Annotated in this window: 235 protein-coding genes, 2 tRNA genes, 1 other RNA gene, 11 pseudogenes, 1 riboswitch and 5 other annotated features (2 of these 255 cut by a window edge); of the genes and pseudogenes, 204 read left to right on the top strand and 45 right to left on the bottom strand. The window is 45.8% G+C overall.

What is annotated here, in order from left to right; translation table 11 throughout:
• Together uvrC and AC1DN5_RS09310 are read left to right on the top strand one after the other, a co-directional pair.
• A protein-coding gene (gene uvrC, locus AC1DN5_RS09315) for an excinuclease ABC subunit UvrC (RefSeq protein WP_327815116.1) crosses the window boundary here: on the top strand, positions 1 to 426 show its 3' portion. The gene continues 1,347 nt to the left of window position 1, outside the view; the window shows 426 of its 1,773 coding nt (coding positions 1,348-1,773); its start codon lies beyond the left edge, outside the window; it ends in the stop codon at positions 424 to 426.
• 61 nt (positions 427 to 487) lie between these two features.
• A riboswitch (Lysine riboswitch) is annotated at positions 488 to 666 on the top strand.
• 125 nt (positions 667 to 791) lie between these two features.
• The gene (locus AC1DN5_RS09310) at positions 792 to 2,021 is read left to right on the top strand and encodes an aspartate kinase (protein ID WP_366969112.1); all 1,230 of its coding nucleotides are present in this window, start codon (positions 792 to 794) and stop codon (positions 2,019 to 2,021) included.
• Positions 2,022 to 2,067: 46 nt separating this feature from the next.
• Here the strand turns inward: AC1DN5_RS09310 and AC1DN5_RS09305 are convergent, their stop codons facing one another.
• A complete protein-coding gene (locus AC1DN5_RS09305; protein ID WP_366969113.1) occupies positions 2,068 to 2,514 on the bottom strand; it encodes a YslB family protein in 447 nt (148 codons plus the stop codon).
• A 296-nt stretch (positions 2,515 to 2,810) separates the two neighbouring features.
• On the opposite strand from AC1DN5_RS09305, the gene sdhC reads away from it, so the two are divergent.
• The 14 genes from sdhC to AC1DN5_RS09235 all read left to right on the top strand — a co-directional run bounded on the left by sdhC (position 2,811) and on the right by AC1DN5_RS09235 (position 12,269).
• The gene (gene sdhC, locus AC1DN5_RS09300; protein ID WP_016938663.1) at positions 2,811 to 3,419 is read left to right on the top strand and encodes a succinate dehydrogenase cytochrome B558; all 609 of its coding nucleotides are present in this window, start codon (positions 2,811 to 2,813) and stop codon (positions 3,417 to 3,419) included.
• A gap of 33 nt (positions 3,420 to 3,452) precedes the next feature.
• Entirely contained in the window at positions 3,453 to 5,213 is a 1,761-nt protein-coding gene (gene sdhA / locus AC1DN5_RS09295; protein WP_016938664.1) for a succinate dehydrogenase flavoprotein subunit, read from the top strand.
• Between the two features lie 2 nt (positions 5,214 to 5,215).
• Positions 5,216 to 5,974 carry a succinate dehydrogenase iron-sulfur subunit gene (gene sdhB, locus AC1DN5_RS09290; RefSeq protein ID WP_045925255.1) on the top strand — a complete coding sequence of 253 codons (759 nt, stop codon included), beginning with the start codon at positions 5,216 to 5,218 and terminating at the stop codon, positions 5,972 to 5,974.
• Between the two features lie 59 nt (positions 5,975 to 6,033).
• On the top strand, positions 6,034 to 6,471 hold the full coding sequence (locus tag AC1DN5_RS09285; protein ID WP_045925256.1) for an acyl-CoA thioesterase: 438 nt from the start codon (positions 6,034 to 6,036) through the stop codon (positions 6,469 to 6,471).
• 120 nt (positions 6,472 to 6,591) lie between these two features.
• Positions 6,592 to 6,816, top strand: a complete 225-nt coding sequence (gene gerE, locus AC1DN5_RS09280) for a spore germination transcription factor GerE (RefSeq protein WP_003152579.1) — start codon at positions 6,592 to 6,594, stop codon at positions 6,814 to 6,816.
• A gap of 188 nt (positions 6,817 to 7,004) precedes the next feature.
• On the top strand, positions 7,005 to 7,445 hold the full coding sequence (locus AC1DN5_RS09275; RefSeq protein ID WP_016938743.1) for a MarR family winged helix-turn-helix transcriptional regulator: 441 nt from the start codon (positions 7,005 to 7,007) through the stop codon (positions 7,443 to 7,445).
• Positions 7,446 to 7,452: 7 nt separating this feature from the next.
• Positions 7,453 to 8,271 carry a glutamate racemase gene (gene racE, locus AC1DN5_RS09270; RefSeq protein WP_095241530.1) on the top strand — a complete coding sequence of 273 codons (819 nt, stop codon included), beginning with the start codon at positions 7,453 to 7,455 and terminating at the stop codon, positions 8,269 to 8,271.
• Between the two features lie 106 nt (positions 8,272 to 8,377).
• Positions 8,378 to 9,463: a GerMN domain-containing protein gene (locus AC1DN5_RS09265; RefSeq protein WP_366969114.1), complete on the top strand. Its 1,086-nt coding sequence runs from the start codon at positions 8,378 to 8,380 to the stop codon at positions 9,461 to 9,463.
• Between the two features lie 110 nt (positions 9,464 to 9,573).
• On the top strand, positions 9,574 to 10,311 hold the full coding sequence (rph, locus tag AC1DN5_RS09260) for a ribonuclease PH (RefSeq protein ID WP_060562697.1): 738 nt from the start codon (positions 9,574 to 9,576) through the stop codon (positions 10,309 to 10,311).
• Between the two features lie 12 nt (positions 10,312 to 10,323).
• Entirely contained in the window at positions 10,324 to 10,920 is a 597-nt protein-coding gene (locus tag AC1DN5_RS09255; RefSeq protein WP_095241532.1) for an XTP/dITP diphosphatase, read from the top strand.
• Positions 10,921 to 10,936: 16 nt separating this feature from the next.
• The gene (locus tag AC1DN5_RS09250) at positions 10,937 to 11,446 is read left to right on the top strand and encodes a metallophosphoesterase (protein WP_366969115.1); all 510 of its coding nucleotides are present in this window, start codon (positions 10,937 to 10,939) and stop codon (positions 11,444 to 11,446) included.
• 113 nt (positions 11,447 to 11,559) lie between these two features.
• A tRNA-Arg gene (locus tag AC1DN5_RS09245) sits at positions 11,560 to 11,633 on the top strand.
• Positions 11,634 to 11,757: 124 nt separating this feature from the next.
• Positions 11,758 to 11,831, top strand: a tRNA-Arg gene (locus AC1DN5_RS09240).
• Positions 11,832 to 12,083: 252 nt separating this feature from the next.
• Positions 12,084 to 12,269, top strand: coding sequence for a hypothetical protein (locus AC1DN5_RS09235; protein WP_045926459.1), 186 nt, complete (start codon positions 12,084 to 12,086; stop codon positions 12,267 to 12,269).
• 37 nt (positions 12,270 to 12,306) lie between these two features.
• Here the strand turns inward: AC1DN5_RS09235 and AC1DN5_RS09230 are convergent, their stop codons facing one another.
• On the bottom strand, positions 12,307 to 12,657 hold the full coding sequence (locus AC1DN5_RS09230; RefSeq protein WP_045926460.1) for a hypothetical protein: 351 nt from the start codon (positions 12,655 to 12,657) through the stop codon (positions 12,307 to 12,309).
• A gap of 425 nt (positions 12,658 to 13,082) precedes the next feature.
• Positions 13,083 to 13,335 (top strand) — a binding site (T-box leader).
• A 119-nt stretch (positions 13,336 to 13,454) separates the two neighbouring features.
• On the opposite strand from AC1DN5_RS09230, the gene ilvB reads away from it, so the two are divergent.
• The 13 genes from ilvB (at position 13,455) to yihA (ending at position 30,552) form a co-directional block, all read left to right on the top strand.
• Positions 13,455 to 15,179: an acetolactate synthase large subunit gene (gene ilvB, locus AC1DN5_RS09225; protein ID WP_099744805.1), complete on the top strand. Its 1,725-nt coding sequence runs from the start codon at positions 13,455 to 13,457 to the stop codon at positions 15,177 to 15,179.
• Positions 15,176 to 15,694 carry an acetolactate synthase small subunit gene (gene ilvN, locus AC1DN5_RS09220; protein ID WP_045926462.1) on the top strand — a complete coding sequence of 173 codons (519 nt, stop codon included), beginning with the start codon at positions 15,176 to 15,178 and terminating at the stop codon, positions 15,692 to 15,694. The genes ilvB and ilvN overlap by 4 nt, the downstream gene beginning before the upstream one ends.
• Positions 15,695 to 15,716: 22 nt before the next feature.
• A complete protein-coding gene (gene ilvC, locus AC1DN5_RS09215; protein WP_366969116.1) occupies positions 15,717 to 16,745 on the top strand; it encodes a ketol-acid reductoisomerase in 1,029 nt (342 codons plus the stop codon).
• Positions 16,732 to 18,288: a 2-isopropylmalate synthase gene (locus AC1DN5_RS09210; protein ID WP_016938754.1), complete on the top strand. Its 1,557-nt coding sequence runs from the start codon at positions 16,732 to 16,734 to the stop codon at positions 18,286 to 18,288. The genes ilvC and AC1DN5_RS09210 overlap by 14 nt, the downstream gene beginning before the upstream one ends.
• A gap of 20 nt (positions 18,289 to 18,308) precedes the next feature.
• Positions 18,309 to 19,406: a 3-isopropylmalate dehydrogenase gene (gene leuB, locus AC1DN5_RS09205; RefSeq protein WP_366969117.1), complete on the top strand. Its 1,098-nt coding sequence runs from the start codon at positions 18,309 to 18,311 to the stop codon at positions 19,404 to 19,406.
• A gap of 49 nt (positions 19,407 to 19,455) precedes the next feature.
• Positions 19,456 to 20,874: a 3-isopropylmalate dehydratase large subunit gene (gene leuC, locus AC1DN5_RS09200; protein ID WP_366969118.1), complete on the top strand. Its 1,419-nt coding sequence runs from the start codon at positions 19,456 to 19,458 to the stop codon at positions 20,872 to 20,874.
• Between the two features lie 15 nt (positions 20,875 to 20,889).
• A complete protein-coding gene (leuD, locus tag AC1DN5_RS09195) occupies positions 20,890 to 21,489 on the top strand; it encodes a 3-isopropylmalate dehydratase small subunit (protein WP_016938757.1) in 600 nt (199 codons plus the stop codon).
• A gap of 118 nt (positions 21,490 to 21,607) precedes the next feature.
• Positions 21,608 to 22,612, top strand: coding sequence for a DNA damage checkpoint antagonist DdcA (ddcA, locus tag AC1DN5_RS09190; protein ID WP_016938759.1), 1,005 nt, complete (start codon positions 21,608 to 21,610; stop codon positions 22,610 to 22,612).
• A gap of 216 nt (positions 22,613 to 22,828) precedes the next feature.
• Entirely contained in the window at positions 22,829 to 24,103 is a 1,275-nt protein-coding gene (gene tig / locus AC1DN5_RS09185; protein ID WP_016938760.1) for a trigger factor, read from the top strand.
• Positions 24,104 to 24,374: 271 nt separating this feature from the next.
• Complete coding sequence (clpX, locus tag AC1DN5_RS09180) at positions 24,375 to 25,637, top strand: ATP-dependent protease ATP-binding subunit ClpX (RefSeq protein ID WP_047475529.1); 1,263 nt, start codon at positions 24,375 to 24,377, stop codon at positions 25,635 to 25,637.
• A 148-nt stretch (positions 25,638 to 25,785) separates the two neighbouring features.
• Positions 25,786 to 27,444, top strand: a complete 1,659-nt coding sequence (gene lonB / locus AC1DN5_RS09175; RefSeq protein WP_047475531.1) for an ATP-dependent protease LonB — start codon at positions 25,786 to 25,788, stop codon at positions 27,442 to 27,444.
• A 199-nt stretch (positions 27,445 to 27,643) separates the two neighbouring features.
• Positions 27,644 to 29,968 (top strand): endopeptidase La, encoded by a 2,325-nt coding sequence (gene lon, locus AC1DN5_RS09170; protein WP_016938763.1) that lies wholly within the window; start codon positions 27,644 to 27,646, stop codon positions 29,966 to 29,968.
• The gene (yihA, locus tag AC1DN5_RS09165) at positions 29,965 to 30,552 is read left to right on the top strand and encodes a ribosome biogenesis GTP-binding protein YihA/YsxC (RefSeq protein WP_016938764.1); all 588 of its coding nucleotides are present in this window, start codon (positions 29,965 to 29,967) and stop codon (positions 30,550 to 30,552) included. Before lon ends, yihA begins: the two co-directional genes overlap by 4 nt.
• 32 nt (positions 30,553 to 30,584) lie before the next feature.
• Here the strand turns inward: yihA and AC1DN5_RS09160 are convergent, their stop codons facing one another.
• Entirely contained in the window at positions 30,585 to 31,076 is a 492-nt protein-coding gene (locus AC1DN5_RS09160) for a hypothetical protein (protein WP_016938765.1), read from the bottom strand.
• A 196-nt stretch (positions 31,077 to 31,272) separates the two neighbouring features.
• On the opposite strand from AC1DN5_RS09160, the gene hemA reads away from it, so the two are divergent.
• The 8 genes from hemA (at position 31,273) to ysxE (ending at position 40,261) form a co-directional block, all read left to right on the top strand.
• Positions 31,273 to 32,640 carry a glutamyl-tRNA reductase gene (hemA, locus tag AC1DN5_RS09155; protein WP_016938766.1) on the top strand — a complete coding sequence of 456 codons (1,368 nt, stop codon included), beginning with the start codon at positions 31,273 to 31,275 and terminating at the stop codon, positions 32,638 to 32,640.
• A 7-nt stretch (positions 32,641 to 32,647) separates the two neighbouring features.
• A complete protein-coding gene (locus AC1DN5_RS09150) occupies positions 32,648 to 33,478 on the top strand; it encodes a cytochrome c biogenesis protein (RefSeq protein WP_016938767.1) in 831 nt (276 codons plus the stop codon).
• A gap of 35 nt (positions 33,479 to 33,513) precedes the next feature.
• A complete protein-coding gene (hemC, locus tag AC1DN5_RS09145; RefSeq protein WP_016938768.1) occupies positions 33,514 to 34,455 on the top strand; it encodes a hydroxymethylbilane synthase in 942 nt (313 codons plus the stop codon).
• Positions 34,445 to 35,227: a uroporphyrinogen-III synthase gene (locus AC1DN5_RS09140; protein ID WP_366969119.1), complete on the top strand. Its 783-nt coding sequence runs from the start codon at positions 34,445 to 34,447 to the stop codon at positions 35,225 to 35,227. Before hemC ends, AC1DN5_RS09140 begins: the two co-directional genes overlap by 11 nt.
• Positions 35,228 to 35,229: 2 nt before the next feature.
• The gene (gene hemB, locus AC1DN5_RS09135) at positions 35,230 to 36,204 is read left to right on the top strand and encodes a porphobilinogen synthase (RefSeq protein ID WP_366969655.1); all 975 of its coding nucleotides are present in this window, start codon (positions 35,230 to 35,232) and stop codon (positions 36,202 to 36,204) included.
• 28 nt (positions 36,205 to 36,232) lie between these two features.
• Positions 36,233 to 37,522 (top strand): glutamate-1-semialdehyde 2,1-aminomutase, encoded by a 1,290-nt coding sequence (hemL, locus tag AC1DN5_RS09130; RefSeq protein ID WP_016938771.1) that lies wholly within the window; start codon positions 36,233 to 36,235, stop codon positions 37,520 to 37,522.
• Between the two features lie 132 nt (positions 37,523 to 37,654).
• Positions 37,655 to 39,205 (top strand): LysM peptidoglycan-binding domain-containing protein, encoded by a 1,551-nt coding sequence (locus AC1DN5_RS09125; protein WP_366969120.1) that lies wholly within the window; start codon positions 37,655 to 37,657, stop codon positions 39,203 to 39,205.
• Between the two features lie 33 nt (positions 39,206 to 39,238).
• A complete protein-coding gene (gene ysxE, locus AC1DN5_RS09120) occupies positions 39,239 to 40,261 on the top strand; it encodes a spore coat protein YsxE (RefSeq protein WP_029575361.1) in 1,023 nt (340 codons plus the stop codon).
• Positions 40,262 to 40,275: 14 nt separating this feature from the next.
• On the opposite strand, the gene AC1DN5_RS09115 is transcribed toward ysxE, so the two are convergent.
• Positions 40,276 to 40,467, bottom strand: a complete 192-nt coding sequence (locus AC1DN5_RS09115; protein ID WP_016938774.1) for a hypothetical protein — start codon at positions 40,465 to 40,467, stop codon at positions 40,276 to 40,278.
• A 171-nt stretch (positions 40,468 to 40,638) separates the two neighbouring features.
• Positions 40,639 to 40,860, top strand: a binding site (T-box leader).
• A 58-nt stretch (positions 40,861 to 40,918) separates the two neighbouring features.
• Between AC1DN5_RS09115 and AC1DN5_RS09110 the strand changes: the two genes are divergently transcribed.
• The 20 genes from AC1DN5_RS09110 to pheA all read left to right on the top strand — a co-directional run bounded on the left by AC1DN5_RS09110 (position 40,919) and on the right by pheA (position 58,896).
• On the top strand, positions 40,919 to 43,561 hold the full coding sequence (locus tag AC1DN5_RS09110) for a valine--tRNA ligase (protein WP_016938775.1): 2,643 nt from the start codon (positions 40,919 to 40,921) through the stop codon (positions 43,559 to 43,561).
• A gap of 58 nt (positions 43,562 to 43,619) precedes the next feature.
• Positions 43,620 to 44,912, top strand: a complete 1,293-nt coding sequence (locus tag AC1DN5_RS09105; RefSeq protein WP_366969657.1) for a bifunctional folylpolyglutamate synthase/dihydrofolate synthase — start codon at positions 43,620 to 43,622, stop codon at positions 44,910 to 44,912.
• A gap of 139 nt (positions 44,913 to 45,051) precedes the next feature.
• On the top strand, positions 45,052 to 45,804 hold the full coding sequence (locus AC1DN5_RS09100) for a prepilin peptidase (protein ID WP_366969121.1): 753 nt from the start codon (positions 45,052 to 45,054) through the stop codon (positions 45,802 to 45,804).
• A 126-nt stretch (positions 45,805 to 45,930) separates the two neighbouring features.
• On the top strand, positions 45,931 to 46,932 hold the full coding sequence (locus AC1DN5_RS09095; protein WP_366969122.1) for an SPOR domain-containing protein: 1,002 nt from the start codon (positions 45,931 to 45,933) through the stop codon (positions 46,930 to 46,932).
• A gap of 143 nt (positions 46,933 to 47,075) precedes the next feature.
• A complete protein-coding gene (locus AC1DN5_RS09090; protein ID WP_366969123.1) occupies positions 47,076 to 47,645 on the top strand; it encodes a Maf family protein in 570 nt (189 codons plus the stop codon).
• Between the two features lie 31 nt (positions 47,646 to 47,676).
• Positions 47,677 to 48,372: a RadC family protein gene (gene radC, locus AC1DN5_RS09085; protein WP_016938780.1), complete on the top strand. Its 696-nt coding sequence runs from the start codon at positions 47,677 to 47,679 to the stop codon at positions 48,370 to 48,372.
• Between the two features lie 91 nt (positions 48,373 to 48,463).
• Positions 48,464 to 49,477, top strand: a complete 1,014-nt coding sequence (gene mreB, locus AC1DN5_RS09080; RefSeq protein ID WP_003152647.1) for a cell shape-determining protein MreB — start codon at positions 48,464 to 48,466, stop codon at positions 49,475 to 49,477.
• A gap of 30 nt (positions 49,478 to 49,507) precedes the next feature.
• Positions 49,508 to 50,371, top strand: a complete 864-nt coding sequence (gene mreC / locus AC1DN5_RS09075) for a rod shape-determining protein MreC (RefSeq protein WP_016938781.1) — start codon at positions 49,508 to 49,510, stop codon at positions 50,369 to 50,371.
• A complete protein-coding gene (mreD, locus tag AC1DN5_RS09070; RefSeq protein WP_016938782.1) occupies positions 50,368 to 50,886 on the top strand; it encodes a rod shape-determining protein MreD in 519 nt (172 codons plus the stop codon). The genes mreC and mreD overlap by 4 nt, the downstream gene beginning before the upstream one ends.
• A 53-nt stretch (positions 50,887 to 50,939) precedes the next feature.
• Positions 50,940 to 51,620 (top strand): septum site-determining protein MinC, encoded by a 681-nt coding sequence (gene minC, locus AC1DN5_RS09065; protein WP_016938783.1) that lies wholly within the window; start codon positions 50,940 to 50,942, stop codon positions 51,618 to 51,620.
• Between the two features lie 2 nt (positions 51,621 to 51,622).
• Positions 51,623 to 52,426, top strand: a complete 804-nt coding sequence (gene minD, locus AC1DN5_RS09060) for a septum site-determining protein MinD (RefSeq protein WP_016938784.1) — start codon at positions 51,623 to 51,625, stop codon at positions 52,424 to 52,426.
• Between the two features lie 126 nt (positions 52,427 to 52,552).
• The gene (locus tag AC1DN5_RS09055; protein ID WP_016938785.1) at positions 52,553 to 53,356 is read left to right on the top strand and encodes a M23 family metallopeptidase; all 804 of its coding nucleotides are present in this window, start codon (positions 52,553 to 52,555) and stop codon (positions 53,354 to 53,356) included.
• On the top strand, positions 53,349 to 54,215 hold the full coding sequence (locus AC1DN5_RS09050) for a M50 family metallopeptidase (protein WP_366969658.1): 867 nt from the start codon (positions 53,349 to 53,351) through the stop codon (positions 54,213 to 54,215). Before AC1DN5_RS09055 ends, AC1DN5_RS09050 begins: the two co-directional genes overlap by 8 nt.
• A gap of 60 nt (positions 54,216 to 54,275) precedes the next feature.
• Positions 54,276 to 54,349 (top strand) — a sequence feature (ribosomal protein L21 leader region).
• Between the two features lie 13 nt (positions 54,350 to 54,362).
• On the top strand, positions 54,363 to 54,671 hold the full coding sequence (rplU, locus tag AC1DN5_RS09045) for a 50S ribosomal protein L21 (protein WP_016938787.1): 309 nt from the start codon (positions 54,363 to 54,365) through the stop codon (positions 54,669 to 54,671).
• A 2-nt stretch (positions 54,672 to 54,673) separates the two neighbouring features.
• Positions 54,674 to 55,015 carry a ribosomal-processing cysteine protease Prp gene (locus AC1DN5_RS09040; protein ID WP_012118103.1) on the top strand — a complete coding sequence of 114 codons (342 nt, stop codon included), beginning with the start codon at positions 54,674 to 54,676 and terminating at the stop codon, positions 55,013 to 55,015.
• Between the two features lie 12 nt (positions 55,016 to 55,027).
• Complete coding sequence (gene rpmA / locus AC1DN5_RS09035) at positions 55,028 to 55,312, top strand: 50S ribosomal protein L27 (RefSeq protein ID WP_003152662.1); 285 nt, start codon at positions 55,028 to 55,030, stop codon at positions 55,310 to 55,312.
• A 317-nt stretch (positions 55,313 to 55,629) separates the two neighbouring features.
• The gene (locus AC1DN5_RS09030) at positions 55,630 to 56,208 is read left to right on the top strand and encodes a sporulation initiation phosphotransferase B (protein WP_366969124.1); all 579 of its coding nucleotides are present in this window, start codon (positions 55,630 to 55,632) and stop codon (positions 56,206 to 56,208) included.
• Positions 56,209 to 56,239: 31 nt separating this feature from the next.
• Entirely contained in the window at positions 56,240 to 57,526 is a 1,287-nt protein-coding gene (obgE, locus tag AC1DN5_RS09025) for a GTPase ObgE (RefSeq protein ID WP_007408172.1), read from the top strand.
• 53 nt (positions 57,527 to 57,579) lie between these two features.
• Positions 57,580 to 58,023, top strand: coding sequence for a transcriptional regulator ThrR (gene thrR, locus AC1DN5_RS09020; protein ID WP_016938790.1), 444 nt, complete (start codon positions 57,580 to 57,582; stop codon positions 58,021 to 58,023).
• A 15-nt stretch (positions 58,024 to 58,038) separates the two neighbouring features.
• Complete coding sequence (gene pheA, locus AC1DN5_RS09015; RefSeq protein WP_366969125.1) at positions 58,039 to 58,896, top strand: prephenate dehydratase; 858 nt, start codon at positions 58,039 to 58,041, stop codon at positions 58,894 to 58,896.
• 25 nt (positions 58,897 to 58,921) lie between these two features.
• On the opposite strand, the gene AC1DN5_RS09010 is transcribed toward pheA, so the two are convergent.
• Positions 58,922 to 59,464, bottom strand: coding sequence for a transcription repressor NadR (locus tag AC1DN5_RS09010; protein WP_366969126.1), 543 nt, complete (start codon positions 59,462 to 59,464; stop codon positions 58,922 to 58,924).
• The gene (locus tag AC1DN5_RS09005) at positions 59,461 to 60,612 is read right to left on the bottom strand and encodes an IscS subfamily cysteine desulfurase (protein WP_366969127.1); all 1,152 of its coding nucleotides are present in this window, start codon (positions 60,610 to 60,612) and stop codon (positions 59,461 to 59,463) included. Before AC1DN5_RS09005 ends, AC1DN5_RS09010 begins: the two co-directional genes overlap by 4 nt.
• Before the next feature lie 104 nt (positions 60,613 to 60,716).
• Between AC1DN5_RS09005 and nadB the strand changes: the two genes are divergently transcribed.
• From nadB to yajC, 13 genes are all read left to right on the top strand, one after another.
• Positions 60,717 to 62,282 (top strand): L-aspartate oxidase, encoded by a 1,566-nt coding sequence (gene nadB / locus AC1DN5_RS09000; protein ID WP_366969128.1) that lies wholly within the window; start codon positions 60,717 to 60,719, stop codon positions 62,280 to 62,282.
• The gene (gene nadC / locus AC1DN5_RS08995) at positions 62,264 to 63,115 is read left to right on the top strand and encodes a carboxylating nicotinate-nucleotide diphosphorylase (protein ID WP_045926481.1); all 852 of its coding nucleotides are present in this window, start codon (positions 62,264 to 62,266) and stop codon (positions 63,113 to 63,115) included. The genes nadB and nadC overlap by 19 nt, the downstream gene beginning before the upstream one ends.
• The gene (gene nadA / locus AC1DN5_RS08990; RefSeq protein ID WP_099744705.1) at positions 63,115 to 64,218 is read left to right on the top strand and encodes a quinolinate synthase NadA; all 1,104 of its coding nucleotides are present in this window, start codon (positions 63,115 to 63,117) and stop codon (positions 64,216 to 64,218) included. The genes nadC and nadA overlap by 1 nt, the downstream gene beginning before the upstream one ends.
• Positions 64,219 to 64,344: 126 nt before the next feature.
• Positions 64,345 to 65,565, top strand: a complete 1,221-nt coding sequence (gene safA, locus AC1DN5_RS08985; protein ID WP_016938797.1) for a SafA/ExsA family spore coat assembly protein — start codon at positions 64,345 to 64,347, stop codon at positions 65,563 to 65,565.
• A gap of 146 nt (positions 65,566 to 65,711) precedes the next feature.
• Entirely contained in the window at positions 65,712 to 66,305 is a 594-nt protein-coding gene (locus tag AC1DN5_RS08980; protein ID WP_095241547.1) for a YhcN/YlaJ family sporulation lipoprotein, read from the top strand.
• Between the two features lie 123 nt (positions 66,306 to 66,428).
• Positions 66,429 to 66,548 (top strand): hypothetical protein, encoded by a 120-nt coding sequence (locus tag AC1DN5_RS08975; protein WP_016938800.1) that lies wholly within the window; start codon positions 66,429 to 66,431, stop codon positions 66,546 to 66,548.
• 165 nt (positions 66,549 to 66,713) lie between these two features.
• Positions 66,714 to 67,190: an intercompartmental signaling factor BofC gene (locus AC1DN5_RS08970; protein ID WP_032864880.1), complete on the top strand. Its 477-nt coding sequence runs from the start codon at positions 66,714 to 66,716 to the stop codon at positions 67,188 to 67,190.
• A 134-nt stretch (positions 67,191 to 67,324) separates the two neighbouring features.
• Complete coding sequence (gene ruvA / locus AC1DN5_RS08965) at positions 67,325 to 67,930, top strand: Holliday junction branch migration protein RuvA (protein ID WP_003152683.1); 606 nt, start codon at positions 67,325 to 67,327, stop codon at positions 67,928 to 67,930.
• A gap of 10 nt (positions 67,931 to 67,940) precedes the next feature.
• Positions 67,941 to 68,945, top strand: coding sequence for a Holliday junction branch migration DNA helicase RuvB (gene ruvB / locus AC1DN5_RS08960; RefSeq protein ID WP_045926484.1), 1,005 nt, complete (start codon positions 67,941 to 67,943; stop codon positions 68,943 to 68,945).
• Positions 68,938 to 69,138 (top strand): DUF2905 domain-containing protein, encoded by a 201-nt coding sequence (locus AC1DN5_RS08955; RefSeq protein WP_003152687.1) that lies wholly within the window; start codon positions 68,938 to 68,940, stop codon positions 69,136 to 69,138. The genes ruvB and AC1DN5_RS08955 overlap by 8 nt, the downstream gene beginning before the upstream one ends.
• Positions 69,139 to 69,163: 25 nt before the next feature.
• Positions 69,164 to 70,192 carry a tRNA preQ1(34) S-adenosylmethionine ribosyltransferase-isomerase QueA gene (queA, locus tag AC1DN5_RS08950; protein ID WP_366969659.1) on the top strand — a complete coding sequence of 343 codons (1,029 nt, stop codon included), beginning with the start codon at positions 69,164 to 69,166 and terminating at the stop codon, positions 70,190 to 70,192.
• Between the two features lie 27 nt (positions 70,193 to 70,219).
• Positions 70,220 to 71,365, top strand: coding sequence for a tRNA guanosine(34) transglycosylase Tgt (tgt, locus tag AC1DN5_RS08945; protein ID WP_016938804.1), 1,146 nt, complete (start codon positions 70,220 to 70,222; stop codon positions 71,363 to 71,365).
• Between the two features lie 30 nt (positions 71,366 to 71,395).
• On the top strand, positions 71,396 to 71,656 hold the full coding sequence (yajC, locus tag AC1DN5_RS08940; protein WP_012118091.1) for a preprotein translocase subunit YajC: 261 nt from the start codon (positions 71,396 to 71,398) through the stop codon (positions 71,654 to 71,656).
• Positions 71,657 to 71,707: 51 nt separating this feature from the next.
• On the opposite strand, the gene AC1DN5_RS08935 is transcribed toward yajC, so the two are convergent.
• Complete coding sequence (locus AC1DN5_RS08935; RefSeq protein WP_016938805.1) at positions 71,708 to 72,094, bottom strand: TIGR04086 family membrane protein; 387 nt, start codon at positions 72,092 to 72,094, stop codon at positions 71,708 to 71,710.
• A gap of 164 nt (positions 72,095 to 72,258) precedes the next feature.
• On the opposite strand from AC1DN5_RS08935, the gene AC1DN5_RS08930 reads away from it, so the two are divergent.
• Entirely contained in the window at positions 72,259 to 72,915 is a 657-nt protein-coding gene (locus AC1DN5_RS08930; RefSeq protein ID WP_095241548.1) for a DUF421 domain-containing protein, read from the top strand.
• Between the two features lie 6 nt (positions 72,916 to 72,921).
• Here the strand turns inward: AC1DN5_RS08930 and spoVB are convergent, their stop codons facing one another.
• Positions 72,922 to 74,478 (bottom strand): stage V sporulation protein B, encoded by a 1,557-nt coding sequence (gene spoVB / locus AC1DN5_RS08925; RefSeq protein WP_045926488.1) that lies wholly within the window; start codon positions 74,476 to 74,478, stop codon positions 72,922 to 72,924.
• Between the two features lie 113 nt (positions 74,479 to 74,591).
• Between spoVB and AC1DN5_RS08920 the strand changes: the two genes are divergently transcribed.
• From AC1DN5_RS08920 to dtd, 8 genes are all read left to right on the top strand, one after another.
• Positions 74,592 to 74,888, top strand: coding sequence for a post-transcriptional regulator (locus AC1DN5_RS08920; RefSeq protein WP_045926489.1), 297 nt, complete (start codon positions 74,592 to 74,594; stop codon positions 74,886 to 74,888).
• A 36-nt stretch (positions 74,889 to 74,924) separates the two neighbouring features.
• Positions 74,925 to 77,144 (top strand): protein translocase subunit SecDF, encoded by a 2,220-nt coding sequence (gene secDF, locus AC1DN5_RS08915; RefSeq protein ID WP_045926490.1) that lies wholly within the window; start codon positions 74,925 to 74,927, stop codon positions 77,142 to 77,144.
• Between the two features lie 130 nt (positions 77,145 to 77,274).
• Positions 77,275 to 77,772, top strand: a complete 498-nt coding sequence (locus tag AC1DN5_RS08910) for a cation:proton antiporter regulatory subunit (RefSeq protein WP_366969129.1) — start codon at positions 77,275 to 77,277, stop codon at positions 77,770 to 77,772.
• Positions 77,773 to 77,835: 63 nt separating this feature from the next.
• Positions 77,836 to 78,162, top strand: a complete 327-nt coding sequence (locus tag AC1DN5_RS08905; RefSeq protein WP_366969130.1) for a LapA family protein — start codon at positions 77,836 to 77,838, stop codon at positions 78,160 to 78,162.
• 55 nt (positions 78,163 to 78,217) lie between these two features.
• Complete coding sequence (gene recJ, locus AC1DN5_RS08900) at positions 78,218 to 80,578, top strand: single-stranded-DNA-specific exonuclease RecJ (protein ID WP_366969131.1); 2,361 nt, start codon at positions 78,218 to 78,220, stop codon at positions 80,576 to 80,578.
• A 5-nt stretch (positions 80,579 to 80,583) separates the two neighbouring features.
• A complete protein-coding gene (locus AC1DN5_RS08895) occupies positions 80,584 to 81,096 on the top strand; it encodes an adenine phosphoribosyltransferase (RefSeq protein ID WP_003152714.1) in 513 nt (170 codons plus the stop codon).
• A 157-nt stretch (positions 81,097 to 81,253) separates the two neighbouring features.
• Complete coding sequence (gene relA, locus AC1DN5_RS08890) at positions 81,254 to 83,458, top strand: GTP diphosphokinase (RefSeq protein ID WP_264818896.1); 2,205 nt, start codon at positions 81,254 to 81,256, stop codon at positions 83,456 to 83,458.
• Between the two features lie 12 nt (positions 83,459 to 83,470).
• A complete protein-coding gene (gene dtd / locus AC1DN5_RS08885) occupies positions 83,471 to 83,914 on the top strand; it encodes a D-aminoacyl-tRNA deacylase (RefSeq protein WP_016938814.1) in 444 nt (147 codons plus the stop codon).
• 25 nt (positions 83,915 to 83,939) lie between these two features.
• Here dtd and AC1DN5_RS08880 read toward each other — a convergent pair whose 3' ends face one another.
• Positions 83,940 to 85,502, bottom strand: coding sequence for an N-acetylmuramoyl-L-alanine amidase family protein (locus AC1DN5_RS08880; RefSeq protein ID WP_366969132.1), 1,563 nt, complete (start codon positions 85,500 to 85,502; stop codon positions 83,940 to 83,942).
• 130 nt (positions 85,503 to 85,632) lie between these two features.
• On the opposite strand from AC1DN5_RS08880, the gene AC1DN5_RS08875 reads away from it, so the two are divergent.
• The 5 genes from AC1DN5_RS08875 to AC1DN5_RS08855 all read left to right on the top strand — a co-directional run bounded on the left by AC1DN5_RS08875 (position 85,633) and on the right by AC1DN5_RS08855 (position 90,318).
• Complete coding sequence (locus AC1DN5_RS08875) at positions 85,633 to 85,803, top strand: YrzK family protein (RefSeq protein ID WP_016938816.1); 171 nt, start codon at positions 85,633 to 85,635, stop codon at positions 85,801 to 85,803.
• Between the two features lie 60 nt (positions 85,804 to 85,863).
• Positions 85,864 to 86,096: a binding site (T-box leader), on the top strand.
• 63 nt (positions 86,097 to 86,159) lie between these two features.
• Positions 86,160 to 87,434, top strand: coding sequence for a histidine--tRNA ligase (hisS, locus tag AC1DN5_RS08870; RefSeq protein ID WP_045926800.1), 1,275 nt, complete (start codon positions 86,160 to 86,162; stop codon positions 87,432 to 87,434).
• Positions 87,435 to 87,448: 14 nt separating this feature from the next.
• Positions 87,449 to 89,227, top strand: a complete 1,779-nt coding sequence (aspS, locus tag AC1DN5_RS08865; RefSeq protein WP_366969133.1) for an aspartate--tRNA ligase — start codon at positions 87,449 to 87,451, stop codon at positions 89,225 to 89,227.
• 62 nt (positions 89,228 to 89,289) lie between these two features.
• Positions 89,290 to 89,482, top strand: a non-coding RNA gene (gene ssrS / locus AC1DN5_RS08860) — 6S RNA.
• 71 nt (positions 89,483 to 89,553) lie between these two features.
• Positions 89,554 to 90,318: a tRNA threonylcarbamoyladenosine dehydratase gene (locus AC1DN5_RS08855; protein ID WP_016938820.1), complete on the top strand. Its 765-nt coding sequence runs from the start codon at positions 89,554 to 89,556 to the stop codon at positions 90,316 to 90,318.
• Between the two features lie 115 nt (positions 90,319 to 90,433).
• Here AC1DN5_RS08855 and AC1DN5_RS08850 read toward each other — a convergent pair whose 3' ends face one another.
• Entirely contained in the window at positions 90,434 to 91,699 is a 1,266-nt protein-coding gene (locus AC1DN5_RS08850) for a replication-associated recombination protein A (RefSeq protein ID WP_064777707.1), read from the bottom strand.
• A 194-nt stretch (positions 91,700 to 91,893) separates the two neighbouring features.
• On the opposite strand from AC1DN5_RS08850, the gene cymR reads away from it, so the two are divergent.
• The 8 genes from cymR (at position 91,894) to AC1DN5_RS08810 (ending at position 98,660) form a co-directional block, all read left to right on the top strand.
• Complete coding sequence (cymR, locus tag AC1DN5_RS08845) at positions 91,894 to 92,310, top strand: cysteine metabolism transcriptional regulator CymR (protein ID WP_003152730.1); 417 nt, start codon at positions 91,894 to 91,896, stop codon at positions 92,308 to 92,310.
• A gap of 19 nt (positions 92,311 to 92,329) precedes the next feature.
• Entirely contained in the window at positions 92,330 to 93,469 is a 1,140-nt protein-coding gene (locus AC1DN5_RS08840) for a cysteine desulfurase family protein (RefSeq protein WP_095241557.1), read from the top strand.
• A 36-nt stretch (positions 93,470 to 93,505) separates the two neighbouring features.
• The gene (gene mnmA, locus AC1DN5_RS08835) at positions 93,506 to 94,621 is read left to right on the top strand and encodes a tRNA 2-thiouridine(34) synthase MnmA (RefSeq protein WP_016938823.1); all 1,116 of its coding nucleotides are present in this window, start codon (positions 93,506 to 93,508) and stop codon (positions 94,619 to 94,621) included.
• A gap of 87 nt (positions 94,622 to 94,708) precedes the next feature.
• Positions 94,709 to 95,329, top strand: a complete 621-nt coding sequence (locus tag AC1DN5_RS08830; protein ID WP_095532179.1) for a tetratricopeptide repeat protein — start codon at positions 94,709 to 94,711, stop codon at positions 95,327 to 95,329.
• 18 nt (positions 95,330 to 95,347) lie between these two features.
• On the top strand, positions 95,348 to 97,726 hold the full coding sequence (gene recD2, locus AC1DN5_RS08825) for an SF1B family DNA helicase RecD2 (RefSeq protein WP_327815171.1): 2,379 nt from the start codon (positions 95,348 to 95,350) through the stop codon (positions 97,724 to 97,726).
• Between the two features lie 118 nt (positions 97,727 to 97,844).
• On the top strand, positions 97,845 to 98,303 hold the full coding sequence (locus AC1DN5_RS08820) for a PRC-barrel domain-containing protein (protein ID WP_064777711.1): 459 nt from the start codon (positions 97,845 to 97,847) through the stop codon (positions 98,301 to 98,303).
• A gap of 12 nt (positions 98,304 to 98,315) precedes the next feature.
• On the top strand, positions 98,316 to 98,507 hold the full coding sequence (locus tag AC1DN5_RS08815; protein ID WP_003152738.1) for a hypothetical protein: 192 nt from the start codon (positions 98,316 to 98,318) through the stop codon (positions 98,505 to 98,507).
• A 21-nt stretch (positions 98,508 to 98,528) separates the two neighbouring features.
• A complete protein-coding gene (locus tag AC1DN5_RS08810; protein WP_003152741.1) occupies positions 98,529 to 98,660 on the top strand; it encodes a YrzQ family protein in 132 nt (43 codons plus the stop codon).
• A gap of 35 nt (positions 98,661 to 98,695) precedes the next feature.
• Here AC1DN5_RS08810 and AC1DN5_RS08805 read toward each other — a convergent pair whose 3' ends face one another.
• Genes AC1DN5_RS08805 through AC1DN5_RS08790 form a run of 4 tightly spaced genes read right to left on the bottom strand, consistent with a single transcriptional unit; the run spans position 98,696 to position 101,656 of the window.
• Positions 98,696 to 99,352 carry an amino acid ABC transporter permease gene (locus tag AC1DN5_RS08805; RefSeq protein WP_016938827.1) on the bottom strand — a complete coding sequence of 219 codons (657 nt, stop codon included), beginning with the start codon at positions 99,350 to 99,352 and terminating at the stop codon, positions 98,696 to 98,698.
• A gap of 18 nt (positions 99,353 to 99,370) precedes the next feature.
• Entirely contained in the window at positions 99,371 to 100,021 is a 651-nt protein-coding gene (locus tag AC1DN5_RS08800) for an amino acid ABC transporter permease (protein ID WP_045926793.1), read from the bottom strand.
• 58 nt (positions 100,022 to 100,079) lie between these two features.
• On the bottom strand, positions 100,080 to 100,907 hold the full coding sequence (locus AC1DN5_RS08795; protein WP_016938829.1) for a transporter substrate-binding domain-containing protein: 828 nt from the start codon (positions 100,905 to 100,907) through the stop codon (positions 100,080 to 100,082).
• Positions 100,908 to 100,927: 20 nt separating this feature from the next.
• On the bottom strand, positions 100,928 to 101,656 hold the full coding sequence (locus AC1DN5_RS08790; RefSeq protein ID WP_095241563.1) for an amino acid ABC transporter ATP-binding protein: 729 nt from the start codon (positions 101,654 to 101,656) through the stop codon (positions 100,928 to 100,930).
• A gap of 218 nt (positions 101,657 to 101,874) precedes the next feature.
• Here AC1DN5_RS08790 and AC1DN5_RS08785 point away from each other — a divergent pair, with 218 nt between their 5' ends.
• The 13 genes from AC1DN5_RS08785 (at position 101,875) to AC1DN5_RS08725 (ending at position 115,135) form a co-directional block, all read left to right on the top strand.
• Positions 101,875 to 102,936 carry an AI-2E family transporter gene (locus AC1DN5_RS08785; protein WP_047475559.1) on the top strand — a complete coding sequence of 354 codons (1,062 nt, stop codon included), beginning with the start codon at positions 101,875 to 101,877 and terminating at the stop codon, positions 102,934 to 102,936.
• Between the two features lie 331 nt (positions 102,937 to 103,267).
• Positions 103,268 to 105,904, top strand: coding sequence for an alanine--tRNA ligase (gene alaS, locus AC1DN5_RS08780; RefSeq protein WP_366969134.1), 2,637 nt, complete (start codon positions 103,268 to 103,270; stop codon positions 105,902 to 105,904).
• Positions 105,905 to 105,988: 84 nt separating this feature from the next.
• A complete protein-coding gene (locus AC1DN5_RS08775) occupies positions 105,989 to 106,255 on the top strand; it encodes an IreB family regulatory phosphoprotein (protein ID WP_003152749.1) in 267 nt (88 codons plus the stop codon).
• Between the two features lie 8 nt (positions 106,256 to 106,263).
• Positions 106,264 to 106,680, top strand: a complete 417-nt coding sequence (ruvX, locus tag AC1DN5_RS08770) for a Holliday junction resolvase RuvX (RefSeq protein WP_095241565.1) — start codon at positions 106,264 to 106,266, stop codon at positions 106,678 to 106,680.
• A 12-nt stretch (positions 106,681 to 106,692) separates the two neighbouring features.
• On the top strand, positions 106,693 to 106,974 hold the full coding sequence (locus AC1DN5_RS08765) for a DUF1292 domain-containing protein (RefSeq protein WP_003152751.1): 282 nt from the start codon (positions 106,693 to 106,695) through the stop codon (positions 106,972 to 106,974).
• 109 nt (positions 106,975 to 107,083) lie between these two features.
• The gene (gene mltG / locus AC1DN5_RS08760) at positions 107,084 to 108,175 is read left to right on the top strand and encodes an endolytic transglycosylase MltG (RefSeq protein ID WP_095241566.1); all 1,092 of its coding nucleotides are present in this window, start codon (positions 107,084 to 107,086) and stop codon (positions 108,173 to 108,175) included.
• A 150-nt stretch (positions 108,176 to 108,325) separates the two neighbouring features.
• Positions 108,326 to 108,979 (top strand): O-methyltransferase, encoded by a 654-nt coding sequence (locus AC1DN5_RS08755; RefSeq protein ID WP_264818879.1) that lies wholly within the window; start codon positions 108,326 to 108,328, stop codon positions 108,977 to 108,979.
• Between the two features lie 6 nt (positions 108,980 to 108,985).
• A complete protein-coding gene (locus AC1DN5_RS08750) occupies positions 108,986 to 109,915 on the top strand; it encodes a peptidase U32 family protein (RefSeq protein WP_366969135.1) in 930 nt (309 codons plus the stop codon).
• A gap of 17 nt (positions 109,916 to 109,932) precedes the next feature.
• Positions 109,933 to 111,201, top strand: coding sequence for a peptidase U32 family protein (locus tag AC1DN5_RS08745; RefSeq protein ID WP_016938837.1), 1,269 nt, complete (start codon positions 109,933 to 109,935; stop codon positions 111,199 to 111,201).
• A 5-nt stretch (positions 111,202 to 111,206) separates the two neighbouring features.
• The gene (gene udk / locus AC1DN5_RS08740; RefSeq protein WP_016938838.1) at positions 111,207 to 111,842 is read left to right on the top strand and encodes a uridine kinase; all 636 of its coding nucleotides are present in this window, start codon (positions 111,207 to 111,209) and stop codon (positions 111,840 to 111,842) included.
• A gap of 253 nt (positions 111,843 to 112,095) precedes the next feature.
• A complete protein-coding gene (gene greA, locus AC1DN5_RS08735; RefSeq protein ID WP_014470754.1) occupies positions 112,096 to 112,569 on the top strand; it encodes a transcription elongation factor GreA in 474 nt (157 codons plus the stop codon).
• 52 nt (positions 112,570 to 112,621) lie between these two features.
• Positions 112,622 to 114,376, top strand: coding sequence for a peptidoglycan D,D-transpeptidase FtsI family protein (locus AC1DN5_RS08730; protein WP_366969136.1), 1,755 nt, complete (start codon positions 112,622 to 112,624; stop codon positions 114,374 to 114,376).
• A 63-nt stretch (positions 114,377 to 114,439) separates the two neighbouring features.
• The gene (locus tag AC1DN5_RS08725) at positions 114,440 to 115,135 is read left to right on the top strand and encodes a YrrS family protein (protein ID WP_016938840.1); all 696 of its coding nucleotides are present in this window, start codon (positions 114,440 to 114,442) and stop codon (positions 115,133 to 115,135) included.
• A gap of 39 nt (positions 115,136 to 115,174) precedes the next feature.
• Here AC1DN5_RS08725 and AC1DN5_RS08720 read toward each other — a convergent pair whose 3' ends face one another.
• Entirely contained in the window at positions 115,175 to 115,378 is a 204-nt protein-coding gene (locus tag AC1DN5_RS08720; RefSeq protein ID WP_003152771.1) for a YrzA family protein, read from the bottom strand.
• Positions 115,379 to 115,561: 183 nt separating this feature from the next.
• Between AC1DN5_RS08720 and AC1DN5_RS08715 the strand changes: the two genes are divergently transcribed.
• The 5 genes from AC1DN5_RS08715 to AC1DN5_RS08695 all read left to right on the top strand — a co-directional run bounded on the left by AC1DN5_RS08715 (position 115,562) and on the right by AC1DN5_RS08695 (position 119,347).
• Entirely contained in the window at positions 115,562 to 116,203 is a 642-nt protein-coding gene (locus tag AC1DN5_RS08715; protein ID WP_366969137.1) for a class I SAM-dependent methyltransferase, read from the top strand.
• A gap of 20 nt (positions 116,204 to 116,223) precedes the next feature.
• Positions 116,224 to 116,919 carry a 5'-methylthioadenosine/S-adenosylhomocysteine nucleosidase gene (mtnN, locus tag AC1DN5_RS08710; protein WP_003152774.1) on the top strand — a complete coding sequence of 232 codons (696 nt, stop codon included), beginning with the start codon at positions 116,224 to 116,226 and terminating at the stop codon, positions 116,917 to 116,919.
• Between the two features lie 46 nt (positions 116,920 to 116,965).
• Positions 116,966 to 117,889 carry an O-acetylserine dependent cystathionine beta-synthase gene (locus AC1DN5_RS08705; RefSeq protein WP_045926785.1) on the top strand — a complete coding sequence of 308 codons (924 nt, stop codon included), beginning with the start codon at positions 116,966 to 116,968 and terminating at the stop codon, positions 117,887 to 117,889.
• A gap of 1 nt (position 117,890) precedes the next feature.
• Positions 117,891 to 119,033, top strand: coding sequence for a bifunctional cystathionine gamma-lyase/homocysteine desulfhydrase (locus AC1DN5_RS08700; protein WP_188154590.1), 1,143 nt, complete (start codon positions 117,891 to 117,893; stop codon positions 119,031 to 119,033).
• A gap of 83 nt (positions 119,034 to 119,116) precedes the next feature.
• The gene (locus AC1DN5_RS08695) at positions 119,117 to 119,347 is read left to right on the top strand and encodes a YrhC family protein (protein ID WP_095241572.1); all 231 of its coding nucleotides are present in this window, start codon (positions 119,117 to 119,119) and stop codon (positions 119,345 to 119,347) included.
• A gap of 39 nt (positions 119,348 to 119,386) precedes the next feature.
• On the opposite strand, the gene AC1DN5_RS08690 is transcribed toward AC1DN5_RS08695, so the two are convergent.
• Positions 119,387 to 119,878, bottom strand: a complete 492-nt coding sequence (locus AC1DN5_RS08690) for a helical membrane plugin domain-containing protein (RefSeq protein WP_264818875.1) — start codon at positions 119,876 to 119,878, stop codon at positions 119,387 to 119,389.
• A gap of 17 nt (positions 119,879 to 119,895) precedes the next feature.
• Positions 119,896 to 122,838 (bottom strand): formate dehydrogenase subunit alpha, encoded by a 2,943-nt coding sequence (gene fdhF / locus AC1DN5_RS08685; protein WP_366969138.1) that lies wholly within the window; start codon positions 122,836 to 122,838, stop codon positions 119,896 to 119,898.
• 305 nt (positions 122,839 to 123,143) lie between these two features.
• On the opposite strand from fdhF, the gene AC1DN5_RS08680 reads away from it, so the two are divergent.
• The 7 genes from AC1DN5_RS08680 to AC1DN5_RS08650 all read left to right on the top strand — a co-directional run bounded on the left by AC1DN5_RS08680 (position 123,144) and on the right by AC1DN5_RS08650 (position 130,107).
• A complete protein-coding gene (locus tag AC1DN5_RS08680; protein WP_016938847.1) occupies positions 123,144 to 123,512 on the top strand; it encodes a Na-translocating system protein MpsC family protein in 369 nt (122 codons plus the stop codon).
• 264 nt (positions 123,513 to 123,776) lie between these two features.
• Complete coding sequence (locus AC1DN5_RS08675) at positions 123,777 to 124,577, top strand: formate/nitrite transporter family protein (protein ID WP_366969660.1); 801 nt, start codon at positions 123,777 to 123,779, stop codon at positions 124,575 to 124,577.
• Between the two features lie 390 nt (positions 124,578 to 124,967).
• Positions 124,968 to 125,108 carry a YrzI family small protein gene (locus AC1DN5_RS08670; protein ID WP_016938849.1) on the top strand — a complete coding sequence of 47 codons (141 nt, stop codon included), beginning with the start codon at positions 124,968 to 124,970 and terminating at the stop codon, positions 125,106 to 125,108.
• A gap of 173 nt (positions 125,109 to 125,281) precedes the next feature.
• Positions 125,282 to 125,437 carry a hypothetical protein gene (locus tag AC1DN5_RS08665; RefSeq protein ID WP_162829238.1) on the top strand — a complete coding sequence of 52 codons (156 nt, stop codon included), beginning with the start codon at positions 125,282 to 125,284 and terminating at the stop codon, positions 125,435 to 125,437.
• A 169-nt stretch (positions 125,438 to 125,606) separates the two neighbouring features.
• Complete coding sequence (locus AC1DN5_RS08660) at positions 125,607 to 126,146, top strand: class I SAM-dependent methyltransferase (protein WP_016938850.1); 540 nt, start codon at positions 125,607 to 125,609, stop codon at positions 126,144 to 126,146.
• A gap of 205 nt (positions 126,147 to 126,351) precedes the next feature.
• The gene (locus AC1DN5_RS08655) at positions 126,352 to 126,918 is read left to right on the top strand and encodes a TetR/AcrR family transcriptional regulator (RefSeq protein ID WP_016938851.1); all 567 of its coding nucleotides are present in this window, start codon (positions 126,352 to 126,354) and stop codon (positions 126,916 to 126,918) included.
• A gap of 27 nt (positions 126,919 to 126,945) precedes the next feature.
• Positions 126,946 to 130,107, top strand: coding sequence for a bifunctional cytochrome P450/NADPH--P450 reductase (locus AC1DN5_RS08650; RefSeq protein WP_366969139.1), 3,162 nt, complete (start codon positions 126,946 to 126,948; stop codon positions 130,105 to 130,107).
• A gap of 149 nt (positions 130,108 to 130,256) precedes the next feature.
• Here the strand turns inward: AC1DN5_RS08650 and AC1DN5_RS08645 are convergent, their stop codons facing one another.
• On the bottom strand, positions 130,257 to 131,465 hold the full coding sequence (locus tag AC1DN5_RS08645; protein ID WP_366969140.1) for an MFS transporter: 1,209 nt from the start codon (positions 131,463 to 131,465) through the stop codon (positions 130,257 to 130,259).
• A gap of 215 nt (positions 131,466 to 131,680) precedes the next feature.
• Between AC1DN5_RS08645 and ybaK the strand changes: the two genes are divergently transcribed.
• The gene (gene ybaK, locus AC1DN5_RS08640; RefSeq protein WP_198697922.1) at positions 131,681 to 132,163 is read left to right on the top strand and encodes a Cys-tRNA(Pro) deacylase; all 483 of its coding nucleotides are present in this window, start codon (positions 131,681 to 131,683) and stop codon (positions 132,161 to 132,163) included.
• 45 nt (positions 132,164 to 132,208) lie between these two features.
• Complete coding sequence (locus tag AC1DN5_RS08635; protein ID WP_099744683.1) at positions 132,209 to 133,126, top strand: MBL fold metallo-hydrolase; 918 nt, start codon at positions 132,209 to 132,211, stop codon at positions 133,124 to 133,126.
• 148 nt (positions 133,127 to 133,274) lie between these two features.
• On the opposite strand, the gene AC1DN5_RS08630 is transcribed toward AC1DN5_RS08635, so the two are convergent.
• Positions 133,275 to 134,000 (bottom strand): MurR/RpiR family transcriptional regulator, encoded by a 726-nt coding sequence (locus tag AC1DN5_RS08630; protein ID WP_047475574.1) that lies wholly within the window; start codon positions 133,998 to 134,000, stop codon positions 133,275 to 133,277.
• A gap of 220 nt (positions 134,001 to 134,220) precedes the next feature.
• On the opposite strand from AC1DN5_RS08630, the gene AC1DN5_RS08625 reads away from it, so the two are divergent.
• The 9 genes and pseudogenes from AC1DN5_RS08625 to AC1DN5_RS08585 all read left to right on the top strand — a co-directional run bounded on the left by AC1DN5_RS08625 (position 134,221) and on the right by AC1DN5_RS08585 (position 140,345).
• On the top strand, positions 134,221 to 135,033 hold the full coding sequence (locus AC1DN5_RS08625) for a Cof-type HAD-IIB family hydrolase (protein ID WP_366969141.1): 813 nt from the start codon (positions 134,221 to 134,223) through the stop codon (positions 135,031 to 135,033).
• Between the two features lie 32 nt (positions 135,034 to 135,065).
• Entirely contained in the window at positions 135,066 to 135,890 is an 825-nt protein-coding gene (locus AC1DN5_RS08620) for a Cof-type HAD-IIB family hydrolase (protein WP_095241578.1), read from the top strand.
• Between the two features lie 242 nt (positions 135,891 to 136,132).
• The gene (locus AC1DN5_RS08615) at positions 136,133 to 136,396 is read left to right on the top strand and encodes a DUF2651 family protein (protein ID WP_366969142.1); all 264 of its coding nucleotides are present in this window, start codon (positions 136,133 to 136,135) and stop codon (positions 136,394 to 136,396) included.
• A gap of 191 nt (positions 136,397 to 136,587) precedes the next feature.
• Positions 136,588 to 137,088, top strand: coding sequence for a DinB family protein (locus tag AC1DN5_RS08610; RefSeq protein WP_326351312.1), 501 nt, complete (start codon positions 136,588 to 136,590; stop codon positions 137,086 to 137,088).
• Between the two features lie 157 nt (positions 137,089 to 137,245).
• Positions 137,246 to 137,723: pseudogene (locus tag AC1DN5_RS08605) on the top strand (GNAT family N-acetyltransferase); the annotation flags it as partial.
• 133 nt (positions 137,724 to 137,856) lie between these two features.
• On the top strand, positions 137,857 to 137,919 hold the full coding sequence (locus AC1DN5_RS08600) for a tetracycline resistance efflux system leader peptide (protein WP_134816631.1): 63 nt from the start codon (positions 137,857 to 137,859) through the stop codon (positions 137,917 to 137,919).
• A gap of 33 nt (positions 137,920 to 137,952) precedes the next feature.
• Positions 137,953 to 139,329: a Tet(L)/Tet(K)/Tet(45) family tetracycline efflux MFS transporter gene (tet, locus tag AC1DN5_RS08595; RefSeq protein WP_366969143.1), complete on the top strand. Its 1,377-nt coding sequence runs from the start codon at positions 137,953 to 137,955 to the stop codon at positions 139,327 to 139,329.
• Between the two features lie 97 nt (positions 139,330 to 139,426).
• A complete protein-coding gene (locus AC1DN5_RS08590) occupies positions 139,427 to 139,645 on the top strand; it encodes a hypothetical protein (RefSeq protein ID WP_366969144.1) in 219 nt (72 codons plus the stop codon).
• 163 nt (positions 139,646 to 139,808) lie between these two features.
• A complete protein-coding gene (locus tag AC1DN5_RS08585; RefSeq protein WP_366969145.1) occupies positions 139,809 to 140,345 on the top strand; it encodes an ATP-binding protein in 537 nt (178 codons plus the stop codon).
• Positions 140,346 to 140,645: 300 nt separating this feature from the next.
• Here the strand turns inward: AC1DN5_RS08585 and AC1DN5_RS08580 are convergent.
• A pseudogene (locus tag AC1DN5_RS08580) lies at positions 140,646 to 141,519 on the bottom strand (AraC family transcriptional regulator).
• Positions 141,520 to 142,106: 587 nt separating this feature from the next.
• On the bottom strand, positions 142,107 to 143,435 hold the full coding sequence (locus tag AC1DN5_RS08575; RefSeq protein WP_366969146.1) for a hypothetical protein: 1,329 nt from the start codon (positions 143,433 to 143,435) through the stop codon (positions 142,107 to 142,109).
• 213 nt (positions 143,436 to 143,648) lie between these two features.
• On the opposite strand from AC1DN5_RS08575, the gene AC1DN5_RS08570 reads away from it, so the two are divergent.
• Both AC1DN5_RS08570 and AC1DN5_RS08565 read left to right on the top strand, forming a co-directional pair.
• Positions 143,649 to 145,388, top strand: a complete 1,740-nt coding sequence (locus AC1DN5_RS08570; protein ID WP_366969147.1) for a hypothetical protein — start codon at positions 143,649 to 143,651, stop codon at positions 145,386 to 145,388.
• 364 nt (positions 145,389 to 145,752) lie between these two features.
• Positions 145,753 to 145,994: pseudogene (locus AC1DN5_RS08565) on the top strand (recombinase family protein); the annotation flags it as partial.
• A 135-nt stretch (positions 145,995 to 146,129) separates the two neighbouring features.
• Here AC1DN5_RS08565 and AC1DN5_RS08560 read toward each other — a convergent pair.
• From AC1DN5_RS08560 to AC1DN5_RS08550, 3 genes and pseudogenes are all read right to left on the bottom strand, one after another.
• A pseudogene (locus AC1DN5_RS08560) lies at positions 146,130 to 146,438 on the bottom strand (sigma factor-like helix-turn-helix DNA-binding protein); the annotation flags it as partial.
• 363 nt (positions 146,439 to 146,801) lie between these two features.
• The gene (locus AC1DN5_RS08555; RefSeq protein WP_049627068.1) at positions 146,802 to 147,329 is read right to left on the bottom strand and encodes a PadR family transcriptional regulator; all 528 of its coding nucleotides are present in this window, start codon (positions 147,327 to 147,329) and stop codon (positions 146,802 to 146,804) included.
• Entirely contained in the window at positions 147,326 to 148,168 is an 843-nt protein-coding gene (locus tag AC1DN5_RS08550; RefSeq protein ID WP_366969148.1) for a sialate O-acetylesterase, read from the bottom strand. The genes AC1DN5_RS08555 and AC1DN5_RS08550 overlap by 4 nt, the downstream gene beginning before the upstream one ends.
• Positions 148,169 to 148,270: 102 nt before the next feature.
• Here AC1DN5_RS08550 and AC1DN5_RS08545 point away from each other — a divergent pair.
• Positions 148,271 to 148,637 (top strand): annotated as a pseudogene (locus tag AC1DN5_RS08545) (recombinase RecT); the annotation flags it as partial.
• Between the two features lie 55 nt (positions 148,638 to 148,692).
• Positions 148,693 to 148,944: pseudogene (locus AC1DN5_RS08540) on the top strand (phage major capsid protein); the annotation flags it as partial.
• Positions 148,945 to 149,135: 191 nt separating this feature from the next.
• Here the strand turns inward: AC1DN5_RS08540 and AC1DN5_RS08535 are convergent.
• On the bottom strand, positions 149,136 to 149,585 hold the full coding sequence (locus AC1DN5_RS08535) for a MerR family transcriptional regulator (protein ID WP_016938874.1): 450 nt from the start codon (positions 149,583 to 149,585) through the stop codon (positions 149,136 to 149,138).
• Between the two features lie 170 nt (positions 149,586 to 149,755).
• Between AC1DN5_RS08535 and AC1DN5_RS08530 the strand changes: the two genes are divergently transcribed.
• A complete protein-coding gene (locus AC1DN5_RS08530) occupies positions 149,756 to 150,607 on the top strand; it encodes an aldo/keto reductase (RefSeq protein ID WP_366969149.1) in 852 nt (283 codons plus the stop codon).
• 372 nt (positions 150,608 to 150,979) lie between these two features.
• Here AC1DN5_RS08530 and gdh read toward each other — a convergent pair whose 3' ends face one another.
• The 5 genes from gdh to sigK all read right to left on the bottom strand — a co-directional run bounded on the left by gdh (position 150,980) and on the right by sigK (position 155,492).
• On the bottom strand, positions 150,980 to 151,765 hold the full coding sequence (gene gdh / locus AC1DN5_RS08525; protein WP_016938876.1) for a glucose 1-dehydrogenase: 786 nt from the start codon (positions 151,763 to 151,765) through the stop codon (positions 150,980 to 150,982).
• 67 nt (positions 151,766 to 151,832) lie between these two features.
• Complete coding sequence (locus AC1DN5_RS08520; protein WP_016938877.1) at positions 151,833 to 152,684, bottom strand: RhaT/GlcU family sugar-proton symporter; 852 nt, start codon at positions 152,682 to 152,684, stop codon at positions 151,833 to 151,835.
• 517 nt (positions 152,685 to 153,201) lie between these two features.
• Entirely contained in the window at positions 153,202 to 153,837 is a 636-nt protein-coding gene (locus tag AC1DN5_RS08515) for an FMN-dependent NADH-azoreductase (protein WP_366969150.1), read from the bottom strand.
• 71 nt (positions 153,838 to 153,908) lie between these two features.
• Positions 153,909 to 154,226 (bottom strand): winged helix-turn-helix transcriptional regulator, encoded by a 318-nt coding sequence (locus tag AC1DN5_RS08510; protein WP_016938879.1) that lies wholly within the window; start codon positions 154,224 to 154,226, stop codon positions 153,909 to 153,911.
• A gap of 537 nt (positions 154,227 to 154,763) precedes the next feature.
• Complete coding sequence (gene sigK / locus AC1DN5_RS08505; protein WP_016938880.1) at positions 154,764 to 155,492, bottom strand: RNA polymerase sporulation sigma factor SigK; 729 nt, start codon at positions 155,490 to 155,492, stop codon at positions 154,764 to 154,766.
• 179 nt (positions 155,493 to 155,671) lie between these two features.
• Positions 155,672 to 155,901: a binding site (T-box leader), on the top strand.
• A gap of 47 nt (positions 155,902 to 155,948) precedes the next feature.
• Between sigK and AC1DN5_RS08500 the strand changes: the two are divergent.
• Positions 155,949 to 157,201 (top strand): annotated as a pseudogene (locus AC1DN5_RS08500) (MFS transporter).
• Positions 157,167 to 157,637, top strand: coding sequence for a GNAT family N-acetyltransferase (locus tag AC1DN5_RS08495; RefSeq protein WP_045926765.1), 471 nt, complete (start codon positions 157,167 to 157,169; stop codon positions 157,635 to 157,637). The pseudogene AC1DN5_RS08500 and the gene AC1DN5_RS08495 overlap by 35 nt, the downstream one beginning before the upstream one ends.
• Before the next feature lie 15 nt (positions 157,638 to 157,652).
• Here the strand turns inward: AC1DN5_RS08495 and AC1DN5_RS08490 are convergent, their stop codons facing one another.
• Complete coding sequence (locus AC1DN5_RS08490; protein WP_095241584.1) at positions 157,653 to 158,279, bottom strand: TVP38/TMEM64 family protein; 627 nt, start codon at positions 158,277 to 158,279, stop codon at positions 157,653 to 157,655.
• 110 nt (positions 158,280 to 158,389) lie between these two features.
• Here AC1DN5_RS08490 and AC1DN5_RS08485 point away from each other — a divergent pair, with 110 nt between their 5' ends.
• The 5 genes and pseudogenes from AC1DN5_RS08485 to AC1DN5_RS08465 all read left to right on the top strand — a co-directional run bounded on the left by AC1DN5_RS08485 (position 158,390) and on the right by AC1DN5_RS08465 (position 160,742).
• Positions 158,390 to 158,614 (top strand): hypothetical protein, encoded by a 225-nt coding sequence (locus AC1DN5_RS08485; protein WP_436627790.1) that lies wholly within the window; start codon positions 158,390 to 158,392, stop codon positions 158,612 to 158,614.
• A gap of 33 nt (positions 158,615 to 158,647) precedes the next feature.
• A pseudogene (locus AC1DN5_RS08480) lies at positions 158,648 to 158,882 on the top strand (peptidoglycan-binding domain-containing protein); the annotation flags it as partial.
• A 111-nt stretch (positions 158,883 to 158,993) separates the two neighbouring features.
• A complete protein-coding gene (locus AC1DN5_RS08475; protein ID WP_366969151.1) occupies positions 158,994 to 159,728 on the top strand; it encodes a polysaccharide deacetylase family protein in 735 nt (244 codons plus the stop codon).
• Between the two features lie 72 nt (positions 159,729 to 159,800).
• On the top strand, positions 159,801 to 160,532 hold the full coding sequence (locus AC1DN5_RS08470) for an SGNH/GDSL hydrolase family protein (RefSeq protein WP_366969152.1): 732 nt from the start codon (positions 159,801 to 159,803) through the stop codon (positions 160,530 to 160,532).
• A gap of 75 nt (positions 160,533 to 160,607) precedes the next feature.
• A complete protein-coding gene (locus AC1DN5_RS08465; protein ID WP_366969153.1) occupies positions 160,608 to 160,742 on the top strand; it encodes a hypothetical protein in 135 nt (44 codons plus the stop codon).
• A 129-nt stretch (positions 160,743 to 160,871) separates the two neighbouring features.
• On the opposite strand, the gene sda is transcribed toward AC1DN5_RS08465, so the two are convergent.
• Positions 160,872 to 161,012 carry a sporulation histidine kinase inhibitor Sda gene (sda, locus tag AC1DN5_RS08460; protein ID WP_003152850.1) on the bottom strand — a complete coding sequence of 47 codons (141 nt, stop codon included), beginning with the start codon at positions 161,010 to 161,012 and terminating at the stop codon, positions 160,872 to 160,874.
• 360 nt (positions 161,013 to 161,372) lie between these two features.
• Between sda and AC1DN5_RS08455 the strand changes: the two genes are divergently transcribed.
• Genes AC1DN5_RS08455 through AC1DN5_RS08420 form a run of 8 tightly spaced genes read left to right on the top strand, consistent with a single transcriptional unit; the run spans position 161,373 to position 166,377 of the window.
• Positions 161,373 to 161,891 carry a YqeG family HAD IIIA-type phosphatase gene (locus tag AC1DN5_RS08455; protein ID WP_014470710.1) on the top strand — a complete coding sequence of 173 codons (519 nt, stop codon included), beginning with the start codon at positions 161,373 to 161,375 and terminating at the stop codon, positions 161,889 to 161,891.
• Positions 161,892 to 161,893: 2 nt separating this feature from the next.
• A complete protein-coding gene (yqeH, locus tag AC1DN5_RS08450; protein ID WP_016938887.1) occupies positions 161,894 to 162,994 on the top strand; it encodes a ribosome biogenesis GTPase YqeH in 1,101 nt (366 codons plus the stop codon).
• Between the two features lie 19 nt (positions 162,995 to 163,013).
• On the top strand, positions 163,014 to 163,856 hold the full coding sequence (aroE, locus tag AC1DN5_RS08445) for a shikimate dehydrogenase (RefSeq protein WP_016938888.1): 843 nt from the start codon (positions 163,014 to 163,016) through the stop codon (positions 163,854 to 163,856).
• Entirely contained in the window at positions 163,850 to 164,140 is a 291-nt protein-coding gene (gene yhbY / locus AC1DN5_RS08440; protein WP_003152858.1) for a ribosome assembly RNA-binding protein YhbY, read from the top strand. The genes aroE and yhbY overlap by 7 nt, the downstream gene beginning before the upstream one ends.
• A gap of 10 nt (positions 164,141 to 164,150) precedes the next feature.
• Positions 164,151 to 164,720 (top strand): nicotinate-nucleotide adenylyltransferase, encoded by a 570-nt coding sequence (locus AC1DN5_RS08435; protein ID WP_016938889.1) that lies wholly within the window; start codon positions 164,151 to 164,153, stop codon positions 164,718 to 164,720.
• Positions 164,710 to 165,270 (top strand): bis(5'-nucleosyl)-tetraphosphatase (symmetrical) YqeK, encoded by a 561-nt coding sequence (gene yqeK, locus AC1DN5_RS08430; RefSeq protein ID WP_016938890.1) that lies wholly within the window; start codon positions 164,710 to 164,712, stop codon positions 165,268 to 165,270. Before AC1DN5_RS08435 ends, yqeK begins: the two co-directional genes overlap by 11 nt.
• Positions 165,271 to 165,286: 16 nt before the next feature.
• Positions 165,287 to 165,643 carry a ribosome silencing factor gene (rsfS, locus tag AC1DN5_RS08425; RefSeq protein ID WP_016938891.1) on the top strand — a complete coding sequence of 119 codons (357 nt, stop codon included), beginning with the start codon at positions 165,287 to 165,289 and terminating at the stop codon, positions 165,641 to 165,643.
• Positions 165,640 to 166,377: a class I SAM-dependent DNA methyltransferase gene (locus tag AC1DN5_RS08420; RefSeq protein ID WP_016938892.1), complete on the top strand. Its 738-nt coding sequence runs from the start codon at positions 165,640 to 165,642 to the stop codon at positions 166,375 to 166,377. Before rsfS ends, AC1DN5_RS08420 begins: the two co-directional genes overlap by 4 nt.
• 68 nt (positions 166,378 to 166,445) lie before the next feature.
• Here the strand turns inward: AC1DN5_RS08420 and comER are convergent, their stop codons facing one another.
• Positions 166,446 to 167,267 carry a late competence protein ComER gene (gene comER / locus AC1DN5_RS08415; RefSeq protein WP_016938893.1) on the bottom strand — a complete coding sequence of 274 codons (822 nt, stop codon included), beginning with the start codon at positions 167,265 to 167,267 and terminating at the stop codon, positions 166,446 to 166,448.
• Between the two features lie 57 nt (positions 167,268 to 167,324).
• Here comER and AC1DN5_RS08410 point away from each other — a divergent pair, with 57 nt between their 5' ends.
• From AC1DN5_RS08410 to AC1DN5_RS08400, 3 genes are all read left to right on the top strand, one after another.
• Entirely contained in the window at positions 167,325 to 167,939 is a 615-nt protein-coding gene (locus tag AC1DN5_RS08410; protein WP_327815217.1) for a helix-hairpin-helix domain-containing protein, read from the top strand.
• A gap of 65 nt (positions 167,940 to 168,004) precedes the next feature.
• Positions 168,005 to 168,574: a ComE operon protein 2 gene (locus AC1DN5_RS08405; RefSeq protein WP_047475594.1), complete on the top strand. Its 570-nt coding sequence runs from the start codon at positions 168,005 to 168,007 to the stop codon at positions 168,572 to 168,574.
• Positions 168,575 to 170,926: a DNA internalization-related competence protein ComEC/Rec2 gene (locus AC1DN5_RS08400; RefSeq protein WP_366969154.1), complete on the top strand. Its 2,352-nt coding sequence runs from the start codon at positions 168,575 to 168,577 to the stop codon at positions 170,924 to 170,926.
• Positions 170,927 to 170,944: 18 nt separating this feature from the next.
• Here AC1DN5_RS08400 and AC1DN5_RS08395 read toward each other — a convergent pair whose 3' ends face one another.
• Positions 170,945 to 171,079 carry a YqzM family protein gene (locus tag AC1DN5_RS08395; protein ID WP_003152870.1) on the bottom strand — a complete coding sequence of 45 codons (135 nt, stop codon included), beginning with the start codon at positions 171,077 to 171,079 and terminating at the stop codon, positions 170,945 to 170,947.
• A 40-nt stretch (positions 171,080 to 171,119) separates the two neighbouring features.
• Between AC1DN5_RS08395 and AC1DN5_RS08390 the strand changes: the two are divergent.
• Together AC1DN5_RS08390 and holA are read left to right on the top strand one after the other, a co-directional pair.
• A pseudogene (locus AC1DN5_RS08390) lies at positions 171,120 to 171,274 on the top strand (hypothetical protein).
• 39 nt (positions 171,275 to 171,313) lie between these two features.
• A pseudogene (holA, locus tag AC1DN5_RS08385) lies at positions 171,314 to 172,355 on the top strand (DNA polymerase III subunit delta); the annotation flags it as partial.
• A 17-nt stretch (positions 172,356 to 172,372) separates the two neighbouring features.
• Here holA and rpsT read toward each other — a convergent pair.
• Entirely contained in the window at positions 172,373 to 172,639 is a 267-nt protein-coding gene (gene rpsT / locus AC1DN5_RS08380) for a 30S ribosomal protein S20 (protein WP_003152876.1), read from the bottom strand.
• A 202-nt stretch (positions 172,640 to 172,841) separates the two neighbouring features.
• On the opposite strand from rpsT, the gene gpr reads away from it, so the two are divergent.
• The 12 genes from gpr (at position 172,842) to mtaB (ending at position 186,753) form a co-directional block, all read left to right on the top strand.
• Positions 172,842 to 173,948, top strand: a complete 1,107-nt coding sequence (gpr, locus tag AC1DN5_RS08375) for a GPR endopeptidase (RefSeq protein WP_095241591.1) — start codon at positions 172,842 to 172,844, stop codon at positions 173,946 to 173,948.
• A gap of 67 nt (positions 173,949 to 174,015) precedes the next feature.
• Positions 174,016 to 175,209, top strand: coding sequence for a stage II sporulation protein P (gene spoIIP, locus AC1DN5_RS08370; protein WP_049627047.1), 1,194 nt, complete (start codon positions 174,016 to 174,018; stop codon positions 175,207 to 175,209).
• Positions 175,210 to 175,225: 16 nt separating this feature from the next.
• On the top strand, positions 175,226 to 175,564 hold the full coding sequence (locus tag AC1DN5_RS08365; RefSeq protein WP_003152882.1) for a YqxA family protein: 339 nt from the start codon (positions 175,226 to 175,228) through the stop codon (positions 175,562 to 175,564).
• A 131-nt stretch (positions 175,565 to 175,695) separates the two neighbouring features.
• On the top strand, positions 175,696 to 177,531 hold the full coding sequence (lepA, locus tag AC1DN5_RS08360) for a translation elongation factor 4 (protein ID WP_016938901.1): 1,836 nt from the start codon (positions 175,696 to 175,698) through the stop codon (positions 177,529 to 177,531).
• Positions 177,532 to 177,589: 58 nt separating this feature from the next.
• Positions 177,590 to 178,729 (top strand): radical SAM family heme chaperone HemW, encoded by a 1,140-nt coding sequence (gene hemW, locus AC1DN5_RS08355; RefSeq protein WP_029575368.1) that lies wholly within the window; start codon positions 177,590 to 177,592, stop codon positions 178,727 to 178,729.
• A gap of 80 nt (positions 178,730 to 178,809) precedes the next feature.
• A complete protein-coding gene (hrcA, locus tag AC1DN5_RS08350) occupies positions 178,810 to 179,841 on the top strand; it encodes a heat-inducible transcriptional repressor HrcA (protein ID WP_016938903.1) in 1,032 nt (343 codons plus the stop codon).
• A 59-nt stretch (positions 179,842 to 179,900) separates the two neighbouring features.
• Positions 179,901 to 180,476: a nucleotide exchange factor GrpE gene (gene grpE, locus AC1DN5_RS08345; RefSeq protein WP_016938904.1), complete on the top strand. Its 576-nt coding sequence runs from the start codon at positions 179,901 to 179,903 to the stop codon at positions 180,474 to 180,476.
• A gap of 24 nt (positions 180,477 to 180,500) precedes the next feature.
• On the top strand, positions 180,501 to 182,339 hold the full coding sequence (gene dnaK / locus AC1DN5_RS08340) for a molecular chaperone DnaK (RefSeq protein ID WP_016938905.1): 1,839 nt from the start codon (positions 180,501 to 180,503) through the stop codon (positions 182,337 to 182,339).
• 179 nt (positions 182,340 to 182,518) lie between these two features.
• Entirely contained in the window at positions 182,519 to 183,646 is a 1,128-nt protein-coding gene (gene dnaJ / locus AC1DN5_RS08335; protein WP_016938906.1) for a molecular chaperone DnaJ, read from the top strand.
• Between the two features lie 23 nt (positions 183,647 to 183,669).
• Entirely contained in the window at positions 183,670 to 184,605 is a 936-nt protein-coding gene (gene prmA / locus AC1DN5_RS08330; RefSeq protein ID WP_045926748.1) for a 50S ribosomal protein L11 methyltransferase, read from the top strand.
• A gap of 22 nt (positions 184,606 to 184,627) precedes the next feature.
• Positions 184,628 to 185,398 carry a 16S rRNA (uracil(1498)-N(3))-methyltransferase gene (locus AC1DN5_RS08325; RefSeq protein ID WP_016938908.1) on the top strand — a complete coding sequence of 257 codons (771 nt, stop codon included), beginning with the start codon at positions 184,628 to 184,630 and terminating at the stop codon, positions 185,396 to 185,398.
• On the top strand, positions 185,398 to 186,753 hold the full coding sequence (mtaB, locus tag AC1DN5_RS08320; protein WP_049627045.1) for a tRNA (N(6)-L-threonylcarbamoyladenosine(37)-C(2))-methylthiotransferase MtaB: 1,356 nt from the start codon (positions 185,398 to 185,400) through the stop codon (positions 186,751 to 186,753). The genes AC1DN5_RS08325 and mtaB overlap by 1 nt, the downstream gene beginning before the upstream one ends.
• Positions 186,754 to 186,788: 35 nt before the next feature.
• Here mtaB and AC1DN5_RS08315 read toward each other — a convergent pair whose 3' ends face one another.
• Entirely contained in the window at positions 186,789 to 187,715 is a 927-nt protein-coding gene (locus tag AC1DN5_RS08315) for a Na/Pi symporter (RefSeq protein WP_049627044.1), read from the bottom strand.
• A 171-nt stretch (positions 187,716 to 187,886) separates the two neighbouring features.
• Here AC1DN5_RS08315 and rpsU point away from each other — a divergent pair, with 171 nt between their 5' ends.
• The 25 genes and pseudogenes from rpsU (at position 187,887) to AC1DN5_RS08190 (ending at position 210,868) form a co-directional block, all read left to right on the top strand.
• Positions 187,887 to 188,060, top strand: coding sequence for a 30S ribosomal protein S21 (gene rpsU, locus AC1DN5_RS08310; protein ID WP_003152957.1), 174 nt, complete (start codon positions 187,887 to 187,889; stop codon positions 188,058 to 188,060).
• A gap of 14 nt (positions 188,061 to 188,074) precedes the next feature.
• The gene (locus AC1DN5_RS08305; protein ID WP_007408278.1) at positions 188,075 to 188,521 is read left to right on the top strand and encodes a GatB/YqeY domain-containing protein; all 447 of its coding nucleotides are present in this window, start codon (positions 188,075 to 188,077) and stop codon (positions 188,519 to 188,521) included.
• A 122-nt stretch (positions 188,522 to 188,643) separates the two neighbouring features.
• A complete protein-coding gene (locus tag AC1DN5_RS08300; protein ID WP_045926745.1) occupies positions 188,644 to 189,960 on the top strand; it encodes an NfeD family protein in 1,317 nt (438 codons plus the stop codon).
• 24 nt (positions 189,961 to 189,984) lie between these two features.
• Positions 189,985 to 190,977 (top strand): flotillin-like protein FloA, encoded by a 993-nt coding sequence (gene floA / locus AC1DN5_RS08295; RefSeq protein WP_016938912.1) that lies wholly within the window; start codon positions 189,985 to 189,987, stop codon positions 190,975 to 190,977.
• A gap of 27 nt (positions 190,978 to 191,004) precedes the next feature.
• A complete protein-coding gene (locus AC1DN5_RS08290; protein WP_016938913.1) occupies positions 191,005 to 191,439 on the top strand; it encodes a hypothetical protein in 435 nt (144 codons plus the stop codon).
• Between the two features lie 56 nt (positions 191,440 to 191,495).
• A complete protein-coding gene (yqfC, locus tag AC1DN5_RS08285) occupies positions 191,496 to 191,777 on the top strand; it encodes a sporulation protein YqfC (protein WP_003152966.1) in 282 nt (93 codons plus the stop codon).
• A 17-nt stretch (positions 191,778 to 191,794) separates the two neighbouring features.
• Positions 191,795 to 193,019, top strand: a pseudogene (yqfD, locus tag AC1DN5_RS08280) (sporulation protein YqfD).
• On the top strand, positions 192,983 to 193,942 hold the full coding sequence (locus tag AC1DN5_RS08275; RefSeq protein WP_045926742.1) for a PhoH family protein: 960 nt from the start codon (positions 192,983 to 192,985) through the stop codon (positions 193,940 to 193,942). The pseudogene yqfD and the gene AC1DN5_RS08275 overlap by 37 nt, the downstream one beginning before the upstream one ends.
• A gap of 80 nt (positions 193,943 to 194,022) precedes the next feature.
• The gene (locus tag AC1DN5_RS08270; protein ID WP_342007956.1) at positions 194,023 to 196,155 is read left to right on the top strand and encodes an HD family phosphohydrolase; all 2,133 of its coding nucleotides are present in this window, start codon (positions 194,023 to 194,025) and stop codon (positions 196,153 to 196,155) included.
• Positions 196,156 to 196,629, top strand: a complete 474-nt coding sequence (gene ybeY / locus AC1DN5_RS08265; RefSeq protein WP_003152973.1) for an rRNA maturation RNase YbeY — start codon at positions 196,156 to 196,158, stop codon at positions 196,627 to 196,629.
• Positions 196,610 to 196,984, top strand: a complete 375-nt coding sequence (locus AC1DN5_RS08260; protein WP_016938917.1) for a diacylglycerol kinase family protein — start codon at positions 196,610 to 196,612, stop codon at positions 196,982 to 196,984. The genes ybeY and AC1DN5_RS08260 overlap by 20 nt, the downstream gene beginning before the upstream one ends.
• 121 nt (positions 196,985 to 197,105) lie before the next feature.
• Positions 197,106 to 197,516, top strand: coding sequence for a cytidine deaminase (locus AC1DN5_RS08255; RefSeq protein ID WP_016938918.1), 411 nt, complete (start codon positions 197,106 to 197,108; stop codon positions 197,514 to 197,516).
• On the top strand, positions 197,497 to 198,402 hold the full coding sequence (gene era / locus AC1DN5_RS08250; protein ID WP_016938919.1) for a GTPase Era: 906 nt from the start codon (positions 197,497 to 197,499) through the stop codon (positions 198,400 to 198,402). Before AC1DN5_RS08255 ends, era begins: the two co-directional genes overlap by 20 nt.
• 155 nt (positions 198,403 to 198,557) lie before the next feature.
• Positions 198,558 to 198,701, top strand: coding sequence for a YqzL family protein (locus tag AC1DN5_RS08245; protein WP_007408286.1), 144 nt, complete (start codon positions 198,558 to 198,560; stop codon positions 198,699 to 198,701).
• Positions 198,702 to 198,737: 36 nt separating this feature from the next.
• Positions 198,738 to 199,505, top strand: coding sequence for a DNA repair protein RecO (gene recO / locus AC1DN5_RS08240; RefSeq protein ID WP_016938920.1), 768 nt, complete (start codon positions 198,738 to 198,740; stop codon positions 199,503 to 199,505).
• Positions 199,506 to 199,806: 301 nt separating this feature from the next.
• The gene (gene glyQ, locus AC1DN5_RS08235) at positions 199,807 to 200,694 is read left to right on the top strand and encodes a glycine--tRNA ligase subunit alpha (protein ID WP_016938921.1); all 888 of its coding nucleotides are present in this window, start codon (positions 199,807 to 199,809) and stop codon (positions 200,692 to 200,694) included.
• The gene (gene glyS, locus AC1DN5_RS08230; RefSeq protein ID WP_366969155.1) at positions 200,687 to 202,726 is read left to right on the top strand and encodes a glycine--tRNA ligase subunit beta; all 2,040 of its coding nucleotides are present in this window, start codon (positions 200,687 to 200,689) and stop codon (positions 202,724 to 202,726) included. The genes glyQ and glyS overlap by 8 nt, the downstream gene beginning before the upstream one ends.
• A 101-nt stretch (positions 202,727 to 202,827) precedes the next feature.
• Positions 202,828 to 203,466, top strand: a complete 639-nt coding sequence (gene ccpN / locus AC1DN5_RS08225; protein ID WP_003152989.1) for a transcriptional regulator CcpN — start codon at positions 202,828 to 202,830, stop codon at positions 203,464 to 203,466.
• A 25-nt stretch (positions 203,467 to 203,491) separates the two neighbouring features.
• The gene (locus tag AC1DN5_RS08220; RefSeq protein WP_016938923.1) at positions 203,492 to 204,304 is read left to right on the top strand and encodes a pyruvate, water dikinase regulatory protein; all 813 of its coding nucleotides are present in this window, start codon (positions 203,492 to 203,494) and stop codon (positions 204,302 to 204,304) included.
• Between the two features lie 256 nt (positions 204,305 to 204,560).
• Entirely contained in the window at positions 204,561 to 205,067 is a 507-nt protein-coding gene (locus tag AC1DN5_RS08215; protein WP_045926739.1) for a YaiI/YqxD family protein, read from the top strand.
• A 21-nt stretch (positions 205,068 to 205,088) separates the two neighbouring features.
• Positions 205,089 to 206,900, top strand: a complete 1,812-nt coding sequence (dnaG, locus tag AC1DN5_RS08210; protein WP_016938925.1) for a DNA primase — start codon at positions 205,089 to 205,091, stop codon at positions 206,898 to 206,900.
• Positions 206,901 to 207,092: 192 nt separating this feature from the next.
• Complete coding sequence (gene rpoD, locus AC1DN5_RS08205) at positions 207,093 to 208,214, top strand: RNA polymerase sigma factor RpoD (protein ID WP_016938926.1); 1,122 nt, start codon at positions 207,093 to 207,095, stop codon at positions 208,212 to 208,214.
• Positions 208,215 to 208,561: 347 nt separating this feature from the next.
• Positions 208,562 to 208,924, top strand: a complete 363-nt coding sequence (gene cccA, locus AC1DN5_RS08200; RefSeq protein WP_016938927.1) for a cytochrome c550 — start codon at positions 208,562 to 208,564, stop codon at positions 208,922 to 208,924.
• Positions 208,925 to 209,106: 182 nt separating this feature from the next.
• Positions 209,107 to 209,754 carry a tRNA (adenine(22)-N(1))-methyltransferase gene (locus AC1DN5_RS08195; RefSeq protein WP_032864882.1) on the top strand — a complete coding sequence of 216 codons (648 nt, stop codon included), beginning with the start codon at positions 209,107 to 209,109 and terminating at the stop codon, positions 209,752 to 209,754.
• Positions 209,747 to 210,868: a Nif3-like dinuclear metal center hexameric protein gene (locus AC1DN5_RS08190; RefSeq protein WP_016938929.1), complete on the top strand. Its 1,122-nt coding sequence runs from the start codon at positions 209,747 to 209,749 to the stop codon at positions 210,866 to 210,868. The genes AC1DN5_RS08195 and AC1DN5_RS08190 overlap by 8 nt, the downstream gene beginning before the upstream one ends.
• Positions 210,869 to 210,888: 20 nt before the next feature.
• On the opposite strand, the gene AC1DN5_RS08185 is transcribed toward AC1DN5_RS08190, so the two are convergent.
• Both AC1DN5_RS08185 and vrrA read right to left on the bottom strand, forming a co-directional pair.
• Complete coding sequence (locus AC1DN5_RS08185) at positions 210,889 to 211,833, bottom strand: 4-hydroxy-3-methylbut-2-enyl diphosphate reductase (RefSeq protein WP_016938930.1); 945 nt, start codon at positions 211,831 to 211,833, stop codon at positions 210,889 to 210,891.
• Between the two features lie 121 nt (positions 211,834 to 211,954).
• The gene (gene vrrA / locus AC1DN5_RS08180; protein WP_049627032.1) at positions 211,955 to 212,662 is read right to left on the bottom strand and encodes a VrrA/YqfQ family protein; all 708 of its coding nucleotides are present in this window, start codon (positions 212,660 to 212,662) and stop codon (positions 211,955 to 211,957) included.
• A 165-nt stretch (positions 212,663 to 212,827) separates the two neighbouring features.
• Between vrrA and AC1DN5_RS08175 the strand changes: the two genes are divergently transcribed.
• Both AC1DN5_RS08175 and AC1DN5_RS08170 read left to right on the top strand, forming a co-directional pair.
• Positions 212,828 to 214,144, top strand: a complete 1,317-nt coding sequence (locus AC1DN5_RS08175) for a DEAD/DEAH box helicase (protein ID WP_264818840.1) — start codon at positions 212,828 to 212,830, stop codon at positions 214,142 to 214,144.
• A gap of 11 nt (positions 214,145 to 214,155) precedes the next feature.
• Positions 214,156 to 215,049 (top strand): deoxyribonuclease IV, encoded by an 894-nt coding sequence (locus AC1DN5_RS08170; protein WP_016938933.1) that lies wholly within the window; start codon positions 214,156 to 214,158, stop codon positions 215,047 to 215,049.
• Positions 215,050 to 215,078: 29 nt separating this feature from the next.
• Here the strand turns inward: AC1DN5_RS08170 and AC1DN5_RS08165 are convergent, their stop codons facing one another.
• Positions 215,079 to 215,333: a DUF2624 domain-containing protein gene (locus AC1DN5_RS08165; protein ID WP_049627029.1), complete on the bottom strand. Its 255-nt coding sequence runs from the start codon at positions 215,331 to 215,333 to the stop codon at positions 215,079 to 215,081.
• Positions 215,334 to 215,451: 118 nt separating this feature from the next.
• Between AC1DN5_RS08165 and AC1DN5_RS08160 the strand changes: the two genes are divergently transcribed.
• Both AC1DN5_RS08160 and zur read left to right on the top strand, forming a co-directional pair.
• Entirely contained in the window at positions 215,452 to 216,333 is an 882-nt protein-coding gene (locus AC1DN5_RS08160; RefSeq protein ID WP_016938935.1) for a YitT family protein, read from the top strand.
• A 123-nt stretch (positions 216,334 to 216,456) separates the two neighbouring features.
• On the top strand, positions 216,457 to 216,867 hold the full coding sequence (gene zur, locus AC1DN5_RS08155) for a zinc uptake transcriptional repressor Zur (RefSeq protein ID WP_007612627.1): 411 nt from the start codon (positions 216,457 to 216,459) through the stop codon (positions 216,865 to 216,867).
• A 29-nt stretch (positions 216,868 to 216,896) separates the two neighbouring features.
• Here zur and AC1DN5_RS08150 read toward each other — a convergent pair whose 3' ends face one another.
• Entirely contained in the window at positions 216,897 to 217,478 is a 582-nt protein-coding gene (locus AC1DN5_RS08150) for a 5' nucleotidase, NT5C type (protein WP_016938936.1), read from the bottom strand.
• A gap of 133 nt (positions 217,479 to 217,611) precedes the next feature.
• Between AC1DN5_RS08150 and AC1DN5_RS08145 the strand changes: the two genes are divergently transcribed.
• Complete coding sequence (locus AC1DN5_RS08145; protein WP_087920773.1) at positions 217,612 to 217,989, top strand: DUF308 domain-containing protein; 378 nt, start codon at positions 217,612 to 217,614, stop codon at positions 217,987 to 217,989.
• Positions 217,990 to 218,019: 30 nt separating this feature from the next.
• On the opposite strand, the gene ispG is transcribed toward AC1DN5_RS08145, so the two are convergent.
• The 3 genes from ispG to AC1DN5_RS08130 all read right to left on the bottom strand — a co-directional run bounded on the left by ispG (position 218,020) and on the right by AC1DN5_RS08130 (position 220,429).
• A complete protein-coding gene (gene ispG, locus AC1DN5_RS08140; RefSeq protein ID WP_173363136.1) occupies positions 218,020 to 219,138 on the bottom strand; it encodes a flavodoxin-dependent (E)-4-hydroxy-3-methylbut-2-enyl-diphosphate synthase in 1,119 nt (372 codons plus the stop codon).
• Positions 219,139 to 219,270: 132 nt separating this feature from the next.
• Positions 219,271 to 219,573, bottom strand: a complete 303-nt coding sequence (locus AC1DN5_RS08135; protein ID WP_016938938.1) for a LysM peptidoglycan-binding domain-containing protein — start codon at positions 219,571 to 219,573, stop codon at positions 219,271 to 219,273.
• A gap of 91 nt (positions 219,574 to 219,664) precedes the next feature.
• Complete coding sequence (locus AC1DN5_RS08130) at positions 219,665 to 220,429, bottom strand: DUF1189 domain-containing protein (RefSeq protein WP_016938939.1); 765 nt, start codon at positions 220,427 to 220,429, stop codon at positions 219,665 to 219,667.
• A gap of 157 nt (positions 220,430 to 220,586) precedes the next feature.
• Between AC1DN5_RS08130 and AC1DN5_RS08125 the strand changes: the two genes are divergently transcribed.
• The 9 genes from AC1DN5_RS08125 (at position 220,587) to pstB (AC1DN5_RS08085) (ending at position 230,039) form a co-directional block, all read left to right on the top strand.
• Entirely contained in the window at positions 220,587 to 221,069 is a 483-nt protein-coding gene (locus tag AC1DN5_RS08125; protein WP_045926733.1) for a DUF456 domain-containing protein, read from the top strand.
• Positions 221,070 to 221,233: 164 nt separating this feature from the next.
• A complete protein-coding gene (gene sodA, locus AC1DN5_RS08120; RefSeq protein ID WP_016938941.1) occupies positions 221,234 to 221,839 on the top strand; it encodes a superoxide dismutase SodA in 606 nt (201 codons plus the stop codon).
• A gap of 119 nt (positions 221,840 to 221,958) precedes the next feature.
• Entirely contained in the window at positions 221,959 to 223,248 is a 1,290-nt protein-coding gene (locus tag AC1DN5_RS08115; RefSeq protein WP_016938942.1) for an MFS transporter, read from the top strand.
• A 101-nt stretch (positions 223,249 to 223,349) separates the two neighbouring features.
• A complete protein-coding gene (gene pbpA, locus AC1DN5_RS08110; protein WP_016938943.1) occupies positions 223,350 to 225,497 on the top strand; it encodes a penicillin-binding protein 2A in 2,148 nt (715 codons plus the stop codon).
• Between the two features lie 157 nt (positions 225,498 to 225,654).
• The gene (locus AC1DN5_RS08105) at positions 225,655 to 226,557 is read left to right on the top strand and encodes a phosphate ABC transporter substrate-binding protein (protein WP_366969156.1); all 903 of its coding nucleotides are present in this window, start codon (positions 225,655 to 225,657) and stop codon (positions 226,555 to 226,557) included.
• Between the two features lie 47 nt (positions 226,558 to 226,604).
• The gene (pstC, locus tag AC1DN5_RS08100) at positions 226,605 to 227,534 is read left to right on the top strand and encodes a phosphate ABC transporter permease subunit PstC (protein WP_064777750.1); all 930 of its coding nucleotides are present in this window, start codon (positions 226,605 to 226,607) and stop codon (positions 227,532 to 227,534) included.
• The gene (gene pstA, locus AC1DN5_RS08095) at positions 227,534 to 228,418 is read left to right on the top strand and encodes a phosphate ABC transporter permease PstA (protein ID WP_366969157.1); all 885 of its coding nucleotides are present in this window, start codon (positions 227,534 to 227,536) and stop codon (positions 228,416 to 228,418) included. The genes pstC and pstA overlap by 1 nt, the downstream gene beginning before the upstream one ends.
• A gap of 20 nt (positions 228,419 to 228,438) precedes the next feature.
• On the top strand, positions 228,439 to 229,245 hold the full coding sequence (pstB, locus tag AC1DN5_RS08090; protein ID WP_366969158.1) for a phosphate ABC transporter ATP-binding protein PstB: 807 nt from the start codon (positions 228,439 to 228,441) through the stop codon (positions 229,243 to 229,245).
• 11 nt (positions 229,246 to 229,256) lie between these two features.
• Positions 229,257 to 230,039: a phosphate ABC transporter ATP-binding protein PstB gene (gene pstB, locus AC1DN5_RS08085; protein ID WP_188154565.1), complete on the top strand. Its 783-nt coding sequence runs from the start codon at positions 229,257 to 229,259 to the stop codon at positions 230,037 to 230,039.
• A 95-nt stretch (positions 230,040 to 230,134) separates the two neighbouring features.
• Here the strand turns inward: pstB (AC1DN5_RS08085) and AC1DN5_RS08080 are convergent, their stop codons facing one another.
• Together AC1DN5_RS08080 and AC1DN5_RS08075 are read right to left on the bottom strand one after the other, a co-directional pair.
• The gene (locus AC1DN5_RS08080; protein ID WP_016938949.1) at positions 230,135 to 230,599 is read right to left on the bottom strand and encodes an endolytic transglycosylase MltG; all 465 of its coding nucleotides are present in this window, start codon (positions 230,597 to 230,599) and stop codon (positions 230,135 to 230,137) included.
• Positions 230,596 to 230,686, bottom strand: the final stretch of a protein-coding gene (locus AC1DN5_RS08075; protein ID WP_016938950.1) for a hypothetical protein. The gene runs 263 nt beyond the window's last position; the window shows 91 of its 354 coding nt (coding positions 264-354); the start codon falls outside the window, past its right edge; it ends in the stop codon at positions 230,596 to 230,598. The genes AC1DN5_RS08080 and AC1DN5_RS08075 overlap by 4 nt, the downstream gene beginning before the upstream one ends.

The raw sequence follows: 230,686 nt of genomic DNA, 5'->3' as shown, positions 1-230,686 counted from the left end.
ATCATCATTGACGGCGGAAAAGGGCAGATTAACGCGGCGCGCGACGTGCTTGAGAATGAGCTCGGCCTTGATGTCCCGGTAGCGGGATTGGCGAAAGATGACAAACACCGAACATCCAACCTTCTGATCGGCGACCCGCTTGAACCGGTATTTCTGGAGCGGAACAGCCAGGAATTTTACCTGCTTCAGCGCATTCAGGATGAAGTTCACCGTTTTGCGATCAGCTTTCACAGACAGATCCGGGGAAAAAGCGCCTTTCAATCTGTATTGGATGATATCCCGGGGATCGGCGAAAAACGCAAAAAAATGCTCTTAAAGCATTTCGGTTCTGTCAAAAAGATGAAGGAAGCAAGTCTTGACGATATCAAAAAAGCCGGTGTGCCGGCTGCGGCCGCTCAGCTGCTGTTTGAAAAATTGAAAAAATAGTATTGTGCTTTTCTGAAAAGTCTGCTAGAATGTGAACTAATTTCATAAGATCGTGTTATATGGTGAAGATAGAGGTGCGAACTTCAATAGTATGCCTTTGGAGAATGATGGATTCTGCGAAAAAGGCTGAAAGGGGAGTTCGCCGAAGTGAAACACATCCCATCGGTGTGCTTTGCTGGCTTTGCATTAAATAAATGTAAAGCTGTCAAGAATTCATTTTCTTGGAGGGCTATCTCGTTGTTCATAATCAATCGTAATGATATGAAAAAGCAATGAGAGCTATTCCTCTCATTGCTTTTTTTATTGTGGACACAACGCTCTTTTCTCCTCACCCGCACGAACCAAAATGTAAAGGGTGGTCTAGTATGAGTCTTATCGTACAAAAATTCGGAGGCACTTCCGTCGGCTCTGCCGAAAAAATTCAAAATGCCGCAAATCGCGCCATTGCTGAAAAGAAAAAAGGACATGACGTCGTAGTCGTCGTGTCGGCAATGGGGAAATCAACCGACGCGCTCGTCAATCTGGCGGCGGAAATTACATCTGAGCCAAGCAGACGCGAGATGGATATGCTTCTGTCTACGGGAGAGCAGGTCACGATTTCGCTTTTGGCCATGGCGCTTCAGGAAAAAGGATATGACGCCGTCTCTTATACGGGCTGGCAGGCGGGTGTCCGCACGGAGGCCGTCCACGGCAATGCGAGAATTACGGATATTGATATCACCGCAATTCAGGCGCAGCTTGCAGAAGGCAGGATTACAGTTGTCGCCGGTTTTCAGGGAGTAACCGAAGACGGCGGCATCACGACGCTCGGACGGGGCGGTTCCGATACGACGGCGGTCGCTCTTGCCGCAGCTTTAAAAGCGGACAAATGCGACATTTACACGGACGTTCCGGGCGTGTTTACGACAGATCCGCGGTACGTCCGGTCAGCGAGAAAACTGGCGGGAATTTCTTATGATGAAATGCTGGAACTTGCAAATCTCGGAGCGGGTGTTCTTCATCCGCGGGCGGTTGAGTTCGCGAAAAACTATCAAGTGCCTTTGGAAGTGCGGTCAAGCACGGAACATGAAGCTGGAACATTAATTGAGGAGGAATCATCAATGGAGCAGAATTTAATCGTCAGAGGAATTGCATTTGAAGACCAGATTACAAGGGTGTCCGTCACGGGCCTTGCAAGCGGGCTGACAACACTTTCAACGATCTTCACCGCGCTGGCGAAACGAAACATCAACGTTGACATCATTATTCAGACACAAGCGGATAATGGGGAAGCAGACATTTCTTTCTCCGTGAAAACGGAAGATTCCGCGCAAACGGTCGCTGTGCTTGAAGAATATAAAAACGCGCTTGACTATGAAAAAATCGAAACTGAAAGAAAGCTGGCGAAAGTATCCATTGTCGGATCAGGCATGGTCTCCAATCCCGGCGTCGCCGCAGACATGTTTGCCGTACTGGCGGAAAAAAATGTACAAGTCAAAATGGTCAGCACATCTGAAATAAAAGTATCAGCGGTGGTCAGTGACAATGATATGGTGAAAGCCGTCGAAGCGCTTCATGATGCGTTTGAGCTTTCTAAACAGCCGTCTGCCGTATAAACGGGCAGGCAAAAAGGCGGGACTTTTAGTCACCGCCTTTTTTCAATTATACAGGGTCCTTCATATCCCATTTCACGGTCAGGACGACTTTATCCGCTCTCTTTTTGACCTGTTCATAAGATTCTGCAATCTGATCGTTCATCAATTGAATCTGTTCGGCTATAAAACCGGCTTCAAGCTGAAAACACGGCTCTTTCTGGTGTTTGAGCCTGCTGGATACGAGCGGTCCTTCCAGCTCAAATTCCAGCTCTTGCTTTTTTGATCCTGTGTTTGTCAAAGTTCCCCAGCCGGCTTTTTCAAAAAAGGCGGGGATTTCTTCCCATGATTGAAGAGGAAATTTGCGGGCGAGGCGTTTCCCCGCCCAATACATCATCGATGAATGCTCCGGGCCGAGGATATCCGGAAGCACGATTTCCCGGATTAATTCGTAGCCGTATGCGCTGACGACGAGTTCAGTTAAAGGTTCTAAAGCTGCTTCATAATTATTCTTCATATTATGTATTCCCCTCTCTCCTTCGTTTATTATAGCTTAAACAGGGGGGAGGATTACAGGCTGATCCTATAAAACACGTGAAAAAAAGTGAGAAAGGTATTGCAGGAAAATAAAATTTTCACGTCAAATAATCAATTCCGAAAATTATAATTTATGTACACGTTTTCTTGACGCCCTTTTGAGGGAGGAGTAAAATGAAATTGTCAATAAATTTTAATAAAGTGCTTACAATTGAAACGAAGTGGGGGCAGAGATTTTAGCACATTTCGCACTTAAATCAAACAGGGGGTAAAGTAATGTCTGGGAACAGAGAGTTTTATTTTCGAAGATTGCATTCCTTGCTCGGTGTGATTCCGGTCGGCATCTTTTTGATCCAGCATTTAGTCGTCAACCAATTTGCCGCAAGGGGAGCGGATGCGTTTAACAAGGCGGCCGGCTTTATGGACAGTCTGCCGTTCAGGTATGCGTTAGAAATTTTTATTATTTTCTTACCTTTAATTTATCATGCGGTTTACGGTGTGTACATAGCATTTACTGCGAAAAACAACGCTGGCCGATACAGCTATTTCAGAAACTGGATGTTTGTGCTTCAGCGTGTCACCGGTATTCTCACCCTTATTTTCGTCAGCTGGCATGTGTGGCAGACGCGGATTGCCGCGCAGATGGGCGCTGAAGTTAACTTCGATATGATGGCGAATATTCTGAGCTCGCCGTTTATGCTCGGATTTTATATTGTAGGCGTTTTATCAGTCATTTTTCACTTTTCAAACGGCTTATGGTCTTTTGCGGTCACATGGGGGATCACGGTCACGCCGCGTTCTCAAAGAATTTCGACTTACGTGACGCTGATTATATTTTTAGCGCTTTCATACGTGGGTCTAAAAGCGATTTTTGCGTTTGTGTAAGAGAACTAGATTACTAGAGGGAGAGGGGCTATCATGAGTCAATCAAGCATTATCGTAGTCGGCGGGGGTCTTGCCGGCCTCATGGCGACAATTAAAGCAGCGGAATCAGGCACGGCCGTTAAATTGTTTTCCATCGTTCCGGTCAAACGCTCTCACTCGGTCTGCGCGCAGGGCGGGATAAACGGAGCTGTCAACACAAAAGGGGAAGGAGACTCTCCGTTTGAGCATTTTGATGACACGGTTTACGGAGGCGACTTTTTAGCAAACCAGCCGCCTGTAAAAGCGATGTGTGAAGCGGCGCCGTCCATTATCCACTTATTGGACCGCATGGGGGTTATGTTTAACAGAACGCCGGAAGGGCTCTTGGACTTCCGCCGTTTCGGGGGTACACAGCATCACAGAACCGCATACGCGGGAGCGACGACGGGTCAGCAGCTTCTTTACGCACTGGACGAGCAGGTGCGCAGATATGAAGTAGCGGGTCTCGTCACAAAATACGAAGGCTGGGAATTCCTCGGCGCCGTTCTTGACGATGAGCGCACGTGCCGCGGTATCGTAGCCCAAAATCTGACTAATATGCAAATCGAGTCATTCCGTTCTGACGCCGTTATTATGGCGACGGGAGGACCCGGAATCGTATTCGGAAAATCAACAAACAGCATGATCAACACGGGATCTGCCGCATCAATCGTTTATCAGCAGGGCGCTTACTACGCTAACGGCGAATTTATTCAAATTCACCCGACTGCCATTCCCGGAGACGATAAACTCCGTCTGATGAGTGAATCGGCGCGCGGCGAGGGCGGAAGAGTCTGGACGTATAAAGACGGAAAACCTTGGTACTTCCTTGAGGAAAAATATCCGGCTTACGGAAACCTTGTGCCGCGGGATATTGCGACACGCGAAATTTTTGACGTGTGCGTGAACCAGAAGCTCGGCATCAATGGAGAAAACATGGTGTATCTCGATCTTTCGCACAAAGATCCGAAAGAGCTTGACGTTAAGCTCGGCGGCATTATCGAAATCTATGAAAAATTCATGGGGGATGACCCGCGCAAGCTTCCGATGAAAATTTTCCCTGCTGTTCACTACTCAATGGGCGGCCTGTGGGTTGATTATGATCAGATGACAAGCATCCGCGGACTGTTCGCGGCGGGTGAATGTGATTATTCAATGCACGGAGGAAACCGTTTAGGGGCAAACTCTCTGCTTTCCGCCATTTACGGAGGAATGGTTGCCGGTCCGAATGCGGTGAAATATGTTGCCGGACTTGAAACATCGGCTGAAGATCTGTCTTCTTCATTATTTGATTCCTACGTGAAAAAAGAAGAAGAAAAATGGGCAGACATCATGAAGATGGACGGCGATGAAAATGCCTACGTGCTTCACCGTGAACTCGGAGAATGGATGACGGCCAACGTAACGGTGGTCCGCCACAATGACAAGCTTTTGAAAACGGATGATAAAATCCAAGAGCTGATGGAACGCTTTAAGAAAATCAATATTAATGATACGACAAAATGGAGCAACCAAGGGGCGATGTTCACCCGCCAGTTCTCCAATATGCTTCAGCTTGCCAGAGTCATCACGCTCGGCGCATACAACCGAAATGAAAGCCGGGGAGCGCACTATAAACCGGATTTCCCTGAAAGAAATGACGATGAGTGGCTCAAAACGACAATGGCTAAACATGCCGGTCCGTTTGAAGCTCCGGAATTTGAATATCAGGATGTCGATGTATCACTGATTGCGCCCCGTAAACGCGACTACTCGAAGAAGAAGGTGGCGAAATAATCATGAGTGAGAAAAAGATACGGTTTATCATTACACGCCAGGATACGCCCGAAAGCGCGCCATACGATGAAGAGTTTGAAATCAATTACCGCCCGAATCTGAACGTGATTTCCGCCCTGATGGAAATCCGCAGAAATCCCGTGAATGCAAAAGGTGAGAAAACAACTCCTGTCGCATGGGACATGAACTGTCTTGAGGAAGTATGCGGCGCCTGCTCCATGGTCATCAACGGCAGACCGCGCCAGTCATGCACGGCGCTGATTGATAAGCTGGAACAGCCGATCCGTCTGAAGCCGATGAAAACATTCCCGGTTGTCCGTGACCTTCAGGTTGACCGCAGCAGAATGTTTGATTCACTGAAAAAAGTGAAAGCATGGGTGCCGATTGACGGGACTTACGATTTGGGACCGGGACCGAGAATGCCGGAAAAACGCCGCCAGTGGGCATATGAGTTGTCTAAATGCATGACCTGCGGCGTCTGCCTTGAAGCCTGCCCGAATGTCAACAGCAAATCGAAATTCATGGGGCCTGCCCCGATGTCGCAAGTGCGTCTGTTTAACGCCCACCCGACGGGCGCGATGAACAAGTCCGAACGTTTAGAAGCTTTAATGACAGACGGCGGTCTCGGAGATTGCGGGAATTCACAAAACTGTGTTCAATCCTGCCCGAAAGGCATTCCGCTCACGACTTCAATCGCTGCTTTGAACAGAGATACCAACTTACAAGCATTCCGCAATTTCTTCGGAAGCGACAGAGTATAAGATAAAGAAAAAGAGCCTCTTCCGCACGGGAGAGGTTTTTTTATAAGGAGCTGAAGGTGATGAAACAACCGCAATACATTGACATCCCGTTTGAAGAATGGAGACAGTCGTTTTCTTTCTTTACTGAAGTGTCGGTTCGCTTTTCAGAAACGGATATGTTCGGCCATATGAATAATGTAACCCCTTTCATCTATTTTGAAGAAGCCCGGATCGCCTACTTTAAGCAGCGCGGCATGGAAGCGCAAAATGCGGAAAGGATGACAGTCGTCGCAAGCCAGCAGTGTGACTATATGCGTCAGGTGATGCCGTATGAAAATCTGCGGATTTATGTCAAAGCAAGCTCTGTCGGAAATGCGTCCGTCACCCTTCATTACCTTGGAGAAAACGAGTCAGGCCTGCCGTGCTTTACCGGTTCCGTCGTTATGGTACAAGTATCAAAGACAAGCGGAAAAGCGGTCAGCTGGACGGAGCGGGAGAAAGGCATTCTGCTCGCCTGAACGGATAACTATTTCTTTAAGTGACGTCACCTCCGAAGCGGCTTTTACATATGATATCTTGACTATATAAACCCATTCGTTTCAGATTCGCTCTCACCTTAGCAAGGAGGGTTACAATACTTGAAGGAGAAAGATTTTCAATCAAAGCCGCTGCTGACCAAAAGAGAAAGAGAAGTATTCGAATTGCTCGTTCAAGACAAGACAACAAAAGAAATTGCAAGCGAGCTATTTATCAGTGAAAAAACTGTACGGAATCACATTTCAAATGCCATGCAGAAGTTAGGTGTGAAAGGGCGTTCGCAAGCTGTTGTCGAGCTTCTTAGAATGGGTGAGCTAGAGCTCTGATTCTTGCCGGTTTTCCTTCTTTACGAGAAGGAGCCGGTTATTTGTGTTGGCGCCCGGGGTGATAGGCATGCGATGAAAATCCCGGTTTTTCCTTTTTCTCCGTCAGTCTTGCATTTTCTTAAAAAAAGAAGGAAAATAGACACGGAGCGTGAATAGCCCAGAAAGATCCTTGAGTGAGGGATGGACAAATGACATCAAAATCTGTAGAGCATGTTGCGGATATCGAAAAATCACTCCGCCATATCGCTGCGATCATTAAACAAAAAGGACGAGAAATCCTTAACCAATATGCAATTACACCGCCGCAATTCGTAGGCCTTCAATGGCTTTATGAATTGGGGGATATGACAATAGGCGAATTATCAGGCAAAATGTATTTGGCTTGCAGCACGACGACGGATCTGATAGACCGCATGGAAAAAAATAAGCTTGTCGAACGGGTGAAAGACCCTGCTGACAGACGGGTCGTCAGAATTCATCTTCTCGCTGAAGGAGAGCGCATTATTCAGGAAGTGATTTTAAAAAGGCAGGCATATTTGCGGGATATGTTTGAGACATTTTCCGAAGAAGAAACAGCCGTCTTCGAAAAATCATTATTGAAACTGCAGCATGAAATGAAAAGAAAATGAGGCGATTTTGTTGGAACAGCCGATAGGAGTCATTGATTCCGGGGTTGGCGGGTTAACCGTTGCTAAGGAAATCATGAGACAGCTACCGAAGGAAAATATCATCTATGTGGGAGATACAAAACGCTGCCCGTACGGCCCGCGTCCTGAAGAAGAAGTTCTTCAATACACATGGGAAATGACCGATTACCTGCTGGAAAACCACCATATCAAAATGCTCGTGATCGCTTGTAATACTGCCACGGCCATTGCCTTGGAGGATATTCAGCGCAAAACGGATATTCCGGTTGTCGGCGTCATTCAGCCGGGTGCGAGAACGGCGATAAAGGTGACGAAAAACCAGCATATCGGCGTCATCGGCACGATAAATACCATTAAAAGCAGAGCGTATGAGCAGGCGCTGCTCGGATTAAATGCAGACCTTCAAGTCGAGAACACGGCTTGTCCGCTGCTGGTGCCGTTTGTGGAAAGCGGACGGTTTCTGCAGGAATCGGCGGAGGAAGCGGTCGAAGCATCGCTTGAGCCTTTAAAAGGTACAGCAATTGATACCTTGATTCTGGGATGTACGCATTATCCGATTTTGAAAGAACCGATTCAGGACTATATGGGAGATCATGTGAAAATCATTTCCTCCGGTGACGAGACAGCGAGAGAAGTGAGCACCATCTTGTCTTATAAAGGTTTGTTAAACCAATCGAATCGTGCACCGGAGTATCAGTTTCTTACAACGGGAGAGCGGAACGGCTTCGCAAAAATTGCCGAAGACTGGTTCGGCCATGAAATCGGCCATGTCGAGAGCATCTCCCTTCAAGAGCCGATCAGAAAATAAATCAAAAAAACCCGCTGTTTACGGCGGGTTTTTTTGCGCATCCCGGTCTATTTCCCGGACAGGGCTCGTATACATCATAGTACAAACAGCCTTAGGAGGGAAAAGTATGCTGAAAAAAGGACCTGCAGTCATTGCTGCAACATGTCTTACTTCGGCTTTTGTATTATCAGGATGCGGTTTGTTTCAATCCGATAAAACAGCCGGGGAAATTGACCCGCCTCAAGACATTTCATATGTAAAGGGTGAAGCGGGGATACAGGCAAAATCAAAGCAATCAGAAAAAAACGGCACGTCTAAAGCCGACCAGCCGGCCAATACAGTCATGAGAGAGCTGTATCTGATTGATAAAAACGGCTATGTCGCAGCACAGACACTGCCTCTTCCGAACAGTGAGGGAACCGCAAAGCAGGCCCTTGAGTATTTGGTTCAGGGGGGGCCTGTCTCAGAAATCCTGCCGAACGGATTCAGAGCGGTGCTTCCTGCGGATACGACGGTAAATGTTAACATTAAAAAAGACGGTACCGCCGTCGCTGATTTTTCGAAGGAATTTAAAAACTATAAAAAAGAAGACGAACAAAAAATCCTGCAATCGATTACATGGACGCTTACCCAATTCAGCTCCATAGATAAAGTCAAAATCAGAATGAACGGGCATGAACTGAAAGAAATGCCTGTAGGCGGCACGCCGATTACGGGCGACTTAAGCAGAAAAGACGGAATTAATATTGAAACCGCCGGAGTGAATGATCTGACAGACACCCATCCGCTGACTGTATACTATCTGGCGGAAACAGAGACGAGCGAATATTACGTGCCTGTCACAAAGCGGATTGACAATTCGGAAACAAATGACATCACCGCTGCCGTTGAACAGCTCGCCGACGGGCCGGGCAAAGCAAGCGGGCTTTTGACGGACTTTAATAACGATGTTAAGCTGCTCAGCAAGCCGGAAGTAAAAGACGGCCGGGTTACACTTGACTTTAACAGCTCTATTTACGGAAGCGCTGATGAAAAAACAAAAATGGTATCATCGGGCGTACTGGACAGCATCGTTCTCACATTAACAGAACAGCCGTCGATAAAAAGTGTTTCTATAAAAGTAAACGGAAAATCAGAACTGGTGAATGAAAAGGGTGAATCCCTTTCAAAACCCGTTTCAAGACCGTCACAAGTGAATACGGGTAGTTTTTAATTTGTGATTTTTGATATACTAGTAAAAAAGAGGTTAGCGTTCCGGGCTGCCTCTTTCTTTATTCACAATCCGGAACAAAAGGTTTATGTACATATAATCGGAGGTAAAATATGAGACACGACGGAAGACAGCACGATGAGCTGCGCCCTATCACATTTGATTTGGATTTTATCACTCACCCGGAGGGCTCTGTTTTAATTACAGCGGGAAATACAAAGGTTATCTGTAATGCATCTGTGGAAGACCGGGTGCCGCCATTTTTGCGCGGCGGAGGAAAAGGCTGGATCACAGCGGAATACAGCATGCTTCCCCGCGCCACGAATCAAAGAACGATAAGAGAATCTTCAAAAGGAAAGGTCTCCGGCAGAACGATGGAAATCCAGCGTCTGATCGGGCGTGCGCTTCGGGCCGTCGTTGATTTGGAAAAGCTCGGCGAACGGACGATCTGGATCGACTGTGACGTCATTCAGGCGGACGGCGGAACAAGAACGGCTTCCATTACCGGCGCCTTCTTGGCAATGGCCATTGCGGCCGGAAAACTCGTGAAAAGCGGCGTTATCAAAACTTCTCCCGTGACAGATTATCTTGCGGCCATTTCTGTCGGGATGGATAAAGAAGAAGGTCTGCTTTTGGATCTGAATTATGAAGAAGATTCAGCGGCTGAAGTCGACATGAATATCATCATGACGGGAAGCGGACGTTTTGTGGAGCTTCAAGGGACGGGCGAAGAAGCCACATTCTCCCGTGAAGATTTAAACGGACTGTTAAGCCTTGCCGAAAAAGGAATCCAGACGCTTATTCAAAAGCAAAAAGAAGTGCTGGGAGAAACATTGCCTGAACTGAAATAAAGAAAGAGAGGCCTGATCAGCGTGAAAGAAGCTATTATTGCGACACACAATCCGGGAAAAGTAAAAGAATTTAAGGAAATACTCGAACCGAAAGGCTACAGCGTCTCTTCTTTGGCGGAAATCGGATTTACGGAAGAAATTGAGGAAACCGGACACACCTTTGAAGAAAACGCCATCTTAAAAGCGGAAGCCGTGGCAAAAGCCGTCAACAAAATGGTCATTGCAGACGACTCCGGTTTATCAGTGGACAACCTTGGAGGCAGACCGGGCGTTTATTCAGCCCGTTATGCCGGCGAAGCAAAAGATGATAAGGCGAATATGGACAAGGTGCTGTCAGAATTAAAAGGCATCGAAAAAGAGCAGCGTACGGCCCGTTTTCGCTGCGCCCTTGCCGTCAGCATGCCGGGGCAGGAAACAAGAACGGTCGAAGGTCATGTTGAAGGGTATATTGCGGAAGAACCCGAAGGAGATAACGGGTTCGGCTATGATCCCATTTTTATTGTAAAGGATAAAGATAAAACAATGGCTCAGCTGACAAGCGCTGAGAAAAACAAAATCAGCCACAGGGCGGAGGCGCTCAAGAAACTGTCAAAGCTGCTTGACGCGTAAGGGGGAGCGTAATGCAATGAAAATGCTGATAATAAGTGACAGTCACGGCCTCGAAGACGAATTGGAGACGATCTCGAAGCGGCACGAAGCCGAAGCGGATCTGATGATTCATTGCGGTGATTCAGAGCTTGATGCCGCACATCCCGCGCTTGTGCCGTATCACACGGTGAAAGGAAATTGCGACTTTGGCGACGGGTTTCAGGAGGAGCTCCTGCTGGACGCCGGTTCAAAGAAAATTCTGGCCGTACACGGACATCTTCACGGCATTAAACAGTCACTTTTAACTGTTTTTTACCGGGCGGAAGAGCTTGGAGCGGATATCGTCTGCTTCGGCCACTCGCATATTGCCGGGAGTGAAGTGCTTCGGGGCAAGCTTTTGATTAACCCTGGCAGCATCCGCCTTCCGAGAGTCCGCAATGTGAAAAGCTATGCCATTCTTACTCTTACAGAAAGTGAAGGCACTGTGACGTTTTACGACGAAACGGGTCAGGAATTGAAGGACTTGGGGAGTACAATCAGCTTTTAACTTTTGATGGGGAAGATTTCTTTCTCCCCCATCAAAAGTTTCTAAAAAAATATTGACTTATGATATGAACCTGTATATAATAAATCTTGTCGCTGATACATAAAGCAAAACCTGTCCCAGTAGCTCAGCTGGATAGAGCAACGGCCTTCTAAGCCGTCGGTCGGGAGTTCGAATCTCTCCTGGGACGTACAGAAAAAGAGCTGGTGACATCAGAGTGAAAACTGATGACGCTGGCCTTTTTTATCTGATGACCATATTGTCAATTCGCTGACATCATGGTAAAATGATCAGCAGAACGATTTGATTTTCATGTCCCAGTAGCTCAGCCGGATAGAGCAACGGCCTTCTAAGCCGTCGGTCGGGAGTTCGAATCTCTCCTGGGACGTATAATAAAAAACCTCAAGCCCTGACAATGGGTTTGAGGTTTTTTTGTATTTGTTTTTTGTTTTATGAAATAAAAGTCCTGTATTTAATGAAAATTGTAAAGAAATTTTAATATAAATGAAACTTAATGAAATATTTACCGTAAGAAATATATGTATAAAGATACTTAAGGCGCCCTTGAGTGATAAAATATCTGATTTCTATTATTTATTTTGTTAATATTTGATAGAAAGACAGCGGGAGGAATTAGCTTTTGAAGTACGCATTTGCATATAAAAATGACAAGATAGAAACGATCTTTTGCGGAAAAGACGAGCTGTTTGAGGAACTGAAACAATTTTTAATGACTCAATGCGGTTTAATCATTGTTGAGGTTTCAAAGGCTGATTACGATACGGAGCAGGAAATAAATCAATGGAATGACCGTTATACATTGTAAGTAAGAAAAAACCGGCCGTGGGAGACCGGTTTTTATATCATCTGAATCCGCTCGGAGCGCTGAAGCCCCCGGCATGGCCGCTGAAACCGCCCCCGAGCGCGCCGGGATGGGACCCTGCGCCGAGGCTTCCGCCGACATCACTGAAGGTTTGACCGTAGTACCCGCTTGTATAAGGGTATGGGACGAATTGCTGCCCGGCGAATGACAGCGAGCTTTGCGGGGTCTGCTGTCCGTATCCGGATGGCGGAAATCCCTGCTGAAAAGAAGGGCCGCCCTGAAACGGAGCTGTATGCATCGGTGCCGGAGGATAATAAGACTGCGGCGGCAGAACCGGTAAAGGCGGAAATCCGGGTGGCAGGCCTTGCATGCCTGATAACATCTTATTCATGACATCACTCATTTCTTCACGAGATAAGAACAGTGTATGCGTATGTCTGTATAAAGAGCCTGTTCAATTCGAACGGAATATCTGACAAGCAGACCGGAAAGAACATGATAAATTGTGTAATAAAATGTGACATAATCGTATAAGAACGGAAAAATTTCATGTAATCTTGAGAGATTAACAAAAAAATGATAAAAACTTTTAACATTTACAGATCCCTTTGTACCAGTAATGAAAGCGTATACAAAGTAGATTGATTAATCTAAATTGTCTAATAATTATAAAAATGCTGTTGACACTGTCTGCAAACGGGCGTAATATGAGTTCAAACAAAAATAAATAAATGATTCACACTAAAAAGAAAAATCATAAAACACTGAAAAACAAACAAATGAGGGTTCTTTTTTTAAATAAAAGAGCCGCCATAATAAAAAGCGCAGAAGAGGATAAGTAGCTTTGCAGAAGTTTTTTACAGAGAGCCGGTAACGCTGAGAGCCGGCAAAAACAAAGCAAAGTGAACTCACCTCAGAGTGCCGGTCTGAAATGTGAAGAGTAGGACTCGGCCGAGTGAACGCAACGTTTACTCGTTATCAAAACGGATAGTAATTATCCATGAGACGGTCTTCATATGACCGTAAACAAGGGTGGTACCGCGGAAAGCAAAGCCTTTTCGCCCCTTTTGGCTATCGCATGAAATGCTTGGCTGAATGTGGGTGGGAAGGCTTTTTTATTTGCGTCAGCCGGCGCTGCGTTTTATGAATTTGATTTTAGAAGGGAACATTGAAAAGGAGGAACTGAAAATGGGCACAAATGTACAGGCGGATACTGCGTCTGCCGATTGTACAAAGACAATGAACGGGGCTCTGATGCTGATTGAATCATTAAAGAAAGAAAAAGTCGAAATGATTTTCGGATATCCGGGGGGAGCCGTTCTTCCGATTTACGATAAGCTTTATCAATCAGGATTGGTTCACATCCTGCCCCGGCACGAGCAAGGCGCGATTCATGCGGCCGAAGGGTATGCGAGAGTCTCGGGGAAGCCGGGGGTTGTCATCGCTACTTCAGGACCCGGAGCGACAAATTTAGTGACCGGTCTTGCGGACGCGATGATTGATTCACTGCCGCTCGTAGTGTTTACCGGCCAGGTGGCCACTTCGGTCATCGGCAGCGACGCTTTCCAGGAAGCCGACATTTTAGGAATTACGATGCCGATTACGAAACACAGCTATCAGGTCCGCCGTCCGGAGGATCTTCCCGGTGTGATCAAAGAGGCTTTCCATATCGCCACGACGGGAAGACCGGGTCCGGTATTAATTGATATTCCGAAGGATGTCGCAGCATTTGAAGGGGAATTCAGATATGATCATGAGATCAATCTTCCGGGTTATCAGCCGGTAAAAGAGCCTAACTATCTGCAGATCCGAAAGCTCGTAGAAGCTGTCAGCAGTGCGAAAAAGCCGGTTATTTTAGCCGGAGCGGGTGTTTTGCACGGTAAAGCTTCAGAAGATTTAAAAAATTATGCCGAACAGCAGCAAATACCGGTAGCCCACACGCTTCTCGGTCTGGGCGGTTTCCCGGCAGATCATCCTCTCTTTCTGGGAATGGCGGGAATGCACGGCACATACACAGCGAATATGGCGCTTTACCACTGTGACTTGCTTATCAGCATCGGAGCTCGGTTCGATGATCGTGTGACCGGAAATCTGAAGCATTTTGCAAAATCGGCCAAAGTGGCGCACATCGATATTGATCCGGCTGAAATCGGAAAAATTATCGAAACGCAGATCCCGGTGGTCGGCGACAGTAAAATCGTCCTTCAGGAACTATTGAAGCAAAACGGAAAACAGGGACAGTCAGATGAATGGAAACAGCAGCTTTCCGAATGGAAAGAAGAATATCCGCTCTGGTATACAGACGACAGTGAAGAGGGCTTAAAACCCCAAAAGCTGATTGAGTATATTCACCAATTCACAAACGGAGAGGCGATTGTGGCGACGGATGTCGGCCAGCACCAGATGTGGGCAGCTCAGTTTTATCCTTTCCGAAAGGCTGATAAGTGGGTGACCTCGGGAGGGCTCGGCACAATGGGCTTCGGCCTTCCGGCGGCTATCGGAGCGCAGCTGGCTGATCGTAACGCCACGGTCGTTGCCATCCTCGGAGACGGCGGTTTTCAGATGACCTTGCAGGAGTTAGATGTCATCCGGCAGCTGAATCTTCCGGTCAAAGTGATTATTTTGAACAATGAATGTCTGGGCATGGTCAGACAGTGGCAGGAAATCTTCTATGAAGAACGCTACTCTGAATCCAAATTCTCGGCACAGCCTGACTTTGTCAAATTGTCAGAAGCCTACGGCATTAAAGGCATCCGGATTACATCAGAAGAAGAGGCGGAAAAAGAACTGCAAAAGGCGCTTTCATCAAAAGAGCCGGCCGTTATTGACGTCCGGGTCGCCAAAAGCGAAAAAGTATTCCCGATGATTGCGCCGGGTAAAGGACTTCATGAAATGGTGGGGGTGAAACCTTGAAACGCATTATCACATTAACGGTGGTCAACCGCTCGGGGGTATTAAACCGGATCACCGGCCTGTTTACAAAAAGACACTATAATATCGAAAGCATCACTGTAGGCCACACGGAAACAAGCGGTGTTTCAAGAATTACATTTGTCGTCCATGTGGAAGGCGAAAACGACGTTGAGCAGCTGACAAAGCAGCTTAACAAACAAATTGACGTCCTGAAAGTGACGGATATTACAAACCAATCAATCGTACAGCGTGAGCTTGCACTGATTAAAGTTGTTTCTGCACCGCCGACCAGAACGGAAATCAATGGAATCATTGAGCCGTTCAGAGCTTCCGTCGTTGATGTCTCAAAGGACAGCATCGTCGTTCAGGTCACAGGCGAGTCTCATAAAATCGAAGCCCTTATAGAGCTTCTCAAACCTTACGGCATTAAAGAAATCGCGAGAACAGGCACAACGGCTTTTGCGAGGGGAACCCAGCAAAAGGCGTCATCCAATAAAACAATTTCTATTGTATAACACAAAAAAGGGAGAGATTAAAATGGTAAAAGTATATTATAACGGTGATATCAAAGAGAACGTATTGGCAGGTAAAAAAGTAGCGGTTATCGGTTACGGTTCACAGGGTCACGCACATGCGCTGAACTTAAAAGAAAGCGGAATTGATGTCATTGTCGGCGTCAGACAAGGCAAATCATTTACACAGGCCCAAGAAGACGGCCATCAAGTATTTTCTGTAAGAGAAGCGGCTGCCCAGGCTGACATCATTATGGTTCTTCTTCCGGATGAACAGCAGCAAAAAGTATATGAAGCTGAAATCAAAGATGAATTGACGGCGGGCAAATCATTGGTATTCGCACACGGATTTAACGTCCATTTCCATCAGATCGTGCCTCCTGCTGATGTAGATGTCTTCCTTGTCGCCCCTAAAGGTCCGGGACACCTTGTCAGAAGAACATATGAACAAGGCGCAGGCGTACCGGCATTGTTTGCCATCTATCAGGATGTATCAGGCGAAGCGAAAGACACGGCTCTTGCTTACGCAAAAGGAATTGGCGGGGCGCGTGCCGGAGTTCTTGAAACAACATTTAAGGAAGAAACGGAAACGGATCTGTTCGGTGAGCAGGCTGTTCTCTGCGGAGGTTTAACAGCGCTTGTCAAAGCAGGTTTTGAAACGCTGACAGAAGCCGGGTACCAGCCTGAACTCGCATACTTTGAGTGTCTGCACGAACTGAAATTGATCGTAGACTTAATGTATGAAGAAGGCTTGGCGGGCATGAGATACTCTATCTCCGATACGGCTCAATGGGGAGATTTTGTATCAGGACCGCGCGTAGTCGATGCGAAAGTAAAAGAATCGATGAAACAAGTATTAACGGATATTCAAAACGGTACATTCGCAAAAGAATGGATCGTGGAAAACCAAGTGAACCGTCCTCGCTTCAATGCGATCAATGCAAGTGAAAACGAGCATCAGATTGAAAAGGTCGGCAGACAGCTTCGTGAAATGATGCCGTTTGTCAAACAAGGCAAAAAGAAGGAAGCGGTGGTCTCCGTTGCGCAAAATTAACGTTTTCGACACGACCCTTCGTGACGGTGAACAATCTCCCGGGGTCAACCTTAATGCGCGGGAGAAACTGGCGATAGCCAAGCAGCTTGAAAGACTCGGGGTGGACATTATTGAAGCGGGATTTCCCGCTTCATCCCGAGGTGATTTTTTAGCCGTGCAGGAAATCGCAAGAACGATTAAAAATTGTTCGGTAACAGGGCTTGCCCGTTCTGTCAAAGGTGACATCGACGCAGCCTGGGAAGCGCTGAAAGACGGGGCCAGCCCGCGGATTCACATCTTTATCGCCACCTCAGACATTCATCTGAAGCATAAGCTGAAAATGACGAGGGAAGAGGTTAAGGAAAAAGCGGTTGAAATGGTGAAGTATGCAAAAGAACGCTTCCCGGTCGTTCAATGGTCAGCAGAAGACGCATGCCGCACCGAACTTCCGTTTTTGGCTGAAATCGTAGAAGAAGTGATTGATGCCGGCGCGAGCGTCATCAACCTGCCGGACACTGTAGGCTACCTGACGCCGGCGGAATACGGAAACATCTTTAAATATATGAAGGAACACGTTCCGAATATCAGCCGGGTAAAGCTCTCAGCTCATTGCCACGATGATCTCGGAATGGCGGTTGCCAACTCACTTTCGGCAATTGAGAACGGCGCTGATCAAATTGAATGCGCCATTAACGGCATAGGAGAAAGAGCCGGGAACGCCGCGCTTGAAGAAATCGCCGTTGCGCTTCATGTCAGAAATGACGCGTATCAAGCTGATTCATCTCTCACTCTTCATGAATTGAAGCGGACGAGTGATCTTGTCAGCAAACTGACGGGAATGGCCGTTCCCCGCAATAAAGCGATCGTCGGAGATAACGCTTTCGCCCATGAGTCGGGTATTCACCAAGACGGTTTCCTGAAAGAAAAATCAACATATGAAATTATTTCACCGGAACTTGTCGGTGTGACAGCGGATGCGCTCGTGCTCGGAAAGCATTCCGGACGCCATGCGTTCAAAGACCGCCTGAATACGCTTGGATTCCAGTTTGATAGCGATGAGATCAATAAATATTTTACGATGTTTAAAGAACTGACCGAAAAGAAAAAAGAAATCACCGATGATGACTTGATTTCTCTTATTTTAGAAGAAAAAGTGACGGACAAAAAAATCGGCTATGAATTTTTGTCTCTGCAAGTGCATTACGGGACGTCTCAGGTGCCCACTGCAACAGTCTCTTTGAAAAATCAGGAAAACGAACAGCTGATGCAAGAGGCGGCAACAGGGGCAGGAAGCGTAGAAGCCGTTTATAACACGCTCGGTCGCTGTATTGATAAAGATATTGAACTGATAGATTACCGCATTCAATCCAACCGAAAAGGCGAAGACGCGCTGGCTCAGGTTTACGTCAGAGTGACCGTGAACGGAAAAGAATCATCAGGGCGGGGAATTGCGCAGGATGTTCTGGAAGCTTCTGCAAAAGCATATTTGAATGCTGTGAACCGGCAATTGGTGCTGGATTGCAATATAGACGGATTAAAGAGACAGACTGCGGTCGGCTCGTAATAGAAAGGAGAACGTTTGATTTGAAAAAACGCATTGCTTTGCTTCCCGGTGACGGAATCGGACCGGAAGTGGCGGAATCAGCGGCAGATGTATTGAAAAGCGTTGCCGAACAATTCGGACATGAATTTGAATTTGAAAACGGGCTGATCGGGGGAGCGGCTATTGACGTCCATCAAAACCCTCTTCCTGAGGAGACGGTGGCTCTTTGCGAGAGGTCTGACGCCATCCTGCTCGGTGCAGTCGGCGGACCGAAATGGGACCAAAATCCTCCAGAGCTCAGACCGGAAAAAGGCCTGCTCGGCATCAGAAAAAAACTCGGCCTGTTTGCCAATCTGCGTCCGGTGACTGTATTTGAAAGCCTGTCTGAGGCGTCTCCGCTGAAAAAAGAATATATCAGCGGCGTTGACTTTGTAATCGTCAGGGAACTGACGGGCGGCCTCTACTTCGGAGAACCGAGCAGACAGTATGTCAATGAAGCGGGAGAAAAAGAAGCGGTCGATACCCTCTTTTATAAGAAAGAAGAAATCGAACGCGTTGTCAGAGAAGCCTTTAAAATGGCAGCCGGCAGAAAAGGAAAAGTGACATCAGTTGATAAGGCGAATGTGCTTTCCTCAAGCAGACTGTGGCGTGAAACGGCAGATGAAATCGCAAAAGAATTTCCTGATGTGACGCTTGAACATATGCTTGTCGATAATGCTGCGATGCAGCTCATCTATGCTCCGAACCAGTTTGACGTCATCGTAACTGAAAACATGTTCGGCGATATTTTAAGTGATGAAGCCTCCATGCTGACAGGTTCGCTCGGCATGCTGCCGTCAGCCAGTCTATCAAGTTCAGGTCTTCACTTGTTTGAACCGGTGCATGGATCTGCGCCTGACATCGCTGGTAAAGGGATGGCCAATCCGTTTGCGGCGATTTTATCAGCGGCGATGCTTTTGAGAACATCTTTCGGGCTTGAAAACGAAGCGCAGGCGGTAGAAAAGGCGGTTGCAAAAGTGCTTGCAGACGGCAGCCGTACACGTGATATCGCCCGGGACGGCCAATATGCCGGAACGCATGACATTACTGAAAAAGTAAAAGCCGCAATAGCCGGCGCGAATACAAAATCTATAGTGTGACGCTTTAAAGAAAGCGGTCTTAGTTCATAGGTAGAGGGAGGAAACAAAGATGATGCCTCGAACAATCATCGAAAAGATTTGGGATCGGCATGTTGTAAAAAGCGGTGAAGGAAAACCCGACCTTCTCTATATTGATCTGCACTTAATTCATGAGGTGACGTCTCCTCAGGCGTTTGAAGGATTAAGGCAGAAGGGAAGGAAAGTCAGACGGCCGCAGAATACATTCGCGACGATGGATCACAATATTCCGACCGTCAACCGTTTTGACATTAAAGATGAAGTCGCAAAGCGCCAAGTAACCGCGCTTGAAAGAAATTGCGAGGAGTTCGGCGTCCGTCTTGCGGATCTTCACAGCGCAGACCAGGGGATCGTTCACGTAGTCGGACCTGAGCTTGGTCTGACACTTCCGGGGAAAACGATCGTTTGCGGAGACAGTCATACATCGACTCACGGCGCATTCGGGGCGCTTGCCTTCGGTATCGGCACAAGTGAGGTGGAGCATGTTCTCTCCACACAGACACTCTGGCAGCAGCGGCCGAAAACGCTTGAAATCCGCGTTGATGGAACGCTCCAAAAAGGAGTGACCGCGAAGGATGTCATCTTGTCGGTCATCGGAAAATACGGGGTGAAATTCGGTACCGGATATGTCATTGAATACACCGGGGATGTATTCAGAAACATGTCCATGGACGAACGCATGACGGTCTGCAATATGTCAATAGAAGCGGGAGCCCGTGCGGGACTGATCGCTCCTGATGAAACGACGATTGAATACTGTAAAAACCGTAAATACGCGCCAAAAGGCGAGGAATTTGAAAAAGCCGCCGCAGAATGGAAAGCATTAAAAACCGATCCGGGCGCCGTATACGATCATTCCATCGTGTTAGACGGCAGCGAGATTTCTCCGATGGTAACTTGGGGCATCAACCCCGGCATGGTTCTTCCGGTCGATGCCCAAATACCTGCGCCGGAAACCATTGATTCTGAAGACGATAAAAAAGAGGCCATCCGTGCCTACGAATACATGGGGATTGAACCGAATCAAAAAATTGAAGAGATTAAAGTCGAGCATGTGTTTATCGGCTCCTGTACAAATTCGCGGATGACCGACCTTCGCCAGGCTGCTGATATGATCAAAGGCCGAAAAGTCGCCGACAGCGTCAGAGCCATTGTGGTGCCGGGCTCTCAAAGCGTGAAACAGCAGGCGGAGGAAGAAGGGCTGCACCGTGTGTTTCTTGAAGCGGGCTTTGAATGGAGAGAATCAGGCTGCAGCATGTGCCTCAGTATGAACAATGATGTCGTGCCTGAAGGGGAACGATGCGCTTCCACATCCAACCGCAACTTCGAAGGCAGACAGGGAAAAGGCGCGAGAACACACCTTGTCAGTCCTGCTATGGCCGCAATGGCAGCCATTCACGGGCATTTCGTCGATGTAAGAAAGTTTTATCAAGAAAAAACAGTTGTGTAAGGAGTGTGCGAAAAGATGGAACCTTTAAAAACGCATACCGGAAAAGCGGCCGTCTTAAACCGGATCAACGTTGACACTGACCAGATTATTCCGAAACAGTTTCTGAAAAGAATTGAAAGAACCGGATACGGCAGATTCGCGTTTTTTGATTGGAGATACCTTGAGAACGGTGAGCCTGATCCTGAATTTGAATTAAACCGCAAAGTCTATGAGGGCGCGTCCATATTAATTGCCGGAGAGAATTTCGGCTGCGGATCATCCCGTGAGCATGCTCCTTGGGCGCTGGATGATTACGGATTCAAAATCATCATTGCTCCGTCATTTGCCGATATTTTTCATCAAAACTGTTTTAAAAACGGAATGCTTCCTATCCGTATGCCGTATGATCAATGGAAAAAACTCGCCGGTCAATATGAAAATCAGTCTCTTAATATGACGGTTGATTTGGAAAACCAGCTCATCCATGACAGTGAAGGAAGAGAAATTTCATTTGAAGTCGATCCGCACTGGAAGGAAATGCTGATTAACGGCTATGATGAAATTTCATTAACACTCCTGCTGGAGGACGACATTCAGCAGTTTGAATCGAAAAGAAGTTCTTGGCTTCAAGCCTGAAAAAAGCCGCCCGGGATTTATCCGGCGGCTTTTTTTGCCATGTGTGTCATCCTTTCTTGTGTTTCATGACGCGTGTTGATACACTTGAACAAAATAAGCGCCTGAAAGGAAATAGAGTATGACGCATGACAAGAAAAAAGCTGATATCATTCCTTTCCCCCGTCTGAAAGAACGCTTGGTTGATAAAGGGATGGCCGCCATGAAGGATAAACAGTATCAGGAGGCCCTCGAACTGTTTTCAGAGGCGGTAAGCCACGGTGATACCGAGTCCGACGTACATTTAGGCATGGCGATTTGTTTTCTGGAGCTCGGGGAATTGGAAGAAGCAAAACAAGTTTGCGAGAAAATGCTGAACGAAGGGTACGGCCATTATTTTACCGTGCTGCAGGTGTACATGACCATTTTGATTCAGCTGAAACAATATGAAGAAGTCAAAAGCACAATTGAAGCTGTGCTGGAAGAAAACCAGCTCCCCGCAGAAAGTGCGGAGCAATTCTACCGGCTGCTCGAATTCAGCCGCAAAATGACCGATCCCGATCAGCAGGACGAGGTGTGGGAGGAGGAATATGAAGACGTTCTTGATGCGGAAAAAGTGCTGAACAGCCCCGCTGAACAAATGAACCTGATCCATTCTCTCAAAGACCGCAATATTGCGAAACACACGGGTCTTTTAAAAACGATTCTGCAAGATCCGGGCGCACATCCGCTGATCAAGACGATGATTTTGACACTGATGGCGGAGCACGATTACAGCAAGCCGGTCCATATTACAAAATTCGGCGATTCAATGACCGCGATACCGAGTGAAACAATTCAGCCTGATGCGGCGCCGATTTTGCACCGCGTTCTCCGGGTGCTTGATGAAACGCTGGGCAATGAAAACCCTACATTATACGCCGCCGTTGAGGAACTGTGGAGAAGGCATCTGTACGTCCTGCACCCTTTTATGCCGAAGCTTTTGAACGCTGATTTATGGGCTGCAGCGCTTCATAAGGTCGGTTACGAGATGCACGGCATTGACATTGAGCCGGAGGAACTTCATATGATGTACGAGTTTGACAGCCGCGAACTCGAAGAAGCCTGCACGATGATTAAGGATATTGAAGAAATTTCTTATTTGTAAATCACGCCATATAGTTGAAAGCGATAGGCGTTATGTTATAATATAGTGGTTGTATTTATGTATAGCGGTTTAACTGAAATGAGAATTACGGTTGGACAGGCTGCCAGTTCATTACATAATGATTCTGATTCAAAGCGGTTTTTTCTTTGACAAAGCCGCGGATTGCTTTAGAATGGAAGACCGACACAACCTGAATAGATTTTTGGAGGGAAATACATGTCTGTAAAATGGGAAAAACAAGAAGGCAACGAAGGCGTATTAACGGTTGAAGTTGATGCGGAAACGTTCAAAACAGCTCTTGATGATGCATTTAAAAAAGTAGTAAAACAGGTTTCTATTCCTGGATTCCGCAAAGGGAAAGTTCCGCGCGGTTTATTCGAACAGCGTTTCGGCGTTGAAGCTCTTTACCAGGATGCTTTAGATATTTTACTTCCTGTAGAATACCCTAAAGCGGTTGAAGAAGCCGGCATTGAGCCTGTAGACCGTCCTGAAATCGATGTTGAAAAAATCGAAAAAGGCGAAAGCTTAATTTTCACTGCAAAAGTGACTGTAAAACCGGAAGTGAAACTTGGCGACTACAAAGGCTTAGGAATCGAAAAAGATGACACTGCCGTTACTGATGAAGACGTACAAAACGAACTTAAAGCGCTTCAGGAGCGTCAGGCTGAGCTTGTCGTAAAAGAAGAAGGCGCTGTTGAAAACGGCGATACAGTCGTTCTTGACTTCGAAGGTTTTGTTGACGGAGAAGCATTTGAAGGCGGAAAAGCTGAGAACTACTCACTTGAAGTAGGATCAGGTTCATTCATCCCGGGATTCGAAGAGCAGCTGACTGGTCTTGAAGCAGGAGCTGAAAAGGATGTTGAAGTAACATTCCCTGAAGAGTACCACGCTGAAGATCTTGCAGGCAAACCAGCTGTCTTCAAAGTGAAAATTCATGAAATCAAAGCGAAAGAGCTTCCTGAGCTTAACGACGAATTCGCAAAAGACATTGACGAAGAAGTTGAAACGCTTGCTGAATTAACTGAGAAAACAAAAAAACGCCTTGAAGAAGCGAAAGAAAACGAAGCTGACGCTAAATTGCGTGAAGAGCTTGTGCTGAAAGCATCTGAAAACGCTGAAGCTGATGTTCCTCAAGCGATGATCGATACTGAGCTTGACCGCATGCTGAAAGAATTCGAACAGCGTCTGCAAATGCAAGGCATGAACCTTGAGCTTTACACTCAATTCTCAGGTCAAGATGAAAACGCGTTAAAAGAGCAAATGAAAGAAGATGCCGCAAAACGCGTAAAATCAAACCTGACTCTTGAAGCGATCGCTCAAGCTGAAAACCTTGAAGTGACTGACGAAGAAGTTGAAGCTGAGCTGACTAAAATGGCTGAAGCTTACAACATGCCGGTTGAAAACATCAAGCAGGCTATCGGTTCAACTGACGCGATGAAAGAAGATTTAAAAGTTCGAAAAGCAATTGATTTTCTTGTAGAAAACCGTTAATATGGTTCATAATAATAGACATAATGAAACAGGGCGCGATTATTTCGTGCCTTGTTTTGTACAATTATGATATAACTCTTTTTCTTGGGGCAAGATAGTCATTGCCGGGCTGTTTTTTGTCATACATATAGAATGTGCAAGCGCGAAACACATTGTTACCGTCTTACTGGAAAGTATGGTAAAATGCAATACATACTCGATCGTAGCAAGAACCGTTTTCTTTTGCCCTTCAGGTAAAAGAAAAAGTGAGACAAGATTAAGGGGTGAAAGAATGTTTAAATTCAACGAGGAAAAAGGACAATTAAAATGCTCGTTCTGCGGAAAAACGCAAGATCAGGTTCGTAAGCTGGTTGCAGGACCGGGTGTATATATATGCGACGAATGCATCGAGCTCTGTACAGAAATCGTAGAGGAAGAGCTTGGTACAGAAGAAGAAGTCGAATTTAAAGACGTTCCGAAGCCGCAGGAAATCCGTGAGATTCTGAATGAATATGTCATCGGACAGGATCAGGCGAAGAAATCACTTGCGGTTGCGGTATACAACCATTACAAACGCATCAACTCCAACAGTAAAGTGGATGATGTCGAGCTTTCTAAAAGTAATATTTCATTAATCGGGCCGACTGGAAGCGGGAAAACACTTCTTGCCCAGACGCTTGCGCGTATTCTGAACGTTCCGTTTGCGATCGCGGACGCTACATCTCTGACTGAAGCCGGATATGTCGGTGAGGACGTAGAAAACATCCTCCTCAAGCTGATTCAGGCTGCAGACTATGATGTGGAAAAAGCAGAAAAAGGCATTATTTACATCGATGAAATTGATAAAGTAGCGCGAAAATCTGAAAACCCGTCCATTACACGCGACGTATCAGGCGAAGGCGTTCAGCAGGCGCTGCTGAAAATTCTTGAAGGAACGGTTGCAAGCGTGCCGCCTCAAGGAGGACGCAAACATCCTCATCAGGAATTCATTCAGATCGATACGACGAACATTCTGTTCATTTGCGGCGGTGCATTTGACGGCATTGAACAAATCATCAAACGCCGTCTCGGACAAAAAGTCATCGGTTTCGGCTCAGATAATAAAGCGGCAGACCTGGAAAAAGAAGAACTGCTTTCTAAAGTTCTTCCGGAAGACTTGCTTCGTTTCGGTCTGATTCCTGAATTCATCGGCCGTCTTCCTGTCATTGCAAGCCTTGAGCAGCTTGACGAAACGGCACTGGTTGAAATTCTGACTAAACCTAAAAACGCACTCGTCAAACAATACAAGAAAATGTTAGAACTAGATGATGTCGAGCTTGATTTTGAAGACGAGGCATTATCTGAAATTGCGAAAAAAGCGATCGAGCGAAAAACAGGCGCACGCGGCCTGCGTTCTATCATTGAGGGCATCATGCTTGACGTCATGTTTGATCTGCCGTCCCGCGATGACATTGAAAAATGTGTCATTACCGGAGCGACAGTGGCAGACGGTGAAGCACCGCGTCTTGTATTAAAAGACGGCACTGTTGTCGGCCAAGATAAAACATCTGCGTAACGTTACAAAACCTCCTGATTCGGATTGATCAGGAGGTTTTTTTCTTGTCCCGACCCTTCTGAAAAATGTTTATTCCGGGCTTTGCTGGGAGATACTAGCGGACAGAGGAATGAATTGGATACATAAATCGTTTTCAGGAGGGACCAGCATGAGTTGGACAGGGATCGCATTATTTGTACAGCTGTTTTTCGGGATAGTCATCGGATTATATTTTTGGAATCTGCTCAAAAACCAGCGTACACAAAAAGTGACGATAGATAAAGAATCAAAAAAAGAAATGGAACAGCTTCGCAAAATGCGCGCCATCAGTTTATCAGAACCTTTATCAGAAAAGGTGCGGCCGAAAAGCTTTCAGGATATTGTCGGCCAGGAGGATGGGATTAAAGCGTTAAAAGCTGCGCTTTGCGGTCCGAATCCGCAGCACGTGATCATTTACGGGCCTCCCGGAGTCGGCAAAACGGCTGCGGCGCGTCTGGTATTGGAAGAAGCGAAAAAGCATAAACAGTCACCATTTCAAAATCAGGCCGTTTTTGTTGAGCTTGATGCGACGACCGCGCGATTTGATGAACGGGGTATTGCCGATCCGCTTATCGGTTCGGTGCATGATCCGATTTATCAGGGAGCGGGAGCGATGGGTCAGGCGGGCATTCCGCAGCCGAAGCAGGGGGCTGTGACTCATGCGCACGGCGGCGTCCTATTTATTGATGAAATCGGTGAGCTTCACCCGATTCAGATGAATAAAATGCTGAAGGTGCTTGAAGATCGGAAAGTCTTTTTAGACAGTGCGTATTACAGTGAGGAAAATACGCAAATCCCGAATCACATTCATGATATTTTTCAAAACGGGCTTCCCGCGGATTTCCGTTTGATCGGAGCGACAACGAGAATGCCGACTGAAATTCCGCCGGCCATCCGTTCGCGCTGCCTTGAAGTGTTTTTCCGTGAGCTGGAAAAGGATGAGCTTAAAACCGTAGCGAAAAAAGCGGCCGACAAAATTCAGAAAGAGATTTCTGATGAGGCACTCGATGTACTGACTGCATATACGAGAAACGGCCGTGAAGCCGTCAATATGATTCAGATTGCTGCCGGCATGGCGGTAACCGAAGACAGAAAAGAAATTACGACAGAAGATATAGAATGGGTTGTTCATTCCAGTCAGCTCACACCTAAAAATGAGCAGAAAATCGCCGATGAACCGCAAGTCGGCATCGTGAACGGACTTGCCGTATACGGACCGAACAGCGGCGCATTGCTGGAAATCGAAGTGAATGTCACGCCTGCACAGGACAAAGGAAGCCTGAATATTACGGGGATTGCAGAGGAAGAGAGCATCGGCAGCCAATCGAAGTCGATCCGCCGCAAAAGCATGGCGAAGGGATCGGTGGAAAACGTTCTGACGGTTCTCCGCACAATGGGCATCAAACCTTCGGACTATGACATTCATGTCAATTTTCCGGGCGGAGGCCCGATTGACGGACCGTCAGCGGGTATCGCGATGGCCGCGGGGATTTTTTCCGCGATTCACCGCATCCCTATCGACCATACGGTGGCGATGACGGGAGAGATCAGCCTGACGGGCCTTGTCAAACCGATCGGCGGCGTCATTCCGAAAATTAAAGCCGCGAAACAGGCTGGAGCTAAAACCGTCATTATTCCTTACGAAAATCAGCAGTCCATTCTGAAACGAATAGACGGAATCACCATTAAGGCGGTAAAAACGTTCCAAGAAGTACTTGACGCCATATTGGTTGATCCGCCTTCAGAACAAAAACCGTTTGATATCCAAATGAATAAAGAATCCGTATAAACCCCATTTTTATAATGGGGTTTTTTTATGGAGGACATCTTTTCCTTTTTCAGAACAGAAAGAAAGGGTATACTACGAAGAGACTGTTTTATATACAGGGGCAGGCGGTAAGCCGATGAAAGCCCGATCCCGGAATTGTACAACGATGAAAAAGTTGTATTATAATGGTTCATACTAAAGTCACGGAGGTGTCAGTCATATGGCAGAAGATACAAAACGCAGCATCCCGCTCCTCCCTTTAAGAGGTTTATTGGTATACCCGACGATGGTTTTACATTTAGATGTAGGCCGGGACAAGTCGGTTCAGGCTCTTGAACAGGCAATGATGCACGATCATATGATTTTTTTAGCCACTCAGCAGGATATTTCGATAGACGAACCGGGTGAAGACGACATTTTCACCGTCGGCACTTATACAAAAATCAAACAGATGCTGAAGCTGCCCAACGGTACGATCAGAGTGCTTGTAGAAGGTATTCAGCGGGCGCAAATCCTTGAATACACCGAACTAGAAGATTATACTTCGGTCGATATACAGCTGATGCATGAGGACGATTCGAAAGACGTCGAAGATGAGGCGCTTATGCGGACGCTGCTGGACCATTTTGACCAGTACATAAAAATTTCAAAAAAAATCTCCGCAGAAACGTATGCGGCTGTGACTGATATTGAAGAGCCCGGCAGAATGGCGGACATCGTCGCTTCTCATCTCCCGCTGAAATTAAAGGACAAGCAGGATATTTTAGAAACGGCGGATATTAAAGAACGTCTGAATAAGGTCATCCGTTCGATTAATAATGAAAAAGAAGTGCTGGAGATTGAGAAAAAAATCGGTCAGCGCGTCAAACGTTCGATGGAGCGCACCCAAAAAGAATACTACTTGCGTGAACAGATGAAAGCCATTCAAAAGGAACTTGGCGACAAAGAAGGTAAAACCGGCGAAGTTCAGTCCCTCACGGAAAAGATAGAAGAAGCGGGCATGCCTGAGCGTGTCAAAGAAACGGCGCTTAAGGAATTGAGCCGTTACGAAAAAGTGCCGTCAAGCTCAGCGGAAAGCTCTGTTATCCGCAACTATATTGACTGGCTCATCGCCCTGCCGTGGTCGGATGAAACAGAAGATAAACTGGATATTAAAAAAGCCGGGGAAATCTTAGACAAAGAGCATCACGGTTTAGAGAAAGTGAAAGAACGGATTCTGGAGTATCTGGCCGTGAAACAGCTGACGAAAACGCTGAAAGGGCCGATTCTTTGTCTGGCCGGACCGCCGGGAGTCGGAAAAACATCTCTTGCAAAATCAATCAGTACGAGCATGGGACGCCGGTTTGTGAGAATTTCACTGGGCGGAGTGCGCGATGAATCTGAAATCCGCGGCCATCGGCGTACATACGTCGGAGCGATGCCGGGCCGGATTATCCAAGGAATGAAAAAAGCCGGCAAACAAAATCCGGTCTTTCTCCTCGATGAGATTGATAAAATGTCATCTGACTTCAGAGGCGATCCGTCTTCGGCGATGCTTGAGGTGCTGGATCCGGAACAAAACAGCACATTCAGCGACCACTATATTGAAGAGACGTTCGATTTATCGAAAGTGCTTTTTATCGCGACTGCGAATAACCTTGGTTCTATACCGGGCCCTCTCAGAGACAGAATGGAGATTATCAGCCTGTCAGGTTATACTGAGAACGAAAAGCTGGAGATCGTAAAGGATCACCTGCTTCCGAAACAGATTAAAGAGCACGGGCTCACAAAGAGCAGCCTGCAGATTCGGGATCAGGCCATTACTGACATCATCCGCTACTATACGAGGGAAGCCGGCGTGAGAACGCTTGAACGCCAGATTGCCGCCATTTGCCGAAAGGCTGCAAAAGCCATTGTTTCTGAGGAGAGAAAACGCATTACCGTTACAGAGAAAAATCTGGCCGACTATCTCGGAAAACGGATATTCAGATACGGACAGGCGGAAACCGAGGATCAAGTCGGAGTTGTCACGGGTCTCGCGTACACGACGGTCGGCGGAGATACGCTTTCAATCGAAGTGTCACTGTCACCGGGAAAAGGAAAGCTGATTCTGACCGGGAAGCTCGGAGATGTCATGAGGGAATCCGCGCAGGCCGCTTTCAGTTATGTCCGCTCGAAAACGGAGCAGCTCGGAATCGACCCGAAATTCCATGAGAAGTATGACATTCATATCCATGTCCCTGAAGGAGCGGTGCCGAAAGACGGCCCTTCTGCGGGAATTACGATGGCTACTGCGCTCGTATCGGCATTAACGGACCGTGCGGTAAAACGCGAAGTCGGTATGACCGGGGAAATCACGCTGCGGGGCCGCGTGCTTCCGATCGGCGGACTGAAAGAAAAGGCGCTCGGCGCGCACAGAGCGGGCCTGACCACGATTATTGCGCCTAAAGATAACGAAAAAGATATAGAGGATATTCCTGAAAGCGTCAGAGAAGGGCTGAAATTTATATTTGTGTCTCATCTCGATGACGTTTTGGAACATGCCTTAGTAGGAGAGAAGAAATGAAAGTCACAAAGTCAGAAATCGTGATCAGCGCGGTCAAACCTGAGCAGTACCCTGTTGGGGGGCTTCCGGAAATCGCGCTGGCGGGAAGATCAAATGTAGGAAAGTCATCTTTTATCAATTCATTAATCAATCGGAAAAACCTGGCCAGAACGTCATCAAAACCGGGGAAAACACAGACCTTAAACTTTTACATCATCAATGATGAATTGCATTTTGTCGACGTTCCCGGGTACGGGTTTGCGAAAGTTTCCAAAAGCGAGCGGGAAGCATGGGGGAGAATGATTGAAACTTATATGACGACCCGTGAAGAGCTGAAAGCCTGCGTGCAGATTGTCGACCTCAGACACGCGCCGTCTGCTGAAGACGTGAACATGTATGAATTCCTGAAGTATTACGGCATTCCCGTCATCGTCATTGCGACAAAAGCGGATAAAATTCCAAAAGGAAAATGGGACAAGCACTTAAAGGTTGTCAAGCAGACGCTTGATATGGACCCTGAAGATGAGCTGATTTTATTTTCCTCTGAAACAAAAAAAGGCAAAGATGAGGCGTGGGGAGCCATTAAAAAAATGATCAGCCGGTAATGAAAAACCCAAAACGCAGTGCGTTTTGGGTTTTATCGTATAGTTTTGTTCCGCTTGATAAACAATAATAAAAGGCTGATTCCGATGAAAACATACGGCCAGTATGTTTTGAAATATTCGGTCGGAATGTGGACGGATTCCAGCCACGCCGTAATTTGTTTAAAGAAGTATAAAAAGAGGGAAAAACCAATCATGGCAGCCGCTTCGTATACATATTCTTTTCTGGCAGCCGCAAATAAGGAGAACCCGAATACAAAGAGCAGCATTTCAAAATCTCCCGGCCACCATGAGAGCTCAGGTTTGGCGAAAAAATGCAAACCTATACCGAACAAAAGCATGCCGATTAGGACGTGAGATCCCGCAGTTTCCTTTTTGCCCTGATACAAGAGTACGGCGCCCAAAAGCATAAGGAGCACTGGCCATTCTCCCTGATTTGCAAACAGGTGAACCTGTCCGCTCTGAAGCCAAGCGAATAATGAAGCGGCAAGCAGAAGTCCCGGTAATAAAATTGATGTTTTTTTCATCCTGTCACCTACCCGCAGTAAAGGATTTTTAGTATGATGATTACAGAGGAAACGAAGCTTTTTATACTATAGCATAACATGTTTGAAATCTGTTCACATTTTCACGAAGAAACTATGTTATAATCATTATAAATAATAAATTCTATGTTAGAATGATTATAAATAAAATGCGATGTACGGGGGTGCATGAAAGGCTATGCATATTCTTGTTGTGGGAGTAGATTATAAATCCGCCCCTATTGAAATACGCGAAAAAATAAGTTTTCAGCCGGATGAGCTTGCAGAAGCGATGCTCCGTTTAAAAGAAGAAAAAAGCGTTCTTGAAAACATTATCGTGTCAACCTGCAACCGCACTGAAATTTATGCGGTGGTCGACCAGCTTCATACCGGCCGTTATTATATAAAGACATTTTTATCCGAATGGTTTTCTCTGCCGAAAGAAGAGCTGTCTCCGTTTCTGAAATTTTATGAGAGCGACGCGGCGATTGAGCATTTATTCCGAGTGGCGTGCGGTTTGGATTCCATGGTCATCGGAGAAACGCAAATCCTCGGCCAGGTCCGTTCGAGCTTTAAAACAGCGCAGACAGAAAAGACAATCGGCACCATTTTCAATGAGCTGTTTAAACAGGCGGTGACCGTCGGTAAACGCACGCATGCTGAAACCGATATCGGCGCCAATGCCGTATCCGTCAGTTACGCAGCCGTTGAACTCGCGAAAAAAATCTTCGGCTCTCTGTCAAATAAGCACATTTTGATTATCGGTGCGGGAAAAATGGGCGAGCTTGCCGCAGAAAACCTGCACGGCCAGGGCATAGGGAAAGTAACGGTCATCAACAGAACGTTTTTAAAGGCAAAAGAACTTGCTGACCGTTTTTCCGGAGAAGCGCGCAGCTTAAACCAGCTTGAACATGCACTTGCTGAAGCTGATATTTTAATCAGCTCGACAGGCGCAAGTGATTTTGTCGTGTCTAAAGATATGATGGAGAGAGCGGGCAGACAGCGGAAGGGCCGCCCGTTATTTATGGTGGATATCGCTGTTCCGAGAGACCTTGACCCTGCGCTGAACGATCTTGAAGGTGTTTTTCTGTACGATATTGACGACCTTGAAGGAATCGTTGAAGCCAACTTACAAGAACGCCGTGAAACTGCTGAAAAAGTCGAGCTGTTCATTGAAGCGGCAATTGTTGAGTTTAAGCAGTGGCTTAATACGCTCGGCGTTGTGCCGGTCATTTCGGCGCTTCGTGAAAAGGCGCTGTCTATCCAGTCCGATACGATGCAGAGCATTGAGCGCAAGCTGCCTCATCTGACGGTAAGAGAGAAAAAGCTTCTCAGCAAACATACGAAGAGCATCATTAACCAAATGCTGCGCGATCCGATTCTGAAAGCGAAAGAGCTTGCGGCTGAAGCGGATTCTGAGGAAAAGCTGAAGCTGTTTATGCAGATTTTCGATATTGAGGATGAAGCCGGCCGTCAGCTGGACAAAAGCCTGGATAACCGCCAGACGGTTCATTCGCTTCAAAAGGCAGAAACAAAAACGGGCTTGCGTCCGCTTGTAAGTGAGTGAGCGCTGTATGATTGATACAGCAATGGCAAGGCTTAATGAAGCGACAATTGTGATTTACGCAATAAGCGTCCTTTTTTACTTTATAGATTTTCTTCAACACAACCGGAAGGCTGGGAAAATGGCCTTCTGGTTGCTTTCTATTGTCTGGACTCTGCAAACCGTCTATCTTTCTTACTTTATGTGGAAGACGGGCAGATTTCCGGTCTTAAATATTACAGAGGCCCTTTACTTTTATGCGTGGGTGCTTGTCACGCTCTCACTTGTTGTCACGCAGATCCTGCGGGTTGATTTTATCGTGTTTTTCACGAATGTCATCGGTTTCTCGATGATTGCGATCCATACATTTTCACCGACGGATCAGCATTCGGCCGCCTTTTCCGGCCAGCTGGTCTCAGAGCTTTTGGTCATTCATATTACAATGGCGATTCTCTCATACGGCGCGTTTTCCCTTTCTTTTGTCTTTTCGCTTCTTTATCAGTTTCAATATTCTTTATTAAAGAAGAAAAAATGGGGAAAATGGCTGTTGAGAATTGAAGATTTGTCAAAACTTGATTATATGGCTTACGTTTTAAATGTCATCGGGGTTCCGATGCTGCTGTTAAGCCTGATATTAGGCGTGATCTGGGCGTATGTGTCTCTGGAAACGCTGTACTGGTTTGATTCAAAAGTGCTCGGCTCGTTTATTGTGCTGCTTTTATACAGCTACTATTTATATATCAGAATGATTAAGGAACTGCAGGGAAAAGTGGCGGCGTTATGGAATTCAGCATGTTTTCTCGTGCTGATGATTAATTACTTCCTGCTCGGAAGCCTGTCGCAATTCCATTGGTTCAGTTAACGTCACGCGCCCAAACAGATTCGGGAGGAAAGAAAATGAGAACGATTAAGGTAGGTTCCAGACGGAGCAAGCTGGCTATGACCCAGACAAAATGGGTGATTAACAAACTGAAGGAATTGAATCCTTCCTATAACTTTGAAATCCGGGAGATTGTCACAAAAGGCGACCGCATCCTCGATGTCACACTGTCAAAAGTGGGCGGCAAAGGTTTGTTTGTCAAAGAGATTGAACAGGCGCTGCTGCATCTGGAGATTGATATGGCGGTCCACAGCATGAAAGACATGCCCGCTGTTTTGCCTGATGGTCTTGTCATCGGCTGCATACCAAAACGTGAGGATCCGCGTGATGCGCTGATTTCGAAGGGGCATCAAAAGCTGGAGGACATAAAAGAAGGCGGCATTATCGGCACCAGCAGTTTAAGAAGAAGCGCCCAGATTCTTGCTGAGCGTCCTGATCTTACTATTAAGTGGATCAGAGGAAACATAGATACGAGACTTCAAAAGCTTGAGACGGAGGATTACGATGCGATTATTTTAGCTGCTGCGGGTCTTTCAAGAATGGGCTGGAAAGATGATGTCGTATCTGAATTCCTCGAACCGGACCGCTGTCTGCCTGCGGTCGGCCAAGGCGCTCTTGCCATTGAATGCAGAGAGTCGGATGAGGAGCTTTTGAAGCTGTTTGCGCAATTCACCGATGAGTATACGCAGCGCACGGTGGCAGCCGAACGGGCTTTCTTACACGCGATGGAAGGCGGCTGCCAGGTGCCGATTGCCGGGTATGCGTCCGTCAATGACAGGGATGAAGTTGAGCTGGTCGGTCTGGTTGCATCTCCGGACGGAAAGACGATTTATAAAGAAACAGCGGCGGGACATGATCCGGAAGAAATCGGGAAACGCTGTGCGGCGCAGATGTCTGAAAAAGGAGCGAAAGACTTAATCGACAGCGTGAAACAGGAGCTCGATCAGGATGGCAAATGACCTTCCTTTACAAGGAAAGACCGTGCTTGTCACCCGGAACAAAAGACAGGCCGCTCCGTTTCGAAAAAAAGTGGAGGCGCTCGGCGGAACGGCTGTTTCCGCTTCGCTGATCGCTTTTCAGGAAGCGCTCCCGGATGAATGCGCGGACAGTCTCCGGGAAGACCTTTCTGAGCCGGGATGGCTTGTGTTTACAAGCGTAAACGGCGTCCGGTTCTTTTTTTCCTACCTTGATCGGCACGGTCTTGCGCTTTCCGGACGGAAAAAAATCGCAGCCGTCGGTGAAAAGACTGCGCGCGCCTTGAAAGAGCGGGGAGCCGGGACGGATGCGATGCCTGACGAGTATGTGGCCGAATGTCTGGCTGATACATTAAAACGGCACGCATCAGCTGCCGAACCCATTTCAGTGATAAAGGGCAATTTATCACGCGATGTCATAAAAGCGGAGCTTGAGCCGCTTGGCTATCAAATAAGGGAATGGGTATTGTACAATACCATTCAGGATGAACAAGGCATGGACGAGCTGAGACAGGCTGCATCCCGCTCTCATTTTGATTTTATTACGTTTACCAGTTCATCCGCGGTGCATACGTTTATGCATGCGGTCGGAAACGGAGAAATAGTGTGGAAAAACAGCGGTGCGAGCTATATCAGCATCGGCCCTTTGACAGAGAAAGCGCTATTGGAATACGGGATCTCATCCCATGTGCCTGACACTTATACGATTGAAGGCATGCTGGACGTCATGTGCAGCATGTCGGGAAAGGATAGATAATGATGAATCAAACATTTAACAGACACCGCCGTTTGCGCGCGAACGCTGCGATGAGAGATTTAGTAAGAGAAACACGTCTTCACCCTTCAGATTTTATTTACCCTCTATTTGTCGTTGAAGGGCTTGAAGGAAAAAAAGAAGTTTCTTCCATGCCGGGGGTTTACCATGTATCCCTTGATTTATTGAAGGATGAGATGGCTGAGCTGATATCACTCGGCATTAAATCGGTCATCGTTTTCGGCGTGCCTGAAGAAAAAGACGCCTGCGGAACCCAGGCTTTTCACGATCACGGCATTGTGCAAAAAGGGATTGCTGAAATTAAAAAGCATTATCCTGAAATGATCGTCATCGCTGATACATGCCTCTGTGAATACACGGACCACGGCCATTGCGGCGTCGTCAAAGACGGAGAAATCCTCAATGACGAGTCGCTTGAATTGCTGGCTCAGACAGCCGTCAGCCAGGCCAAAGCAGGCGCTGACATCATCGCTCCTTCAAATATGATGGACGGTTTCGTCACAATAATCAGAGAAGCGCTTGACAAAGAAGGGTTCACAAATATTCCGATCATGTCTTATGCAGTGAAATATTCAAGTGAATTTTACGGTCCGTTCCGCGACGCGGCTGACAGCACACCGCAGTTCGGCGACCGAAAAACTTATCAGATGGATCCGGCCAACCGCCTGGAAGCGCTTCGTGAGGCAGAATCAGACACCGCAGAAGGCGCTGACTTTTTAATCGTCAAACCGTCTATGTCATACTTAGATATTATGCGTGATGTGAAAAACCGCCATCACCTGCCGCTGGTCGCTTATAATGTGAGCGGGGAGTATTCCATGGTGAAAGCTGCAGCCCAGAACGGCTGGATTAAAGAAAAAGAAATGGTGCTTGAAATTTTAACGAGCATGAAACGTGCAGGCGCTGATCTGATTATGACGTATCATGCAAAAGACGCAGCAAAATGGCTTGCTGAGTAACGATTTCATTTGACGGGAGCTGAGGCAGATGAGAAGCTATGAAAAATCAAAAGCCGCTTTTAAAGAAGCGCAGAAACTGATGCCGGGCGGAGTGAACAGTCCGGTGCGCGCGTTTAAATCAGTTGATATGGATCCGATTTTTATGCAGCGCGGCAAAGGATCGAAAATTTTTGATATTGACGGCAATGAATATATTGACTATGTGCTGAGCTGGGGACCGCTCATTTTGGGCCACACCAATGACCGCGTCGTTGAAAGCCTGAAAAAAGTAGCAGAAAACGGGACAAGTTTCGGGGCATCCACTGAAGTGGAAAACGAACTGGCCAAATTGGTCATTGACCGTGTGCCGTCTGTTGAAATCGTGCGGATGGTCAGCTCCGGCACAGAGGCGACAATGAGCGCCCTTCGTCTGGCAAGAGGATATACCGGCCGCAACAAAATTTTAAAATTCGAAGGCTGTTACCACGGCCACGGTGATTCACTGCTGATCAAAGCGGGATCGGGAGTGGCGACACTCGGTCTTCCGGACAGCCCGGGTGTACCTGAAGGGATTGCGATGAATACGATTACCGTTCCGTACAACGACTTGGAAAGCGTTGCACTCGCATTCCGGGAGTACGGTGAAGATATCGCCGGAGTCATTGTTGAGCCGGTAGCCGGCAATATGGGCGTTGTTCCGCCGCAGGAAGGGTTTTTACAAGGGCTTCGTGACATTACGGAACAATATGGCGCGCTGCTCATTTTTGATGAGGTTATGACCGGTTTTCGCGTGGACTATAACTGTGCGCAAGGATATTTCGGCGTGACGCCTGATTTAACTTGTCTCGGCAAAGTCATCGGCGGCGGTCTTCCTGTCGGTGCGTATGGCGGCAAAGCCGAAATCATGGAAAGAATCGCTCCGAGCGGTCCGATCTACCAGGCGGGAACCTTGTCAGGGAATCCGCTTGCCATGACAGCGGGACTTGAGACGTTACAGCAGCTCACACCTGAATCTTATCAAGAATTTGTGAAAAAAGGCGATATGCTTGAAGAAGGCATTTCAAAAGCCGCTGAAGCACATGGGATTCCGCACACGTTTAACCGTGCGGGTTCAATGATCGGATTCTTTTTCACAAACGAGCCTGTCATTAACTATGAAACAGCCAAATCATCTGATTTAAAGCTGTTCGCCAAATATTATAAAGGGATGGCTGACGCAGGCGTATTTCTGCCGCCGTCTCAATTTGAAGGATTGTTTCTCTCCACTGCGCATACAATGGAGGATATCGAAAAAACCATTCAAGCCGCTGAGAAAGTGTTCCAGGCGATCAGCCGCTGATACCGAAAAGCCGATGCAAGCAAGTCTTGTATCGGCTTTTTTCAATGCCTCCCTTATCATATTTATCCATATTGCGGCATACACCTTTAGTGACATCTAATTGTAAGGATTAGATGAAAGGAGGATATGAACTTGCCGCATAATCACCGGTTGCAATTTTCTGTTGAAGAATCAATCTGTTTCCAAAAAGGACAGGAAGTTTCTGAATTACTTTCGATTTCATTAGACCCTGATATCAGGGTGCAGGAAGTAAATGATTATGTCTCAATTAAAGGATCATTAGAACTTACTGGCGAGTACAACATAGATCACAGCAGTCAATTCGAAGAGCTTGGAAGAGAGCTGAGACATGTAGAGGAAGTGAGGGCGAGGGAGGATGGCACAGCTGAGCTCCTTCATTGCTTCCCGGTGGACATCACGATTCCGAAAAATAAAGTGAGCCACCTCAATGACGTTTTCGTTTTTATTGATGCCTTTGATTATCAGTTAACGGATTCAAGGATTTTAACCATTCAGGCTGATTTGGCAATTGAAGGGCTGCTTGAGGAATCCGAGCCAGAAGAGCCGGAGATCCCTCTGTATGTGGCGCCTGAATTTGCCAGAGAAGAAATGATCAATCTGGCTGACCATCGCTCTGAGGAAGAAAACGAACCTGAATTAGTGATACGCCATAGGCATGAAGAACCTCTGCCTGAAGCTGAAGAACCCCTGGCTCTATCAGAAGAAGCGGCACAAGAAGCCGGGGAGAATGAGGAAGAGACTCCGCCTATACTCAGGCAGGAGGAAGAAGAGGAGGCTGAGGAAACTGAAGAACCTGCCCCTGTTCTGAGGCTGGAAGAGGCGCCGGAACCTGTCTCATATACTGAGCCTCCCCCTCCCGCTGCCATCCTGGAGGAAGAAGAGCCGGAAGAGGCTGAGGAGCTTGAGGAGCCTGCAATCATGGCGGCTGAGAGGAGTGAACCTGTATCTGAGGATGATTCAGCGGAAATGCTTGAAGAAACAGCAAATGATGTTGAACCGTTTTCCCCTGCTTTTACTCTGACCCCGCATGCCGATAAAGCAGAGATTGAGGAACAGCCCGTCCTTCAAAAAGAAGAGGAGCCTGAGGCCGAACCGCTTCTCCGTCAGAGTGATCAAGAGGAGGCGGAAGAAGCCGAAGATGAGCCTGCGGTTTTTGAAGAAGAGCAGGCGCCTGCTTATCGCGAGTTCGTTCCGGAACCGCGGGAAGAGGAATTTTACAGCGCACCTAAGTTTCTTGAGGAAGAAGCTCAGGCTGATGAAGGATTTGAAGTTGAGGTGAGGAAGATGGCGCAGCCGGAGGAGGAAACCGGGGAGCCTCTTGATTTGTCCTTTCAGTTTTCCAAACTGCCTCCTGAGGAACCGGCGGCATCTGAGCCGTCTGAGCCGCTTAAAGCAAGAGAGAATCAAGAAGCGGCATCGAAAACGGAGCAGAAGGAAAATGACAACTCTCATTATTTGACGAAATTATTTACAAGAGAAGAAGAAAAGTTTTCAAGAATGAAAATCTGCATCGTACAGCAGCAAGATACAATCGACCGGGTGTGTGAACGATATGACATCACATCCCAGCAGCTCATCAGAACGAATGCTTTATCGTTTGATGACGAACTGGAAGAAGGTCAGCTTCTGTATATACCTGAATATAATAACAGCCATGCGTAAGCACAAAGAGGCCGTAAAAATGTGGTGAATGGAATGGAAGCAGTCCAATCAGTGCTTCAGGAATACGGGCTGGCGGCCGAGTATATTGAGCCTGTCAGCCCGCATGTATGGAAAGTCTACTCAAACCACGGCATTTTTGCTTTGAAACAGCTCAAGCCGGCCCGCAGCAGTGAATTTACGGACTATATGATTGAGATTGAGGAGAAAGGCTACCGTTCATTTGTTCCGATTTACCGCACGCATGCAGGCGATTTTTTTGCGGGAAGCCGGACGGAGGCGTCTTATTATTTAATGCCCTGGCTTCAGTACGATCAGGAAGAAGAACGGGATCAAAAACATGTTTACCTTTTTAAAGAGGTGGCGAAGCTCCATTCCGCGACCGTGAGGGACATCCAAATCCGGACTGAAGACATCAGCGGCTTTTATGAACTGACGAAAAGAGATTGGGAAAATGATAAGCTCGTCTATGAACAATTTGCCGACCGGGCGGAAAAAGAGTGGTACCTTTCTCCTTTTGAATTGCAGGCTGTTACGTATCTTACAGAAACGGTTTCAGCCGTTAATTTTGCTCTTGAACGTCTGGAGGAATGGTTTGACGCGGCAAAGGATCATGACAAAACGAGAGCGGTGATCAATCACGGCAGCTTATCGAGCCGCCATTTTCTATATAATGATGTGGGAACGGGCTTTTTTACAAATTTCGAGAAAGCCGGGCTCGGACCTCCGCAAAATGATCTGCTCGGCTTTTACTCCAGAATGTTCAGAAGCTATCCGAAAGCGTGTCCGGAGTGCCTTGAATGGTTTTATACGTATCACAAATCATTCCCCCTCCGTGAAGCGGAAATCAGCCTGTTCCTCAGCTATATGGCTTATCCGAGCGGCATGTACAAAGTGCTGAAACGGTATCAAACCGCCCAAAGGGGTTCTGAGAAAGAAGAGTGCACGCAGTTATTAAGAGCGTTTTGGCAGATGAAAAATGTTGAACCTTTTCTCATGAAGGTGTATCAGATTGAGCAGGAGAAAAAAAGAAAGGCGGAAAACGAGTCCTCTTCATAGCGGGACTCGTTTTTTTATATCCATTCCAAATGCAGGGCGCATGCTAAAAACAGCAGGATGGCAAGCAGCAGGACGTCAAAAGTCGTCGGAAAGAAAATCGTCCTGATCCCCTGAAAGATCGTAATCGGTACAATGACTTGCGCTGATACAAGGCGGACCTGTCTGGCCCACGGGGGGAGCGAATAAGAATTGAATTTTTTTCTCACGGCAATTCCTCCTTACATTCGCCTTTCTTTGTATCGTATGTGAGGGAAAGGGCGGGGTGCATGCCCATTTATGTATGACGGCAGCGGTTTTTGGAAAAGATGATTGACGAAACAAAAACACTTTTACTATAATAAAGAACATAATAAATAAGATCATGAGCTGATATAAATACACCTGCTTTGAACGGGAAGAGTACAAGAAAGACGCATGAAGAGAGAGAAGCTACTGTGCTGAAAGGCTTCTTATGCCGTCTCATTGGAAGGTCGCCCGGGAGCATAATTTCTTGAACATACAGTAGAGAAATTCGGGCCGCACCCGTTATCCGTTTAAGTGCATGAACAAATCTGTTCATGAAAAAAGGTGGTACCGCGAAAGAGCTTTTCGTCCTTTATCAGGATGAAGGCTCTTTTTTAGTTGCTCAGCCATTTCTAAACATGCTGGAGGGTTATCATGGATACAAACGAACAAACAATGCCGACAAAATATGATCCGTCTGCGATTGAAAAAGGCCGCTATGATTTTTGGCTGAAAGGAAAATATTTTGAAGCGGGCGGCGATCAAACAAAACAGCCGTATTCTGTCGTCATTCCGCCGCCGAACGTGACGGGCAGGCTACACCTCGGTCATGCGTGGGATACGACGCTGCAAGATATCGTTACGCGTATGAAACGTATGCAGGGCTATGACGTGCTCTGGCTTCCGGGGATGGATCACGCCGGGATTGCCACTCAGGCAAAAGTCGAAGCGAAACTCCGCGAACAGGGTACAAGCCGCTATGACCTTGGCCGCGAAAAGTTTCTTGAAGAAACGTGGAAGTGGAAGGAAGAGTACGCTGATTTCATCCGCAGCCAATGGGCCAAAATGGGGCTCGGGCTCGATTATTCGCGCGAACGTTTTACTCTTGATGAAGGGCTGAACAAAGCCGTGCGTGAAGTATTCGTCAAATTGTACGAAAAAGGTTTGATTTACAGAGGCGAATATATCATCAACTGGGACCCTGCCACAAAAACGGCTTTGTCCGATATTGAAGTGATTTACAAAGACGTACAGGGCGCGTTTTATCATTTGCGCTATCCGTTAGCAGACGGTTCAGGCTCAATTGAAATCGCGACCACCCGTCCGGAAACGATGCTTGGCGACACGGCTGTCGCGGTTCATCCTGAAGATGAGCGCTACAAGCACTTAATCGGCAAAACGGTGATTCTGCCGATTACAAACCGCGAAATTCCGATCGTCGGCGATGATTACGTAGACATGGAATTCGGATCAGGAGCCGTTAAAATCACGCCTGCCCATGACCCGAATGACTTTGAACTCGGAAACCGCCACAATTTAGAACGGATTCTCGTCATGAATGAAGACGGAACAATGAATGAAAAAGCGCTGCAATATAACGGAATGGACCGGTTTGAATGCCGCAAAAAACTCGTCAAAGACCTTCAGGAGACAGGCGTTCTCTTTAAAATCGAAGACCATATGCATTCAGTCGGACACAGTGAGAGAAGCGGCGCCGTTGTTGAGCCGTATCTGTCCACACAATGGTTTGTCAAAATGCAGCCGCTGGCCGATGCGGCGGTTGACCTTCAGTCGAAAGAAGAGAAAGTTCACTTCGTTCCTGACCGTTTCGAGAAAACGTACCTGCACTGGATGGAAAACATCCGTGATTGGTGTATTTCCCGTCAGCTTTGGTGGGGCCACCGCATCCCGGCTTGGTATCATAAAGAAACAAAAGAAGTGTATGTCGGCCTTGAAGCGCCTGAGGACAGCGAAAATTGGGAACAGGATTCAGACGTGCTTGATACATGGTTCAGCTCCGCGCTGTGGCCGTTTTCTACAATGGGCTGGCCTGATGGAAATGCTGAAGACTTTAAGCGTTATTACTCAACCGATGTGCTTGTGACAGGGTATGACATTATCTTCTTCTGGGTATCCCGGATGATTTTCCAAGGTCTTGAGTTTACAGGTGAGCGCCCGTTCAAAGACGTGCTGATCCACGGCTTAATCCGTGACGAGCAGGGCAGAAAAATGAGTAAATCCCTTGGGAACGGCGTTGATCCGATGGATGTCATCGACAAGTACGGAGCGGATTCACTGCGCTACTTCCTGGCAACCGGAAGCTCACCTGGGCAGGATCTCCGTTTCAGCTATGAAAAAGTGGAATCCACATGGAATTTCGCAAATAAAATTTGGAACGCTTCCCGTTTTGCTTTAATGAACATGGACGGCATGACGTATGACGAACTTGATCTGTCCGGTGAAAAATCAGTTGCTGATAAGTGGATTCTTACAAGACTGAATGAAACGATTGAAGACGTTACCCAGCTTGCGGATCGTTATGAATTCGGTGAAGTCGGACGCCATCTGTACAACTTTATCTGGGACGATGTGTGCGACTGGTATATCGAAATGGCGAAGCTTCCGCTGTACGGGGAAGATGAAGCGGCGAAGAAAACAACCCGCTCTGTTCTTGCTTACGTGCTTGACCAGACGATGCGTCTTCTGCACCCGTTTATGCCGTTCTTAACAGAGGAAATCTGGCAGCACCTTCCTCATGAAGGCGAGTCAATCACGATCAGCTCTTGGCCTGTTCCGGTTCCGGAACATACGGACAAAGAGGCAGCGGCGGATATGAAACTGCTTGTTGAATTAATCCGTTCTGTCCGCAATATCCGAAGTGAAGTTAACACGCCGATGAGCAAACAGGTTGAACTTTACATTAAAACATCTACGGAAGATATTGCCGGACGCCTTGAGAAGAACCGTTCTTACGTTGAGCGTTTCACAAATCCGAGCACGCTGAAAATCGGGACGGATATCACCGCGGCAGACAAAGCGATGACAGCGGTCGTCACCGGAGCGGAAGTGATTCTGCCGCTTGAAGGGCTGATTAACATCGATGAGGAAATCGCCCGTCTGCAAAAAGAATTCGACAAGCTGACAAAAGAAGTCGAACGCGTTCAGAAAAAACTCGGCAACGAAGGATTCATCAAAAAAGCTCCTGAGCAAGTCATTGAAGAAGAACGCGCAAAAGAGAAAGACTACACGGCAAAACGCGAAGCTGTCCGGCAGCGGATCGCAGAGCTGAAAGGCTGATAAAACAGCGGGGCGGTTTCCTATGAAACCGCCTTGTTGTATAAAAGAGGGGATTTCATTGTTTAATACGTACAAAGAAGCGATCAGCTGGATTCACGGCAGACTTAAGTTCGGCGTTAAGCCGGGCCTTCTCCGTATGGAAAGGCTGATGGAAAAATTGGAACATCCGGAAAAGAACATCCGCGCCATTCATGTCGCGGGCACAAACGGCAAAGGCTCCACAGTCTCTTTTATCCGTTCCGTGCTTCAAGAAGCCGGTTATACGGTCGGCACATTCACATCTCCCTACATCATTACGTTCAATGAGCGTATCAGCGTAAACGGCACGCCGATTTCTGATGAGGAATGGAGAGCGCTCGTTAATGAAATCAAACCGATAGTCGATGAGATTGATAAAACCGATGCCGGAACGGTGACAGAATTTGAAATCATTACAGCGTGTGCATTTTTATATTTTGCGAAGCGGGATGATATCGATTTTGTTATTTTTGAAGCGGGGCTCGGCGGCACATTCGATTCAACCAATATTGTGAAACCGCTTTTGTCGGTCATTACAAGCATCGGACATGACCATATGGCGATTTTAGGCAATACCATCGAGGAGATCGCCGGGCAGAAAGCCGGTATTATTAAAAATGCCACTCCGGTCATTACAGGTGTCAATCAGCCGGAAGCACTCGGCGTTATTGAAGCGGAGGCCGAAGAAAAGCAGGCTCCGTGCCAGTCGCTATATAAAACATGCAGACTGTTTAATGGTGCGGCGCTTCCGTCCGGCGAAAGCTTTTCGCTGGAAACGGAAACGAAATGTTATGAGGACGTTCAAACGTCGCTGATCGGCATTCATCAAAGGCAGAATGCGGCCTTGGCGATATTGGCCGCTGAATGGCTGAATCGCCTGAAAATCACTGCCATTTCTGAAGAAGCATTGCGAAACGGTCTGAAAAAAGCTTCATGGCCGGGCCGGTTTGAACAGCTTCAAAGCCGCCCTTTAGTGTTTGCGGACGGCGCCCATAATGAAGAAGGCGTTGATACGCTGACAGAAACGATCAGGCAGCGATTTGCCGATAAAAGCGTCCATGTCGTATTCAGCGCATTAAAAGACAAACCGTATCAGGAAATGATTAAAAAGCTTGAAACCGAAGCAGATTCCATTCATTTTGCGTCATTTGACTTTCTGCGTGCCGCAAGCGCCGAAGACCTTTACAATGCAAGCGGTCTTGCGGATAAGAGCTTTGATGAGAACCCGGACAGTGTGAAAGAGTGGATAGAACAAAAAGACGGAGCGGATGATGTCATCATCATTACCGGTTCTCTATACTTTATTTCAGAAATGAGAAAGCGGCTGATCTGACAGCCCCTGGAACACCCGGCAAGCCATTTTACGGTTTTGCCGGGTGTTTTTATGAGGAAAACACATTTTCAGCCATTTCAGGCATGATATTTTTCTATGCTACAATCTGAGCCAGATTGATAGAAAAGGTGTGATCTGAGTGCTTTTCATTCTGTTTGTTCTCGGTCTGATTTTCGGTTCTTTTTTTTATACAGTCGCATGCCGTATTCCGCTTCGAATCTCGGTTATTTCGCCGCGTTCATCCTGTTCGTTCTGCGGCTTGCCGCTCTCCTGGGGGGAGCTTGTGCCCGTTGTTTCCTATATCCTGCAAAGAGGAAGGTGCAGACACTGCCGTACGAAGCTGTCAGTGATGTATCCGGCAGCGGAATGCTGGACGGCATGTTTATTCACGGCTGCCGGTATCCATTTCGGTTTCTCAAAAGAGCTGCTAATCGCGCTGTTATTTCTGTCTCTGCTGATGATTGTTACTGTGACGGATCTGCAATATATGCTGATTCCTGACAAGGTTCTGCTGTTTTTTCTTCCGCTTTTTATCGCCGGCCGTATTTTTTCTCCGCTGGATTCATGGTATGCGGGGTTTGCCGGAGCTGTTTGCGGATTTGCTCTGCTTGTTTTTATCATGTTTGTCAGTAAAGGAGGCATCGGCGCAGGTGATGTGAAGCTGTTTGGAGTGATCGGGCTTGCGCTCGGTGTGAAGCTCGTCCTTATTGCATTCTTTCTTTCCGTTATAATCGGAGCCGTATACGGTATGTGCGCCGCAGCGGGGGGCAGGCTTGGTAAAAAGCAGCCTTACCCGTTTGCGCCGGCCATCGCAGCCGGGAGCGCTGTGAGTTACTTATACGGTGAAGAGCTGTTCGCGTTTTACATCACACTCGCTTCAGGCGGTGCTTGAAAAATTTGGCGAACGTTTTTTGGACAAGACGACAAAAGTCTTGTTCTTTTTTTTTACGCCTATGCTAAAGTGTGAACCATGATCAGTTCAAGGTACGGCCAAGACGAATGCAAGGGGGAAGAGACGTTGAAAAAAAGGAAAAGCAAAAAGAACAGCAAAGCCAAAAACAATGCCCTTAAAGTAACGATTAACGGAAAAGAAGAAACGATGTATGGACAAGAAGATGTGAATGAAGGCGGGGAGAAAACCGTCACATTTTCAAATTGGGAAGAAACAAAGAAGGCGGAGCAGGAGATTGCAGCATCTCATGAAGATCCGAAAGAAGAAGATTTCAATTGGGATGATGAGAAGAATCAAGAGGTATTTGAAGACGATCCGAAAGTCGTCCCGCCATACCAGAAGAAAAACACGGGTCCTCATTTTCCGAAAAAGAAGCAGCCGTCATCTCCAGTTAAAAAAGCGGTCACGACAATTGCCGTTGCGGCTGTTTTAGGCACCGGCCTCGGCCTTGTCGCCTTAAATATGTCGGGAAGTAAAGAAGCCTCCGCCCCCGCCTCCGCTGACAAAGGTTCACAAGGACAGACGGTGAAAGCGGGAGACGTTTCAAAAGACAAATCAGAAACAAGCGGCACAGGAAACGCGGAACAGTCAGACGGAAACTATAAAACATTTGCGGTGCAGGCCGGAAAATTCTCATCAGAAAAAGGAGCGCAAACGCTTGTTGACCAGCTGACTGAAAAAGGATACTCGGCTGTCTCTCTGGCAAAAGAAGACGGGTACACATACGTGATCGCGGGTCTTGCAGCGGAAAAAAGCTTATCACAGCAATTGGGCCAGACACTGATAGACCATGATTTTGAGGCTTGGGGCGGAAAAGAGCTCAGCTTTGCGGTCGATTCAGGATTGGAAGGCTCTTTTAAACAAGCATCTGAGCTCTCGGCCAAAGCGATTACCGGCAAAGACATTTCAAAAACGGATGTGGCTGAAGCAGCCAAAGCCGCAGACGGCGCAGACGCAGCTGACAAAAAGCAGAAAGAGGCCGTGCTTCAAGCGCTGAAAGAACTGGAAACGTCCGGTTCCGAATCCGGCTGGAAAGCTCAAAAACAGCTTTTAAGCGTTGTGAAATAATAATCTCTCAATTCCCGTCATCCGGCGGGATTTTTTATTTTGTCATCAAAAAGTTATTTTTCTGAAATTGTGGTTGCCCGTTTGATTTGGTAGGATAGACAAGTATCTTTTTTTCTTAAGCAAACCCTGAAAGGATGACAATCATGACAAAACGCTTAATACTCGCATCACAATCTCCGCGAAGAAAAGAACTCCTTAATCTTCTTCAGATTCCTTACAGCATTATTGCGAGCCGCACAGATGAAAAATTAAATCGAAACCTTTCGCCGGAAGAAAACGTCCAATGTTTGGCCGAGCAAAAAGCCGGTGCTGTATTGGCCGAAAATCCCGATGCAGCCGTTATCGGCGCTGACACGATGGTGTGCATAGACGGCGAGTGCCTCGGCAAGCCGCGTGACAGAGAAGAAGCGGCACGCATGCTGCGGAGGCTTTCCGGCCGAAGCCATCAAGTCATTACGGCGGTCAGCATTCAGACGCATGACCGGAAAGAAACGTTCTGTGACACGACGGAAGTGACGTTTTGGCCGCTCAGTGAAGACGAAATACAGCTCTACATTGAAACTAAAGAACCGATGGATAAAGCAGGTGCATACGGCATCCAAGGAAAAGGCGCGCTTTTAGTGAAAAAAATAGACGGTGATTTCTATTCTGTCGTCGGGCTTCCTGTCGCTAAAACAATGAGAGCCCTGAAAGAATTTAATATAAAAGCTTGATGTTCAAACCGGGAAGGGGAACAAGGAGGGGTTGATCATCCGTGATCTGCCGTTAAAATTAAGAGATTTCCCCGAAAATGAAAAACCGAGAGAGCGGCTTCTGCACTTCGGAGCCGAACATCTGTCTAACAATGAACTGCTTGCCATCCTGCTGCGGACGGGAACGAAACACGAGTCCGTCATGAACCTCTCTCACCGGCTGCTGCGGACGTTTGACGGACTGCGCCTGTTAAAAGGCGCTTCTGCTCAGGAGCTTTCCAGCATTCCCGGAATCGGCACGGTGAAGGCCGTTCAGATTCTTGCCGCAATTGAGCTGGGCAGCCGTATTCATAAGACTGCCGCCGGGGAGCACCGGGTCATCCGTTCTCCCGAAGACGGGGCGAAGTATGTGATGGAGGATATGCGCTTTTTATCCCAGGAGCATTTTGTCTGTTTATATTTAAATACTAAAAATCAAGTCATTCATAAACGCACCGTTTTTATCGGAAGTCTGAATTCATCTATTGTCCACCCGCGGGAGGTGTTTAAAGAAGCTTTCAAACGATCCGCCGCATCCTTCATTTGCGTTCACAATCATCCTTCAGGAGATCCTACACCGAGCAGGGAAGATATAGAGGTAACCAGGCGGCTTTTTGAGTGCGGAAATTTAATCGGCATCGAGCTGCTCGATCATTTGGTCATTGGTGACAAAAAATTTGTGAGTTTAAAGGAAAAAGGATATTTGTAACACTTTTTTTTTCGTTGATTTAAGATATAATAGATTTTATGAGTTTTTCCCTTTAGGGTATTTTTGCTTTAAGAAAGGAAGATACATACATATGTTCGGAATTGGTACAAGAGACCTTGGTATAGATTTGGGAACTGCGAATACGCTTGTGTTTGTTAAAGGTAAAGGAATTGTTGTGAGAGAGCCGTCAGTCGTTGCTCTGCAAACGGATACGAAATCGATCGTTGCGGTCGGTAACGATGCGAAAAACATGATCGGAAGAACTCCGGGCAACGTGGTTGCGCTCCGTCCGATGAAAGACGGCGTTATCGCTGATTATGAAACAACTGCGACAATGATGAAATATTACATTAATCAGGCTGTGAAAAATAAAGGATTATTTGCGAGAAAGCCGTACGTTATGGTGTGTGTGCCGTCAGGTATTACTGCCGTTGAAGAACGGGCGGTCATTGACGCGACAAGACAAGCGGGCGCACGCGACGCTTATCCGATTGAAGAACCGTTTGCGGCAGCAATCGGCGCGAATCTTCCTGTATGGGAGCCTACGGGCAGCATGGTCGTTGATATCGGCGGCGGAACAACTGAAGTGGCGATCATTTCATTAGGAGGCATTGTCACGTCTCAGTCAATCCGCGTAGCCGGTGACGAAATGGACGACTCAATCATCAGCTATATCAGAAAAACATATAATCTGATGATCGGTGACCGTACGGCGGAAGCCATTAAAATGGAAATCGGTTCAGCAGAAACCGGTGAAGAAAACGCGTCAATGGAAATCCGCGGCCGCGACCTTCTGACAGGTCTGCCGAAAACGATCGAAATTACGGGAACGGAAATTGCAAATGCCCTGCGTGATACAGTTCTTTCAATCGTTGACGCGGTGAAGAGCACGCTTGAAAAAACACCGCCTGAGCTGGCCGCTGACATTATGGACAGAGGTATTGTGTTAACCGGGGGAGGCGCCCTGCTCCGCAATCTCGACAAAGTCATCAGCGACGAAACGAAAATGCCTGTACTTATCGCTGAAGATCCGCTGGATTGTGTTGCGATCGGCACTGGAAAAGCACTGGAGCACATCCATCTTTTCAAAGGAAAAACAAGATAATCAGGAGTTAAATAGAAGAGGTGTATCACGATGCCGAACAAACGGTTAATGCTATTACTTCTGTGTATTATCATATTGGTGGCTATGATTGGATTCTCGCTGAAGAACGGCCGTAATACCACCTGGCCTGAAAAGCTGATCGGTGATACGACGGGAGTATTTCAAAATATTTTTCACACGCCTGCCGAATATTTTGCAGGGTTCTTCGGGGACATAAAAGACCTGAAAAACACGTACAAAGAAAACGAACGCTTAAGACAAAAGCTGGACGGACAGACACAATATGAAGCGAAGCTCCAAGAACTCAAAGATGAAAACAAGAAGCTGCGTGATGAACTCGGACATGTCAAATCGATTTCCGACTATGATCCGATTTTAGCGACCGTTATCGCCAGAAATCCTGATCAATGGTACAAGCAGATCATGATCAATAAAGGAACGAAGCAGAAAGTGGCCAAGGACATGGCGGTCACAAACGAAAAGGGTGCGCTTGTCGGGAAGATCAAAAGCAGCGGACTCAACAGTTTCACATCAGCCGTTCAGCTGCTGAGCGATGTTGACCGCAACAACAGAGTGGCCACCAAAATCTCCGGCAAAAAGGGAAGCAAAGGCTACGGTTTAATTGAGGGGTATGATAAAAAGAAACAGACCCTGAAAATGACCATCCTTGAACCGGATGAAAAACGCGAAGTGAAAAAAGGCGACCTTGTGGAGACCTCCGGAACGGGCGGCGTATTTCCTCAAGGGCTGACGGTCGGCGAAGTAACCGATGTCGAATCAGATGCTTACGGCCTGACGAAAATCGCTTACGTTAAACCGGCTGCCAACCTGTATGATCTTGACCATGTCATCGTTGTCAATCGAAGCGTAGCAACAGGGGAGGAAGGATCGTGAAACGTTTCCTTCTCCCTTTGATTATGATTTTGGTCTTTTGTGCGGAAAGCATCTATACAGATCTGGTGCATTTTCCTTTCGTTTCCGACGAGCAGCAGGTCGTTCCGCATTTTCTTTTGCTTGCGCTGATTTTTATGTCCGCTTATATCAACCAAAAGCATGCGGTGATCTACGGTCTCATTTTCGGACTTCTTTATGACATCAATTATACGGGTGTTTTAGGCGTTTATATGTTTGGTTTTGCCGGTTTATGCTACCTGGCGGCCAAAGCGTTTAAAGTGCTGCAGACAAATGCCCTGATGGTCATTCTGGTCGCTGTGCTGAGCGTATGTGTGCTTGAATTTTACGTTTACGGCATTCAGACGTTAATCCGCAGCGGCACAATGACGTTTAACGACTTTGTCATTCAGCGGTTTTTGCCGACTGCTGTGCTGAATATTGCGGGAGCCATTATATTAGTCCTGCCCTTTAGGCTGTTTTATATAAGTCTGAAGAAAGAATTAAGAGATGAGTAAAAAGGATTTTATCTTTTTTTGACGAAAAGAGTATGTTGTTGAGGTGAACATTGATGAAGACCAAAAAGCAGCAATATGTAACAATAAAAGGAACAAAAAACGGCTTAACATTGCATCTGGATGATGCGTGTTCTTTTGATGAGCTTCTCGATGGTCTTCAAAATATGCTGTCGATTGAACAATATACTGATGGCAAAGGCCAAAAAATCAGTGTTCATATCAAACTAGGGCATCGGTATCTGTATCAGGAACAGGCAGAGCAGCTGACTGATCTGATCGCGTCAAAGAAAGATTTAGTCGTGCATTCAATTGACAGTGAAGTCATCGCCAAAGAAGAAGCGCAGCGGATGAAAGAGGAGCAGGAAATTGTTTCTGTTTCTAAAATCATCCGTTCAGGTCAGGTGCTTCACGTAACGGGAGATTTGCTTTTAATCGGAGATGTGAATCCCGGCGGTACGATCAGAGCCGGAGGAAATATATTTGTTCTCGGTTCATTAAAAGGGATTGCCCATGCGGGTTATAACGGAAATAACCGGGCTGTGATCGCCGCATCCGAAATGATGCCGACACAATTGAGGATCAATCATGTGTTAAATCGCTCCCCAGACCACATTCAAAAAGGGAACGACATGGAATGTGCTTATTTAGATACTGACGGAAATATGGTCATTGAACGCCTTCAACAATTGGCTCATTTAAGACCTGATCTAACAAGGCTTGAGGGAGGAATGTGAAATTGGGTGAGGCTATCGTAATAACTTCGGGAAAAGGCGGAGTAGGTAAAACAACAACATCTGCAAACCTCGGTACCGCCTTAGCCATTTTAGGGAAGCGCGTCTGTCTGGTAGACACAGATATCGGACTGCGCAACCTTGATGTCGTAATGGGTCTTGAAAACAGAATTATTTACGACTTAGTAGATGTAATTGAAGGCAGATGCAAGACGCATCAGGCGCTTGTCAAGGACAAACGTTTTGATGACCTGCTTCATTTAATGCCGGCTGCCCAGACAAGCGACAAAACGGCTGTTGTCCCTGAGCAGATCAAATCGCTTGTGCAGGAGCTCAAGCAGGAATTTGATTATGTCATTATCGATTGTCCGGCCGGAATTGAACAAGGCTATAAAAATGCCGTTTCCGGAGCTGATAAGGCGATTGTGGTGACGACGCCGGAAATATCAGCGGTTCGGGACGCTGACCGCATTATCGGACTTTTGGAGCAGGAAGATATTGAACCGCCGCGCCTCATCGTCAACCGCATCAGAAATCACCTCATGAAAAACGGTGACACGATGGATGTGGATGAGGTTGTTCATCATCTGTCTATTGATCTCCTCGGAATCGTTGCTGACGATGATGAAGTGATCAGAGCTTCAAATATCGGCGAACCGATTGCCATGAATTCTAAAAACCGCGCCAGCATTGCTTACCGCAATATCGCCCGGCGTATTTTAGGAGAATCCGTTCCTTTGCAGGTGCTTGAAGAGCAGCAAAAAGGGATGATGGCGAAAATCAAGTCGTTTTTCGGCGTGCGTTCATAAATATACTGGAATACAAAGATCTGATAAAGCCCAGCTTATCAGGTCTTTTTTGTTTTTTAAGAGCGCATATTTGCAATGGACAAGACATAAGATGTACAAACCCAACGATTGCAAAGGATGATGGCGATGAGTCACAGAGCTGATGAAATTAGAAAAAGACTGGCCAAAAGGAGAAAACCGCGCCCTGAACCAAAACGGACTTTCGTTCAAAATGCCCGACCGCAGAAGCCTCCCGCATGGCAGACGGTCAAGGAGCAGGAAAAGCACAGGCTCCTTCCGGACTATGAATATCAAACGGAACATCCGCCCGAATTTAACGGACGGCATCCATTGATCAACGCTCATTCTATTATTTTGAAATGCCTGCTGGCCGCCTGTCTCGTACTGATTTCCGCTATCGCCTATAAAACTGACAAACTGCCGCTGAGTCAGATTAAACCGGCGATTGCACAAACCTTTCAAAAAGAATTTCAGTTTGCTGCCGTGAATCATTGGTTTGTATCCTCATTCGGAAACCCGCTCGCTTTTCTCACCCCGGGAACGAAAAAGAAGGACGGTCAGGTAGCGGTCAGCCAGGATATGGCCGTTCCCGCCGCGGGGAAAATCCAGCAGAACTTTCAGAATAACGGAGAAGGCGTCGTTGTTGAAACGGCCAGTGAAGCCATTGACAGCGTAAAAGAAGGCTACATTACGGAAGTGAGCAAAGATGAAAAAACAGGGCTGACTGTGAAGGTGCAGCATGCCGACAATACAAGCAGCATTTACGGCCGGCTCAAAGATGTTGACGTATCATTGTATGACTTTGTCGATAAAGGAAAAAAGATCGGTTCGATCAAGCTTAACGATAAAAGTAAAGGACAGTATTATTTCGCGATTCAGGATGGCGATAAATTCATAGATCCGATTCAGGTGATCACATTTGATGAATAAATGGCTCAGCCTTCTCTTCAAAATTCATGTCCATCCTTTTCTTTGGATTATCATGGGGCTTGGTCTTCTGACGGGGCACATTAAAGCGCTGCTGTGTCTTTTGCTGGTCGTATCCGTTCATGAGCTGGGGCATGCTGCTCTGGCTGTGTTTTTTTCGTGGCGCATTAAACGCGTCTTTCTGCTCCCTTTCGGCGGGACGGTTGAGGTGGAGGAGCACGGAAACCGGCCGCTTAAAGAGGAATTCGCGGTCATTCTGGCGGGCCCGCTCCAGCATGTGTGGCTTCAGGCGGCAGCCTGGCTCCTTTTTATGTCCGGCTTTACAAGTCAGCAGACATTTGAGATGTTTACCTTTTATAATCTCTCCATTCTTTTCATCAACCTTTTGCCGATCTGGCCGCTTGACGGCGGAAAGTTTGTGTTTTTATACTTCTCTAAACAAATGGCTTTTCAAAAAGCGCATCTCCTCAGCCTGCAGACATCAGCCGTTTTTGCGCTTTTGCTCTGCTGCTGGATTGTGCTGGCCGTCCCCCTCCAGGTCAGCGCATGGGTGCTGTTCGTCTTTCTCGCCGCTTCTTTATGGGATGAATACCGCAAGCGGCATTATATTCAGCTGAGGTTTCTTTTAGAGAGATATTACGGTAAAAACCGCGATGTCGCCATGCTGCATCCTTTGACTGTCGCAGCCGATGCCAAAGTAAAGCATGTCATGGCCGAATTTAAACGGGGCTGCAAGCATCCCATTATCATAGAAAAAGCCGGCGAGAAGATCAGCCAGCTTGATGAAAATGAAGTGCTTCATGCATATTTTGCCGATAAACGGACAGATTCCTCCATGGAAGACCTGCTGCTGCCTTACTAGAAATAGATTGACATATCTCTTTAGGTCTGATATATTTTTTAATGTTATGGATATGTAGCACCAATGCTACAACCGCTCGGGACAGGTGATAAGAGCTTTAAAGCCCCCTGTTGCTGGCGAGTCTTAGTCTAATAGGAGGTGCAGAGAATGTACGCAATCATTAAAACAGGCGGAAAACAAATCAAAGTTGAAGAAGGTCAAACTGTTTACATCGAAAAACTTGCTGCTGAAGCAGGTGAAACAGTGACGTTTGAAGACGTATTGTTTGTTGGCGGAGACAGCGTGAAAGTCGGCAACCCAACAGTTGCAGGCGCGACAGTTACAGCTAAAGTTGAAAAACAAGGCCGTGCGAAAAAAATCACTGTTTTCCGTTACAAGGCAAAGAAAAATGTTCATAAAAAACAAGGTCATCGTCAGCCTTATACTAAATTGACAATCGAAAAAATCAACGCGTAAGCATGATTGAGGCAACAATTCGAAGATCCCGAAATGACGGGGGCATTTTGTCCTTTGAAATGACGGGACATGCCGATTTTGCTGAACATGGACGAGATCTCGTTTGCGCCGGGGTTACGGCTGTCGTTTTCGGGGCGGTCAATGCGGTTATCGCGCTGGCTCCTCTCGAACCGATTCTTGATATAGGCGAGGACGGGGGTTATTTCTACTTTGAATTCCCTGAAGCCGCTGATCAGGAAGCTTTGCAAAAAGCGCAGCTGCTGATTGAAGGCATGATTGTTTCTCTTGAAACGATCGAGCGGGATTACAGTGAACACTTACGGTTGACTGCAAACCAAATATAGGAGGTGAGTTACATGCTTAGATTAGATCTTCAGTTTTTCGCTTCTAAAAAAGGTGTAGGTTCTACAAAGAACGGACGTGACTCTGAATCTAAACGTTTAGGCGCTAAACGTGCAGACGGTCAATTCGTAACAGGCGGATCTATCCTTTACCGTCAACGCGGAACGAAAATCTACCCAGGTGAAAACGTGGGCCGCGGAGGAGATGACACTCTTTTTGCTAAAATCGACGGAACTGTTAAATTCGAACGTTTCGGCCGTGACCGCAAAAAAGTGAGCGTATATCCTGTAGCTCAATAATGACACAAAAAACTCCGGTCGTTGACTGGAGTTTTTTTTGCAGTAAGCGGAGTAACATCAAGAATGAAAAGCAGAGGATGCGTGAGTGAACCCCGCCTTGAATGAGGACATCAGCTTCTCATACCCACTGGATATGTTCCCCAAGCAGTGATACCAAAAATGTTTCTGCCTGGCATCCGCAGTGCATGCGATCCGAAAAAGGAACATGATGAACCAGGAAAAACAAGTGTTTTTTTAACAAAGCCTTCTCTGTTATAATTCATAGTACACACTTATCAAGACTCCTAAAAAGAAATTAAACGATTGGGAGTGCGAAAATGAAGGATGTATCGAAGAAACAAGAAGAACCTGTAAGCGATGCGGCTCTGATTAATGAGCTGATCCAATTAATGGGCCATTTCCGTCATGATTGGATGAATAAGCTGCAGCTGATAAAAGGAAACTTAAGTTTGCAGAAGTATCACAGGGTCGTTGAAATAATCGACGAAATGGTCATAGATGCAAAGCACGAGTCAAAGCTCTCAAACCTGAAAATCCCGCACTTGGCGTTTGACTTTCTTACATTTAATTGGAAGTCCCGTTATATGAGGCTCGAATACGAAGTGCTCGGAGAAATTAAAGATTTATCGGCATATGATCAAAAGCTGTCGAACCTGATGAGAAAACTGTTTCATCTGTTCGGTCTGGCGGTAAGCAATGAAAGTGAAAATCATCTGACCGTATCGCTGCAGACGGATCACCCTGACAGACAGCTTATTGTATATCTCGATTTTCATGGAACGATTGCGAATGCAGATGTGTTTGATGAATTTCGCAAATCGCGGTATGAGGACTTTGATGTCATGCAATTTGAGCTGACCGGCCATGAATGTGTGGCCGAAATTGGAATGAACTAGCGGTTTTTTACGGTTTAGAACGGAGGATATTATGTTTGTAGATCAGGTGAAAGTATATGTAAAAGGCGGCGACGGCGGTAACGGAATGGTTGCGTTCCGCCGTGAAAAATATGTGCCGAAAGGCGGTCCTGCCGGCGGTGACGGAGGGAATGGAGGCGACGTCGTCTTTGAGGTTGATGAAGGATTGCGCACGCTTATGGACTTCCGGTACCAGCGCCATTTCAAAGCGATACGCGGCGAGCACGGCATGTCTAAAAACCAGCACGGCAGAAACGCGGACGATATGGTTGTTAAAGTTCCGCCCGGCACAGTCGTTACGGATGACGATACAAAACAGGTCATTGCCGATCTGACTGAACACGGACAGCGCGCCGTCATCGCAAAAGGCGGACGCGGCGGACGCGGGAATACCCGTTTTGCGACACCGGCTAACCCGGCACCGCAGCTGTCAGAGCACGGAGAGCCCGGAAAAGAGCGCTATATCGTGCTTGAACTGAAGGTGCTTGCAGACGTAGGTCTCGTCGGCTTCCCGAGCGTCGGAAAATCTACGCTTCTGTCTGTCGTTTCATCGGCAAAGCCGAAAATCGCCGATTATCATTTTACAACGCTTGTTCCGAATCTGGGCATGGTGGAAACGGATGACGGAAGAAGCTTCGTCATGGCGGATCTGCCCGGCCTGATTGAAGGAGCGCACGAAGGAGTCGGCTTAGGCCACCAATTTCTCCGCCATATCGAACGGACGCGCGTCATCGTTCATGTCATTGACATGTCAGCGATGGAAGGCCGTGATCCGTATGAGGATTATGTGACCATTAATCAGGAGCTCAGTGAATACAATCTGCGGCTGACGGAGCGTCCGCAAATTATCGTTGCGAATAAAATGGACATGCCAGAAGCGGCTGAAAATCTTAAAGCGTTTAAAGAAAAGCTTCAGGATGACCATCCTGTCTTCCCGATCAGCGCGGTGACGAGAGAAGGGCTCCGCGATCTTCTGTTTGAAGTCGCCAACCAGCTGGAAACAACGCCTGAATTCCCGCTGTATGATGAAGAAGAATTGGCGGAAAACCGCGTGATGTACACGATGGAAGATGAAGAAATTCCATTTAACATTACCCGTGATCCGGACGGTGCGTTTGTGCTTTCAGGTGACAGTCTGGAACGCCTCTTTAAAATGACTGACTTCTCCCGTGACGAATCCGTCAAGCGTTTTGCAAGACAGATGCGTGGAATGGGCGTTGATGAAGCGCTCAGAGAACGCGGGGCTAAAGATGGCGATATCATCCGGCTTCTGGAATTTGAATTTGAATTTATTGATTAAAAAGACGGAGAGCTTGCGATGCAGGCTCTCTGATGTAAGAGGGAGGGGTGCAGGTGAAAGAAGAGACATTTTATTTAGTGCGTGAAGACGTTCTGCCTGATGCGATGCGGAAAACCCTTGAAGTCAAAAAACTGCTGGACAGAAAAAAGGCTGAATCGGTTGCAGATGCCGTGCAGAAAGTTGATTTAAGCAGAAGCGCTTTTTACAAATACCGAGATGCGGTTTTCCCTTTTTACACGATGGTTAAAGAACAAATAATCACACTTTTCTTTCATTTGGAGGATCGGTCAGGCGCGTTGTCCCAGCTTTTGCAGGCGGTGGCTGACTCAGGAAGCAACGTGCTTTCCATTCACCAGTCGATTCCGCTTCAGGGCAGGGCGAATGTCACGCTCTCAATCAGCACATCCGCAATGGAAGAAAACATTCATACGTTAATGAATAAACTGAGAAAATTTGATTTTATAGAAAAAGTTGAGATCTTAGGGTCAGGCGCGTAAGGAGAGAAGAGAAACATGAGAGTCGGTTATTTAGGGCCAGAAGCCACATTTACACATCTAGCAGTCAGTTCCTGCTTTCAAAACAGCGTGACACAAGCACCTTATCATACAATACCTGCGTGCATGGATGCGGCGGTTGCGGGAGAAGTGGATCTTGCATTTGTTCCTTTGGAAAACGCGCTGGAGGGATCGGTTAACTTAACGATTGACTATTTGATTCATGAGCAGCCTCTTGCGATTGTGGGGGAAATGACGCTGCCGATTTACCAGCACCTGCTCGTTCACCCTTCGAGAGAAAATGAGTGGAAAAAGCTTGAGAAAATTTTTTCTCATTCACATGCGATTGCGCAATGCCACAAATTTCTTCATCGGCATTTTTCGTCTGTTCCTTATGAGTATGCGAAGTCAACAGGTGCGGCTGCTAAGTATGTGAGTGAGCATCCGGAACTTCCGATCGGCGTGATTGCGAATGAAATGGCGGCTGCTACATACGGATTGAGCATCGTGAAACGGGATATTCAGGATTATCAGGATAACCACACGAGATTCGTCATTCTTTCGCCTGAAAAAGACGTCTCATTTGAAGTGAATGCAAAACTGTCATCAAGATCAAAAACGACGATGATGGTGATGCTTCCCCAAGATGACCAATCAGGCGCACTGCACAGGGTGCTGTCCGCTTTTTCATGGAGAAACCTGAATTTATCAAAGATCGAATCGCGCCCGACAAAAACGGGTCTCGGCAACTATTTCTTTATCATTGATATTGAACAGGCGATGGATCAGGTGCTCATTCCCGGAGCCGTTCAAGAGATGGAAGCCCTCGGCTGCCGGGTCAAGCTTCTGGGAACATATCAATCCTATTCGATATAAAAAAAGCCCTTCTGGGGGCTTTTTTTTAATCTTTTATTAATATACCCGCCTCGTCTAAGGCTTGGCAGGCTTGATCAATCCGCTCTTTCGTCGGCGCGCTTAATGTATGGAGATGCACGCCTCCTGTCAGTTGTGAAAGGTAAGCGGCATTTGTCGAGTTAATGTGATCCATGAATTGTTTAACTTCTTTCCGTGTGCTGACTCTTATGGCAGCGGTTAAATCGCCGTATACGGGGTGTTCAATGATGACGTCCTTTATGGTGACCCCTTCATCGACGATGAGTTCAAGCTCTTCTTCCGTCCGCTCCGGGCCGTGCAGGCAGGCGACAATCCGTTCGGCGTTTTTTTCGCTGCCGGCATTCATGCTGATGTATAAATAGCCTTGGCTCGTTGCGATAATCGGTTCGCTTTTTGCTTTCAAGAGTGATATATCTTGTACGATCACCTGTCTTGAGACATTTGCTTTTTTGGCCAATTCGCCCCCTGTTAATGGTGAGCCGGCTTCTTTCAGCCATTGAAGCAGCATGTCGCGTCTTTTCGCCCCCGTAAGCTTCGTTCCTTCTGTCAAATTGCTGATTCTCCTTTCTTTTGCTCCCATAGCGCCGTAAGTGTATGTATCAGCATATCGAGCTGTTCACATGTTGTTTCATTTCCGAATGAGATCCGGAAAAACTGCCGCGCTTCCCGTTCGGTTTTTCTCAGCGCCTTCATAGCTGAAGAAGGGCCGTGACTGCCGGCGGAACATGCGCTCCCGGTTGAGATGCAAATATCATTACGATTACATTCTAACATAACATATTGTCCTTCAAAGGAGTGAAAAAAACACCCGACAATGTGGGGCAGGCATTCACCGTCGGTTTCTTTCTCCGAAAATGTAATAGGGAGGCCCTGAAGCCGGATTTGTTCATAAAAATATTTCCTCAGCCTCTCTGCATGCTCACGGTGTTCCGCCATGTGTTTCACTGCATACTCCGCAGCAGCGGTAAAAGCGCCGATGGCCGGTACATTCACGGTACCGGGCCTGAACCCGTTTTCATGCACGGTATGCGGATAAACCGGCTTCCAGCTGACGCCGGGCCGAATGTAAACAGCCCCGGTGCCTTTCGGGCCGTATACTTTATGACCGGAGACGGAAAGGGCATCGATTCCCGTCTGATCTGCATCAATCGGCAGTTTGCCGAAACTTTGAACACAATCGCAATGAAGCAAAATGTTTCGATGGTGAAGAAAAGCGGCCAGGCGATCCAATGGCTGGATGAGACCGATTTCTGAATTGGCGTGCTGTATAGAAACAAGCCCTGTATCAGGACGGATATGAGCCGCCAATATGTCCTCGGTTATAAGGCCGTTTCTGTCGGGGTAAATGACAGTGACTTCAATTCCCTGATCAGTTAAAAACGCCGCGGCATTATGGATCGAATGGTGTTCCATTGCGGTCGTAATAAAATGTTTTTTGTGAGAGGGAAGACCATGCAGCAATGATTGGACGGCCAGAATGTTCGCTTCCGTGCCGCCGCTTGTAAAATAAATGCCGTCTGACGCTCCGCCGATCAATTTTCCTGCAGACTGTCTGCAATATTCCAGCACATCCGCCGCTCTCCCTCCGGCATCATGAAGGCTGCTTGCATTTCCGAAAACTTCTGTACTGAGATGCTGAAAGACTTCCGCGGCTTTTTGGCTTAAAGGCGCTCCCGCCGCATAATCAAGATAAATCATACAAGCCGTCTCCTATCCGTTTATGTTAAAAAAAGCTTGAGTTTATTTTATCCTTGTGTAAATATAGGTGTCAAGACAGGTGTAAATATAACAGGAGGGTGATTATGTCTGGAAAAACAATTATCATCATTGGTTCGGGGACGGCGGCCCTTGCCTGTGCTTCTGCATTTCCTCCGTCATACCAAGTGACCGTCATAACGAAAAGAAACGTAACAAACAGCAATTCGCATTATGCTCAAGGCGGGATTGCTGTTTCATATGCAGAAGATGACTCCATTGACTCCCATGTGAACGATACACTGTATGCGGGCTGCGGCCATAATGACGTGACAGCCGTGCGGGATTTGCTGCAAAGCGGACAAAGCATGATAAACAGGCTGATAGAAAGTCAATTTCCATTTGATACGAAATCAGACGGAACATTTTGTCTCGGCAGGGAAGGCGCTCATTCCAAAAGACGAATTCTGCATGCCGGGGGAGATGCGACCGGGCGGATTTTGGTTGAGTATCTGCTTCGGCAGCTGAGGGACGGCATACGGATCATTGAACACGTAACGGCTGTTGAGCTTCTGATTGAACACGGACGGTGCGCGGGCGTTGCCGTAAAGGATGCTTCAGGCTCCGTTTCTTACAGAAGAGCGGATTGCGTAGTGCTTGCATCAGGCGGCTGCGGCAGTCTGTATCAGTATCATACAAATGATTCCGCCATAACGGGAGACGGCATCGCTCTTGCCTTACGTGCGGGAGCAGAGATCACGGATATGGAGTTCACCCAGTTTCATCCGACCCTCCTTGTGAAAAACGGGACTGTGTACGGGCTGATTTCTGAAGCTGTGAGAGGGGAAGGCGGATATTTAACGGATCGTTCAGGGCGCAGAATCATGACGGGCAGACACGCGCTTGAAGATTTGGCGCCGAGGGATGTCGTTTCACGGGCGATTTTCGAAGAAATAATGAAAGAAAATCCAGTTTACATGAATTGCAGCCGAATCGCCGATTTTAACAAACGTTTTCCGACCATAACAGAAATTTGTAAAACAGCCGGCGTTGATATTGAAAGCGGAATTCCCGTAGCCCCGGGGATGCATTTTTTAATGGGCGGAGTAAAAACCGATACATGGGGGAAAACGTCTGTGCCTGATCTCTACGCCATAGGCGAGACCGCCTGCACAGGCCTGCACGGGGCAAACCGGCTTGCGAGCAACTCGCTGCTGGAAGCCTTGGCAAGCGGACAAAGGTGTGCGGAACATATCATTCAAACACCGTTAAACGGAAGATATAAAAAAGCTTCGAAAAAATCTGACGTCATCTTACAAGTGCCGGATACAACGCTTCACATGCTCCAAGCCAAAATGACAGCCGGAGCGGGCATCGTCAGAGATAAAGAAAACATGCAGGCGCTGGCATTCTGGCTTAACAAAGTACCTGTTCATCATATGAATGTGAAGGATATCACAACGGAACAAGCCGAGCTGTCCTGCTTATGGCAGACCGCACAACTCGCCGTATCTTCTGCTCTTATCCGGGAGGAAAGCAGAGGCGCCCATTTTCGCGCTGATTTTCCCGGGACAGAGAAAGAGTGGCATGGAAAACAAATCATTCATTCAACATCAGGAACAGTTATCAGAAAAAACGAAGGGATTGGAGAAATATGGACATTCTGCAGCTGAAGCAAATGCTGACACATTTTTTTCAGGAAGATATCGGAACGGGTGACGTAACGTCACAAGCAATTTTTTCGGATCAGCAATGTAAGGCGGAGATTATCGCAAAAACAGACGGTGTGTTTGCCGGAGAAGCCGTTATCCGTGAAGGGTGGAAGCTTTTAAACAACGATATCCGCGTCCGCTCTCTGAAAAAAGACGGAGAACGGATGAAAAAAGGGGACGTGCTTGCTGAAATGGAAGGCCCGGCGGCGGCTCTTCTAACGGGGGAGCGTGTCATCCTGAATCTTATCCAAAGAATGTCAGGCATTGCGACAATGACGGATGAGGCCAAAAGGCGTCTTGATGATTCGTCCATTAAGCTTTGTGATACGAGAAAAACGACACCGGGGCTCAGAATGCTGGAAAAATACGCCGTCCGGATCGGCGGCGGCTGTAATCACCGCTTCGGCCTATATGACGGCATCATGATTAAAGATAATCATATTGCCGCCTGCGGATCGATAAAGGCGGCCATGGAGCGGGCGAGAAAAGCTGCGGGGCAAATGCTTGCGGCAGAAGTCGAAATCGAATCCGAAGAGCAGCTGCTGGAGGCAATAGAAGCGGGCGCAGACGTTATTATGTTTGACAACTGTCCGCCTGAGACCGTCCGGCGTTTTGCAGCCATGACACCGGCCCATATCAAAACGGAAGCATCCGGAGGCATAACGCTCGACACATTGCCTGCTTATAGAGGAACAGGCGTACAATATATTTCACTCGGATTTCTGACTCATTCAGTAAAAAGCGCCGATATCAGCATGGATGTTGCGGCGGCGGAACAGGGGGATTTTTCATAATGTCTATCTTTGACGTGTTAACTGCATCAGCTGACATGATGCCGAGCCATTATAAAAACTTGAGTACCGAAGAAATGGAGGAGCGGGTCGCCGCGATTAAACGGTCCTTCGGAAAACGTCTGTTCATTCCGGGACATCACTATCAAAAAGATGAAGTGATACAATTCGCCGATACTGCCGGTGACTCCCTGCAGCTTGCCCAAGCAGCCGAAAAAAATAAAGATGCGGAATATATTGTGTTTTGCGGCGTGCATTTTATGGCGGAAACGGCTGATATGCTGACTGATGATAACCAAACCGTCATTTTGCCCGATATGCGTGCCGGCTGTTCGATGGCTGATATGGCTGATATACAGCAGACAGATAAAGCATGGCAAGAGCTTCAAGAGCTGTACGGTAACACCATCATTCCGTTAACATATGTTAACTCGACGGCGGAAATTAAAGCATTCGTCGGGCGGCACGGCGGAGCAACCGTCACTTCTTCGAATGCCCGGAGCGTGCTGGAATGGGCCTTTAAACAAAAGGAAAGAATTTTATTTTTGCCGGATCAGCATTTAGGCAGAAATACAGCATATGACCTCGGCATTCCGCTGACAGAAATGGCTGTATGGGATCCGGCTCAGAACCGATTGCTTACAGACCACCCGGAAAACATTAAGGTCATTCTTTGGAAAGGACATTGCTCCGTACACGAAAAATTCACAGCGGAAAATATTTCTCAGCTGCGGCAGCGGGATTCTGACATCCGTATTATCGTTCACCCGGAATGTTCGCGGGAAGTGGTCTCACTAAGTGATGACAGCGGATCTACCAAATACATTATTGATACGATTGAACAGGCTGAGCCGGGAAGCAAGTGGGCTGTCGGCACGGAAATGAATCTTGTGCAGCGCCTCATTCAATCGCACCCGGATAAACAGATTGAATCACTGAATCCGGATATGTGTCCGTGTCTGACAATGAACAGAATCGACCTTCCGCATTTATTGTGGTCGCTTGAGCAGCTTGAAAAAGGTGAGCCGAAGGGTGTCATTAAGGTTCCGGAAGCGGTTCGGACAGAAGCGCTTCGTGCGTTGAACAGAATGCTGAGCCATACGTAAAAATAAAAAACTCCCCTCCTTTCCAAATTTTTTATCATCATGCCCAGCTCGCCTGCATATAGTGTGAAGAAACGTATTGTAATGACAAATGTACCGTTCACGTTTTGTGCATAGGAGGGGAAAACGTTGAAAATTCATATCGTTCAAAAAGGCGATTCGCTCTGGAAAATAGCTGAAAAATACGGAGTTGATTTTGAAGAATTAAAGAAATTGAATAATCAGCTGAGCAATCCAGACTTAATTATGCCTGGAATGAAGATAAAGGTGCCTTCAGAAGCCGTTCCGGTCAGAAAAGAACCAAAGGCAAACTTCGGAACGTCTGCGCATAAGCATGAGCATCCATATGCCAAAGAAAAACCGAAATCAGTTGTGGATATCGAAGACACCATACCGGAAGAACCAAAGCCGTCAATTCCGTATGTGCCGCCGATCTCTGAAAAGCATGAAAATGTGCTGCCGGAAGCTGATATGAATCAGTATTATCCGACCAATCAGCTGTTTCAGCCGTGGTCGCCTCCTAAGCCGGAGGAACCGGTGACACATTTTGTCGAGCCGAAAGAAAAAGAGCATGACAATAACATTCCACAACAGGAGGAAATGATCAACATGGAAAACGCGAATTACCCGAATATGCCAAAGGCGCCTGAAGCCGGAAAGATGGAAGAAGAAAACGCAGCTTATCATCTGCCGAACATGCCAAACATCCCGAATGTCCCATTTCCGAATATGCCGGCCGTTGAACCGCCTTTTATGCATTATCCGATTCCGTGCATGCCTTGTCCTTGTCCGGTTCCGGTGACACCGATGCTGCCGGGTTCGGGATTATGCCATCCGTGCTTCCCGGTAGGCGGAGGTTTCGGCGGTTTTGGAGGAGGTTATGGAGGCTTTCCGGTAATGCCGATGCCGTTACCGTACGGATTCCATCATCACGGATTCCATCACCCGGGATTTGGGCCGCAAGCGGGTTACGGTGAATATGAAAACGAGGCCCATGAAAATGCAGAGCATTTTGATGGTTTTACATCTGGTTTCGGCGGTGCTCCATACGGACATATGCCGTATTACGGCGGCTATTCATCACATTACGCAAACGAGCCGCATCACGATGGGAAATTTAAGGACGATGATTGCGGCTGCAATGATTCGCATCATCACCATCATCACCACCACGGTTCACATCATCATGGTTCACATCACCATCACGCCAATATGCCTGTGCAGCCATATCCGAATATGGGCGCAAATGCCGGATATTTTATGCCTTACGGCGGAGCAAATCCCAATGCCGCGCCGAATCAGCCGAGTCCAAATCAAGTATTCGGACGGCCGGAGGAAGATGAAGACTAATCTGTCGGGACGATGTATGTCGTTCCTTTTTTTATGTCCGAAGAAGAATGGACATAACTGACAAGCTTAAACCCGCCGCCGGCCGCACATCCTAAACATGAGCGGAAAACGCTCACACAGCGATGAATCCACGGGGGGTTTTTCCATTGGGCAAAAAACTGATGACAATCGCAGGCGTTTTAGCCGTGACTGCAAGTTTAACGGCATGCGGAGCAAATAATGCCATGAATGACGGACGCTACAATCAGACAACACGTCCGGTCGGGTATTATTCAAATGACAATGATAACGGCAGACGCCAGTACGGAATGGACCATCAAGGACCTGTTTCCGAAATGATGGAAAACCGAAACGGCCGCCGGGATACGACAAACGTGTCTTACCGAAATGCGCCGAATAACGGGGTTCCGTTAACAACGGACGGCACATATAATGGCCGCAACGCCAATACGCCGCCGGCCTCTATGTCTTATAATGGGTATGACAACGCCGAAAACATTAGAATGGCGGCAAAAATTGCAAACCGCGTGAAAAAAGTAAAAGGCGTACAGGATAGTCAGGTCGTCGTAACTGACACGAGAGTCGTCATTGCTGTCAGAACAAATCATCCTTTCACGAAAAATGATGATAAACATGTCAAACATGCAGCCAAAAAATTCGCGGACGGCCGCGCAATTCAAGTATTTACTGATAACGCCACTTTTACAAAGCTTCAAGACATGAACAAAAACAGCCGTTAGACGGGACTGCCGGATGATTTCATCCGGCAGTATTTTTTCATCATTTCTTTACATAGTCTTAAAACGCTCTTTATATTGCGCTGTTAACATTAAAGCAAAATAAAATGTAACGGAGGAGCCGGGATGAAAAAAACGGAGCGCGACAAAAGCTGCGGGACAAAAACTGTGTATTTGACTGTAAGAGGATACCGACTCAAACTGACGCCCGGACAGATGAAACTGATATCAGCCTGCCGGGCATAATAAAGCGGGGCAGTCTTCATAAGAGGGCTGCTTTTTTTTCGGCGAAACCGTCAAAAGAAAGAAAACGGTTAAGCACCGGCATCTTTGGTCAAACTAGCATCAAGAGTTTGATTGAATAAAGAGGTGTTATTGGTGAAACGAATTTACGGTGGGCGTCTTTTATTTATGCTTATCTTATCAGCTGCAGTCCTGATTTGCGGAGGAAACAGTGCATACGGGGCAGAGGTCGAGCATTACGGGCCGCTTCGGGTGCACGTCCAGCTGGAAAAGGTTTATCTTGACGGTGATGTCGGCATCGAACATACGGATGAAACCGTTTTGGCGATGGAAGACTTTTGGGCCGCATACGCCGGCTGGACGCTCGTTGAGCAGAAAAAAGGCTTCGTCCTTTTCCGTAAGCATGTTGATGATATTTCTCCGCTCAGTAAGGTAAACGGTTATATCGGTGTCACGGACGGAGGGGTGATTTCCACTTTTCACGGCCGTCCCGGATCGCTGTCGGAGCCGATCCAGTCTTTCTTCCAAATTGATTTAGAGCGGTTGGAAAGCCGATTGCAAAAGCATTTGGAACATGGTATACCGTACAGGACAAAAGCGGAGTTTGAGAGCGTGATCGATCATATTAAGACTTACAGCGGCTGACTTTGACGCAAGACATGTGACACATGTCTTTTTTTTCTGAACGGAAGGTGTCAAAGCGAACATACGTTAACTTTTCTATAAGACTTTGGCTGTTTTTGTGTTACAATGATAAGCAGTCAAAGAGGTGAATAGGTGTGATTGAATTCGTGAAGGGGACGATTGATTACGTATCTCCCCAATACATCGTGATTGAAAACGGCGGAATCGGCTATCAGGTCTTCACGCCGAATCCGTTTATTTATAAGGTAAGCAATCAAGAGACCATTTTTACGTATCATCATATAAAAGAAGACGCCTTTTCTCTGTACGGCTTTTCAACCAGGGAAGAAAAAGCGCTTTTCACAAAGCTGCTGAACGTCACCGGCATCGGGCCGAAAGGGGCGCTCGCCATTCTCGGTTCCGGTGATCCGGGAGCCGTCATCGAAGCGATTGAACAGGAAGATGAAGCCTTTTTGGTGAAATTTCCGGGTGTGGGCAAAAAGACGGCGCGGCAGATTATTCTTGATTTAAAAGGCAAACTGGCCGATGTCGTGCCTGAAATGATTGACAACTTGTTCAATCATGAAGCGCGCATTGAAAAACAAGAGGCTGAAACGGCGCTTGACGAGGCGCTTGAAGCGCTCAGGGTTCTCGGCTACGCCGAAAAAGAAATTAAAAAAGTGCTTCCTCACTTAAAAGAGGAAACGGCGCTTTCAACAGATCAATATGTGAAAAAAGCATTGCAAAAATTATTAAAGTAAGGTGATGTTCATGGATGAACGGCTCGTTTCAAGTGAAGCAGACAGCCATGAATCAATAATCGAGCAAAGCCTCAGGCCGCAGAATCTCGCCCAGTACATCGGCCAAAAGAAGGTGAAAGAAAATCTGCGCGTGTTTATCGATGCGGCGAAAATGAGGCAGGAAACCCTTGACCACGTTCTTTTATACGGGCCTCCGGGTCTCGGAAAAACAACGCTTGCGTCGATCGTGGCCAATGAGATGGGTGTGGAGATGCGGACAACGTCAGGGCCGGCCATTGAAAGGCCGGGAGACTTGGCAGCCATTCTGACGGCGCTCGAACCCGGTGATGTGCTGTTTATAGACGAAATTCACAGGCTGAACCGTTCAATTGAAGAAGTGCTGTACCCGGCGATGGAGGATTTCTGCCTTGATATCGTCATTGGTAAAGGCCCGTCCGCCCGATCCGTCCGTCTTGACCTTCCGCCTTTTACGCTGGTAGGAGCGACGACCAGGGTGGGATTATTGACCGCACCGCTCAGAGACCGGTTCGGGGTGCTGTCGCGCCTTGAATACTATACGCAGGAAGAGCTGACAGATATCGTGTCACGAACGGCTGAAGTATTTGAAGTGGATATCGAAGAAGCGCCGGCTCTGGAAATCGCCAGACGGTCAAGGGGAACGCCGCGGGTTGCAAACCGGCTTCTCAGAAGAGTGAGAGATTTTGCCCAGGTGCTTGGCGACAGCCGCATCACTGAAGAAATCGCTCACGACGCGCTCGAACGTCTTCAAGTCGATGCGCTCGGCCTTGATCATATTGACCATAAGCTGCTGATGGGCATGATTGAAAAATTCAGCGGCGGTCCGGTCGGCCTTGATACGATTTCCGCGACAATCGGCGAAGAACCGCATACAATAGAGGATGTGTACGAACCGTATCTGCTGCAGATCGGATTTCTTCAGAGAACGCCGAGGGGACGGGTCGTGACCCCGGCTGTATATGAGCATTTTCGATTGGAGGCGCCCGCCTGTGACTGATTTTCCGAAGGTTCTCATGGTTCTCGGTGCTGTTTTGCTTATTGCCGGCGCAGTCTGGCACTTTGTCGGACGGCTGCCCGGAGATATTTTCGTTAAAAAGGGAAATGTCACATTTTTCTTTCCCGTTGTTACTTGTATTGTAATCAGTGTGATACTATCCATCCTGCTCAATTTTTTCGGCAGAATGAAATAACAATAGACAGAATAAAGGTGAAATGATGAAAGTCGATTTATTTGATTTTGAACTGCCTGAACGCCTCATTGCCCAAGTGCCGCTGAAAGAGCGTGACGCATCACGGCTGATGGTGCTTGACAAACAGACGGGCGTGCTGACGGACAGTTCATTTAAAGAGATTGTCAGCTTTTTTAAAGAAGGGGATTGTCTCGTCTTGAACAATACCCGCGTGCTCCCTGCCAGATTATTCGGCACAAAAGAAGATACGGGAGCGAAAGTGGAGCTCCTGTTGTTAAAACAGGAAGAGAATGACACATGGGAAACGCTTGTAAAGCCGGCGAAACGCGTAAAAAAAGGAACGGTCCTGACATTTGGGGACGGCCGGCTGACAGCGGTCTGCACGGAGGAACTTGATCACGGCGGCCGGAAAATAGAATTCCGGTATGACGGGATTTTTTACGAAGTGCTTGAATCGCTCGGTGAAATGCCGCTTCCTCCTTACATTAAAGAGCAGCTTGATGATAAAGAGCGGTATCAGACCGTCTTTTCAAAAGAAATCGGGTCCGCCGCAGCCCCGACTGCCGGACTTCATTTTACGGAAGAGATTCTGGACGAGCTGAAGCAAAAGGGTGTGCGGATTGAATTTATCACCCTGCATGTTGGACTCGGCACATTCCGCCCAGTCAGTGCGGATGATGTGGAAGAGCATAACATGCACGCGGAATTTTATGAAATGACGGAAGAAACCGCCGCCTCTTTAAACGAGATCAGAAAGTCGGGAGGGCGCATCGTGTCAGTCGGGACGACATCCACGCGCACCCTTGAAACCATTGCCGGCGAGCATGACGGCGTATTTACCGCTTCAAGCGGCTGGACGTCGATCTTCATTTATCCGGGATATGAATTTAAAGCGATTGACGGCATGATCACCAATTTTCACCTGCCGAAATCTTCGCTTATCATGCTTGTTTCTGCGCTTGCCGGCAGAGAGCATGTTCTTTCCGCCTACCGTCATGCGGTAGAAGAGGAATATCGTTTCTTCAGCTTTGGCGACGCCATGCTGATTATCTAATTTGAATGACAGGAGGCCTCATACAAAGTGGCTGAACAACCGATACGTTATGAATTTATAAAGGAATGCAAACAAACGGGAGCGCGCCTGGGCAGAGTTCATACGCCCCACGGCTCCTTTGAGACGCCTGTATTTATGCCGGTCGGCACGCTTGCTACGGTAAAGACGATGTCTCCGGACGAGCTGAAATCTATGGATGCGGGTATTATTTTAAGCAATACGTACCATTTATGGCTCCGCCCCGGACATGACATTGTAAAAGAAGCGGGCGGGCTTCATCAGTTTATGAACTGGGACCGCGCGATTTTAACGGATTCCGGCGGTTTTCAGGTCTTTTCATTGAGCAAGTTTCGTAATATAGAAGAAGAAGGCGTACATTTCCGCAATCACTTAAACGGAGACAAGCTGTTTTTATCTCCGGAAAAAGCGATGGAAATTCAAAACGCCCTCGGTTCTGATATCATGATGGCGTTTGATGAATGTCCTCCGTATCCGGCAGAGTATGATTACATGAAACGCTCTGTGGAACGGACCAGCCGCTGGGCGGAACGCTGCCTGGAGGCGCACGGGCGCTCTGATGAGCAGGGGCTGTTCGGAATCGTACAGGGCGGAGAGTATGAAGACTTGCGGACACAAAGTGCCAAAGACCTGGTTTCACTTGATTTTCCGGGTTATGCCATAGGCGGATTATCTGTCGGCGAGCCGAAGCACGTCATGAACAGAGTGCTTGAGTTTACAACTCCGCTTTTACCGAAGGACAAGCCGAGATATTTAATGGGGGTCGGTTCACCGGATGCCTTAATTGACGGCGCCATCCGCGGCGTGGATATGTTTGACTGCGTGCTGCCGACCCGGATCGCCCGAAACGGCACGGTGTTCACGAATGAAGGGCGTCTGAACATGAAAAACGCCAAATATGAGCGCGATTTCCGACCGATTGACGAAGAGTGCAGCTGTCATACATGCAAAAATTACTCCCGTGCTTACATCAGACATTTGATCCGCTGCAATGAAACGTTTGGAATTCGATTAACAACTTACCATAACCTTCATTTTCTGTTACACTTAATGGAGCAGGTCAGACAAGCTATCCGAGAGGATCGTCTTGGTGATTTCCGAGAAGAGTTCTTTGAGCGTTACGGCTATAATAAGCCAAATGCGAAAAGCTTCTAAATAAAACCATTTTTGAAAGGAGGGTAACAGATGGGTACTTTAGGTACAATCGTTCCTATTATTTTGATGTTTGCAGTGCTTTATTTCCTGCTCATCCGTCCGCAGCAAAAGCAGCAGAAGGCCGTACGCCAGATGCAGGAAGAGCTGAAAAAAGGAGATTCAGTGGTGACAATCGGAGGATTGCACGGCACTGTTGAGTCAATTGATGAAAGCAAGGTCGTCATTAAAACCGGTGATAACACCCGTTTAACATTTGACCGCCGCGCAATCAGAGAAGCTTCTGCTGAATAACAGCGAAGCTCATACATACTAAAAAAGAGCGGAGAATCCGCTCTTTTTTTATTACGCTGATCTGCTTCCCTTCAAATTCACTCCGAAAATCCCGCCCAGCATACTGACTCCCAAAAAGCCGAGATGAAACAAAAGCTGACCGGATGTAAATGATTTTCCGAACCCTAAATATTGAAAAAGCAAGATGATTAATGAGAAACAAACGGCGGTTAACGCTCCGATCATCCAGCCTTTTTCTTTTGCTTTGCCGCCGGAAATAAAACCGCCGGCAAATAAAGAAAGAAAAGAAAGCGCGGTGACCAGCCAGCTGAAAGATGACTCTTCCATTGACGTAACCGTCAGCAGCAGTGAAATCGCCAGACTCGTAAGAAGCATCACTGCAAAGATAGCCACTAAGCCGTACAAGACGCCTTTTCCCACTTGTTTCGTTTCTTCCATTTTGATCTCCTCTCCGCTCTGCGGCCTGATATGACAAGCCGGAGCCTGTCTTTTTCTAAATGTATTCTCTGAATGTTCGGATTAGACGTAAAAGCATCATGTTCAGTTCATTTCTTACATAAAACAGAGCGGATCGCAAATGCTATGACCGTTGGAGGTGCGATATGGGAGATATTTTCATTATTACGTTTCGTACGATAGTGCTTTATTTTATCATTCTTGTGATTTTCAGACTGATGGGAAAACGGGAAATCGGAGAACTGAGCATTTTAGACCTTGTCGTGTCCATTATGATTGCCGAGATTGCCGTATTGGCAATTGAAAATGTAGAAGATAAGCTTTTGCATACCATTGTGCCGATTGTCATTTTAATGATTATTCAAGTAAGCCTTGCTTTTGTCTCGCTCAAAAGCCAAAAAATACGGCAGCTGCTTGACGGAAAACCCACCATTATTATAAAACAGGGGAAAATTGACGAACGGGCGATGAGATCGCAGCGCTACAATTTTGACGATCTTCTTATGCAGCTGAGGGAGAATAACATCGATAGAATCTCTGACGTGTCGTACGCCATTTTGGAGTCTTCGGGCAAACTGTCAATCGTCAAAAAGAAAAACAATAAGGATAAGCAGATGGAAACATCGCTTATCGTTGACGGGGTCATTCAGAACGAGCATCTGGACAGAATCGGGAAAGATAAACACTGGCTCGAAAAAAACTTAGCGAAAAGAGGATATCAGGATCTTTCGGAAATATCATTCTGCACGTTTACGGACGGCGCTTTTTTTATTGATCTTAAAGATGAAAAAGGAGAGCCTTAACCGGTTTCACCGCGTCACGAACTTGCCGATGACCGGAATCCGGATCAGCTCCTCCCTTTTAATCAGCCTGAATAACAGCAGAAGCACAATGTATATTATGACGGTCATGGCAATCCAGCCTGTAAGATTAACAGCCTCTGACCCTGAAAAATGAACGGCGCGCTTTATGAATCGGCTCACATAACCGCAGATGAATATGACCGCAAAACAGAGCGCATATTCTTTTATTTTGATGCTGATCGGAAGCACTTTGCTTACAGTGGCCGCATGGAGAAGGGTGACGAGCACCATTCCTGTCACAATCGCCAATGCCGCGCCCATAATGCCCAGAGAAGGCCTGGTCGCCAGCACAAAAATAAGGCCTGTTTTAACAGCTGCGCCGATAAAACTGTTCATCATGGCGGCCCCGGCTAAATTGAGCGCCTGCAGCACCGCCTGAAGGGGCCCCTGAAAATAGTAAAGCAGAAAAAACGGCGCCATGACTTTAATAAAAACGGCCGCATTGGTCGATCCGTACATGACGGACATCAGCTCATCAGCGAAAGAGAATAAAATAACCACCGAGATGCCCCCGCTTAAAAGGCACAGCCTCATCGCCTGTTCCAGACGGTATTCGACAACCTGCAGCTTTTTTTGCTCCATTCCTTCACTGATCGCAGGAACAAGGGCCGTTGACAGAGAATAGGTTATAAAGCTGGGCAGCGTCAAAACCGTCATGGCAAATCCGGTCAGCTCCCCGTACTGGCTGGTGGCAGCAGCGGTGGCGACTCCTGCAATTGCAAGGCTCTGCGCGACGACAATAGGCTCAAAAAACCAAGACAAGTTTCCGATGAATCGGCTTCCGGTTGTCGGGAGCGATACGCTCATCAGCTGACGGAAGGTCTCTTTTCCATTTGCAATCGATTTGAAAAATTGTTTTCTGATTCTGATTGTTTTTTTAGCTTTGAAACAAATGAATAAATAAATAAGAGAGGCGAGCTCTCCGATGACAGACGAAATCATGGCTCCGGCTGCGGCATATTCAATCCCGTACGGCAGAAACACTGTCGTGCAGACCGCGACAAGTGAAATCCGCACAATCTGCTCAAGCACTTGGGAAAATGCCAGCGGGTTCATATTCTGCCTGCCCTGAAAATAACCGCGCAGCACGCTGGAGATTGCGATAATCGGCACGACGGGCGTAATCGCCAGAAGTGGGTAAACCGTGCGTTGGTCAGTCAGCATCGTTTCCGCCATAATCGGCGCAAAGCATAAAAACAGCGGCGTAAAGATGAGACTTAATATCCCGGTGATGGTAAGCGACATCACTAAAATGTGTTTCATTTTCTGCCGGTCCCCCCGGGCGCTTGCTTCAGCGACAAGCTTGCTGATGGCAACAGGGAGGCCGAATTGGGTCAAAGTGGTGGCCAAGAAAAATGTCGGGGCAGCCATCATGTACAATCCGACCCCTTCTTCACCGATAAACCGGGCGATGACCACCCGATTGACAAAGCCGAGCATTCTTGTAATCATCCCCGCTGCGATGAGAATAAGAGTGCCCCTTAAAAAAGTCTGTTTTGCCATTTTATAACCCCTGCCTTCTCAAACTACCTGGAATCATATACAATAAAGATATGCGCCGATGTCGTCCGAGCATGACAAGTCTTCGAGAAAAAGGGAAAAAGGAGCGAGCGCCCATGGAGAAGCATCCCGCCGAAATGTATAAGGATCATTTGCGGCCTTTTTTGTACAGTAAACTTGAAGAGTTCAAAATCCTTGGATACGATGATGTTGAACACGAGAGTTTATGGTCATACCTAATACATAAAAAGTGGAAACAGAAAACGGAAATGCCGCTGTATGAATTGGCCGGCGATATTTTATCAGTTAAAATTGGCGATTTTATGAACTATGCAACCGTTGAAGCTTTTAAGTCGTCTAATTGGCTGGAAAGCGATGAAGGTCAGGAAGCTTTGGATGAACTGCTGAGATAATGATTTGACGGCATAGGTTTAAGGAGGAAATACATAATGAAAAAAGGACGCTTGATTGCGTTTTTCCTGATTGTATTATTAATCGGCACAGGGCTGGGGTATTTTACAAAACCGGCTGCCAATAATATTACGTTAGGATTGGATTTACGCGGCGGGTTTGAAGTACTGTACGACGTGCAGCCCGTCAAAAAAGGCGATAAAATCACAAAAGACGTGCTCGTCAGCACGGTGCAGGCGCTGAACCGCCGGGCTAACGTTCTCGGCGTAAGCGAGCCGAACATTCAGATTGAAGGGAACAACCGCATCCGCGTACAGCTGGCGGGCGTCACGAATCAGAACAGGGCGCGCGAAATTCTCTCAACGGAAGCGCAGCTCTCATTCAGGGACACGAATGATAAAGAGCTTTTAAACGGCTCTGATCTCGTGGAAAACGGCGCGAAGCAAACTTTTGACCCGACAACGAACGAACCGATTGTCAGCGTGAAACTGAAGGATGCGGACAAGTTCGGAGAAGTGACGAAAAAGGTCAAGAAAATGGCGCCTAATAATCAGCTCGTCATCTGGCTCGATTATCAAAAAGGCGATTCATTTAAAAAAGAAGTCGGCAAAAAACATCCGAAATATGTATCCGCTCCGAATGTGAGCCAGGAATTAAATACAAAGGATGTCACGATTGAAGGCCAGTTCACCGTTCAAAAAGCAAAGGACTTGGCCAATATTTTAAACGCGGGCGCACTGCCTGTGAAACTGACCGAAAAATACTCTACTTCAGTAGGGGCGCAATTCGGACAGCAGGCTTTACATGATACGGTCGAGGCCGGCATCATCGGGATTGCAATTGTTTTCTTATTTATGCTGCTTTATTACAGACTGCCGGGACTCATAGCGGTCATTACGCTTTCTGTATACGTGTATATTACGCTGCAAGTGTTTGACTGGATGCAGGCTGTGCTGACTTTGCCGGGTATCGCGGCGCTCATTTTGGGTGTCGGGATGGCGGTTGACGCCAACATTATCACCTATGAACGGATAAAAGAAGAGCTGAAACTCGGCAAATCCGTCCGCTCGGCTTTCCGTTCAGGGAACAGACGGTCATTTGCGACGATTTTCGATGCGAATATCACAACGATCATCGCAGCGGTCGTGCTCTTTATTTTCGGGACAAGCTCTGTAAAAGGGTTTGCGACGATGCTGATCTTGTCAATACTGACAAGCTTTATTACAGCGGTCTTCCTTTCAAGATTCCTGCTCGCCCTTCTTGTGGAAAGCAGATGGCTTGACCGGAAAAAAGGCTGGTTCGGCGTCAAGAAAAAACACATTATGGATATTCAGAAGACCGACGAAAATACTGAACCGCATACGGCATTCCAGAAATGGGATTTCACGAGCAAACGAAAATACTTCTTTATTTTCTCAAGCGTTGTAACCGTTGCGGGAATTATCATCTTGCTGATCTTTAAGCTCAACCTGGGAATCGATTTTGCAAGCGGTGCGCGGATTGACGTGCAGAGCAATCATGCCTTGACGGCACAGCAGGTTGAAAAAGACTTTGACTCTCTCGGCATGGATCCGGAAAACATCGTGCTCTCGGGTAAAGAGAACCATGTTGCCGCAGCCCGGTTTGTCGGAGAGCCATCTAAAGAAAAGATCGCTGAAATCAAAACGTACTTTAAGGATAAATACGGAGCTGAACCGAATGTCAGCACGGTATCGCCGACAGTCGGAAAGGAACTGGCACGTAATGCCTTATATGCCGTGGCCATTGCATCAATCGGCATCATTATTTACGTGTCAATCCGTTTCGAGTACAGAATGGCTGTCGCCGCGATTGTATCCCTGCTGTATGACGCTTTCTTTATCGTCGCGTTTTTCAGCATTACAAGGCTGGAGGTTGACGTAACCTTTATCGCCGCTATTCTCACCATAATCGGTTACTCGATAAATGATACGATCGTTACATTTGACCGGATCCGCGAGCAGATGAAAAAACGCAAGCCGAAGTCATTTGCCGATCTGGAACACATCGTGAATCTGAGTTTGCAGCAAACCTTTACACGCTCGATTAATACGGTCTTGACCGTTGTGATTGTAGTCGTCGTGCTGCTTATTTTAGGCTCATCGTCAATTACGAACTTCTCACTCGCCTTATTGGTCGGTTTATTGACGGGTGTTTATTCTTCTCTTTACATCGCCTCGCAGCTGTGGCTTGTATGGAAAGGAAAAGAATTTAAAGGGAAAAAATCAATCGAAGAGTAAAATGGGAACAGGCTGTCTTGCAGAAGGCAGCCTGTTTTTTAGGCTGCGTTGAACTTAAAACCTGCATTTGCTATAATGACATACGCTTACATAATCAATCATCATTGTAAAAACATGTAGGAGGGTTCTTATGAATGTTCGTGAGTCGGAACTTCCGGGCATCGGCCAGAAAGTCGAAATCATTACGAAAAATCATGATAAAATCAGTATTATTCTCCATGATGACGGCAGAAGAGAGCTCTATTACTTCGATGAGAAAGACCATGACGAATGCTTGGCATCCGTTGAATTTAACGATGAAGAGGCGAGGCAGATTTCCGCTATTTTAGGCGGGATGACGTATAAGCCGAAAGCGCTGGAATCTGTGGAAGTTGCACTTGATGATCTCGTTATTGAGTGGTTTAAAGCCGAATCCCGCGCACCGGCTGTCAGCCGCACAATCGGAGATTTGGATATCAAGAAGCATTACAACGTCCAGATTATTGCGATCGTTAAGAAAAGCCGGCAAAAACAGCTGAGTCCCGGCATTGATACTGTAATTGAAGAAGGGGACACCCTCGTCTTATCCGGGGAAAGAAGCGGATTGAAAAGGCTGGTCCGTGAGCAGTTAACGGCCCGGATTTCCTGAGACCGGAGTTTAATCCCTGGAAAATGAGGGAAAAGATAAGAATTAATAATTGGGGGCTGACGTATGAATAAACAATGGACTATTATATTCGCTTTACTATTTACTCTGATTGTCGCCATTTTTGCTGTCATTAACGTGCGGGCGGTTGAGGTTGATTATCTGTTCGGCACCGCTGAATGGCCGCTGATTTTAGTCATTTTAGGCTCTGTGTTAATGGGAGCGCTCATCGTATTTTCAGCCGGTATATTTCAAGTGATGAAGCTGAAGCGGGAAATTAAAATGCTGCGGAAAGAAAACAGATCCGCTGCTGAATTGCCGGCTGATCCGGACGGCAGAAAACCGGCCGCACCTCCGGAAGAATTACCGGAAGAGAAAAAAGGATCAGAATAACATTTGAAACCCCTCAGTCCGCTCTAGTATAATAGGGTGGTTGAGGGGTGAATTTATGTTAGCGTCAAAAATGCGCTGGGAAATCCAGCAGCCGGATCAGGAAAAGGTCAAATCACTCACAGAACAATTGGACATAACACCTCTTGTGGCATCGCTGCTTGTAAAAAGAGGTTTTGATACTGCCGAAAGCGCAAGGCATTTTTTACATACAAAGGATGCAGACTTTTATGACCCGTATGAATTAAAAGGAATGCGGGAAGCAGTTGATCGGATAAAGCTGGCGGTTTCTCAAGGGGAACCGATTATGATTTACGGAGATTACGATGCAGACGGCGTTACAAGCACATCAGTGATGCTGACGGCACTCAGACAGCTGTCAGCAAACGTTGACTTTTATATTCCCGACCGTTTCACAGAAGGCTACGGCCCGAATGAACAAGCTTTCCGCTCCATAAAAGAGCGGGGTTTTTCGCTTATCATTACAGTGGATACGGGCATCGCCGCCGTTCATGAAGCTGAAGTCGCAAAAGAGCTGGGCCTAGACGTCATTATTACCGACCACCATGAGCCGGGACCCGAGCTTCCTGACGTATTTGCGATCATCCACCCGAAGCAGCCGGGCTGCAGCTATCCGTTTAAAGAATTGGCCGGCGTCGGTGTGGCGTTTAAGCTTGCCCACGCGCTTACGGGTTCTTTGCCGGAAGCTATGCTGGACTTAGCGGCAATCGGTACGGTTGCGGATCTGGTGCCGTTGCACGATGAAAACAGATTAATTGCGTCACTTGGGATCGAAAAGCTTCGGACGACAAATCGGCCGGGTCTCAAAGCTCTGATTAAGCTTTCCGGCGGGGATATCGGACAAGCTGATGAGGAAACGATCGGGTTTCAGGTTGCACCGAGGCTGAATGCCGTCGGAAGAATAGAACAAGCTGATCCCGCCGTGCACCTGCTGATGACCGAAGACCAGTTTGAAGCGGAGGAATTGGCTTCGGATATTGACCGGCTGAATAAGGAACGCCAGAAAATGGTGAAAACCATGACCGAAGAGGCTGTTGAAATGGTTCAGCAGCAAGACGGAAACCCGTCTGCCATTGTAGTGGCAAAAGCCGGCTGGAACCCGGGGGTTGTCGGGATTGTCGCATCGAAGCTCGCTGAACGTTTTTATCGCCCCGCTGTCGTGCTGGGGATAGATGAGGAGCAGGGAATCGCCAAAGGATCGGCGCGAAGCATCAGGGGTTTCAACCTTTTTACGAGCCTTTCACAGTGCAGAGACATTCTTCCTCATTTCGGCGGGCATCCGATGGCCGCAGGAATGACTTTAAAGGCTGAAGATGTGCCGGATTTAAGAGACAGGCTGAATCAATTGGCTGAAGAAACCCTTACGGAAGAGGATTTTATCCCGATTCAGGAGGTTGATCTTGTCTGCGGCGTCGAAGACATAACCGTTGAAAGCATTACAGAATTGAATATGCTCTCGCCGTTCGGCATGCTTAACCCTAAACCGCATGTCATGGTGGAAAACGCCGTGCTTGATGAAGTGCGCCTGATCGGAGCGAATAAAAATCACGTGAAAATGACGGTGAAAAATGATGCTGCCGTTCTCGATTGCGTCGGCTTTAACAAAGGAGAGCTGGAAGCCGGAATTGTCCCCGGATCAGCGATTTCCATTGTCGGCGAAATGTCCATTAATGAATGGAACAACAGAAAGAAACCCCAGCTGATGATTAAAGACGCTGCGGTGCTGGAATGGCAGCTTTTTGATATCAGAGGCAAGCGGACGTGGGAAGATACGGTTGCTGCGCTGCCGAAGGAAAAACGGGTGCTCATCAGTTTTAATGAAAAAACTGTCCGAAAACTTCGTGGCGAAGAGCTGCCGGACGACCTGGTTCAGATCACGTCGGAATCCGAGGCGGAGGCTCTTCCGCTTGACGGAAAGTATGCCGTCTTTCTGGATGTGCCGCCGTCAGAGGAGCGGCTCAAGCGTTTGCTTGACGGGAAGAAGCCGGAACGGATTTATTTTGTTTTTATCAACCATGAAGAACATTTTCTGTCCTCATTTCCATCGCGGAGTGATTTCAAGTGGTTTTACGCATTTCTCTTGAAAAGGGGCAATTTTGACTTAAGTAAGCATGGTTTGGAACTTGCGAGACACAAAGGATGGTCAATTGACACAATCAATTTCATGACAAAGGTGTTTTTTGATCTCGGTTTTGTTAAAATAGAAGATGGTGTGCTGTCTGTCGTGAGCGGCGCGAAAAAACGCGACCTCGCAGATTCGCAAACCTACCAGGTAAAACAGCAGCTGATGGAATTAGACCAGAAGCTCAATTATTCCGCGGCCCATGAGCTGAAGGAATGGCTGAATAAGCTGATGAACCAAGGTTCAGAGGCTTATGAAAGTACGAGGAGGACATAGAACAGATGGATCTTAAAAAATACGTAACAATTGTGCCCGATTACCCGAAAGAAGGCGTACAATTTAAAGATATTACGACATTGATGGACAAAGGCGACGTATACCGTTACGCCACTGACCAAATTGTTGAATATGCAAAAGAAAAAGAAATTGACTTAGTTGTCGGACCTGAAGCGCGCGGCTTTATTATCGGCTGTCCGGTTGCTTACGCTCTCGGAGTCGGTTTTGCGCCGGTTCGGAAAGAAGGAAAACTTCCGCGTGAAGTCATTAAAGTCGATTACGGTTTGGAGTACGGAAAAGACGTACTGACGATTCATAAAGATGCGATCCTGCCGGGGCAGCGCGTGCTGATTACTGATGACTTGCTTGCAACAGGCGGCACGATCGAAGCAACGATTAAGCTTGTCGAAGAACTGGGCGGCGTCGTAGCCGGTATTGCATTCTTAATCGAGCTTTCTTACCTTGACGGCAGAGACAAGCTTGACGATTACGATATTTTAACATTAATGAAATATTAACCGCATATGGAAAAAAGCACTCGTGTCAGGGTGCTTTTTTCCTATTATTTCATCATCCTGACAGATTCTTTAGGTGTTTTGAACTTCTGCCCTTTACATCTCTCGTTTTTTTCTTGATAATAAACTAATACAGTTTACATTTAAAAAAGGTGATTCCATGGCGAACGAACAAGTATTGACTGCCGAGCAAGTAATAGATAAAGCGCGCACGTATCTGCCGGAGGAGCAGATTGCGTTTGTTGAGAGAGCTTACCTGTATGCGCAAGACGCGCATCGCGAACAGTACCGCAAATCAGGTGAGCCGTACATCATTCATCCGATTCAGGTGGCGGGAATCCTCGTCGATCTGGAAATGGACCCTTCCACGATTGCGGGCGGTTTTCTGCATGATGTGGTGGAAGACACGGATGTCACCCTCGATGACCTGAAGGAAGCATTTTCTGAAGAAGTGGCGATGCTTGTCGACGGTGTAACGAAGCTCGGTAAAATTAAGTATAAATCTCAAGAAGAGCAGCAGGCGGAAAACCACCGAAAAATGTTTGTCGCTATGGCTCAGGATATCAGAGTCATATTGATCAAGCTGGCGGATCGCCTTCATAATATGCGGACGTTAAAGCATCTTCCGCAGGAAAAGCAGCGGAGAATTTCAAATGAGACGCTGGAAATTTTCGCTCCGCTGGCACATCGGCTCGGGATTTCGAAAATTAAATGGGAGCTTGAAGACACCGCTCTCCGTTATTTGAATCCTCAGCAATACTACAGAATCGTCAACCTCATGAAGAAAAAGCGCGCGGAACGCGAACTTTATGTCGAAGAGGTTGTCAATGAAGTGAAAAAACGCGTCGAAGAAGTGAATATCAAAGCGGACTTTTCAGGACGTCCGAAGCACATCTACAGCATTTACCGCAAGATGGCGCTGCAAAATAAACAGTTCAATGAAATATATGATCTGCTCGCCGTCCGTATTCTTGTCGGAAGCATTAAAGACTGCTACGCCGTACTCGGCATTATTCATACGTGCTGGAAGCCGATGCCGGGCAGATTCAAGGATTATATTGCGATGCCTAAGCCGAATATGTATCAGTCCCTGCATACGACCGTAATCGGGCCTAAAGGCGACCCGCTGGAAGTGCAGATCAGAACATTTGAGATGCATGAGATCGCTGAATACGGGGTGGCCGCGCACTGGGCATATAAAGAAGGCAAGGCTGCAAATGAAGAAGCGACATTTGAGAAAAAACTGTCCTGGTTCCGCGAAATTCTGGAATTCCAAAACGAGTCTACCGACGCGGAAGAATTTATGGAATCGCTGAAAATCGATCTGTTTTCTGACATGGTATACGTATTTACGCCAAAAGGCGATGTCATTGAACTGCCGTCAGGCTCTGTGCCGATTGATTTTTCCTACAGGATTCACTCGGAAATCGGCAATAAAACAATCGGAGCGAAAGTGAACGGGAAAATGGTGACGCTTGACCATAAGCTCCGGACGGGCGACATCGTTGAAATCCTGACGTCCAAGCATTCGTACGGACCGAGCCAAGACTGGGTCAAACTCGCTCAGACGTCGCAGGCCAAACACAAAATCCGCCAGTTCTTTAAGAAACAGCGTCGTGAAGAAAACGTCGAAAAAGGCCGTGAACTTGTCGAGAAAGAAATTAAAAATCTTGATTTTGAAGTGAAGGATGTTTTAACGCTCGAAAACCTTCAAAAGGTTGCCGACAAGTTTAATTTCTCAAATGAAGAGGATATGTACGCGGCTGTCGGGTATAACGGCATTACCGCTTTGCAGGTGGCCAACAGGCTCACTGAAAAAGAACGGAAGCAGCGTGATCAGGAAGAGCAGGAAAAAATCGTTCAGGAAGTCGCTTCCGAGCCGAAACAGTATCCGCAAGGAAGAAAACGGGAAGCGGGTGTGCGCGTGAAAGGCATCGACAACCTTCTCGTCCGTTTGTCGAAATGCTGCAATCCCGTGCCCGGAGACCATATTGTCGGTTTTATTACAAAAGGCCGCGGTGTATCCGTTCACCGTGATGACTGTCCGAATGTAAAAACGAATGAAGCGCAGGAACGTCTGATCCCTGTTGAATGGGAACATGAATCACAGGTTCAAAGACGCAAAGAATACAATGTTGAGATTGAGATTTTGGGGTATGACCGTCTCGGGCTGTTAAATGAAGTACTCCAGGCCGTAAATGAAACGAAAACCAACATTTCGTCTGTATCCGGCAAATCCGACCGCAATAAAGTCGCTACGATTCATATGGCGATTTTTATTCAAAACATCAATCATCTGCATAAAGTGGTCGAGCGGATTAAGCAGATCAGAGACATCTATTCAGTCCGACGGGTTATGAACTAAAAGGAGCTTGCTATGAAATTAGTTGTTCAGCGTGTAACAGAAGCGAGTGTGACGGTTGACGGCGCTGTCGCCGGCCGGATCGGACCCGGTATTATGGCGCTTGTCGGCGTCACTCATGAAGATACAGAGGAAGATGCCGCTTACTTGGCGGATAAAATCGTGAATCTCCGGATTTTTGAGGACGAAAGCGGCAAGATGAATTTATCGCTTTTAGATACGGGCGGAGAGATTTTATCAGTTTCCCAGTTTACGCTTTACGGCGAAACGAAGAAAGGGAGACGCCCGAATTTTATGAATGCGGCCAAACCGGATCAGGCTCTGCTCCTTTATGAAAAGTGGAACGAACTTCTTCGGGAAAAAGGAGTCAAAGTTGAAACGGGAATATTCGGGGCCATGATGGATGTTCAGCTGACGAATTCCGGGCCCGTTACATTGATTATGGATTCTAAACAATAAAAAAGCTGCCGTTCGGCAGCTTTTTTTATGATTGAAAATAATGTTCCAATCCGCTTTCAATTCCGTCTGTCACTTTTTCCTGGTAAGAGCCGCTATGTATGATTGTTTCTTCTTGCGGTTGACTGAGATAGCCGAGCTCATACAGCATGGCAGGCCGTTTATTTTCCCTCAGGACGTAATAATCTCCAAACAGAACGCCGCGATCAGGAATAGGTGAACGCTTCGCTACTTCAGAATGGACGTCTGAGGCAAGCTGGCGGTCCTTAGACGGACTGTAATAATAAGCCGTGCTTCCTCTCGTTGACGTATCGGCATAGCTGTCATAGTGGATGCTGATAAAGGCATCCGCATTCCGGTAATGGGACGTTGAAACCCTGGCCTGCAGGCTGATAAATGTATCATCCTGCCTTGTAATATACACGTTTGCCCCGGCCGCTCTCAATTTTCCGGCTAACAGCTTAGCTGTTTTAATCGTTACGTTTTTTTCAAACTTTCCGGAGTAGCCGATCGTTCCGCTGTCTTTTCCTCCGTGTCCGGGATCAACGACGATCGTTTTGTTTTTGAGCGATCCGCTGCCGCCTGACGTGTTGGGAGAAGGTGCTTCTCCTGTTTCTTCACCGCTTTTTGACGTTTGCACGACCCAGTTTGCCACATATGCCGTTTGACCGTTTTCCAGCCGGACTTCATACCAATTGCCGCTTGAACCGACAATCGGATAGGCTGAGCCTTTATCCGCTCTTTTTACGATAGAAGCGGAAGTCGAGGCTGAGCTCCTTAGGTTGGTGCCGCCGTAAACGATATACGCTTTTTTCGAGGAGCCTGAGCCCTCAGAGCCGTCTCCCGATTCGGACGGGGTGTCCGATGAGTCGGAATCCTTTATGATGTAGTGGCTTGCTGCCCAGCCTTTTTGCCCGTTTGCTTCAATTTTCAGCCAGCCGTGGTCTTCGCTTAAGATGGAAACCTTTGCTCCGCGTGATAATTTAGTGATAATCGCTGAATCATGTGACGCTGCACTTCTGACATTCAATGAAGAAACGCCTACCGTCCCGTTCTTTGAACCGTTTTGGGATGAAGTTGCTTTCGTATCCGATCCGCCGCTGTCTGCGGTGACGTATTCGGAAGAAACCCACCCGCTTGTGCCTTGATAAGAAATATTCACCCAGCCGCTGTTCTTGTCCAGCACAGAAGCATGTGCGCCTTGCGGAAGTTTGCCGATGACTTCATATGATGTCCCCGGGCCTTTTCTGATGCGAAGATCAGGGTCGTTGGAAGTGACCGTTCCGCTTGTTGCGGATGAATGGTCTGCTCCTCCGGCTGTTTTTGATATCAGCCAGGAAACGACCCATCCGGTCTTACCGGGACTCAGCTGGAGCTGTACCCAGTCTCCCTCTTCTTTTGTGATCGGGTATCTTTCTCCTTTTTTCACTTCAGCCTTTATTCCATAGCTCAGGCCGGGACCGCCTCTGACATTAATCTTGTCTGTCGCGATAACCGCTTCTCCCTCAGCGGCGATTGCGGTATGAAATGACGGAAGAAGTGCCGTGATGATGACGCCGCATAAAATAAGAGCAAGAGTTTTCTTATTCATGGCTGTCCTCCTTTCTGAACTAACTAAAATACATTCTTGTATAATATCGTATTTTCCTTGTTGAATGTTAAATAAAAATAAAATGGTTTGTTTATACTAGTTGTAAATACAGCGAAAAGGTGTGCAAATCATGAAATATCAACCAAAAATGGGACGCGCGCTGCATGATGCGGAAGGAAATCTGCACTTCAGTGATCAGAGCGATAAAGAGAAGGCGGGTTTTCTTGAAGAGACGGCGACGGAGTTCGGTCTTTTATCGAAAGATGCAGTCGCAAGGAAAAACAGACGGAATAAAACTTGACAGGGGAGTGCAATCCCATTATTATAATAGAAATTGATGTACATAAGTCAAAATAACGATTTTGAACCGATAATGGAGAAGAGTAGGTCAGAATGCATGGAGAAGAGAGGAACCGTCCCGGGCTGAAAGCGGATCCGCACTGCATCTTTCTCGAAACAACACTCCGGAGGTTCCCTGCTGAACGCTTTTGCGAGTCATTAGGCAGCGGACGTGAACCTGCGTTAACGGTCAGAGCGGGGATGCTTCAGCATTCCAACTAGGGTGGCACCACGGGTATAACTCTCGTCCCTACTATACATGTATAGTAGGAGCGGGAGTTTTTTTATTTGAAGAAAGACATTAAGGAGGCCTGTTACATGGCATATCACATTCCAAGAGGCACACAGGATATACTGCCGGGTGAATCAGACAGATGGCAGTTCGTCGAACAAATTATGAGAGAGACGTGCCGCACTTATCAATATAAAGAAATCCGCACGCCGATTTTCGAGCATACGGAATTGTTCGCAAGAGGCGTCGGTGAATCTACAGATATCGTGCAGAAAGAAATGTACACGTTTGAAGACCGTAAAGGGAGAAGCCTGACGCTTCGGCCGGAAGGAACAGCCGCCGCAGTCCGCGCGTTCAATGAAAATAAATTATTTGCGAACCCGGTGCAGCCGACGAAGCTGTATTATGTCGGACCGATGTTCCGTTATGAACGTCCGCAGACGGGACGCTTCCGCCAATTCTATCAATTCGGAATTGAAGCGATCGGCTCCAAAGATCCGGCTGTGGATGCAGAAGTCATTGCGCTTGCGATGAGCATTTACCGTAAAGCCGGTTTGAAAAATGTCAAGCTTGTGCTGAACAGCCTCGGTGACCAGGAGAGCCGCAAAGCCTACCGTGAAGCACTCGTCAAACATTTTGAACCGCGCATCGGAGAATTTTGCTCAGACTGCCAGTCGCGCCTGCACACAAACCCGCTCCGAATTCTTGATTGCAAGAAAGACAGAGAACATGAACTGATGAAATCGGCACCGTCCATTCTTGATTACTTAAATGAAGAATCAGCCGCTTATTTTGAGAAAGTCAAACAATACTTAAACGGTCTCGGCATCCCGTTTGAAATTGATCCGAACCTTGTCAGAGGGCTTGACTACTACAATCATACCGCTTTTGAAATCATGAGCAACGCGGAAGGTTTCGGAGCGATTACAACACTTGCCGGAGGGGGCCGCTATGACGGGCTTGTTGAACAGATCGGCGGACCTGAAGCGCCGGGTATCGGATTTGCGATGAGCATCGAACGTCTGCTGGCAGCCATTGACGCTGAGAAAGCAGAGCTTCCCGTCAATCAGGGGATTGACTGCTATATCGTGACGCTCGGAGAAAAAGCGAAGGATTATTCCGTTTCCCTCGTGTACAAACTGAGAGAAGCGGGCATCTCAAGTGAAATCGATTATGAAAACAAAAAAATGAAAGGCCAATTCAAAACGGCTGACCGCCTCGGCGCACGCTTTATTGCGATTTTAGGGGAAGATGAACTTGCCCAAAATAAAATCAATGTAAAAGATGCGGAAACAGGCGAGCAGCGTGAAGTGGTGTTAGACGAGCTGATACAAGTGTTAAAGGCAGATCAAAAGCAGTGAAGGAGAGGAACGCTATGTTTGGAAGAACATATTATTGTGGCGAGATAACTGAAAAAGCGATTGGCGAAACCGTCAAACTGAAAGGATGGGTGCAGAAACGGCGCGATCTCGGCGGTTTGATTTTCATTGATTTGCGCGACCGTTCGGGTATTGTGCAAGTCGTGTTCAATCCTGACGTCTCGAAAGAAGCCCTTGCCGCGGCAGAAGCAATCAGAAACGAATATGTGCTTGATATCGAAGGCACGGTTTCTGCCCGTGAAGAAGGCACGGTGAACCCTAACCTGAAAACCGGTAAAATTGAAATTAAAGCCGAAACAGTGACGGTACTCAGCACGGCGAAAACGCCGCCGTTTCCGATCAGTGACCAGGCGGCTGACGTTTCTGAAGACGTCCGGTTAAAACACCGCTATTTGGATTTGCGCCGCCCGGCGATGTTTCAAACATTGCAAATGCGCCATCAAGTCACAAAATCCATCCGCCATTTCTTGGATGAAAACGGATTTCTTGATATTGAAACCCCGATTTTAACGAAAAGCTCTCCGGAAGGCGCCCGTGATTACTTGGTGCCGAGCCGGGTGCATGAAGGGGAATTTTACGCTCTTCCGCAATCGCCGCAGATTTTTAAACAGCTTCTGATGGTATCTGGTTTTGAACGGTATTATCAAGTGGCCCGCTGTTTCCGCGATGAAGACCTGCGTGCCGACCGCCAGCCGGAATTTACGCAGATTGATATCGAAATGTCCTTTATGAGTCAAGAAGACATCATGGCTCTGGCGGAAAAGATGATGGCGAAAGTCGTGCTCGAAACAAAAGGCGTCGAAGTATCGCTGCCGCTTCCGCGAATGACATATGAAGAAGCGATGAACAGCTACGGTTCCGACAAGCCTGACACCCGCTTCGGCATGCTGCTGACGGACGTATCAGACATTGTGAAAGATACTGAATTTAAGGTGTTCTCATCAGCTGTAGCCAACGGCGGTGTTGTAAAAGCGATCAATGTTAAAGGCGCTGCCGGCGACTACTCCAGAAAAGATATTGATGCGCTCGGCGTTTTTGCCGGAAATTACGGCGCGAAAGGTCTCGCTTGGGTCAAAGTTGAAGCTGGCGGCATAAAAGGCCCGATTGCGAAATTCTTTGATGATGAGAAGCAGGCAAAACTGGCTGAAGCGCTGGATGCTTCTGAAGGCGATCTGCTCCTGTTCGGCGCTGATAAGTTTGACGTTGTGGCTCAATCCCTCGGTGCGCTGCGCTTAAAGCTCGGTAAAGAACGCGGCCTGATTGACGAAAGCCTCTTCAACTTCCTGTGGGTTGTGGACTGGCCGTTACTGGAGCATGACGAGGAAGAAGGCCGTTTCTATGCGGCTCACCATCCGTTTACTATGCCTGTCCGTGAAGACCTTGATCTGATTGAAACAGCGCCTGAAGATATGAAAGCGCAGGCTTACGACCTTGTCTTAAACGGTTATGAACTCGGCGGAGGCTCCATCCGGATTTTTGAAAAAGACGTTCAGGAAAAAATGTTCGGGCTTCTCGGCTTTACACAAGAAGAAGCGGAGGAGGAGTTCGGATACCTTCTTGAAGCCTTTGAATACGGCGCTCCTCCGCACGGCGGAATCGCGCTCGGTCTGGACCGTATCGTTATGCTTCTTGCAGGCCGTACAAACTTAAGAGATACGATCGCTTTCCCGAAAACGGCAAGCGCAAGCTGCCTTCTTACGGAAGCGCCCGGCGAAGTGAGCGACGCCCAGCTTGAAGAACTTCACCTTTCTGTCAAAAGAAAAGTGAAACAGTAAAGATCAGCAGTTTGTTTCTTGAAAATCAAAATCTGCTGTGATATGATTTTGACAAGTTAAATAAAGTCCTGATGTGTTAGTTGTACACCTAGTTTTGACCGAACATTTTTTTGCTTTGGGAGCCCGTATTTTTAAATGGCGTACATGCCTCTTTTCATTCGGTAAAGAGGACTTACAAGATTTGAAAAAGGGCACCCACCTGCTGAGAGCGGGTTCAAAACGAAGGAAAGCTGCAACGGCACAATTGGGACTTTATTTTTTGTGCGCTGAAACCAGCGGCTTTTTGACAAGCCGAGTTTATAAAACCAGAATGTGGAGTGAGGTTCTTGTTACATCAGTTTTCCAGAAATGAGCTAGCGATTGGAAAAGAAGGGCTGGACACGTTAAAAAACAGCACGGTGGCCGTTCTCGGCGTCGGCGGAGTCGGTTCATTCGCAGCCGAAGCACTGGCGAGGTCCGGAGTGGGACGGATCGTCCTTGTCGATAAAGATGATGTTGACATTACAAACGTAAACCGCCAGCTGCATGCGCTCTTGTCAACGGTGGGACAGCCGAAAACGGACTTGATGAAAGCGCGGATCGCGGATATTAATCCGGATTGCGATGTCGTCGCCTTAAAAATGTTTTATACAGAAGAGACATATGAGCAGTTCTTTGAGTATCCGCTCGATTACGTCATTGACGCGTCGGATACGATTCATTATAAAATTCATCTGATGAAAGAATGTCTGAAACGGGATGTTCCGCTGATTTCGAGCATGGGAGCGGCGAATAAAACAGACCCGACACGCTTTCAGATTGCTGATATTTCAAAAACCCATACTGATCCGATTGCCAAAGTCGTCCGCACAAGGCTTCGTAAAGAGGGCATTAAAAAAGGCGTACAGGTCATTTTTTCTGATGAAAGCCCGATCGTCATCCGTGAAGACGTCAGAAAAGAAGTCGGGAATGATGAAGCGAAAATCCGCAAAGCGCAAATGCCGCCGTCTTCCAACGCCTGGGTTCCGTCAGTGGCCGGTCTGATTATGGGCGGACATGTCGTGATGGAGCTCTTAAAGGACATCAAGATTAAACGGGTTAAAGATAAATAAAAAGAAAAACAGCCTTCTTTAAGAAAGGCTGTTTTTTATTTGAATCCGCCGCTTGTACGAGGTTTGGCATGTATCAAACAAAAAAGACAAGAACACATGGGGTGTCCTTGCCCGGTTATTTTTTCTTCATCAGTTTTTCATATACTTGCTTTATGGCGGCTTCAAATTTCCCCGTTTGTTTCGGTTTATAGTATTGTTTGTTTTTTAACGGATCGGGCAAGTATTGCTGTTCGACCCATCCGTTCTCGAAATCATGAGGATATTGATAGCCGATCCCGCGTCCGAGTTCTTGGGCCCCTTTATAGTGGGCGTCTTTTAAATGTTTCGGCACATCGCCGATTTTACCCGCTCTGATATCTTTAAGCGCCTCATCAACGGCTGAGATGGCGGAGTTTGATTTTGGTGAGAGGCATAATTCGATGACCGCATTGGCCAGCGGAATTCTCGCTTCCGGAAAGCCGATCCGTTCTGCGGTCTGAATCGCGCTCAGCACCCTGGGGCCTGCCTGCGGGCTTGCAAGGCCGATATCCTCATAGGCGATCACGAGAAGTCTTCTTGATATGCTTTCAAGGTCGCCGGCTTCGATCAGACGGGCCAAATAATGAAGGGCGGCGTTTGCGTCAGAGCCCCGGATTGATTTTTGGAATGCGGATAAGACGTCATAATGCGCATCTCCGTCTTTATCATGGGTATAGCTTTTTTTCTGCAGACATTCCTCCGCTGTTTCCCGTGTAATCCGGATCGTGCCGTCGCTTGATTCCTTTGTGGAGAGCACGGCAAGCTCCAGCGCGTTCAAAGCGGAGCGGACGTCTCCTCCGCACCCTTGCGCGAAATGATCCATCGCGTCGTCGTCCACCGACACGCTGTAGGAACCGAGTCCGCGGTGTTCATCTGTAAGCGCTCTTTTCAATGCCTGCTTAATCAGATCGGGTGTTAACGGTTCGAGCTCGAATATCTGGGTCCGGCTTCTGATGGCCGGGTTAATGGCATGATAAGGATTGGCAGTCGTCGCGCCGATTAAAATAATCATGCCGTTTTCTAAATAGGGCAGCAGAAAATCCTGTTTCCCCTTATCAAGCCTGTGCACTTCATCTAGGATTAAAATGACCTGGCCTGACATTTTCGCTTCCTGTACGACAATCTCCATGTCTTTTTTATTATGAATGACGGCATTCAATTTCCTGAATGCGATGCTTGTCGATCCTGCGATCGCCGTGGCGATGGACGTTTTTCCGATGCCCGGCGGACCGTACAGGATCATGGAGGATAAGTGCTTTGCACGCACCATTCTGCCGATGATTTTATCTTCTTTGACCAGATGTTCCTGGCCGATAATGTCTTCGATATTGGCAGGCCGCATCCGATACGCCAGTGGTTTCATGAACATCTCTCCTTACATATACAGGGTAACGGAAAACGGACGATTAGAAAAGCGAATTGCGGCAGGCCCCGTGTTTCAATGAAAATTAGGATAAGTTATGTTATAATAACAGTTGGTCTATAAGATACTAAACAGATTATTCATATCCATTTACTTGTATAAATTAACAATTAGAATTGACTGGGGTGTTCATATTGAAAATATCGACAAAGGGAAGATACGGGCTCACCATTATGATCGAATTGGCGAAAAAGCACGGAGACGGTCCGACGTCGCTCAAAAGCATCGCCCAAACAAACAGCCTTTCTGAGCATTACTTGGAACAGCTTGTATCACCGCTCAGAAACGCCGGACTCGTAAAAAGCATCAGAGGCGCTTACGGGGGTTATGTGCTCGGCGGGCAGCCTGAAGAGATCACGGCCGGAGATATTATCAGAGTGCTGGAAGGACCGATCAGCCCGGTGGAAGTTCTTGAGGATGAAGAGCCTGCCAAGCGGGAGCTATGGATCCGCATCCGCGACGCCGTAAAAGACGTGCTGGACAGCACGACGTTAGAAGACCTTGCGAGCTACACGGACGGCGAGCAGGAAGCTTATATGTTCTATATTTAAACCAGAGGTGTAAAAAACAATGGAACGGATTTATTTAGATCACGCCGCGACTTCCCCGATGGATGAGCGTGTGCTTGAAAAAATGAAGCCGCATTTCTTCGGCAGCTTCGGCAACCCGTCAAGCATCCATTCATTCGGAAGAGAGTCCCGGAAATGGGTTGACGAAGCGAGAGCGGACATCGCGCGCGAAATCAGTGCGAAAGAACAGGAAATCATTTTCACAAGCGGGGGCACGGAGGCTGATAATTTAGCGATTTTCGGAACGGCTGCCGCCCGGAAGAATGAAGGGAAGCATATCATTACGACCGCTGTTGAGCATCATGCCGTACTGCACGCTTGCGAAAAGCTGGAAGAAGACGGTTTTGAGGTGACATACCTCAATCCCGGCCCTTCAGGACGGATCAGTGCAAATCAGGTGAAAGAAGCGCTCCGTGATGATACAATCCTTGTTACCGTCATGTATGGCAATAACGAAGTCGGAACCATTCAGCCGATTGACGAAATCGGAGAGCTGTTAAGCGGGCATCAGGCCTATTTTCACACAGATGCCGTCCAGGCATTCGGTTATATGCCGATTGACGTGAAAAAAAGCAGAATTGACATGCTGTCTGTTTCCGGTCACAAGCTTAACGGGCCAAAAGGGACAGGCTTTTTATATGTAAATCAAGAGGTGAAGCTGTCACCGATTCTTCTCGGGGGAGAGCAGGAACGAAAGCGCCGCGCGGGGACGGAAAATGTACCGGGCATCGCCGGCTTAAAAGAAGCGGTCGTTCTTTCAAACCGTGAGCGGGAAGAGAAAACAGCGAAGTTTAAGGAGTTTAAAAACATCATCATGAGCACGCTGGAAAAAGCCGGCGTGACAGCGGAGGTGAACGGAGATGCCGAGAACTGCCTGCCTCATATTTTAAATCTTTACTTTCCCGGTGTGCCGGTGGAAGCGCTGCTGGTCAATCTTGACATGGAAGGCGTTGCCGTCTCCAGCGGATCCGCGTGTACGGCGGGATCCGTTCTTCCGTCCCATGTGCTTACGGCCATGTTCGGAAGTGAAAGCGGCAGACTGACCTCGTCAATCCGTCTCAGCTTCGGCCTCGGCAATACGGCGGAACAAATCGAAACAGCCGCCGAAAAGCTTGCCGACGTCGTTAAACGGCTTGCTTAAAACGGCGGACTTACGTTTTTAATGGAGTGAATGCAAATGGAAAAACGGCCGGAGAATACAAGAGTCGTAGTCGGCATGTCCGGCGGAGTGGACTCTTCTGTGGCGGCCCTTCTGCTGAAGGAGCAGGGCTACGATGTAATCGGAATTTTTATGAAAAACTGGGATGATACGGACGAAAACGGTTTTTGCACGGCGACGGAAGATTATGAAGACGTCATCCGGGTCTGCAACCAAATCGGAATTCCGTATTATGCCGTCAATTTTGAAAAGCAATATTGGGAAAAGGTATTTCAGTATTTCCTTGATGAATATAAAGCCGGAAGAACCCCTAATCCGGATGTCATGTGCAATAAAGAAATTAAGTTTAAGGCTTTCTTGGATCATGCTTTATCACTCGGCGCGGATTACCTTGCGACGGGCCATTACGCCCGCGTGGACAGAAGCGCAGGTACAGTGCGCATGCTTCGCGGTCTGGATGAAAACAAGGACCAGACTTATTTTCTGAATCAGCTCAATCAGGAACAGCTCAGCAAAGTCATGTTCCCGATCGGTGATCTGCAAAAAAGCCGCGTGCGGGAAATCGCCAAAGAAGCGGAACTTGCGACAGCTGCGAAAAAAGACAGCACGGGAATCTGCTTTATCGGCGAACGCAACTTCAAAACGTTTCTCAGCCAATATCTCCCTGCTCAGCCGGGCGATATGATGACAATGGACGGAGAAGTAAAAGGGCGTCATGACGGACTGATGTATTATACGATCGGACAGCGCCACGGTCTTGGAATCGGCGGAAGCGGCGAGCCGTGGTTCGCAGTCGGTAAAGATCTCGAGAAAAACATTCTGTATGTCGATCAGGGATTCCACAATCCGCTTCTGTATTCCGATAAAATCACGGCGACAAATATCAGCTGGACGCGTCCCGGTCTGATGGACGGCGGCGAAATGACATGCACGGCGAAATTCCGCTACCGTCAGGAAGATCACAAAGTAACGGTGAAAATGACGGGTGCCGATGAAGCGGAAATCATTTTCGACGGGCAGGTCCGCGCCGTAACGCCGGGACAAGCCGTTGTTTTTTATGACGGAGAAGAGTGCCTCGGCGGCGGAACGATAGATGACGTTTATAAAGACGGAACAAAATTGTGGTACGTATAACACATGTAAAAAACCTCAACTCGCATGTTGGGGTTTTTTAGCGAAAGGAAGTTAAAAATGGATTATAATAAAAGCGGAATTGATGCCATGCAGGAGGGCGATTTTGAAAAAGCGGCAGAGGCTTTCACAAAAGCGATTGAGGAAAACGGCCAAGATCCGGTGCCGTACATCAACTTCGCAAATCTGCTTTCTTCAGTGAACGAACTTGAACGCGCGCTTGCATTTTACAACAGAGCGCTTGAATTGGACAATTCAGCGGCAGCCGCTTATTACGGAGCGGGAAATGTATACGTGATGAAGGAATCGTTTTCCGAGGCGAAGGATATGTTTGAAAAAGCGCTTCGCTCCGGAATGGAAAACGGAGACTTGTTTTATATGCTCGGCACCGTTCTCGTCAAATTAGAGCAGCCGAAGCTTGCGCTGCCGTATTTGCAGCGGGCCGTTGAATTAAACGAAAATGACACGGAAGCGCGCTTCCAGTTCGGAATGTGTCTCGCAAACGAAGAAATGCTGGATGAAGCATTGGCGCAGTTTGAGACGGTGATTGAACAGGACCCAAGCCATGCGGACGCATTTTATAATGCCGGGGTCGCTTACGCTTACAAAGAAAATCGTGAAAAGGCGCTTGAGATGCTAGAAGGCGCAATCGGCATACAGCCTGATCATATGCTCGCGCTTCATGCGAAACAGCTTATCACTCAGTCATAACAAAAGGAGGGAAGGCTCGTGGATCAGCTGAACATCGAGGAACAGCCGTATGTAAAAGGCGTCATTCATACGGTCATTTACCACAATGACACCAACCTGTATACAGTGCTGAAAGTCAAGGTTGCAGAAACGTCTGAGGCGATCGAAGACAAGGTCGTATCCGTAACGGGCTACTTCCCTCTGCTGCAAGAAGATGAGACTTACACATTTTACGGAAAAACCGCCACACACCCCAAGTTCGGCCTGCAATTTCAGGCCGAACACTTTAAAAAAGAAATTCCGACCACAAAAGAAGGGATCATTCATTATTTATCAAGTGATCTGTTTGAAGGAATCGGAAAAAAAACGGCGGAAGAAATCGTCAAAAAGCTTGGAGACGGCGCGCTCAATAAAATTCTGGCTGATGCATCGGTGCTTTATGATGTGCCGAAAATGTCAAAAAAGAAAGCGGACAAACTGGCGGGAGAGCTGCAGCGGCATCAGGGGCTGGAGCAGATTATGATCTCTCTGAACCAATACGGTTTTGGGCCCCAGCTATCCATGAAAATTTATCAGGCTTACGAAACGGAAACCCTGGAGAAAATTCAGGAAAATCCTTATCAGCTTGTAAAGGACGTGGAAGGCATCGGTTTTGTGAAAGCCGACGAGCTGGGCGGGAAAATGGGGCTGTCAGGAAACCACCCGGAGCGGGTCAAAGCGGCTATCTTATATACGATCGAATCAACCTGTCTTTCAGAAGGCCATACGTACATAGAGACAAAGCAGCTGATTATCAATACGCAAACGCTTCTGAATCAGTCAGCTGAAGGCGGCCGCGTCACGGAAATGGATGCGGCTGACGGCATCATCGCCCTCGGGGAGAGTAAGGACATCATCATAGAAGGAGAACGCTGCTATTTTCCGTCATTGTTTTACGCCGAACAAAACGTCGCAAAACGCGTGCTCGACATTGCGGCCCAGACGGAGTATGCCGATCAGTTTCCTGAATCGGAATTTCTTCTTGCGCTCGGTGAACTGGAAGAACGGATGAACGTTCAATACGCTCCGAGCCAAAAGGATGCGATTCAAAAAGCGCTGTCCTCGCCAATGCTTTTACTGACCGGGGGACCGGGTACGGGAAAAACGACCGTGATCAAAGGCATCGTGGAATTGTACAGTGAACTGCACGGAGTATCGCTTGACCCTGGTGATTATAAAAAAGATGAAGCCTTTCCGGTGCTGCTTGCCGCGCCGACCGGAAGAGCCGCAAAGCGAATGAGCGAATCAACGGGTCTGCCGGCTGTTACGATTCACAGGCTGCTCGGCTGGAATGGCGCTGAAGGCTTTACCTACAATGAAGATCAGCCGATTGAAGGGAAACTGATTATTATAGACGAAGCGAGTATGCTCGATATTTGGCTCGCCAGCCATTTGTTTAAGGCGCTCCCTAAGCACATTCAGCTTATCGTCGTCGGTGATGAAGACCAGCTTCCTTCCGTAGGTCCCGGGCAGGTGCTGAGAGACCTTTTGGCTTCTGAGGTGCTGCCGACCGTGCGTCTGACAGATATTTACCGTCAGGCGGAAGGGTCATCCATCGTTGAACTTGCGCATGATATGAAAAAGGGACTGCTTCCCAAGGGGCTGACCGCGCCGACAAAGGACCGCTCGTTTATCCGCTGTAATTCTTCACAAATTAAAGAAGTCGTGGATCAAGTCGTCTCAAACGCGCTAAAAAAGGGATATACGTCCAAAGACATTCAAGTGCTCGCGCCGATGTACAGGGGAAAAGCGGGAATTAACGAACTGAATGTGCTTCTTCAAGACATCATGAATCCGCCGAAAGAAAAAAGGCGGGAGCTGAAATTCGGAGATGTCGTCTACAGGACGGGCGATAAAATATTACAGCTTGTCAACCAGCCGGAAAACAATGTGTTTAACGGAGATATCGGCGAAATCGTGTCTATCTTTTATGCCAAAGAAAATACGGAAAAAGAAGACATGGTCGTCGTATCGTTTGACGGGAACGAAATCACCTTTACGAAAAAGGATTTCAGCCAGTTTACCCATGCTTACTGCTGTTCCATTCATAAGTCGCAGGGCAGCGAATTTCCGATTGTCGTCCTGCCTGTCGTCAAAGGCTATTATCGAATGCTCAGGAGAAATCTCCTTTATACCGCCATTACAAGAGCCAAAAAATTTCTGATTCTTTGCGGAGAAGAAGAAGCGCTTGAATGGGGCGTCAAAAACAATGATGCCACCGTCAGACAGACGTCACTTAAAAACAGGCTCACAGAGCAGACTGAAGAGATGGATGCAGAACTGGCCGCCCTGCAAAAAGAGCTGCCGTTCAGTGTATACGATGCGAATATCGGAATGGAAGGCATCACGCCTTTTGACTTTATGGAAGAAAAAGCGTAAATAAAACCCGGCGTATGTTCATGCGCCGGGTTTTCGCCTGTGGAAGTCATTTCAAAGTATGGCGCCCGGCTTCTTGGCAAAACCTATACGTGTTCAACAAAAGGTGGTTGATCACACTTTGAGAACATGCCATGCAGCTGAAGGACGAACCGTATATGACGAACACACCCGGCGCAGCCTGGGGATGATATCGGATGTGTGTTTCTCTCTTGACGGCCGGTTTCTCGGTTTCGTGCTTGAGCAGAAACGCCTGTTTCACAACCGCCATCTTTTTTTAGCAGCCAGTGATATAAAAGAGATGGAACAAAAAGCCGTAGCTGCCGCCGGAGCTCACTTGCAGCCTTTGCCTAAGAGCTGTTTCACCTTTGAACAGATTAAGATGCAGCCGGTGAAATCGCCTGATGGTGAAATGTTCGGTTTGCTGGAAGATGTATACTTTTGTTTGGACAAGGGCATAATCGTAGCATATGAACTCTCGGACGGCTTCTTTTCAGATCTGGCAGGCAGACGCCAAGTGCGGCGCGCTGCCGATACGCTTATTGAAGCGGGGAAAGACGGCATCGTCCTGAACGGATAAGAGGTGTAGTCTGTGCTTGTATGTCCGAACTGCAAAAGTAAAGATATCGGCAAAATCGGAGTAAACCAATACTATTGCTGGGGCTGCTTCATAGAGCTGACGGTGGCCAAAGGCAAAATTGCGACACATCAAGTAGAGGAAGACGGCACGTTAAGCAGTCTTGATGATTTGTTTTCTGAGGACGAACGCAGTATCAATTTTTAATGTTGAAAGGAGATACGCGCGATGGGCAGAACAATGACCTCTCTATTGGCTTTAGGAGCTGGAGCCGTTATGTATCGTATGGCTTCTCAGTCCGATATGCTGAATAAAAAAGGTATGAAACGGATGAGAAGACGAGTTATGAAAATGTTCTAAGCAGAAAAAAGGATACTTCTTCGGAAGTATCCTTTTTACGTTTGTCTCGCTTCCAGCCGCCGGGCTAGAAGAGATAAGCTGTAATTGACCGCAAAATACATCAGGGCCGCCAGCAGAAAAACCGGAAAAAAATAACCCCCGTCAGCGCTTTGTCCGTTTAAAATCTGCGCATTATGAATCAGCTCGGGCAGAGCGATGACCACCGCAAGTGACGTATCCTTTAATAAAGAAATAAATTGGCTCACAATCGGAGGGACCATACGCCTGAGCGCCTGCGGCATGACAACGAGAAAAAGAGTCTGCGTGTAGGTCAGTCCTGAAGAACGCGCCGCTTCAATCTGGCCTTTCTCAACGGATTGCAAACCGCTTCTGATGATTTCTGACAGCATGGCTGATTCAAAAATCGTCAGCGCTGTGATGGCGGCTGCGGTAATTTCCAGTTTGATGCCGATTTCCGGAAGGGCAAAAAACGTAAAGAAAATGATTAATAACAGCGGCAGGTTGCGGATGGTTTCGACAATGGCGGCTATTATGCCAGAGACGGCAGGGATTTTCGCATAGCGCAAAGTGCCGGCGGCAAGCCCGAAAATAAAACTCAGGACAATGGAAATAAGCGCAACATAAAGCGTGATCAAAAAGCCGTTCCATAAAAACAGCAGATGGTCAGGTGTATAGGCGCCGCTAAAATCCATGTTGTTCACTCTCCTTCTTTAATAACTTTTTCCGAGGCGTCTTTCCAAATAGTGAACCCCGATGCTGAGCGGTATCGTTAAAATCAAATAAAAAAGCGCCACAAAGATATAAACATCAAACACGACGAGAGTGCTTGAAGAAACGAGATCGGCCTGATACATCAAATCCAGTCCCGCCACCACGCCGAGAATTGATGAGTTTTTGACAAGGTTGAGAAATTGGTTTCCGAGCGGGGGAATCACGATTTTAACAGCCTGAGGGAGAATCACGTATCTCATTGCCTGACTGTAGGTGAAGCCTGACGATCTGGCCGCTTCCATCTGTCCCTTGGAGACAGTCTGAATTCCGGCTCTGATGGCTTCTGCGATAAAGGCGGACGTGTAAATCGTAAGCGCGATCGTCCCGGCCTGAAAGCCGTCCAGTCTCAATCCGGCGTTCGGAAGTCCGAAATAAAAAACGAATGTGATGAGGAGAAGCGGGATGTTCCGGATAAATTCCACATACGCAGTGCCGATCCATTGGAGGGGTTTGAACGTCGTGATTCTCATGACAGCGATCAGAACGCCAAGAGCGAAGCTGCCGGCCAGCGCGATGAAGCTCGCAAGCAGTGTGTGCAGGAAACCGTCCAGATACATATCGAAGTTTTCCGTTAAGATTGTAAAGTTCATGTTTTTGTCACTCCTTATAAAACGGGGATGAGCATGTCTGCTCATCCCGCGGTCGATTCTATTTTGCCGGTTCTTCTTTAATCCATTTTTTATAGATTTTTCCGTACCTGCCGTCGGCTTTCATTTTTTTCAAAGAGGCGTTGATTTCTTTGACGAGCCCGGATTGGCCTTTTTTAACGGCGATTCCGTAAGGTTCATCGGTGAATGTGCCGCCTGTCAGCTGATATTGTTTATTTTCATCTGCCATGCCGTATAAAATCGCATTATCCGTGGTGAGCGCATCTCCCTGTCCCGCTTTAAGCGCAGTGAACGCTTCGGCGTAATTTTCAAATTCCAGCACTGAGGCGTCGGGCGCTTTTTCCCTGATGTTCTGTGAGGAAGTGGAGCCTTTTACCGCCAATACTTTTGAGCCTTTTCCCAGGTCTTCGGTGCTTTTGATGCGGCTTCCTTTTTTGACGAGCAGGGACTGCCCGGCTTCAAAATAAACGTCTGAGAAATCAACTTCTTTTTTCCGCTCATCCGTTATCGTCATCGTGGCCGTGATGGCGTCGATATCGCCGTTTTGCAGCATCGGAATTCTCGTTTTTGACGTCACTTCTTTAAACTCCGCTTTTTTCTCATCTCCCAGAATATCTTTTGCAATCTGTTTGGCGATATCAATATCAAACCCTTCGATATCCCCGGAGCTTGGGTTTTTCAGTCCGAATAATCTCGTATCGGTTTTAACGCCGAAGATGATTTTGTCTCTGTCTTTAATAGAAGCTAACGTGTCTTTTCCCGTGCCCTTTGAACCCCCGGACGTTTCTTTCCCTCCGCAGGCGGCCAGCATCAAGACGGCCAGCAGTGAGATCAATCCGAAAGATAACCATTTTGTTACGCGTGACATAAGCGTTCCCCCGTTTCTTTTCAGTGATTTAAAATACGGCTTAAGAATAAACGCGCCCTCTCTTCACGCGGGCTTTCGTAAAACTCAGCCGGTGCAGCTTCCTCTAAGATGGAACCGCTGTCGATAAACACGATGCGGTCAGCCACTTCTTTGGCGAATCCCATTTCATGTGTGACGACTACCATGGTCATGCCTTCCTTTGCGAGTGTTTTCATGACATCCAGCACTTCTCCGATCATTTCCGGATCAAGCGCGGATGTCGGTTCATCAAACAGCATCACCTCGGGCTTCATCGCAAGTCCTCTGGCGATGGCGACGCGCTGCTGCTGGCCGCCTGAAAGCTGTGAAGGGTAAGCGTCCGCTTTGTCGGGTATGCCGACTTTTTTCAAGTAATATAAGGCCGTTTCTTTTGCTTCTTCTTTTGATTGCTTGAGCACTTTGATCGGCGCGAGCATAATGTTTTGCAGAACGGTTTTATGCGGATACAGATGAAAATGCTGAAACACCATGCCGATATTGCGGCGGACTTTATTCATATCCGTTTTTTTGTCATGGATGGAGGCGCCGTTTACCGTTAAAACGCCTCCATCAACTGTTTCCAGCTGATTAATGCAGCGGAGAAGCGTGCTTTTTCCCGATCCTGATGGTCCGATGACAACGACGACTTCTCCTTTTTTAATGTGCAGATTAATGTTCTTCAGCACGTGGAACTGTCCGTAGTGCTTATTTACATCCTGAAATGAGATCATGGTCATCCTCCTTAGAAAAACATGCGTCATATTGACTAACAGTTATGGAAATTTCTTTAACGTTACGATGATTATACAAATTTCCGGAAAATATATTCAAACTTTTTTGTAATTTCAGATAATTAATTCCGCCATGAGGTCTGCGACATAAGGCTGACTTTAGGAAACGGGAATAATTCCGGCTTTCTGTCAAAAGATAAAGCAAGAGGTGAAACATCATGCTTCAAAAACCGCTGCAGCTCTTAATGTGGACGGCTGTATGTCTGCTCGTTTTGTTAACAGTGTATGTCTTTTGTATGCTCGATATGTTATGGTCACCCATATGGCTTGTTATAAAATCTCTCTTTATTCCTATATTCATTGCAGTATTTATTGCTTATCTTTTGCTTCCGATTACTGAATGGCTTCATAAGAAAGGAATGTCTAGAACTTTAAGCCTGCTTCTGATTTATTGCCTGTTTTTCGGCGGAATCGGCTGGGGGGCTTATAAAGGGGTTCCTGTTTTAATTGAACAGCTGCAGGATCTGTCTGAGAGCATTCCCGGTCTTGCCGAAAACTACAACAGCATGCTGAGACACCTGCATAATCATACAGATCATTGGCCTGACGGCATGCACCATCGGATGGATAAAATGATTCAGCAGACAGAAACGTTTCTTGCCGGCACGATTGAGAGCACGATCAGAAGCATCCGTTTCGTGCTTGATTATATCCTGATCGCGGCAACGATTCCTTTTCTCGTTTTCTATATGGTGAAGGATATAGACGTCATGAAAAAGACGGTCTGGTATTTGACGCCGAAGTCTTGGAGGAAAAGGGGGAGTGAATTTCTGCGGGATGTGGACGACTCTCTCGGCGATTATATCCGCGGGCAGGTTCTCGTTTGTTTTTTGCTCGGATTAATAGCCGGCGTTTCTTTCTGGCTGTTCGGCCTTCCTTATCCGCTGATCTTAGGTCTTGCCATCGGGATTACGAATGTCATACCGTATTTCGGTCCGTTTATCGGCGCTGTTCCGGCGCTGCTCCTTTCGCTGGCGATTTCTGCTAAAGCTGTGATCATCGTAATCGTCACGATTTTTATTCTTCAATTTATAGAAGGAAACATTTTGAGCCCGCTTATTGTCGGGCGCAGTCTCAGAATGCATCCCGTCGTGATTATGCTTGCACTTCTTGCCGGAGGAGAGCTTGCGGGCATTCCCGGCATGATTCTCGCTGTTCCTGCAGCAGCCGTTTTAAAAGTGACGGCCATTCACTTTTTGCGGATCAGGACGGAACATTGACATTCGGGTTCTGCTTGTCTATAATTTCGAGTAGAATACATACGAATCTCGAGTGACGGATATGAGTACGCCGAAGCCCTGTTTAAGAGAGAAGCTCCGATACGCTGAAAGGAGCTTCAGCAGAAGATCGGCCGAAGCTAATCCTGAGTGCAGTTAAAGGCTGCCGCAGTCCTGCGTTACGGGATGAAAGGTGACGGGCCTTTTTCGGCCTGTAATCAGGGTGGTACCGCGAGACAGCTCTCGTCCCTGTGTGAACGCATGGTTTGCATAGGGAGAGGGCTTTTTTGCTGTCGCGAAAGAGAATTTCGGGTAGTGATAAGGAGGAATATAGATGAAACACTTAACTTCTGCTGAAGTGCGTCAAATGTTTTTAGATTTTTTTAAAGAAAAAGGCCATGCCGTTGAACCGAGCGCCTCATTGGTTCCGCATGAAGATCCGTCTTTATTGTGGATCAACAGCGGCGTTGCGACGCTGAAAAAATATTTTGACGGCCGCGTTGTGCCGGAGAATCCGAGAATTGTGAACGCGCAAAAATCAATCCGCACAAATGACATTGAAAATGTGGGAAAAACGGCGCGCCACCATACGTTCTTTGAGATGCTCGGAAACTTTTCCATCGGCGATTATTTTAAAGAAGAAGCCATCACGTGGGCATGGGAATTTTTAACGAGCGAAAAGTGGATCGGCTTTGATCCGGAGCTGCTGTCTGTAACGGTTCACCCTGAGGATGAAGAAGCTTATACGCTATGGGCGGAAAAAATCGGCGTTCCGGAAGAAAGAATCATCCGCCTGGAAGGAAACTTCTGGGATATCGGCGAAGGCCCGAGCGGACCGAATACGGAAATTTTCTATGACCGCGGCGAGAAATACGGCAATGACCCGTCAGATTCTGAATTGTATCCGGGCGGCGAAAATGATCGTTATCTTGAAGTGTGGAACCTGGTATTTTCAGAGTTCAACCACAATCCGGACGGCACGTACACACCGCTTCCGAAGAAAAACATTGATACGGGCATGGGGCTTGAACGGATGGTCTCCGTTATTCAAGACGTTCCGACAAACTTTGACACTGATTTGTTTATGCCGATTATTGAAGCGGCAGAGCGTATTTCCGGAGATGCTTACGGAAAGGATGCAGTGAAGGACACAGCCTTTAAAGTAATTGCCGATCATATCAGAACGGTCGCATTTGCGGTAAGCGACGGAGCTCTGCCGTCAAACGAAGGGCGCGGGTATGTTCTGAGACGCCTCCTTCGCCGGGCTGTGCGATACGCGAAAACAATCGGTATCAGCCGTCCGTTTATGTACGAGCTGGTACCGACTGTTGCAGGAATTATGGACGCTTTCTATCCGGAGGTGAAAGAAAAGCAAGAGTTTATTGCCAAAGTCATCAAAACGGAGGAAGAGCGCTTCCATGAAACATTGAACGAAGGTCTTGCCATTTTATCTGACGTGATAAAGAAAGAAAAGGAAAAAGGCAGCGGCATCATCTCCGGAAAAGACGTATTCAAACTGTACGATACGTACGGATTCCCGGTTGAATTGACGGAGGAATACGCGGAAGATGAGCAAATGAAGGTTGACCATAAAGGCTTTGAAGCCGAAATGGAAAAACAGCGTGAACGGGCGAGAAATGCGCGTCAAGATGTAGGAAGCATGCAGGTGCAGGGCGGCGCATTGCGCGACATTACTGCAGAAAGCACGTTTGTCGGCTACAGTTCCGTAAAAACTGAAGCGAAGGTGATTGAGCTTCTTCATGACGGGCAATTAATCAGCGAGGCGCATGAAGGGGATACCGTTCAGATTCTTCTTGATGAAACGCCTTTCTATGCTGAAAGCGGCGGACAGATTGGTGACAGAGGAGTGCTGAGAAGCGCACAGGCTGTCGTAAACATTAAAGACGTGAAAAAAGCTCCGAACGGCCAGCATGTACACGAAGGCACAGTGGATAGCGGCACGCTTCAAAAAGGCGCAAGCGTCACGGCTGAAGTGGAGGACCAAATGAGAAGCGGCGTGGTGAAAAACCATACGGCAACCCACCTTCTGCATCAGGCGCTGAAAGACGTTCTCGGCACACATGTCAACCAAGCCGGCTCACTCGTTACCGAAAACCGTCTGCGTTTTGACTTCTCTCACTTCGGTCAAGTAACGAAGGAAGAACTTGAACGCATTGAAGGAATCGTCAACGAAAAAATCTGGGAGAGCATTCCGGTAGCGATTGATCTGAAACCGATCAATGAAGCAAAAGAAATGGGTGCAATGGCCCTGTTCGGCGAGAAATACGGCGATATTGTACGCGTCGTACAAGTCGGCGATTACAGCCTGGAGCTTTGCGGCGGATGCCATGTCACGAATACGGCTGAAATCGGCCTGTTTAAAATCGTATCCGAATCAGGGATCGGCGCAGGTACGCGAAGAATTGAAGCCGTGACAGGAAAAGGCGCTTATCAGGAAATGAACAGCCAGCTCAGCCTCCTGCAGCACGCTGCGGACGAGCTGAAATCAAACGTAAAAGACGTGCCGAAGCGAATCCAGTCTCTTCAAGCGGAACTGAAAGAAGCGCAAAGAGAAAATGAATCATTGCTCAGCAAACTCGGCAATGTGGAAGCCGGAGCCATTCTGTCTAAAGTAAAAGACATCGGCGGCGTAAAAGTGCTTGCTGAAAAAGTAAATGCGAAAGACATGAACCACCTTCGCACAATGGTGGATGACCTGAAGGCGAAGCTCGGTTCTGCGGTCATCATTCTCGGCGCCGTGCAAAATGACAAAGTCAACCTGTCAGCGGGCGTAACAAAAGACTTGATCGAAAAAGGCCTTCACGCCGGCAAAATGGTCAAACAAGCGGCAGAAGTCTGCGGAGGCGGAGGCGGAGGCCGTCCGGACATGGCGCAGGCCGGCGGAAAGCAGCCTGAGAAATTGGAAGAGGCGCTCGCATCTGCGGAAGATTGGATAAAATCCGTTTTATAATCCTTTCAACTAGTGTAGAATGATGATAAGATGAGGACCTCAGGCTGAACTTTGCCTGCGAATTTGGGAAAGAGGTGCAAAACGGTGAGCTCGTTTGATAAAACGATGAAATTTAATTTCTCCGATGATTCTGCTGAAACAAACGTCGAAGAAGTGCTGATTACAGTATATGATGCGCTTCAGGAAAAGGGGTACAATCCTATCAACCAGATTGTCGGATACTTGCTGTCTGGAGACCCTGCATACATTCCTAGGCATCGCGACGCCCGGAACTTAATTCGCAAACTGGAACGTGACGAATTAATTGAGGAATTGGTAAAATCCTATCTAGAACAGCATAAAGAGGCGTAAATACACTCATGAGAATATTGGGACTTGATCTGGGAACGAAAACACTCGGCGTCGCTTTAAGCGATGAGATGGGCTGGACCGCTCAGGGCATTGAGACGATAAAAATAAACGAAGCTGAAGGAGATTACGGTCTGGACCGTTTATCCGAACTGATGAAAGACTATAATGTAGATAAGATCGTACTCGGTTTTCCGAAAAACATGAACGGGACGATCGGTCCGAGAGGCGAAGCCAGCCAAACATTTGCGAAACTGCTTGAAACAGCGTACAATGTCCCTGTTGTGCTGTGGGACGAGCGTCTGACGACGATGGCGGCTGAAAAAATGCTGATCGCGGCTGACGTCAGCAGGCAAAAACGAAAAAAAGTCATTGATAAAATGGCGGCTGTCATGATCCTTCAAGGATATCTGGACAGTTTAAACTAAGAGGTGAAAGAAATGGAACACGGCGAAAAACACATTACAATTGTCGATGATCAAGGCAACGAACAGCTTTGCGAAGTGCTGTTTACATTTGAAAACGACACATTCAACAAATCTTACGTTCTTTATTATCCGATTGATGCTCAAGACGATGATGAAATCGAAATTCACGCTTCAAGCTTCGAGCCGAACGAAAACGGCGAAGACGGCGAACTGATGCCGATTGAAACGGATGAAGAGTGGGAAATGATCGAAGAAACGCTGAATACGTTTTTAGCGGAAGAAGACGAAGAATAAAATGAACAGAAAAAGCCGGAGCGCATATGCCGCTTCGGCTTTTTTGTAATAAATTGCCGAATGCGCACGAATCATGTAGTATAAGAGCTGTTGGGAGGGAAATACTTGTATGAATATCAATCAGACTAAAAATTCATTTCTGCGCAAAAACAAAAAAACGACGATAATACTGTCCTCCGTGATCGCTCTGATCATCATCATTTGCGGTGCTTTTTTCTATGGAAAATCTCTGCTGTCCCCGGTTGACAAAGGCAGCAAAACGACAGTCAATATTAATATTCCGAGCGGTTCTTCGGTTTCCGCAATTGCCGGAATTCTTGAGGATCAGCATGTCATTAAAAGCAAAAAAGCATTCCAGCTGTATGTGAAGTATAAAGGCGCTTCCGGATTTCAGGCGGGATTTTACCATCTGAATAAAGGAATGGACGCGGATGCGATTATCAAAAAACTGACCGCGGGATCTGCGGGGTATGCCTTTCAGATCACCGTTCCCGAAGGAAAACAGCTGACACAGATTGCCGACGCGATCGCAAAAGAAACATCATATTCTAAAGAAGAGATTATGGCAAAACTGGACGACAAAACATTTATCGACAAACTGAAAAAACAGTTTCCTGATACAATAACAGACGCTCTTTCAAACAAGAAGCTTAAGCATCCGCTCGAAGGTTATTTATACCCGGCCACATATCCGTTTAATGATCCGGATGCATCGCTTGATAAGATTTTGACGGCAATGATTCAGGAAACAAACACCCGTATCGAAACATATAAATCTGAACTGGAAAAAAAGAAACTTTCCGTCCATAACGCGCTGACGATGGCATCGCTTATCGAAGAGGAAGCCACAGCCAAAGCCGACCGTCACAAAATCGCAAGCGTCTTTTACAACAGACTTGCAGAAAAAATGCCGCTGCAGACTGACCCGACGGTATTATATGCGGCCGGAAGGCATAAGAGCCGGGTCTTCTACAAAGACCTGAAAATTGATTCTCCGTTTAACACGTATAAACATAAGGGGCTGCCGCCGGGACCGATTGCAAACGCCGGGGATTCATCGTGGGAAGCGGCTCTTAACCCTGACAAAACGGATTATCTCTATTTCCTGGCAAAATCTAATGGTGAGGTCGTATTCACGAAAACATTAAAAGATCATAATAAAGCGAAGGAAAAGTATATTTCCAAAAAAGACAGTGAATAAAGGAGGGCAAAAGCTCTCCTTTTATTCCATTCTGAAAGGTTTTATGATAAAATATATCGGGTTGTTTACTTATGGATAAAGAAGTGTCTTAAGAGAGTGTCCCCGCGGATTCGTCAGGGGCACTCCTTTTTAGAACGGAGGCTGTTTGCCGTGAATGATCGGTATGAACAAATAAACGAGTATATTAACGCGATGCTGAAGCCTCGGCCTGATAAAGTGAAAAAGCTTGAAGCCTATGCAAAAGAGCACCATGTTCCGATTATGGAAGAAGCGGGCATTGAAGTGCTGCTTCAAATGCTGTCGATTCAACAGGCGAAAAACATCTTGGAAATCGGCACGGCAATCGGATATTCGGCTATACGGATGGCGCTTGAACTTCCGGATGCGAATATTTACACGATTGAACGGGACGACAAACGCTATGAAGAAGCTGTGAACAATATAAAAGACTTTGAAATGGAAAATCGGATTCACGTAATGCACGGGGATGCGCTTGAACTTTCTGAGTCTGTCCGTGTCACGGCTCCTTATGATGCCATTTTTATCGACGCGGCAAAAGGCCAGTACACGAACTTTTTTGAGCTCTATGAACCGATGCTTGCGCCGGATGGGGTCATTTTCACAGACAATGTTCTGTTTAAAGGGCTGGTGGCACAAGATCACTCGGAAATTGAGCCGAAAAGAAGACGGAAGCTTGTTGAAAAAATTGATCAATATAACCAATGGCTGATGAACCGGCCTGACTATCAAACGGTCATACTGCCGGTCGGAGACGGCATCGCCATCAGTAAAAAGAAGAGGTGAATGATCATGAAAAAACCTGAACTTTTGGTGACTCCGACTTCCGTACAGGATATTCTTCCGCTCATTCAAGCGGGGGCAACGGCGCTGTTAGTCGGAGAACAAAGATACGGCCTGAGACTGGCCGGGGAATTTTCAAGAGAAGATATTAAAGAAGCCGTAAAAATAGCTCATCAAAAAGGCGCGAAAGTGTACGCTGCCGTCAATGCTATTTTTCACAATGAAAAAGTGGACGAGCTGAACGGCTATCTTGCTTTTTTGCAGGAAGCCGGCGTGGATGCGGCTGTTTTCGGTGATCCGGCCGTTTTAATGGCGGCGCGTGAAGCGGCTCCCGGGCTCAAACTGCACTGGAGCACGGAAACAACGGGAACCAACTACTATTCCTGCAATTACTGGGGACGCAAAGGCGCACGGCGGGCAGTGCTGGCTAAGGAATTAAATATGGACAGCGTCATTGACATAAAAGAAAACGCCGAAGTGGAAATTGAAATTCAAATCCACGGTATGACATGCATGTTCCAATCTAAGCGTTCATTAGTGGGCCATTACTTCGAATACCAAGGAAAAGTCATGGACATCGAACAGAAGAAAAAAGAAGCGGGCATGTTTCTGCATGACAAAGAACGGGGCAATAAATACCCGATTTTTGAAGACGAAAACGGCACGCACATCATGAGTCCGAACGATGTGTGCATGATTGATGAATTAGAGGATCTGATAGACGCCGGCATTGATTCTTTCAAAATCGACGGAGTGTTGAAGTCTCCTGAATACTTAACCGAAGTGACACGCATGTACAGAGAGGCAATCGATTTGTGTATCGAAAGCCGCGAGACATACGAAAAGAAAAAAGAGAGCTGGATAGAGCGGATTGAAAGCATTCAGCCTGTGAACAGAAGCATCGACACAGGATTCTTCTTTAAAGAAACGGTCTATTAAAAAGGAGGGTGCAACGGATGACAGCCGTAAATCAAACCATTTCCAAAGTCGTAAACGGAAAACGCGTCATTACGAAAAAACCTGAACTTCTTGCTCCGGCAGGAAACCTTGAAAAATTAAAAATTGCCGTTCATTACGGAGCGGACGCGGTTTTTATCGGAGGACAGGAATACGGGCTCCGCTCTAATGCGGATAACTTTTCTATAGAAGAAATTGCAGAGGGCGTAGAATTTGCCAAAAAATACGGGGCGAAAATATATGTGACAACAAACATTTTCGCTCATAATGAAAATATGGACGGTCTGGAAGAATACTTAAAAGCGTTAGGAGACGCAAAAGTTGCCGGAATTATCGTCGCTGATCCGCTGATTATTGAAACATGCCGGAGAGTCGCCCCGGACGTAGAGATTCATCTCAGCACACAGCAGTCCCTTTCCAACTGGAAAGCGGTGCAGTTCTGGAAAGAAGAAGGTCTTGACCGTGTGGTGCTTGCCCGTGAAACGAGCGGACTGGAAATTAAAGAAATGAAGGAAAAGGTGGATATTGAAATCGAAACCTTTATCCATGGCGCCATGTGTATCGCTTATTCAGGCCGCTGCGTGCTGAGCAATCACATGACGGCCCGTGATTCCAACCGCGGCGGCTGCTGTCAGTCGTGCCGCTGGGATTATGACCTGTATCAGACAGACGGTGCAAACGCGGTCGCGCTCTATGACGAAGAAGACGCTCCGTTTGCGATGAGCCCGAAAGATTTAAAATTGATTGAATCCATACCGCAAATGATCGAGATGGGTATCGACAGTCTAAAAATTGAAGGCCGGATGAAATCGATTCATTACGTTGCGACGGTTGTCAGCGTGTATCGCAAAGTCATCGACGCATACTGCGCTGATCCTGAAAACTTTGTCATTCAAAAAGAATGGCTGGATGAGCTGGACAAATGTGCAAACCGGGATACCGCGCCTGCTTTCTTTGAAGGCACGCCCGGTTTTGAGGAGCAGATGTTCGGCGAACACGGAAAGAAAACAACATTTGATTTTGCCGGTCTCGTGCTCGCATATAACGAGGAAACTCAAATGGTGACGCTCCAGCAGCGCAATTTCTTTAAACAAGGTGACGAAGTTGAATTTTTCGGTCCTGAAATTGACAATTTCACATTCACCATCGGCACTATTTGGGACGAAGACGGAAACGAGCTTGATGCTGCCCGCCATCCCCTGCAAATCGTTACATTTAAAGTAGACAAAAAGATTTATCCGAGCAACATGATGAGAAAGGGGAAGTAATCCCAATGGGTAAGAGTCCTGTAGTTATAGGCATCGCCGGAGGTTCCGGATCAGGAAAAACAAGCGTCACCCGTTCCATATACGAACAGTTTAAAGGACACTCGATTTTAATGATCCAGCAAGACCTTTATTATAAAGACCAAAGCCATCTTCCGTTTGAAGAAAGGCTCAACACAAACTATGATCATCCGCTCGCATTTGATAATGACTATTTAATCGAGCATATTCAAGAGCTTTTGAATTACCGGCCGATAGAAAAGCCGATTTATGATTATAAACTCCATACGCGTTCTGAGGAAACCATTCCGGTTGAGCCGAAGGATGTCATTATTTTGGAAGGCATTCTCGTTCTTGAAGATAAAAGGCTTCGCGACCTCATGGACATAAAACTTTATGTCGACACGGACGCGGATCTCCGTATCATCAGACGGATTATGAGAGATATTAACGAAAGAGGCCGTTCTATTGATTCTGTCATTGAGCAGTATGTATCCGTCGTCAGACCGATGCACAATCAGTTTGTTGAACCGACGAAACGCTACGCGGACATCATTATTCCGGAAGGCGGCCAAAACCACGTCGCGATTGATCTGATGGTCACGAAGATTCAAACGATCCTTGAACAAAATGCAATTTTGTAATACCATAGCATAGACATAAATAACTCAGACCATATTATGTATAGGCTGGAAGGGAATGAGACAGTTCCCTTCTTTCCCTGTTTATAAACCGAAACATTTGCAGAAAACACACATTCAGTTTAAGATAAACAGTACCTATATGGGAGAGAAGAACGAGGACTGCCCTGTGTTCTCATTCTTGATTTTTTCGTTTATGCTCTCATACATAATCACACGTTATTGTTGAGGGACAACCACCAAGGAGTGAAGGAACATGGCACAAGAAAAAGTTTTTCCAATGACTCAAGAAGGAAAACAAAAACTTGAACAAGAATTAGAGCAATTGAAAACGGTTAAACGTAAAGAAGTAGTAGAACGCATCAAAATCGCAAGAAGCTTCGGAGATCTGTCAGAGAACTCTGAGTATGATTCTGCAAAAGAAGAACAGGCATTTGTGGAAGGGCGCATCACGACGCTTGAAAATATGATCCGCAATGCGAAAATCATCGAGGACGACGGCGGTTCAAATGTTGTCGGTTTGGGAAAAACTGTATCATTCATCGAATTGCCTGACGGTGAAGAAGAATCTTACACGATCGTCGGAAGCGCTGAAGCTGATCCGTTTGAAGGGAAAATCTCAAACGACTCGCCGATTGCCAAAAGCCTGCTCGGCAGAAAAGTGGACGAAGAAGTTACTGTTCAGACGCCGGGCGGAGAAATGCTCGTGAAAATTGTGAAAATTTCATAAGATCCGTTTAACAATGAAACACCTCGTCCAAAATATGGATGAGGTGTTTTTTATGATCGTATCAAAAAGGCTGAAAACGGCCGTGATTTGTTTTCTGCTCGTGTTTTTCTTTTTGCTTGCCAGGCTGGCTGAAATTCAGCTGTTTTTTACAGAATCTTTTTCAAAATCTAATATTAATCTGATTCAGGAAAGCGTCAAGCAGCGGACTGAAGAAGTCCTTATTTCAGACGGACGCGGCTCTTTTCTTGATCGGAACGGCAAAGAGCTGACCGGAAAAAAGCAGCCTGCCGTCGTTCTGTTTCCCTTTCTCGTGACGCAGGATTGGCCGATTGACCGGGTATCCGCCATTCTCGGGATGAAACAGGATGAGCTCGGGCAGCTTCTCACGGAAGCGAAAAAACCAGTGATCCTAAACAGCAGAAAAATAAAACATCTGACGAAACAATCCGTGTCAAATATCAATTCTTTGAAATATCCGGGCATTTACGGCGTATATATGAAAGACAGCAAAGAAACAAACATAGCCGCTCATCTGTTGGGCGCGACAAATCAGGACCCGGAGCTTTTGAAAAAGAAATATCCCGGCCGTAAGGAACTGCCGATCACGGCAAAAATCGGGACAAGCGGGATGGAACGGACGTTTGATGAGTTTTTGCTGGCGGATCAGGACACAAAACTTTTGTATCATGTCGACGGAAGGGGAAACCCTTTATTCGGAATGGACGTCAAATATACGGCAGAAGCAAACGCGTTTTATCCGCTGCAAGTCAAAACCTCCATCGACCGCAATATTCAAAAAGCAATGGAAGATGTATTGAAAGACCGCGGGTTAAAAAAGGGGGGAGCCGTCCTTTTAGACATTGAAAAAAGCAGTGTGCTCGGAATGGTATCAAAGCCTGACGCCGACATGTCAAAGCAGCAGACACTGCAAAATTACATGCTGACGCCGATTTATCCGGGATCAGTGTTTAAAACGGTGATCGCCGCAGCCGCAATAGAACAAAACGAAGTGAAGCCGGGCACATCCTTTAACTGCAGTCTCAACCTGTACGGAGAGCCGGGTGACGACAAAGGCACGCTCAATTTTGGAGAAAGCTTTGCCCAAAGCTGCAATTATACGTTTACAAGTCTTGCGGAAAAATTGGTCAAAAAAGATGACTCCGCTATTGAAAACATGGCGGAAAAACTCGGTCTCACACAGCGGGCGGGCTGGGAAGGCAAGCTGTACCGGGAAGACGGATTCAGGCAGCTGTATAATGAAAAAAGCGGCGTCATTTGGGGAGATGCCAAAGACAAAACCGTCAAAAGAGCAGTAGCCCAGACGGCGATCGGACAGAAAAACGTGAAAGTCACCCCGCTTGAAGTCGCCAATATGATGGCGACGATCGCGCGCGGCGGCGAAAAAAAACAAGTCAAAATCGCGGACAAAATCGAATACAAAAACGGAACGACGATGGCGTCATTCAAAGATCAGCCGTTAAAGGGGAAAACGATCGATAAATATACGGCCCAGCAGCTTCAAAAAATTCTCAGAGAAGTCGTTACGTCACCGAAAGGAACCGGCAGGAGATTTCAGGATCTGCCGTATGCGGTGGCGGGAAAATCCGGAACGGCCCAGACGGGAATGTTTACAAAAGATAAACAGACGCTTTACAACAAATGGTTTGCGGGATACTTTCCCGCGGACAAGCCGAAATACGCTCTCGTTGTGCTGCACATGGACACGCCGGGAGATAAGGCTCTGACAAATACAGTGTTTTATGATATTGTTAAAAAGGTACATGAAAATGAAACAAATCAGACATAGAACAACCGCTCAGCCCATGTTAAAATATATGCTGAGCAAGAGGGATAAAGGAGTGCAGAATGATTGAGCAATAAACAATCTCGTTTTGAAAACCGTGATAAGCGCAGAAAAGCAAATTTGGTGCTTAACATTTTAATTGCTATCGTATCTATTCTTATTGTCGTCGTTGCAGTCAGCCTCTTCATCAACAGTCCGTCCAGCGACGTGAGCCAGAAACAGGAAACCCCTGCATCAGGCAAGACGAAGCAGACCTCAGATGAGGACATAAAAGACAGCAAAAAAGATACGGCCTCAGACGATGACAAAAAAGATAAACAGGATAAGGACAAATCCGATTCATCTTCAGACTCTGACAGCAAAAAAGACGATGATTCATCAAAAAGTGATGACAGCAAAAAAGCCTCTGATTCAAGCGACCCTTTTAAAGGAGCAAAAATAACAGAGGGCGGCTCATCCAGCGATGTCGATAAAACAATTGTTAACTCAAAATGGAAACCAGTCGGCACAAAGCAGACGGGAGAACATGCGGCGACGTATGACTCGAGCTCTGAAGACTGGTCCGAAATGCTTGACGCTATCTCTTACGCAACCGGCGTGTCAAAAGATCACATGACAGTGCTGTGGCTCGGAAACAATGGAAGCCCGCAAGATGCGAAGGGTAAAGTTTTAGACAAAACGAACGGCAAAAAGTATCAGGTCACCATCACTTGGGAAGACAAAAAAGGCTGGAAGCCGACAAAAGTAGAAACCTTAAAATAACCGCAAAAAAGCAGCTGATTCTTCAGCTGCTTTTTTCTGTCATACGTCAGCTGAAAAATGCACCGACGCGCTGTAAAGGATTCTGCCGTCAACGGCCGTCACCTGATGGGATACAGAACGGACGCGAAGCATAATCGCCTGGTTGTTTTCAATCTGTACGTTTATTTTCTTTTCCAGCTCCTGCAAAGATGCCGCTTCAAAAAATTCTACTTTATCTTTTATTAAATCCAATTGAAAATTCATCAGTATAGATCCTCCTGATTTTTCTTCTGAGTCAATGAAAGTATAAGCCTTTCTGCTGTAATTGCGCAATAATCCCAAAGTATTTTAGTACCCTTTCGCTCTTTTTTGTGATAGGATAGGAACTGTTCCATGATTAATCCATACTATACTCATAGGAATTATAAATTATGGAGAGTGAAAAATATGGGCCGTGAATTTATTCCTTTATTTGAAGATTGGGCAGCGACTTATGACGCCACGGTGCACGGAGCTGACGAACAATATGCTGATGTTTTTAAAGGGTATGACAATATTCTTGACAGCATCGTCGCACTTTCGGGTTCTAACGTTTTAGAGTTCGGACCGGGCACAGGGAATTTAACGGCGAAATTAGCCGCCGCGAACAAAAAAGTGTTTGGTGTAGAACCGTCTCCGTCAATGAGAAAACTGGCAGCTGACAAGCTTTCTGACAGAGCTGTGTTCAGTGACGGGGATTTTCTGGAGTTTCCCGCTCCGCCTTTCCAAATAGATACCATCGTCAGCTCGTACGCATTTCATCATTTAACCGATGAAGAAAAGCAAGCGGCTGTAAAGCAATATGGCACAATCCTTCAGAAGCATGATAAAATAGTGTTTGCCGATACCGTCTTTAAAGATCATGAAGCATACGGGGAAGCCGTCAGAAAAGCAAACCGAAACGGCTATCACCAATTAGCGGACGATTTAAAGACGGAACATTATCCGACACTCGAGACAATGAAAAACATCTTTTCAGCTGAGGGATTTGCCGCAAGATTTACGCAGCAAAACGACTTTGTCTGGATAATGGAGGCGATTAAACGGTAAATCGAAGGGATTGTGTATAAATGAAACTGGCAGTCATCGGAGCAATGGAAGAAGAAGTTACGATTTTAAGAAGCAAACTGAAAGACGCAAAACAAGAAATGATCGCTCACTGTGAGTTTACGACGGGCAGCTATGAAGGCGTCGAAGTTATCTTGCTGAAATCAGGCATCGGAAAAGTCAACGCGGCGATCAGCACGACGCTTCTGCTTGATCGTTTCAAACCTGATTATGTGATTAACACAGGCTCAGCGGGCGGATTTCATCATACATTGAATGTAGGAGACGTCGTCATCTCAACAGATGTCCGCCATCATGACGTGGACGTGACGGCGTTTGACTATGAATACGGACAGGTGCCGGGTCTTCCGGCAGCATACAAGGCTGATGAAAAGCTGATCAGCATTACCGAGGAAGCGGTTTCTGAACTGAACGGCATTCAAGTCGCGAAAGGCACAATCGCTACTGGAGATTCTTTTATGAATGATCCGAAGCGGGTTGAAGACGTACGCGCCAAGTTTGCGGATTTGTACGCGGTTGAGATGGAAGCTGCAGCTGTCGCACAGGTGTGCCACCAGTTCAAAACGCCTTTTGTTGTCATTAGAGCTCTATCTGATATTGCCGGAAAAGAATCTGACGTTTCATTTGATAAATTTTTAGAACAGGCAGCCGTTCATTCAACTGAGCTTGTCCTGAATGTCATCAAACGAATTCACTAAGCGGGGGATTCTCGTTCTCCTCCGCTTTCAGGGGGAGGACACCATATTGAACGTGATAACAGATATTACAGAACTGATCGGACATACACCGCTGCTCCGTCTCAAGCATTTTGATATACCGGAGGGAACAGCGGTTTATGCTAAGCTTGAGATGATGAATCCGGGCGGCAGCATTAAAGACAGGCTGGGCGAGATGCTCATTGAAGATGCGCTTCACACGGGCAAGGTGAAACCGGGCGGCGTTATCATTGAAGCGACAGCCGGGAACACCGGAATCGGACTCGCTCTGTGCGCCAGAAAGCACCGGCTTCGCGCCGTTTTTTGCGTCCCGGAGCATTTCAGCAGAGAAAAGCAGCAGATTATGAAAGCGCTCGGAGCGGAGATTGTGCATACGCCGAGAGAAGAAGGCATGCAGGGAGCCATCCGAAAAGCGCTTGAGCTGGAGAGAGAGATTAATAATTCTTATGCCGTTCTGCAATTTAAAAACCGAGTAAATCCATTGACTTACTATAAAAAACTCGGTCCCGAAATTTGGAACGCGCTCGGCGGCAATATCCACACCTTTGTCGCCGGAGCGGGTTCCGGCGGGACTTTTGCCGGCACGGCAGCTTATTTAAAAGAAAAAAATCCTGCCGTCAAAACGGTGATCGTTGAACCGGAAGGCTCCATCCTGAACGGCGGAGAACCGCATGCCCATAAAACGGAAGGCATCGGTATGGAGTTTATCCCGGATTATATGGACGAGAGCCATTTTGACGCCATTTACACGGTGGAAGACGATAAGGCGTTTTCGTTTGTCAGAGAAGCGGCCGAGAAAGAAGGCCTTTTAATCGGAAGCTCATCAGGGGCGGCTCTATATGCGGCGCTGGAAGAAGCGAAAAAAGCGCCCGCCGGCTCAAATATCGTCACCATTTTCCCAGACGGCAGCGATCGTTATATAAGCAAAAACATTTTCCAAGGAGGTCAGTAAGATGAAGAAAAAAACGCTGATGGTGCACGGAGGAATTACGGGAGATGAAAAGACCGGAGCGGTTTCCGTACCGATTTATCAAGTAAGCACGTACCAGCAGCCGAAAGCGGGCGAGCACACGGGCTATGAATATTCAAGAACGGCCAATCCGACGCGGACGGCTCTTGAAAGTTTAATTACGGAGCTTGAAGGCGGCGCGGCGGGATATGCATTCGGCTCAGGCATGGCTGCGATTACAGCCGTTATGATGCTGTTTGACAGCGGCGATCATGTTATTTTGACGGATGATGTATACGGCGGCACTTACCGGGTGATGACAGGTGTGCTGAACCGCTTCGGCATTGAAGCGGACTTTGTCGATACGAGCAGCAAAGAAAAAGTCCAAAAAGCCATCCGTCCGAATACGAAAGCGATTTATATCGAAACGCCGACAAACCCGCTTTTGAAAGTGACTGACCTCAAACTGATGTCTGACATCGCAAAAGAAGCGGGCATATTGCTTATCGTCGATAATACGTTTTACACGCCGTATTTCCAGCAGCCGCTCAGCTTCGGCGCTGACATCGTGCTGCACAGCGCGACAAAATATCTCGGCGGCCACAGCGATGTCGTCGGCGGCTTAGTCGTGACGGCTGATAAAGAGCTCGGTGAAAAGCTTCATTACGTGCAAAACTCAACAGGCGGCGTTTTAGGACCGCAGGATTCATGGCTTTTAATGAGAGGCATTAAAACACTGGGACTCAGAATGGATGCCATCAATCACAGCGCCGGAAAAATCGCCGAGCTGCTTGAAGCGCATGATGCCGTTCAGACGCTCTACTATCCGGGATCAGCGAAACACCCGGGCCATGAGCTGACAAAAGCGCAAAGCTCCGGTTTCGGCGGAATGATTTCCTTTGATATCGGCAGCAGCGAACGCGTCGACGCATTTTTAGAAAAATTGAACCTGTTTACGATCGCGGAAAGCTTAGGAGCGGTTGAAAGCTTAATCTCCGTGCCGTCCAGAATGACGCATGCTTCAATCCCGCGCGACCGCCGGCTTGCACTTGGCATAACAGACGGGCTCGTCCGGATCTCAGTCGGTATTGAGGATACTGAGGATTTAACGGCGGATGTGAAACAGGCGCTTGATTCACTTTTATAAAGATTGGATAGATTTACATTCTCTGTCGGCTGCCAGCTTATATTATAATGTTGTTAGACTATAAAACTGGCAGGTGACCTTATATGGAGAACAAAAGACTGAAATCATTAATAGAAGATTTTAAGCATTACGCATTTATTCTGCTTGCAGTCAGCACCTTCATTTATATCGGCGCGGTTCTTCCCGGACAAGGGCTGACTTCGGGCCAGAAAATGCTGATGTTTGTAACGGATTGTGTATTTTTAGCGGGCGCTTATTTCTGCGTTGACCGTTCACTTATTTATAAAAAGAGGCTGGAAGAAGCCGAGGAATAAAAAAAAGCCATTGTCTTTTGACAATGGCTTTTTCATTTCTTATTCAGACGGGGTTTCACGTAATTCTTTTCCCATTCCTTTTAAAAACTGCAGACCGAAGCCGAGCGCACGGTTAATATCGGGATCACCGGCGGCTTTCATCAGTTCAAACATACTGACTTTCCGGTCTTCTTTTAAAAAGCTTTGCGCCTGATCCGTTCCGGCCATGACGCTCTCTAAAAGTCTGCCCATAAATTCAGGATCAGCTTTTGACAGCGCGCCTCCCGCTGCCATCATCGTATTCAGGAGATTTGTGACAGGTTCCCGGGAAATTTGTCCAAGCGCGATTTTCGCAATTTCCTCTTTCGCCTGGAGCATATAGCCGGCGGCATCAAAAATGCCCAAGCCATTCAGCTCCGTCATAATAGACATCGTTTTCGCGACGGCTTCTTCATTTTCTGCGAGAAGTGTTTTCAGTTCTTCCAGCTTTTCTGCTTTCAGCTGTTCCTCCGTTTTTGTTTCTTTTTGAATTTCAGTAATTGGGCTTGCCATAATGCTTCCTCCTTTCCTTAATCCGTTAAGTGCACATAGCCCGGACGGTTCCATTTTCGCTGAGCTTCCACACCATTTTGCGGATGACGTTTTTTGTTCCGCGGATTCGTTTTCGGAAGCGGCGGAGTATCACAGGAACCGAGCACTTCCATGCGGACTTTTGTCTGCTTATAGGCAGGCGTATGTGTCCGTGAATCATACGCTGGCCCGGTCAGGAAATTAATCGCCGAATCTTTATCTGTAGAGTTCATCGGCAGATAAAGCTCATTTGCGCGGACGCGGTCTGTTACAAGCGCGTTCAATTTAACCGCTCCAAAAGGAGAGACGAGGCGGATCATTGTTCCGTCGCAAATTCCGCGTTCAGCCGCGAGCTCCGGCGATACTTCAACAAATACGCCCGGCACTTTAGACTGAATGCCTTTCGATTTGTTAGTCATATTTCCTTCGTGGAAATGTTCAAGCATCCGCCCGTTATTAATGTGCAAGTCATATTCTTCAGGGAATACGGCAGGCTCCACCCAATCGCTAAGGGCAAAACGGGCTTTTTTGTCAGGGAAGTTAAAGCCGTCTTCATAAAGAAGCGGAGTGCTTTCTCCCGTAAAGCTTCCCCACAGGAAGCTGTTCCAGCCGGTAAGTACGTCATAGCTAGCTTTTCCGAACAGCGGAGAAAGGCTCGCCATTTCTGAGAAAATATCGCTTGGATGCGTGTAATTCCAATCAGCGCCTAAACGATTGGCGACTTCCTGAATAATCCACCAGTCCGGTTTTGCATCACCAAGCGTCGGAAGCGCCTGATACAATCTTTGCACACGCCGCTCTGTGTTTGTAAATGTTCCGTCTTTTTCAAGAGAAGGAACCGCAGGCAGGATGACATCCGCGTATTGCGCCGTTCTTGAAAGGAAAATATCCTGCACAACAAAGAAATCAAGGCTGGATAAAATGTCATGAACATGGTTGGCGTTTGAATCGACGAGCGCCATGTCTTCACCGACAAGATACATCGCCTTCATCTTTCCTTCTTCAATCGCATGGAGCATTTCAATATTATCAAGACCCGGCTTGCCGTCAATCTCGACACCGTAAGCTTTTTCGAATTTAGCACGGGCCGCATCATCGGTAATATGCTGATATCCCGGAAGCCAGCCCGGGAGAGTTCCCATATCGCAAGCGCCTTGAACGTTATTATGTCCCCGCAGCGGATAAGCTCCGGCACCCGGGCGGCGGTAGTTCCCTGTGGCTAGCAGCAGATTGGAAATCGCCGCTGATGTATCAGAGCCGCCTGTATTTTGAGTAACGCCCATGCCCCAAAGAACACAAGTGCCGTCTGCATCACGAATCATTTCGGCAATGCGGATGATCGTATCCTGAGATAGTCCGGTGATGCGCTCCGCATAGTCTAATGTATACTTTTTCAGCGTTTCTTTATAATCTTCAAAGTAGTTGACATTCTCATCAATAAACGCTTGATCGTGCCAGCCCTGGTCAATCATATATTTCGTCACTGCCATGAGCCATACTTGGTCAGTCCCTTGTTTCGGGCTGATAAAGAGGTCGGACCGTTCAGCCATTTCATTTCTGCGCAGATCGGCAACAATTAATTTTTGTCCGTGCAGCTTATGCGCGCGTTTCACGCGTGTGGCCAGAACGGGATGTCCTTCCGCCGGATTGGCGCCGACGATGAGCACGAGGCCCGCTTTTGCAATATCTTTAATTGTGCCGGCGTCTCCGCCCATACCGACGGTGCGGAATAAGCCGTCCGTTGCCGGTGACTGGCAGTAGCGTGAGCAGTTATCCACGTTGTTGGTTTCAAATACTTGGCGCGCTAATTTTTGGATGACGTAGTTGTCTTCATTCGTAATTTTAGAAGAAGAAATAAAACCGACAGAACCGCTGCCGTGCTCCGCCTTGATCGAACCGAGTCTTGAAGCGACAAGGTCAAGGGCTTCTTCCCATGACGATTCAACAAATGCGCCGTTTTTCCGGATGAGCGGTTTTGTAATCCGTTCTTCCGAATTCACGAAGTCCCAGCCGAATTTCCCTTTGACACAAGTGGAAATCGCATTAACCGGAGCATCGGAAACAGGCTGAATTTTCAGGATGTCACGTCCTTTTGTCCATACTTCAAAAGAGCATCCGACACCGCAGAACGTGCAGACTGTTTTTGTTTTTTTCGTCCGTTTATCGCGCATAGCCGCTTCCACTTCTGACACAGCGAAGATGCTTGTATAGTCGGGTTCCACATTTTTGACTAAATCAATCATCGGCTCCATGACATCTTCTTTGATGCCGGTCATAAATCCGGCCTGGCCGAGCATTGATTTTTCCATCAGTGCGTTACAAGGGCAGACAGTGACACACTGGCCGCAGCTGACACAGGAAGATTCATTAATGGCAACGCCTTCGTCCCAAATGACCCGCGGGCGGTCGCGCTCCCAATCAATGGAAAGGGTCTCATTCACCTGAAGGTTTTGGCACACTTCCACACATTGGCCGCAGGCGATACATTGATTCGGATCATAGCGGTAAAATGGGTGAGACATATCCACCGCGCACTTTGAATCGTCTTTCGGCGTATACGGATATTTCTGGTGCTCAATTCCCATCATTTCCGCTGTATTATGCAGCGTGCAGTTTCCGTTGTTGTTATCGCATACTGTACAGTAAAGCAGATGATTCTCGAGCAGGCGGTCCATGGCCTCTGTCTGAGCTTCTTTTACTCTTCCCGACGTAAGCGAGATTGACATTCCGTTTTCTGCTGCGGTGGAACAAGAGCGCTGCAATTTTCCGTTTACTTCAACAATACAGGTGTCGCATGTTTGAATCGGATCCACTTCCGGTACATGGCATATTTGCGGTATCTCAATTCCGTTTTGATTTAAAATATCTAAAATTTTAGTCCCCTCTGGTGCTTCATACTCCGTGCCGTCGATTGTGACACGGATAGACTGAACGTCTGTCACTTCCAATTCCCCTCCATCTTTTAAAATCGAAAAAAGCCATGCACATAGATACCGGCCTCCTGTGCAGAGATCGGTATAAATACGCATGGCGGAATAGTTCACTAGCAAGTCTTACTAACAGACCAATCCTATCTGTATAAAACGATAGACTCATAACACGTTTCCTATTACGAATCCATCTTCACTGCTTTTATTATAAGGTGATATTTATTATAATACAATACGAAAGGAAAACTTTAACCAGGTGAAATGCTGCAAAGGGGAACCGGGAATGTCTTTCATAGGCTGAAATCGGAGGGGACAATATGTCTAAAAAAATCCATGAATTTAACGATATTATTCGGAAATTGCGCAAAGAATTATTTGGAAAAGGGCCGGAACGAATTCACACCGTTTTTGTGGATAACATGGCGGTATCTACGCTTTACGGCAATTTAAGCGCAAGTGAGCAGTTTATCGCACGCACCCCTGAAGGAAGAGAAATGGTTCACGCGGCGCGGACCAGCTTAATTCAGGAGCTGTATTCCAAACAAACGCCTGAAGGAATGGAAGAGCTTATCGGGGCAAAGCTCGTGCATCTGTTTTCAGACATCAAGATCGAAGAGAATATTGCGGTGTCTGTATTTGTATTTGACCGAACAATTGAAGAGCGGCGTGAAGAAATCAAAAGCTGAAAAAATTCAATTGACACGAAATTGTCACATTTGATATGATATGAACTGCCAGCAGTGGCTTAAGGACGATTTTTTATGGAATGTGTGCATGAGCTGTACATGTTCTATAGCTAACATTTTCATTCTGCTTGATATTGTTGTATGGGTATGCATACAAGTTAGGCAGCATTCAAACCCGTTTCAGACGGGCTGTTTGAATGCTGCCTTTTTTATTAAGTTCCTTTTGAAAACTGCCGGATGAATTGATAATGGAGGGGTTTAATGATGGCTTTTCGTAAACCTGACGAAATAGCGGAGCTTGCGGTCGAATCAGGGGTAAAAAAGGTGCAATCACCGCTTTCAGCACTGATCGTATTAGGATTTTTAGGAGGAGCGTTTATCGCACTCGGTTATTTGCTTGATATCCGTGTCATCGGAGATCTTCCGAAAGAATGGGGCAGCCTGTCAAGTTTAATCGGCGCGGCCGTGTTTCCCGTCGGACTGGTGCTTGTCGTTCTTGCCGGCGCGGAGCTGATTACGGGAAATATGATGTCAGTATCCATGGCGCTGTTTTCCAGAAGAATATCCGCCGGTTCTTTAGTGAAAAATTGGATGATCGTGACGTTAATGAATCTTGTCGGCGCGCTGTTTGTCGCTTACTTTTTCGGACATGTTGTCGGATTAACTGAAACGGGGCCGTATTTGGAAAAAACGATTGCGGTCGCACAAGGCAAATTGGATATGCCGTTTGGAAAAGTCATTGTGTCGGCGATCGGCTGCAACTGGCTTGTCTGTTTAGCCGTCTGGCTTTCTTTCGGGGCAGAAGACGGAGCCGGTAAAATCGCGGGTATATGGTTTCCGATTATGGCGTTTGTCGCAATCGGTTTTCAGCACGTTGTCGCCAATATGTTTATCATCCCGGCTGCGATTTTTGCAGGCTCTTTTTCATGGGGGGATCTGATTCTTAATCTCATTCCGGCTTTTATCGGGAATGTGATCGGCGGCGCAGTGTTTGTCGGCCTTATTTATTTTATTGCATATGCAAAAAAGGATCAGAATAAACAAGGGATGAAAAGAGTTTCCTGAGGTAAGAAAGATGCCGGAAAACAAGGACAATTGAAGCGGAATTCCAGCACATTTTCCGTCCAAATCTTGAAAATAATGTTTACAAATTGGAAGACGGTGGATATACTTACAAAGTAAGAAAAAAAGCAAAGGGAGGTTGAGTCACATGACAACGTTAAACGGCAAGCAAAACCGAAAATTGAACCGATTCAGCCTGTGGAAGAGTTCGTGTCCTTCCTTAACCTCTGCCTGTCAAGCACGTTAATTTCGGAGTATCAGGACATTCGCAGCTCCCCGCAGGGAAAGAAGCACCTGCTTCTTTTGTCTGCGGATTTTGTCTGCCCGCAGCACATATGAAGTTTGCTGCGGGTTATTTTCGCCTGTGCGGATATTGAAAGGGGGTGAGCGATAATGACCATTAATCTCTTCTTTTTGACACTGACCATTTCAAAGCGTTTTAAAAGTGCTGAAGAATATGAACGAGAACAGCAGGTCGAAGAGTTTTACAATGAAGCGAAAGAACGCCAGATGAAACATTTTTATATGAACTGAGTGAACAAAAAGAGCCAAAATGGGGAAGAAGGAGGAGATCATCATGTTCAGAATTGAACTGCTGAATCATTACACAATGGAGAAGGACCAGGTTTAGCTGGAATTTTGCTGTCACCGCGCAGACGGCCTGCATACCATGGTAAAGAAAGATAAATCGGTAAGCGGGTGATAGCATGCAGAGCGGGCAGAACAAAATTCCATCTATCGGACACGGGTATGCGTCAATGCCCCATTCCTTTAAACACGGCTACGGCAACCCGTATCGCCGTCAGAGAATGGCGGCGCTTTCCCGGCAGACAAGATATATAACACCGTATTATTGGTATTAGAGCAGGCGGAAAACCTACGTTTTCCGTCTTTTTTTTAAAACTGATATAAATTTCAATTAAATCGAAACATTTATGAAGAGAAGTGCGTCTAATTAGCACCTCATACTAATAGGAGGTAATATTATTTCTGAATAATAAATCTCAGAAATAGAAAAGCGGGTGTTATACAATGTTGCAACATACATCTTCAGCATTAAAACGAATGCGCGCGAAATACTTTGCTACATCAGAACCGGCACAACCAGTCATTCGGCAAATTATGATGGATATACAGGAATACGACCGCATTCTGGAAATTGGAACCGGAAACGGCTCAATGTTTAAACAAATCATCGGACAGCTTGAAAAGGGCAGTCTTAAAAGTATAGAAACATCAAAACGTAAAATACGGAAAACACAGCGCGCAAACCGTTCGGCCATAAAGGCCGGACTCGGAAACATTCAGCATGGGCGGCCTGAAAGCATTCCGTTCGACGACCGCAGCTTTCATAAAGTCTTCTCGTTACATACTGCTGAAACGGTCAGCGATTACCGGACAGCATGTAAAGAAGTGTACCGCGTGCTTCAAATTGACGGGTCCTTTTATATGGTTTTGAAGCCTTCACGAATGAGCGAAAATGATGTAATTCAGGTGCTGCGTGATCAGCATTTCAGAGACATTTCAGTTGTCAGCAGAGATGCATTCCATTTTATTACTGCCATTAAATAGAATATTTCTTGGGAAATAAAAGAGCTGCTTAAGTCATGGCAGCTCTTTTTTATAATTTGGGCATATTTCCTTATTTTTGGCTATTTCACACATGTTTTATATTAAAAAAAGTTTTTTTCTTATACAATAATGATCAGATGACCGTACATTAAAAATTTTGAACAAACGGAATGAATATTCATTCCGTATTTAAAAGGGGGATTAGATGACAGCTTCAAACAAAGTTGAACTCATTATGAAAGCGTCGCTTACTTTGTTTACAGAGAGAGGATTTGACGCAACGACGATCCCGATGATTGCCGCTCAGGCGGATGTCGGAACCGGCACAATTTACCGTTACTTTGACAGTAAAGAAACGCTTGTTAATGTGCTGTATCAGGAAAGTGCGCAGCGTTTTATGAAAAAAGTCAAAACTGATTTTTCGAAAATATCTGTAAGAGAAGGGTTCCATCACCTTTTTTATTGCCTGATTGATTTTACAAAGGAAAGCGAGTATGCATTGTTTTTTCTTGAAACGAATAAGGACGCCTACTTTCTGAATGAAACGAGCCGTAAGCTTCTTGATGAAATCACACAGATGCTTGACGTCTTTTTTCAGCGCGGCAAGTCTGAAGGCGTGCTCCGGAATCTGCCGTCCGATGTGCTGATGGCGATTTTGCTGGGGGCATATCTCAAACTCTATCAGCTTGTCCGGACGGGAAGCGTTGAAATCACAAAACCGTTTCTGAAAGAATTGGAGCAATGCTCTTGGGACGCCATCCGAACTCATTAATTATTCGCCGAAGGAAGGAAGATCGATATGAAACAGCTAAACGCTATACCGCAGCCGAAAACATACGGACCACTGAAAAACCTCCCTCACTTGGAAAAAGAAAAACTTTCACAATCGCTTTGGAAAATTGCCGAAGAATACGGCCCGATCTTTCGTTTTGAATTTCCGAGCTCTGTCGGGGTTTTTGTATCAGGCCGTGAACTTGCGGCAGAAGTCTGTGATGAAAAGCGATTTGACAAAAACCTCAGCAAAGCCTTGCTCAAAGTCCGTGAATTTGGCGGTGACGGATTATTTACGAGCTGGACAAACGAAAAGAATTGGCAGAAAGCGCATCGGATTTTACTGCCGAGTTTCAGCCAGAAAGCAATGAAAGGCTATCACTCAATGATGCTTGATATTGCCATGCAGCTCGTGCAGAAGTGGAGCAGATTAAATCCGAACGAAGAAATTGACGTCGCTGAAGATATGACGCGCCTGACGCTGGATACAATCGGTCTGTGCGGATTTCATTACCGCTTTAACAGCTTTTACCGCGATACACAGCATCCTTTTATCACGAGCATGCTTCGTGCGCTGCAGGAGGCAATGCGCCAATCACAAAGACACAGCCTGCAGGACAAGCTGATGATCAAAACGAGGCATCAGTTCCAGCGGGATATTGAAGTGATGAATGAACTCGTAGACCGGATTATTGCTGAGCGGAGGGAAAATCCGGATGAGAATCTGTCTGACCTTTTATCATTGATGCTTGAAGCGAAAGATCCTGTAACGGGTGAAAGGCTGGATGATGAAAATATCCGCTATCAAATCATTACTTTTTTGATCGCTGGGCATGAAACCACAAGCGGACTGCTTTCATTCGCGATTTACTGCCTGCTGAAAAATAAAGATAAATTGGAAAAAGCCGTTGAGGAAGCTGAACGGGTGCTGACGGGAGAGGCACCTGAATATAAGCAGATTCAGCAGCTGACATATATCCGCATGGTGTTAAACGAAACATTGCGGCTTTATCCGACTGCCCCGGCATTTTCCCTGTACGCGAAGGAAGATACGGTTCTCGGCGGAAAATATCCGATTGAGAAAGGACAGCCGGTGACGATTCTGACTCCGCAGCTGCACCGGGATAAAAGCGCGTGGGGAGAAGATGCCGAGTTATTCCGCCCGGAAAGGTTCAGTGATCCCGCGGCAATTCCGGCCGATGCGTATAAGCCGTTCGGAAACGGACAGCGCGCATGCATCGGGATGCAGTTTGCCCTTCAGGAAGCGACAATGGTGCTCGGGCTTGTCCTTAAACACTTTGAACTGATTGATCACACGGATTATGAGCTTACGATTAAAGAAGCTTTAACCATTAAGCCCGGTGATTTTAAAATCCGTGTGAAAAACAAGGACGTGTCCAATCAGCAGTCCGCACAGAACCATAAAGCTGAAAACAGCGGTCACAAAGAAGAAACGGAAGAAATACCGTCTCATGGAACTCCGCTTCTCATTCTTTACGGATCAAATTTAGGAACTGCGGAAGGAATCGCGGAAGAGCTGGCTGACATCGGCAGAAGCAAAGGTTTTTCAACTGAAACCGGCCCGCTCGATGATTATGCCGGGAAATTGCCTGTAAAAGGCGCTGTCGTTATTGTTACGGCTTCTTACAACGGAGCGCCGCCTGATAATGCGGCGGGTTTTGTGAAATGGATGGAAACCCTTGAAGACCAGGAATTAAAGGGTGTTTCTTACGCCGTCTTCGGCTGCGGAGACCGCAACTGGGCCGCCACTTACCAGAGGATCCCACGCCTTATAGACAAAGTGCTTGAAGAAAAAGGGGCAGCACGGCTGACCTCTCTCGGAGAGGGCGACAATGCCGATGATTTTGAGTACAGTCAGGAAGCTTGGGAAGACTCATTCTGGCAGGACATCATCAAGGCTTTTCATATAGAAGCCGCTCCAAAACAGCAGAATAAATCACAGTTATCAATAGAATACGTAAGTGAAGCAGCTGAAACGCCGATTGCCAAAACGTATAAAGCATTTGAGGCGGAAGTGATTACAAACAAAGAGCTTCATACCGAAAGCAGCAAGCGCTCAGTCCGGCATATTGAGCTGCGTCTTCCGGAAACAGAAACTTATCAGGAAGGAGACCATCTTGGGGTGCTTCCGCAAAACAGCGGGAAACTGATCAGCCGTGTTATTCGCCGGTTCGGTCTTGATCCGAATCAGCCCTTTAAGATCAAGGGGCGGCAGTTGCCTCATCTCCCAATGGACCGGGCAGTTAATGCGCCGGAGATTTTGGCGTCATATGTAGAGCTGCAGGAACCGGCAACGAGAGCCCAGCTTCGCGAACTCGCGGCTCATACCGTATGCCCGCCGCACCAAAAAGAATTGGAGCATCTTTATTCTGATGACGCGGCATATAAAGAAAACGTGCTGAAAAAACGAATGACCATGCTGGATCTGCTTGAAGAATATCCGGCTTGTGAACTGCCGTTTGCACGCTTTTTAGAACTTCTGCCGTCATTGAAGGCGCGCTATTATTCAATCTCAAGCTCACCGAAGGCAAAAAGCGGAGAGCTCAGTATCACAGTCGGCGTTGTGACGGCTCCGGCGTGGAGCGGCCGTGGAGAATACCGGGGCGTGGCTTCGAACTATTTAGCCGGATTACAGAATGGCGATCATGCCGTATGTTTCATCCGCTCACCGCAGTCCGGTTTTTCACTGCCTGAAAATACGAAAACACCTCTCATTATGGTCGGGGCGGGCACCGGAATTGCGCCGTTCAGGGGCTTTATCCAGGCGCGGGCTGCCGAAAAAATGTCCGGTCACAGCCTGGGCGAAGCTCATTTATACTTCGGCTGCAGGCATCCTGAAGAAGACGATCTGTACAAAGATGAATTCGACCAGGCGGAGAAAAACGGCCTTGTGACCGTGCATCGGGCGTATTCCAGGTTAGATCAGGATTGTAAAGTATATGTACAGGATGTCCTGCTTCGCGAGGCTGCACAGATTATTGCGCTTCTTGACCAAGGCGGCCATCTCTATATATGCGGTGACGGAAGCAAAATGGCTCCGGCTGTGGAAAACGTACTGCTTCAGGCGTATGAAAAGGTGCATAACACTGATTCAAAAGTTTCCTTGAATTGGCTTGAACAGCTGCAAGCGGAAGGAAGATATGCGAAAGATGTTTGGACAGGTGTGTAACAGAAGCGTGAGGCAAATGAAGAATGTTATTTAATTGAAGAAAGCCGGCACGATATTTGAAATCTACTGAATCAAAAGGAATAGTTATAGGGAGTATCGTGCCGGCCTTATTTTTATTATCGGACAAAAGACACAAATCTTTAATGTTTTTATTGATTTATATGCAGGCGGCTATGTTTTCTTTTTTTGAATTCCGCCATAAATAAAACCGGATAAGACAACACCAGCAAAGCCGAAATAAAAGAAATGATGCCGATCCAATGAAAATGCGTCCAAAAGAAACCGCCGCAAGACCCAGCCGCACTTGAACCGATATAATATGCAAGCAGATATAATGAAGAAGCTTGCGCGCGATGATCACCGGCTGCTCGGCCGACCCAGGCGCTTGCGATTGAATGTGCGCCGAAGAAGCCGAAGGTAAACACGGCAATGCCTGCAATTTTAAGGGCAAGCTGGGGCAAAAGTGTCACCGCTGCACCGGTCAGCATAATCAAAATCGCAATCTTAATCATTTTTGAGCTTCCGAAAAGGTCCGCTTTTTTCCCCATATAGACAGAGCTGAACGTTCCCGCGAGATAGACGATAAAAATAAAGCCGATCACAGTCTGCGACAAATGATAAGGAGCAGCCATTAGATGAAAACCGATATAGTTATATAAAGTGACAAAACTCCCCATTAATATAAACCCCAGAGAAATTAATAAAAGCAGCCGCTTGCGGTGTATGACCGCTCCATATTCTTTAAATGCCGCTTTTACGCCAGCATGCCGCTGAAATGAGTGGCGCGGAGCCGGAAGAAAACGCCAAAACAAATAGCTTAATATTATAGAAAGAATACCGATGATGGCAAGCGCCGGCCGCCAGCCGAATAAATCGGTCAGAAGCCCAGTTAACAGCCTCCCGCTCATTCCCCCGATGCTTGTGCCGCTGATATACAGGCCCATCATTTTCCCGAGGCCCTTCGGATCAAACTCCTCGCCTACATATGTCATAGCGACAGCCGGAACGCCTGCCAAAAAAATACCGAGCAGACCTCTCATCGCCAAAAGCGCCGGAAAAGCCGGACTGAACGCTGTTAATAGACCTAAAACAGAAGTGGCGGTTAGCGACAGCACCATCAATTTTTTTCTTCCGAATCCGTCAGATAACGAAGCGGCTGCCAATAATGAAAATGCCAAAACGGCTGTTGAGATGGATAAAGTTAAGCTGGCAGCCGCAGCAGAAATATGAAACTCTTCCGAAAACAAAGGCAAAAGCGGCTGTGTCGTGTAAAGCGTGGCAAATGTCACAAATCCGCTGATAAACAGAGCCAAGCTGGCCTTTCTGTACGCCTTTGTATGAGGCTGAATAAACGTCATGAATGTCCCTCTTTTCTCATTGTTGCTTATATGTGTATCGTACGCTTTTCATTTCAATGTGTCTAATTTATAATAACTATGGAATTAATGCGTATAGGTTATGAAGGAAGGAGAGAAGCCGAAAATGAACCTTCATCATCAAATTGACAGCTTCATTGCAGCGGCTAAAATAGATCATATAAAACAGAAAGAAATACAGGTAACGGAGGAGCGTCATGGCGAAAAAAACAGTTAAAACAAATGCCGTCCGTATCATTGAACAGCAAAACATTTCCTATGAGCTATTAAGTTACAAAACAGATGGGGGACAGCCTGCAGACGGCCTTTCCGTTTCGGAGAAAATCGGATATCCCGCCGAAAATGTCTATAAAACGCTAATAACATCGGCAGGAACAGAGCGTTATTACGTTTTTGTTGTTCCCGTTGCAAAGGAACTGAATCTGAAAAAGGCAGCAAAGGCAGCAGGTGAGAAGAAAATAGAAATGATTGCCATGAAGGACCTTTTGAGAATCACCGGCTATATGCGCGGAGGCTGTTCTCCGATCGGCATGAAAAAATGGTTTCCGACTTTTATTGATAAATCCGCCGAAACACTGGAGTTTATGATTGTCAGTGCGGGGAAAATCGGATTGCAGGTGAAATTAGCGCCTCAAGATTTAGCCGCAGTAAGCCGGGCATCCTTTACAGACATTGTATAAATGTCCGATGAATCGAACGAAATACACGTTTCAAGGGAGAATGATATGAGAAAAAGATACGAAAACTTGAATGGCGTGAAGAATGAACATGGATTCAGGGACATGTGGAAATGGATGAAGGAACGAAGAGAGAAAAGTAAAGACTTAAGCGAGAACATTCCGAAAGCGGCCGGCAGGGATGTTCATGGTGTTGCCGTCAATCGGACAAAAACGGCCATTACATGGATCGGCCATTCTTCATTTCTGATCCAAATACAAGGGCTTAACATGATCACCGACCCTGTATGGGCGCGGCGGATGGGCTTTCAAAAACGGCTGACAGATCCCGGATACGAATTGAGCGAACTGCCTGAGATTGATGCCGTGCTCATTTCACACGGGCATTATGACCATCTTGATTTTCCGAGTATAAAAAAACTGAGAGGAAATCCGGATTTTTACGTGCCTGCAGGACTGAAAAAGCTGTTCATCAAAAAAGGCTGCAAAAAGGTATTTGAAATGAATTGGTGGGATCGTTTTGAGATGCGGGGAGTGAACATATCATTTGTGCCTGCCCAGCACTGGACACGGAGAACGCTTTGGGATACCGATACCTCTCACTGGGGAGGCTGGGTCATAGAAAGCGAAAACGGTGAATCCATCTATTTTGCAGGAGATACCGGCTATTTTGAAGGCTTCAAAGAAATCGGAGAAAGGTTTCATATTAAGGCGGCTCTGATGCCGATAGGCGCGTACGAACCGGAATGGTTTATGAAAGTGTCACATATCAATCCGGAAGATGCCGTGAAAGCGTTTTTGGAGCTGAAGGCTGACAGCTTCATTCCCATGCATTACGGGGCATTCCGGCTTGCTGATGATACAGGCCCGGAAGCATTAAGCAGACTGCACAGCGAATGGGACCGACTTGCATTACCTCCGGAAAAACTGAAAGCATTAGCGCTCGGAGAAACATTTTGGCTGTAACGGCTGGCCTTTTCAGAATAGAAGAAGCCAATTCCGAGACGAAAAACCGCTGTTCGGCTGTTTAAAGTTTCTGGTTCAGCCAAAGCTGTTTAACATATCGATTTTCCTGCCCCCCAGTTCTCTTTCTGGGGGTATTTTGCATGAATGTTTATTCTCTCAGCTTGTATACTTCCCGTGCCATGGATTCAAGTATGTACATGGCGGGGATTTGGGTGGTGATATTCGCATTTTCAACCCATTCTTCCGTCACGTAATATGAAAGGTTTACATCGGACATTTTGGCGATGGTCGAGTGTTTATGGTTTGTAATACTGATGACCCGGCTGCCTTCTTGTTTCAGCTGATTCAGATGAGTGACCGTAGAGTGGCCTTCACCTGAAACCGACAGAGCGATTGTTATGCTGTTTTGGCGGAAATGGGAATGGACCGGAAAGTAAGGATCTTTAATGTACATGGAGAGTTTCCCTAAGCATGAAAAATATCTGGCTCCGTATTCGGCAAGAATTCCCGAACTTCCCACTCCGATAAAAATGACGCTTTCTGCATCGGCCGCAAGGGCTGCGGCTTTCTTCAGCTTTTCTTCCATGCCCCCGCTCATTGTCCTCTCAAAAAATTCGGCAACGGAATGATGGGGACTTTTTACATTTGTTTTTTTATTTGCCTCCGCATGCATTTTCAGCTTGACCTTAAATTCCGAAAACCCTTCACAGTTTATTTTTTTGCAGAAACGTAAAATAGAAGCCGTAGATACATGGGTTTCATCTGCCAGCTCACGGATCCGCATATAGACGACTTTTTCGCTGTTTTGAGAGATGTAGTTGTATAAAGAAGTTTCAAGCTCGTTAAATGAAGCAATCATTTCATGTTTGAACATGCAGGGGGATTCTCCTTTTCATGAGAATGGTGAATGTACATCTAATCGTAACATATCATTTTATAAGAAACATAGCGTTATATGTACGTGACAAATCACTTATTGTGTCATTCAGAACAAGACGTCACCCAATGATTTACGGGACGAATAAACTGCGGATATAATTCGTTCATACGCTATTCGAATCAATTCTTCAAGGGTCTGAAAAAAGGAGGACAATATGGGTGTTAAGCTGATAGCCGTTGATATGGACGGGACGTTTCTGAATGATGAAATGGCATATAACAACGAGCGTTTTATGAATCAGTATCGTGAATTAAAAGCGCGGGGAATTAAATTTGCCGTAGCAAGCGGCAACCAATATGCCCAGCTGAAATCTTTCTTTCCGGAAATCGAAAGTGAAATCGCTTTCGTTGCTGAGAATGGCGCCTTCGTCGTGAATGCCGGAGAAGAATTATTCGCGGGTAAAATGTCTGAAGATACAATACAAGCGGTATTCGATGCTTTAGAGCGGTATGATGTGAAAAACGTCATTGTCTGCGGAAAAAATAGCGCGTATATTCATGAAAATGCCGGAGAAGATGAATATCTGCATGCCGGTAAGTATTATCATGTGTTAAAAAGGGTGCCGCATTTTGAAAACATCGATGATGACATTTTTAAATTTTCCATCAGTTTCCCCGCCGAACATTGTTCCGCACTGCTGAGCCATTTGAAAAACGACATCGGATCTTTCGTGACGCCTGTATCAAGCGGGCACGGTGACATAGATCTGATCATACCGGGGCTTCATAAAGCAAGCGGGATGAAGCTTCTCCAGAAACAATGGGGGATAAATGATGAAGAATGCGCGGCCTTCGGAGACAGCGGGAATGATTTGGAGATGGTGTCCGCCGTGAAATACGGAGTCGCCATGGACAATGCGCATGAAAGCATTAAACAGGCTGCCGCGCATATCACGCAATCCAACAATGAAGAAGGGGTCTTAAACGCGATTGATGCCATTCTCAAAGATGAAAAACCGTTTGTCTGAAAAAGACGTTTTAACTGCGGAGGTGCTGAACGATGATTAAGTTAGTGATTACGGATTTAGACGGCACATTTTTAAATAATCAAGGCGATTTTGACCGAACATTATTTGAAGAGACTAAACGAGTAATGGCGGAACAGCATGTCGCTTTCGCCCTCTGTACCGGAAAACAGTGTGAAAGGGTGGAGGCTTTATTCGGAGAAGATGCGAAGGATTTTTGGATTTTAGGAGACAGTGCCACACGTATGAAAAAGAACGGCAAATTCATATATGAATCTTTGATCAGCAATGAAGCGGGACTGTCAATTATAAAGGTTTTGGAAAAAATCAGCTGCGGGCACAGCATTATTGCCTGCACAAAAAAAGGCGCGATGGTGAAAGAGAACCTGTCTGAAAGTGAAATGAAATTCGTGAATGCCTCTTATGCTCATGTAACAAAAATAGCTGATTTCACTGAGATAAAAGACGACTTTATCAAGATTACGGTTCATGACCCCGACGCCAACTGCCAGGAAACGAGAGAAAAGCTGCATGAATTTTTTCATCAATTATATATCGTAGCATCAGAAGACACCTGGATGGACATATCAAATATCGGAATACACAAAGGAACAACCGTACAGGAACTGCAGCGATTGTTAGGGGTTTCGCCTGATGAAACAATGGCGTTCGGAGACGGACGCAATGACAAAGAATTGATGGAAGCGGCATCCTACAGCTTTGCGGTCAAAAACGCCATTGACGAAATAAAAGATGCGGCGCATTTTGTCATTAAATCAAATGAGGAAAGCGGCGTCATGCATACGATTATGAGAATATTAGCGCTGCAGGAACAGAACATGAAGACATCACATGGGTAAATCGCGTGTGCTGAAGTCGGTGCGGCAGGACTTGCTAGGGGACGAAAAAAAGCAGACTACCCGAAGGCTGCTTTTTTTCTGCAATAATGAATATATATCTATAAATGATTGAGTGTATCAGTGTAATATGTAATAAATGGAATGGAACGTATGGGAAAATCACTTCATATCACTTGATATTAGACAAAGCGCTGAATAAAAGCAGGAAATTTCCCGTTTTGAAATCATGAGGAGGTGTTTGTATGAGTCCGCTGTTGAGTCCTGCGTATATCATTCTCATCATTCTTCCGGGAACTTCTTTTCTGTTGGGGATTTTAGGATATTTCATCTTCAAAAAAGTATGGATGATGGTTGTTATTGTTTTTATTTTGTCCTTGATATTTATGTTTATTGTAATAGGGGCCGAGCCGACATTTTTCATTTGGGTGGCTATGATGACGGGGAGCTGTTTTATCTCCGGTTCAATCACTAAAACGATATGGACTTTTGTAACGCGAAACAATTAGATAGAAGAATCCTGTTGGAACAGCTATACTTCTTTTTATCGATTATCTGTTGGATTCTTATTTTGTATGTTATTGTCAGATCGGGCTTTCTGTTAAGAATGTCATTAGACATGTCTGTTTAAAGTTTTGTTCTTTTTACTTAACGGAGCATGATTATTGAACTCGGGCGCATGGAAAAAAGGAGGATTTTTATGTTTCAAACCTTAGATCATTTTTTGAAATCTTGGGAGTTCGAAGCCGATGCGACACAGAAACTATTAAATACTCTGACTGATAAATCACTAAAACAAGAAATCACTTCACAGAACTGGACTTTAGGCCGTATTGCTTGGCATACTGTTGCTGCTATTCGCATCATCACATTAAACACAGATTTAACGTTTCGCGCCCCAGCTGAAGATTATCCCGTTCCCGATTCGGCCCAGTTGATAGCTGACGGCTATCATCAAGCAAGCAATGCGTTCGTGCAGGCGTTAAAAACGCAATGGACTGACGATACACTTGAAGAACGTATCAACTTTATGGGTCAGCAGCTGCCCAATGGTTCACTTTTACTGTTTTTAATTCAACATCAAAGTCATCATCGGGGACAAATGACCGTTCTTATGAGACAGGCGGGTTTACCTGTTCCGGGTATTTATGGCCCGGCAAAAGAGGAATGGACAAAGTTTGGGTTGGAAGCTCCGGAATAGGATGTTGTTGTAAGAGCTCGAATGAATAGATAATACCAATCGATGTTGGTATCTTTTTTGTTTTAGTCTTAGAATTATTAAACCGGGATCCATGAAATGCCACGAATCACAGTTAAAAAGACGTAAAGCAAGGTGAATAAATGCAGAAAGGTGATTAATGATAACTAAAATGACTCGATTCAATATGAAAGACTTCAATAAACCAAACGAACCTTTCGTTGTTTCAGGGAGAATCATCCCTTCATTTGAAAAATGTGTGGACATATACAGAGGAGATATTTGCTGAACCTTATGTCAAAAAATATGACGATGAAGAAATTGATGTCAGTTATATTGAAGAAGAGGATAAAGTTGTCTTTTTTTATTACGCAGAGAACCACTGTGTCGGCCGGAGTAAGCTTCGTTCTAATTGGAATGGATACGCACTGATTGAAGACATTGCCGTTGCAAATAGAAAAAATGGTGTCGGGACGGCTATATTGGATAAAGCGATTGAGTGGACAAAGGAGAATCATTTATGCGGTCTTATGCTTGAAACACAAGATATTAACGTTTCAGCTTGTCATTTTTATGCCGAAAATAACTTTGCCATAGGAGCGGACGATACGATGCGTTATTGCAATTTTTCAACAGCATATAGCGGGTATGTGTCGCAATGTATTCATAATATCGGATTGAGGATTTTTCTTTTTTTGCATCCAGCCTTATTGTCGTATACCTTAATCTGTATATAATAAGATATATCAATCTATGCAGGGGGAGTTAAGTATGAAGTGCAAAAAAATGAACAGGGTACAATTAAAAGAGGGAAGCGTATCAATGGCCCTATAAACTGCGTCGGCCCTCATTAATGGAGGGGAAATTGTGAATACGCCTTATTCACAATCAACTTTACGGCACAACCAAGTGTTCATTTGGCTTTGTGTTCTGTCATTTTTCAGCGTATTAAATGAAATGGTTTTGAACGTCTCGTTACCTGATATCGCCAACGACTTTCATAAACTGCCAGCGAGTGCAAACTGGGTGAACACGGCCTTTATGCTCACCTTTTCCATCGGAACTGCTCTGTATGGGAAGTTATCAGATCAGCTGGGCATCAAAAAGCTGCTCCTGTTTGGGATTATGGTCAATGGCTTCGGATCAATCATTGGATTTGTCGGACACTCTTTCTTTTCTGTACTCATTCTGGCCCGATTTATTCAAGGGGCTGGTGCTGCCGCATTCCCGGCACTTGTAATGGTTGCAGTAGTACGCTATATTCCGAAAGAAAACAGGGGTAAAGCATTTGGTCTGATCGGGTCGCTGGTGGCAATGGGGGAAGGTGTCGGACCAGCTATTGGCGGAATGATCGCTCATTATATTCACTGGTCATATTTGCTGCTTATTCCAACAGCAACAGTTATCACCGTTCCATTCCTGATAAAACTGCTTGAAAAGGAAGAAAGAATCAGCGGGCGCTTTGATATGGCGGGGATTATATTAATGTCTGCAGGCATCGTATTTTTTCTGCTGTTTACAACGTCATATAGAATGTCTTTTCTGACCATCAGTATTCTAGCTTTCCTGATATTTGTGAAACATATTAGGAAAACTCAAGATCCCTTTGTTGACCCTGCACTGGGGAAAAATGTCTTGTTTATGATGGGCGTCCTTTGCGGAGGCCTGATATTCGGCACTGCTGCAGGATTTGTGTCTATGGTTCCTTATATGATGAAAGATGTTCACCATTTAAGTACTGCGGCAATTGGAAGCGGGATTATGTTCCCCGGGACGATGAGCGTCATCATCTTCGGTTACATTGGAGGATTGCTTGTTGATCGGAAAGGTTCTTTATATGTGCTCACCATCGGGATTGTATTGATGTCTTCCAGCTTTTTAATCGCTGCCTTTTTTATAGATGCGACACCTTGGCTCATGACCGTTATAATCGTTTTTGTTTTTGGGGGGCTCTCCTTCACAAAAACGGTTATATCTACAATTGTGTCTGGCAGTTTAAAACAAAAGGAAGCCGGGGCCGGAATGAGTTTGCTTAATTTTACGAGCTTTCTATCAGAGGGAACGGGCATTGCGATTGCAGGCGGTTTATTATCGATCCGTTTGCTGGATCAAAGGCTGCTGCCTGTTAACGCTGATCATTCCGCTTATTTGTACAGTAATATGCTGGTCCTATTTGCAGGAATCATCGTTATGAGCTGGCTGGTAACTCTGAATGTCTATAAACGTTCGCGGAGAAATGACTAAAAAGGGAAAAGGATCAAACTTGATAAAAGTTTTGATCCTTTTTTGAGGAGCTTCCTTATTCCGAAACCTTTTGTCGATCAATGAAAGGAGAGTTAAGGTGAATTACATTTATAAGAAAAAGGATAAGAAAAATGGAAATTGTATCATATCAATCAGAGATAAATGGGAGAATGCACTTATTGAGTTTGAACAAAAAAATAATCAAATTGAGATTGTGATCAATTACCGTAACGAGAAAACAACTAAGTTTTCACTGCCAATCGAGACTTTTGAAAAAGTGTATGAGGATATTATAATAGGCCGGAGAGAAAGTTAATCATTCTGTTTGAAAATGACCATGAAGTTCGTAAGCAGTATGGTCTTAACACGAATCTGGATTCCCTTAGAAAAGCAAAGGTTTTGGGGATTTATGTTAAAATAATAGTCAGAACCTTGTGCAGCGGACAGGGAGTTTCGTTGCTTCATAAGGAGGGGGAACTATGAAAAATAAGATTCACATACTGGGAGCCTCTGGAGTCGGAACTTCAACATTGGGTGCTGCATTATCAAAGCATTTGCCTCATACGCATCTTGATACAGATGATTACTATTGGACAGATAAATTCACTGAAAAAAGAGAAATTCCTGAAAGAAGAAAGCTGCTTGAAAAAGACTTAACAATAAATGAGAAATGGATTCTTTCTGGCGCAGTGTGCCGCTGGGGCGATGATCTAAAAAGTGATTTTGACCTTGTCATCTTCTTATGGATTCCGCAAGATATCCGGCTTGAAAGATTAAGGCATAGGGAATTTCAGCGTTATGGAAACGAAGTGTTAGCCGGCGGCAGTAAATATGAAGAATCAAAAACATTTTTAGAGTGGGCATCTTTATATGATAATGCTGGAATGGAAGTTAGAAGTAAAGCTTTACACGAACATTGGATGGCAGATTTATCTTGTCCAGTGTTAAGAATTGAAGGAGATTACTCAGTCAATGAAAGAGTTGACCGTGTCTTGGATTATTTGAATTCTAATTAAACGAACAGAAGCATAGAAAACTCACTTCAGGAAACCGTGAAGGCAGGAATCAAAACGGGAGATCTTGGTGGTAATCATCAACGTCAGACTTTGCAGAAGCAATTGCAGAAAGGATCGGACGTTAAAGCGGGAAATAAGAGGCGCGATGCAGAGCATCAAAACGCAATAGGATACCTCAATTTAGATTTTCTGTAAGAAAGGCTCTGCTCATAAAAAAACTCAATTCGTAGATTAGTGGCATCAATATTGCCGCAGATCGGGTTAGTGAGGAAGGGATGAGACCCCTTCCTATAAGATACATTACTTTTTTGAAATGGGTATCCAAATTTCACTTTTAAAAGATGGCGATGTTACATCTTTATGCTCATTCCACAGTATTTCTGGGCCTTCAATTTGTTCATAATTTGACGATGGAAACCATTCGGAATAAATCCGCCCCCATACTTCCTGCAGTGCAGTCGGAAATGATCCGGCTGCTTCGAATACAGCCCACGTTGAGGCAGGGACTTCAAGCTGTGATAGATGATTTGGGCAATGTTTTGTTGTGGCTGCGCCAATATAGTGATCAAGCTCTCCATTTTCCTCTGTCCGGCCTTCAGAAAAGTTCGTGGATGCACTAATGAGTCCTGCAGGCGCTGCATTAGAAAGCTCTTTTAGTTGATTGATTGCTGCTTCATCTAAACTTTCCCACATCGATGCAATGTCAGGATTCACTCCTTTGAACAAAATAGGGACTCTTTTTTTAATGCCGACGATGCGAAATGCCTCTTTTTCTTCAATGCGATAGTTCATTTCACTTCCTCCTTTGATTGATAACTGGAAGGTCATTCGCGGATAAGCTTTAAGTGAATGGCCATTATGTTTAGCTTCTGATGGTCTTATGCCATGCAAATGTTTAAATGCTCGTGCGAAAGAATCTGGTGAGTGATAACTGTATTTTATTGCAAGATCAATCACCTTTACGCTGCTGTCTTTAAGTTCAAAAGCCGCAAGAGTAAGACGTCGTCGACGAATATATTCCGATAATGAAATACCTGCAAGGAAGGAAAACATCCTTTTAAAAATGATATTCAGAGCAGAAAGCAAGCTTTGCTGCTTCTTTGAAATCAATATCGTTCGTGAGGTTTTCTTCAATATACGTTAATGCGCTATTCATCCTTTTAAGCGAATCCATTTATTTGACCTCCTTTAACAAAAGAATAACTGGAGCGAAATGTATCTACCCGACATTCCGTGCACAGTTTTGCAGGATAACTTATATGTAATAAATTAAGTGATTCACCTGTATTTGTACAGCTAAAGAAAACACCTAATAACTGATTGGGTCAAGGTGAAAGAAAGTTATCATTGTTTTATATTAAAAAGAAAATAAGAAAAAGCCGGGATGTCAGATCCGGCTTTTCGCTCATTTCCCCTTCGATTTCTTCCGCTTCTTTTTCTCCGCCCGGTAAACCTCATGAAACTCAAATTGCCTCTGATCGTTTTCAAACTTGATAATATTACATTAAACCTTCTTCATAAATGGAGCTTTTTTATTTAATATCAACAGAAACAATGGAATCAAATGCGATATAATTATTATCCCCTTTTAAGTCCTTGAGGTCTAACCTTATTTTTTGGGGAGAGAAAAAAGGCAATAGGGAACCGCAATTTATATTTTCGGATAGACTGCAATAAGTTTTTTATTTTCGGATTGAAACATAGAAGAGGAGGAGTTAGAAAGCTCACTCCTCTTTAGATTTAGCTAGATAAAATAAGTAATCATTTTTTTAACCAGTTATCATATTCAGTTCTATTTTTTAGAGGTATTGCATCTTTACTCAAAAGTCCAATTAAGCACTTGAATTGTTTTTTACATCTACTTACGTTTTCAATTCTATATTTTAGATAATTGTCTTCTCTTTCTTCTTTTATTACTGCAAAAAGTTGTTCAACCTCTTTTAATGAGAAATTTTTTATCATTCTTTCATAATATGGTGCTGCCGAATTTGAAGTTCCATAGTTATTTCCAACATAACACAAAGCTACTGTAGCAACATATCTTTTTAAGATAGGATTCGGTATTTTTTTATCAAAAGAAGAAGCTAATCTTTCAGCAAATGGTTTTTCGTTATAAAAATTATCCATACCGTGATGTGCTTCCTCCAAGTTTTTAATGGCTGTAAGAACAATTGAAGCTATTTTATCCTTAGGAAGTAATTCTAGTGCTCCAACTTTCTCAAAAAAACGTTCTGAATACTGTTTTTTTGATTTTGATTTAATCATATAAGATGAATATTCCCCTAAAATTTCTCCAATGGCATTATCACTGTATGTTTCCCATGTTTTTTGAGAAATTATTAAGCAGTTTTCTCTTACATATTCATCGTTTTTTTCATCAACATAATTAGCGAAAAGCATTTTTAATATAGCAGACTTTTGTAAGTCATTTGCTCTTAATATTTTTTCTGTAAACGTTTCAATTGTTTGTGAATCCATTTTGCCTTGTTTTATAATGTTCATAAAATCAGATACAGGAAAACCTTCATATTGAATATCATTACCTAATATATGTTTAGTGCATTGATGCATAAAATAATTAAGTTCAATACCATCTAACATTGAATTTGAGGGATGCGCAGATGAATAGTTATTTCTTATCTCTCTACAATTATTGATAAAGAAATATGAATCATCGTTTAAAAATCCCAACTCAACGCATATATCAATTAATTCCTTATCACGAATTTCTCCTAGTTTTTTTTCGTTAATATCTCTCTTTAAAAAAGATGCTGCTTCTGAATACCCAAAATTTTTTACTTTATGTTTTAAGGCTAAAATTGCAGTATTCCACATATCATTTACAGCTGCACTAAACAGTCCAATTCTAATTGATACAACCATTCTAGCAAGCAATTCGTGTCTGTATTCTAATTTTACATTCTCCAAAGTTGACCGCAAATTAGACCACACTGTTTTAATATCTTGTTGTGTAGCAAGGACATTTCTGGGAATGCCTAAAGAGGTAGTTAAACTCGTTATAATAGATTCTGTATCACACTCGGCAAAATCAGGCAAATTTGGTGGTTTTATTGAAGTTAAATAAGACATAAGATCCCCCTTTTTGATAACAATATTACCACAATTTTCTTCAAGTTTCCTTTGGTTTTGTAAAATATTCCGGGTGGAAAGGAGGTCAAAAAATATGGGGATATGCTTGTTCTCTTGTTTGAAAAGCATGTTGCTTGATGTTATTTTTTTGAAGAAAAGATTCTGAATGTTTGTTATAATAAGGAAAAATATGTTGAACAGGGGGAGAATACCTTGTCAAATGATTATTACGAACTAAAAGGTGTACAAGCAATTCAAATGGAAACACTAAAATTAGAATCAAAGTTAGTTTCCAAAATAAATTCTGGAGATAAAGATATATCGTTTGATGGGGAAATACAGTTATATTCTTCATCAATACATACTACAGAAACATTTGAAGAAAGTGTAAGGGTTCAAGTTAAGGGGACAGGAGTCGAAGAATTCTCAGAATCAAGAACTACTCACTCTTTAGAACTTAAACACTATAAAAATTATCTAAATTGTGGTGGGGTTTTGTTTTTTGTGGTTCAGGTAAGGAAAAGGGATGAGAAAACCAAAATATTTTATAAACAGTTGTTGCCACTAGAATTATACAAAATAACTAATCAATATGAAAATCAAAAGTATAGAGTAATGGAACTAAAGGCGCTTGATGGAACTAGTCTGGAAAATGTGTGCAGATCTTATCTTTCAGAACAAAAAATACAGCCGATTATGTATATTGGTAAAGAATATAAGCCGGATGAATTTTCTTATTACAAACTTAGAAGTTTAACTTACGATTCTTCAAGTAAATTGTTAGATGGAGAATTTTATTTTTATGGTGTAAATAAATATGAAAAGATGTTCCCGATAGATATGATTACTTTAAAAGGAGTTACAGTAGCGAAAAAAAGAAATTTTAAAATTGGGAAAAAGAATTATAATTTATTTAGTGAATTTCATTACGAAGATTCTCAACAGAATTTAATAGTAGAACAAGTTTTAGAAATGAAGTTTTCACAAAACAGACTAACTTATGAAATAAAAAAATTTGGAACATTAGAAACTCAATTAAAGATAATCCCTTTTCTAATAGATATTTTTGAATGTACGGAGTTAGAATGTGAAGAATTTAAATTTAAATTGAATAATAACTCAAAAGTAAGTAGAGCAAAGGAGGTCCTTGAAGAGACGTATTCTAAATTAAATAAGTTGCAGCATATTTTTAAATACTTGAACATTCCGATAAATGCTAATGTAGGTGAGTTTGGGAAAAATTTTAATAATCAGTTGATATTTCTTATAAAAATTTTTTATGAGAGAGATTTAGAACACATAGAGGTTCCCGATGCTGTTACATTTATGGACATGTACTTTGGAGACTTAAGGATTGCTGTGCTTAATGATTCCGGTAAAGAAATAAAAATAAAAAATGCTTTTTCAAAAGAAGTAGCTGAAATGAAAGTGGTCGCTTGCACTGAAAACATTGAAGTTCATACTCCCGTCAGTATATATATTTTGATGAGCTCGAAATTAATGCATAACGTTATTAACTTTAATGAAGTAATTGTTAAGCAATCATTTGATATAGTAGCACCATTTAAAGATAATATGGTATTTGGAAAAACTAACGAATTCTGTTTAGAATGTATTAAAGCATTTGATATAAGTGGGAGGATTGAATTTCTATCAGTTGCTGAATATGTTTATCAAAAATATGATTACATTTCAGATGAAGATTATAATTCAATAGTAATATTTATAAACAAGTGTCAAATAGAATATAGAATTAATGGTAAACTCTCTGAGGAAAGTATAGAAAGGCTTATGAATATAAAGTGCATTCATAATAATATTTATGGTGTCTTATTTAGTGTTAACACATTATTAGGTTCAAAGGTTGAAGCGAGATATATGCTCAACAAGATGCCTCAAGAAGAGAGAAATTATTTTATTACTCTTCCTATTTATAAAATTTATAAAAAATAGTGGATAACAGTAATTGGATGCGTTTTTTCACAGTTTTTATCCATATATAAGAATATAGATATGGTAGTAGAACAAACGTTTTGTGATTTGATGATATAAATTGACCAAATTTAGGGTTGTTCAGAGAAAGTTGAGAAAACACCACCGATGGTTTTAAACCATCGGTGTTTTTATTTTTTCGTATAGATGGAAACGTTTAATAACACTGTAGTTTAATTTGAAATCTCCTCATTTGGACAAACTGCTGTTACATAGCATTACCCAAGGGGTGATGCATTTGAAGGTAATAATCATCGAAGGACCGCAAGCAGACAAATGCATTAACGATTGCCATCATTATTTAATAAAACTTTATAGGAAGGAGATCCAGAGTGTAGCAATATATGTAAGCGTATCGACCGAGGAACAAGCGATCAAGGGATCGAGTATCGACAGCCAGATTGAGGCCTGTATAAAAAAACAGGGACTAAGGATGTGCTGAAGTATGCGATGAAGGATTTTCTGGAGAGCTTTTAGAACGTCCGGCTTTGGATCGCTTGAGAGAATGCAAGCAAGGGACTTATTAGTCAAGTCATCTGCTACGATCCTGACCGTCTTTCTCGGAAATAGATCATTGAGCCATCAATCATACTGCAATAATTAGAAAAATAATTTTCATACTGGTACATCTCTTTTTCAAATATTCTTCCTCTATTAAAAAGAAAATAAGAAAAAGCCGGGATGTCAGATCCGGCTTTTCGCTCATTTCCCCTTCGACTTCTTTCGCTTCTCCTTCTCCGCCCGGTGAAACTCATGAAACATCTTCATCAGCGCGCGTTTTTCAATCCGCGACACATAACTCCTTGAAATGCCGAGCTCTTTAAATCAAGGCCGAAGCGGCCGACAATCACTTCTTTTTCGCGGTCGTCTAAAATGTCGATATATTTTTTGACCTTTTCAACTCCATGTTGATTTCTGAATGGTGTCAATCACATCTTCGCTTTCCGACTTGAGTACATTGATCAGGCTTATTTCATTCCCTTCTTTATCCTGACCGATCGGACCATGAAGGAAACGTTTCGTGCAGGTGCATTAACTGCTTGTTCAATTAGAGGAAGTGATTCTTCCTTAAGGGAGATCACTTTTGCTTATTCGACTAAAGCTGCAGTTTAGCGGAAGAAGGAGAAAGTTGACTTCCTTGAATTCTAAATAGGTCTAAAAAGAGGTTATTAATACGAAGGATTGAAAAAAAAGAACACACAGCAGATTCACTTGCTCTTGTTGGGGGGTAAGTGTTGACAACCCGATTACTGGTTTAATTAAAGAAGGAGTATAAAACCTGTATCAATGATGTTACGAGATATCTGCGACACAGGTTTTATACTTAGGTAACTCTTATATATTTCACATTGCATTTTTTTATTATGCAATCGTTCATTCTATTTCTGCTTTCAATTTTTCGAACCATTCTAAATTAACCAAGTGATGTGAACGGGAATTTTCGTTCATACGGCGAAAGTAATTGATTGTGCCGGGAATTTCTTGAGTGATGGACAGGTATTCATCAAGGAGCTCGATTCGAGTTTTAGTCTGATTGATTTGTGATTGGATCAGATCCAGTAATTTATTTTTGTCGAATTCATCGGCAAAGAGTAACGCCCCATAAAATTGCAGGTTCACATATTCCGATTTGGTGCCGTATTTGATCATTAATTTCTCGAATTCTGCCCTTCCCGATTCTGTGACGTTAAAGTTACGGATTTCACGCCCGCTGGTTGAGGGTTTCTGATGAATCTGTTCGATAAAACACTTTTCTTCAAGTTGCTGCAGATTGTAATAAAATGAACCTTTCGTGAAGTTAACAATGTATTTGTAATGACGTTTTTCCATTAAGGCCAGAAGTTCATAGCCGTGAGCGCCGGGGTTTTGGATGAGCAGGCCAAGGATAAGTAAGGGAATTATGGTTTCATCACCTTCGCCATCCACGCCTCAAATTCCGCGTACGTGATTTTGCCCGAAGCCAAATCCATACTATGAAGGTAAATCTGTTCTGTTTTAGAATAGCCACCCTTCACTTTCAGTGATTGCTCCTCTCCCGAAATAGGTTTCAGGATATGGCACTTTTTCGAAAAAGCCTCGAAATAGCGGTAACCGAATTTGCGTTGTGAAGCTGCGTCTAAATGAATGCCATCAGGATTCGCAGTCAAACCTGTTGCCGTAACAAAATAACGATTCGGTTGTTCATTAGCGAAACGCAGCAATTGTTCATTAACCTGTCGAAATTCGGTCGCATGCTGTCCAAAACCGGTCTTCCCAAGAAAGTCACCAAGCCCTCCAATCATCAACGGTACCTCATCAAGTTTCAACTCGTTTCTTAGCGTCTCGATGATAAGGGTTAATTTCTCGTAATAAGTTTCATGCAGCGAACGATAACTGTCACTCTCACCCTGGTGCCAAAGGATTCCGCAAATTTGACTGGACCGGAGAGCGAAGCGGGCTTCGGACAAAGCATGCTGAAAAAGGATACCTTCCGGATGCCAGTCATTCAATGAACTGCCACCTTCCGCACAAGGGATTAAGCCAATTTCTTCATCGGGATGAGCTTTCGACCATGCATCTGCAAAAGATGCCGCCAGGCCAACGCCGGAAACCGGACGGTCGTAATTAATCGGCTCTGTCATCATCTGCCACTGTCCATTGCGCAACATTTTTATTTTTTCATTATAGATAGGATCTACTTCATTCAAAAATCCACGGCCCGCCATATTCGACTGCCCCAACATCAAAAAAGACTTTATCATCTAATTTTTCACTTCTTTACATCAATATTTGGTCTAATTAGACTATAGTCAATTCAGTTTGTCTTGTAAAGTTTTAACAAGGTTTTATTAGTATGTATGATAAGCGCTCCTGTGGCAGCTACACTCAACCTGCCTATACATAAAAACTTAGGGTTATGCCTGGAAAGGATCAATTCCAGCTTGGATACAAAGGGTACATACAGCTTGCTTTGCAACGTCCATCAATTGCATACCGATTCATGAAGGCGAATTGCAGAAGTGGAATCCGCTGACCGAGGAGATAGAGATTGATTTTGAAAAACGAGAATCAGATGCGGTAATTGGTTATGCAGCTTATTTTGAGTTGATAAATGGCTTCCGAAAAACAGTGTACTGGACAAAGTCACAAGCAGAAAAGCACAAAAAGAAATTCAGTAAGTCTGATGTTGGATGCAAAAATGACTGGGATGCGATGGCTCTTAAGACTGTATGAAAAGCAGTTTTGAGCAAGTGGGGGATTCTTTCTAAAAAGCAGTTATTAATGATTTATCCGAATGGTTCAAGACATGCCAACGATTTTAAGAGATGAGCGAGTTATCCAAATGGATTATGACACAGAGAAAATCGAGAAGAGCGGTTTTGGTCAGCGTATTTTAAGAGCAGCACAACAGGGAGACAGCTGACTAAGGATCAAAAGTCTGTTCCATCAACTAGTACAGTTAACTTAAGCACAAAAGAAGTAATTGCTGAAGTTTAACATTACCTATGACACACTTGAAAACAACATCGAACAAGAAGTCGCATCTTTATGCGACTTCTATCAATTTCTAATTAATAGAAAGTAACCGTAAGAAAAAATTTAAGGATTTGCAGCCCTATGGCCGTATAAACAATTTTAACCTCTCATAATATGTCATCAAACTTAGCATACTCAATATGGATTCCAATTTAGGAGTTTAAGAGCCATTGATGTGCTCACCAAGATCTCTCACACTTTCCGAGCATCCGGCGAGTAAAATACGTCACTATGCATATGCTGTATTTTTTCCCAGTTGGCGGGATTGGTTGTATCAAAAGAGCGGTGCTCCATAATGGCCTGATATAGGGCGGTTTTTTGTTCCAAATGGGCAATGTGCTGTTTGGCTTCTTCGAGCTGGGCGAGCGCATCTTCTTTATGTTCCATCATGAGTGTGTACCGTTGTGGAATGGTCGAATCTCCTTCAAGACAGAGATTCACGTACGTTTTAATGTCTTCAATCGGCATCCCGGATTGCCTGAGGCATTTGACGCCAAACAGCCAGTTAATTGATTCTTCGTCGAACAAACGAATATTGTTTTTATTGCGTCGTACGCTCGGCACCAGGCCTTTATCCGTGTAAAAGCGCACCGCATGCTCGGTGAGTCCGGTTATCATCGCTGCTTCTTTGACTGTATGCATGTGTAATCCTCCTTTAAAAAATTTTTTAAAAAGTGCTTGCCTTCGTGTTACACGAAGATAATAAGCTTATTATAACGCAAACCAGCCGCAGCGGAATTCATTCTGCAGTGCCCGATTTTCGGGATGCGTGCCGTTTGTCGTTCTACATTTGAACAATAGGAGGAATTACAATGCAAACCGTAACATTAAACAATGGAGTGAAAATGCCAATTATCGGCTTCGGTGTGTACCAAGTCCCCGATGCTCAAGAATGTGAAAACGCAGTATATGAAGCGCTGATGGCCGGTTACCGCCTGATTGACACCGCTTCCGGTTACCTAAACGAGGAAGCGGTTGGACGTGCAATTAAGCGGAGCGGCGTACCGCGTGAGGAGCTATTCATTACGACCAAGCTCTGGATTCAGGATGCCGGCTATGAAAGCGCCAAGATAGCCTTTTCCAAATCATTGAGTAAGCTGCAGCTGGATTATCTTGATTTATACCTTATTCACCAACCATACGGCGATTACTACGGCGCTTGGCGTGCGATGGAGGACCTGTACCGCGAAGGAAAAATCAGAGCAATCGGAGTCAGCAACTTCTATCCCGACCGTCTTATGGATCTCATCATGCATAATGAAGTCGCGCCAGCCGTCAATCAAGTCGAAACACATCCATTCTATCAGCAAAAAGAAAGTGCTGCTTTTATGAAAGAGCAGGGAGTACAACACGAGTCGTGGGCACCGTTCGCTGAAGGACGCAATAACATGTTCAGCAACGAAGTGTTGACTTCCATTGCGGAAAAACACAATAAATCTGTCGCCCAGGTCGTGCTGCGTTGGCTTGTTCAGCGTGAAGTCGTTACGATTCCAAAATCGGTGCGCAAAGAACGGATTGTCGAAAACTTTGACATTTTCGATTTTGAGTTGAGCTTAGAGGATATCGAAAAAATTTCCGCCCTTGATAAAGGAGAAAGCCTTTTCGGATCGCATCAAGATCCGAAAATTGTAAGATCGATAGGCGCCATGAAATTCGATCTGTAGCTTTTGATTGAACCGTAAATTGATCATCTATTTATTTGCTATCATAATAGCAGAATTGTACTAAGTGTGTTGCGAAAATTCTGTCAATAAAGCGCGATCCAGCTTTAAATGTTGGTTTTAAAATTGAAGGAGATCAAGTTAGGGCTAAAGGAAGGGAAGGACCCTTCCTTTTTTACTTGGACGGACTGAAAACAGTGCCCTTTTTCTGGCCAAATATAAAAAAACACACAAGTGGATAAAATGAACCTATTTGTTCAATATAATCAGCTGCTTTGAAAGTATATAAAAAAGGACACCAAACCAACAGCACCAGTGCTATAAGTTCAGTGTCCGCAGACTTCTATTTTTTATTTCTCTAAAGCCTTATTCTTATTAACCTCTTCCAGCTTGGAAAGAAGGATATTTCGTCATACCGCCATCTGCAAAGAGTGTAATACCCGTTACATAACTTGCTTCAGAAGATGCTAAGAATGCTGCTACAGAGGCTACTTCTTCTGGTTTACCGATGTAACCCATCGGAATCATGCTTTCAACATCTGCACGTTGTACCGGATCTGCAAATTTTTCAGCATTGATTGGTGTGTTCATTGCTCCTGGTCCAATATTGTTCACGCGAATTCCTTTTGGTGCATATTCGAGTGCCAATGTTTCTGTCATTAGCTTCATACCGCCTTTACTAGCTGCATAGTGAACAAATAGCGGCCAAGGAATCATTTCATGTACACTGGACATGTTAATGACATTTCCTTTAATATCATTTTCTACAAAGTATTTGATCGCTTCACGGCTGCCAAGGAATGCTCCTGTTAAGTTTGTGTCGATTACCTTGTTCCAATTGTCTAAAGAAAGTTCATGAGACGGTACAGGGTTTTCAACACCAGCATTGTTAATCATTACATTCAATGTGCCGAATTCTTTTACAGCTGTTTGTACAAGGTTGATGACATCTCCTTCTACTGTTACATCACCAGGTACAATAATAGCTTGTCCGCCTGCTTCTTCCACTTCTTTTTTAGCTTCTAATGCTTCATTTTCATTATTACGATAGTTAATGACCACTTTTGCTTGTTCTTGACCGAAGCGAACAGCCATTGCACGTCCAAGGCCTGTAGCTCCGCCTGTGATTACGACTACTTTATCTTTTAAATCTTTATACATGATAAGTTCCTCCTGGTTCTAACGATTATTTTTTAATAGATATTCTTACTGTTTAGGTTAATGTATTTTAACTTTTTGCTATTCCCAGCAGCACGCCGCCCAAAATAATGAGCACAATGCCAATTGAAATCGAAATAAGCTGACGGTTTGTTTTCTTTTCGCCTAGTAAGAAGATACCTCCAAGCGTTGAAACGACGATTCCCATTTGTGATAGTGAAAAACTTGTCGCTACCCCTACCTTAGGTTGGGAAATAAATAAGAACATATTACCCGCAGCCCATATAAGACCGGGAATAATGTTGCGAATTGTGTATTTATTAAAAGGCTTATGTTTATAAGTGAGGATGAGTCCGCCGATAAACATACCGATAGCTTGAGGGAATAAAGCCACCCAGCCATCAACGTTAAACAAACGTGCAACGACCACATATACTAAATATCCAATCGTAGATATGATGAGTGTGATAATGCCCTTTTTAAATTGCCCAGATTGCTCTTTACTTTTTTTGCTTTCAAGAGAGGTTAATACAATCCCAATCACGATAAAAATGAGAGCTAGTATTCCCAATAGAACTGTAGTGACTGTTGACCACTCATGAAAAACAATCACCCCAAACAAAGCTGTTGATACGAGCTGCATACCTGTTGAAATCGGCATCGTTTTAGAAACACCAATATATTCAATGGTTTTTAACTGATTACTTTGTCCAACAGCCCAAAACAACCCAGAAACGATTCCTACAATAAAGATAAAAGGCGTCAACACAGGATGGATAACGAGATAGATAACAGCTGAAAAGATCAGTGCTCCAATCGTTGTTCCAAGTGTTTGACTATAAGGTCCTCCGCCTAACTTGACATTGAAGAGGACGATACTTCCCCAAAATATTGCAGGAAGAATGGCTAAGAAAATATCCATTTGATGCAAACCTTCTTTCCCAAACCCTTGATGTATTGAAAGTGGCTAGTTTTGTTTCGTCACTTTACGTTACTAATAGTAACCTAGGTAACTAAAATAGTCAATGATTTCATCTTGCATTTCTTTTTTTCTGATTAGTTCTTCAATTAGACCTTTCTTGATGTTTCGGGTCTGGAATAATAAAAATGGTTCATTTATATGAAATCTGATTTCAAAAGAAAAAATCAGTCGCAACGAAAAAAACTAACCTAAGTTACTATTGGTTACTTAGGTTAGTTTATCGCATAGGTATGAGTGGTTTGTTAACTAACATAAAAAGAAAGGTGAAACTCAAGTGGCAGAAACATTAATATCTGCTGGGAAAGTGTTTATTGAGGGCACAGTCGTATAAATCATGCAGGTCAGAGGTGTGCAGCAGCTATTTATGTTTTAAAGAAAAAGAGGAATCAGTATAGGAAGATGTATAAAACAAAAATGAAGGGCCTTGATAAGGTTCAAGGCCTTATGATGTGTTGGATTAAAATTGTTTAGCCATCTCTTTGGCTTGCTGCATTGCTTTATCTTTAATTTGAGAAGCTTGTTCCGGAAACTTCATTTGCCCTTCAATAATAATACTTTCAAACGATTTGATACCAAAGAAATCCATAACCGCTTCTAAGTATCGATTGCCCATCTCTCTTTCCATTTCAGGACCATGTGAGTAGATGTCTCCCCGCGATTGTATATGGAGAGCTTTTTTTCCTTTTAGTAATCCTTTTGAACCTTCTTTAGTATATTTGAAGGTTTTACCTGACACTGCGATTGCATCAATATAGGTCTTCATGATGGCCGGAACGGAAAAATTCCACATAGGTGTTACAAAAATATATTTATCAGCTAACAAAAACTGTCCGCCTAATTCAGCTAAACGGGCAACTTTTAACCGTTCATCTACTGATAAATCTTGAAGTGAAGCTTGAGAGCGAAGTTTTTTCCAACCATTAAATACATCTGCGTCTAGATAAGGAATATCAGCTTTATATAAATCTAAATGGACAACATCATCTTCAGGATGTGTTTGTTTGTAACTATCAATGAATTCTTTTCCTACGGTCATGCTGAGTGATTCATCTTCAGGCAGAGGATGTGCTGTGATATAGAGAACATTAGACATGGAGATCTTCCTTCCTTATTAGATAATGAAAAACAGCGCTGTGTTTATTGGCATAGATACTAAAAGAACTGTCAATCCTTGACCCAGCTTTCCGCCCATTGACTAATCGGTCCTAATATTTTTCCTAATTCTGTTCCTTTTTGAGTTAAAGAGTACTCAGAACGTATCGGACGATCGGGGATTACATTTCGGACAACAATTCCCTGTTCTTCTAATTCTTTAATCCGTTCCGTTAATATCCTTCTGCTTAAGGAAGGCATGCTCTCGCTTAACTCACTAAAGCGCTTAGGACCGCTCATTAGCACATAAATAATTAACCCTGTCCACTTTTTCCCAATTATCTCGAAGCTTTTTTCTACTTTAGGTTGTAAATCTTTCGACTCGCCCATATTATATGTCCTCCTTCAATAAATATGGATGAAAAATAACTTATGCATTTATTGTAACAAAAATAATGGAAATGTATTTGGGTACTTTGAATTAAAAAGGTTGATATCTCTTTTTTTAGTTACTTTTTGTCACTTTAGTTCCTTTTAGTATCAGGTGAATCAGCAGAATTTCTAAAATAATCAAATCATAATTGTGAAATGAAATATATTTTATTGATAACAATGTGCGGATATTAAAGGGAAATAATTCAATAACTTAAGTATATATGAGTATTTATAATGGTTAAATAAATTAACTCTAAGAGGGAAATGAAATACATCTTATGTTGTATTGATCATGCCGCGTTCGTTATACCTGAATGAACATATAATTGATGAGATATCAAGCTGCATGTGGAGGGGAATACACAGGGGGGGACTCAGCTTTTTGATCCAGGTTGATAGAGTATATGTAAGGAACGATTTTTCATATATTCTGCTGCTTGTGTTGAAAAAGATAAAACAGAAAAAGCCGGAATGTCAGATCCGGCTTTTCGCTTATTTTCCCTTCGACTTCTTCCGCTTCTCTTTCTCCGCCCGGTAAAACTCATGAAACATCTTCATCAGCGCGCGTTTTTCAATCCGGGATACATAGCTCCTTGAAATGCCGAGCTCTTTCGCGATCTCGCGCTGCGTCTTTTCTTTTTTTAAATCAAGGCCGAAGCGGCCGACGATCACTTCTTTTTCGCGGTCGTCTAAAATGTCGATATATTTTTTGACCTTTTCAAGCTCCATGTTGAGCTGAATGGTGTCAATCACATCTTCGCTTTCCGACTTGAGCACATCGATCAGGCTTATTTCATTCCCTTCTTTATCCTGGCCGATCGGATCATGAAGGGAAACGTCTTTTTTCGTTTTTTTCAAGGCGCGCAGATGCATTAAAATCTCATTCTCAATACATCGTGCGGCATATGTCGCAAGCTTCGTGCCTTTTCCGGCTGAATAGCTTTCGATGCCTTTAATCAGCCCGATTGTACCGATGGAGATCAGATCTTCTGCGTCTTCTCCCGTGTTTTCGAATTTTTTTACAATATGGGCGACTAAACGGAGATTATGTTCGATCAGCATATTGCGGGCGTGTTCATCTCCTTCGGCCATAAGGTCTAAGTATTTTTTCTCCTCACTATTTGAGAGCGGTTGTGGAAAGGCATTATTTTTCACGTATGATACTAAAAACACGAGTTCTTTCACAATAAACCCGAGCGCTGCAAAAACACCTGTCACCATCCTCACCTCCACAAAGTTATGTAGGCAAAAGCCTATATGTAACTGTATGTGGCAGTCAGGCTGTTTGTGTCTGTACAGGGAAATTAATCAAAGGCAAGTTTTATTTCTTACAGCCTCTTGATTTTTTCTGATTGAGCCTATATATTGTTAAAAAAAGTAAGGCCGAAAAGAATATAACGTGAAAAGCGCTGAAGAGAAGAGTAGACAGATATCATTCATGACAGAGAGCTCCGGGAGCTGGGAAGGAGTATGAATGGATGTGTTGAAACAAACCTCTTAGCTTCGCATCGGAATCATGCAAAACGAGGATGATGCGGCGGATACTCCTGTTACCGAGTAAGCTTTGTACCGGCAAGGCCGGCGCCAAACCGAATTGAGGTGGCATAGCGGGCTGTTTCCCGTCCTCAAGACTTCATTGTCTTGAGGGCGTTTTTTATTTTCTGAGGGAGGGATAAGATGAAAAACTGGAAGTCTTGGCGGCACCCGGTGCTTTTGTTAACCGGAATCGGGGTGGCGAATATTGGTGAATGGATTTATTTTTTGTCTCTTAATCTTATTGTCTTAAAAGAAACAGGGTCTGCTTTTGCAGTTTCCATTCTTTATTTAATCAGGCCTGCGGCTGTTTTGATGACAAATGGGTGGGCAGCATCATCGACAGGTGTAACAAACGGAGTATGATGATGTCGCTTGATTTCATCCGGGCTGGATTCATTGCCGTTCTGCCGCTGATGTTTACTGCATGGTCTCTATATTCCGTTTATTGTATCGTGTTTTTGATTCATATGGCTAATGCGATGTTTCGTCCGTGTTCCATGGCGTATGTGACGATGCTTATCCCGGCTGAAAGGAGAAAACGATTCAATTCACTAAGGGCTTTGCCGGAATCAGGGGCTTTTCTCCTCGGGCCGGCTGCGACCGGGCTGCTTTTTATCGTCGGCACGCCGATTTTTGCGATTTGGGTGAATGCGGCTGCTTTAATGCTGTCCGGTTTCATCACGATGATGCTGCCGAATCTTGAAAATGAGCCTCACGTACATTCTCCCAGACAGAAGCTTTCTTTGGCAGTGTGCAAAGAAGATTGGAAGCTCGTATATCGCTTCAGCCGAACGGCGCGAAACGTCATGATCATTTATTTTTTATTCAGTCTGGTCATGACCGTGATGTTGTCTGCACTTGATTCGCTTGAAGTCGCTTTTTCAAAAGAGGTTCTTCAGCTGACTGATGCTGATTACGGTTTTCTCGTCAGTGTGTCAGGAGCAGGGGTTATAGCGGGGGCGCTTGCCAATGTGTTCTTTAATAAAAAAATGCCGGCTTCTTTATTGATGGGAATGGGCTCTTTTTTCACAGCGGCGGGATATATGATTTATGCGTTTTCTCACGTTTTTTGGACGGCTGCTTGCGGGTTTTTCATTCTGGCTTTTTTCTTGGCATTTGCCAATACGGGATTTCAGACGTTTTATCAAAAAAATGTTCCGGTGGACATTATGGGGAGGGTGGGCAGCTTTTATTCATTAGTTGAAGCCGTCTTCATTATATTGATAACGGCGGTTTTCGGAGCGGCGGCAGTCAGTTCTTCCGTCCGCCATATCGTCATCACAGGCGCAGCCGTTATGCTGATGTTGGCAGCCGTTTTATGCTCATTCTTACTTGCGGCCGCAAAAAGGAGGACACTTGATGGATTTCAAGCGAATCAATTTAAACAAACATAAAGAGACGGCCGTTTCATTTCGCAAAGATTCGTTTCTCGTCAGTTTTGGCACGGCGGATCATTTTAATAAGGATGAGTATCTCAGATGGCTGTCATCTCAAATTAAGAGCTTTCCCGACGGTTTTGTGCTGCTTTTTCATAACGGGCAGCCGATCGGACAGCTTGAAGCCTCCATTAAACCTTATCGCGATCAAAAAATCGGTTATGTGCACCTTTACTATATTACTGAGCGGCAGAGGGGAATGGGGTACGGGACGAAGCTCCATCAATACGCGAATCAGTTTTTCAGAACGAATGGTGTTTCGGAATATCATCTTAGAGTTTCTCCGGACAATAAAGCGGCCCTGTCATTTTACAAAAAGCAAAACCTGAAAGTGCTCGGTTCAGAATTAAACGGAAAGGTTCTCAGAATGAGAGGAGCCGTACCGCCGGTATAGAGGGCGGTACGCGCTTCATTTTTTCGTCGTTTTTAAAAGGCCGGGAAACTTTTTATAAATGACCGCCATTAACACAAGCATATACATTCCGTAAATTCCGAAAGACAGCAGTTTGTTGCTTGTAAATGAAGCGCCTGCGACTGTCACGATCACAATGTTCGGAATTTTGCCGAGCGCCGATGCGAAAAAAAAGATCGGCCATCGTATGTTGCTCAGCCCGCATACGGTATTCATGGCAAGCGACGGTATAATCGGAATCAGCCGCCCGAAAAGCACCGCTGTAAATGCGTGCTGATGGAATGAATCTTCATATTGGGCCGCGGCCGGGTAAGACCGCAGCTTTTTTCTGGCCCAGTCTCTGAATCCGTACCGGACGAGAAAAAACAAGGCCATTGTCCCGAGCATCGCGCCTGACAATGTAATCCACACCCCGTTTACAATCCCGAAAACCGCTCCGTTTAAGGCCGCAATAATGGCGAATGGAACAATCGGAAAAAATACGTCAGCTGCGACCAGCAGGATACTCATAAGCACGGCGTACATTCCGCCCGCCCGAATCATGCCGAGCCAGACGTCTTTTTGCATAAAACCGATCACCACAACAGCAATGATGACGGCAAGACTGAATCCTTTTTTTATCATCTGTACGTTCACCTCTTTTCAAATAGTATACAGTACAAATCTATCTCCTTCTATTAAAAAAGGGTGTCCGATAAGCGTGCTTTTGCATTGTTTAATAGGAGAGGGATAAAATGGTATCCATAAAAAAAGACCCGATACCGAAATCAAACGGCAACCGGCCGAGATATGCAATGGACCCGGATTATATTACCGTCCATCATACATCCAACACGGACGGCGCAGACACGAAGATGCGCGCAAAAAGCTCATTAAAGATCATAATATACCTCTTGATCGCGTCGTTCCCCATAAAAGATTGCCCCGGCAGGCTGCTGAACAGCTGGGAAGCCTTTTAAAGGCGTAAACGGCTCTGACGACTCTGCAAATAAATCATTAAACTGACGACCCCTTATACAAAGGGCGAAAAGGTGACTCAAGTGCAAAGAGTCCTTGCCGCCGCTTATTTTTGCCCTGATAAAAATACGGAAAATCATGGAGTTGACGGAATATACGGACCCAAAACCGCCCATGCCGTAAAGGCGGTTCCAAATCATGAACGGCTTGCAGGCTGACAGGATTTACGGTCCGAAAACGAAAGACAAGCTGGCAGCAGTGCTGTCATAATTCGGAATTACCTGTTTCTTACAGCAGAAGCGGGTGATGCATTATTTGCGCGAGAATGATTTTTTAAAAAAGGGGACACGTTAACAGTAGTGTTTACTGGAGGTGTAAACGTTGAGATGCTTTCATCTGATCATTATGATATGCGTCCTCACGAGTCTCACTGCCGTGTCCGCCGATGCGAAACCATTAAAAAGAAGTGACATGGAGAAGACGGGAAACGTGTATTGGGATATAAGGTCTGAAAAAAAGAAACTGTCTTTAACCTTCGATGACGGCCCCCACCCTGTCTATACAGAGGCTGTGTTAGACGTGCTGAAACAGTACAATGTTAAAGCGACTTTTTTTTGTATCGGAAGCCGTATAGACAATTACCCTATAACGGCAAAGCGCATTATTGAAGAAGGACATGAAATCGGCAACCATACGATGAACCATGTTTATTTTCACCGTCTGAAACGCAAAGACATTTTAAAAGAGCTTCACAGCTCAGCGCATCATATCACATCGCTTCAGCCGGAAGGGGACAAGTTATTCCGCCCGCCGGGAGGATCGCTGAATCGTACGGCTTTCAAAAGCATCTTAAAAGAGGGCTATCATATCATCATGTGGTCTTGGAACCAAGATCCGAGGGACTGGAGAAGGCCCGGAAAAGGAAAAATCGTCAGACACGTTGTTTCACATGCCAGAGATGGAGATATTATTCTTCTGCATGACGGCGGAGGCAACCGGCGCCAGACGGTTGAGGCTTTGAAAGAAATTATTCCCCAGCTGAAAAAGCAGGGCTACACGTTTGTTAAGGTTTCGGATTTGATCGGAGAGGATGCCGGCCCTTTTCATATCCAGTAAAGAGAGCGCCGCGTTGAAAGCCGCAAAAGAGACGTGTACCATATAGGATGTAAGGTTTGGGGGGAGAAAAAAATGAAGTTTGCTGTTCTTTTTATTACGATAGCCTGTCTGTTATCAGGATGCGCCGCGGGCAAAGAGAAAAGCGCTGTCGCTTTCGGTGACAGCAATACGCGCGGTTCCAATTGGGATTATCGTGATTATCCAAAGGCGCAGCAGTGGGTAAACATGTTAAAAACAACGGAACGCGGCCGTCTTACGGTTATAAATGCGGGAATAGGCGGTCAGACGACTGAGGATGCGCGCCTGCGATTTCAAAGCGACGTGCTTGACCGGAAGCCTCAATATTTATTTATCATGTTCGGAACAAATGATGCGGGCATTTTGACGGGACATCAGCCGCGAGTATCAAAGAAACGGTTTGAAGAAAACCTGACTTATTTTGTAAACGAAAGCCGAAAGCACCGCATAAAGCCGATTTTAATGACGTGCATCCCAGTTATAGAAGGAAACGGAACACATCATCTCTATTACTATTCAAGATATAAAGCTTCAGCCTTTAAAGAAAAAGGCGGAGCGAGAAAATGGCATAATTCCTATAACGGCATTACAAGGCAGGTTGCAAAAGACTTAAAAGTGCCTCTGGTGGATAATTGGAAACACTTTATACGCGCGGACGGCGGCAAAGATACAGACCGGGCGCTCATTCAGTCCGGACTGATAGATCCTTCCGGAAATCACATGACGCCAAAAGGGGCCAGAATCTTACTTGAAGGCATAAAAAATGGGCGGATTTTGGAGCGCTGACGCCGTCAGCTGCCTAAGCCGTTTTGCCCGTGCATCATAGGCTGTAGAAAAACATCTTTTTGGAGGCGATTTGCTATGAACCGCGATTTCCCTCCGCCATATCCTGTATGCCCGCCTCCTCGGGTGAATGCGGGGTACTGGTACGCATTTTTTGTTGTGCTGCTCGTCGTTTTTCTCGTTCTGGGCGGCCTGTATTGGTTCAAAATTTAACAGCCGTCCTCTTAAACACCTCTGTAAGGGGTGTTTTTTGTTGAAAGTGGTAGTAAAGCGTATAACCGAAGTGATATAATATCAGTCATCTGAGTAAAAAAAGGAAATTCGCCCGGAAAATTTTTCTGTTTAAGAAGAAACGGAAATAATGTGTCCGAGCGATCTTCTTTTGATTTCGTTTTCAATTAACTCGATAAATTCACGGCTCAAATTCATTTCATTGGCTTTGAAATAAGATTCTATTAGTAATTCATCAGAAAGCTTTCTCATGCCGGGGACCCAATTAATGGGAGTGGCACCTCCTTAACAATTGTAATCAATCATCAGACGCGAGCATATGATGGAAGGTTGCGTTTCAATCATGGTGAGGTTATCTTTAATCTACCATGAAATACAAATAAGAACAATCGTTCTGTTATCCACACTCATAAGTGGATAACTTGTTAGTATCTTGTTTATAATCTGGATAAATCCGGATGTAATAAGAGTGGATAATGTGTGTAATTTTATCCACAACTGGTGAAGAAACCCAATTTTTGTCGAAATTTTTTTGCTGAGTCCGACTTTGTTTTTAAATCCGACAGGTTTCGACATATAGATGATAGAAAGAAAAAGGGAAGGGTGCGGGTTTTGTTAAAAAAGTTTTTTTTACCTGACGAATTTGTGAAAAATATATTTCATATCACACCGGAAAAGCTCAAGGAGCGCAATGTGAAAGGGATTATTACAGACCTTGACAATACGCTTGTGGAATGGGACAGACCGAGTGCGACACCTCGATTAATCGAGTGGTTTGAAGAAATGAAGGAGCACGGCATTAAAGTCACGATCGTCTCCAATAATAATGAACGAAGAGTGAAATTATTCTCGGAGCCGCTTGGCATACCGTTTATTTATAAGGCAAGAAAACCGATGGGACGCGCCTTTAAAAGAGCCGTCAGCAGCATGGATCTGAAAAAAGAAGACTGTGTGGTCATCGGCGATCAGCTGCTTACTGATGTTCTCGGCGGAAACAGACACGGGTATCATACGATCCTCGTCGTGCCGGTCGCTTCCTCTGACGGGGTTATGACGCGCTTTAACCGCCGGATTGAACGGAGAATATTGAGTTCTTTGAAACGTAAAGGCCATATTCAGTGGGAGGATTAGAAATGGAAAAGGTTGTTTGCATCGGCTGCGGAGTAACGATCCAGACCGAGGATAAACAAGGTCTCGGGTATGCGCCGAAGGCATCGCTCACAAAAGAGAATGTCATCTGCCAGCGCTGCTTCAGACTGAAAAACTACAATGAAATTCAAGATGTTTCATTAACGGACGATGACTTTTTAAATATCTTGCACACAATCGGCGATACTGACTCTCTTATTGTCAAAGTCGTTGATATTTTTGATTTTAACGGAAGCTGGATAAACGGACTGAACCGCTTTGTCGGCGGAAATCCGATCATTCTTGTCGGCAATAAGGCTGATATCCTTCCCAAATCCGTAAAACGGGAACGGCTCGTTCAATGGATGAAACGCGAAGCGAAAGAATACGGCTTAAAACCTCTTGATGTCTTTTTAATCAGCGCTTCACGCGGACAAGGGATGAAAGAAGTCATTGACGCCATTGAACATTACCGCGAAGGCCGCGATGTGTATGTGGTGGGCTGTACGAATGTCGGCAAATCAACGTTTATCAACCGGATTATTAAAGAGGTCTCAGGGGAAGAGAATATCATTACCACCTCTCAATTTCCGGGCACGACGCTTGATGCAATTGAAATCCCGCTTGATGACGGGTCCGCGCTTTATGATACTCCGGGAATCATTAACCATCACCAGATGGCGCATTACGTGGACAAGCGTGACTTAAAGGTGCTGACACCGAAAAAAGAACTGAAGCCGCGCACTTTCCAGCTGAATGAGAAACAAACGCTTTACTTCGGCGGGCTTGCCCGGTTTGATTATGTTTCAGGCGATAAATCGGCGTTTGTCTGCTATATGCCGAATGAATTGATGATTCACAGAACAAAGCTTGAAAATGCTGACGCCTTATACGAAAAGCATGCGGGTGAACTGCTCACCCCGCCCGGGAAAGATCATTTGGATGAATTTCCGGAGCTTACGGCTCACACGTTTACGATTAAAGAAGGAAAGACGGATATCGTTTTTTCCGGTCTCGGATGGGTCACGGTGCAGCAAGCAGATAAAAAAATAACGGCATACGCTCCGAAAGGCGTACACGTATTTGTCCGCCGTTCATTAATATAGAGAGAAGGGGAGAGGGAGCATGAAACAATTGTACGGAGTAATCGGAAATCCGATCGGGCATTCAATGTCACCCGATATTCATAACGCGGCTTTGAAAGATAAGAACATCAACGGGCAGTATTTTGCGTTTCAGGTGGAACCTCACAACCTCAAGGACGCCGTTAACGGAATTAAAGCACTGGGCATCTGCGGAATTAACGTTACAGTCCCGCATAAAGTCGCGATCATGGAGCATCTGGATGAAATACATGAAAGCGCAAAAGTACTCGGAGCCGTAAATACCGTCAAAAGAGAGGGAGACAGGCTCATCGGGTATAATACTGACGGAGATGGATTTTATAAATCCTTAGTCAAAGTTTTGGACAAACCGATATCAGAGCTCTCCATTCTAATGATAGGAGCGGGAGGGGCGGCAAGAGCGATTTTTACGACGATCGTCCGCAAAGAGCCGAAACAGTTTGACGTTTGCAACCGCACGCCGGAAAAAGCAGAAAGTCTGATTGCGGCCGCTCCCTCTTTTCAGCAGAAACGCGCTCTTACATTAGAAGAAGCTGAAAATCAGCTTGAGCAATATGACGTCATTATTCATACAACATCTGTCGGCATGTATCCGAACACGGATGCCGTGCCGCTCTCACTGGAACGGGCCAAAGCGGGCGCCATCGTTTGTGATATCGTATACAACCCGATTCAAACGGCGTTATTAAAAGAAGCCGAAAAAAGAGGTTTGACTACCCTTGACGGCATCGGCATGTTTGTAGAACAGGCCGCACTGTCCTTCAAGCTGTGGACGGAACAGGAGCCTGACAGCGGCCTGATGAGAGCAATTGTTGAAGGAAAACTAGGAGGAACACAATGTTAACAGGAAAACAAAAACGTTTTTTGCGTTCAAAAGCGCATCATTTAACGCCTATTTTTCAAGTGGGAAAGGGCGGAGTCAACGAAAACATGGTGAAACAGATTGCCGAGGCTTTAGAGGCAAGAGAGCTGATTAAAGTCAGTGTGCTTCAAAACTGCGAAGACGATAAAAACGATGTCGCAGAAGCCCTTGTGAAAGGCAGCCGTTCACAATTGGTGCAGACGATCGGAAATACGATCGTATTGTATAAGGAATCAAAGGAAAATAAACAAATCGAGCTTCCGTAAGGTGGTTGACATGAAGAAAATCGGAATATTCGGGGGCACATTTGACCCTCCGCATAACGGTCATCTTCTGATGGCTAATGAAGTCCTTCATCAGGCGGAGCTCGATGAGATTTGGTTTATGCCGAATAAAATTCCCCCGCATAAGCAGAATGAAGACTTTACCGACAGCCGGCACCGGGTTGAGATGCTGAAGCTTGCCATCAGCTCAAATCCCGGTTTTAAGCTTGAGCTGGCGGAAATGGAGCGGAAAGGTCCTTCTTATACCTATGATACTGTCCGTTTACTGAAGGAGCGGCACCCGAACGACAAGCTTTTCTTTATTATCGGGGCGGATATGATTGAATATCTGCCAAAATGGTACAAACTGGACGAACTGCTTACACTCATTCAATTTATCGGAGTGCGGCGCCCGGGGTATCATATTGAGACCCCGTATCCGCTGCTTTTTGCTGACGTTCCGGAATTTGATGTTTCGTCAACGATGCTGAGAGAACGTCTCAAAGCAAAAAAAACGACGCAATACTTAATGCCGGATAAAGTGAGGCAGTATATAGAGGAGAATGATTTATATGAATCGTGAGGAAGCACTTGCCTGCGTCAAAGAACAGCTGACCGAGCATCGCTACATCCACACAATCGGCGTGACAGATACGGCGGTTATTCTCGCAGGCCGGTTCGGAGCAGATCCAAAAAAAGCGGAAATGGCGGCTATTTTTCATGATTACGCCAAATTCCGGCCGAAAGAAGAAATGAAGCAGATCATCGTGCGGGAAAAAATGCCGGCTGAGCTTTTGGATTACAATGCCGAGCTGTGGCATGCTCCTGCGGGGGCGTATCTGGCTGAGAAGGAAGCGGGGATCACTGACCCCGAGATCTTAGACGCGATCCGCTATCACACGTCAGGGCGTCCCGGTATGACCCTTTTAGACAAAGTCATTTACGTGGCGGATTACATTGAACCCGGCCGCCATTTCCCCGGAGTGGAAGATGTGCGCCGCCTGGCAGAAAAGGATCTGAACGAAGCGCTTATACAAGCGCTGAAAAATACAATGATATTTCTGATGAAAAAAAACCAGCCGGTCTTCCCGGAGACATTTGCAACCTATAACTGGCTGGTGTCTCAAAATTGACAGGAGGAATATGGAAATGGATCAAGCTTCCGTATTAAAAATCGCAGCAAAAGCATGCGACGATAAACGTGCAGAGGATATTTTAGCGCTCGACATGGAAGGAATCTCACTTGTAGCGGATTACTTTTTAATCTGCCACGGGAATTCTGATAAACAGGTTCAGGCAATTGCACGTGAAATTAAAGATCAGGCAGAAGAAAACGGCATTGATGTCAAAAAGATGGAAGGGTTTGATGAGGCCCGTTGGATTTTAGTTGATCTCGGCGATGTCATTGTTCACGTTTTCCATAAAGATGAAAGAAGCTACTACAATCTTGAAAAGCTATGGGGCGACGCGCCGCTCGCAGAGCTTGAACTCGGCTTGAACTCATGATTTACCAAGGCTTCGCCGGCGTATATGACGAGTTAATGTCCCATGCGCCGTATGATGAATGGGCGGGCTGGATCGAAGCCTCTCTTCCGGAAAAGGGAAGGGTGCTTGATCTTGCCTGCGGAACCGGAGAAATATCCATCAGGCTTGCCGAAAAAGGCTGCGAAGTCACGGGGATTGATTTGAGTGAAGACATGCTGAGCTGTGCCCAGCAGAAAAAAACGGGAAAGCCGATTCTTTTTCTCCAGCAGGATATGAGGGAGCTTTCCGGTTTTGAAGAACAGTTTGATGCCGTAGTCATCTGCTGTGATTCCCTCAATTACTTAAAAACGAAAAATGATGTCTTGAGCACCTTCAAAAGTGTTTTTCAAGTTTTGAAGGAGGGCGGCCTGCTTCTGTTTGACGTCCATTCCCCATATAAAATGACGGAGCTTTTTCCGGACAGCACCCATGCGGACCAGGATGAGCAGATCAGCTATATTTGGCAAAGCTTTGCCGGCGATGAAGAGCTTTCTGTCATCCATGATATGTCCTTTTTCGTATGGAACGGACAAACTTATGACCGCTATGACGAGACGCATGAGCAAAAAACATTTTACATTGAAGAATATGAACAAATGCTTGCAGAGACAGGATTTGAACTGAAGAAAGTGACGGCTGATTTTACAGACCGGCCTCCTTCAACAGAGTCCGAGCGTCTTTTCTTTACGGCAGGCAAACCAAAAACCATCGTTTAAACAAAACGATGGTTTTTAAAATGCATTTTTGCCGATTGGCGCGTTATAGCGTTTTATGGCATACTCATTTACACGTGAAATTGCTTCTTCACTAAAGATATATCTTCATCGTATTTGTCATGTGTACGCTGAAAGACACGGTTGAACATATCCTGTACACCGCTTTCAAGCGCCTTCAGTCCTTCTCCGGTGACGCCGCCTTTTACGCATACTTTTTCCTGCAAGGCGGGAAGGGTGTAATGCCCTGTTTCCAGAAGCTTTCCGAGACCGACAAGCATTTCCGTCGACATAATTACGGCTTCTTCTTTGGTAATGTCCGTTTCTTCCACTGCCGCGTCAATAAAACGCTGAACGAGATAACTCATAAAAGCAGGGCCGCAGCTGACAATGTCTGACGCCGCCCTTGTTATGCCGCTGTTGATTTCTACAGGCTTTGAAATATGAGTGATCAGCGTTTGGATATCCGCTTTTGCAGCCTCACTGCAGCTATTGCCGAATGTAACAAGCGAGACGCCGGCAAAGGCGCGGTTTGTGATGCTCGGAATGACACGGGCCGTCTGGCACGGAACCATATGTTCAATCTGTTCCGTTTGAACAGGGCTGGTAATGGAGATTAAAATGTGATCTTTTCGTAAATGAGGTGTGAGCTTCTTCAGCAAAGGATATATATCCAGCGGTTTTACACAAATGAATATCATTTCATTTTCCTGTACGAGCTTTTCCTGATCCTCGGTGACTTGGATGCCGCTGAAACGCTCTTTTAGTTTTAATGCTTTTTCGATTGTTCTGTTTGTGATGGTGATATGTGAGGGATCGGCAGCGTTTGATTCAATTAACGATTCAATCAGGATCGTTCCCATGTTTCCGGTGCCGATAAAGCCTATTTTCAATGAATTCCCCTCCTTTTCCCTTAATCCTCTAAACCTTATGCGGGGAGGCAATGCAATATGACGAAAGCAATGATGACGGAGCAGATGCGGCGGAACCTGAAAATTCTGGGTGTTTGTCTTGCGGCAGGAGCGATTTTTATCTGCATTTGGCTGTTTCGTCCTGAAAAAGAAGAACCGGTCAAACAGCAGTCCGTGCTCGGCCAAACAGCCTCAGCATCCGGCACGGACAAAACAGACACCGCAGACGATAAGATTATGATTGATATGAAAGGCGCGGTCCGAAATCCCGGCGTGTATGAAATGAAGGCGGGAGACAGAGTGACACAAGCCATTGAGAAAGCCGGCGGCCTGAAGGAAAAGGCAGATGAACTGAATGTTAATTTAGCAGAGCAGCTGCAAGATGGGACGGTCGTTTATATTCCGAGTAAAGGCGAAGAGGAGAATCGCCCGAAAACTGCAGCAGGTGAAAAGGAAGATGCCCCTGTCAATATCAATACGGCAACTCTGGACGAACTTCAGGCGATTTCCGGTGTGGGACAGAAAAAAGCGGAAGCGATTATCGCCTACCGGGAAGAAAACGGACGTTTTCAGACTGCTGAAGATTTGATGAATGTATCAGGTTTTGGAGAAAAGTCATTTGAGCGGATAAAAACTTCCATTACGGTAAAGTGAATTGACGGCTTTGCTCAAAACTATGTAAACTTAGAAAAGCAACAAGACTTTTGGAGGGAACACTTGTGGAACGAATCTCATGGAATCAATATTTTATGGCGCAAAGTCATTTGCTGGCGCTGAGAAGCACATGTCCGAGACTGTCAGTCGGAGCAACCGTTGTCAGAGACAAGCGGATGATTGCCGGCGGGTACAACGGTTCAATTGCCGGCGGCGTCCATTGTGCTGATGAAGGATGTCTTTTAATAGATAATCACTGCCAGCGGACCATACATGCGGAAATGAATGCAATTCTGCAATGTTCTAAGTTCGGTGTGCCGACTGAGGGCGCCGAAATTTATGTGACGCATTATCCTTGTATTCAATGCTGTAAATCAATTATTCAGGCGGGCATCAAAACGGTCTATTATGCCGAAGATTACAAAACCCAGCCATACGCAAAAGAGCTGTTCACCCAAGCCGGAGTCAAGGTGGAGCAGGTTGAACTTGATGAAATGATCATTGATCTGAAAAACCGCGAAAAATTGTCTTTTGTAGCCGGTCTGATTCAGCAATTATCTGATGCGGGAGTTAAGGCGGAGGAACTGAAAAAAATTCATGAACAGGCCAATGAGCTGTTTACCAGTTACGTATAAATGAAATATAAATACCTTCTTCTGCCTCTGGCGGCGGTTTCTGCAACCGCAGGAATTGCCGCCGCAAATTTCTTCTGGGTTCTATTCTTTTTCCTTCTTTATCTTCTCTTTATTTTTGTGAAAACAAAGCAGTACACACCGTTTATCGTCAGCCTCATATTTTTTTGTCTTTATTTCTTTCTGTATACGGTTTATGACGCTGCGAATGTATCCCGGTATCAGGCCGGGAGCTATACTGAACAGGCCGTCATCACAAATATTCCGAAGGTTGACGGGGCGAAAATGTCAGCCGTTATCCGAACTCATGACAAAGAAAAATGGGCCGCTTCATACAAAATCCGGTCTCTTGAAGAAAAAGGTCTCATTGAACAGCTGGAACCGGGGATGCGCTGCGTGTTTACCGGCTCTTTGGAACAGCCCGGACATGCGACGTCTCCCGGAGGTTTTGATTATAAGGAATATCTTAATTCTCAGCATATTCACTGGTTATTTTCCGTGACTTCCATTCAGCAGTGTAAAAAATCCGGCATGCCGCTGTATAAACTGCTGAACATCAGAAAGAATTTGATTTCGATCATTCAAAATCACGTGCCTGAATCCTCTGCCGGAATTGTCGAAGCGCTGACCTTGGGTGAAAGATTTTCTATAGAGGACGATATACTGAACGCTTATCAAAATCTGGGAGTCGTTCACTTAATGGCCATTTCCGGAATGCATGTCGGCCTGATTACGGCGGGAATATTTTATGTTCTGATCAGAATCGGGCTGACAAGAGAAAAGGCGGGGATTTTACTGCTGTTTTTTTTACCGGTGTATACGCTGTTAAGCGGTGCGGCCCCATCCGTATTGCGCGCATCCCTCATGCTGGGATTTTATATCGCCGGAACTCTTTTTAAACGCAGTATTCATTCTTCGGCTGCATTGTCCGTGTCTTATCTGCTGCTCCTGCTGCTTAATCCTTACCTCCTTTGGCAGGCGGGCTTCCAGCTTTCTTTTGCGGTAAGCGCCGCTTTAATTCTGTCATCCTCCATTTTAAAGAAAGCAGGGAAAAGAAGACTTGCCGGGCTTGCGATGGCCTCATTCATTGCGGAGCTCAGTTCGCTTCCGTTTCTTCTCTATCATTTTCAGCAGATTTCGCTTGTCAGTTTTCCGATGAATATGGTGATGGTGCCTTTTTATACGTTATTTGTCATTCCGTTTTCGGTCATCGGTTTCCTTCTTCTCTTACTTTCAAGGCAGATGGGGGAATGTTTGTTTTATATGTTTGACCTTGTGATGAGGCCTGTGCATGATTTCATGACATATGCGGCATCCGTTGATTTATTTACAATGATTGTGTCAAAGCCTGACTTTCTTTCCCTTCTTCTGCTTGCGGTTTCCGTGTTTACGCTTTTTGCAGCTTTGGAAAAGGGAGGTTTTTTGAAACTCAGGAAATCGCCTCTTTTTTTCTGCGCGGTTTTGGTTTATTTAATGTTCCGTCCTTATTTCAGTCCATGGGGAGAAGCGGATATGCTTGATATCGGGCAGGGAGACTCGCTGTTTATAAGTGCGCCGCACCGCAAAGGAACCGTAATGGTTGATACAGGGGGAGTGGTGGCTTATCCGGAAGAATCATGGAAAGAAAAACGCCACCCGTATTCTATCGGTGAGAAGGTTTTGATTCCGTTTTTGAACGGAAAAGGGGTGAAAAAGCTGGATGCGCTGATTTTAACCCATGCGGATCAGGATCATATCGGGGAAGCCGGAGTATTAATCAAAAAACATAGAGTCAAACGGTTGATTGTTCCCATGGGATTCGTGAAGGAACCGAAGGATCAGGACATATTGAAGATGGCGAAAGAAAACAACATTCCCGTTGCCGAAGCAAAGCGGGGCGACACCATTACAGCCGGTAATCTTCAATTTCAGGTGCTGTCCCCGGAGTCATCTGACGGAAAGAGTAAAAATGATTCGTCACTGGTGCTTTGGACGGTTTTAGGCGGAGTGAGCTGGCTTTTGACGGGAGATTTAGAATCGGACGGCGAAACGGAAGTGCTGAAAGCGTATCCGAATCTGAAGGCTGATATATTGAAGGCCGGTCATCACGGGAGCAAAAGCTCTACGAGTGAAGCTTTTTTGAAACAGCTTCAGCCGGAAGCAGCACTGATTTCAGCAGGTGAAGATAATCGTTACCATCATCCGCATGAAGAGGTGCTGGATCGTTTGAAAGCGTACTCTGTCAATGTACTTCGCACCGATCTCAGCGGAACGATTCAATACAGATTTAAAAAAGGCGCCGGAACGTTTTCTGTCTTTCCTCCATATGATATAGAAGAAACCAGGGCGCAGGAAGTAAAAAAGACTGCCGATTGACAGCAGCCCGGAATGCGGCTAAGAGCCGATAAGATGGATGGCTGTTGCCATCACAAACAAAAAGGCGAAAAATCCGAAGGACACGACAAAACCGACAGCTGAGTCAACAGCATCATTTCGTTTGCTTTGAACGTTTTTTTCAAAATCATTCAATTTCATCCCTCCTGACTTCCCTAAGTATACTGGAATTGTTTTGAAAAATCTAGAAGTGATGGTAACGTTTTCTGTTCTTGTGATTATCGCCTTTTTACAAGCAGCCCCGGGAGCTTGTGAATCAGGCGTTTATTATAAATGAGGAAGCTGTCCTTTTTAAAGCTTCCTCTTTACTATTTGCCTGACTCAATTTAGGATAGAAGGGGATCAAGAAAGAGAGGAAGTCATACGATCATGGTATTTGATGTTTGGAAAGCCCTGAAAAAAGGGGATGTCCGCTCCGTTTATTGTTTATACGGAAAAGAAACGTATCTTCTCCAAGAGACTGTCAGCCGGATCAGACAAGCTGTCGTTGATGAGGGGACAAAAGATTTTAACCTGTCTGTTTTTGATCTTGAAGAGGATCCGCTTGACCAGGCGATAACCGATGCGGAAACGTTTCCGTTTATGGGGGAGAAGCGGCTGGTCATTGTAAAAAACCCGTCTTTTTTAACAGGGGAAAAAAAGAAAGAAAAAATAGAGCACAATACAGGCGCTCTTGAGACTTATCTGAAGGAGCCTGCGCCTTATACGGTTTTTGTGATTGTGGCTCCGTATGAGAAGCTGGATGAGCGGAAAAAACTGACGAAGGCGCTGAAGCAGCAAGCTCTGATGATTGAAGCGAAGGAGCTGAATGCAAAGGAGACGACTGACTTTACGATTAATCTGGCAAAATCCGAAAATAAAACGATCGACGCAGAAGCTGCCGAGCATTTGGTTCTGCTTGCAAACGGCCACCTGTCCTCCATATACCAGGAAATACAAAAACTCTCCGCATACACCGGAGACAGACATGAGATTACGCTTGAAGATGTCCGGGAGCTTGTCGCGAGAAGTTTGGAGCAGAATATTTTTGAGCTGATCAACAAAATCGTGAACCGAAAACGGACGGAAAGCCTTCAAATATTTTATGATCTTTTAAAACAAAACGAAGAACCGATCAAAATTATGGCGCTGATCGCCAACCAGTTCCGTCTCATTATGCAGACGAAGTATTTTGCCGGACAAGGATACGGTCAAAAGCAAATCGCATCCAATTTAAAGGTTCACCCTTTCCGGGTAAAGCTGGCGATGGACCAGGCGAGGCTTTTTTCAGAAGAAGAGCTCAGACGTATTATAGAGAAACTCGCAGTGATGGATTACGAAATGAAAACCGGGAAAAAGGACAAGCAGCTCTTGCTGGAGCTCTTTCTTCTTGAACTTCTCCGGACCGAATGAAAAAAACGATCCCCGTTACCAGGGATCGTTTTTGTATTATGCAGAAAGTCCGTTCACTTGTTTCGCAAGTCTAGATTTGTATCGAGCTGCGGCATTTTTGTGTACAAGACCTGTTTTCACTGCTTTATCAATGCGTTTCGCTGCTTCAGAAAGAGCAGTTTTCGCTTTATCCGCTTCGTTGTTGGCAACAGAAGCTTCTACTTGTTTGATTGCAGTACGCATAGCAGATTTGATTGTCGCGTTATGAGCGCGGCGTTCGTTGTTTGTTTTTGTACGTTTAATCGCTGATTTAATGTTTGGCATGTGTTTCACCTCCTAAGATACAACCTGTAGCACAGTGTCTTAAGGTTAAATCTTCTTCACAATAGAACAAATTGTATTCTATCAAACAGAACTTTAGATTGCAATATAAATGTAAAGTATTTTTCGTTGATGGGTAAATTCGCATGATTCGTTTTACAAATGGCCACACTATGTACCACGATGATTGAAGGAGGTCTTCCCCGTGAAAAACAACGAACTGGATGTCAATCAATTTCTGATCCGGACGGATTTAGCGGTAGAAACAAAACAGGCGGTAAAAGACGGACAAGCCGGTCAGAAAAAAGAAATAAACGGGTTTATTGAAAAAGAACGCGACAAGGGCGGCATTAAAGTCAGAACTGTGGATATTACAAAAGAAGGCGCCGAGCTATCGGGCAAAAAGCAGGGGCGCTATGTCACGATCGAAGCGCAGGGTGTGAGGGAGCACGACTCTGAAATGCAGGAAAAAGTAACGGAAGTGTTTGCCGAGGAATTTTCCGCCTATCTGTCGGCATTAAACATTCCAAAGGATGCAAGCTGTTTGATCGTCGGTCTCGGCAACTGGAATGTGACGCCGGATGCACTCGGCCCTCTCGTGACCGAAAATCTGCTTGTGACGCGGCATTTGTTCAGGCTTCAGCCGGAAAATGTGCAGGAAGGGTACAGGCCGGTCAGCGCGCTTGCTCCCGGAGTGATGGGATTAACGGGAATTGAAACGAGCGATATTATTCAAGGCGTGATCAAAGAATCGAAGCCGGATTTTGTGATTGCTGTAGATGCCCTTGCGGCAAGAGCCGTTGAAAGGGTGAACACGACCATCCAATTTTCTGATACGGGCATTCACCCGGGATCAGGCGTCGGCAATAAGAGAAAAGAATTAAGCAAAGAGACGCTCGGCATCCCAGTCATCGCAATCGGTGTCCCGACTGTCGTTGATGCGGTTACGATCGCAAGCGATACAGTGGACTACATATTAAAGCATTTCGGCAGAGAAATGAAAGATGACAGCCCGTCGAGGTCTTTGGTGCCCGCCGGAATGAACTTCGGTAAAAAGAAGGTGCTCACAGATGAAGATCTTCCCGGAGAAAAAGAGCGCCAATCTTTTTTAGGCATTGTCGGGACGCTGGACGAAAATGAAAAACGCCAGCTGATTCATGAAGTCCTTTCTCCGCTCGGCCATAATCTGATGGTCACGCCGAAGGAGATTGACACCTTTATTGATGATATGGCGAACGTGCTAGCAAACGGGCTAAACACCGCCCTTCATGAAAAGGTCTCACAAGATAACAAAGGTTCTTATAATCATTAAAATGGTTCTACCTCCTCTAGCTTGTTCATAGAGTAATTACTAGACAAGCGCTGGAGGGATTCAAATCATGAGAAAAAAACGCAGAAACCGTCAAATTGTCATTGCAGTAAACGGTGGAAATGCGCTCAAGGGCATGTTTTTGTTTATGACAAGCCTTATCGTTATTTTCGTATTATCCGGTGTGCTCACATCGCTTCGCCCTGAACTGAGGCTTTCTTCCGATTCTCTTCACGGAATTGCCGGAGAGCTTCCGGGTGACGCGTTTGCACACCTCCTTGGCATGGAAAATCATTATTTCGCATCAGAGCTTCCTGAAAAAGACTCATTTCAGCTGTCACGGCTTTCCTTAAAACTGGCGACAAGCATTAATCTGGAAGACCCGCGGAGCTTCTTGGGACGCGAGCTGCCGGGATTCGCCCAATACGATACGGAGATCCTGTTGGCGGGGCAGGGGACGGATTATACGAATATGCCGGCTGAATCTCCGCCGCCGTCAAAGGTGATGGAAAAAGAAAAAGAAGTGAATCTTGCAGAAATCGAAAACAAAACGAAAAAAGAAGAAACGGCGCCGCCGAAGCATTCGACCGGCAGCAAAAAAGTCGTCTTTATTTATCACACTCACAATACCGAATCCTATCTCCCTCTGTTAAAAGGGGAAACAAATCCGGATAACGCCCGCCATTCGAAGGCCAATGTCACGCTTGTCGGAGATATGTTCGGAAAAGCGCTGGAAGCGCAAGGCGTAGGAGCGGATGTAGATAAAACCGACATTCAGGGCCGCCTGAACAAAGACGGTTTAAATTATGCGCGAAGCTATGACGAATCAAGACCGGTTGTAAAAAGCGCGCTCGCCAAAAATAAAAATCTGCAATATACCATAGATATTCACCGGGATTCCCGCCGCAAGAAAAATACGACAGCTGATATTAAAGGAAAAAGCTATGCCAGAGTCGCCATCGTCGTCGGCAAAAAAAGCGCCAATTTTGAAGAAAACTATAAGCTCGCAAGTGAACTTCATAAGCTCATGGAGAAAAAATACCCCGGCTTAAGCGTCGGTGTTTTATCAAAAGGCTCTCCGGGAGATAATGGAGTATACAACCAGGATTTAAACGACCGGTCGCTTCTGCTGGAATTCGGAGGCGTGGATAACAACCTTGAAGAACTGAGACGCGCATCCGAAGCCGTAGCCGATGTATTCAGCGAACTGTACTGGGATGCTGAAAAAGTCAGCTCGCAATCAGGAGAGAAGAAAAAACAATAGAAATCAGGTGATGCAAATGATCCGATTTACCGGCAAATGCCTGCTGATCGCCATCGTCATGTTTGTCGGCGTTTTGTTCGGCATGCAGCAGGCAAACAGCGGGATGCTTGATATGAAAGGATACAAAGACCCCTCCTTAAAAGGTGCATTCACGCTTGGCGGCGGAGAGGGGCAGGAAAAAGAGGCATCCATTTTGGGCCAAACCGTTACGGCGAAAGATCTGGAAGAAAAACAAAAACAGCTGGAACAGGCGGAAACCTTCAACCTGTTTTCAAAAGCCGGGGAAACCCTTTCAAATACCGTGACGGACTCGGCTCAGGCGATGTACGAGTGGGTTTCGAAACTGAACCGATAGCATTTTAAGGAGAAAAGCGGACGATTCCAAATAGGAAGCTTTTCTCTTTCTTGTTTTAATTGAATGTTTACAATCCTATTGATATAATCTAAGCTAGTGTATTTTGCGTTTAATAGTAGGAGTGATAGATTGTGACAGATAAAGAAAAGCGTTTAGAGAGGCAGTCAAGAATCCGGAATTTCTCGATCATCGCCCATATAGACCACGGCAAATCGACCTTGGCGGATCGGATTTTAGAAAAAACATCGGCGATCACCCAGCGGGAAATGAAAGAACAATTGCTTGATTCAATGGACCTTGAACGCGAACGGGGAATTACCATCAAATTAAATTCCGTTCAGCTGAAATACAAAGCAAAAGACGGAGAAGAATATATATTCCATCTCATCGACACGCCCGGACACGTCGACTTTACATATGAAGTATCACGAAGCCTGGCTGCTTGTGAAGGCGCGATTCTCGTTGTTGATGCGGCCCAGGGAATTGAAGCGCAGACATTGGCGAACGTCTATCTGGCGCTTGATAATGACCTTGAGATTCTTCCTGTCATTAATAAAATCGATCTCCCGAGCGCAGAGCCGGAACGTGTGCGTCAAGAAGTTGAGGACGTTATCGGCCTTGACGCTTCAGACGCCGTCCTCGCTTCAGCGAAAGCGGGTATCGGCATCGAAGACATTTTAGAGCAGATCGTAGAAAAAGTGCCTGCTCCCTCAGGAGATCCGGAAGCTCCGCTGAAAGCGCTCATCTTTGACTCCCTTTATGACGCGTACCGCGGAGTCGTCGCGTATATCAGAGTCGTAGAAGGAACGGTAAAACCTGGCCAGAAAATTAAAATGATGGCGACCGGAAAAGAGTTTGAAGTCATCGAAGTCGGCGTCTTCACGCCGAAAGCACAGCCGGCTGACGAATTGACAGTCGGTGATGTAGGCTATTTGACAGCCGCAATTAAAAATGTCGGCGACACCCGAGTCGGTGATACGATTACAAGCGCGGTTAAACCTGCGGCAGAAGCGCTTCCGGGCTACCGCAAACTCAATCCGATGGTCTATTGCGGACTTTATCCGATTGACACAGCCAAATATAATGACTTGCGCGAGGCTCTGGAAAAACTTGAATTGAATGACTCCTCCCTTCAATACGAGGCGGAGACGTCACAAGCTCTCGGCTTCGGCTTCCGCTGCGGCTTTTTAGGAATGCTTCACATGGAGATCATTCAAGAACGGATTGAACGGGAATTTAAAATTGATCTCATTACGACCGCGCCGAGCGTTATTTATGACGTATATATGACGGACGGTGAAAAGATCGTCGTCGATAACCCGTCAAACATGCCTGACCCGCAAAAAATAGAACGGGTGGAAGAGCCTTATGTCAAAGCGACGATGATGGTTCCGAACGATTATGTCGGAGCGGTTATGGAGCTTTGTCAGGGGAAACGGGGCAACTTTATTGATATGCAGTACTTAGACGCCAACCGGGTCAGCATTGTATACGAGATGCCTCTTGCGGAAATTGTTTATGAATTTTTTGATCAGCTGAAGTCCAGTACGAAAGGGTACGCCTCTTTCGATTACGAGCTGATCGGCTACAAGCCGTCTAAACTCGTCAAAATGGACATTATGCTGAATGCAGAAAAAATTGATGCGCTGTCATTTATCGTCCACCGCGATTACGCATACGAGCGCGGAAAAGTCATCGTCGAAAAATTAAAAGAGCTGATCCCGCGCCAGCAATTCGAAGTGCCGGTGCAGGCGGCGATCGGACAGAAAATCGTGGCGCGCTCAACCATTAAAGCCATGAGGAAAAACGTTCTTGCAAAATGTTACGGCGGAGACATCTCGCGGAAACGGAAGCTTCTTGAAAAACAAAAAGAAGGAAAACGCCGGATGAAGCAGGTCGGCTCAGTCGAAGTGCCGCAGGAAGCGTTTATGGCCGTCCTTAAAATGGATGACAGCCCGAAAAAATAACGGAAGCCGCCGCAGTCCCGCACTGCGGCTTCTTTCTGTAAAGAAGAAGGTGTTTCAAATGAAATCAGCTTATATTCATATTCCGTTTTGTGAGCATATCTGCCACTATTGCGATTTCAATAAATATTTTATTCAGAGCCAGCCTGTCGATGAGTACTTAAACTCACTCGAAAAGGAAATGATAAATACGATAGAACGTACGGGCCGCCCTGATCTTCGCACAATTTTTATCGGGGGAGGCACGCCGACATCGCTCTCACCCGCCCAGCTTGAAAAACTGATGGATTCCATTCACCGCGTGCTGAAGCCTTCTGACGGACTCATTGAATTTGCCGCGGAAGCGAATCCGGATGACTTGTCCTCGGAAAAATTAAAAATCCTGAAAAATGCCGGTGTCAATCGGCTGAGCTTCGGTGTTCAAACTTTCGAAGACGCGCTTTTGCAGAAAATCGGCAGGGTGCATAAACAAAAGGACGTGTTCAGCTCCTTTGAACGGGCGAGGGCGCTCGGTTTTGACAACATCAGTCTCGATTTAATGTTCGGCCTGCCGGGACAGACGCTGGCTGACCTTGACAATTCTGTTAAAACGGCTTTGTCGCTGGATGCGGAGCACTATTCCGTTTACTCGCTGATCGTCGAGCCGAAAACGGTGTTTTATAATTTAATGCAAAAAGGCCGTCTGCATCTCCCGGCGCAAGAACAAGAGGCTGAGATGTATGAAACGGTCATGAGGCAGATGAGTGAAGCGGGCATCCGTCAATACGAAATCAGCAACTTTGCAAAGCCCGGGTACGAGTCGCAGCATAATCTGACCTATTGGAGCAATGAAGAGTATTTCGGTTTTGGCGCAGGGGCTCACGGATATATCAGCGGCACCCGCACCGTCAACGCCGGTCCCGTGAAACATTACATTCAGCTCATCGAAGAAAAAGGGCTGCCTTACCGGGACACGCACGAGGTGACACGTGAAGAGCAGATTGAGGAAGAAATGTTCCTCGGTCTCAGAAAAATGTCAGGCGTGCAAAAAAAAGCTTTCTTGGATAAATTCGGACGTTCAGTCGACGAACTGTTTCCTGATATTCTCAAAGATTTAACTGAAAAAGGCCTGATCTGTGACTCGGAAAAATCGGTAGCATTAACGCATGAAGGCAAATTATTAGGAAATGAGGTTTTTGGCGCTTTTTTGGGTGAGTTATAATTGACATTTTTCTTTTCGTTTGTTACTTTTGATATAGAATTAGCACTCGCTGACCTTGAGTGCTAACAGGGGTGATGATGATGTTAACAAATCGTCAGCTGTTGATCCTGCAAGTGATTATTAATGATTTTATACAATCAGCGCAGCCTGTAGGATCAAGAACTCTTTCAAAAAAAGACGAGATTACATTCAGCTCTGCAACGATCAGAAACGAGATGGCTGACTTGGAGGAATTGGGCTTTATTGAAAAAACCCATTCATCCTCAGGACGGATTCCGTCGGAAAAAGGGTACAGGTATTATGTCGATCATTTGCTGTCACCTGTCAAGCTGACAAAAACTGATCTGGATTTAATTCACTCGATATTTAAAGAAAAAATCTTCGAGCTTGAAAAAACAGTCCAAAAATCAGCGCAGATCCTGTCCGAACTGACAAACTACACATCGATTGTTCTCGGGCCGACGCTGAGCGAGAATTATCTTAAGCAGATTCAAATCGTTCCGATCCAGCCGGATAAGGCGGTCGCCATCCTCGTTACGAATACGGGGCATGTCGAGAACCGCACGATCAATTTCCCGGCTAAAGTGGATTTGGCCGATATTGAAAAACTGGTCAATATATTGAACGACCGATTAGCGGGCGTTCCGATGGACGAACTGAATGAGCGTATTTTTAAAGAGGTTGTCACATATTTAAGGCAGCATATCGCCAACTATGACAGCATTCTCGAATCGCTCCGCTCCACATTCCATCCGGCGGGCCATGTGGAGAAATTATTTTTCGGCGGAAAAATCAATATGCTGAATCAGCCGGAGTTCCATGATATTGAACGGGTCCGCTCGCTCTTATCCTTAATTGAAAAAGAGCAGGATGTTCTGAAGCTGTTTCAGTCGTCAAAAGCCGGGATTTCAATTAAAATCGGAAAAGAAAACGACTACGAAGAAATGGAAAACTGCAGCCTGATCACGGCCACCTATACGGTTGACACGAAGCAGATCGGATCAATCGCCATTATCGGGCCGACGCGCATGAATTATTCAAGAGTCGTCAGCCTGCTGCAGCATGTGACTTCGGACTTGTCAAAAGCATTCACAAGTTTGTATGATGAATAAGGGAATTTTGGCAATCATTTTCAGTCATCTTTTTACAGCATTTGAGGGAGGTGAACACAATGTCAGAAGAAAAACAAACCGCAGAACAGGTTGAAGCAGCAGAACAAGAAGAAACGACAGAACAGGCAGAACAAGCCGCTTCACAAGAACAGCATGAAGAAACGGCAGGTCAGGAAGAAGCCCTTCAGCACCAAATTGATGAATTGCAGGGTTTGCTTGATGAAAAAGAAAATAAGCTTTTGCGTGTTCAAGCAGACTTTGAAAACTATAAACGACGCAGCCGCCTTGAAATGGAAGCTGCTCAGAAATACCGTTCTCAAAACGTCGTAACGGAAATCCTTCCGGCTCTCGACAACTTTGAACGGGCCTTACAGGTAGAAGCTGAAAGCGAGCAGACAAAAAGCTTGCTGCAAGGTATGGAAATGGTCCGCCGCCAGCTGATGGACGCTCTTGAAAGAGAAGGCGTTGAAGCCATCGAAGCTGTCGGTCAGGAATTTGATCCGAACCTTCACCAAGCCGTCATGCAGGTGGAAGATGAAAACTTCGGCAGCAATATTGTTATCGAAGAACTGCAAAAAGGCTACAAACTGAAGGACCGCGTCATCCGTCCTTCAATGGTTAAAGTGAATCAATAACTACATAGCAGGAGGTAATTCAAAGTGAGTAAAGTAATCGGAATTGACTTGGGTACGACAAACTCATGTGTGGCAGTGCTTGAAGGCGGCGAGCCGACAGTTATCGCCAACGCTGAGGGTAACCGTACTACTCCGTCAGTCGTTGCATTTAAAAACGGCGAGCGCCAAGTAGGGGAAGTGGCAAAACGCCAATCTATCACAAATCCTAACACAATCATGTCTATTAAACGCCATATGGGTACTGACTATAAAGTAGAAATCGAAGGAAAAGACTACACGCCTCAAGAAGTGTCAGCCATTATCCTTCAGCATCTGAAAGCATACGCTGAAAGCTACCTTGGCGAAACAGTTTCTAAAGCTGTTATCACGGTTCCTGCATACTTCAACGATGCAGAACGCCAAGCGACAAAAGATGCCGGTAAAATTGCCGGTCTTGAAGTAGAGCGTATTATCAACGAGCCGACTGCAGCAGCGCTTGCATACGGACTTGATAAAACGGACGAAGACCAAACAATTCTTGTTTACGACCTTGGCGGCGGTACGTTTGACGTATCTGTGCTTGAACTTGGCGACGGCGTGTTTGAAGTCCGTTCAACTGCCGGTGACAACCGTCTTGGCGGGGACGACTTTGACCAAGTCATCATCGACCATCTCGTAGCAGAATTCAAAAAAGAAAACGGCATTGATCTGTCAAAAGACAAAATGGCGCTTCAGCGTTTGAAAGATGCGGCTGAGAAAGCGAAAAAAGATCTTTCCGGCGTATCATCTACGCAAATTTCTTTACCATTTATCACAGCGGGAGACGCAGGTCCTCTTCACCTTGAGCTGACACTGACCCGCGCTAAATTCGAAGAGCTTTCCGCTCATCTCGTTGAGCGCACAATGGCTCCTGTCCGTCAGGCTCTTCAAGATGCGGATCTTTCTGCAAGCGAAATCGACAAAGTTATCCTTGTCGGCGGATCTACACGTATTCCTGCCGTACAGGAAGCAATCAAAAAAGAAACAGGCAAAGAAGCGCATAAAGGCGTAAACCCTGATGAAGTTGTAGCGCTTGGTGCTGCAATTCAAGGCGGCGTCATCACAGGAGACGTAAAAGACGTTGTCCTTCTTGACGTTACACCGCTGTCACTCGGTATTGAAACAATGGGCGGCGTATTCACGAAACTGATCGATCGCAATACGACAATTCCGACAAGCAAATCACAAGTGTTCTCAACTGCTGCTGATAACCAAACAGCCGTTGACATTCACGTGCTTCAAGGTGAGCGCCCAATGTCTGCGGACAACAAAACACTCGGCCGCTTCCAGCTTACTGATATCCCGCCTGCACCGCGCGGCGTACCGCAAATCGAAGTTTCTTTCGATATTGACAAAAACGGTATCGTAAACGTAAGAGCGAAAGACTTAGGCACAGGCAAAGAACAAAACATTACAATCAAATCTTCTTCAGGTCTTTCTGATGACGAAATCGAACGCATGGTGAAAGAAGCGGAAGAAAACGCTGACGCTGATGCGAAGAAAAAAGAAGAAATCGAAGTCCGCAACGAAGCTGACCAGCTTGTGTTCCAAACGGAAAAAACATTAAAAGACCTGGAAGGCAAAGTGGATGAAGAGCAAGTGAAAAAAGCAAACGACGCGAAAGACGCGCTGAAAGCAGCTATTGAGAAAAACGAAATTGAAGAGATCAAAGCGAAAAAAGATGAGCTTCAAACAATCGTTCAAGAGCTTTCCATGAAGCTTTATGAAGAAGCGGCAAAAGCGCAGCAGGCTGAAGGCGCGGCAAACGCTGAAGGCAAAAAAGCGGACGATAACGTTGTCGATGCGGAATACGAAGAAGTAAAAGACGACGAAGCGAAAAAATAAGTTCTTTCCGCAGAACGCGGAAGAACACACAGCATATTCTGATTCAACAGACAGAAAGTCAAAGTCAGGCATCTCTTGGCTTTGACTTTTTTTCTTGCCCGGGATAAAAGGAATTGAAAAAACATAATTCAAAATGATACAATCTAATTTATGTGAGAAATTCGGGAGAGTGAAGCGAGATGAGTAAGCGTGATTACTATGAAGTGCTTGGAGTAAGTAAGAGCGCTTCAAAGGATGAAATCAAAAAAGCCTATCGGAAGCTTTCAAAAAAATATCATCCTGATATCAATAAAGAATCCGGAGCAGATGAAAAATTCAAAGAGGTAAAAGAAGCATACGAAGCGCTCTCAGATGACCAAAAACGGGCTCAATATGATCAATTCGGCCATACTGATCCTAATCAGGGCTTTGGCGGCGGTTTCGGCGGCGGAGGAGACTTCGGCGGCTTCGGTTTCGATGACATCTTCTCAAGCATCTTCGGCGGCGGCACGAGACGCCGTGATCCGAACGCGCCGCGGCAGGGCGCGGATCTGCAGTATACAATGACACTGTCATTTGAAGATGCGGCTTTCGGAAAAGAGACGATCATTGAAATTCCTCGCGAAGAGAATTGTGAAACATGCAAAGGCTCAGGCGCGAAGCCGGGGACAAAGCCGGAAACATGCTCGCACTGCGGCGGTTCAGGCCAGCTGAATGTCGAACAGAACACGCCGTTTGGCAAAGTGGTTAACCGAAGAGTCTGCCACCACTGTGAAGGAACAGGAAAAATCATCAAAAACAAGTGCTCTGACTGCGGCGGCACGGGCAAAGTGAAAAAACGGAAAAAAATCAACGTTACGATCCCTGCCGGTGTGGACGACGGACAGCAGCTCCGCGTTCCGGGTCAAGGTGAACCAGGTGTAAACGGAGGCCCTCCGGGAGATCTGTTTGTCGTATTCCATGTGCGCGCCCACGAGTTCTTTGAGCGTGACGGAGATGATATTTACTGTGAAATGCCGTTAACGTTTGCCCAAGCGGCACTCGGAGACGAAGTTGAAGTGCCGACGCTTCACGGAAAAGTGAAATTAAAAATTCCTGCCGGCACACAAACCGGCACAAAATTCAGATTAAGAGGCAAAGGCGTGCAGAATGTCCGCGGCTACGGACAAGGCGACCAGCACATTGTCGTCCGCGTCGTTACGCCGACGAATCTGACAGATAAACAAAAAGACATCATTCGTGAGTTCGCTGAAGTCAGCGGCAACCTGCCGGATGAACAAGAAATGAGTTTCTTTGACAAAGTAAAACGCGCATTTAAAGGCGAGTAATGATTGGATAGGAGTTGGTAGTTTTGAAATGGTCCGAAATCAGCATTCACACAACACATGAAGCGGTTGAACCCATCTCAAATATTTTGCATGAAGCTGGTGCGAGCGGGGTTGTCATCGAAGATCCGCTTGATTTAATGAAAGAGCGTGAGAATGTTTACGGGGAAATCTACCAGCTCGACCCCAATGATTACCCCGATGAGGGTGTCATTGTCAAAGCGTATCTGCCGATTAACAGTTTCCTCGGCGAAACGGTCGACGGCATTAAAGAGACGATTAATAATCTGCTTTTGTACGACATTGATTTAGGCAGAAACACAATCACCATTTCTGAAGTTAATGAAGAGGAATGGGCGACAGCTTGGAAAAAGTATTATCATCCGGTCAAAATTTCTGAAAAATTCACGATCGTACCCACATGGGAAACGTACACACCCGTGAATACCGATGAACTGATTATCGAAATGGACCCGGGCATGGCATTCGGTACGGGAACGCATCCGACAACCGTTCTGTGCATTCAGGCGCTTGAGCGTATCGTTCAAAAAGGCGACCGTGTCATTGATGTCGGCACCGGTTCAGGAATTTTGAGCATTGCAGCCGCCATGCTTGAGGCTGAATCGGTTCATGCGTATGATCTTGACCCGGTCGCTGTCGAAAGCGCGCGTCTGAATGTGAAATTGAACAAAGTAAGCGATACGGCCGAAGTGAAACAGAACAATTTGTTAGACGGCATCACAGGCGAACACGATGTCATTGTCGCGAATATTTTGGCGGAAGTGATTCTCCGCTTTACATCGCAGGCGTACGACCTGCTAAAAGACGGGGGCCACTTTATTACTTCAGGCATTATCGGCCAGAAAAAACAGGAAGTAAAAGAAGCGTTGGAAAAAGCCGGTTTTACCATTACAGAAATTCTGTCTATGGAAGATTGGGTCAGCATCATCGCGAAAAAATAACAGTTAGTAGGTGTCACAGCGTATGCAACGATATTTTATCGAGCTCACGAAGCAGGAGATGGACGAAACCCCCGATTTTCAAATTACGGGAGAAGACGTCCACCACATTGCAAACGTCATGAGAATGAGTGCAGGAGACCGGATAATCTGCTGTTCGAAAGACGGCCATGAAGCGTTATGCCTGCTCAAAGAGGTTTCTAAAGATCATATATCATGCAGCATTGCTGAATGGACGGGTGAAAACCGTGAGCTGCCGTTAAAAATCAGGATCGCCAGCGGCCTTCCGAAAGGCGATAAGCTTGAATGGATTATTCAAAAAGGGACCGAGCTCGGGGCAAGTATGTTCATCCCCTTTCAAGGCGCCAGATCCGTCGTTAAGCTTGACGACAAAAAGGCAAAGAAGAAGCGGGAAAGATGGGCGAAAATCGCGAAGGAGGCGGCGGAGCAATCGTACCGCAATGAAATTCCCGAAGTGAAAACCGTTCATACGTTCCGGCAGCTGCTTGAAATGGCGGAGAATGTCGATAAATGTGTCGTTGCATACGAGGAGTCATCAAAACAGGGAGAAACGGGCGCTTTCGCTGCGGAGCTCAAAAGCCTTCCGAAAGGTTCGTCTCTTCTCATCGTATTCGGCCCTGAAGGCGGTCTGACTGAGTCTGAAGTTCAGCAGCTTTCAGAAAAAGGCGCCGTCTTATGCGGCCTCGGACCAAGAATTTTACGGACTGAAACTGCGCCGCTTTACGCGTTAAGCGCAGTTTCCTATCATACAGAGTTATTAAGAGGTGATCAGTAATGGCAACTGTTGCTTTTCATACCCTTGGCTGCAAGGTCAATCATTATGAAACAGAAGCAATCTGGCAGCTGTTTAAAGATGCGGGTTATGAACGAAAAGAATTCGAGCAGACAGCAGATGTATATGTCATTAATACATGTACGGTAACAAACACGGGAGATAAAAAAAGCCGTCAAGTCATCAGACGGGCGATCCGCCAAAATCCTGAAGGCGTCATCTGCGTAACAGGGTGCTATGCGCAAACATCTCCGGCAGAAATTATGGCCATCCCGGGCGTTGACATCGTCGTCGGCACGCAGGATCGCGAAAAAATGCTCGGTTACATTGAGCAGTACAGAGAAGAGCGCCAGCCGATCAACGGCGTCGGCAACATTATGAAAGCACGTGTGTTTGAAGAGCTGGATGTTCCCGCTTTTACTGACCGGACAAGAGCGTCATTGAAAATCCAAGAAGGCTGCAACAACTTCTGTACGTTCTGCATCATCCCTTGGGCGCGCGGCCTGCTTCGTTCCCGCGATCCTGAAGAAGTCATTAAACAGGCGCAGCAGCTGGTGGATGCCGGTTATAAAGAAATCGTTCTGACGGGGATTCATACGGGCGGCTACGGCGAAGATATGAAAGATTATAATTTCGCCAAGCTTCTCCGTGAATTGGATACACGTGTAGAGGGACTGAAAAGGATCAGAATTTCATCTATTGAAGCAAGCCAAATCACTGATGAAGTGATTGAAGTGCTGGATGCGTCTGATAAAATTGTCCGCCACCTTCACATCCCGATTCAGTCAGGATCAAACACCGTTCTGAAACGGATGAGACGCAAATATACGATGGAATTTTTCGCGGACCGGTTAAATAAGCTGAAAGAAGCGCTGCCGGGTCTTGCTGTCACATCTGATGTTATCGTCGGTTTCCCGGGTGAAACGGAAGAAGAATTTATGGAAACATATCGGTTCATTAAAGAACATAAATTTTCTGAGCTTCATGTGTTCCCTTACAGCAAACGCACCGGAACGCCTGCGGCCAGAATGGAAGACCAGGTTGACGAGAATGTGAAAAATGAACGGGTGCACAAGCTGATTGCTCTGTCTGACCAGCTTGCCAAAGAATACGCCTCCGATTATGAAGGAGAGGTTCTGGAAATCATTCCGGAAGAGACGTTTAAAGAGTCTGATGAAGACGGCATGTTCGTTGGCTATACAGACAACTACATGAAAGTCGTCTTCAAAGGCACGGAAGATTTAATCGGCAAACTTGTCAAAGTCAAAATTCAAAAAGCGGGCTATCCGTACAATGAAGGACAATTCGTCCGCGTTGTTGAAGAAGAAATGACTCAGAACATTCGCATGTCTTCGTAACAGATAAAAAACCGATGCTTTCACGCATCGGTTTTTTACGGTTTCGGAGGGATCAGCCTGTCAATCAGCCGATAAAATAAATGCGTGAACGGCAGAAATAATAACGCGGTGACAACATTAAACAAAAGGCTGAAATGCGCGATCATTTGCGCGGGATCGTCAGACAGCCGCTCTGTAAAACCTGCTGCTGCGGACAGGAAGGGAAAGACAAGAAGTACGCCGAGAATATTAAAGACAACGTGAGCGCCGGCGGTCTGTCTCGCGGCATAACCCCCTGAAACAGCAGCCATGACGGCCGTGACGCATGTCCCGATATTAGATCCGAGAACGACGCTGACCGCCTGTTCAATGCCGATCATCCCTTCGTTCATAAAGCTCATTAAAATGCCGATGCAGACGGAGCTTGAATGAATGATGGCCGTCAATATCATGCCAATCAAAAGAGCGGACCAGCTTGAATCATTTACATGGCGCAAAACTCCCGCTCCCGCCTTCATTTCTGTCAGCGGAACGGCAAGACGGCTGAAGCACGTGATGCAAAAAAAGATGATGCCGAGACCGAGAAAGCTTACGCCGATCTGCCTGAACGGATATTTCCGGATAAGAATAAACACAAGGCCGCCGATCAAAAGCACCCAGATGAGCACATCCATCTTTATGGCCAAAAACTCCGTCGTAAATGTGGAGCCGACATTCGTGCCGAGAATCATCGGAATGGTCCGTTTAAAAGGTAAAGCGCCTGCACTGACAAAGCCGATCACAATAACCATAAAAGCTGAGCTGCTCTGAAGAAAACCCGTGAATACAATGCTGATGAGAAAAGCTTTCAAAGGGTGGTCGGTAAACAAGAGGAGGCTCTTCTCAATTTTTGAATACGTTAAAGCGATCAGCCCCTGTCTGAGCAGGCTCATTCCGAGTAAAAAAACCAGGATAAGTGCGGTAAAGAGAATCAGTATCAGCAAACGAAACACCCCTTTCCATCATTATATAGACAAGCCGCGTTATTCATGACGGAAAAGTGAACTCACTTAGTTGACCTGACTCATGGCTTATATTATAATGTCAAAGTACATGTTTATATGTGTATCTTTTTAAAGGTAGTCGATTGGTGTATTCGGAGGGAGGGAAAGAGAATGTCAAAAACGGTCGTTAGAAAAAACGAATCGCTTGAAGATGCTCTTCGTCGCTTCAAACGCAGTGTATCAAAGACAGGTACTTTGCAAGAAGCAAGAAAGCGCGAATTTTATGAAAAACCTAGCGTAAAGCGCAAGAAAAAGTCAGAAGCTGCTAGAAAACGCAAATTCTAAAAGAGGGTGGATTTATGAGTCTTCTTGAGCGACTTAACCAAGATATGAAGCTGTATATGAAAAGCCGTGAGAAAGACAAACTGACTGTCGTTCGAATGGTGAAAGCTTCACTTCAAAACGAAGCAATTAAGCTTAAGAAAGACAGTTTGACCGAGGATGAGGAACTTACTGTCCTATCTCGTGAACTTAAGCAACGTAAAGACTCCCTCCATGAATTTTCAAACGCTAATCGTTTAGATTTAGTAGATAAAGTTCAAAAAGAGCTGGACATTTTAGAAGTTTATTTACCGAAGCAGCTTTCTGAAGAAGAGCTGCAGACAATCGTAAATGAAACCATCGCTGAAGTCGGTGCGAGCTCGAAAGCGGACATGGGCAAAGTGATGAGTGCTATTATGCCTAAAGTAAAAGGTAAAGCTGACGGCAGCGTGATTAACAGGCTTGTCAGCAGTCAATTATCTTAATTGACGAAGAAAAAGACATCTTTCCTCGAGAGATGTCTTTTTTTATACATAAAAAAATGAAACTAAAGTACATTTGTTACGTATATAAAGAAGAATGAAACGGGAAGGAGGGTATATCTGCCTTGTTCCGAAAAAAATCCGGAATTGCTGTTGCTCTATTGGGCTTATTTGTATTATCTTTATTAGGAGTTCAATTGAACGCAAAAGCTGATCGTCCATCGGTTTATGTCATCCCGGTTGAGAAAAATGTCGAACAGGGGCTTGCCGCTTTTTTAACGCGTTCTTTCAAAGAAGCGAAGGAATCCGGCGCGTCACACATTATTCTTGACATCAATACACCGGGAGGCGCCGTTCAATCAGCTTTGGATATTGCGGATGTCATCGGCGGCGCGGATGTGCCTGTTACCGCTTACGTGAACAAACGGGCGCTTTCTGCCGGGGCATATATAGCGCTTCAGGCGGATGACATTTATATGGCGCCGGGCGGAAAAATGGGTGCCGCAGCCATCATCGACGGCAAAGGAAACGCGGCAGACAAAAAGGCCCAATCACTATGGCATGCAGAAATGGAGGACGCAGCGGCTAAAAACAACCGAAACCCGAAATACGCCCTGGCCATGGCAGACCCCGCCATCAATGCAAAAGAAGCGGGCGCTCCAAAGGGAAAACTGCTGACACTGACAGCTGAAAAAGCGAAGGAAGTCGGATATTCGGAGGGAACGGTTTCAAACCTCGATGCTTTATATACAAAGCTCGGTTTTGACAAAGCCGATGTTCACCATGCAAAAGAGGGTTTTGTCGGAAAATTGGGAAGATGGCTGACAAACCCGTTTGTTGTCCCCGTCTTATTAACGCTCGCTTTGCTTGGTTTGACCATTGAATTGTTCTCGCCGGGCCTCGGCATACCGGGCGCCGTCGGACTGACGGCCATGCTGCTGTTTTTCACCGGGCATATCGCTGCCGGATTCGCCGGTTATGACAGTGTATTCTTGTTTTGCGCGGGCTTGGTTTTTATCCTTTTAGAGATATTTCTGCCCGGAGGCATAATTGGTCTTATCGGTGTTGCAGGCGTCATCGCGAGCCTCTTTCTCGCTGCGGGCAGCTTTACTGTAATGGCGGTTTCTCTCTTGATCGCCTTTAGTGTGTCTATTGCTGCCTTTATCATATTAACAAGGGTGTTGGGGAAACGAATGAAATTCTTTAAGAAATTGATATTAACTGATTCAACAAGCACGGAGAACGGTTATGTTTCAAATCAGAACCGGACGGAGCTGCTGGGGAAAATCGGTGTTACCGCTACAGCCCTCAGACCGTCAGGCACCGTTATTATTGATGATGAACGCCTTGATGTCGTTTCAGAAGGATCATTCACTGAAAAAGACAGACAGGTGAAAGTGGTGAAAGCGGAAGGCTCACGCATTGTCGTGAGAGAAATATAGATGATAATCTTGAGGAGGAATTAGATGGAACTGTCAAGTTTGGCGATTTTAGCAATAGTTGCAGCTGCCATAATTGTGTTAGCCATATTCTTCACCTTTGTACCGGTGATGCTATGGATTTCGGCACTTGCAGCAGGAGTCAGAATCAGCATTTTCACTTTGGTCGGGATGAGGCTGCGCCGCGTCATTCCAAGCCGCGTTGTCAACCCGTTAATTAAGGCGCACAAAGCCGGCCTGTCCGCAACAACAAATCAGCTCGAAAGCCATTACCTGGCCGGAGGTAATGTCGACAGGGTGGTCAATGCCCTGATTGCGGCACAGCGCGCCAATATTGAGCTGACATTTGAACGCTGCGCAGCCATTGACCTGGCCGGGCGTGATGTATTGGAAGCCGTACAGATGAGTGTCAATCCGAAGGTCATTGAAACACCGTTTATCGCAGGTGTCGCCATGGACGGAATTGAAGTGAAAGCAAAAGCCAGAATCACGGTAAGAGCCAATATCGAGCGCCTTGTCGGAGGAGCGGGAGAAGAGACGGTTGTCGCCCGTGTCGGAGAAGGGATTGTCTCAACAATCGGTTCTTCACATAATCATAAAAAAGTGCTTGAAAACCCTGATATGATTTCGCAGACTGTACTTGGCAAAGGGCTGGATTCAGGCACCGCATTTGAAATTCTCTCGATTGACATCGCCGACGTGGATATCGGCAAAAACATCGGAGCGATTCTGCAGACAGACCAGGCGGAAGCAGACAAAAACATTGCACAGGCCAAAGCTGAAGAGCGCCGTGCCATGGCCGTCGCCCAAGAGCAGGAAATGCGTGCGCGCGTAGAAGAAATGCGTGCGAAAGTCGTGGAAGCTGAAGCGGAAGTGCCGCTTGCGATGGCTGAAGCCTTACGTGAAGGAAACATCGGTGTCATGGATTATATGAACATAAAAAATATCGACGCTGACACAGACATGAGGGATTCTATCGGCAAGCTGACGAATGACCAGCAAGATGAAGACCAACAATAACCTCTCTATTAAGGAGGGAGCCGCTATATGCACGAGATTCTGACAAATCCGCTCGTCATTGCCGCCGTCATCGGCATTATATCGGCAATATTCGGCAAGAAAAACAAAGATGAAAAACGCCCGCCGAATAGACGTCCCGCAGATCAGAAAAAAAAGCAGGATCACACACAGCCGCCGCAAGAGCATAAGCCGGTAGCGGAAGAAATGCCTGCCGTTTCCAAAGAGAACCCTTTTGAGCAAAAAAGAAGGGAAGCTGAAAAGCGCCTTGCAGAGACAGAGAAGATGTTCAATGGGCTTGATCATAAGCTGACATCTCAACGCGCACGAAATGCGTCTCTGAAGAAATCAGCCCTCAAAATTAAGAAAGAAACTGCGGTGCAGGGCATCATATTCAGTGAGATTTTAGGTCCGCCCCGTGCAAAAAAACCGCACCGGACCATGCGGAGCATCGGTAAAAATTAAAGTGTTAGAACCCCTTTTCAAATCATACATATGAGATGAAAGGGGGTTCTTTTTTTATGGGGCAAAGAAAGAATCGTGTAAAGGCGTGGCTGACTAGAGCATTGGAAATTCCCCCGGACGTTATGATGGATCTGCCTCGCATTACGATGGTCGGCAGACTTCATATCTACATAGAGAATCACAGAGGCCTCTTGCTGTTCAGCGAAGAAGAAGTCAGGCTGATGCTCAAGCAGGGGCAATGTATCATATCAGGAAAAAACTTGGTCATTAAGGCAATCCTTCCTGAGGAAATTCTTTTGGAAGGCACGATAGATCACGTAAGATATGTCGATTCATAAAGCCGGGGGGAAATAATGTGAAAAACAAATGGCTGTCATTTTTTTCGGGTAAAGTCCAAATGGAAGTCAAAGGAAAAGGGATTGAACGGCTGCTTAATGAATGCACGAGAAACGGAATCGCCATCTTTGCGGTGAAAAAAAAGCAAGACTGTGTTCTGCTGATGATTCAGCTTCAAGATGTACATGCTTTCAGAAGAGTCATCAGAAAACATGAATGCAAAGCAAGCTTTACAAAAAGAAAGGGCCTGCCCTTTCTGCTTCTCAAATCAAAATTAAACCTGGGCTTTACTGCGGGATTTGTGATATTTTTCATTATATTGTTTCTTTTGTCCAACATGATTTGGGACATTGATATTAAAGGGGCCAAGCCTGAAACCGAGCATCAGATGATGAAGCACCTGGAAGAAATCGGTGTAAAAAAAGGCCGTTTGCAATTTTTGATGATGACGCCGGAGAAAATTCAAAAATCATTAACAAACGGCATCGATAATATTACGTGGGTCGGTGTGGAATTGAACGGGACAGCCCTTCATATGAAAGTGGTTGAAAAAAATGAACCGACAAAAGAAAAGTACGTGAGCCCCCGCCATATCGTTGCCAAAAAGAAGGCGGTCATCAAAAGGATGTTCGTGCAAAAGGGGCAGCCGATGGCTTTTGTGAACGATCATGTTGACAAAGGACAGCTCCTCGTCTCTGGACTGATCGGAAATGAAGACCGGAAAGTCGCCTCAAAAGCGGAAATTTATGGAGAAACATGGTACAAGTCAGAAGTAACTGTGCCTCTTGAAACATCATTTACGCTATATACGGGTAAAGTAAGGACGAAGCACAAGCTGTCTTTCGGATCATGGGGCGTGCCTTTTTGGGGCTTCGGGTTTAATGAGCCGCCGCTGAAACATCCGAAAACAGAGGAAGAAAAGCATCCGTTTCAATTTCTGGGGCTGAAGCTTCCGGTATCTTACGTCAAAGAACAGACAAGAGAAAGTGAAAACTCCGTGCGGTCTTATACGAAGGACGAAGCGGTTCAGGCCGGCATCAAAATGGGCAGACAAGACGTAGAGAAGCGATTAAGCGGCAGCGGAGAGGTGGAAAGTGAAAAAGTTTTGCACCAATCCGTTGAGAATGGTAAAGTAAAGTTGATTATTCTCTACCAAGTTATAGAAGATATCGTGCAAACCACACCTATTGTTCAGGGAGACTAAAGAATGGCAGAACATTTACTTGCGATTAATCACAAACTGAAAAGCCCGGATGAAGCACTTTCTTTGTTCGGCAGCCAAGATGCCTTTTTACATTTAATGGAGAAGGATCTGGGCGTAAGCATCATCACACGCGGTGAAACCATTTACGTTTCCGGCAATGATGAGTCTTTTGAGATTGCTGACAGATTATTGGGCTCGCTCCTTACTTTAATCCGCAAGGGGATCGAGATTTCGGAACGTGATGTGCTGTATGCCGTGAAAATGGCAAAGAAAGATGAACTGGACTATTTTGAAAGCATGTATGAAGAGGAAATAACGAAAACGGCAAAAGGCAAGCCGATCCGCGTCAAAACCATCGGCCAGAGAGAATATGTTGCGGCGATGAAGAAAAACGACATGGTGTTCGGCATCGGGCCGGCGGGAACCGGCAAAACATATTTGGCGGTCGTAAAAGCGGTGCATGCTTTAAAAAACGGCCATATTAAAAAAATCATTTTAACAAGACCCGCTGTGGAAGCCGGCGAAAGCCTCGGTTTTCTGCCCGGAGACTTAAAGGAAAAAGTAGATCCTTATCTGCGCCCGCTGTATGACGCGCTCCACGATGTGCTCGGAAGCGACCATACGGAGCGTCTGATGGAAAGAGGGGTTATCGAAATCGCCCCGCTTGCCTATATGAGAGGGCGGACGCTTGACGACGCGTATGTGATTCTTGATGAAGCCCAGAATACCACTCCCGCTCAAATGAAAATGTTTTTGACGAGATTGGGTTTTGGCTCTAAAATGATCATTACGGGCGACGTAAGCCAAATTGACCTGCCGAAAGGCGTCACATCGGGACTTGCAGTAGCGAGGGATATGCTGAATGACATAAACGGCATTTCCGTGATTGAACTTGACCAGACAGATGTGGTCAGACATCCGCTTGTTGCAAAGATTATTGAAGCTTATGATAAGCAAAAGTAATGCAAAAATGACCCGATCTCCCGTTATCGGGTCATTTTTATATGATGTGTTCCTGATGTTTCAGGGAGGAGGTTCTTGTTTTGAAAAAGAAGGGAAAGGGTAAAAGCGCCCGGGAACGGTTCCGCACTTTCAGACATGCCCGCTCAGCCCATGTGCTGCTGTATCTGCTGCTTTCAGCGATCATGTTTGGTTTGCTCTTTATTCATGTAAAACCTGAATCACTTAATTTGGATTTGTTCTCAGTCAGTGATAAGACGATTTACGCGCCCGCCACAGTGGAAGATCAGCAGGCGACGGAAGCGAAAAAACAAGCGGCCGAAGATGCAGTAGAAGATCAATACACTCTGAAAAAAGGCTATACCGACAACCGGCTTGACCTGATCACTTCCATATTTAACAGCATCGGCGAAGTGAAAACAGATGCGGATAAAGACAAAAAGTCACCTTCAGAAAAATCGCTGGTCAAATCGGTGAAAAGCAAGCTGACACAGGATGTCAATGAATCCATCTCGGAAGATGCCATTAAATCGCTTCTCCATGCGAACAATGAAGATTTTTCATTTGTGAGGGATTCTGTCATAACCGCGGTGAACACGGTGATGAGCAGTGAAATTCCTTCTGAAAAGCTTGCAGAAGCGAAGGATAAGGTCGCCAAAGAGCTGAAAAGCGCCTCCGTGCCGTCAAAATATTTAGCGGCTGCGACTGAAATCGGAAAATATGCGGTGATCCCGAATTACGTATTTGACCCGAAAGCGACCGATGAAAAACGTCAGGAAGCGTCAGACAGCGTTCAGCCGGTGCAGATCAAACAAGGACAGGTTCTCGTGGAAGAGAATGACCTGATCGACCGGGAAGTATACAGAAAGCTCGAACTGACGGGGCTTTTGAATAATTCCAACCTGTTAAAGCCGATCAGCGGTCTTCTTCTGATGATCGGGCTGTTTATTGCCACGCTTGTCTACTATTTCGAGAAACAGCAGCAGGAGCTTAAGCTGAAAAATAAATCCCTATTGCTGTTTTCTATCATTACAACGCTTATTCTCGTCATAATGGAAGTCGTCAGTCTCTTTCAGAAGATTGAATACACCAACATCGGGTATCTGGTTCCGATCGCCGCCGGCGCGATTTTGATCAGGCTGCTGCTCAATGAAAGGCTTGCCATTTTAGGAAGCATCATTCTGGCGATCTGCGGCAGTATGATGTTTAATCAGGGTGTGACGGGCACATTTAATTATGTGATCGGTATCTACTATTTAATCAGCAGCATTTCAGGCATCCTGTTTTTGGGGAAACATAACGCGAGATCTAAAATATTGCAGGCGGGATTGTTCGTCTCATTTATTAATATGATTATCGTGCTGTCGCTTTTATTAATCCAAAACACGGCGCTGTCGCCTGTTGAAATCGGAACGCTGATGCTGATGGGGGTCGTCTCGGGACTGGCTTCATCCGTTTTGATTATCGGTCTGATGCCGTTTTTTGAGACGGGATTCGGCATTCTTTCTACGATGAGGCTGATTGAACTGTCTAATCCGAACCATCCCCTGCTTCGAAAGATTTTAACGGAAACACCCGGTACATATCATCACAGCGTCATGGTGGCGAATTTGTCGGAAGCGGCCTGTGAAGCTGTAGGGGCAAACGGTCTTTTGGCAAGGGTCGGAGCGTATTATCACGATCTCGGCAAAACGAAACGCCCGCAATATTTTATTGAAAATCAAATGAATATGGATAATCCGCATGACAAGCTGTCTCCTCAGCTCAGCAAAAATATCATTATCGCGCATACGACAGACGGTGCGAATATGCTCAGAAGCTATAAGTTTCCGAAAGAGCTTGTGGATATCGCGGAGCAGCATCACGGAACGTCCCTTTTAAAATTCTTTTATTATAAAGCGAAAGAAAAGGGCGACCAGATTACAGAGAAAGAGTTCCGTTACCCGGGGCCGAAGCCGCAATCGAAAGAAGCGGCTATTATCTCAGTGGCCGACAGCGTTGAAGCCGCCGTCCGTTCCATGCATAATCCCAATCCCGAGCGGATCGAAAAACTGGTGCGGGGAATTATATCCGATAAGCTTCAGGACGGACAATTCTCAGAATGTGATCTCACGTTCCGAGAACTGGATACGATCGCCAAAACACTATGTGCGACTTTAAAAGGAATTTTCCACTCCCGGATTGAATATCCGGAGGCTACGAAGAAGGTGAAATAAATGGGTTTACTCATAGATATTGTTGATGAAACGAACAGCGTCTCAGCTGATGCGCTCCAAGAAGTGGAGAAGCTGCTCCAATTCGCGGCAGAAAAAGAAGGCGTTCAGGATCAGGCTGAAGTATCGGTTACGATTGTGACAAACGAGGAAATCAGAGAAATCAACAGAGACTACCGGGGAAAAGACACCCCGACTGACGTCATTTCGTTTGCGCTTGAAGAAGAAGGCGAAGACGAGGTTGAAATCGTAGGCGCCGACATGCCGCCTGTTTTAGGAGATATTATCATCAGTGCCGACAGAACGAAGGAGCAGGCTGAAGAGTACGGCCATTCGTTTATGAGAGAGCTCGGCTTTCTGGCCGTCCACGGCTTTTTGCATCTGCTGGGCTATGATCACATGACAAAAGAAGAAGAGGAAGAAATGTTTTCAAAGCAAAAGGATTTGCTGGATGAGTATGGACTCACGAGATCATAAAAACGAGTGGAGCAGATTCCTGAAAAGCTTTGTCCATGCATGGAGGGGAATCTGGAAAACGGCGCGGTCAGAGCGGAATTTTCAATTTCATATTATCGCGGCCTGCGCCGTTATCCTTTGCGGTTTTCTCACCGGGCTCAGTACGGCCGAATGGGCCGTTATTTTGATCCTGATTGGCGGAATGCTTGCTCTTGAGCTTGTAAATACGGCGATAGAGCATGTTGTTGATTTAGTTACCGATCAGTATCATCCGCTCGCAAAAGCGGCAAAGGATGCGGCCGCCGGAGCCGTTTGCGTCTTTGCCGTGATTTCGTGTATTATTGGTTTACTCATCTTCTTGCCGAAGATATGTTAGCAGAAGATTCTTACAATTATTTTACATTGCCAAAAATGGGCGTGAAAAACCAATCATAATTATGTAAAATAAAAGTGACAGCGGTATCATTCAGGATTAAGGTAAGAGAGGAAAAGTACACATGAACAGACAAGAATTGATTCAAGAAGCATTAACAGCACGGGATACAGCGTATGTGCCGTATTCAAACTTCAGAGTGGGAGCCGCTCTTCTTACCAAAGACGGAAAAGTGTACAGAGGCTGCAACATTGAGAATGCGGCATACAGCATGTGCAACTGTGCTGAACGCACGGCGATATTCAAAGCTGTTTCCGAGGGGGATACGGAATTTGCGATGCTCGCCGTGGCTGCGGACACTCCGGGACCGGTTTCACCGTGCGGAGCCTGCAGACAAGTAATTTCCGAGCTGTGCTCAAAGGATATGCTTGTTATTCTGACCAACTTACAAGGACAAATAAAAGAAATGACTGCGGAAGAATTATTGCCGGGCGCATTTTCATCGGAGGATTTACATGACGAACGAAAGCTTTAAATCAGGATTTGTATCAATCATCGGAAGACCGAATGTTGGAAAGTCGACCTTTTTAAACAGAGTCATCGGTCAAAAGATCGCCATTATGAGCGACAAACCCCAGACAACAAGAAATAAAGTCCAAGGGGTGCTGACAACAGGCACATCGCAGACCATTTTTATTGATACACCGGGCATTCACAAACCGAAGCACAAGCTTGGCGATTTTATGATGAAAGTGGCGCAGAACACGCTGAAAGAAGTTGACTTGGTGTTATTTATGATTAACGCCGAGGAAGGATACGGAAAGGGCGACGAGTTTATCATTGAAAAGCTTGGACAGACGTCCACGCCGGTCTTTTTGATCGTAAACAAAATTGATAAGATCCACCCTGATCAGCTCCTTCTTTTAATTGATGAGTACCGTTCGCGCTATCCGTTTAAGGAAATTGTGCCGATCTCCGCTTTGGAAGGAAACAACGTCGAGACCCTGCTCACGCAGATTGAAGCGTATTTACCGGAAGGGCCTCAGTTCTATCCGAGCGATCAGGTGACTGACCATCCTGAGCGGTTTATTATTTCTGAACTGATCAGGGAAAAGGTGCTCCATCTTACAAGGGAAGAAGTGCCGCACAGCATCGCTGTCGCTATCGAGTCCATTAAAGGGCAGGAGAACGGCTCCGTCCATGTCGCCGCCACCATCGTGGTCGAGCGGGATTCTCAAAAAGGAATCGTCATCGGGAAAAAAGGAGCGCTTCTGAAAGAAGTCGGCAAAAGAGCGCGGGCTGATATTGAAGCGCTGCTGGGCTCACGTGTTTACCTGGAACTTTGGGTGAAGGTGCAGAAGGACTGGCGGAATAAAATGTCTCAGCTGCGTGATTTCGGCTTCAAAGAGGATGAATATTAAGTCATCTGAGGCGCATGCCTGATGTGTGGGATTACCTCACAGAAACAGGGATTCGTTAGCAAAATTTGTTTAACATGAAAAGGAGGACATCAGGTCAAGATAAGGGTAAGAATTTGGATTGGCAAGCTAGTTTAATGATGAAAGGTGGGTTTTTTGTGTTGAATTTTACCTGGAACGTATTTTCTCAAACAGGAAGTGTTGATACGTACCTTCTTTTTAAAGAACTGGAAAAAGAGAACCTGGAAAGACCCGAAGAACCGGAAGATGAGCTAGCCCGTATTGATTTTCCAATTTTGTAAACCTCTTGGCCCCTCCCGTTGTTGGAAGGTGCGGAAATGCTGACAAAATGTGAAGGAATCGTGCTTCGTACGAATGACTACGGAGAGACGAATAAAATCGTGACATTGCTGACGAGGGAACACGGAAAAATCGGCGTCATGGCAAGGGGTGCCAGGAAGTCAGCCAGCCGGCTGTCAGCAGTCAGCCAGCCTTTTTTGTACGGGTCATTTTTAATGCAAAGAACATCCGGACTCGGCACGCTCCAGCAGGGTGAAATGATTCTCAGCATGAGAACGATCAGAGAAGACTTGTTTTTGACGGCATATGCCGCTTTTATCGCTGAACTCACTGACAAAGGAACGGAAGAGAAGAAACCGAACCCCTATTTATTCGAATTGATTCTCGAATCCTTTAAGAGGCTGAATGAGGGGACTGACCCGGACGTGATCACCTTCATCGTTCAGATGAAAATGCTTGGCGTCATGGGGCTGTATCCGGAGCTGAATCATTGTGTCCACTGTAAAAGCCGGGACGGGACGTTTCATTTTTCCATAAGAGATAACGGTTTTATCTGCCACCGCTGCTTTGAAAAGGATCCGTACAAAGTTCCGATTTCGCCGCAAACGGCAAGGCTGCTACGGCTTTTTTATTACTTTGATATCGGAAGGCTCGGCAGCGTCTCGTTAAAGCACGAAACTAAAAATGAAATAAAACGGGTCATTGATCTGTATTACGAGGAATATTCAGGGCTTTATTTAAAGTCAAAGCGGTTTTTAGATCAGATGGAAAGCATGAAGAACCTTTTGGATGAAAACAAAAGTTGACATTCTGCCCATCTTTTTATATGATGATTTATTATAAAATATGTTGCAGTGACAGAAAGAAGTACTTGCGTCCAACTCATATAAGCGACCTTAGGACAGTGTAAGCTAGGGATGAGCGCGCAACGAAAGGCATTCTTGAGCAACTCTTTAAAAAGAGGCTGAGCGATTCACATCCTCAGCAACTAGGGTGGAACCGCGGGAGAACTCTCGTCCCTATGTTTGCGGCTGGCAAGCATAGAGACGGGAGTTTTTTGATTGCCGCCGCACTTGTAAAAGAATGGAGAAAGTGGAGGTGCTTGAAATGAACATTCAAGATATGATTTTAACCTTGCAGAAGCACTGGTCTAATGAAGGCTGTGTGCTCATGCAGTCGTATGACGTGGAGAAAGGCGCAGGCACAATGAGCCCGTATACATTTTTACGAAGCATCGGACCCGAGCCGTGGAAAGTGGCTTACGTTGAGCCTTCCAGACGGCCTGCGGACGGACGGTACGGGGAAAACCCGAACAGACTTTATCAGCATCACCAATTCCAAGTCATTATCAAGCCGTCGCCTGATAACATCCAGGAGCTTTATCTAGATTCATTGCGCGCGCTCGGTATTGATCCGCTCGAGCATGATATTCGTTTCGTAGAAGACAACTGGGAAAACCCGTCTTTAGGCTGTGCAGGCCTTGGCTGGGAAGTATGGCTTGACGGTATGGAAATCACCCAGTTTACGTACTTCCAGCAGGTGGGCGGAATTGAATGTAAACCGGTGTCTGTTGAGATTACGTACGGCATTGAGCGTCTTGCGTCTTATATTCAGGATAAAGAAAACGTCTTTGATCTGGAATGGACATCAGGATTCACAGTGAAAGATTTGTTTATGATGGCTGAATATGAACATTCCGTTTATACATTTGAAACATCAGATGTGGATATGCTTTTCCATTTGTTCAGCACTTACGAAAAAGAAGCAATCAGACAAATGGATAACGGCCTTGTGCATCCGGCCTATGATTATGTGCTGAAATGCTCTCACACATTTAACCTGCTTGACGCAAAAGGCGCAATCTCAGTGACAGAGCGGACGGGTTATATCGGACGGGTCCGCAACTTAGCGAGAAAAGTAGCAAAAACGTATTATGAAGAACGGGAAAAATTAGGGTTCCCAATGCTTAAAGAGGAGGGCTCTTCCCATGAGTAAACAAGATTTGCTTTTAGAGATCGGACTCGAGGAAATGCCGGCGCGTTTTTTACATGACAGCATGGTGCAGCTCGGTGACAAACTGACCGGCTGGCTGGCTGAAAAAAATATTGCCCACGGTGAAGTGAAACTTTTTAATACACCGAGACGTCTGGCAGTATATATAAAAGACGTAGCAGAAAAACAGGCTGATATTCAGGAAGAAGCAAAAGGACCGGCGAAAAAAATCGCTCTGGATGCTGACGGAAACTGGACAAAAGCCGCTATCGGTTTTTCCAAAGGCCAAGGCGCCGGAGTGGATGACCTGTATATTAAAGATGTAAATGGCACGGAATATGTTTTCGTCCAAAAATTCCAGGCGGGACAAGAGACGAAAACACTTTTACCGCAGCTGGAAAACTTGATTACCGGAATGCATTTCCCGAAAAACATGCGCTGGGGCACACAGGATCTGCGTTATATCCGTCCGATCAAATGGATTGCCGCTCTCTTCGGAAAAGACGTCATTCCGTTTGACATCACGAACGTAGAGACGGGCCGGAACACACAGGGACATCGTTTTCTCGGCCAAGAAGTATCTGTTGATGCACCGTCATCATACGAAGAGCTGCTGAAAGAACAGCACGTCATTGCCGACCCGAAAGTGCGCAAACAAATGATTCAGGGGCAGCTGGACGCGCTTGCAAACGAAAAGAAATGGAATATTCCGATAGATGAAGATCTGCTGAACGAAGTCAATCATCTGGTGGAATATCCGACAGCGCTTTACGGCTCTTTTGAACCCGAGTTTCTTTCTTTACCTGAAGAAGTGCTTGTGACAACCATGAAAGAGCATCAGCGCTACTTCCCGGTAAAAGATGAAAACGGGAATCTGCTGCCTCATTTTATTACGGTAAGAAACGGGAACAGCCATGCCCTTGAAAATGTTGCCCGCGGAAACGAGAAAGTGCTGAGAGCAAGACTTTCAGATGCTGCATTCTTCTACAAGGAAGACCAAAAGCTGAACATTGATGAAAATGTGAAGAAACTGGAAAATATTGTTTTCCATGAAGAGCTCGGTTCCCTCGGGGATAAAGTAAGAAGAGTGGTCACCATTGCGGGTAAACTAGCCGTCCGTCTGAAGGCTGATGAACAGACGCAAAAACGTGTGAAGCGCGCCGCAGAGATTTCTAAATTTGACCTTGTTACACATATGATTTATGAGTTCCCTGAGCTTCAAGGCGTCATGGGAGAAAAATATGCGCGCATGCTCGGTGAAGATGAAGCCGTCGCTGCCGCGGTAAATGAGCACTACATGCCGAGAGCGGCCGGGGGAGAGGTGCCTTCAACCTTTACCGGTGCGGTCGTGGCATTAGCCGATAAACTGGACACGATTGCTTCCTTCTTCAGCATTGACGTGATCCCGACAGGTTCTCAGGATCCGTACGGATTGCGCCGTCAGGCAAGCGGCATCGTTTCCATTCTGATCGACCGCAACTGGGGCATCTCTTTTAAAGAACTGCTGTCATTGACAGAAACGGAAAAAGAAAATGAGCTTCTTGATTTCTTTACACAGCGTCTGAAATACGTCTTAAACGCTGAAGACATCCGACATGACGTGATTGAAGCCGTTCTGGACAGCACGGAGCTTGAACCTTATGCAGCTGTTTCTAAAGCAAAAGTGCTTGAGAAACACCTCGGCACACCTGGATTTAAAGAAACGGCTGAATCACTGGGACGGGTCATCTCCATCAGTAAAAAAGGCGAGAGCCGTGATATCAAGACGGATCTGTTTGAAAATGAACAGGAGAAAAAGCTGTTTGACGCTTATCAAAAAACAAAAGACAGCGTCGCGGAAAGCTTTGCCTCTAAAAACTATGAACAGGCGCTGGCCGCGCTCAGCGGATTAAAGGAGCCGATCGAAGATTACTTTAATCACACGATGGTCAATGCGGACAATGAAGCATTAAAAACCAACCGTTTAGCGCAAATGACTGCACTTGCAGATGTGATCAAGTCTTTTGCTAATATGAATCATCTTATTGTAAAATAAAGAAAAAGACGGTTGCTGTGTGATCGGCAATCGTCTTTTCCCCTTTTACATAAACATCACAGAATGAAAAACATAGATAATGAAACCCTTCCATAAAGGTGGTGAGTACGATCGAATTAAATAAACGGCAAGAACAAATTTTACAAATTGTAAAGGAAAACGGCCCGATTACCGGAGAGCATATTGCAGAACAGCTCAATTTAACAAGAGCCACGCTGCGGCCGGACTTGGCCATACTCACCATGTCAGGCTTCTTAGAGGCCCGTCCCCGGGTCGGTTATTTTTATACCGGAAAAACGGGAAATCAGCTGCTTGCGGATAAACTGAAAAAGCTGCAAGTGAAAGATTTTCAATCGATCCCTGTCGTCATCAATGAAAACGTCTCGGTATACGATGCCATCTGCACCATGTTTTTAGAAGATGTCGGCACGTTATTTGTCGTAGATCGTGATGCTGTCTTAGTCGGTGTGCTGTCACGCAAAGATTTGCTGCGGGCGAGCATCGGCCAGCAGGAACTTGCCTCAATACCGGTTCATATTATTATGACCAGAATGCCGAATATCGCCGTCTGCCGGCGTGACGATTATGTGATGGACATCGCCAAATATTTGATTGAGAAACAAATCGATGCCCTGCCCGTTATTAAAGATACGGATAAAGGCTTTGAGGTCATCGGCCGCTTTACCAAAACGAATATGACCAAGATACTTGTCAGTTTATCAGAGAATGAAATCATATAAGCTTGAAAACTAACGGGGGGATAACATGGACAATCGCATCATTTATGTAGTATCAGACTCAGTCGGAGAAACCGCCGAACTCGTTGTAAAAGCCTCGCTCAGCCAGTTTAACGGCTCAGCCGATGATACGCATATCAGAAGAATACCTTATGTGGAAGATATCGGCACCATTAATGAAGTCGTGTCTCTCGCCAAAGCGGACGGCGGCATTATCTGTTTTACGCTCGTTGTTCCTGAAATGCGCAAATACTTAGTTGAACAAGCGGAAAAAGCGAATGTGATGTACTACGATATTATCGGTCCGCTCATCGACAAAATGGAAACAGCCTACGGTCTGACGGCGAAATATGAACCGGGCCGCGTCCGCCAGCTTGATGAAGATTATTTCAAAAAGGTCGAGGCGATCGAGTTTGCCGTTAAATATGACGACGGCAGGGACCCAAGAGGCATTTTAAAAGCCGATATCATCCTGCTTGGCGTATCAAGAACGTCTAAAACCCCATTATCTCAATATCTTGCCCATAAGCGCCTGAAAGTGGCCAACGTGCCGATCGTACCTGAAGTCGATCCGCCGGAAGAACTGTTCAGCGTTGATCCGAAAAAATGCATCGGGTTAAAAATCAGCCCTGATAAACTGAACCATATTCGAAAAGAACGGTTAAAATCTCTCGGATTAAATGACAAAGCCATTTACGCTAACATCAACAGAATTAAAGAAGAGCTGGAGTATTTTGAGAAAATCGTGGATCGGATCGGCTGCCAAGTCGTTGACGTTTCGAACAAAGCGGTCGAGGAAACAGCGAACATCATTCATCATCTGAAAACAAAGGGCCGATAACTCAGGACGCTTTATCCTGGGTTTTTGGGTATGCAAATAGGGAATAAACAAAAAGGATGGCATCTTCGCGAAGTTTGTATTATAATAAAAAATTGTGATAAAATGTTTATTTTTAGGTTTAAGCTTAGTGTGATACGAATAAACTATTACGGGTAAGATGTCAAGAATAACTCCCGGAAATTTTTCGACAAAGACTCAAAATAGATCCGCAGTCATGGAGCATATGCGATTTCGCTTGTTTTTATGCAGGAGATTGATGGAGGGATGGAGAATTAGTCTTCTAAATGAAAAAGAAAAGACGATTTTTGTCGATGCAGACGCATGCCCCGTAAAAGAGGAAATCTTGCTCATTGCATCGCAATTCAGCGTTCGTGTTATTTTCGTCGCATCATTTGAACACTACCAGCTTTCCAGAAGCAAAGACGAGAACTGGATATACGTTGATCCTCATAAAGAAGCGGCAGATTTATACATCGCAAACCATGTGAGATCGGGAGACGTCGTAGTCACGCAGGATATCGGTTTAGCATCTCTTCTGCTGAACAGAAATATCGCCGTCTTATCGGAAAGGGGCCGTTCTTATACTGAAGACACGATTGACTTCGCTCTGATGAGCCGTCATATGTCAGGCAAAATGAGAAGAAGCGGCATCTATTCCAAAGGACCTAAAAAATTAAATAAAGAAGATCGGAATCGATTTGTTACCCTGCTTAAAAAAATCCTGTCGAATGATGAAGGGATTTCAAATCAAAACATCGAATAATGTACGACGGAGTGTTATAAGATGGGAAACCGCATACCAGATGAAGTAGTTAATCAGGTGCAGCAGTCAGCAGACATTGTTGAAGTCATAGGTGATTATGTCCAATTGAAAAAGCAAGGCCGCAACTACTTTGGGCTCTGTCCGTTTCACGGTGAAAACACGCCCTCGTTTTCCGTCTCCAGTGATAAGCAGATCTTTCATTGCTTCGGATGCGGAGCGGGCGGGAACGTTTTCTCTTTCTTACGGCAGATGGAAGGCTATTCATTTACGGAAGCTGTTTCTCACCTTGCTGATAAATATCAGATTGATTTCCCTGATGATATAACGATTCACTCTGCATCCAGGCCGGAATCTTCCGGAGACCAGAAGATGGCGGAAGCTCACGAGCTTCTGAAGAAATTTTACCATCATTTGCTAATGAATACAAAGGAAGGCCAGGAAGCGTTAGATTACCTTTTATCAAGGGGTTTTACGAAAGAGCTCATAGATGAGTTTGAAATCGGCTACGCGCTGGATTCCTGGGATTTCATGACGAAATTCTTGAAAAAGCGCGGTTTTGAGGAAGAACTGATGGAGAAAGCGGGTCTGCTGATCAGAAGGGAAGACGGCAGCGGATATTTTGACCGTTTCAGAAACAGAATCATGTTTCCCATTCATGATCATCACGGAGCCGTGGCGGCTTTTTCAGGAAGGGCGCTCGGAAGCCAGCAGCCGAAATATATGAACAGTCCGGAAACGCCGCTGTTTCATAAATCTAAGCTGCTGTACAACTTCCATAAGGCCCGCCTGCCGATCAGGAAAGAGGAGAGAGCCGTTCTGTTTGAAGGCTTTGCGGATGTCATTTCCGCCGTCAGCTCAGGCGTAAAAGAAAGTATCGCCACAATGGGGACGTCGCTCACCGAAGAGCATGTGAAAATCCTGAGAAGAAATGTTCAGGAGGTCATTCTCTGCTACGATTCGGATAAAGCCGGGTACGAAGCTACGCTGAAAGCGGCCGACCTGCTTCAGAAAGCTGATTGTAAGGTAAGAGTAAGCATGATGCCTGACGGTCTTGATCCTGATGACTATGTCAGAACTCAGGGCGGAGAAAAATTCAAGACAGATATCATTGATGCAAGCGTTACGGTCATGGCTTTTAAAATGCAATATTTCCGCAAAGGGAAAAACTTATCTGACGAAGGAGACCGGCTCGCTTACATGAAAGAAGTGCTGAAAGAAATCAGCGCTCTTTCAGGGTCGCTTGAGCAGGAAATGTATGTGAAGCAGCTCGCCTCCGAATTTTCTCTTTCGGTAGAATCTTTGACTGAACAGCTTTCCATCTATGCCGCCCAAAACGCCCCTGGCGGCAAAAACGCCGAACCGCAGCCAAGACGGGCCCGGGTGACGACAAAAGCGAAACGGCGCCGTCTCCGTCCCGCCTATGAGAATGCGGAAAGACTTCTTCTCGCTCATATGCTGAGAGACCGAAACGTCATAAAGAAAGTGATTGAGCGTGTCGGCTTTGAATTTAACATTGACGGACATCGTGCGCTGGCAGCATATCTGTACGCTGTTTATGAAGAGGGCGCTGAAATGACGCCGCAGCATCTTATGGCGAGAATGCAGGATGATGAAATCAGCCAGCTGCTTTCAGATATAGGGATGCTCCAAATAAACGAGGAGCTCTCAGAGGCCGAGTTATCCGATTACGTAAAAAAAGTGTTGGATCACCGAAAATGGTCAATGATAAAGGAAAAAGAAGCAGAACGAGCGGATGCAGAGAGGCAGAAAGACTTTGTGAAAGCTGCGTCTCTGGCTCAAGAAATTGTCGCATTGAACCGATCATTAAAATAACATCCAAAAAGAGGCTTGCGTTCTCTTGGCAATGATTCCTTGCGGAGGAGCAAATAGATCGCTTAACCTCATCATGAATTGTCACTTATTATCCGCTGCCCTGCATGCTGAAAAAGAGAGAAGGCTCCCGGGACGGATAAGAAACATACCGCTTTTAGAATTCGTTGCAAGCTTTGGAAGGAGGGATCCATAATGGCTGATAAACAAACCCACGAGACAGAAACAGAACTTACACTGGATCAGGTAAAAGACCAGCTTACTGAAACCGGAAAAAAACGTGGCGTTTTAACATATGAAGAAATTGCTGAACGCATGTCCAGCTTTGAAATTGAATCAGACCAAATGGATGAGTATTATGAATTTTTAGGAGAACAAGGTGTTGAATTAATTAGTGAGAATGAAGAAACGGAAGATCCTAATATTCAACAGCTTGCCAAAGCCGAAGAAGAATTTGACCTTAATGACCTCAGCGTACCGCCTGGCGTAAAGATCAATGATCCAGTCCGCATGTACCTTAAGGAAATCGGACGGGTAAATCTTCTTTCTGCTAAAGAAGAAATCACCTATGCTCAAAAAATTGAAGAAGGTGACGAAGAATCTAAACGCAGATTGGCTGAAGCAAACCTTCGTTTAGTTGTCAGCATTGCTAAACGGTATGTCGGCCGCGGCATGCTTTTCTTAGACTTGATTCAAGAAGGAAACATGGGTCTCATGAAAGCCGTCGAAAAGTTTGACTACCGTAAAGGATATAAATTCAGTACGTATGCGACTTGGTGGATCAGACAGGCGATTACACGCGCCATCGCTGACCAGGCGAGAACGATCCGTATCCCGGTTCACATGGTGGAAACGATCAACAAATTAATCCGTGTGCAGCGTCAGCTTCTTCAGGATCTGGGCAGAGAGCCGTCACCGGAAGAGATTGCTGAAGACATGGATCTTACGCCTGAAAAAGTTCGTGAAATATTAAAAATTGCCCAAGAGCCTGTTTCTTTAGAAACGCCGATCGGTGAAGAAGACGATTCACATCTCGGTGATTTCATTGAAGACCAGGAAGCGACGTCTCCGTCGGATCATGCAGCATATGAGCTTTTGAAAGAACAGCTGGAAGATGTGCTGGATACGTTGACGGATCGTGAAGAAAACGTGCTGCGTCTCCGTTTCGGTCTGGATGACGGACGCACAAGAACGCTTGAAGAAGTCGGCAAAGTGTTTGGAGTAACGAGAGAGCGTATTCGCCAAATTGAAGCAAAAGCGCTTCGTAAATTGAGACATCCTAGCAGAAGCAAACGTCTGAAGGATTTTCTCGAATAGAATGGAACGGGTCTGTTGATCCGTTCTTTTTTACGTATAAGATATATGGATAATATACCTTTATTTTACTGGATAAGCATGTGTTTTGCAAATGGGTTCGGAAAAATGCGGCATGTCCTGAATAGAGGGAAAGCGGGATAAGTTAATTTATATTCCTTATTGTAAGCGTATACAATTCATTATACAATAGAATAAAGACAATTTTGGGTGAACAAAACAGTTATTTTTGTTTATGTATAAATTGTGAAATCAATGAAATTGCTTAATGAGACCATTTACATTTTGTAAAAATAAGTTAGAATTAGAAGTGTTTACATAGGGGGAGAATGAAAAAGGGGGATGGAGATATGAAGTGGAATCCGCTGATTCCTTTTTTGCTCATCGCAGTTCTGGGAATAGGGCTGACTTTCTTTCTGTCAGTAAAAGGAAATGGAGATGCGCATCAGATCGCAAGCGGCGGTGAAAGCAAAAATGCCGAAAAGGAAACTGCAAACGCTTCACCTGAAGAGATTTATAAAGCGAACTGCATCACCTGTCACGGGGAAAACTATGAAGGTGTCTCAGGTCCGAGCTTAAAAGGCGTCGGCAAAAGAAAAGATGTCGCTGCGATTAAAACGAGAATTGAAAAAGGCGGCAACGGGATGCCAGCCGGCCTTGTCCCGGCCGAAAAGCTGGATGACATGGCAAAATGGGTTTCTGAGATTAAATAAAGCTTTACCTGTCCCTATATAAAAGACATATGAAAAACTCTATCCGCCGCTTGGATTCCGGGCGGTTTTTTTATATGATAGTAAAGGAAAAAGAACCTGAGAAAAGTTGTGATATTGTGAATGAAATGAAGTTATCTAAAAGATTGCAGTCTGTAGCGGAATATATCCCTCCGGGTGCCCTGGTGGCTGATATCGGGTCAGACCATGCGTATCTCCCCTGCTATGCTGTTTTAAATCATCTGGCAAACCGCGCAATCGCCGGTGAAATTACAGACGGGCCGTTTCTATCCGCCAAACAGCAGGTGGAAAAACTGGACTTAAGCGCTCTTATCTCCGTAAGGAAAGGTGACGGGCTGAGCGTCCTTGAAAAGGGAGAAGCGGACGCCATCACAATCGCGGGCATGGGCGGAGCGCTGATCGCTCATATTTTGGAGTCCGGAAAAACAAAACTGACGGGGCGTGAACGGCTGATTCTGCAGCCGAATATTCATGCCGTTCATATAAGAGAGTGGCTTTATCAGGAAGGCTATGAACTGATTGACGAAGTGATTCTCGAAGAAGACGGAAAGTGTTATGAAATACTCGTCGCGGAAACCGGCGACCGTGATGCGCCGTACCGGGACACCACGATGGCTGCCGGAATGCTTGCCGGTCCGTTTTTGTTAAAAGAAAAGAGTGAAGTGTTTCTTCGGAAATGGACCCAGGAACTTAAGCATACTGAACAAATTTATGAACAGATCAGCCGCAGCGCAAAGAATGAAAACCAGGAAAAATTAGTTGAACTGAAAGAGCGGATCTTACTGCTGAAGGAGGTAATCGGACATGCCTAAACATGTGAACGGACAGGAAATCATCCAGCTGTTTGAACAATTTTCACCGAAGGCTTTTGCGGTGGAAGGAGACAAAATCGGCCTGCAGATCGGCACATTGAATAAGCCGGTGAAAAACGTCATGGTCACGCTGGATGTTTTGGAACAGACGGTGGATGAAGCCATTGAAAAAAAGGTTGACTTAATTATCGCTCACCATCCGCCGATTTTTCGGCCGCTTAAACAGATCACCACTGATCAGCCTGGCGGAAGACTGATTGAGAAATGTATAAAGCATGATATTGCCGTATATGCGGCTCATACGAATCTTGATGTGGCGGACGGCGGTGTTAACGATCTGCTTGCGGAAGCTCTCGGCCTGACAGACACAGAAGTGCTCGTTCCGACATATTCGGATCCGCTGAAAAAGCTTGCCGTGTATGTGCCGAAAGACTATGAAGAAGCTGTAAGAACCGCACTCGGCAATGCCGGAGCGGGACATATCGGCAATTACAGCCATTGCGCATTCTCTTCTGAGGGAATCGGCAGCTTTAAACCGCTGGAGGGGGCAGACCCGTTTATCGGACAGACGGGAGAGCTGGAACTCGTCCATGAAGTGAGACTTGAGACCGTTTATCCGGCCAGTATGGAGAAAACCATCATAAAAGCGCTGAAAAAAAGCCATCCGTATGAAGAGGTGGCGTATGATATTTATCCGGTGGAGCAGTCCCCGCTTGAAAAAGGACTCGGCCGCATTGGAAAACTTCAGCAAGACATGACGCTTGAAGAGTTTGCGCTGTTTGTGAAAGAAAAATTTGACGTTAACGGAGTCCGGATGGTCGGAGAGCGAACCAGCAAGGTGAAAAAAGTCGCAGTGCTTGGCGGTGACGGAAATAAATATATTTACCAGGCTAAGAGGAAGGGTGCAGATGTTTACGTGACAGGCGACCTTTATTTCCATGTAGCGCATGATGCGATGATGATGGGGTTAAACGTCGTGGACCCGGGGCATTATGCTGAAAAGATCATGAGAAAAGGAACTGCTGAGAAGCTTACGGCAATGGCCGGGGAGAAAAATTACGACGTGCGTATTTTCGCTTCCGAAACAGACACAAATCCATTTACCTTCCTATAAAAAAACTGAGGCCCGGGGCCTCAGTTTTTTATTTTTACTTTCGGAAGGATTTTTTTGAGCGGCACATTGTGCTCAAGCTGCCATGTGGATTCATCGTTATGGTCAAACTGCTCTAAAAACCGGATGACTTCCTTTGTAATCGGTGTCGGTGTTGAAGCGCCCGCGGTAACGGCGACGGTATTGACGTCTTTGAGCCATTCGAGCTTCAATTCACTGATGTCTCCGATGCGGTAGGCTTTTGTTCCGGCGATTTCTTCTGACACTTGAGCCAGCCTGTTGGAGTTATTGCTTTTCGGATCGCCGACAACAATGGTTAAGTCCGCTTTCTTTGCCTGCTCTGAGACAGCTTCTTGACGAACCTGTGTAGCCAGGCAGATTTCCTGATGATATTCCACGTGCGGGTACTTTTCTTGGACTGATTCCATAATATCATGGACGTCCCACTGGGACATGGTCGTTTGGTTTGTAACGATTAATTTCTCAGCCTGAATATCGAGGTTTCTCACATCTTCCTCTGTTTCAACGAGATGAACGATTTCAGGGGCGACGCCGACGGCTCCTTCTGGCTCGGGGTGGCCTTTTTTGCCGATATAAATGACGTGGTAGCCCTCTGCTTTTACTTTTCGGATTAAGTCATGTGTTTTCGTGACGTCCGGGCATGTGGCGTCAATCGCAACAAGCCCTTTTTCCTCAGCGGCTTTTCTTACTTCCGGAGATACTCCGTGTGCGGTGAAAATAACGGTTCCTTTTTCCACCTGCTTTAAAATCTCCAGACGGTTAGTGCCGTCAAGCGTGTAAATTCCGTCTTCTTCAAACGCATCTGTGACATGCTTATTATGAACGATCATTCCGAGTATATATATAGGTCTTGGCAAATTTTTATCGAGTGCCGCGTTTTTGGCTATGACCATGGCATCAACAACGCCGTAACAATAGCCGCGCGGCGAGATTTTGATAACGTCCAATTAGATGTCCTCCTATCAAAAGTGAGTGTAGAGGCAATATAAAAAGCCGTAGTTAAACGGCTCAAATCTTGCATTCTTCTGATCTCATTATAGCTAATCTTTCGTGAGATATCAAAGAATGTTAAATATATAATTTCGGCTTTGATCTGCCCGATGTTCTTTTTGGACGCGGCTGTTCCGCTGATGTTGCTTCAGTTTCGTCTTTTTCTTGTGAAGCGGATGCTTTTTCAGATGTCTTCTTTGATGTTTTAGATGAGGCGTCTGATTTGTTTTCACCTTCAGTTTCGTCGGTTTTTTCATCTTCATCCTTTTTGTCCTGTTCGGCTGTTTCTTTTGTCTCGCCGGATTCACTATCTTCATTCTCATCATCGCTGCTGCTTAATTGACTGTAAAGCTTCATCATGGCTGGCAGATTCCGCACTAAAGGGCCGTACTGCTGGATCATCGGCGTAACCTGCTGCGCCACGCCGAGCACCTTCTGAACATTGCCGAGCATGCTCGACAGGGATGCCGGACTTGCCAGACTCTGAATTCCCTGCAATCCCTGCAGGCCTGCGCCTGCTCCTCCGCTGGCCGCTGCCGGTGCGGACCCGGCAGCGCTTCCTCCTGATCCGGGTAAAAAACGGGAAAGCATTCCTTTTAAGCCTCCTCCGCCTGTGCCTGCGTTTCTCAAACCTGCTCCGGCCATCTGCTGCTGAGGGAAAAACTGCCGGCCCTGCTGCATCATCTGCCGGCCCGGCAATGACGGTCTGCCTCTCATCATCATCCGCGGGTTCATCAACGGCCGGCCCTGCTGCGCCATATTTCTCATCGGCTGCTGTGGAAACATACTTGTACCTCCTTTCTGTCTCTCTGCTATTACAATATGCATCGGAGGGGGCATTTGCTTTTCTGTCCAGAAAACAGGATTCCCCCAAGACATGGTGTTTTTAAGTAAAATCGGTTATAATGTGATGATGGACACAGAATGTGCCGCTTTAAGGAGCTGGGAAAAATGAAAGAAACTAAATTTGATGGATACAACTTAAAACCGTTTATTATAGATGCAGTTCACCGCCTTGGTTTTTATGAACCGACAGATATTCAAAAGCGGCTGATACCTGCTGTATTGAAAAACGAAAGCGTGATCGGGCAGTCCCAGACGGGGACGGGAAAAACCCACGCCTATTTATTGCCTATTCTGAATCGGATTGATTCGGATTCTGATACGGTGCAGGCTGTTATCACGGCGCCGACGAGAGAGCTTGCCAATCAGATTTATCAGGAAGCGCTCAAAATCACACAGGGTGCCGAGGACGGGCCGATCCGGACAAAATGCTTTATCGGCGGAACGGACAAGCAAAAATCAATTGATAAGCTGAAAACACAGCCACATCTCGTCGTCGGAACGCCGGGCCGGATTGCGGATCTGATTAAAGCGCAGGCATTGAACGTCTATAAAGCGCAGTCTCTCGTCATTGACGAAGCTGATCTGATGCTTGATATGGGCTTTTTAGAAGACGTTGATTACATCGGATCCCGTATGCCGGAACAACTGCAGATGCTTGTTTTCTCAGCTACGATTCCGGAAAAGCTGAAGCCGTTTTTGAAAAAGTATATGGAAAATCCGAAATACGCTCATGTTGAGCCGAAAAGGATCACAGCCGAAAAGATTGAACATGTTTTGGTTCCTTCTAAACAGCGTGATAAAGACAAACTGCTTTTTGATATGATGTCGAATCTGAATCCTTATCTGGGCATCGTGTTTGCCAATACGAAAAACACGGCTGACCATATTGCGAAATACCTGACCGAAAAAGGCATGAGAGTCGGCCTTCTGCACGGGGGATTAACACCGCGTGAACGCAAAAAGGTAATGAAGCAGATTAATGATCTGGAATTCACTTATGTCATTGCGACAGACCTTGCGGCAAGAGGAATTGACATTAAAGGCGTAAGCCATGTCATCAACTACGAGCTTCCGGACGATCTGGATTTTTATGTTCACCGCGTCGGAAGAACCGCACGCGCCGGTTCATCAGGCCAAGCACTGACTATATACGAGCTTTCTGACGAAGATGCGCTCGCAAGACTCGAAAAGATGGGCATTGTGTTTGACTATGCTGAGCTTGTAAACGGGGAATGGAAGCAAGGCGATGACCGCCACCGCCGTAAAAATCGCAAAAAGACGGCAAATGAAGCTGACCAAATGGCGAAACGTCTTGTGAAAAAGCCGAAAAAAGTAAAGCCGGGCTATAAAAAGAAAATGAGCTACGAAATGGAAAAAATCAGAAAGAAGCAGAGAAGAAACCAATCTAACAGAGGAAAGTAGGGGGAATCGGGTTGCTGAAAATAGGTTCACACGTCTCAATGAGCGGAAAACATATGCTCCTTGCCGCAAGCAAGGAAGCCGTTTCATACGGGGCGAACACATTTATGATATATACGGGCGCTCCCCAAAATACGCGCCGCAAAAAAATTGAAGACTTGAATATTGAAGCGGGCCGCGCCCATATGAAGGAAAACGGCATCGGTGACATTGTCGTGCATGCGCCGTACATCATTAACATCGGAAATACGACAAACCCGGCAACGTTTGAGCTGGGCGTTGATTTTCTGCGTTCTGAAATTGAAAGAACGGCAGCGATCGGCGCGAAACAGATCGTGCTTCATCCAGGAGCGCATGTCGGAGCCGGTGCTGAAACGGGCATCAAAAAGATCATTGAAGGATTAAACGAAGTGATTGATCCGGGCCAAAGCGTCCAGATTGCGCTGGAGACAATGGCGGGCAAAGGGTCAGAATGCGGAAGAAGTTTTGAAGAGCTTGCCGAGATCATTGCGGGCGTCACACATAATGAACATCTTTCCGTCTGCTTTGACACTTGTCACACCCATGATGCAGGATATGATGTTGCCAATGATTTTGACGGCGTTCTTAATGAGTTTGATAAAATCGTCGGCATCGACCGGATAAAAGTCCTTCATGTGAATGACAGCAAAAATATCAGGGGAGCCCGTAAAGACCGTCATGAAAACATCGGGTTCGGAGAGATCGGTTTTGACGCTCTGCAGTACATTGTTCATCACGAGCAGCTTGCCGATATTCCGAAAATCCTCGAAACACCTTATGTAGGCGAAGACAAGAAAAATAAGAAGCCGCCGTACCGTTTTGAAATTGAAATGCTGAAAGAAAAGCAGTTTGACAAGGAGCTTCTTGAAAAAATATCAGCTCAATAAAAAAGGAGGGGGAATTGCCCCTCCTTTTTTTACCCTGAAAATTGATTGAAAAGTTCGTTAACTTTCCGAGCCGTTTCTTTTGAAGTAATCGTTTCCACTTTTTTCAGCAGGCGAAGCCGCTCCTGTTCATCAAAAATATTGATGTTTTTTCCGTGCATCAGAGCCGCTACCTCAGCCGCTTGGCTTCTCGTAATGCTGATTCCGTATTGCTTTGAATATTTCAGCAGGTCGTCCGCAGTGGCTTGATTGAGCCGCTGCAAAATGATTCTTTGTATTAAAATCATCGATACTTTCACCTCTTTAGACATAATGTATTGAGCAAATTATTAAAATGTTACAGCTTTTAATGGTAAAATGAAGTTGCTTACTGTTTAAAATAGTTATTACAGGAAAGGAGATTTTATGACCCCAAATAAACAGCACAAAAAAGAATCATTTTTACACTTTATCTTCAGGGTCATCATGATTCTGATCGGGGCGGGTTCAGCCGCCGTAAGTATTGAATTGTTTCTGGTCCCTAATAATTTTATCGACGGAGGCATTATCGGTGTTTCATTAATTTTAGACCACCTCTTTATGTCCAATCCCCTCCTCAATTTCGCCTTATTCGTTGTGTTACTCAACATTCCATTTATGATTTTCGGATATAAATATATCGGAAAAACATTTCTCATCTCAACGGTTATCGGAATCGTCGGTTTAGCGCTGATTGAATCCTCCTTGCACCATGTGGAGGCCTTTACGACCCAGCCTATTTTGGCGACGGTATTCGGCGGGCTTTTGCTCGGTTTCGGGGTAGGCCTTGTCATCCGAAACGGAGGCTCGATGGACGGTACTGAAATACTCGGTATCCTTCTCACAAAAAAGCTGCCCTTTTCAGTCGGAGAATTCGTTATGCTCATCAATGTGTTTATTTTTATTTGGGCCGGTTTTGTGTTCGGTCCGGAGCAGGCAATGTATTCTTTCATGACTTATTATATTGCCATGAAAACGATTGACGCCGTCATTCAGGGTCTCGATGAAACAAAAGCGGTCATTATCGTGGCAGACCAGTATGCGGAAATTTCAGACGCGATCTTGCACCGGCTTGGAAGGGGAACCACCAAGCTTCAGGGAAAAGGCGGATATACGGATGAAACCAAAGAAGTCATTTACGCGGTCGTGACAAGGCTTGAAGTGACTAAATTGAAATCCATTGTGTTTGAAATTGATAAAAACGCATTTATTACGATCATGAATACCCATGAAACGAGGGGCGGTAAGTTCAAAACCGCGATTCACTAGGCTTTCGTTTACTTTTCGTCATTTTATAGGTATAATTTTATACAGCATAAGAAAATGGCCTGCTGTTCAGTCAGCTGCCATTTTCTTTTTGGAGCGATACCGTGTTGTAAAGGGGAGGTCCTCATGAACGTCCAAGAAGCGTTGAACCTGCTGAAAGAAAAAGGGTATAAATATACGAGTAAGCGAGAAGACATGCTGCAGCTTTTTGCTGATTCTGATAAATATCTGACGGCCAAAAACGTGCTTGCCGCATTAAACGACGACTATCCGGGTTTGAGCTTTGATACCATATACAGAAATCTTTCGTTATATGAAGAACTCGGTATTTTAGAAACGACGGAGCTGTCCGGGGAAAAACTGTTCCGTTTTACATGCTCTTATACCCATCACCACCACCATTTTATCTGTTTAACCTGCGGGAAAACGAAGGAAATTGAGTCCTGTCCGATGGATAAGCTTCACGATGATTTGGAAGGGTATGACATCAGCGGTCATAAATTTGAAATTTACGGCACCTGTCCGGCGTGCCGATAAAAAACCTCCTGTATAAGCAGGAGGTTTTTTCAGCTTCTGACATGCTGAAGGCTGTGTTTGTTTTTATTGATCCAGGCGACGGCTTCAAGCCAATTCTGCACCCTGATAATATTGGAATCGGTGGGGAGCTGGTTATAAGGGGAATCAAAAAGGATAACCGGAATGCCTGCTTCTTTTGCGATCATTGTCGCGTTGCCGTGGTGATCTTCGAAAAACAGGTCAATGCCGTGTTTTTTGACGGCCTCCACTTTGTGATGACTCCCGACAAGCTCAATGTGATCGTAATGAACGTCCCGGTTTGCAAACCAGTCCAGCGTGACATCTTCTAAGTGGCTGCGTCTTGCCGTAATGTAAATGAGGCGATGCTCTTCTTTCAGTCCGTCCAGCGCCTGCTTCGCAAATTCCGCGAGCTGCGCTTCTTTATATATGGCTGCTTCATGAACATTCATCCATTCCCAAAATTCCTCAGCTGTAATGTTCAAAAGCTTGGTCAGATCATAATCAGTCATATCATCCAAGGTAATGGAAAGATGAAATGAGCGGTTTAAATAAGGGACAAATGTATCCTGTGCCGTAACCGTGCCGTCAATATCTATACCTAACCGTAACATGTCCACACTCCTATATTTTCATCCCTTCAAGTGTAACATAAACAATTGACAATACCAGCAAAGTTTAGCAAACATGATTCCGTGAAAAACGCGGAAACTAAAAAAGCTCCTTTCATAAAAGAAAAAGGGGGAATTGAAGGTGGCATACGATTACGAAAATCGAAAAGGCAACGACTACTATGTGGATCATGGATCGGAAGGAACGGATATCACGCGTGATGTTTATTCAGAAGAGACAGCGGCCGAAATTTCAGAGCCATATCGTGCTTCTGACCGGGCAGCAGACCGCGATGATAACCGGGACGGAGTAAGCGAAGGCCGGGGTATAGGGTATGCAGCATTGGCTATTTCTATCATCTCCCTGTTCGTGCTCCCAGTTTTATTAGGGGCATGCGGCATTATCGTCGGCTATATCGCCAGAAGAAGAGGAGCGGGCGCTCTAGGCGGCTGGGCGATGGGAATCGGTATTGTTTCCCTTGTGCTGGGCATCTTCATTACACCGTTTTTCTAACACGCAAAAAAAAGCTTGGCGGATTATCCGTCAAGCTTTTTGTGTTTCTTGTTCTGCTTTTGCTTTTTCTGCTTCAAGCTTTGCGTAGTGTTCTTCTGCCAGCTTGTCGATTTCTTTTTTCAGCTCTTCGACCATTGTTTCTTCAGGGACTTTGCGGACGATTTGGCCTTTGCGGAAAAGAAGTCCTTCGCCGCGGGCGCCGGCAATACCGATATCGGCTTCTCTTGCTTCGCCCGGTCCGTTAACGGCGCACCCGAGAACGGCTACTTTAATCGGCGCTTTGACTTTAGAAATGTATTCTTCGACTTCATTTGCGATGCTGATGAGATCAATTTCGATCCGTCCGCATGTCGGGCAAGAAATAAGCGTAGCTGCGTTTGAAGCGAGACCGAATGATTTCAGCAGCTCTCTGGCTACTTTTACTTCTTCAACAGGGTCGGCGCTCAGGGAGATCCGGAGCGTGTTTCCGATTCCTTTGCTTAATATCGCTCCGAGTCCGGCCGCGCTTTTTACCGTTCCTGCAAACAGCGTGCCTGATTCTGTAATTCCAAGGTGGAGCGGATAATCAAATGCTTTTGACGCTTTTTCATATGCTTCTATGGCGAGATTGACGTCAGACGCTTTCATGCTGACGATGATGTCATGAAAATCAAGGTCTTCCAGAATTTTTATATGATGAAGCGCACTCTCAACCATGCCGTCAGCAGTCGGATAGCCGTACTTTTCAAGAATTCGTTTTTCCAATGATCCCGCGTTTACGCCGATCCGGATTGGAATTCCTTTTTCTTTAGCCGCTTTTACGACCGCTTCCACTTTTTCACGGCGGCCGATATTACCGGGGTTGATTCTGATTTTGTCGGCGCCGCCCTCAATTGCTTTTAATGCGAGCTTGTAATCAAAATGAATATCGACAACGAGAGGGATGGAAATTCGTTTTTTGATGTCGGCAATTGCGTTCGCCGCGCGTTCGTCAGGGCATGCCACCCGGACAATTTGGCAGCCGGCTTCGGCTAAACGGTTGATTTCCGCCACTGTTGCTTCTACGTCGTGTGTTTTGGTCGTCGTCATACTTTGGATGACGACTTCGTTATTTCCGCCTATTGTTAAAGGTCCCACTTTGACGGGACGCGTTTTTGTACGATGTGTGATTTCACTCACTTGTCAATCGCTCCTTAATTGTAGTTACCGCTTCTGCAGGCTGAGCCTTTTACATGTCAGGCAACTTCTATTTACATATTATATTGTAACAGTGTATTTGCCGAACTGACAAGAAATTAACGTTTAATTACGGTAGACGGGGAATTTATAAGCGGTGCCCGCCTGAATGGCGTTTGCTTTCACATTCGGATTCAGCGCTTCAAAATCTTGTACAATATCATCCGGCGCTTTATGTGCGCCGACGATCGACATTACCGTATCACCTTTTTTGACCGTAACCGTTCTGTATGATGTTTCCTGATTTGCAGGCTGAGCCGCCGCAGCGTATGCAGGAAGGCCTTGAGAAGGGATCGTGCCGATTTTAAGATCATAAAAGATAATAAATATCACAAATAAACTGCCGAATACAAAAGTAAGCCGCTTCATTCCAACCGCCTCCCGCATACATGTTTACTTCATTGTATGCTTGTCCCATTTTGTTCATGACAAAAAAAGAAGACCGCCGGGGCGGTCTTTGTTACACAGCAGTCTTTCTTGGCGGTATCTCTTTTAAGACGAGGAAAAGGATGATAAAGTTTACAAACCAATTCACTAAAAATTCGCTCGGCACCGTAATGACAAGCGCGCGCATAATCGTAAAGAATATGGTGGAGAGCGTAATGGAATAAGCTGAAAGCTTCCAAAGCTGCTGATAATTCAATGTCTTTCTTTGCGCATTTTTTATAATCAGGCCGATGACGGCGAGAAATGAGACTTCAATGAATTTGCCGGCCGCCGTCATAATGAACAGCAAAACGGAAAGGACGGTGACGATCATCGTTTTATTTTGGTTTAAAGCTGATATGATTTCACTTTTAGTGATATCAGCAGGCATTAATGAATAATTCATTTCTGTCGCCTGTCCGTCTACTGCAAGCACCATTTTATTCTTCAAAATGCCGATCGCATTTTGTTTCGCCGCTATTTGTTTAGCGCCGTACGCATCAGTGGGATCAAACACGATGACAAAACCGTTCGCTTCCGTTTCCTTAGAGGCGGAAGCTTTCGTCTGCAATTCACCGTTTGAAATTTTGAAATCAGGGAAATCTTTTTCTAACACGGTTTTGAAACCGTTCATTGAGTTTACGGTGCCTGAGCAAAGGTAATAAGCGCTCGGCAGCGTAAAAAGGACAGACAGCAAAAATACATAAAGGATCGCTTTTCCTATCCCCTGAAACCGTGTTTTTGCAATATCTGCCGGAGAGTATGTACTTTTCAATAAAGCCGTAAATATGTTCAACATCTTCACTTCCTAGCCTAAACTGGTATATGTTGCTTATTGTATCGTTCACCGGAGATGAACACAAGTGAGAGTATTTAAAGCGGCGGTAAGGAATCATACATATTAAGACAAAACGGAAGCAGTAATGCTCCGTAAAACAAAGGAGGGTGTTTAAATCATGAGTGTTTTGTATTGGCTGATTATTATTGCGGTCTTCGTCATTGCTTTCATCGGTCTTGTCTATCCGGTGATCCCAAGCGTTATATTTATCGTGGCCGGTTTTCTCCTCTACGGATTTCTGTTTTCTTTCAGTCCTTATTCTTACCTCTTTTGGCTCATTGAGGCGGTATTTGCGGCCGTTTTATTCGCAGCTGACTATGTGTCAAACTTACTTGGCATCAAAAGGTACGGAGGAAGCAGGGCGGCGATCTGGGGGAGCACGATCGGATTATTGATCGGGCCCTTCGTTATTCCCGTGGCAGGCATTATATTAGGCCCGTTTATCGGTGCTGTCTGCGCTGAGATATTTGTTCATCAAAAGGATATCAAGTCTGCGGCAAAAGTGGGACTGGGCTCGTTAATCGGCTTTTTAACAAGCGTCGCGGCCAAAGGAGTCATTCAGCTCTTTATGATTGGATACTTCTTATGGACGGTGCTTTAGAAGGTTTAATTTCGGCCGTGAACGGATAAAGTGTAATATGTTTGCTGGAATCGCCGGATTGTGAGCTTTTTCATTGATTACCATGCTTTCTTTTGTTACATTGAGATTAGAAAAGTTCGCTAAAAGCGGCATTTCAGTACATATATTTAAAGGAGGAAAAAATTATGGCTTACAAACTTCCAGAACTGCCTTACGCTTATGATGCTTTAGAACCGCATATCGATAAGGAAACGATGACGATTCACCACACGAAGCACCATAACACATACGTTACAAACCTGAACAAAGCGATCGAAGGATCAGCTCTTGCAGAGAAATCTGTAGAAGAGCTTGTCGCAGATTTAAACGCAGTGCCGGAGGATATCCGCACAGCTGTCCGAAACAATGGCGGCGGACATGCAAACCACTCTTTATTCTGGACTCTTTTATCTCCAAACGGCGGAGGCGAACCGACTGGTGAGCTTGCTGAAGAGATCAAAAGCACGTTCGGAAGCTTCGATCAATTTAAAGAAAAATTCGCTGCAGCGGCTGCCGGCCGTTTCGGTTCCGGTTGGGCTTGGCTTGTTGTAAACAACGGCAAACTTGAAATTACAAGCACGCCAAACCAAGATTCACCGCTTTCAGAGGGTAAAACGCCTATCCTCGGTCTTGATGTTTGGGAGCACGCTTACTACCTGAACTACCAAAACCGCCGTCCTGATTACATTTCAGCTTTCTGGAATGTTGTAAATTGGGATGAAGTTGCCCGTCTTTACAGCGAAGCAAAATAAATCGTTCTGATCAAACAAGGTCTCCCGAGGGAGGCCTTGTTTTTTTATTGACTTTGATTCCTTTTTACATATCTCAGTTTGAGTGAGACAGACTAATGTGTAGTAAAGGGGAGTCAATGATGAGCAAAATAAAAAAAATTATCGGCGACATCGAAGTAAATAAAGGTCTGCTGCTGTTATTGACGATTGGCGGCCTTTACTCATTAGGCATCGCGCTGTCAAATACATTTGTCAATGTGTATTTATGGAAACAGTCAGGGAAATTCATTGATTTGGCCATATACAATTTATCGGTCGTGACGATGCAGCCGATTACCTTTCTTCTGGCGGGCCGGCTGGCTAAAAAAATTGACAGGGTATTTATTCTCAGGTTCGGTGTTATCTTTTTGGCGGCTTTTTATTTAAGTGTGCTCCTTGCCGGGGAAAATGCGGCTTCCCGCCTCATTTTGATCGGTGCCGTGCTCGGAGTGGGATACGGTTTTTACTGGCTGGCCTTTAATGTGCTGACTTTCGAAATTACGGAACCTGAAACGAGAGATTTTTTCAACGGATTTTTAGGCATTTTATCTTCGTCGGCAGGGATGATCGGCCCGATTGTGGCCGGGTTTGTCATCTCAAGACTTCAAAACAATACGGGTTATACAGTCATTTTCAGCCTGTCGCTCGGCTTATTTGCCCTTGCCGTGGTCATGAGCTTTTTTCTCAAGCGGAGAGAGTCGAAAGGCCGGTTTATGCTGAAAAAAGTTTATGATGAGCGTCACACGAATCTGAATTGGCGCCGGATTACAAACGCGCACTTTTTTCAAGGGTTGAGAGAAGGGATTTTTGTTTTTTTAATCAGCGTATTTGTGTTCATTGCGACAAACAGTGAGCTGGCGCTCGGGACATTCGGTCTCGTCAATTCCGCTGTTTCTTTTTTTGCTTACTATTTTGCATCAAGGCTCATCAAAAAAAGATCGCGTAAAAAGGCGATTCTTATCGGCGGATTAATTGTGTACGGCGCCCTGTTTCTCATTATTTTTCATATGAGCTTTACGACGCTTCTTATATACGGAGTGTTTATTGCGATCGGCTATCCTGTTCTGCTCGTGCCGTATGTCTCGCTTACATATGATGTAATAGGCCGGGCGCGGCTTGCCAGAAAGGCCAGAATTGAGTACATCGTGCTCAGGGAATTGTTTTTAAATGCAGGCCGGATCGTTTCCATCCTGTGCTTTCTTTTGATCGTTACATTGCTGAAGGAAAAAGTGGGAATACCGGCGGCGCTCGTGTTGCTCGGAGCCGGCCATCCGCTGATTTATTACTTTATTAAAGACGTCAAACTGGATACAGAAACTTCTGATGAAACAGTGGAAGAGGACCGACAAAAACAGCCGGGTGAACCGAATTTTATAAAAGGAGAAAGATAAAAGGGTTATCTGTAGAAAATTATCGAAAAAACCTTTAGAATGAAAAATGGCACCTGAACAAAAGGTGTCATTTCTTTCTGTAAATAAGAAAAGGTGATGTCATGAGGAGAAATAAAAAGAAAATAGCAGTAAGCAAAGAAAAGAAAAAATCATTGCCGATCCGGCTTAATTTTTTGTTTTTGGCCGCGTTTCTTATTTTCACGTGGATTATCGTCGAGCTTGGCATCAAGCAGATCGTTCAGGGTGATGACTATAAAAACGCCGCCAATAAGCAAGAAGAGTCTGATGTCAGCACGGCTGTTCCGAGAGGGAAAATATACGACCGGAACCTTAATCCCATCGTAACGAATAAAGCATTAAATGCGATTACATATACACGTTCAGCCTCAACCACCCAGGCACAGCGTTTGAAAATCGCAAAAAAACTGTCGGGTATGATTAAGGTAAGCACCAAAAAGGTGACTGAACGCGATAAAAAAGACTATTGGATGTTAACGAGGCCTGATGAAGCGAAAAAACTGATTACGGCCAAAGAAAAGCAAAAAGCTGAAGACAAAAAACTGTCTGATGATGATTTATACCAGCTCCAGCTGAAACGCATTACGGACAAACAGCTGAATGAACTCACTTCAAAAGATATGCAGATCCTCGCGATCAAAAGGCAGATGGATTCAGGCTACTCACTGACGCCTCAATACATCAAAAATGAAGGAGTGTCAGCAAAAGAAATGGCCGTCGTCAGCGAACATTTAGATGAGCTTCCGGGGGTTGACGTGACGTCTGACTGGGAACGGTCTTATCCTTACAAAAGTCTGATCCGGACATTGCTCGGCAGTGTATCCAGTTCGAACGAAGGTCTTCCGTCCAACCTGCTGGATCACTATCTGTCACTCGGATACAGCCGGAATGACAGGGTCGGAAAAAGCTATTTAGAATATCAATATGAAAGCCTGCTGCAGGGGCAAAAAGAGAAAGTGCAGAACTTAACCGACTCATCCGGAAATGTCACGGGCAGCAAAGTGATTTCAAAAGGACAGGCAGGCAAAGACCTTGTGTTATCCATTGATATGGACCTGCAGAAGTCCGTTGAAAAAATCATTGAGAAAAATTTAAGAGCGGCCAAAGCGAGACCGAGCACGAAGCTTCTTGATCGGGCCTTTGTCGTCATGATGAACCCGAAAAACGGCGAAGTTCTGACGATGGCCGGCAAACAGATTACGAATGACCATGGAAAGTACAAAATTAATGATTACGCCCTTGGCGCAATGACGTCCTCCTATGCAATGGGATCGGCGGTCAAAGGAGCAACAGTATTGACGGGACTCCAGACGGGCGCGATTAATTTGAACACCGTTTTTCAGGATGAGCCTTTGTATTTCAAAGGTAGTAAAAACCCGAAAAAATCATGGACGAATTTAGGTCCTGTTGATATCCAAAAAGCGCTTCAGGAGTCATCAAACGTGTTCATGTTTAAAACGGCGATCGCCGTCGGTAAAGGGGAATACAAAAAAGGCCAGTCCCTGCCGCTTGATATGAAGGCATTTGATACTTTCAGATACTACTTCAGTCAGTTCGGTCTAGGAGTGAAGACGGGAATTGATCTCCCGAATGAAGCGACCGGGTATCAAGGGACACAGCGGATTTCCGGTCTTCTGTTAGACTTTGCCATCGGACAGTATGATACGTTCACACCGCTTCAAATGGCACAGTATGTATCAACAATCGCCAATGGAGGCTATCGTTTAAAACCTCAGCTTGTAAAAGAGGTCAGACAGCCTGATTCGAAAAAAGGAATCGGAGCCGTTGTAGAGTCTGTTCAGCCTCAAGTACTGAACAAGATTGATATGAATAATGCTGACATTAAAGAAGTGCAGGCAGGCTTCAGACGCGTCATGACAAAAGGGACAGCCGCAACTGATTTTGCGACGGCGAAATACCGTCCTGCCGGTAAAACGGGTACGGCGCAATCTTTCTATGACGGTCCGGACAAATCAGAGACGGGTGAAGGAACGTATAATACGACTCTTGTCGCTTATGCACCTGCTGATAATCCGGAAGTGGCTATTTCTGTAGTCGTTCCTTGGGCCTATATTGATTACAGCGATCGATATTCGATTACGAATGAAATAGGAAGAGCAGCTCTGGATAAATACTTCGAGCTGAAAAAGAAACAAGAAGATAATAATACGAAGCAGAAAAACGAAGATAAAATTCAGGAAGACGCTGCTAACGGCAATACAAATAACTGATAGAAGAAACGCTCACAGTCTGTGGGCGTTTTTTTTTATACAAAAAAACATCCGGATTTACAAAACCTTAACATTCGATTTATACGCATTTTACACGAACCCTTTACTCTATACGTGTAGGACAAATTACACATTAAACGCAGGGGGAATTCAGGAAATGAAAAAAAACAAATGGATGCTTATGCTTCTGATGGCTGCTGTTATGATCGTCGCTGCAGCATGCGGAAATGCAAAGGAAAGCGGCAAGACGGACGGCCAATCTGCAAGTGAGGATAAAAAAGCATCAGGTTCTTTAACCATTTCTGGTTCATCAGCCATGCAGCCGTTAGTACTGGCAGCGGCGGAAAAGTTTATGGAAAAACATCCGGATGCTGATGTGCAGGTGCAAGCGGGAGGTTCAGGAACAGGTCTTTCACAAGTGTCTGAAGGCGCAGTGCAAATCGGCAACTCAGACGTCTTTGCTGAAGAAAAGGAAGGCATTGATGCGAAAGCCCTGAATGATCACCGTGTAGCGGTAGTTGCGATGGCGGCTGCGGTCAACCCGGGTGCGGGCGTAAAGGATATAACCAAAAAACAGCTGGCAGACGTCTTTACAGGCAAAATCAAAAACTGGAAAGAGCTTGGCGGCAAAGATCAAAAGATTACACTCGTCAACCGTCCTGATTCATCAGGCACACGCGCTACGTTCGTCAAATACGCGCTTGACGGAGCGGAACCTGCAGAGGGCATCACAGAGGATTCCTCCAATACAGTCAAAAAAATCATTGCGGAAACACCGGGAGCAATCGGTTATCTGGCTTTCTCTTATATAAAGGATGACAAAGTAACGCCTTTATCAATCGGCGGCATCAAACCTGAAGAGAAAAATGTCGTCACAGGGGAATATCCGATTTGGGCTTACGAGCACTCTTATACGAAAGGTGAAGCATCTGGCCTGACCAAAACATTTCTTGACTATTTGAACAGCGATGAAGTACAGAAAAGTATCGTAAAAGATCAGGGCTACATTCCGATCTCTGATATGAAAGTCACACGTGACGCAAAAGGCAAGCAAAGCTGAGGGGAGGGCGGGCTCCCCGTCCTTCTTCTTTATAGGAGTGTAAACAAATGATAAATCACAGAGAAAAAGAGTCTGTAAGCGAACGCTTAATAAGCTCAAAACAAAACAGGCAATTGGATGAAGTCCGCGGAAGAGTGATTGTGTCTGTATGTGCGGCGATTATCATTGCGGCATCAGCGGCAATCACAATCTTTCTCGGCATAAAGGGGCTGCAATCTTTTTTTGAAAATGGTGTAAGCCCGATTGAATTCTTAACAAGTCTGAATTGGAACCCAACCCAGGCAAAGCCTGAGTTCGGCGCGCTGCCTTTTATTTTCGGATCATTCGCGGTCACGGTTCTATCTGCTCTGATCGCGGCGCCCCTCGGGATTGCGGGTGCCGTGTTTATGACGGAAATTGCGCCGACTTGGGGAAAAAAAGTGCTGCAGCCGGTAATTGAGCTGCTTGTCGGCATTCCGTCCGTCGTTTATGGATTCATAGGTCTTACAGTATTGGTTCCGTTTATCGGATCTTTTAAATCAAGTGGAACAGGTCACAGTCTTCTGGCGGGAACGATCGTTCTTTCGGTGATGATTCTGCCGACCATTACGTCGATTTCCGCTGATGCGCTTGCGTCATTACCGAAACATCTTCGTGACGGTTCATATGCGCTCGGTGCGACGAGATGGCAGACAATCAGGAAGGTGCTTATCCCGGCGGCGTTTCCGACATTGCTGACCGCTGTCGTGCTTGGAATGGCAAGAGCGTTCGGAGAAGCTCTCGCCGTACAGATGGTTATCGGAAATACAAAGCTTCTCCCGGAAAGCCTGCTTGATACGGCGGGGACATTAACGACGATTATCACGTTAAACATGGGCCATACCACATACGGAAGTATCGAAAATAATACGCTGTGGTCGATGGGGCTTGTTCTTCTTATCATGTCGTTTCTGTTTATACTGCTCATACGCTACTTGTCATCTAGGAGGAAAGTATAATGAACCGGAAAATAACGGATAAATTGGCCACCGGTGTATTCGGTTTATGCGCCGCTGTGATTGCGGCGATTTTAGCAGGATTGTTTTTGTATATTCTGATTCACGGCGTCTCGGAAATCACATTGCATTTTCTTACGTCAAAATCAAGCGCTATCGCGTCAGGCGGCGGGATACGGGATCAGCTTTTTAACTCCTTTTACATTCTGTTCATCACCGTGCTGATCACGATACCGCTTGGTGTGGGGGGCGGCGTCTTTATGGCCGAATATGCGCCGCAAAATAAAATCACTGATTTTATCAGAACATGTATTGAAGTTCTGTCGTCGCTTCCGTCGATTGTCATCGGGATGTTCGGCATGCTGATGTTTGTGAACCTGACGGGGTGGGGATACACGATTATCGGGGGCGCACTCGCCTTAACGGTCTTTAACCTTCCCGTAATGGTCCGGGTGACAGAAGGCGCGCTCACTGCAGTTCCTAAAGAACTGAAAGAAGCTTCTCTCGCTTTAGGCGTATCGAGATGGCATACCGTCAAAACGGTGCTGATTCCGAGCGCGATTCCTTCGATTTTAACCGGAGCCATTTTGGCATCAGGAAGAGTGTTCGGAGAAGCGGCGGCATTGTTATTTACAGCGGGGCTGACAACGCCGCGGCTGAATTTTACCGATTTAAACCCGTTTTCTGAAGCATCTCCATTAAATATTTTCAGGCCGGCTGAGACGCTGGCGGTTCATATATGGAGCGTCAATACCCAGGGGATCATTCCCGATGCAGAAGCAATAGCAAACGGCGGCTCGGCAGTGCTGGTGATTTCAGTGCTCTTGTTTAACCTTTGTGCAAGATGGCTCGGATCTGCCATTTATAAAAAGCTTACGGCAAATTAATCGGAAAGAGGCGAAAACATATGATTGATCACATCGTCAGGGAACAAGCGGAACAGACAGAGCGCTCGCCGGGGCCGTCGATTTTGGAAGTGAATCATTTGTCCATTTACTACGGAGACAAACAAGCGGTTAAGCGTGTGAATATGGATATTGAAAAACATGCGGTGACGGCTCTGATCGGCCCGTCCGGCTGCGGAAAATCAACATTTCTGAGGCAGATTAACAGAATGAACGATGCCATCCCTTCTGCAAGAAGCGAGGGGGAAATCCTTTATGAAGGACTGAATATTTTGGGGGAAGAGATTAATGTCGTGTCTCTCAGACGGGAGATCGGTATGGTGTTTCAAAAACCGAATCCGTTCCCCAAATCCATTTACAATAACATCACACATGCGCTGAAGTATGCGGGTGAACGAAGAAAAGCCGTTTTGGACGAAGCGGTAGAGGAAAGCTTAACGAAAGCTGCGCTTTGGGATGAAGTCAAAGACCGTCTTCATTCATCGGCTCTTTCATTATCAGGCGGCCAGCAGCAGCGCCTTTGCATCGCCCGGACGCTTGCGATGAAACCTGCCGTGCTTCTTTTAGATGAACCGGCCTCAGCTCTGGATCCCATCTCAAACGCCAGAATCGAGACGCTTTTGACAGAACTGAAAAAAGATTATTCGATTGTTATCGTTACGCATAACATGCAGCAGGCGCTGAGGGTGTCTGACCGCACGGCTTTCTTTTTAAACGGAGAAGTGGTGGAGTACGGACAGACAGAACAGATTTTTACTAGTCCTAAAGAGAAAAAGACGGATGACTATATTAACGGAAAGTTCGGATAGGGGGAAGGACCGTGAGCGTTGTAAAAGAAGCGGTGCACACACAGAATCTATTTGATATTCAAGGCATGAACGTATGGTACGGAGCTCATCAGGCCTTGAAAAATATTACGATCGGGTTTGAGGAGCGGAAGGTAACTGCCATCATCGGTCCGTCCGGCTGCGGGAAATCCACGTTTATTAAAACATTAAACTTAATGCTGCAAATGGCTCCGAATGTCAAAGTGACAGGCGATATGATTTATAACGGGCGCAATCTGCTGAAGGAAAAGACGGATGCGGCAGAATTAAGAAAGCAGATCGGTATGGTGTTTCAAAAAGGCAATCCGTTTCCGCAGTCCATATTTGAAAATGTCGTGTACGGACCGAGAATACATGGCGAAAAAAATAAAAAGAAACTGCATGAAATCGCCGAAGAATCATTAAAGGCAGCAGCGCTCTGGGATGAAGTGAAGGATCGTCTCCATCAGCAGGCGCTTTCCCTGTCAGGCGGACAGCAGCAGCGGCTGTGCATCGCAAGGGCGCTCGCCACAAAACCGGATGTCCTATTGATGGATGAACCGACGTCTGCTCTTGATCCCGTGTCCACCCGGAAAATAGAAGAGCTGATTCTGGCCTTAAAAGAGAAGTATACCATTGTCATTGTGACGCACAACATGCAGCAGGCTGCGAGAGTTTCTGATCAAACCGCGTTTTTCTATATGGGTGAACTTGTAGAGCGCGGCGATACGGGCAAAATCTTTTCCAAGCCGGATCATCAAAAAACACATGATTATATCACCGGAAAATTCGGATGAAAAAACGGCCCGGCCATTGACCGGGCCCGTTTTAAATTGCCTATTAAAAAAGCCTGCCGGCCGTATCCATGAATGGACGATGCCTGCAAGCTTTTTTAGCGGGTTAATGTTTTGACGATTTTTTTGAAGCTCATATCTGAATCGACTTTGAAATGGCCGGCGCGGATTTCTTTGTGGTAGCCTGCGTCGATGACGTAATCATTAAAGTCCTTCGCTGAAGGAATAATTCCTTCTTTTTCAAGGATGGATGACACATCAGCAGTGCTCATTCCGTCTTTGATCGTAAGTTTGTATGTGACCTTTTTCTTTTTGGCGTCCGTGTTTTGATCGTTGTTTAACGATTTTTCCTTAGCGTCAAGCAGTTTTTGATAGTCATCCCGTTTGACGGAGACTTTTTGCTGAGAGTCGAGGTAGCTGTTTACTTCTTTTTCTGTCAATGCTGTTTTTTCAGTTTTAACGGCAGCTGCCTGGTCATGGTCAGTCAAATAGAAGACAGCGGCGAGGACGGCCGTCGCTAAAATCATGCCTGCTGCAAAAGCCTGAATGCCCCGTTTTGTCATACGAGCACCTTCTCATTATCTTTAATAATGGTATTGACGTCCTCGACAGACACGTGTTCCGCTTTTGCGATGGCTTCGGCAGACATC

The organism is Bacillus sp. 01N42_2, from assembly GCF_056399565.1.
Note: the sequence above shows the minus strand (reverse complement) of the source record. Positions and strands in the feature narration are given on the sequence as shown.

Bases quoted from the DNA above. Each gene is read 5' to 3' on its own strand.
- recO (WP_016938920.1), top strand. From the start codon at position 198,738: ATGCTGACAAAATGTGAAGGAATCGTGCTTCGTACGAATGACTACGGA.
- yqfC (WP_003152966.1), top strand. From the start codon at position 191,496: ATGGGGCAAAGAAAGAATCGTGTAAAGGCGTGGCTGACTAGAGCATTG.
- AC1DN5_RS08690 (WP_264818875.1), bottom strand. From the start codon at position 119,878: ATGGCAAGCCCAATTACTGAAATTCAAAAAGAAACAAAAACGGAGGAA.
- lon (WP_016938763.1), top strand. From the start codon at position 27,644: ATGGCAGAAGATACAAAACGCAGCATCCCGCTCCTCCCTTTAAGAGGT.
- mtnN (WP_003152774.1), top strand. From the start codon at position 116,224: ATGAAACTGGCAGTCATCGGAGCAATGGAAGAAGAAGTTACGATTTTA.
- mreC (WP_016938781.1), top strand. From the start codon at position 49,508: ATGCCGAACAAACGGTTAATGCTATTACTTCTGTGTATTATCATATTG.
- hisS (WP_045926800.1), top strand. From the start codon at position 86,160: ATGGCATATCACATTCCAAGAGGCACACAGGATATACTGCCGGGTGAA.
- mreB (WP_003152647.1), top strand. From the start codon at position 48,464: ATGTTCGGAATTGGTACAAGAGACCTTGGTATAGATTTGGGAACTGCG.
- AC1DN5_RS08530 (WP_366969149.1), top strand. From the start codon at position 149,756: ATGCAAACCGTAACATTAAACAATGGAGTGAAAATGCCAATTATCGGC.
- AC1DN5_RS08660 (WP_016938850.1), top strand. From the start codon at position 125,607: ATGTTGCAACATACATCTTCAGCATTAAAACGAATGCGCGCGAAATAC.
- AC1DN5_RS08625 (WP_366969141.1), top strand. From the start codon at position 134,221: ATGGGTGTTAAGCTGATAGCCGTTGATATGGACGGGACGTTTCTGAAT.
- AC1DN5_RS08325 (WP_016938908.1), top strand. From the start codon at position 184,628: ATGCAACGATATTTTATCGAGCTCACGAAGCAGGAGATGGACGAAACC.
- AC1DN5_RS08260 (WP_016938917.1), top strand. From the start codon at position 196,610: ATGGACTCACGAGATCATAAAAACGAGTGGAGCAGATTCCTGAAAAGC.
- AC1DN5_RS08650 (WP_366969139.1), top strand. From the start codon at position 126,946: ATGAAACAGCTAAACGCTATACCGCAGCCGAAAACATACGGACCACTG.
- AC1DN5_RS08935 (WP_016938805.1), bottom strand. From the start codon at position 72,094: ATGGAAGAAACGAAACAAGTGGGAAAAGGCGTCTTGTACGGCTTAGTG.
- pheA (WP_366969125.1), top strand. From the start codon at position 58,039: ATGAGAGTCGGTTATTTAGGGCCAGAAGCCACATTTACACATCTAGCA.
- AC1DN5_RS08165 (WP_049627029.1), bottom strand. From the start codon at position 215,333: ATGATTTTAATACAAAGAATCATTTTGCAGCGGCTCAATCAAGCCACT.
- dnaJ (WP_016938906.1), top strand. From the start codon at position 182,519: ATGAGTAAGCGTGATTACTATGAAGTGCTTGGAGTAAGTAAGAGCGCT.
- sdhA (WP_016938664.1), top strand. From the start codon at position 3,453: ATGAGTCAATCAAGCATTATCGTAGTCGGCGGGGGTCTTGCCGGCCTC.
- AC1DN5_RS09310 (WP_366969112.1), top strand. From the start codon at position 792: ATGAGTCTTATCGTACAAAAATTCGGAGGCACTTCCGTCGGCTCTGCC.
- AC1DN5_RS08305 (WP_007408278.1), top strand. From the start codon at position 188,075: ATGAGTCTTCTTGAGCGACTTAACCAAGATATGAAGCTGTATATGAAA.
- AC1DN5_RS08630 (WP_047475574.1), bottom strand. From the start codon at position 134,000: ATGTTCAAACATGAAATGATTGCTTCATTTAACGAGCTTGAAACTTCT.
- AC1DN5_RS08680 (WP_016938847.1), top strand. From the start codon at position 123,144: ATGTCTAAAAAAATCCATGAATTTAACGATATTATTCGGAAATTGCGC.
- AC1DN5_RS09305 (WP_366969113.1), bottom strand. From the start codon at position 2,514: ATGAAGAATAATTATGAAGCAGCTTTAGAACCTTTAACTGAACTCGTC.
- glyQ (WP_016938921.1), top strand. From the start codon at position 199,807: ATGAACATTCAAGATATGATTTTAACCTTGCAGAAGCACTGGTCTAAT.
- AC1DN5_RS08930 (WP_095241548.1), top strand. From the start codon at position 72,259: ATGGGAGATATTTTCATTATTACGTTTCGTACGATAGTGCTTTATTTT.
- AC1DN5_RS08670 (WP_016938849.1), top strand. From the start codon at position 124,968: ATGACCATTAATCTCTTCTTTTTGACACTGACCATTTCAAAGCGTTTT.
- hemA (WP_016938766.1), top strand. From the start codon at position 31,273: ATGCATATTCTTGTTGTGGGAGTAGATTATAAATCCGCCCCTATTGAA.
- sdhB (WP_045925255.1), top strand. From the start codon at position 5,216: ATGAGTGAGAAAAAGATACGGTTTATCATTACACGCCAGGATACGCCC.
- AC1DN5_RS09160 (WP_016938765.1), bottom strand. From the start codon at position 31,076: ATGAAAAAAACATCAATTTTATTACCGGGACTTCTGCTTGCCGCTTCA.
- spoIIP (WP_049627047.1), top strand. From the start codon at position 174,016: ATGAGAAAAAAACGCAGAAACCGTCAAATTGTCATTGCAGTAAACGGT.
- AC1DN5_RS08975 (WP_016938800.1), top strand. From the start codon at position 66,429: ATGAAAAAAACGGAGCGCGACAAAAGCTGCGGGACAAAAACTGTGTAT.
- AC1DN5_RS08290 (WP_016938913.1), top strand. From the start codon at position 191,005: ATGCACGAGATTCTGACAAATCCGCTCGTCATTGCCGCCGTCATCGGC.
- rplU (WP_016938787.1), top strand. From the start codon at position 54,363: ATGTACGCAATCATTAAAACAGGCGGAAAACAAATCAAAGTTGAAGAA.
- nadA (WP_099744705.1), top strand. From the start codon at position 63,115: ATGTCTATCTTTGACGTGTTAACTGCATCAGCTGACATGATGCCGAGC.
- AC1DN5_RS08490 (WP_095241584.1), bottom strand. From the start codon at position 158,279: ATGATAAAAAAAGGATTCAGTCTTGCCGTCATCATTGCTGTTGTGGTG.
- AC1DN5_RS08795 (WP_016938829.1), bottom strand. From the start codon at position 100,907: ATGTCACGCGTAACAAAATGGTTATCTTTCGGATTGATCTCACTGCTG.
- AC1DN5_RS08610 (WP_326351312.1), top strand. From the start codon at position 136,588: ATGTTTCAAACCTTAGATCATTTTTTGAAATCTTGGGAGTTCGAAGCC.
- nadB (WP_366969128.1), top strand. From the start codon at position 60,717: ATGTCTGGAAAAACAATTATCATCATTGGTTCGGGGACGGCGGCCCTT.
- ybaK (WP_198697922.1), top strand. From the start codon at position 131,681: ATGGCGAAAAAAACAGTTAAAACAAATGCCGTCCGTATCATTGAACAG.
- AC1DN5_RS08150 (WP_016938936.1), bottom strand. From the start codon at position 217,478: ATGTTACGGTTAGGTATAGATATTGACGGCACGGTTACGGCACAGGAT.
- spoVB (WP_045926488.1), bottom strand. From the start codon at position 74,478: ATGGCAAAACAGACTTTTTTAAGGGGCACTCTTATTCTCATCGCAGCG.
- zur (WP_007612627.1), top strand. From the start codon at position 216,457: ATGAACGTCCAAGAAGCGTTGAACCTGCTGAAAGAAAAAGGGTATAAA.
- ddcA (WP_016938759.1), top strand. From the start codon at position 21,608: ATGACGCATGACAAGAAAAAAGCTGATATCATTCCTTTCCCCCGTCTG.
- AC1DN5_RS08895 (WP_003152714.1), top strand. From the start codon at position 80,584: ATGGATCTTAAAAAATACGTAACAATTGTGCCCGATTACCCGAAAGAA.
- AC1DN5_RS08620 (WP_095241578.1), top strand. From the start codon at position 135,066: ATGATTAAGTTAGTGATTACGGATTTAGACGGCACATTTTTAAATAAT.
- AC1DN5_RS08635 (WP_099744683.1), top strand. From the start codon at position 132,209: ATGAGAAAAAGATACGAAAACTTGAATGGCGTGAAGAATGAACATGGA.
- lonB (WP_047475531.1), top strand. From the start codon at position 25,786: ATGAGTTGGACAGGGATCGCATTATTTGTACAGCTGTTTTTCGGGATA.
- yhbY (WP_003152858.1), top strand. From the start codon at position 163,850: ATGTTAACAGGAAAACAAAAACGTTTTTTGCGTTCAAAAGCGCATCAT.
- pstC (WP_064777750.1), top strand. From the start codon at position 226,605: ATGATAAATCACAGAGAAAAAGAGTCTGTAAGCGAACGCTTAATAAGC.
- AC1DN5_RS09250 (WP_366969115.1), top strand. From the start codon at position 10,937: ATGAAAATGCTGATAATAAGTGACAGTCACGGCCTCGAAGACGAATTG.
- AC1DN5_RS08750 (WP_366969135.1), top strand. From the start codon at position 108,986: ATGAAAAAACCTGAACTTTTGGTGACTCCGACTTCCGTACAGGATATT.
- floA (WP_016938912.1), top strand. From the start codon at position 189,985: ATGGAACTGTCAAGTTTGGCGATTTTAGCAATAGTTGCAGCTGCCATA.
- AC1DN5_RS09050 (WP_366969658.1), top strand. From the start codon at position 53,349: ATGAATAAATGGCTCAGCCTTCTCTTCAAAATTCATGTCCATCCTTTT.
- AC1DN5_RS08275 (WP_045926742.1), top strand. From the start codon at position 192,983: ATGGCAGAACATTTACTTGCGATTAATCACAAACTGAAAAGCCCGGAT.
- ysxE (WP_029575361.1), top strand. From the start codon at position 39,239: ATGGAAGCAGTCCAATCAGTGCTTCAGGAATACGGGCTGGCGGCCGAG.
- AC1DN5_RS08105 (WP_366969156.1), top strand. From the start codon at position 225,655: ATGAAAAAAAACAAATGGATGCTTATGCTTCTGATGGCTGCTGTTATG.
- AC1DN5_RS08695 (WP_095241572.1), top strand. From the start codon at position 119,117: ATGGAGAACAAAAGACTGAAATCATTAATAGAAGATTTTAAGCATTAC.
- AC1DN5_RS08190 (WP_016938929.1), top strand. From the start codon at position 209,747: ATGCCTAAACATGTGAACGGACAGGAAATCATCCAGCTGTTTGAACAA.
- AC1DN5_RS09055 (WP_016938785.1), top strand. From the start codon at position 52,553: ATGAGTCACAGAGCTGATGAAATTAGAAAAAGACTGGCCAAAAGGAGA.
- AC1DN5_RS08410 (WP_327815217.1), top strand. From the start codon at position 167,325: ATGACGAAAGCAATGATGACGGAGCAGATGCGGCGGAACCTGAAAATT.
- leuC (WP_366969118.1), top strand. From the start codon at position 19,456: ATGATGCCTCGAACAATCATCGAAAAGATTTGGGATCGGCATGTTGTA.
- minC (WP_016938783.1), top strand. From the start codon at position 50,940: ATGAAGACCAAAAAGCAGCAATATGTAACAATAAAAGGAACAAAAAAC.
- AC1DN5_RS08665 (WP_162829238.1), top strand. From the start codon at position 125,282: ATGCAGAGCGGGCAGAACAAAATTCCATCTATCGGACACGGGTATGCG.
- AC1DN5_RS08745 (WP_016938837.1), top strand. From the start codon at position 109,933: ATGACAGCCGTAAATCAAACCATTTCCAAAGTCGTAAACGGAAAACGC.
- queA (WP_366969659.1), top strand. From the start codon at position 69,164: ATGAAAGTCGATTTATTTGATTTTGAACTGCCTGAACGCCTCATTGCC.
- AC1DN5_RS09090 (WP_366969123.1), top strand. From the start codon at position 47,076: ATGACAAAACGCTTAATACTCGCATCACAATCTCCGCGAAGAAAAGAA.
- yajC (WP_012118091.1), top strand. From the start codon at position 71,396: ATGGGTACTTTAGGTACAATCGTTCCTATTATTTTGATGTTTGCAGTG.
- vrrA (WP_049627032.1), bottom strand. From the start codon at position 212,662: ATGTTTCCACAGCAGCCGATGAGAAATATGGCGCAGCAGGGCCGGCCG.
- AC1DN5_RS08830 (WP_095532179.1), top strand. From the start codon at position 94,709: ATGCAGGAGGGCGATTTTGAAAAAGCGGCAGAGGCTTTCACAAAAGCG.
- AC1DN5_RS08115 (WP_016938942.1), top strand. From the start codon at position 221,959: ATGAGCAAAATAAAAAAAATTATCGGCGACATCGAAGTAAATAAAGGT.
- AC1DN5_RS08535 (WP_016938874.1), bottom strand. From the start codon at position 149,585: ATGCATACAGTCAAAGAAGCAGCGATGATAACCGGACTCACCGAGCAT.
- udk (WP_016938838.1), top strand. From the start codon at position 111,207: ATGGGTAAGAGTCCTGTAGTTATAGGCATCGCCGGAGGTTCCGGATCA.
- relA (WP_264818896.1), top strand. From the start codon at position 81,254: ATGGCGAACGAACAAGTATTGACTGCCGAGCAAGTAATAGATAAAGCG.
- AC1DN5_RS08515 (WP_366969150.1), bottom strand. From the start codon at position 153,837: ATGTCTAATGTTCTCTATATCACAGCACATCCTCTGCCTGAAGATGAA.
- AC1DN5_RS09230 (WP_045926460.1), bottom strand. From the start codon at position 12,657: ATGAATAAGATGTTATCAGGCATGCAAGGCCTGCCACCCGGATTTCCG.
- AC1DN5_RS08125 (WP_045926733.1), top strand. From the start codon at position 220,587: ATGAGTGTTTTGTATTGGCTGATTATTATTGCGGTCTTCGTCATTGCT.
- AC1DN5_RS08365 (WP_003152882.1), top strand. From the start codon at position 175,226: ATGATCCGATTTACCGGCAAATGCCTGCTGATCGCCATCGTCATGTTT.
- rpsT (WP_003152876.1), bottom strand. From the start codon at position 172,639: ATGCCAAACATTAAATCAGCGATTAAACGTACAAAAACAAACAACGAA.
- AC1DN5_RS09265 (WP_366969114.1), top strand. From the start codon at position 8,378: ATGCTGAAAAAAGGACCTGCAGTCATTGCTGCAACATGTCTTACTTCG.
- sda (WP_003152850.1), bottom strand. From the start codon at position 161,012: ATGAGAAAGCTTTCTGATGAATTACTAATAGAATCTTATTTCAAAGCC.
- AC1DN5_RS08175 (WP_264818840.1), top strand. From the start codon at position 212,828: ATGAAAGAAACTAAATTTGATGGATACAACTTAAAACCGTTTATTATA.
- ybeY (WP_003152973.1), top strand. From the start codon at position 196,156: ATGGGTTTACTCATAGATATTGTTGATGAAACGAACAGCGTCTCAGCT.
- AC1DN5_RS09040 (WP_012118103.1), top strand. From the start codon at position 54,674: ATGATTGAGGCAACAATTCGAAGATCCCGAAATGACGGGGGCATTTTG.
- recJ (WP_366969131.1), top strand. From the start codon at position 78,218: ATGTTAGCGTCAAAAATGCGCTGGGAAATCCAGCAGCCGGATCAGGAA.
- hemC (WP_016938768.1), top strand. From the start codon at position 33,514: ATGAGAACGATTAAGGTAGGTTCCAGACGGAGCAAGCTGGCTATGACC.
- nadC (WP_045926481.1), top strand. From the start codon at position 62,264: ATGGACATTCTGCAGCTGAAGCAAATGCTGACACATTTTTTTCAGGAA.
- AC1DN5_RS08840 (WP_095241557.1), top strand. From the start codon at position 92,330: ATGGAACGGATTTATTTAGATCACGCCGCGACTTCCCCGATGGATGAG.
- AC1DN5_RS08220 (WP_016938923.1), top strand. From the start codon at position 203,492: ATGGACAATCGCATCATTTATGTAGTATCAGACTCAGTCGGAGAAACC.
- AC1DN5_RS08805 (WP_016938827.1), bottom strand. From the start codon at position 99,352: ATGGATTTTAGCGGCGCCTATACACCTGACCATCTGCTGTTTTTATGG.
- AC1DN5_RS08550 (WP_366969148.1), bottom strand. From the start codon at position 148,168: ATGATAAAGTCTTTTTTGATGTTGGGGCAGTCGAATATGGCGGGCCGT.
- AC1DN5_RS08720 (WP_003152771.1), bottom strand. From the start codon at position 115,378: ATGAATTTTCAATTGGATTTAATAAAAGATAAAGTAGAATTTTTTGAA.
- AC1DN5_RS08700 (WP_188154590.1), top strand. From the start codon at position 117,891: ATGAAGAAAAAAACGCTGATGGTGCACGGAGGAATTACGGGAGATGAA.
- AC1DN5_RS08785 (WP_047475559.1), top strand. From the start codon at position 101,875: ATGCTTCAAAAACCGCTGCAGCTCTTAATGTGGACGGCTGTATGTCTG.
- pbpA (WP_016938943.1), top strand. From the start codon at position 223,350: ATGAGGAGAAATAAAAAGAAAATAGCAGTAAGCAAAGAAAAGAAAAAA.
- AC1DN5_RS09285 (WP_045925256.1), top strand. From the start codon at position 6,034: ATGAAACAACCGCAATACATTGACATCCCGTTTGAAGAATGGAGACAG.
- AC1DN5_RS08255 (WP_016938918.1), top strand. From the start codon at position 197,106: ATGAACAGACAAGAATTGATTCAAGAAGCATTAACAGCACGGGATACA.
- AC1DN5_RS08485 (WP_436627790.1), top strand. From the start codon at position 158,390: ATGGTATCCATAAAAAAAGACCCGATACCGAAATCAAACGGCAACCGG.
- AC1DN5_RS08420 (WP_016938892.1), top strand. From the start codon at position 165,640: ATGATTTACCAAGGCTTCGCCGGCGTATATGACGAGTTAATGTCCCAT.
- AC1DN5_RS08800 (WP_045926793.1), bottom strand. From the start codon at position 100,021: ATGAACTTTACAATCTTAACGGAAAACTTCGATATGTATCTGGACGGT.
- dtd (WP_016938814.1), top strand. From the start codon at position 83,471: ATGAAATTAGTTGTTCAGCGTGTAACAGAAGCGAGTGTGACGGTTGAC.
- glyS (WP_366969155.1), top strand. From the start codon at position 200,687: ATGAGTAAACAAGATTTGCTTTTAGAGATCGGACTCGAGGAAATGCCG.
- sodA (WP_016938941.1), top strand. From the start codon at position 221,234: ATGGCTTACAAACTTCCAGAACTGCCTTACGCTTATGATGCTTTAGAA.
- mltG (WP_095241566.1), top strand. From the start codon at position 107,084: ATGAATATCAATCAGACTAAAAATTCATTTCTGCGCAAAAACAAAAAA.
- AC1DN5_RS08790 (WP_095241563.1), bottom strand. From the start codon at position 101,656: ATGATCTCATTTCAGGATGTAAATAAGCACTACGGACAGTTCCACGTG.
- AC1DN5_RS08520 (WP_016938877.1), bottom strand. From the start codon at position 152,684: ATGGATATTTTCTTAGCCATTCTTCCTGCAATATTTTGGGGAAGTATC.
- pstA (WP_366969157.1), top strand. From the start codon at position 227,534: ATGAACCGGAAAATAACGGATAAATTGGCCACCGGTGTATTCGGTTTA.
- clpX (WP_047475529.1), top strand. From the start codon at position 24,375: ATGTTTAAATTCAACGAGGAAAAAGGACAATTAAAATGCTCGTTCTGC.
- dnaG (WP_016938925.1), top strand. From the start codon at position 205,089: ATGGGAAACCGCATACCAGATGAAGTAGTTAATCAGGTGCAGCAGTCA.
- AC1DN5_RS08875 (WP_016938816.1), top strand. From the start codon at position 85,633: ATGAAATATCAACCAAAAATGGGACGCGCGCTGCATGATGCGGAAGGA.
- AC1DN5_RS08130 (WP_016938939.1), bottom strand. From the start codon at position 220,429: ATGTTGAACATATTTACGGCTTTATTGAAAAGTACATACTCTCCGGCA.
- AC1DN5_RS08215 (WP_045926739.1), top strand. From the start codon at position 204,561: ATGGAGGGATGGAGAATTAGTCTTCTAAATGAAAAAGAAAAGACGATT.
- AC1DN5_RS08810 (WP_003152741.1), top strand. From the start codon at position 98,529: ATGGGCAGAACAATGACCTCTCTATTGGCTTTAGGAGCTGGAGCCGTT.
- era (WP_016938919.1), top strand. From the start codon at position 197,497: ATGACGAACGAAAGCTTTAAATCAGGATTTGTATCAATCATCGGAAGA.
- rpmA (WP_003152662.1), top strand. From the start codon at position 55,028: ATGCTTAGATTAGATCTTCAGTTTTTCGCTTCTAAAAAAGGTGTAGGT.
- mtaB (WP_049627045.1), top strand. From the start codon at position 185,398: ATGGCAACTGTTGCTTTTCATACCCTTGGCTGCAAGGTCAATCATTAT.
- AC1DN5_RS09275 (WP_016938743.1), top strand. From the start codon at position 7,005: ATGACATCAAAATCTGTAGAGCATGTTGCGGATATCGAAAAATCACTC.
- secDF (WP_045926490.1), top strand. From the start codon at position 74,925: ATGAAAAAAGGACGCTTGATTGCGTTTTTCCTGATTGTATTATTAATC.
- ruvX (WP_095241565.1), top strand. From the start codon at position 106,264: ATGAGAATATTGGGACTTGATCTGGGAACGAAAACACTCGGCGTCGCT.
- AC1DN5_RS08575 (WP_366969146.1), bottom strand. From the start codon at position 143,435: ATGTCTTATTTAACTTCAATAAAACCACCAAATTTGCCTGATTTTGCC.
- leuD (WP_016938757.1), top strand. From the start codon at position 20,890: ATGGAACCTTTAAAAACGCATACCGGAAAAGCGGCCGTCTTAAACCGG.
- AC1DN5_RS08715 (WP_366969137.1), top strand. From the start codon at position 115,562: ATGGGCCGTGAATTTATTCCTTTATTTGAAGATTGGGCAGCGACTTAT.
- AC1DN5_RS08675 (WP_366969660.1), top strand. From the start codon at position 123,777: ATGGCTTTTCGTAAACCTGACGAAATAGCGGAGCTTGCGGTCGAATCA.
- alaS (WP_366969134.1), top strand. From the start codon at position 103,268: ATGAAACACTTAACTTCTGCTGAAGTGCGTCAAATGTTTTTAGATTTT.
- rph (WP_060562697.1), top strand. From the start codon at position 9,574: ATGAGACACGACGGAAGACAGCACGATGAGCTGCGCCCTATCACATTT.
- pstB (WP_366969158.1), top strand. From the start codon at position 228,439: ATGATTGATCACATCGTCAGGGAACAAGCGGAACAGACAGAGCGCTCG.
- sdhC (WP_016938663.1), top strand. From the start codon at position 2,811: ATGTCTGGGAACAGAGAGTTTTATTTTCGAAGATTGCATTCCTTGCTC.
- AC1DN5_RS08905 (WP_366969130.1), top strand. From the start codon at position 77,836: ATGAATAAACAATGGACTATTATATTCGCTTTACTATTTACTCTGATT.
- hemL (WP_016938771.1), top strand. From the start codon at position 36,233: ATGAGAAGCTATGAAAAATCAAAAGCCGCTTTTAAAGAAGCGCAGAAA.
- gdh (WP_016938876.1), bottom strand. From the start codon at position 151,765: ATGTATAAAGATTTAAAAGATAAAGTAGTCGTAATCACAGGCGGAGCT.
- AC1DN5_RS09140 (WP_366969119.1), top strand. From the start codon at position 34,445: ATGGCAAATGACCTTCCTTTACAAGGAAAGACCGTGCTTGTCACCCGG.
- AC1DN5_RS08135 (WP_016938938.1), bottom strand. From the start codon at position 219,573: ATGAAGCGGCTTACTTTTGTATTCGGCAGTTTATTTGTGATATTTATT.
- hrcA (WP_016938903.1), top strand. From the start codon at position 178,810: ATGTTAACAAATCGTCAGCTGTTGATCCTGCAAGTGATTATTAATGAT.
- AC1DN5_RS08510 (WP_016938879.1), bottom strand. From the start codon at position 154,226: ATGGGCGAGTCGAAAGATTTACAACCTAAAGTAGAAAAAAGCTTCGAG.
- rpsU (WP_003152957.1), top strand. From the start codon at position 187,887: ATGTCAAAAACGGTCGTTAGAAAAAACGAATCGCTTGAAGATGCTCTT.
- AC1DN5_RS08465 (WP_366969153.1), top strand. From the start codon at position 160,608: ATGAACCGCGATTTCCCTCCGCCATATCCTGTATGCCCGCCTCCTCGG.
- ilvC (WP_366969116.1), top strand. From the start codon at position 15,717: ATGGTAAAAGTATATTATAACGGTGATATCAAAGAGAACGTATTGGCA.
- AC1DN5_RS09030 (WP_366969124.1), top strand. From the start codon at position 55,630: ATGAAGGATGTATCGAAGAAACAAGAAGAACCTGTAAGCGATGCGGCT.
- yqeK (WP_016938890.1), top strand. From the start codon at position 164,710: ATGAATCGTGAGGAAGCACTTGCCTGCGTCAAAGAACAGCTGACCGAG.
- yqeH (WP_016938887.1), top strand. From the start codon at position 161,894: ATGGAAAAGGTTGTTTGCATCGGCTGCGGAGTAACGATCCAGACCGAG.
- tig (WP_016938760.1), top strand. From the start codon at position 22,829: ATGTCTGTAAAATGGGAAAAACAAGAAGGCAACGAAGGCGTATTAACG.
- rsfS (WP_016938891.1), top strand. From the start codon at position 165,287: ATGGATCAAGCTTCCGTATTAAAAATCGCAGCAAAAGCATGCGACGAT.
- AC1DN5_RS09150 (WP_016938767.1), top strand. From the start codon at position 32,648: ATGATTGATACAGCAATGGCAAGGCTTAATGAAGCGACAATTGTGATT.
- greA (WP_014470754.1), top strand. From the start codon at position 112,096: ATGGCACAAGAAAAAGTTTTTCCAATGACTCAAGAAGGAAAACAAAAA.
- AC1DN5_RS08655 (WP_016938851.1), top strand. From the start codon at position 126,352: ATGACAGCTTCAAACAAAGTTGAACTCATTATGAAAGCGTCGCTTACT.
- AC1DN5_RS08970 (WP_032864880.1), top strand. From the start codon at position 66,714: ATGCTTATCTTATCAGCTGCAGTCCTGATTTGCGGAGGAAACAGTGCA.
- AC1DN5_RS08730 (WP_366969136.1), top strand. From the start codon at position 112,622: ATGATCGTATCAAAAAGGCTGAAAACGGCCGTGATTTGTTTTCTGCTC.
- ilvB (WP_099744805.1), top strand. From the start codon at position 13,455: ATGGGCACAAATGTACAGGCGGATACTGCGTCTGCCGATTGTACAAAG.
- hemW (WP_029575368.1), top strand. From the start codon at position 177,590: ATGAAATCAGCTTATATTCATATTCCGTTTTGTGAGCATATCTGCCAC.
- AC1DN5_RS08160 (WP_016938935.1), top strand. From the start codon at position 215,452: ATGACCCCAAATAAACAGCACAAAAAAGAATCATTTTTACACTTTATC.
- AC1DN5_RS08495 (WP_045926765.1), top strand. From the start codon at position 157,167: ATGGATTTCAAGCGAATCAATTTAAACAAACATAAAGAGACGGCCGTT.
- AC1DN5_RS08880 (WP_366969132.1), bottom strand. From the start codon at position 85,502: ATGAATAAGAAAACTCTTGCTCTTATTTTATGCGGCGTCATCATCACG.
- mnmA (WP_016938823.1), top strand. From the start codon at position 93,506: ATGGAAAAACGGCCGGAGAATACAAGAGTCGTAGTCGGCATGTCCGGC.
- AC1DN5_RS08435 (WP_016938889.1), top strand. From the start codon at position 164,151: ATGAAGAAAATCGGAATATTCGGGGGCACATTTGACCCTCCGCATAAC.
- AC1DN5_RS08400 (WP_366969154.1), top strand. From the start codon at position 168,575: ATGAAATATAAATACCTTCTTCTGCCTCTGGCGGCGGTTTCTGCAACC.
- AC1DN5_RS08850 (WP_064777707.1), bottom strand. From the start codon at position 91,699: ATGAAACCACTGGCGTATCGGATGCGGCCTGCCAATATCGAAGACATT.
- AC1DN5_RS09110 (WP_016938775.1), top strand. From the start codon at position 40,919: ATGGATACAAACGAACAAACAATGCCGACAAAATATGATCCGTCTGCG.
- AC1DN5_RS08920 (WP_045926489.1), top strand. From the start codon at position 74,592: ATGGAGAAGCATCCCGCCGAAATGTATAAGGATCATTTGCGGCCTTTT.
- aroE (WP_016938888.1), top strand. From the start codon at position 163,014: ATGAAACAATTGTACGGAGTAATCGGAAATCCGATCGGGCATTCAATG.
- AC1DN5_RS09005 (WP_366969127.1), bottom strand. From the start codon at position 60,612: ATGATTTATCTTGATTATGCGGCGGGAGCGCCTTTAAGCCAAAAAGCC.
- aspS (WP_366969133.1), top strand. From the start codon at position 87,449: ATGTTTGGAAGAACATATTATTGTGGCGAGATAACTGAAAAAGCGATT.
- AC1DN5_RS08615 (WP_366969142.1), top strand. From the start codon at position 136,133: ATGAGTCCGCTGTTGAGTCCTGCGTATATCATTCTCATCATTCTTCCG.
- AC1DN5_RS08585 (WP_366969145.1), top strand. From the start codon at position 139,809: ATGAAAAATAAGATTCACATACTGGGAGCCTCTGGAGTCGGAACTTCA.
- sigK (WP_016938880.1), bottom strand. From the start codon at position 155,492: ATGGTGACAGGTGTTTTTGCAGCGCTCGGGTTTATTGTGAAAGAACTC.
- AC1DN5_RS08080 (WP_016938949.1), bottom strand. From the start codon at position 230,599: ATGACAAAACGGGGCATTCAGGCTTTTGCAGCAGGCATGATTTTAGCG.
- obgE (WP_007408172.1), top strand. From the start codon at position 56,240: ATGTTTGTAGATCAGGTGAAAGTATATGTAAAAGGCGGCGACGGCGGT.
- AC1DN5_RS08910 (WP_366969129.1), top strand. From the start codon at position 77,275: ATGAATGTTCGTGAGTCGGAACTTCCGGGCATCGGCCAGAAAGTCGAA.
- yihA (WP_016938764.1), top strand. From the start codon at position 29,965: ATGAAAGTCACAAAGTCAGAAATCGTGATCAGCGCGGTCAAACCTGAG.
- grpE (WP_016938904.1), top strand. From the start codon at position 179,901: ATGTCAGAAGAAAAACAAACCGCAGAACAGGTTGAAGCAGCAGAACAA.
- rpoD (WP_016938926.1), top strand. From the start codon at position 207,093: ATGGCTGATAAACAAACCCACGAGACAGAAACAGAACTTACACTGGAT.
- AC1DN5_RS08470 (WP_366969152.1), top strand. From the start codon at position 159,801: ATGAAGTTTGCTGTTCTTTTTATTACGATAGCCTGTCTGTTATCAGGA.
- AC1DN5_RS08765 (WP_003152751.1), top strand. From the start codon at position 106,693: ATGGAACACGGCGAAAAACACATTACAATTGTCGATGATCAAGGCAAC.
- AC1DN5_RS08645 (WP_366969140.1), bottom strand. From the start codon at position 131,465: ATGACGTTTATTCAGCCTCATACAAAGGCGTACAGAAAGGCCAGCTTG.
- ruvB (WP_045926484.1), top strand. From the start codon at position 67,941: ATGGATGAACGGCTCGTTTCAAGTGAAGCAGACAGCCATGAATCAATA.
- hemB (WP_366969655.1), top strand. From the start codon at position 35,230: ATGAATCAAACATTTAACAGACACCGCCGTTTGCGCGCGAACGCTGCG.
- cccA (WP_016938927.1), top strand. From the start codon at position 208,562: ATGAAGTGGAATCCGCTGATTCCTTTTTTGCTCATCGCAGTTCTGGGA.